Raw genomic sequence first — 230686 nt, forward strand, 5'->3', positions numbered from 1 at the left:
CAATCACATCGAACGTGCTGATCCCCAGCTTGTCGCAGATCAGCGACATTTCATTCATCAGGGCAATATTCACATCGCGCTGGGTGTTTTCCAGAACCTTCGCCCCTTCCGCCACCTTGATGGACGGGCAGACATGCAATCCCGCATCAATGATCTTGTGATAAACGGCCTTGATCCGGGCAAGCGACGCTGGCGTATCGCCGGACACGATCTTGGTGATCTTGTCGACTGTATTGTTGGGATCGCCGGGATTGATGCGTTCCGGGCTATAGCCAAGGAAGAAATCGCGCCCGGCCTTCATATCGGAATATTCCTCAAGAATGGGCCCGCAGAAGTCCTCGGTCAAGCCGGGATACACAGTCGACTCGAACACGACGATATCGCCGGGCGACAGCCATTGACCGATCATGCGGCAGGCGGCTTGCAACGGGGCAAGGTCCGGCTGATGTGTTTTCGTAATCGGTGTGGGTACGGTCACAATATAGAATGTCGCATCCGCCAATGCAGCATCATCGGTTGTCAGGTCCAGACCGCAGGTCATCAGCGTGTCATGCGCGACCTCTTTGGTGTGGTCGCGGCCACGGCAAAGGGCCGATACGCGCTTTTCTGAGACGTCATAGCCAACAACAGACTTGAACTTCTGCGCAAGGCTGGTGGCAAGCGGCAGACCGACATAGCCCAGACCGACGACGGCGATGGACTCCGACTGATCCTTTTCCCGCGTCGGCAGATATCGAAGCACCGTTTCTTTTTGGTCGTGTGCAAGGCCATCAAGAAGAAGTGTCATCAGCGTCTATCCCAAGGTTTGAAGTTCCTTAAGAGAAGGTGCTGTTAATCCTAATATTGCGTTAATATGGAATAGGGATGGCTTATCGGGATAGATTGAAACCCACAGGCGCGATCAGATTCGCCTTGCAAATAAAGGCAATCCATCGGCGTTGCGATTGGCAACGCTTTCTCAATTTCCGTTAATGCGACGCGCGAAATTAACCACCCGTTCTGTCCCTGTTCTGATCCTGCCAGGTCGGCAGCAGGTCATTCGGCGCGTGAGTCGCGCAAAACACACCGCGGGCAATGGCACGGCTTAGACACATGGCCGCTGCAGCTCCGACATCGCGGACAAGATCGGCACTTGCGACGTCCTGGCCCGTGTGCGTTGAAACAGCAAAGACAAGGTCCCCATCCAGCGGGGTGTGCGACGGGACAATGGCGCGGGCCATACCGTCATGGGCAGCGACGGCCATGCGATGACATTGTGGTTTCGACAGCGGGGCGTCGGTTGCGACAATAGCGATGGTGGTGTTGGCCCGCTGTGCGACATGCTCACCCATGGCCGCCAGCTTGCGGCTTGGATCAGGGCGCACAAGCCCGCCGCGTGAATCGACCCCCTGACCGCCGAATTCGGTGTCCAACTCAAATGGGGCGGCCCAGAAATGACGATCCCCCGGGGTGGTGACGCTCCCCAGCGGGTTTGCCGCGACCAGCGCCCCGACCACATGGCCGCTGTCCAGAACAAGGGACGCGGACCCAAGCCCACCCTTTTGCATCGCGGCCAACGCTCCGGTGCCGGCACCATGGCTACCCAGCGCAAAACGCTGTGATGCCGAACCAAGCGCGGCACGGCCCAGCGCCCGATAGGGGTTCTCGGACCAATCCTTTGTTCCACCGTTGATCAGATCAAAGATGATGGCCCCCGGTACGATTGGCACGGTCATATCCCCGATGGCAAATCCCCGACCCATGGCCCGCAACCCGTCTGCTACACCCGAACAGGCATCCAAACCAAAGGCAGACCCACCCGACAAAACAAGGGCATCGACAGCATCGACCGTCTTGTCAGGGGCCAGCAGATCGGTTTCCCGCGTTCCCGGGGCCCCGCCCATGACATGCACGCTGGCCCGAAAGGGGGCATCGCCCACCAGAACGGTCGCGCCCGATTTCAACCGGTCATCCTGCGCATTCCCGACACGCAGGCCCTTGACGTCGGTAATCAGATTTCGTGGTCCCGATTTCATGACGTAGCTTCCTCCAGATCAGGCAGGGTCGGCACGGCTGCGATCAGCGCACGTGTATAAGGATGACGCGGATTGCGAAAGACATCCTCTGTCTGGCCTGTTTCAACAATCGCCCCCGATTTCATCACCAACACCCTGTCCGTAACACTCCGCACGACGGACAAATCATGACTGATGAAGAGATATGACAAGGGATAGCGGCGGCAGAGGTCCGCGATCAGGTCCAGCACCTGCGCACGCACAGACACGTCGAGCGCTGAAACTGCCTCGTCGAAAATAATCAACTCGGGATGCGTTATCAGTGCGCGGGCAATTGCGATCCGCTGGCGCTGGCCGCCGGAAAAGGCATGGATGTACTTGCCAGCATCGGACGCGTGCAGCCCCACAGCCTCAAGTGCTTCAGCAACTGATTTGTCCTTGTCATGAACACCGCCGAGCAAATCAAAGGGTTCGGCCACCAGCCTGCCGACCTTGTGGCGCGGATTGAACGATCCGTATGGATCCTGAAAAACCACCTGCATCTTTTGGCGCAATGCCAGATCAGGGGAAGCGACCGATTGTCCATCCAGCAGGATTTCACCGCCCTGCAACCGTTCAAGCCCCAGAATTGCCCGCGTCAGGGTCGATTTTCCGCAGCCGCTTTCACCGACCAGCCCGACGCGCTCGCCGCGGTTCAGCGTGAAACTGACGTCGTTCAGGGCAACGAACGGTGTCGCGCGATCAAACAGATGCTTGCCCGCACGCTTGTATGTGCGGCGAACTTTGCGCACCTCCAGCAAGGGCGCAGGGGCGGGGCGGGGCGGTAGTTGAACACGATGGGTCGATGCTGCGAACAAGGCCCGGGTATAGGGATGCTGCATATCCGCCAGCAGTTGACGGGTCTCGCCCTGCTCGACGATGCGACCTTTTTGCATAACGACAATCCGGTCGGCCAGATCACTGACGACAGCCAGATCATGGGTAATCAACAACAAACCCATTCCGAATTCGTTCACCAGCTCTTTTAGCAAGGCAAGGATTTGCGCTTGCGTCGTAACATCCAGGGCGGTTGTCGGTTCATCAGCAATCAACAGCTTCGGGCGCAAGGCAATGGCCATCGCGATCACGACGCGCTGGCGCTGACCACCGGACAACTGGTGCGGATAGCGATCCAGTGGAAACTGGTCGTTGGGCAAACCGACACGGGCAAGGGTCTCTGCGGCTCGCGCGCGCGCAGTGCGGCGGTTGCCCTTGCCATGCACAAGGATCGTTTCGGCAACCTGATCGACGATGGTGCGCACGGGGTTCAGTGCTGTCATCGGTTCCTGAAAGACCATGCCAACATCATCGCCGCGCATCGCGCACAGCTTGCGTTCCGGCGCACCGACAACCTCCGCGCCATCCAGCCGGATACTGCCCGTCGGATGCGACCCCTTGGGCAGCAAGCCAATCGTCGCAAAGGCGGTCATCGATTTGCCTGACCCGCTTTCGCCTGTGATAGCGACGATCTCGCCAGGTGCGACACGCAACGACACGTCATGCAGAACAGGCGTGCCGTGGATCGCCAGATCAAGCGCGGTAATCTCCAGCAAACTCATATCCGCTGCACCCGCAGCTTCGGATCCAGCCAGTCGCGCAACCCGTCGCCCATCAGGTTCAGGCCAAGGACGGTCAGCACGATCGTCAGGCCGGGAACAAGCGCGACATGCGGGGCGATCGTGGTCAGCGTTTGGGCATCCGCCAACATCCGGCCCCAACTTGCCGTTGGCGGCTGCGCGCCAAGGCCGATATAGGACAATGCCGCTTCGGCCAGAATGCCCAGACTGAACTGGATCGTCCCCTGTACGATCAACAGATTCGTGATGTTCGGGAAAATATGCTCCCACGAAATACGAAACGCGGATTTGCCACAGACACGGGCGGCAAGTATGAAATCCCGCTCCCAAAGGCTCAGGGCACCCGACCGCGACAGGCGCGCAAAGACGGGGATGTTGAAAATTCCGATAGCAATAATCGCATTCACGGCCGATGCACCGAATACGGCGGTGATCAGAATGGCGATAACAAGGCTTGGAAACGCGAAGACAAGGTCATTGGATCGCATGATGAATTCATCAAGGATCGAACCGCGCCACGCCGCGGCTGTCAGGCCTAATGGCACACCCAGCACCATGCCGATGCCGACAGCGACAACCGCGACGGCAATCGACGTGCGCGCGCCCATCATGATCATCGACAGGATATCCCGCCCGAACTGATCGGTCCCTAGCAGGTGCTGCGCCGATGGGGTCTGCAACCGGTTGGGAATATCCAGCGCCGTGATGTCGTAAGGTGTCCAGACGAATGACAGTCCTGCCATCGCGACAAAGAACAGCGACAAAAAGCCACCGATGATCATGCCGCGCGACATCATTTGGTCCTCAGTCGGGGGTCGACAGCGGCATAGGCCAGATCGACCGCGAAATTGACCACGATGACGACAAAGACCAGCAACATGACGACGCTTTCCACGACAATTAGATCGCGGGCGGATATGGATTTAAAGATCAGCTGCCCCAGCCCGGGCAGATAAAAGACCTGTTCAATAATGATCCCGCCGGCCAGCAGGAACGAAAACTGCAAACCGATGATGGTCAGCACCGGAATAAGGGCGTTGCGCACCGCATGTCGCCACAGAGCCTGCCGGGCGGTCAGCCCTTTTGCGCGGGCGGTGCGCATGAAATCTTCGTCCAGCATATCCAGCAGTGACGACCGCATGACACGCGCAAGGATCGCGGCTTGCGGAAGCGCCAGTGCAATCGCTGGCAGGGTCAACGCCTTGATGCCTGTCCAGAGGCCCTTGTCCCAACCGGGAAAGCCGCCTGCGTTAAAGACCGGCCACTTGATCGCGAATAGCAGCACAAGAAACATCGCGAACCAGAAATTCGGAATCGCAACGCCAAGCTGGGTCGCACCCATGACAGTCACGTCAGCGGCCCCACCGCGGTGGCTCGCGGCAAGTATTCCGGCAGGAAAGGCAATCAGCGTGGACAGAGTCAGCGCATAGACTGCCAACGGCAAGGATACCCAGACGCGGTCAGCCACAAGATCGGCGACAGGTGCCTTGTATGTCCATGATTGCCCGAAATCACCGCGAAGCATCCCGCTGACCCAATCAAAATACCGCACGATCAGGGACCGATCCAAACCCATTTCCGCGCGTAACGCGGCGATGGTGTCTTCGCGCGCATTCACACCCAGCATAAAGGCAGCCGGATCACCCGGGATCACCTCGATCATACTAAAAATCACGACCGAGGCGACGAACAGGCTGATCACCAGCGAGGCAAATCGCCCCAAAGCGTAGGCGATCATGCTTCCAGTGCCTTGGCAAATACGACTTCACCCGCGGGTTTCGCCCCTGACAGGCTGTACCACTGCACCAATTTGTCAGGCAGATCACGATAGGTAATCCGTCCGTCGCTGACAAAACCCATGGGCGCATAGACTGCCGGATTGCCGATCAGAATGCAGCCGTCCACGCCACGCGCGGCCATCTGTTCCAGTCCTGCCTTGATCAGTGTGGTACCGATACCCCGACGCTGGCGATCATTGCGCACTGAAACCGGACCCAGCCCGACCCAAACGCCAGACGCGTCCTGTTTCAGGGGTGAAAAGGCCACATGACCGATCAGTCCGTCGTCCTCCACGACAAGGGACAACATTAAATCACCGGCTTTGCGCAGGGCATCCGTCAAACCAGCATCTGATTCTGTTGCGAAAGGCATCGGGGCAAAGGCGGCCCGCGTCAGATCATGGATCGCCGCATGGTCGTCTTCGTTTTCCGGACGGATGATCACGCTGCGCTCTGTTCCTACTCTGCCCAGCTGACGCCAGTCAGATCGACAGCGGCGGTCGGCTGGTTCAGCCAAAGCCCGTCTATCCCGGCCTTGGCGACGGTGGCGACGGCCAGCTCGAACAGATACCCGTTCACGTAATCCTCTGAAATGATGGTCTGCGCCTCGGCCAGCATCTCTGACCGCATATCAGGGTCGGTGGTGGCATTCAGTTTGTCCATCAAGGCCTGAAAATCCGGATTGTCATACTGGAAATAGTAATCGGGGTTGGCATAGATCCCGATATCCATTGGCTCGGTATGGCTGACGATGGACAGGCCGAAATCCTTGTTCGTGAACACCTCTTCGATCCACTGCGCCCATTCCAGATTGGTGATCTCGGTTTCGATCCCGACCTCGCGCAATTGGCTGGCTATGATCTCCCCGCCGCGACGGGCATAAGACGGGGGCGGCAGCTTCAGGGTTGTGGTAAAACCATCGGCAAACCCGGCTTCGGCCAACAGCTCTTTGGCACGCTCTGGATCGTAAGGCGAATTCGCAAGCAGATCGACATAGTCGGGATTATGCGGTGCAAAATGGGTGCCGATCGGGGTGCCATACCCGAACATGGCCCCGTCGATGATGGCCTGCCGGTCAATCGCATGGGCAACCGCCTGACGGACCAAGACATTGTCAAACGGTGGCATCTTGTTGTTCGTCGACAGGATCGTTTCACCTTCGGTATTGCCAACAAGAACCTGAAAACGCGGATCAGCCTCGAACTGGGGCAGGTTTTCCGGGGCAGGGAAACCGATGAAAGCATCGACATCCTCGGCCATGACAGCACCAAAGGCCGCGGTCGGATCGCTGATAAAACGGAACGTGGCAGAGGTCAGCGCTGGGGTGTCGCCCCAGTAGGCGTCATAGGCCGATATCTCGATCCGGTCACCCTGCACCCAGTCATCAAACTTGAACGGGCCGGTGCCAATAGGGGTCTGGGCGATAGTCTCAATGCTTTCAGGGGCGACAATGACGGCATCACCCCATGCGAGGTTGAACAGCATCATGCCGTTCGGCTCTGACAGGGTCACCTGCACGGTCAGGGGATCTATGACGGTCACATCAGAAATCGCGGCATAAAGCGCCTTCTGGGCGTTCGCACTGTCTTCCGCCCCGATGCGATCAAGCGAGAATTTCACATCCTCAGCATCCATTGTCGTGCCATCGTGAAAGGTAACACCATCGCGCAACGTGAAGGTATAGATCAGACCGTCGTCCGATATCTCCCAGCTTTCAGCCAGGCCTGGAACAACGGACCCGTCCGCCATAAAGCGCGTCAGCCCTTCGAACACATTCGCATAAAGGACAGAATCAATGGCCTGCGCGGCACCGCCTGTCGGATCAAGGTTCGGCGGTTCCAGCTGGATGGCAACGGTGATGCTGTCGTTGGCCAACGCACCGCTGGCACAGATCGCTACGACAGAAGATGCGGCAAGGCGCTTGAAAAAATGCATGATGAACCCCCTCTGGTTGATAATCAGTCTTGTCGGAACCCTCCGTCAAATCAAGCCCTTCGCGCTGGCAGGGGCGGGACCGCTTTGCTATCCATCGACAAACGCCACTGGCCAAAGGACCCCGGTATGAGCGCCACCGCGAAGAAACGCGCACCCGTGCCCGACGATATTCGGGCGGCAAAGGGCGGCACACCGCTTGTCAGCCTGACAGCCTACACCACGCCAATGGCACAGTTGATGGATGCACATTGCGATTTCGTGCTTGTCGGTGACAGCGTCGGCATGGTGCTACATGGCCTGCCCTCTACGCTCGGCGTCACGATGGAAATGATGATCCTGCACGGTCAGGCGGTCGCCCGCGGGCTGACATCGGCCATGATGGTGACCGACCTGCCATTCGGGTCTTACGAGGAAAGCCCGCAGCAGGCATTTCGCAACGCGGCCCGTCTGATGCGTGAAACCGGTGCGGGTGCGGTCAAACTCGAAGGCGGTGTCGGCATGGCGGATACCATCGCGTTCTTGGTGCAGCGCGGCATCCCTGTGATGGCGCATATCGGCCTGACACCGCAATCAGTGAACACGCTCGGCGGCTACCGCGTGCAAGGGCGGGGTGCCGCACGCGATGCATTGATGAAGGACGCCAAATCAGTGTCTAACGCAGGGGCTTTTGCCGTGGTTCTGGAAAAAATCCCGGAAACGCTCGCCAATGATGTGACGGCAAACATTCCGATTCCAACCATCGGGATTGGGGCGTCTGCCGGATGCGACGGACAAATCCTTGTGTTGGACGATATGCTGGGGCTGTTCACGGCGTTCAAGGCCAAGTTCGTCAAGCGTTACGCCCATCTTGGCGATGATGCCGAAGCCGCGATTGCCGCATACGCCGCCGAAGTGCGGGCGCGGGAATTTCCGGGCAAAGAGCACGTGTTCGCGGATAAGGCTCCAGAAAAATGATTGCACCCATCGAACGCACGGTCGCCGGATTGCGCGCGCAAACGTCTGCTTGGCGCAAGGCCGGCGAAACCATCGGCGTGGTTCCAACGATGGGTGCGCTGCATCAGGGCCATCTGTCGCTTGCGCGCGCTGCGCGTGCAGCTTGCGACAGGGTCATCGTCACGATCTTCGTGAACCCCAAGCAGTTCAACAATCCAGACGATCTCAAGAATTATCCGCGCACCGAGCATGATGATGCGAAAAAGCTGGAATCAACTGGCGTCGATCTGATCTATGTGCCCGATCCCGATCAAATCTATCCTGACGGTTTTGCAACAAACGTCTCGGTCAGCGGCTTGACCGACATGCTGTGTGGCGCGCACCGCCCCGGGCACTTTGACGGGGTTGCAACAGTGGTGGCCAAGCTGTTCCTGCAAACAAGCGCCGATCAGGCATTCTTTGGTGAAAAAGACTATCAGCAACTTCAAATCGTGCGGCGCATGGCTGACGATCTGAATATCTCGATCGACGTCATCGGTTGCCCTACCATCCGCGAAGAAGACGGGTTGGCCATGTCATCGCGGAACTTGCTGATTTCCGACCGCGCACGCACCAAGGCCCCGATCCTGCCCGACGTCATGCATGATGTACGCACAGCGCTATTGGACGGGGCGGCAATGTCCGACGTGATTGAAGATGCAAAAACGCGCATTCTGAATGGCGGCTATAACGAAATTGACTATTTCGAACTTCGCAGCGCAGATCTGCAATTGCTCAACAAAACAGAGCCTAACGCAAGGCTTTTCGCCGCTGCATGGCTCGCCGGCGTGCGCCTGATCGACAATATCGCGGTGTAATCAAACCAGAAGCTTGACCAGACTTCGCGCCATCACCTCGGCACTTTCCAGCATATCGTCGACGCCCACATACTCATCCGGCTTATGCGCCAGCTCCAGAATACCGGGGCCATAGGCGACGCAATTTTTCAGTTTTCCGATCCGGTCAATATGCTTCTGGTCATAGGTACCGGGCGAAGCCACGAACTCCGCCTCCTTGCCCATGACAGCCGCAATCTCTGCCGCGACCGTCTGCGCAACAGGCGCATCCCGATCGGTCATGGACGGCAGCACATAGTTTAATTCGCGTAATGCATATTCAAACGACGGGCGTTCAGATTTCAGGCCATCCAAAATCCCCGTCACCTCGCTGCGCACATCGTCCAGGGCTTCTTCCACAAGAAAGCGACGGTCAATCACGATGCGACAACTGTCCGGCACGCAATGGGCGGGCAGGCCGGTAAAATCGGCATCCTGCTCTGCTTGACCGCCATGGATTGAATTGATGTTCATGGTAGACGACCGCGCGCCTTCGGGCACGACGGGCATGTCGGTGCGCCGCTGCGCCATGGCTGGAAACAAATCAGTCTCGAACTTGGACAAAACCGCCCCCATATGGCGCACTGCGCAATCGCCCAGAAACGGCATCGACCCATGTGCAATCTCGCCAAACGTCTCGATTTCGGCCCACCAGCCGCCGCGATGGCCAAGGCACACCCGGTCCTTGTTCAGGGGCTCAGGAATGATGACATGCTGAACACGCGCAGGACTGAAAAACCCCTTTTCGGCCAGATAAGCGACACCACCATAGCCGCCCGACTCTTCGTCCGCCGTACCCGAAATCTCGATCGCACCCTCAAAATCAGGAAAGGTCTCGATGAACGCCTCTGCCGCGATGATCGACGCCGCAAGACCACCCTTCATGTCGCAAGCGCCGCGACCATAGATCTTGCCATCGACCAGCGCGCCGCCAAACGGATCGTGGGTCCACCCGTGTCCCACTTCGACCACGTCAATATGGCTGTTGAAATGAACGCAATCACCCGGGCCGCTTTCATAGCGGGCCACGATATTCCAGCGCGGGTATTTCTCTGAATCACCCGGCGTGCCGTGCGCACGAACCAGTTCTGTCTGAAACCCCGACGCACGCAACCGCCGGTCCAGATAGTCACAGATCTCGCGATACAGCGCCCCCGGCGGGTTCAACGTCGGAATACGGATCAGATTCTGCGTCAGGGAAATCAGGTCATCCCGACGGGCGTGAATGGCGGTATGCAGCGCATTCAGGCGGGCGTTGTGTGTGGCGGTTTTGGTCATACCGCAACTATTGGCCAACAAGGTGAATTGGGCAAGGACCCGCTGCTCGCCACAAAATGATGGACGTTCATCATTTTGGGTGCAATGCTCTCATCTAGTGGAGGAATCATGACAAGACCAACGATTCACGACGTCGCCGACGCCGCGCAGGTCAGTCTTGCGACCGTCGACCGCGTTCTGAACAACCGTGGCGGGGTCGCCGCAAAATCGGTCAAAAAGGTGAAACAGGCGATTGCGCAAACCGGATATGTGCGCGACCGCGCCGCCGCAAACATGTCGCGCAGCAAATTCTACCGGATCACCTTTATCATTCCCGATACGACCAACGCGTTTCTCGACCAGCTTTGCGATGCAATCACACTGCAGGACGCGATGCTGCGCCAAGACCGGGTCTCGCTCACGATCCGATACGTTGCGGCCTTTTCGGCACCGGCCTATTGCGCAGCGCTGCAAAGCCTGTCCGCTGATACCTGCGACGCGGTGGTCCTGATGGGGATCGAAGACGCTGACGTGCACGCGGAAATCCAGTCGCTGACAGACACAGGGGTCCGCGTGGTCACGATGGTGTCCGACCTGCCAGCGGCCCGGCGGGCAGACTACGTCGGACCGGACAACGTGGCAGCCGGACGCACAGCGGCAGCCTTTCTCGGGCGGTTCGTGCGGCAAGGAAACGTCCTCCTCCTCCCCGGCGCGAAAGCCGTGCGCGACCATGTCGACCGCCGACAGGGGTTCCAAGACATAATGGCGCAGGACTTCCCAGCTATCAGCGTCCATGTTGCCGACGAAGGTGCCGATGATGCCGTCCAGACTTTTGACCGGCTCCGGGACAATTTCGCTGAAAAAGCCCTTGTTGGTGTCTATAATGTCGGGGCCGGCAACTCTGGCTTGCTGCTCGCCCTGCGGGAAATTCCGGAACACATGCGGCCCGTGACGATCCTGCATGAACTCACCCCCATGAACCGTGACGCCCTGCAAAGCGGCCTGATCGACCTCGTGATCGACCAGAACCCGGCAGAGGAAGTCGCCCGGGCCATCAGCATGATCCGTAACCTCATCGACGGGCGCAGTGTCGCCAGCGATGCCGGTCTGATCCAGCCGCAAATCTTCGTTAAACAGAACCTGCCCTAAGGAAATCACATGACCTATTTCGCCGATATTGCGCCCGTCACCTACGAAGGGCCAGACAGCACGAACCCGCTGGCCTTCAGGCACTACAACCCTGAAGAGGTCATCATGGGCAAAACCATGGTAGAGCATCTGCGCTTTGCCGTCTGCTATTGGCATAACTTCGTCTGGGAAGGAAACGACCCGTTCGGCGGCCAGACGTTTGAACGGCCCTGGTTCCCCGCGGACACGATGGCGTTGGCCAAGGCCAAGGCGAACGCTGCCTTTGATATGTTCCGTATCCTTGGCGTGCCCTACTACTGCTTTCACGACCATGACATCCGTCCCGAAGGTGCCAGCCTTTCCGAAAGCAATGCGCGGCTTCACGACATGGCGGACTATTTCGAAGACAAGATGAAAAGCGGCCCAAAACTGCTCTGGGGCACCGCGAACATGTTCTCCAACCGGCGCTACATGTCAGGCGCATCGACAAACCCGGACCCGGACGTATTCGCCTACTGCGCCTCCATCGTGAAAAACGCGATGGACGTGACCCACAGACTGAACGGCGAAAACTACGTGCTTTGGGGAGGCCGCGAAGGTTACGAGACGCTGCTCAACACCGACCTATCGCGCGAACTCGAACAGATGGGCCGGTTCCTGTCGATGGTCGTCGATTACAAACACAAGATCGGATTCAAAGGGACGATTCTGATTGAACCGAAACCGCAGGAACCGACAAAGCACCAATACGACTACGACGTCGCCACGGTTTACGGGTTCCTCAAACGGTTCGGCCTCGAAAACGAAGTCAAGGTGAATATCGAACAGGGCCACGCAATCCTCGCGGGCCATTCTTTCGAACATGAACTGGCGATGGCCAACGCGCTGGGCATCTTCGGATCAATCGACATGAACCGGAACGACTATCAATCCGGCTGGGACACCGATCAGTTCCCGAACAACGCACCCGAAGCGGCACTGGCCTACTACGAAGTCTTGCGGGGCGGCGGTTTCACGACAGGCGGCACAAACTTCGATGCAAAGTTGCGGCGTCAATCGCTCGATCCCGAAGATCTCATCGCAGCGCACGTCGGCGGCATGGATATCTGCGCACGCGGCCTGAAAGCAGCGGCGAAAATGCTAGAAGACGATGCATTGGAAGCCGCCCGCCGCAAACGTTATGCCGGTTGGGAAGATGTCGATTATCTTTCGCCCGCCGCAACGCTTGACGGGATTGCAGCCAAGGCCGAAACCCACGCACTTGATCCGCAACCGGTCTCGGGCAAGCAGGAAATGCTCGAGAACACCGTGAACCGGTACGTCTGATGATTCACAACCCGATCCTGCCGGGCTTCAACCCGGACCCGTCGTTCTGCCGGGTTGGCGCGGACTATTACATCGCGACTTCGACATTCCAATGGTATCCGGGGGTGCAGATCCACCATTCCCGCGACCTTGCAAACTGGACGCTGGTCAGCCGCCCGCTGAACCGCAAAAGCCAGCTGGACATGCGGGGCAACCCTGACGACTGCGGGATCTGGGCCCCGTGCCTCAGCCACGCAGACGGCAAATTCTGGCTGGTCTACACAGATGTGAAACGCCACGAGGGCGATTTCAAAGACGCGCATAACTACATCGTCACCTGTGACACAATTGACGGCGATTGGTCCGACCCGATCTATGTCAATTCTAGCGGATTCGATCCGTCGCTCTTCCACGATGACGACGGGCAGAAATACTTTATGAACATGCGCTGGAACCACCGGCAAAAGGGAACAGGCTGTAATCCGACGCATGACGCTTTTGACGGCATCATTCTGCAAAAGTGGGATGAAAAGCAGGGTCTAAACGGACCTATCCGCAATATCTATGCAGGCACCGAACGCGGCCTGACCGAGGCACCCCATATCTTCAAGCGCAACGGATATTACTACCTCACCACCGCTGAAGGCGGCACGACGTATGACCACGCCGTCACGCTCGCGCGGTCCCGCGACATCTGGGGACCCTACGAAACACATCCCGATCTACATGTCATGTCCACGCGTGATGCCCCCGACCATCCGATCCAGCGAACAGGCCACGGCCAGTATGTCCAAGCACCTGACGGCACCGCATGGCACACCTACCTCATGGGGCGGCCGATCACCGTTGACGGCACGCGCAACTGTCCGATGGGGCGCGAAACGGGTCTCGCGCGCTGCGTCTGGAAAGATGACTGGCTTTACCTCGAAAATGGCGGACTGCTGCCTCCCATCACAATCGGCGACGCGCCGTGCACGCCCGGTGCACGGGTTGTGTACGACTTGTGCGGCCCACTTCACGCCGATTTTCAGTGGCTGCGCACACCTGAACCCGATCGCATTTTCAGATGCGAAGATGACTGTCTTGTCCTCATCGGCCGCGAAAGCATCGGCAGCTGGTTCGAACAATCGCTCGTCGCGCGGCGGCAGGAACATTTTACCTATCATGCTGAGACAACGCTGGAATTCGCACCCGACAGCTATCAGCAAGGCGCAGGGCTGACGACCTATTACGACCGCCACCGTTTCCACGCTGCTCTCATCACGCAAGAGGCCGGAAAACGTGCCGTGATCCTGATGTCCTGTAACGCGAACTGGCCCGGCGGATCGCTCGATTTCCCTTTGTCAGACCCTGTTTTTATCCCTGACGGCCCCATCACATTGTCCGTCGAAGTGGACCGCGACTCGCAGCAGTTTTACTGGGCATCAGGGCCGGATCGCCACCCGCTCGGCCCACCGCGCAAGGCCTATCTGATATCCGACGAAGGCGGGCGCGGACCGGAACATTCATCCTTCACCGGCGCATTTGTCGGTATGGTCTGCTATGACATCACCGGACAAGGCCGCGAAGCGCGGTTTTCCTCCTTTGGCTATTATCCGGCTTGAGTGTCTTTTCAGCCTATGTAATCGTTTTCGTTAGCGGTAAAGGCGACAGCCAAACGAAAGGTCCAGCATGAAAACCATCAAAGGCCCCGCGCTCTTTCTGGCGCAATTCGCGGGTGATGAAGCTCCGTTCAACAGTTGGGGCAGCATCACGAAATGGGCCGCCGATTGCGGCTACAAGGGCGTGCAAGTGCCAAGCTGGGACGGTCGCCTGTTCGATCTTGACCAGGCCGCCCAAAGCAAAACCTACTGCGACGACTGGAAAGGGCAGGCGGCGGACAACGGCATCGCCGTCACGGAATTGTCGACCCACCTGCAAGGCCAGTTGGTCGCCGTGCATCCCGCCTATGACGCAGCCTTTGATGGCTTCGCCGCTGAATCCGTGCGCAACGATCCCAAAGCCCGGCAGGTCTGGGCCGTCGATCAGGTCAAGAAAGCGCTGACCGCATCCAAGAACCTTGGTTTAACCGAGATGGCGACGTTCTCAGGCGCGCTTGCATGGCCCTATGTCTACCCGTGGCCGCAACGCCCTGCTGGACTGGTGGAACAGGCGTTTGACGAACTCGCCAAACGCTGGATGCCGATCCTGAACCACGCGGAGGATTGCGGCGTCGATGTCTGCTACGAAATCCACCCCGGTGAAGACCTGCACGACGGGATCACTTACGAGATGTTTCTTGCGCGCGTGAACGATCACGCACGGGCGAACATGCTTTACGACCCGTCCCACTATGTGTTGCAGTGCCTTGATTATCTGGACAATATCGACATCTACAAAGACCGCATCCGCATGTTCCACGTCAAGGATGCAGAATTCAATCCGACGGGGCGGCAAGGCGTCTATGGCGGCTTTCAGTCATGGGTTGATCGGGCCGGGCGGTTCCGGTCACTTGGCGACGGGCAGGTCGACTTTGGCGCGATCTTTGCAAAAATGGCAGCGAATGATTTCGATGGCTGGGCCGTTGTGGAATGGGAATGCGCGTTGAAACACCCCGAAAACGGGGCCCGCGAAGGGGCGCAGTTCGTAAAGGATCACATCATCCGCGTGACGCCCCACGCCTTCGATGATTTCGCGGACGGCGGTGCAGATGCCGCGATGAACGCCAAGATGATGGGACTGGACAGATGAGCAGGATCAGACTGGGCATGGTTGGCGGCGGAAACGACGCCTTTATCGGGGCAGTTCACCGTATAGCCGCACGCATGGATGACCGGTTCGAACTGGTTGCTGGCGCACTGTCATCAACACCCGAAAAGGCCATGGAATCTGGCAAAGCGCTTGGATTAGACCCTGATCGGACCTATGCCGACTTCACCGAAATGGCCAAACGCGAGGTGCGCCTGAAGAATGGAATCGAAGCTGTCGCCATCGTGACACCGAACCATGTGCATGCGGTTGCGGCCAAGGAATTCCTCAAGCGCGGTATCCATGTGATCTGCGATAAACCTCTGACAGCAACGATGGCAGATGCCCGCAAACTGGTCAAAGCGGCCGAAGCGTCCAAGGCACTGTTCATCCTGACCCATAACTACACCGGATACCCGATGATCCGGCACGCGAAACAGATGATCGCGGACGGAGAGCTGGGTGAAATCCGCGTTGTACAGGCCGAATATGCACAGGACTGGCTCACCCAGCCACTTGAAACCGAAGGGCAGAAACAGGCGGCTTGGCGGACAGACCCCGAACGCTCTGGCGCTGGCGGGTCGATTGGCGACATCGGCACCCATGCGCATAATCTGGCCTGCTTTGTCACGGGTCAAAAGGTGGAAAGCCTGTCGGCTGATCTTCATGCCTTTGTCCCCGGGCGCCAGCTTGATGACAACGCACATATGATGCTGCGGTTCGATGGTGGTGCCAGGGGGATGCTGTGGTCATCGCAAGTTGCGCCCGGCAATGAAAACGGACTGCGACTGCGCATTTACGGCGAAAAGGGCGGTCTGGAATGGGCACAGGAAGACCCGAATTATCTGTGGTTCACACCATTTGGGGAACCGAAACAGAAACTGACACGCGGCGGTGCCGGTGGGCCGACGGACGGCACGCGCATTCCGGCAGGCCATCCCGAAGGTTACCTTGAAGGCTTTGCCAACATCTATACCGAAGCCGCGAACGCAATCGCTGGCAAACCCGCTGTCTACCCAACGATCCACGATGGACTAGATGGTATGAAATTCATCGACGCTTGTGTGAAATCATCCGGCCGCAACGGGGCCTGGGTCAAACTGTAAGGAAGACACGAACATGGCAAAACTCGCATTTCTGGGCCTTGGGGTCATGGGCTACCCGATGGCGGGGCACCTGCAAAAGGCAGGCCATGACGTGACCGTCTACAACCGGACGACGGCCAAGGCCGAAGCCTGGGTCAAGGAACATGGCGGCAGCATGGGCAAGACCCCGGCAGAGGCCGCGAAAGGTGCCGCGTTCGTTATGGCCTGCGTCGGAAATGACGACGATCTCCGATCGGTCTGTCTTGGCGATGACGGCGCATTTAGCGCGATGGACAGCGGCACGACATTCGTGGACCACACGACGGTATCGGCCGCGGTGACACGCGAATTGTATGCGGCTGCCAAGGATGCGGGCATCGCCTTTGTCGATGCGCCGATCTCGGGCGGGCAGGCCGGTGCGGAAAACGCCCAGCTGTCTGTGATGTGTGGCGGCGATCAGGATGCCTATGACAAGGCCGAACTTGTGATCGATGTCTATTCAAAGATGTGCAAACGCATCGGCGACAGCGGTGCCGGACAAATGACCAAAATGTGCAACCAGATCGCGATTGCCGGTCTGGTACAGGGTCTGTCAGAGGCGCTGCATTTCGCCCAGAAGGCCGGATTGGACGGCCGCGCGGTGGTGGATGTGATCAGCCAGGGCGCTGCGGGCAGTTGGCAGATGTCGAACCGCTATGAAACCATGCTGGATGACAAATGGGACCACGGCTTTGCCGTTGACTGGATGCGCAAGGATCTGGGTATCTGCCTGTCCACCGCGAATGAAAACGGGGCCAGCCTACCTGTCACTGCTTTGGTGGATCAGTTCTACAAGGACGTGCAAAAGCTGGGCGGTGGGCGTTGGGATACGTCATCACTTCTCAAGCGCTTGCAGGCAATGGGCTGAGCAAAGCGCCTAACCCGAGCTGTCCCTGTTCAGCAGATCGAATTTGCGCAGCTTGACGTAAAGCGACTGGCGCGACAGCCCCAGCATTTCGGCTGCCGCCACACGGTTGTTCATTGTGAGTTCGACGGCGGTTTCGATACACATCTTTTCAACGACGTTGGTGGTTTCCGCGACGATTTCTTTCAGCGTCGCGCTACCAACCAGCTCGATCACCGAATTGATGTTGTCTTCTGACGGCGCTGCCGCAGGCCGCCCCGGTTCAACCCGGTTGGCGTCGCGGATGATGAAGGCATAAAGTTCTTCCTTGCCCGCTTCGATCCGTGTGACAGAGATTTCAACGTTGCGCGGGCTGCCGTAATCGCCGGCAAGCTTGGTTGCATAAAGCCGCATACGACCGGACCGGCCGGTGTTGTCGATCATGACTTTCAGATCGACAGACCCCCGCAACAGGTAATCCGCGAAACTGCGCCCGCGAATGTTCACATCATGCGCGACGCCGATCAGGTTCAGAAAAGCCTCGTTTGTCGACAGCATCTTGCCGTCTGCTGTGGCAAACACCATCGCATCCGGTGCGCGGGCAAAAAGGGCCTGCACGTTCGTTGCAAGTGAATCCAGGGGCCGGTTTTCGGGATCATCCTTGTGCAGCCTGCACAGCATGAAACGTTCGCCAGCCGCGCGGAAAAGCGTGGGATATAGCAGAACTTTCACGCCACCATTGGAAAGAGTCAGCGCAATCGCCCGTTCGGAATCAGCGATCGCATGAGCCGCCAGTTGGTCGATCAATGCATCGCGGCCTTTGCCTTCGAACAGATCGCTTAATTTCTGGCCAACAAGACTGTCGTGGGATTCGCCGATCAGCGCGACAGCACTTTTGTTCATCTCGGTCATCTGGCCCGACTGGGTTGATACAAAGATGACCGCATCCGACGTGCTTTCCATCAAGACGCGGAAGCGGGTGTCGTATTCGCGCTGCTGTTCATAGTCACGCTCAAGCGCAAGCTGCGCACGCACCAGTTGTTGCTGCATTTCCGCGACCGGGCGCAGATCACGCCCCAGTAGCAGGATCGCACCATCCGGCCCGATCCGGTGAAAACTATAGCGCACGGGATAGTCGAACCGCTGCGACGGATCAGAATGGTTCAGCTCCAGCGGGCGCACAGGTCCGGCATCATCAAGAAACTTCGCGAGCCGTTCTTCGAACTTCGGGACAGACTCGACGGAAAGCGAAGTCTGAAACTGCTTGCCCTCCAACTGTTCCATCCGCTGATAACCAAGCGAATTGGGGTTGATAAGGACAGAAAGCACTTCTGCCTTCTCTGTCATGACAACGCCGATGTCAGAAACTTCAGAGATAATGCCGCCCAAGACATCGGGGGCGATCAGGGGGATCGCACCGTTCTCCCAATACTTGGTTCCGCGCGATGTCATGTGCGCGCCCTTTCGGGACTGTGAAAGCCCACCACTTATTGTCCCATCATGTTGGCTGGGATTGGCTTTGTCTTTAGGTTGCAAAGGGTAATGGCCTCTTCAGCAATACTCGTCACATAATCCGCACCAGTCAGCGCGGCGATATCGGGTTGCAGTTCCAGCAATGTTCCACCCACAACAACAGGTATCGTGCTGGCCGACGTTGAACTGCGGACAGACTCTACCATTCGCCGAAGTGTTTCAAGGCTTTCGCCACGTACGGCGGATACGAAAACGGCATCGAACGCCGAATTGTCACACGCGTATTTCACATCATCCGGTGTTGCACCCAACATCAGGCGCACGGACAATCCGTTTCGCCGCAATTGTCCTGACAGAACCATCGCGCCCAGTGTGTGATGCGTATTCTCGGGGACAACCAGCAAAACGGTCGAGGCGTTGGGTTCCGGCGTACGGCTTTCGAATGAAACCCGTTGCAGATCGCGCAACATGGATTGCAGCCGTGCCGTCCCGATCGTCACATCTGCAAAGCTCAACGCGTCCTCGCACCAGCCGGCACCCAGTTCGCGGGCGACAATCGGAATGAAGTGTTCGCAAAGCTGTTCAGGCGACACGCCAGACATCTGTGCGAGCGCCATCGCATCGCGACACTGCTGCGCGCTTGGCGTCAGCGCGGCGGCCTTGAGGAATGCAACAAGGGAGTCATCACAACCCGGTTTCGGAAGCTTATCGAGCGGCGAAAGCGGTCCGTCGTCGCCTGATAGATCAAGCGACGTGAAGCTCTTGTCGGCGTTGCGATAGTCATCCATTCGCAGGTCCTTTCCGTTAGGCTCTGTAACGTGCCTAAGCGGGTCGTGCCACATATTGTCTTATCTGCACCTCATATTGTCAAAGCAAATTGACAATAATCACCTGAGTCTTGCACAGCTTGCGGCTAACCCACTCAAATAGCGAAATAAACACTTGCACCGGCGCGATCGGCGCAAGTGCGAGAAAGTGCCACATAGGTGTAACGCAAGGTTGACACTTATGTAATCTGACACCTAAGCTTTACACAATAAAGTGTCAGGGAAACGATACATGTCAGATATCAGCGCAGGGAGCGTCGGGAAATCCCGCAGTGCTGTTCAGCTTTACACGGCTGAGCAACGCGCGCGTCGGGACAGTACCGTTTGGACCCTCGTTCAAGGCGTACTTGCGCCGGTGCAGTTCCTTGTCTTTCTGGTCTCTCTCGCCCTTGTTGCCCGCTACCTTCTGACAGGTGAAGGCTATGCTGTCGCAACAGTGTCTATCGTGCTGAAAACCGCCGTTCTTTACCTGATCATGGTGACCGGCGCGATCTGGGAAAAGGTCGTCTTCGGACAGTATCTTTTTGCGCCTGCGTTCTTCTGGGAGGACGTGTTCAGCTTTGGTGTTATCGCATTGCATTCATTATATATTTACTTCCTCATTGTCGGTGGTCTGTCGCCTACGGCGCTCATGTTTCTCGCGCTGGCTGCCTATGCGGCCTACGTCGTGAACGCGGGGCAATTCCTCTGGAAACTCCGCATGGCGCGGCTTTCGGCAGAGGGCGCGGCATGAACGATCTGACACCTCCGATAAATGGCGGTTGCCGCACCGCGCCTGTCCTCAAGGAACGTGGCCAGCGCGAGGTCTTCTGCGGTCTGACAGGAATCATCTGGCTGCACCGTAAAATGCAGGATGCGTTCTTTCTCGTTGTCGGTTCGCGGACCTGTGCGCACCTGCTGCAATCCGCTGCTGGCGTCATGATTTTTGCCGAACCGCGATTCGGCACTGCGATTCTCGAAGAAACGGATCTGGCGGGGATGGCGGATGCGCACACGGAACTTGACCGCGAAGTCGCGCGCCTTCTGTCACGTCGACCTGACATCCGTCAGTTGTTTCTTGTCGGATCCTGCCCGTCCGAGGTCATCAAGATCGACCTGCAACGCGCTGCCGAACGGTTAAGCCAGGTCCATGCGCCGCATGTGCGTGTGGTGAACTATTCCGGCTCGGGGATCGAAACGACGTTCACAGAAGGTGAAGATGCCTGCCTTGCATCTATGGTGCCAGTCCTGAAAGACACGACCGCCCGGGAACTGCTACTGGTCGGCGCTCTTCCCGATGTTGTCGAAGATCAGATGCTCGCCCTTCTGGCGGCCATGGGCATTGACAACATCCGCCTATTGCCCGCCCGTCGGATCGACGAAACAACGGCTGTTGGTCCGGGAACGGTCTTTGCGTTGACGCAGCCGTTCCTTGGCGAAACGCACGCTGCGCTCGAACGCCGTGGTGCGCGGCACATCGCGGCCCCGTTTCCGTTCGGCGAAGAAGGCACAACCGCCTGGCTGCAAGCCATTGCCACAGAATTCGGCGTCGATGCCGCGACATTCGACAAGGTCACAGCCGCGCCACGCGCCCGCGCCCGCAAGGCAATCGCGCAAGCCGCCAAAGTCCTTAGCGGCAAATCTGTATTCTTCTTTCCCGACAGCCAGCTTGAAATTCCACTTGCCCGCTTTCTGACCCGTGAATGCGGAATGACAGCGATCGAGGTGGGCTCGCCCTACATCCATGACGCATTGCATGGTCCTGATCTGGATTTGCTGCCTGCTGGCCCGCAGATCAGCGAAGGGCAGGACGTCGATCTGCAACTTGACCGCGCCCGCGCCGCGCGCCCTGATCTGACAGTCTGCGGCCTCGGCCTCGCCAACCCGCTGGAAGCCGAAGGACTGACCACGAAATGGGCCATCGAACTGGTCTTTACGCCGGTCCATTTCTACGAACAAGCCGGTGATCTTGCCGGACTTTTCTCGCGTCCGGTGCGCCGCAAGACACTTTTGAACCTCGAGGCCGCAGAATGAAGCTGACGGTCTGGACATATGAAGGCCCGCCACACGTAGGTGCCATGCGCGTCGCCACTGCGATGAAGGGCCTGCACTATGTTTTGCACGCCCCGCAAGGCGACACATACGCCGATTTGCTTTTTACAATGATCGAACGGCGCGACCATCGCCCGCCCGTCACCTACACCACCTTTCAGGCCCGTGATCTTGGTGCTGATACGGCCTATCTGTTCAAGGATGCCTGCCAGCAGGCGGTGGACCGTTTCAATCCCGAAGCGATCATCGTCGGCGCGTCCTGCACCGCTGAACTGATCCAGGACGATCCTGCCGGGCTGGCCGAAACCATGGGCCTGTCGATCCCGGTGATCCCGTTGGAACTGCCAAGCTATTCGCGCAAGGAAAACTTTGGCGCAGACGAAACGTTCTATCAGATCGTGCGCACATTGTCGGCACCGCAAGAGCGGACCGCGCGGGTGTCATGCAACATCCTCGGGCCGACCGCACTTGGCTTTCGCAACCGCGATGATGTTGAAGAACTGACAGCACTGCTGTTCGATCTCGGGATCGACGTGAATGTCGTGGCACCTTTGAACGCATCGCCCGCCGATATCGCGCGTCTGCCCGCCGCCCATTTCAACGTTCTGCTTTATCCTGAAACCGGTGAAGCTGCGGCGCGCTGGCTGGAAAAGACCCACGCCCAGCCGTTTACAAAGGTTGTCCCCATCGGCGTTGGCGCGACCCGCGATTTCATTGCAGAGATCGCCCAGATCACCGTCAAACCCATGAAGGCCGACGAAAGCCGCCTGCGCCTGCCATGGTGGTCGAAATCCGTGGACAGCACCTATCTGACCGGCAAGCGTGTTTTCATTTTTGGCGACGGCACCCATGTCGCCGCCCACGCCCGCATTGCCCGCGACGAGATGGGCTTCGAGGTTGTCGGGATCGGCTGCTACAACCGCGAAATGGCCCGCCCGATCCGCGCATTGGCACGCGAATTCGGGGTCGAGGCCTATATCACGGATGACTACCTTGAGGTCGAACAGGCGATCGAAACCCTGTCACCCGAGATGATCCTTGGCACGCAGATGGAACGTCATATCGGCAAGCGGCTGGGTATTCCTTGTGCCGTGATTTCCGCGCCGGTCCATGTACAGGACTATCCCGCCCGCTATTCCCCGCAGGTCGGGTTCGAAGGCGCGAACGTCATTTTCGATACGTTGATCCATCCGCTTGTCATGGGACTGGAAGAACATCTGCTGACGATGTTCCGCGATGATTTCGAATTCCATGATGCCGCCGGGCCGAGCCATCATGGTGGCCATAGCCCCTTGCCGACTGCGGATGCCTCCGGCGGGAGTTTTTCCGGCCAGATGAAGGAGGATGCCACGCCAGGGTCCGACGTGCTGGTCTGGCTGGCGGATGCCGAAAAAGAGTTGAAGAAGATTCCGTTTTTCGTGCGCGGCAAAGCCCGCCGCAATACCGAAACATTTGCCGCCGAAAAGGGGCTGGCAGAGATTTCGCTGGATACCTTGTACGAAGCAAAGGCCCATTATGCGCGATGAGGTGATCCATAAGCCCTACCGCGTGGTCATTGTCACGCTGGACCAGCACGCCGCTGGCCCCGCGTCCCGTGTTCTGCCCCGCCTTGCCGCCGACTTTCCGGGGCTTGAGGTGTCGGTTCACGCCGCTGCGGAATGGGGCGAGAGCGAAGCAGCCCTGGAGGCTGCGAGGTCCGCGGTTGCAACCGGCGACATCATCATCGTCAACATTCTGTTTCTTGAGGAACACGTCAGCGCCATTTTGCCTGCCCTTCAGGCCCGTCGCGACCATTGCGATGCGATGGTTGGTCTGATTGCGGACACCGCCATCGTGAAGATGACCCGTATGGGTGATCTGGACATGGCCAAACCTGCAAGCGGTGCGATGGCGCTTTTGAAAAAGCTGCGCGGATCGGCCAAACCATCGGCCAGTTCCGGTGCAAAGCAGATGAAAACGCTGCGCCGTCTGCCAAAGATACTAAAGCTGATCCCAGGCAAGGCGCAGGATCTGCGCGCCTGGTTCCTGTCCATGCAGTATTGGCTGGGCGGCTCTGACGACAACGTCGAAGGCATGATCCGGTTTCTGATCGGGCGGTATGCCGACCGGCGCGACTGGCAAGATCTACAGGCGCCGCTGCCCGTGGAGTACCCTGATGTCGGGCTGTACCATCCCGATCTGCCGGACCATTGCATCACCACGGATGTGGCTGCCTTGCCCAGGATTGCCAACCCTGTCGCCACTGTCGGCGTGTTGATGTTGCGATCTTATATCCTTGCCTCTGACATCGCCCATTACGATGCGGTCATTCGCGGGTTCGCGGCCAAGGGTGTGCAGGTCATTCCGGCGTTTGCGGGCGGGCTTGATGGCACACCCGCGATCGAAACCTATTTTCAAGGCAAGGTCGACGCCATGGTGTCGCTCACCGGTTTTTCGTTGATTGGCGGGCCGGCCTATAATGACAGCGATGCGGCCGTCGCGCTGCTCCGCCGACTTGACGTGCCTTACATCGCGGCCCAACCGCTTGAATTCCAGACGCTTGCGCAATGGGCCGAAAACGCCCAAGGCCTTGGTCCGATCGAAACGACGATGCTGGTCGCCTTGCCGGAAATCGACGGCGCAACGAACCCGACTGTCTTTGCCGGACGACATGGCACAGACGGTTGCAAGGGATGTGCGCACGCCTGCATCGGACAAAGCGATTGCAAAGCCATGGCCCCCTGCCATGAACGCATCGACACGCTGATTGAAAAGACACTGCGCCTTGGCCTTTTGCGCCGCAAACGCAACGCGGAAAAGAAGGTCGGCATCGTGCTGTTCGGCTTTCCGCCCAATGCCGGGGCAGTTGGCACGGCGGCCTATCTGTCGGTCTTTGAAAGCCTGTTCAACACGCTCACCCGCATGCAGGCCGAAGGTTATCAGGTGGATGTGCCCGAAAGCGTCGATCATCTGCGCGCTGCAATCTTGCAAGGCAATGCCGCGCAATACGGTCAGGAAGCGAACGTCGCCGCCCATGTTTCTGCCGAAAGCATCGTGCGGGATGCAGCACATCTCAAAGAAATCGAAGCTGTCTGGGGCCCTGCCCCGGGGCGCATCCAGTCGGACGGCAAAGGCGTGTTTGTTCTGGGCCAGCATTTCGGCAATGTCTTTGTCGGTGTCCAACCTGCATTTGGCTACGAAGGCGACCCGATGCGCCTGCTGTTTGAAAGAGGTTTCGCGCCGACCCATGCTTTCGCGACCTTCTATCAGTGGCTGCGTGACACGTTCGATGCTGATGTTCTTTTGCACTTCGGGATGCACGGTGCGTTGGAATTCATGCCGGGCAAGCAAGCCGGCCTTAGCGGTGCCGACTGGCCAGACCGACTGATTGGCGACATGCCGAACGTCTATCTTTATGCCGCCAACAACCCATCCGAAGCGACGCTGGCCAAGCGCCGGTCAAACGCTGTGACCGTCACCCATCTGACACCCCCGTTGGCTGTTGCAGGTCTTTACAAGGGTTTGAGCGAACTCAAGGACAGCTTGACCCGCTGGCGCGAAATGCGGCCCGAGGATGCAACCCGCCATGATCTGGAAAAGCTGATCCGCGATCAGGCGAATGCGCTGGACCTGAACGCGCGTGATCTGGACACGCTTTGGCTGAAGCTGCTGGAAACCGAAGGATCGCTGATCCCGGAAGGTCTGCATATCGTCGGGCAACCGATGAGCGCTGCGGCACAAGCGGATATGATCAGCCAGATGCCCGATGGCCCGGCGACAGAGGCTGCAAAGGCGCTGATGGCCGAGGATCATGAATTGCCTGCGTTGATGGCGGCCTTGTCAGGCCACTACATCCCGCCGGTGCCCGGTGGTGATCTGATCCGGTCGCCTGAAATCCTACCGACGGGCCGCAACATCCATGCGTTCGATCCGTTTCGGATGCCGACTGCATTCGCACTGCAGGAAGGCGCGAAGCTGGCTGATGTGCTGCTGGAAACGCATCCCGGATTTCCGCGCACGGTCGCGCTGGTCTTGTGGGGATCTGACAATATCAAATCCGACGGCGGGCCAATCGGGCAGGCGCTGGCCCTGATGGGCTGTGTGCCGCGTTTTGACGGATACGGGCGTTTGTCGGGGGCTGATCTTGTTCCGCTGGATAAACTTGGTCGCCCGCGCATCGACGTGGTGATGACCCTCTCGGGCATTTTCCGTGATCTGCTTCCTTTGCAGACCAAGATGCTGGCAGAAGCCGCGTTGAAATGTGCGACGGCTGATGAACCGCTCGACCAGAATTATATCCGCGCCCATGCGTTGACCTATGCCGCGCAGATGGGCTGCGATCTGGAAACTGCGGCCTTGCGCGTTTTTTCGAATGCCGAAGGTGCTTATGGATCCAACGTGAACCAGTTGATCGACAGTTCGGCCTTTGGTGACGAGGACGAGTTGGCCGATGCATATCAGGCGCGCAAGTCCTTTGCTTATGGTGTGAACGGCAAGGCGGTACAGAACGCGGAATTGCTGCAGAAGACGCTGAAGGACGTCGATCTGGCCTATCAGAACCTTGAATCGGTCGAGTTGGGTGTCACAACGGTTGACCACTATTTTGACACGCTGGGCGGGATCGCCCGTGCGGTGAAGCGCGCCAAGGGCGGTGTTTCGGCACCCGTTTATATTGGCGATCAAACGCGCGGCACGGCTAAGGTCCGGACCCTGCAGGATCAGGTCGCGCTGGAAACGCGCAGCCGGTCGTTGAACCCGAAATTCTACGAAGGCCTGTTGCGGCACGGGCACGAAGGCGTGCGCCAGATCGAAGCGCAGATCACCAATACGGTGGGCTGGTCTGCAACAACGGGCGAAGTGGAACCGTGGGTCTATCAGAAATTGTCCGAGACTTTTGTGCTGGATGACTCCATGCGTGAACGTCTGGCCGCTCTGAATCCGCAGGCATCCGTGCGTATGGCAAACCGCCTGCTGGAAGCATCTGACCGGGATTACTGGTCGCCCGATGCGGCGACGCTGGCGGCCTTGCAGGATGCTGCGGACGCTTTGGAAGACAAGATGGAAGGAGTCGCTGCAGAATGACTTTTTCCCCAATGAATACAACAGGAAGGACTCTATCATGAGCCCCAGAGACGAAGTTCCAAGCCTGAAGGGATTGGACGGCGAAGGGTCCGTTCAGGTGCATCAGGATGAAAGCACCAAGATCGAAGGCGCGAAGGTCTTTTCCGTCTACGGCAAGGGTGGCATCGGGAAATCCACGACATCGTCGAACCTGTCAGCCGCCTTTTCCATGTTGGGAAAGCGCGTCCTTCAAATCGGCTGTGACCCCAAGCACGACAGCACCTTTACACTGACCGGCACACTGGTTCCGACGGTCATCGACATCCTGAAAGACGTCGATTTCCATAGCGAGGAACTGCGCCCCGAAGACTTTGTTTTCGAAGGCTTCAACGGCGTGAAATGTGTCGAGGCCGGCGGTCCGCCTGCCGGTACGGGCTGCGGTGGTTATGTTGTCGGCCAGACAGTGAAATTGCTTAAGCAGCATCATATGCTGGAAGACACAGACGTCGTGATATTCGACGTGCTTGGCGATGTGGTTTGTGGTGGTTTTGCGGCCCCCCTGCAGCATGCCGACCGGGCTTTGATCGTGACGGCGAATGACTTTGACAGCATCTATGCGATGAACCGGATTATCGCGGCTGTGCAGGCGAAATCGGCGAACTACAAAGTGCGTCTCGCGGGCTGTGTTGCCAACCGGTCCAAGGACACTGATGAGGTTGATCGCTACTGCAAAACCGTCGGTTTCAACCGCATCGCGCACATGCCTGATCTTGATGCGATCCGCAGGTCGCGCCTGAAGAAAAAGACCCTGTTCGAGATGCCGGACGATCAGGAAGTCGTCGAAGTGCGCAAGGAATATATCCGACTTGCAGAAACGCTTTGGGCCGGAACAGATCCACTTGCGCCAGCGCCACTGCCGGATCGTGAAATCTTTGAATTGCTTGGTTTTGACTGATGCACAGGACGTACACCGCGCGTGCACAAGGCGTGCACCGCTGAAATGAAAAACAGGACGACGACATGACGGGCTATGCCACCACACGCGACCGGGTCGAGCACTACTTCGACCGCTCTGCGACCAAGGTCTGGGAGCAGCTGACGTCTGATGCCCCGGTCTCGGGGATCAGGGCGACGGTGCGTGCGGGTCGTGACCGGATGCGCGACTTGATGCTGGCGCAGTTGCCTGACGATCTGCGCGGGATGCGTATTCTGGACGCCGGGTGCGGCACGGGTGCAATGGCCGTTGAACTGGCCAAGCGTGGCGCGGACGAGGTCGTTGCCGTTGATATCTCGCCAGCCCTGATCGACATCGCGAAAAAGCGGATGCCGCAGGACCTGTCCAACAGGATCACATGGGTGGCCGGTGACATGTTCGAGGCGACCCACGGGGCGTTCGATCACGCGATGGCGATGGATTCGCTGATTTACTACACCGCTGCCGACATCTCGCAGATCATGAGCAAGGCGTCCAAGCGGGTGACGGGCAAATGTGTCTTTACACTGCCACCCCGCACACCGGCGCTGATGCTGATGTGGCGTGCGGGCAAGCTGTTTCCACGTGCTGACCGCAGCCCGCAGATGGTGCCACATACCACAGCGGGCGTCGCCCATGCCCTGCGCATCGCAGGCGTGCATGGCCGCCTGAAGGAAATCGAACGTGTGAAGTCGGGATTCTATATCTCGACCGCGCTGTCATTCGAGGGGCGGCGGTGATGTTATTCAAAGCCTCATCCCTCAAGTCCCTGTCGACGAACCTGTTGCCCTTTGCAGATGCGGCGAGCGACGGTTTGCCGTTGCGCCAGTTGCTGCGCCTGTCCTTGTTCCAGGTATCGGTCGGGATGGCGGCTGTCATGCTGCTGGGCACGCTGAACCGCGTGATGATTGTAGAGTTGGGTATTCCGGCGATGCTGGTCGCGATCATGATCGCCATTCCGGTGCTTGTTGCCCCCTTCCGCGCGCTTGTCGGGTTCAAGTCGGACACCTATCGCAGTGCGATCGGCTGGAAGCGCATCCCGTATTTGTGGTTCGGGACCATGTGGCAGTTCGGTGGTCTGGCAATCATGCCGATGGCCTTGCTTGTCCTGTCGGGTGATCGCGCAATTGATGCCGATTGGGCCGGTTATATCGGGGCCGGGCTGGCGTTTCTGTTGACCGGTGTCGGGATGCATATGACCCAGACCGCGGGTTTGGCGCTGGCGGCGGATCGCGCGACCGATGAAACCCGCCCCAAGGTCGTTGCCTTGCTTTATGTCATGTTCCTTGTCGGCATGGCCGTGTCGGCCGTTATCATCGGCGCGCTACTGCGAGACTATTCCGCCCTGCGTCTGGTGCAGGTGGTGCAAGGCACCGCCGTCGTCACCTTGCTGTTGAACCTGATCGCCCTTTGGAAGCAGGAAAAGGTCGCCCCCATGTCCAAGGAAGAGCGCGAGGCACCGCGCCCGTTCTTCAAGGATGCCTGGGATGATCTGGTCAAAGGCGGTGATGCGGGGCGACTGCTGGCGGTCGTATTCCTTGGCACCATGGCCTTCAACATGCAGGACGTGTTGCTGGAACCTTACGGTGGTGAAATTCTGGGCCTGTCCGTGTCGGCCACGACCCTTTTGACAGCGGCCTGGGCGGGTGGCGCGATTGTCAGTTTCTGGATGGCCGCCCGCTGGCTGGCCAAAGGCATCAGCACCTACCGGATGGCCGCGCGCGGTATCCTTGTCGGGATCGCCGCCTTCAGTGCCGTAATCTTTGCGGCCCCGATGGGGTCATCGATTCTGTTTTACACCGGAGCCACGTTGATCGGTTTCGGCGGTGGTTTGTTCGGGGTCGCCACCCTGACAGCTGCCATGACGATGCCCACGATCGGGACAGCCGGTCGGGGTTTGGCACTTGGTGCCTGGGGGGCCGCACAGGCCACCGGGGCCGGGCTGTCCATTTTCTTCGGGGGCACCATTCGTGACCTCGTGAACCATGCCGCTGGGAACGGCACATTGGGAGAGGCGCTCGCCACGCCAGCAACGGGCTACTCGGTGGTTTACCACACCGAGATCGGCCTGCTTTTCGTCACCCTGATTGTCCTTGGGCCTTTGGTAAAGGTCCGGGCCATGACATCGGAAAAATCTGCCAAGCTCGAGCTGGCAGACTTTCCGACCTGACCACTGAAAGGAAACACAATGGTTGGAGTAGAGTTTTTTGGTAATTTCGACTTGGCGAGCGCAGCGATCTGGTTGTTCTGGATCTTCTTCGCGGGCCTTGTCTATTACCTGCAAACCGAGAACATGCGCGAGGGATACCCCCTGCGCGATGACAAGGACGGCGTTCCGGCGAACGAGAGCCTGTTGCCCTTGCCAAAGGAAAAGACGTTTCATCTGCGTGATGGCAAAGGCACGCTGACCGTGCCAAGCCGCGAATACGAAGACAGCAAGATGCGCAATGATCTTGCCCTTGCGCAGTCATCGCCGTCGAGCGGTTCCCCCTGGGTGCCGACCGGTGATCCGATGCTGGATGGTGTTGGCCCTGCGTCATGGGCCCCGCGCCGTGATGCGCCCGAACTGGATGCCCATGGTCACGTCAAGATCCGGCCCATGGCCACGCTTCCCGATTTCAAGATTTCCGCCGGACGCGATCCACGCGGCAAGCCTGTTGTCGGTGGTGATGGCGAAGTGATCGGTCGCGTCACCGACATGTGGGTCGATGTGCCCGAAGCGCTTGTTCGTTTCCTGCAGCTTGATCTGAACCCCGAGGGCACCGGCAAGATGCGTCTGATTCCGATGAACATGGCAAAGATCGGCACCGACCGCGTCACTGTCCGTTCGCTTTACGCCCATAACTGGGAAGGTGTGCCTGTGACCAAATCTGCGGATCAGGTCACCCTTCTCGAGGAAGACAAGATCATGGCCTACTACGCCGGCGGCACGATGTACGCCACCGCGGCGCGGTCGGCCACTGTTCTTCCCTGAACCAATTACTGGCCCCGTCTCGCCAACGGGGCCGGTATCCACCTTATGCAGAGGGATGCTGCGATGAGCCACGATGATTTCAATTTCGAGCCTGTCCGGGGATTGCCGGAGGCACTGCCGGAGGATGAGTATATCCTGTGGCAAGGGTCCCCTGACCCCGGCCGCCTTGCCCGCGAGGCGCTGGGCATTCGCTGGGTTGCCGGCTATTTCCTGCTGCTGGTGATCTGGCGCGTTGGCGTGTCGGCTGCTGAATACCCCTTCGGGATCGCGCTGGCCCATGGCTTGCCTTTCGTTGTCGCCGGTCTGATCGCCTGTGGCATCATCTATGCGATTGCCTATGTGCAGGCCCGGTCCGCTGTTTACACGCTGACCAACAAGCGCGTCGCCATGCGCATCGGGGCCGCCCTGACGATGACCCTGAACCTGCCCTATACGTGGATCGGGAACGCGACTGCCGATGTCAAACCATCCGGTCATGGCACCATTGCCTTTGAGCTGATCGGGCAGGACCGTTTGTCCTATCTGATGACATGGCCGCATGTGCGCCCGTGGAAGATCGCCCGCACGCAGCCTGCGCTGCGCTGTATCCCCGACGCGGCCAAGGTCGCCAAGCTGTTTGCCGAAGCCGCCGAAACGCGCGTCGCCCAGCCCCAAGTCATACGCACACCTCAATCCGGCCACGATGCCGTCGCCGCGGAGTAATTGTCATGAGCAACCTAGAACAACAGATGCGCCACCGGGACAAGGAAATGGTCCCGACCTTTCTTGTCAAAGGCATGTTCGGCCTGATGATCGCGACCACAGCACTTGTCGCTTATGCCCAGTGGATGGATGTCCCGAACCGCGGCGTTTTGATCGAAGCGCCTGTCGCGCAAAGCGTCGAAGTCACGCTGTCGGGCAACCGTAACGGTCTTTACGAGGTGCGCGATGCATCGGGGGCGCTGCTGGTGACCTCGGCTGATGACCGTATGGGATTCATTGGCGTCATGGGACGTGCCGTTGATCGTGAACGGGAAGTGCGCGGGATTACCGAAACGGCACCGATTTCGGTCATTCGCCGCGAGAACGGTCATATAGCCGTGCTGGACGAAGCGTCCGGACTGTCGGTGGAACTGATCGGATACGGGAAAGACAACGTCGCTGCCTTTGCGCAGCTTTTGGACCAATAGACGCCTCGCCAGCGTCTTTCATGTGAAAGGGAACCACAATGGGACTACTGACCAGAGACCGCGAAACCGCACCGTGCACGGTGACGATATCGCATCGCTTTGAAGAACTGTCCGCGCATGTGCGCCTGAACAACGGGGCGGTGATTCACCCCGGTGACACGGTGCAGGTGCAAGGGCCAGAAATCATGGCCGCATTTGGCGAATTGGTTGAAGAAGACCGCACCGCCATCATCACCCGTGCGTCCAAGCTGGAACGCATGTGGACACGGGCCACCGGTGATTTGGAATTCATGGAACTGTGTGAATTTTCGTTCAGCGAAGAGGTGATGTCATGAATATGCATTCATCAAACGCCGCCACAGCCGAAGAAGCCATTGCCGCCCAAGAAGCCCTGCCGCCGCTGACGAACGAGGAAGCGACTCAGGTCGCGATGCAGAACACGCTGCTGACCCCGCGTTTTTACACCACCGATTTTGACGAGATGGACGCGATCGACGTCACCCCTGTCCGTGCCGAGTGGGACAAGCTGATCGGGCAGATGAAATCAGACCCGAACAAGGGCCATTTCCGCAAGAATGAAGATTGGGACACCGTCGATTGGGACGGGATGGAACCCAAGCTGAAGGCGGAGTTTATCGATTTTCTGATCTCTTCCTGCACGGCGGAATTTTCAGGCTGCGTCCTTTACAAGGAAATGAAGCGCCGCGGGTCCAACAAGGACATCACCGAGCTGTTCCAGCTGATGGCCCGTGACGAGGCCCGCCATGCCGGTTTCATCAACGATGCTTTGCGTGAAGCCGGAATTGCTGTGAACCTTGGGTTTCTGACGCAGGCCAAGAAATACACCTATTTCCGGCCCAAGTTCATCTATTACGCGACCTACCTGTCCGAGAAGATCGGCTATGCCCGCTACATCACGATCTATCGCCATCTTGAAAAGCATCCCGAACATCGGTTCCACCCGATTTTCAAGTGGTTCTGCGAGTGGTGCAATGACGAGTTTTCGCATGGTGAGGCCTTTGCCCTGCTGATGAAGACAGATCCTTCCCTGACCGAAACGCGTGTGAACAAGCTGTGGATCAAGTTTTTCCTGACAGCCGTGTTTTCCACGATGTGGGTCCGCGATGCGCAGCGCCCGGCGTTTCATGAAGCTTTGGGCGTCGATTCTGCCTGGTACGGACAGGAAGTTTTCCGCAAGACGTCTGACATCTCGCGGCAGGTCTTTCCGATGGTGCTGGATATCGACCACCCCCGCTGGATCCCGAACCTAGACCGCATGAAAGACGCGAATGCGCAGATTGCCGAAGGCAAGAAGCAAGGCGGAGCGGCCGGTATGGTCAAAAGGATTGTCGGTTCCGCCAAGGCTGGTTTCGCATTCGTCTCGCTGCTCACCATTCCGGTCGAGAAAAGCGAAGTGCCCGAAAGCCCTAGAATGGAGCCTGCATATTGATCTTTGCATCCGTCATTGCGGCCGTTTTTGTCTGGTGGTTGTCCACTGGAACCCTTCTTCTGGTCGTCCGCAGGGCCGACCGGAAGGGTGGTGACGCGCATGCAATGGCGGTGCTGATTGGTTTGCCGTTCCTTGCACTTGGGATTGCTGCAGTGGTTCTGTCACTGCAGCAACAAGACCTGATGAGTGTCTATCTTGGCTTTTTGGGCGCGCTTGCCGTTTGGGGTTGGGCCGAACTGGCGTTTCTGACGGGCATTATTGCTGGTCCCGTGCGGCAGGACTGCCCCGATGATCTGGACCCGCAGACCCGTTTCGGACGCGCCTTTGGCACGGTCGTCTATCATGAAATGCTGTTGCTGGTTGGCCTTTTGGGCTTAGTCGTCGTTTCCAGCGGTGCTGCCAATCGCATGGCCCTGGCGACCTATATGATCCTGTTCCTTGCCCGGATTTCAGCCAAGCTGAACCTGTTCTTCGGTGTGCCCCGGATCAATACGGAATTCGTGCCTGACCAGCTGCACCACTTGAAAACCTATTTCCGCAAAGGTCCGGTGACGATCGCCTTTCCGATCGCAATCACTGTCCTGACCGCCTTGCTGGCCGTTTGCGTCGAGCGTCTTGTCGCTGCTGAAACCGTTGTCACACAGACCGGTTTTGCATTGCTGACGGCGTTGTCCGCGCTGGCCCTTCTTGAACACTGGCTGATGGTTGTTCCGCTGCCAGATGCGAAACTTTGGCGCTGGATGTTGCCGGCGCCCAAACCGATCACGACGAAGGACGAAAACCATGGATTTTGACGCACTGTTTGAAGAGCAGCTCGATATTCTGAAGAGCGAGGGCAACTATCGCTACTTTGCCGAGCTCGAGCGTAAATGTGGGAAGTTTCCAAGGGCGGCGAACCATGCGGAGGACGGCGTGCGCGATGTCACCGTCTGGTGTTCCAATGACTATCTGGGCATGGGACAGCATCCCAAAGTGATCGATGCCATGTGCGAGGCGGTCAAGCGGACCGGCACCGGCGCTGGCGGCACCCGTAATATCAGTGGCACGAACCATGACCACCTGCTGCTGGAGGCCGAGTTGGCCGATCTGCATGGCAAGGAGGCGGCGCTGCTGTTCACGTCCGGCTATGTGTCGAATTGGGCGGCCTTGTCCACGTTGGGGTCGCGTCTGCCCGGGTGTGTCATCCTGTCGGATGCAGGCAACCATGCATCAATGATCGAGGGCATCCGCCATTCCCGCGCCCAGAAGGTGATCTGGAACCACAACGATGTCGTCGATCTGGAAGCGAAACTTGCGGCCCTGCCAGAAGATGTGCCGAAAATCGTCGCGTTCGAGTCTGTTTATTCCATGGATGGCGATATCGCCCCGATCAAGGACATCGTGGATGTTGCCGAAAAGTACGGCGCGATGACCTATCTGGATGAGGTCCATGCGGTTGGTCTTTATGGTCCGCGCGGTGGCGGTGTCAGTGAACGCGAGGGCGTTGCCGATCGGATCACCCTGATCGAAGGGACGTTGGGCAAAGCTTACGGCGTTGTCGGCGGCTATATCACCGGGTCTGCGCCGCTCTGCGATTTCATCCGGTCATTTGCCTCCGGCTTCATCTTTACTACCGCCTTGCCGCCCGCCGTTGCGGCTGCGGCCCGCACGTCCATCGCCCATCTCAAGGCATCGGATATCGAGCGTGCACGTCATCGCCGCCAGGTCGCCCGTTTGCGCGCGGCGCTGGACCGCGAAGGCATTCCGCATCTCGAAAACGAAAGCCATATCGTGCCCGTGATGATCAAGGATCCGGTCAAGACCCGGATGCTGGCCGACTATCTGATGAACGAATGGGATATCTACGTGCAACCGATCAATTATCCGACGGTTCCCAAAGGCACCGAACGGCTGCGGTTCACACCATCACCACTGCATACCGACGCGGATATCGATTTCCTTGTCCATGCGCTGTCTACGCTGTGGCGGCAGTGCGCTTTGGCCCACGCGGTGGCTTGATATCGCATATCACATCACTTTTTGGGATGAACACTAGACCCCGTCCAATGAAACGCTAAGTTCCAGTTCAGCCAGGGCCCGCAGAGGTCCTGAAATTGTCGAAAAAGGAAGGCAGATATGAAGAAATTTACACTCGCAGCCGCACTTTCGGTGCTTGCCGCACCTGTCTTCGCAGACGGTCATGCATCCACGCAAGGGGACGCAGCCGCCGGTGAAGAGCAGTTCAATCGCCAGTGCGTGGCTTGCCACGTTGTCGCAGACGCATCCGGCGAAGTGCTTGCAGGCCGCAACGCGAAAACCGGCCCGAACCTTTATGGCGTCGCCGGTCGCACGCTTGGGAGCGTCGAAGACTTCCGCTATGGCGATCCGATTGTGGAACTGGGTGAGGCTGGCGAAGTCTGGACCGAGGAATCCTTTGTCGGTTACGTACAGGACCCAACAGGTTGGCTGCGCGAAAAGCTGGATAACCGTCGTGCGCGCGGCAAGATGGCCTATCAGGTGCGCGAAGAATCCGACGCCTACGATCTCTATGCATATCTGTCGACATTCGAGGCCGAATAAGCCACAGCGACATTGTGACACGAAGGGTCACCAGCGATGCTGGTGGCCCTTTTTTATTGTAGAATATCCCTGATCAGCGCGGCGACCTCTTCGGGGTTTTCTTCGTGGGCGAGGTGTCCGACGTCTGACAGCGAATGCAGCGTGGCGTGCGGCAGTTTCTTTGCGGCATCGGCGCTGGTTTCTGGCGGAACTGCCTTGTCTTGTGTGCCCGTGATCAGATGCACGTCCGTGTCGATTTTGGAAAGCCGCCCCAGCAGCCCGTCAAGCGACCATTGCGCCATCATCGACAATGTGGCGTCGACATGTCTGCTGTCTTTCGCAAGCCGGTAGTAGAGCGCCTGTCCCTGTTCATCAAGCGGTGAGCCGGTTCCGGCAAGCAGGTTCTTGACGCTGGAGCGTGTCGTGCTGCCTGCAAAGAGTGAAGCGCTGAACGGTGTGATCGCCAGTAGCTTTGCCATTGCGGGAAAGAGCCAGCCTGCCACCCCTTTGAAGTTGCCCAAGGCCGCATTGATCCCGATCACCGTTTTCGGACGCAGCCCCAGCTCGACCATCCGCAATGCAATCGCCGCCCCGGCGGAATGGCCGATCAGCGCGGTGGGCTGCCAGCCTTCGTGCCGGACGAGCGACAGCAGGTCTTCGGCCATGTGATCAAGCCCGCAACGTTGTTGCGCACCGATTTGCGTGAAACCCTGCCCGGGCAGATCGACGGCGACGACGTGGTAGGTCTGCATCAACAGCGGGAAAAGATGTCGCCAGCTTTGCGTCGCCCCGCCTGCGCCGTGAATCAGCAGGAGTGTGTCGCCAGTGCCTGCTTCCTGCACGTGCCAGCGATGTGGCCGGTGCAGTACCATGCGCGAATACTGCCGCAGCGGCCAGCCATCGGCGTCTTGCGGCCATTTCATCTAGGCGTCTAACGCGGCTGCGACCGCGGCTGACATTCGTTCCGCCTTGGCGCGGGGCATGGGCAGGTAGGTCGCATCAAGGGAGTGCGCGAGGTCGCGCAGTTTCGGCTCGGGCCGGTTTCCAGTGTCTATTACAATGGAATCGATGCTTTGTCCGCGTATCGCCCGTGCGATTGTCTGTGCATCATTTGCGGCCTGTTGACGGTTCGCCGTGCCGTCGCGGGCGATGTTCGCCCGTCCGTCCGTCAGGATACATATCGTCGGTGTCATGCCTTTGCGCCGCGCGTGCAGCGCCTGTTCGAGTGCCGCTTCCATACCGGCGGCAAGGGGCGTGCCGCCGCCACCGGGCAATTCCGCCAGCCGCCGTTTTGTTTGCACGAGCGAGCGGGTGGGGGGTAGCAGGGCTTCGGCCTTGTCGCCCCGAAAGGCGATAAGTGCGACGTGATCGCGGCGCGCGTAGGCTTCGGCAAGAAGAAGTTCGACCGCGCCTTTCGCCTCTGCCAAACGGGCAAGCGCGGCAGAGCCCGAGGCATCGACGGCAAAGATCAGGAGCCGGTCGGACCGGTCTTCGAACCGCTTGATCTGGATATCGCCGCTGCGGATGTGAATCCCGTCGCGCCCTGTTTGCTGCTTGCGGATGGTTTGCCAGGGGGCGGCGTTGCGCAGAGTGCCGATCACGTCGATCCGTGCGCCGTCTGCCTTGCGCCCGTTGCGGGATGGAAGCGGCCGCCCGCGCCGGTTCCCTTTCAGTCGCGCGCCGGACCCGCTGCCCTTGCCTGTGCGCGATTTCGTCTGCAATTGCGCAAGCAGGTTCGGTGGCAAGTTGGCGAGCACCGCGTCGAGCAACAGATCATCCGGCAGGGTCAGCGTATCGTCGGTTGCTTTGTCGCTGTCTTGCGCTTGGGTGTCTTGTTCATCCGGTGCCTCGGATGGTTCTGGTTCCGGGATACGTGTCGCGCGATGCGACAGGACCATCTTGCAGGCGAGGGCAAGAAGATCGTCCGAGACGTGATCCTTGCCAAACAGAACGGCCAAGGCGCGGGCGGCGCGTAGGACGAATTGCAAGGCACGACCGCTTTCCACGCCAAGTTCGCCTGCAATAGACACTGTTTTTTCGATCAGATCATCTGGTGTACGCACCGGTGTTTTGACAACTTGCCCAGCTGGCGGGATGATCGCATCTGTCGCTGGCGTCGCGTTCAGGTCCACATGGAACGCGACCCGTTCGATCAAGCTGGCGGGGGTTGCTTCATCGTTTTCAGCCCCTTCATCAAGCAGGATCAAAGTATGCCCCGCTTGCCGGTCGAGCGTTTGCCCGAGAAGTGCTGCCATTTGTTGCGGCGTGCGTTCTGCCATCGCCAGCAAGAGGGGCCCAGGCGCTGAAAGCAAGCCTGCCTGCATGACCATCCGGCCTTGTGCGAGTGTCGCAGACAGGTCGAGGCCGCCTGTCAGGACATCGGTCGTCATGGTGGGGTGCAGTTTGACAGGATTGGGTGGAAACGCGGCCATCAGGGATTGCCGCACGGAACCGGCGCGGGCACGGATGCAGACACCGCCGAGCATGGGATCAATCGCGATGAGCCGCAGCGCCAGCACGGCCATGTCCCATTGCGACGTGACCTTAGCCGAGCACATCTTCAACCACACGGCCGACGCGTGCGCCGCTTCCAGCTTCGTCCAGCGGATCGCGCCGGAGCCGGTGACGCAGGGCCATGCCTGCGACGGCTTTGATGTGTGCCTTTGTTACCGTCTTGTCATCGCGCCACGCCGCGAATGCGCGGGCGGTCTTGAGGATTGTCAGCTCTCCTCGTAGGCCGTCCGACCCGAGCGCGAGGCAGAGTTCGGCGACGTCATGCAGGGTCTGATCCGGCGTCTTCAGTTTTTTCAGCGCTTTGCGTGCTTTGAGGATGTTGTCGCGAATTGTCGCGTCTTCGGCCTGCCATCGCAGCATGAAAGCCGCGTTGTCGTTTTCGTAGGCGTCGCGCCGTTTTATGACCTCGACCCGCGTGGCGATGTCTTTGGGCGATGCGACCTCGACCGAGAGCCCGAAGCGGTCGAGCAATTGCGGACGCAGTTCGCCTTCTTCGGGGTTACCGGAGCCGACCAGTACGAAGCGGGCAGGATGGCGGATCGAAAGACCTTCGCGTTCGACCACGTTTTCGCCTGACTGTGCGACGTCCAGCAGCAGATCGACGATGTGGTCTTCGAGCAGGTTGACCTCGTCAATATAGAGATAGCCGCGGTTGGCCCGTGCCAGCAGCCCCGGCTCAAACGCCTTTTCGCCTTTGGTCAGCGCCTTTTCGATGTCGAGCGCACCGGTTACGCGATCCTCGGTCGCGCCAAGGGGCAGATCGACGACGGGGGTGGGCAGCGTTTCGGTTTTTTTCGACCCTAATTCAGCCCAATCTGGCACCTCACCGGGTTTTTCGCTGTTGAGCGGGCACCCCTTGACCGCCTTGATTGACGGCAGCAAGGCGGCGAGCGCGCGCACGGCTGTTGATTTGCCGGTGCCGCGGTCGCCGAACACCAGCACGCCGCCGATGGACGGGTCGATCGCGGTCAGGATCATCGCTTGCTTCATCTCGTCCTGACCGACGATTGCGGAGAATGGAAAAGGGGTCATGCGGCCTCTAACGCGGCGAGGGGCGATGTGCCGCCCCATGTGCCGCTGTCTGATTGAATGGTGAAACGGGCATAGAGTTCTTCGCGGAACCACCCTTCGGTGCGCACGGCGCGGATCGCATCGCTATGTGCGCCGGTGCGGGCAAAAGCGGCCATGGCCTGTTCGGATGGCCAGATCGAGAATGTGACCTGCTGGAGCAATGGCACTTCGCCGATGCCGATCTTGAAGATGACGTTCGGATCCTGACCGATGATTTCAGAGATACGCGGCACCCGGCCCCAGAAGCGGGACATGATACCGGGGCGCACGGTGGCGCGGGTCAGGGCCGCAAGCGGGCCGATGGATTTTGCACCGCTGGGTTCAAACGGTGTGACGCCTGACCAGTTGCCCCGCGCTGTTTCGGGCGAAAGGAAGACTGTCCATGTTTCTGATGCCCGTTCTGCGTATTTACGGAAGATGGGTGCAGTGGCTGTGCGGTCCCGCGCGATGGCTTCGGACGGCCATGTCGCCAGTATCGCGATCACTTGGGGGAAAAGCGTTGGGGAGAACCCGACGCCAGTGCCCGATCCGCAGAGTTTCCAGAATCCGATGTCTGCCACCTTTGCCAGTGGCCGCCGCGCCGCCCCCATCATCCACAGCGCCCACGCCCGGTCTGCCACGCTGGGCAGTCGGAAAAACGAAAGGCTGACGGTTTGACCCATGGTGGCTATCCTAAAGGTGTCAACTTAGTCTGACATATTCTGTTTTACTTGTGAAGACTTGCGGTTATCATAGGGGTACGATTGTCAACTTAACCTGACACATAAAGGCTGCCGCACATGGAATCATCCCACACCGACAATCGCGCCGTGGTCATTGGTGCTGGTCTTGGCGGTCTGTCCGCCGCGATGCGCCTTGGTGCGAAGGGGTATGCCGTCACGGTTGTGGACAAGCTGGATAAGGTTGGAGGCCGTGGATCATCGATCACAAAAGGCGGCCATCGTTTTGATCTTGGGCCGACGATTGTCACGGTGCCGCAAGTGTTCGAGTCGCTTTGGCAGGAGTGTGGTCGCGATTTCCACAAGGATGTCGATCTGCGTCCGCTTGATCCGTTCTATGAGATTCGCTGGGATGACGGGTCTGTTTTCACTGCCTCGGGCGATCACGATACGATGGTTGAAGAGGTTCGCCGCCTGTCACCGGGTGATGTGAAAGGCTATGAGAAATTTCTGAAAGACAGTTACCGTCGTTATGTTGTCGGCTTTGAAGGCATGGTTGCCAAGCCGATGCACAAGCTGTGGGAAACGATCAAGGTTCTGCCCGAGTTTGCCGTTTTGCGGGCTGACCGGTCCATTCTGGGTCTTGCCAAGTCCCGCGTCAAAGATCACCGCCTGCGCATGGCGCTGTCTTTCCATCCGCTGTTTATCGGTGGCGATCCGATGAATGTGACGTCGATGTATGCCCTTGTGAGCCATCTGGAGATGAAGTTCGGCGTTCACTATGCGATGGGGGGCGTGCAGGCGATTGCCGATGCGATGGCACATGTCGTGCTGTCGCAAGGCGGGCAGATTCGGCTGGGTGTTCAGGCTGATGAGATCCTGGTTGATGACGGTGCCGCAAAGGGCGTGACGCTGAAGGGTGGTGAAACGCTGTCTGCGCCAATGGTCGTGAGCAATGCGGATGCCGGTCACACCTACAAGACCTTGATGCGCAAGCAGAGCCGCAGCCGCTGGACCGACCGCAAGGTCGATAGCCGCCGCTGGTCGATGGGTTTGTTCGTCTGGTATTTCGGCACGAAGGGCACGCGCGACAAATGGCAAGACGTTGGGCATCATACCATTATGTCCGGCCCCCGCTATGAGGGTCTGTTAAAGGATATTTTCATCAAGGGGCATCTTGCTGATGATATGTCGCTTTATGTGCATCGCCCCTCGGTGACTGATCCGAAGGTTGCGCCTGAGGGGGACGATACCTTTTACGCCTTGTCTCCTGTGCCGCATCTTGGGTTTGGCAATCCTGTCGACTGGGCTGCTGAAAAGGACGCTTATAAAGCCAAGGTCGCGAAGGTGTTGCAGGGCCTGATCCCCGGTTTCGAAGAACACCTGACCAGCGAAGTGGTCTTTACCCCCGAAGATTTCCGCGACCGCTATTTGTCGCCACATGGCGCAGGCTTTTCGATCGAACCGCGCATTCTGCAATCTGCCTGGTTCCGTCCGCATAACATCAGCGAGGAAGCCAAGGGCTTGTATCTTGTTGGCGCTGGCACGCATCCGGGTGCCGGATTGCCCGGTGTCGTGTCGAGTGCGGAGGTGTTGGGCAAATTGGTCCCCGATGCGCCTGTGATGCCTGAATTGAAAGTTGCCGCTGAATGATCCGTGCTGACGATCTGGACCATTGCCGCGAAGCGATCCGCACCGGGTCGCTGTCGTTTCACGCTGCCAGCAAGCTGTTGCCTGCCAAGGTCCGTGATCCTGCGCTGGCCCTTTATGCGTTCTGCCGTCTGGCTGATGACGAGGTGGATGAGGGAGATCAGAAAGCAAGCGCCGTCTTGCGGCTGCGCGACCGTCTTGACCGTGCGTATGCCGGGACACCGATGGATGCCCCGGAAGATCGCGCATTCGCTGCGATCATCGCCGATTTTGATATGCCGCGGGCCTTGCCAGAGGCGCTTTTGGAGGGGCTAGCCTGGGATGCCTCAGAGCGGCGCTATGACACGCTGTCGGATGTACGCGCCTATTCTGCCCGTGTGGCGAGTGCTGTTGGCGCGATGATGTGCGTTTTGATGCGAGTCCGCGATCCTGACGCGTTGGCCCGTGCCTGTGATCTGGGTGTCGCGATGCAGCTGACCAATATCGCCCGCGATGTCGGAGAGGACGCCCGCGCGGGGCGAATCTATTTGCCGCTGGATTGGCTGAAAGATGCCGGTTTAGACACTGAATCCTTCCTATACGACCCTAGGGCGACGCCAGCTGTCCGCATAATGGTACGCCGTCTTTTGGCCGAAGCGCGCCGCCTTTATGTGCGGTCCGAAGCGGGGATCAATGCATTGCCGCGGGACGCCCGTTTGGGCATTTGGGCTGCGCGGTTGATCTATGACGGGATCGGGAAAGAGGTGCGCAGGCAGCAGTTTGATTCCATCACATGCCGCGCCCACACGAAGACCTGGCAGAAACTGGGGTGGATGGCGCAGGCCGCTGGCCGGACCGCGTTGTCTGCTGTGACCCCGCGGTCGCCTGTCATATTCGCCCCTGCGCTGGGCGAAGTGCAGTTTCTTGTCGATGCCGCCGGTCGCAAGACTGGCACACAGGGCCGCACGAAGGCCGTTCTGGATATTCTGTCTGATTTGGCTGCGCGCGAAGCAGCGATTGGAAAAGGTCGCCCGATTGCCTAGATAGGGGTGTGTCCCAGAAAGGTGCATCACATGGATATCTGGCTATTTCTGATTTTCTTTGGCGCGACATGCGCTGCAGGCACCACCGGTGCGATGTTTCCGACGGGCACGTGGTACAAATCCCTGAACAAGCCCACGTGGGTGCCGCCGAACTGGATGTTTCCGGTTGCGTGGACGTCGATCTATCTGTTGATTTCATTCGCCGGTGCGCGGGTCGCGCCGCTTGACGGGAACGCCTATGCGATGGCGTTCTGGGGATTGCAGATTGCGCTGAACACGCTTTGGACACCTGTGTTTTTCGGGTTGCGTCACTTGAAGGGGTCTTTGCCGATCATGGCGGGGCTTTGGATTGCTGTTCTTGGTGCGACAATCACCCATTTCCAGCTGGACACATGGGCCGGGTTGGCGTTCGTGCCATATCTGGCTTGGGTCACTGTCGCGGCTGCGCTGAACCTTGCAATGGTCCGCCTGAACCCCGATCAAAAGCCGTTGCCGATCGCAGAGATGTCGAACCCCTCTTGAAGCGCCTGTGACCCCGTGCAATTTTCGGGGATGGAACATAACGTGAAATCATGGGCTGACGTTGCCCCGCGCCTTGTCGATGTTGCGGCGGGCCGTGCCCCTGGGGATCTGGTTATTCGCGGCGGGCAACTGGTGAATGTTCAATCGCGCGAGGTTTTGCGGTGGGATGTCGCGGTGGCCGAAGGGCGGTTTGCGTATGTCGGGCCGGATGCGAGCCACTGTGTTGGCCCTGAAACCCGTATCATAGACACTGAATCTTTTCTGATCCCCGGCTTGTGCGATGGGCACATGCATATCGAGAGCGGGATGCTGACCCCTGCCGAATTCGCCGCTGCCGTGATCCCCCACGGCACGACGACCATGTTCACCGACCCGCATGAAATTGCCAACGTGCTTGGGTTGGATGGCGTGCGGATGATGCATGATGAAGCCTTGATGCAGCCGATCAACATCTACACGCAGATGCCATCTTGTGCCCCGTCTGCCCCCGGCCTTGAAACCACGGGGTTCGAAATTTCCGCCGAGGATGTCGCTGAAGCAATGGCCTGGCCCGGCATTATTGGTCTGGGCGAGATGATGAACTTTCCCGGTGTAATCAACGCCGATCCGCAGATGCTGGCCGAGATGGCCGCGACCATGCACGCGGGCAAGACCGTGGGTGGGCACTACGCCTCGCCCGACAAGGGTGTCGCGTTCAGTGCCTATGTTGCGGGTGGTGCAGCCGATGACCATGAAGGCACCGCCGAAGCCGATGCGATAGCGCGTGTGCGGAACGGGATGCGGTCGATGATGCGACTGGGCTCCGCTTGGTACGACGTGGAAAGCCAGATTACGGCTGTCACGGAAAAGGGGCTGGACCCGCGAAATTTCATTTTGTGCACGGATGACTGTATGGCGGGCACCCTGGTCAATGACGGGCATATGAACCGCGTTGTCCGGCATGCAATCGCCTGCGGCTGTGATCCGTTGATTGCCCTGCAGATGGCGACGATCAACACCGCCACCCATTTCGGGCTGGAGCGCGAGTTAGGGTCGATCACGCCCGGTCGTCGCGCGGATGTGATCCTGACATCCGATTTGACCACATTGCCTATCGACCACGTGATTGCGCGCGGTCAGACCGTCGCGCAGGATGGCAAGATTTCCGTCGACTGTCCGCACTACGACTGGCCCGCTACGGCCCGTCAGACTGTACGCATGGGCAAGACCGTGACGGCTGAAGATTTCGGTGTGCCGGCCCCCGAAGGCAAGAATACAGTCAAGGCGAAGGTCATCGGTGTTGTCGAAAATCAGGCACCTACGAAGGCTTTGACCGCTGAACTGCCCGTCGTTGACGGGTTGGTTCAGGGCGAGGGCGATGTCTGCCAGATTGCCTTGGTCGAGCGTCATCGCGCGACCGGTGACGTCACGAATGGGTTCGTGTCCGGTTTCGGCTACAGCGGGTCGATGGCCATGGCATCAACCGTTGCCCATGACAGCCACCATATGATTGTTGTCGGAACGGATCGCGCACAGATGGCGCTGGCGTCCAACCGGCTGGGCGAAGTGGGTGGTGGTGTTACCGTGTGGAAAGACGGTAAGGAGATCGCACTGGTGCCCTTGCCGATCGCCGGATTAATGTCTGACCGGCCCGCGGCGGAGGTTGCTGCAGCCGCCGATCGGATGGTCAAGGCGATGGCCGAATGTGGTTGCACGCTGAATAACGCCTATATGCAACACTCGCTGCTTGCCCTTGTCGTCATCCCCGAATTGCGGATCAGCGATCTGGGTCTTGTCGATGTGACGAAATTTGAACTGACCGAACTGTTTGAGGACAACGTATGAACGCCACTAAATCACTGCCTGTCGAATCCCCTGATGCATTGCGGGCAGAGGTTTTCACGGATGCAAAGAAAGCCGTCGCGCGGCTGACGGAGCTTTATCAGCAAAGCGTCCGGTTCCTGTGCGGACACTTCAGCGATGTCATCCTGAACGGTGAACCAAAGGCGCGCTATCGCGCCTTTTACCCCGAGATCAGGTTTACGACGACCAGCTTTACCAAGGCCGACACCCGCCTGTCCTTTGGCCATGTTTCCGAGCCCGGCACATACAAGACGACCGTGACCCGCCCTGACCTTTTCGCCAGCTATCTGGAACAACAGATTGGCCTGTTGATGAAGAACCACGGTGAACCGGTGGTCATTGGTCCGTCGGACACCGTCATGCCAGTGCATTTTGCCGTCGCGAATGATGAGTCCGTCACGGTGCCGCAGGACGGCGCGATGGAGTTTTCCCTGCGTGACGTGTTCGATGTCCCCGACCTTGAAATCACGCACGACAATATCGTCAACGGATCAGGTTTTCTGTATCCCGACGGCGCACACGCACTGGCCCCGTTCACCGCGCAGCGCATTGACTATTCGCTGGCCCGTTTGCAGCATTATACGGCGACCGCGGCTGAGCATTTCCAGAACCATATCCTGTTCACGAACTACCAGTTCTATGTTGAAGAGTTCGAAGCCTACGCCCGGATGGTGCTGGCGGACCCGAAGAGTGGTTACACCAGCTTTGTGAGCACTGGAAACGTCGAGATTTCGGATGCGACGACGCCGATTTATCCACCGACGAAGTTACCACAAATGCCGACCTATCACCTCAAGCGTGAAGGCGGCGGGGGAATTACCCTTGTGAACATCGGTGTCGGTCCGTCGAATGCGAAAACCGCGACCGATCATATCGCGGTTTTGCGCCCCCATGCGTGGCTGATGGTCGGGCATTGCGCAGGTCTGCGTAATTCGCAGCGGTTGGGTGATTTCGTGCTTGCCCACGCCTATTTGCGCGAAGATCACGTACTGGACGATGACTTGCCCGTTTGGGTGCCGATCCCGGCTCTGGCTGAAATCCAGATCGCGTTGGAATCCGCGGTGGCAGAGGTCACGGAACTCGAAGGTTATGAGCTGAAACGGATCATGCGAACAGGAACCGTGGCGACCATCGACAACCGGAACTGGGAACTGCGCGATCATTCCGGGCCTGTCAAACGGCTAAGCCAGTCCCGCGCGATCGGATTGGACATGGAGAGCGCGACCATCGCCGCGAACGGGTTCCGGTTCAGGGTTCCCTACGGGACGCTGCTGTGCGTTTCTGACAAGCCATTGCATGGCGAATTGAAGCTGCCGGGTATGGCCTCTGATTTCTATAAAACGCAGGTTTCGCGGCACCTGATGATCGGAATCCGGGCAATGGAACAGCTGCGCGAAATGCCGCTGGAACGCATTCACAGTCGGAAATTACGGTCATTTGAGGAGACTGCGTTCCTCTAGAACGCCGGATTCACGTAAAAAGTGCAGAAAAATCGCGTTTTTCCCTTGTAAAATGCGACTAATGATTGTGGTGTCCCACAACATAACGTTAAATATGTGACCAGAGGCCCTAATTGTCGGGCAGAAGAGGGAGACCATTTAAATGGCGACAAAACCAATGACAAAAGCGCAGCTGGTTGCTGCACTGGCCGAAGAAACCGGCATGGACAAAAAAGGCGCTGCAGGCGCGTTGGATGGGATCGTTTCCATCATCACCAAAGAAGTGTCCGGCGGCGGTGCCGTCACACTGCCAGGCGTTGGCAAGATTTACTGCCGTGAGCGTCCAGAGCGTATGGTTCGCAACCCAGCCACGGGTGAGCAGATCAAGAAGGACGCTGACAAGGTTGTCAAAATGACAATCGCGAAAGCACTCAAGGACAGCGTGAACGACTAAGTTCCGCCTTCCGAGAATTACGAAAGGGTCGCCCACTTTGGCGGCCCTTTTGCGTTTTCATCGCCCAACTGACGGAGTATCGCTGACATCATGGATATCCGCGCGATCTTGATGGGCCTCGCCTTTGCATTCATGTGGTCCTCGGCCTTTACGTCGGCACGGGTGATTGTCGAATACGCGCCGCCGCTGACGGCCCTTGCATTTCGCTTTCTGATCTCTGGCTTGCTGGGTGTTGCTATCGCATGGATGCTGGGGCAGGCCGCGCGGCTGAGCCGCAGGCAATGGTTGGGGGTTCTGGTTTTCGGTGTCTGCCAGAATGCGCTTTACCTGGGCCTGAATTTCATCGCGATGCAGACGGTCGATGCCTCACTCGCCGCGATTATTGCGTCCACGATGCCGTTGCTTGTCGCGCTGGTCGGCTGGCTGTTTCTGGGGCAGCGGTTGCGTGCGATGGGCGTTGCCGGGCTGGTCGCCGGGTTGGTCGGCGTGACGTTGATCATGGGCGCGCGGCTGCAAGGCGGGGTTGACGTCTACGGACTGGTCCTTTGCGTGATTGGTGTGGTTTCACTGACGATTGCAACTCTGGCGGTTCTGGGTGCGTCTTCGGGTGGCAATGTCTTGATGATCGTCGGCTTGCAGATGCTTGTTGGCAGTCTTGTCCTGTGGGTCCCGGCGTTGGCTTGGGAAAGCTTTGACGTGCAATGGACCTGGCAACTGATTGTTGCGTTTATCTACACGACGCTTGTACCGGGTCTGTTGGCGACGCTTGTCTGGTTTTTGCTGGTGGGTCGGATCGGGGCGGTCAAGGCGTCGACCTTTCACTTCCTGAACCCGTTTCTGGGTGTCGCGGTCGCGTCTGTGCTGCTGGGCGAACAGCTGGGTATCTGGGATATTGTCGGTGTGGTCGTAATTGCGGCCGGTATCCTTGCCGTGCAGGTGTCCAAGCAGCCGCTGCCCCGCTAGCCGATCTGGCCGCGCACGCCGCCGGTCTGCCCGCGATCAAGCAACAGGTGATCGAGGATCACGCAAGCCATCATCGCCTCGCCTACGGGCACGGCACGGATGCCGACGCAGGGGTCGTGGCGGCCTTTGGTGATCACCTCGGTCGCGCTGCCGTCAATGCGGATGGATTTGCGGGGGGACAGGATGGAGGACGTCGGTTTGACTGCGAACCGCACGACGATGTCCTGTCCGGTGCTGATGCCGCCAAGGATGCCGCCTGCGTGGTTGGACGCGTATTCCGGCCCGTTTGGTCCCATAAAGATTTCATCCGCGTTGTCGCGCCCTGTGAGCGCGGCGGCGGCCATGCCTTCGCCAATCTCGACGCCTTTGACGGCGTTGATAGACATCATCGCGGCGGCCAGATCAGTGTCTAACTTGCCATAAACCGGCGCGCCGATTCCGGCGGGGACGCCCCGCGCAACGACTTCGATGATGGCCCCGACAGAGTTGTGATCATCCTTGCGCAGCCATGCGAGGTAGTCGTTCCATTCGGACGCAGCGTCAGCGTCTGGGCAGAAGAAATCGTTCTGGTCGATTTGGTCCCAGTCCATTTTTGACCGATCAATCTGCTTGACCCCCATCTGGGTCATGTAGCCTTTGATCTGCACACCGGGGGCGACTTTTTGGATCGCCTCGCGCGCCACACCACCGGCGGCGACGCGGGACGCGGTTTCGCGGGCAGAGGACCGCCCGCCGCCACGATAATCACGGATACCGTATTTCTGGTGATAGGTGATGTCGGCATGACCGGGGCGGAAGGTGTTGGCGATATCGCCGTAATCCTTGGACCGCTGATCGGTGTTTTCGATCATCAACTGGATCGGGGTGCCGGTGGTCTCGCCTTCGAACACACCAGACAGGATTTGGACCGCGTCAGCCTCTTGCCGCTGCGTGGTGTTCTTGTTCAGACCGGGGCGGCGTTTATCAAGCCACTGCTGGATCATCGCAGGTTCAAGCGGCACACCTGGAGGACACCCGTCAACAGTTGCCCCTAATGCAGGTCCGTGGCTCTCACCCCATGTGGTAAAGCGAAAGAGATGGCCAAAGCTGTTGATTGACATGAAGATGCCTCCTGATCCGGAGATCAGATAAACAGCCGTCGCGCGGATGCCAAGCTATTCTCGCAGGCGATCCCGTCGGTGTTTGGCGAATGTTGAGATAAAATTGATCGTGCAGTCGACGACAATTACCAGAACTGCGGTGAGCCAAAACGGCATGTCGTGTGCTGAAAGCAGTCCGAACGAATAGGTGGCGAGCCAAATGAAGCAAAGCTCAACGCATAGGATTAGTACAAGCGTTCTCCCAAGGACGCCTCTTTTCTCCTGAATTTCTGAACAGCTAATTGTTTCAGCGGATCACGAATAAAAACCATTAAAAAGTGCCGTTTAGAGCAGATCCTGTGCATAAACGCGACTGCTCTTGGACGCAGTGCTCTGCACCCGCGAGAAATCTGATATCGCAAATTCAAAAGCGCTTGCGCTCTCGTATCGTTGCTAGCGGTATTCTGCTGCTGCAATGAACTCTGAGAATGCCTCGCACCAGACGACGACAGTTGTATAGGCTTCCAGATCAACAGCCTCTGGAATGTCCAAAGCAAAGCCTTTGAAGGTTTTGACCGGTCCAATAACGACGCTGTCTGACTTGAGCCTTTCAAAACCGTCTTCGTGATCCACGAATTCTGGGACGAGATAGACCATGTAATCGGGTCCAGGTGCCAGTTCTCCGGTATGGACGATCTGGGTTGGCGTGAGGCTGACTGTGCCCTTACCCCAATGTAGAAAATCGTTTCCGGGCAAGTCTTCTGCGATTTCGGCGGTAAAGGTGGCGTCTTGCGCCATTGCCTCCAAAGTCGCCGTGTCCGGTGAAGGTGGTGCGGTCAGGATCGGCAGCAAGTAAATTCCCAACCCAAACCCAACTCCTAGCGCCATGCCGTGCGTCAACAGCCCGATGATGATCCTTCGCATGATATGATCCCCAGCTTTGTTATCCGCTGAACATTAGGCACCGTAATTTGGCTTGCAAAGGGTAATCCGTTTGCGCGGGGATGGTTGGTCAATATCCGCGGCTCTGTTGAATGCGATTTGGTCCCCGCACATCAGTGACGCGATGCCCCTTGCCCCTCCCACATCAACGCTCTACCTAAGTCCTACCTCGGGGGGCCAATCTGGCTGAGATGCGCAAGCGGACCCGTTGAACCTGAACCGGTTAAGACCGGCGGAGGGAAGGTCTGGCAATGCTGCTATTCCCCCAATCCGCCCGTCGCATTTGGAGGAATAGAAATGAGAACTCTCCCTTATGTCGCGGGATTTGTGCTTTGTGCCAGCGTGGCCACAGCCCAAACCCCTGTTCTGACAGTTTTGACATACGACAGCTTTGTCACCGAATGGGGCCCCGGCCCGGCGGTGGAAGAAGCGTTCGAGGCGGTCTGCGCCTGTGATCTGCAATTCGTCGGTGCTGGCGATGGTGCTGCGCTGCTTGCCAAATTGCAGCTTGAAGGCCCGCGCACGGATGCTGACATCGTGCTGGGTCTGGATACGAACCTGACGGCTGCGGCCGAGAACACTGACCTTTTCGCACCTCATGGCGTTGATGCGGCGCTTGATCTGCCGGTTAACTGGGATGATCCGACGTTCCTGCCATTTGACTGGGGCTACTTTGCTTTTGTCGGCAATGCCGGCGGTGCGGCCCCTGCATCGCTGCAGGAGCTGGCCGAGAGCGATATCAAGGTCGTGATACAGGATCCGCGGTCTTCGACCCCCGGTCTGGGCCTTCTGATGTGGGTGAAAGAAGTTTACGGCGATGACGCGCCGCAATTCTGGGAGGCCATGGCCGACAATATCGTCACCGTCACCCCCGGCTGGTCAGAGGCATATGGCCTGTTTCTGGACGGTGAGGCGGATGCAGTGCTGTCGTATACCACGTCGCCCGCTTATCACCTGATCGCGGAAGAGGATGACAGCAAGGTCGCTTGGGCGTTCTCTGACGGGCATTACATGCAGGTTGAAGTTGCCGCAAAGGTCGCGGGAACGGATGTGCCGGAATTGGCAGATCAGTTCCTTGCTTTCATGGTGTCTGATGCGTTCCAGTCCGTCATCCCGACGACCAACTGGATGTATCCCGCGGTAACACCAAACGCCGGTTTACCGGACGGGTTCGCGACTTTGATTATCCCCGACACCGCCCTCTTGATGACCCCGGAAGATGCGGTCGATCTGCGCGCGCAGGCGCTGGAAGAATGGCGCACCGCGCTATCGCAATAATGCGATCCGTTCCGGGCGTTTTGTCCGTTGCAGTGGTGCTGGCGCTGACGCTTGGCACCCTTGCAGCGGTTATCGTCCGTGCTGATGGTATCGGTGGCCTTGGTCCGGCGGACTGGGCCGCCATCCGCTTTACCGTATCGCAGGCCGTTGTTTCGGCCTTGATCAGCGTGGCGCTGGCCATTCCGGTTGCGCGCGCGCTGGCGCGCCGGTCCTTTCGCGGGCGGGCGGCGCTGATCACCCTGTTGGGTGCGCCTTTCTTGTTGCCCGTGATCGTTGCTGTGCTGGGTCTGCTGGCCGTGTTCGGGCGCAGCGGCGTATTGAACAGCGTTCTGGCTTATTTCGGCCTAGAGGTGTCGATCTACGGTTATCATGGTGTCGTTTTGGCCCATGTGTTTTTCAATTTGCCGCTGGCGACCCGGTTGATCCTGCAGGGCTGGCTGTCAATCCCGGCAGAGCGGTTCCGGCTGGCCGCGACGTTGAACGCGCCCGTGGGCCGGTTTCTTGAGTGGCCGATGCTGCGTCAGGTCGTGCCTGGCGCGTTTCTTGTCATCTTTCTGATTTGTCTGACATCGTTCGCCGTTGCCCTGATCCTTGGCGGTGGACCGCGTGCAACGACGATCGAGGTCGCGATTTATCAAGCCGTCCGGGCGGAGTTCGATCTGGGGCAAGCGGCGTTGCTGGCCTGCGTCCAATTCGCACTGTGCGCTGCGGCGGCGATTGCCGTCTATTTTGTCAGCCTGCCGGACGGGGCCGGTGCGGGGTTGGATCGTGTTGTCCAGCGGTGGGATAGGGGGTCGGTGCCGTTCGACGTTTCCTTGTTGGTGGCTGTGACCGTTTTTCTGGCGGTGCCTCTGCTGATGGTGGTGTTGCGTGGCGTGCCCGGCCTCGCTGACATGCCCGTCAGTGTCTGGGCAGCGGCCTTGCGGTCGGTTGTCGTCGCACTTGGGTCTGCTGTCCTGTGCGTCAGCCTTGCCCTGGCACTGGCCTTGCAACGGCGGTTCGTTGCAACAGTGGTCGGGGCCTTGCCGCTTGCGGCGTCGGGTCTTGTCATGGGCACAGGGCTGTTCCTGATCGTCTTTCCGTTCGTTGCGCCATCGGACGTCGCCTTGCTTGTCACGATGCTGGTCAATGCGGTGCTTGCCTTGCCATTTGCGCTGCGCTCTGTCGCGCCGGCTGTCGCTGCGGCAGAGGCGGACTACGGGCGTCTTGCGACCAGTCTGGGAATGCGCGGCGTTTCGCGCTTGCGTTATCTGGTTCTGCCGCGCGTGCGCCGTCCGCTTGGGTTTGCCGCAGGGCTGGCGGCCGCCTTGTCCATGGGTGATCTTGGCGTCATTACCTTGTTCGCAGGTGATCAGCAGGCGACCTTGCCGCTGGCGATGTTTCGGCTGATGGGGTCTTATCAACAGGATGCCGCGGCGGGGGCCGGTCTGTTGCTTTTGGCGCTGAGTCTTGCGCTGTTCTGGGTGTTTGACAGGGGAGGGCGCGCCAATGCTGAAACTTGATGCGCTTGGACTGCGGCAGGGTGATTTCAGCCTGACCGTCGACTTTGAATGCCCTGCAGGTCTGACTGCAATTATCGGCCCTTCGGGCGGTGGGAAATCGACGCTTTTGGCCGCGATTGCCGGATTTTTGAACCCCGCCTACGGGTCAGTTCTGTGGAACGGCAAAGACCTGGCTGGTGTCGCGCCCGGTGCGCGTCCAGTCAGCATGCTGTTTCAGGACAACAACCTGTTTCCCCATCTGAGCGTTTGGCAGAACGTGGGATTGGGGCTGGACCCGTCCTTGCGCCTGTCGCCGGCCCAGAAGGATGCCGTGATGCAGATACTGCGCGATGTTGATCTGGATGGCATGGATCAGCGCAAGCCTGCTGCTTTGTCGGGCGGGCAGCAAAGCCGTGTTGCCTTGGCCCGTGTTCTGATTGCGGACCGACCAGTCGTTTTGTTGGACGAACCCTTTGCAGCCCTTGGCCCTGCGTTGAAATCGGGGATGCTGAGCCTTGTTCGCGATATGCTGGTCGGTGCTGGCAAGACGGTCTTGATGGTGACCCATGATCCGGATGACGCCCGCAGGTTTGCCGATCAGGTGATCGTCATTGCCGGTGGCGTGGCCCATGCACCTGTGCCGACAGAGTCTGCATTTGCCGATCCGCATCCTGCCTTGCGGACCTACCTGGGTGCGGCGGACGCCGACCACTCCAAATGAAAAGGCCCGCCGGAGGGGCGGGCCTTTGGATTGAAAGACCTTAGTCTTTCTTGTGTTTGTGCGGTGCCCAGATACGCTTGTTCGTCAGATAGAGCAGTACGGAAAGCACTGTCAGGAACAAGACGCCGGTCAGGCCTGCCTGCTTGCGAGCCATCATCTTTGGTTCTGCCGTCCACATCAGGAAGGCGGATACATCCATTGCGACGTCTTCAAGATCTGTCGAGTGACCATCGGCGAATTCAACGTCGTCACCGTAGAGCGGTGGTGCCATCCCGATCCATGAACCGGGCACCTTGTGCTTGCCATGGTCGTCCTTGCAGCTTTCGGGGAAGCCACCGTTGGCGAAAGCCACGTTATAGTAGCCGTCCATCGGTTCGCCTTCGAGCGCGCATTCAGGTTCTTCGTGATACCCCGTCAGCAGTGATGCGATGTATTCGGCACCGCCCATCCCGTTTACGAACTGGCTGATGCCAGTGCCGTAAGGACCGTGGAAACCAGCACGCGCCTTGGCCATCAGGGACAGATCGGGTGCGTTTGCCGATGTCACGGCAGGGAATTTGTCTGCCGGTGTTGCCGGGCGGAAGTCGCCTTCGCCGTCAAAGAGCGTGGGATCGAACACTTCGTAGAATTCGGCATAGGCCCGCATCTGGTCTTCGGGCAGGGCTGGGCCGCCTTCGTCATGCAGGTTGCGGAATGCGACGTGTTCCAGTCCGTGGCACGCAGAACAGATTTCTGTGTATACCTGCAGACCGCGCTGGAGCTGCATCTGGTCGAAGGAACCGAATGGCCCTTCGAACGAGAATGCATAGTCTTCAATTTCGACTTCGACTTCGGCAGCGTTGACGTGCCCTGCAGTAAGGGCAAGCGCCACGGCGGCGGAAGTGGTGAGTTTGCGGAACATCTTCATTTGTCCTTTCCTCACTCGGCCGGGTTGACGATGGTTTTGGTGCCACCGACTTTCGGCGCGTAGTGCGCGTTGAAGTCATCTTCGATTGTTGCCGGCTGTGGCAGCGGTTTCTCGATCACGCCGAGCAGTGGCAGGATCACGAGGAAATACGCAAACCAGTAGGCCGATGCGATCAGCGCAATGTAGGGATAGATCCCTTCTGCCGGACGTGCACCGACCCACATCAGCACGATGAAGTCGACCACAAGCAGCGCGAACCATACCTTGAACATCGGGCGGTACCGGCCGGACCGGACAGAGGATGTATCCAGCCAAGGGGCCAAGGCCATCACCGCAATCGCACCGAACATCGCCAGAACACCGAAGAATTTTGCATCGATGATGCCGAAGGAAATCCATTCGACAAAGATCACCAGCCAGACTTCGTTATCGAAGGCGCGCAGGATCGCGTAGAATGGCAGGAAGTACCATTCGGGCACGATGTGCGATGGTGTCGCCAGCGGGTTCGCCGGGATGTAGTTGTCAGGGTGGCCAAGGTAGTTCGGCATGAACCCGACAACAGCCATGAACAGCACCATGATGATGCCCAGCGCGAACAGGTCCTTGATCACGAAGTAGGGCCAGAACGGCAGCGTGTCTTTGGCTGCGTCTTCCTTGCTTGTGCGGCGCACTTCGACACCGGTCGGGTTGTTGTTGCCCGTGGTGTGGAAAGCCCAGATATGCACGATAACAAGGCCTGCGATTACGAATGGCAGCAGGTAGTGCAGCGAGAAGAACCGGTTCAGCGCAGGCTGACCGACCGCAGATGCGCCAAGCAACCATGTCTGGATGCTGTCACCGATGAACGGGATCGCACCGAAAAGCCCGGTGATAACCGCCGTCCCGTGGAACGACATCTGTCCCCATGGCAGCACGTAACCCATAAAGGCTGTGCCCATCATCAGCAGATAGATCAGCATACCGATGATCCACGTCACTTCGCGCGGGGCCTTGTAAGATCCGTAGTAAAGTCCGCGGAAAATGTGGAGGTAGACTGCAAAGAAGAACAGGGAGGCCCCGTTCATGTGGAAATAGCGCAGCATATGTCCGCCGTTCACGTCACGCATGATGTGTTCAACAGAAGAAAATGCCAGATCAACGTGCGGTGTATAGTGCATTGCCAGCACCACGCCGGTGATGATTTGCAGCGCCAATGTGAATGTCAGAACGATGCCCCAGATCCACATCCAGTTCAGGTTTTTTGGCGTGGGGATCATGATCGTATCATACAGAAGCCCGATCACAGGAAGACGCTTTTGCATCCCCTTTTCAAAGCTGGACTGCGGTTCGTAATGGTCGTGAGGAATTCCACCCATGGGTCTTCTCCTTAACCGAGTTGAATCGTTGTTTCGTCGACGAAAGCGGCGACGGGCACAGGCAGGTTTCGCGGCGCTGGACCTTTACGGATCCGGCCGGATGTATCGTAGTGCGACCCGTGGCATGGGCAGAACCAGCCGCCAAAGTCGCCCGCATCGCCCAGAGGCACGCAGCCGAGGTGTGTGCAGACACCCATCTGCACCAACCATGTGCCGTCTTCCGACAAGGCGCGGTTTTCGTCTGTTGCCGGAACTTCGCCAAGGTTTTCGTTGTTGGCGTCTGCATCGGGCAGTGCGCTGACATCGACAGACCGTGCTTCGGCGATTTCTTCTTCTGTCCGGTTGCGGATAAACACCGGTTTCCCCTGCCACAGCACGGTGATCTGCGTTCCAGGATCAACAGCGCTGACGTCAACGCGGATCGAGGCGAGCGCAAGAACGTCCGCCGAAGGGTTCATCTGGTTTACAAGTGGCCAAACTGCGGCGCCTGTCACCACTGCGCCGGCACCGGCGGTGGCATAATACAGAAAGTCGCGGCGTGTGCCCTGGTGGTCGTCTGCATTTGACACGAGAAGCATCTCCGTTTGATGTGCTGACCTTGCGGCCGGGCACGGTTCGACATAGGCGACAGGGCCCTGTCGTCCAGTTGGGGGCTATTTAGCTACCAAATACAGGGGCGTCCAGCGGACATTCCCGCGCAGCCCCCCTGAAAAGAGGCAGATAACCCCGTTTGATCTTTTATTCGTAAACAAATGCGGATGCTCATGAAGGTGTTCGGCTAACGGTGGAATCCACGCGACAATTGTAACTTTCTGATTCTCAACGCATTTTCTGGCTGGCATAGTGGACAACCCTTGTGAATCCCATTTCCGATGTTGTGCGCGCCGTTTTCGAGGGGTCGCCAGCCGGCAATTCTGGTTCGTCGGCGTTGCGCCATGCTTTGCCCGCAGAACCTGCGGCGCGTGGCCGCATATTGCGGTCATGGTGCCGAATCCTTTCCAACGCGCGTACTGTTGGCGAAATCTTGATCATTCCTGACCTGCTTGGGGTTGAGGCAAACGCATATACACACTACTTCTGAGATTAACTGAATATGGACCCGATGATGCGTTTCACCACGACCACATTTCTGGCCTGCCTGATCTGCGCCCCCGTGGCCGCAGTGGCAGAGGTCGAGCTGAGCTTTTATGGCGGGGCACAAAGCGCGCCGCATTCGGATGTCATCATCAGTGGTGATGACGTGATTCCATCAGATGATTACTTTATCGGGTGGGAAGGTCGGTCGTTTGAACCGCCGCCCTATTACGGGCTTCGCGCGACGGTCTGGAATTCACCGACCTTCGGATATGGCCTCGATTTCACCCACACCAAGATTTACCCGCAAGAGGGTGATCTTCCCGATGGCTTTGACCGGCTTGAGTTTACCGACGGGCTGAACACGCTTACTGTGAACGCTTATCGCCGCTGGCAGAACCAGTGGGGCAACGTGACGCCTTACGTGGGTGGTGGTGTTGGTGTCGCCATTCCGCACGTCGAAGTCGAGTACGAAGGTGCGGAAGAGACCGCCGGATACCAACTGACCGGCCCTGCCGCGACGTGGATCGCGGGTGCAAGCTATCCCATCAACGACGACTGGTCTGTGTTTGGTGAATACAAGGGCACCTATTCGATGAATACCGCCGATCTGGATTCAGGTGGGACGTTGGAAACCAATGTCATCACAAATGCGTTGAACGTCGGTGTCAGCTTCCGGTTCTAGGCGCGCTTTTTGGCGGACATCATCAGCGTATCGATCAGGATCACGGCTGCATAGAAGTGGATGACAGGCAGGAACATCCAAAGCACCAGCCAGTCCTGTGCCGACAGCGTCTTTATCAAGATCTCGTTCATGACCGCGTAGGCACCGAACAGCAGAAACAGGCCGATGCAGAGCTGGGGGCGGAACCCCGAGAAATCTTCCTGTGACCAGCGTTCTGCTGCCAAGGCTTCATCGCTTTGCAGCATCCCCGGGACGCACCGCAGCGCAGCAATGATTGCGACGACGGTGATCGCGTGCTGGCACCAGGTGAAATCGGACATTGATGTCAGCAGACCCAGAACACCCAGTTGCACGAAACCGGCAATGATCCAGTGTTTACGGGTGCCGAACATGCTCGTCCGGTTCAATGACATCAGATAGAGCGACATGTTGCTTTGCAGAATCAGGGCAAGCGCAAAGGCAACGACCATATGCCCGCCTTCCAGTGTGCCGCCGTTGGCAATCGCCAACAGGACGCAAAGCAAGGCTGCCACAATTCCGGGCAGCAGTTTGTACGCCGGAAATCGCGGGAAGTGCGCGATTCGGACGGAAACTGAGTTTAGAAGGCGCGACAGCGGGTCCATTCCCCTGATTTAGCAGAGGTTTGGGGCAAAATATTGGCAGGTTCTAGGCAGGAGCCGTTTCTGCCATCGACGGCCGTTCGCAAAATGCGGCATGCCAGTCTGCCAGCGCAGCATGTCCATCGCGCCAGTTGCGCGCATCATGCCGCAGATCGACATACGAGAGCGCGCAGGCCGTCGCGATCTGCCCCATGTTGAGTGGCCCCTGAAGGTGGCTCATCCAACGTTCGGATATCGTGTCGATCGCCCGCGCGGCCTTGACCCATTGGGCTTCGATCCAGTCGCGCGATTGTTCGGTTTCGGGCCGGAGCCGTACTTCGTATGCCATCGAAACGGTCGCATCCTTGATACCGTCTGCCGTCGCCTCCAGCGTCAGGATTTCCCAGAGCCGCGAAGCGGGATAGAGGTTCGCATTGGCGTAGTCGTCCAGAAAGCGCGTGATGTTCCGGCTGTCATAGATTGCGGGTCCGTCGCTGCGCAGCAGGGTCGGGATCTTGCCGAGCGGGTTGGCGCTGACCGCTTTGGTGTCTGGCGCATAGGCCGTAGTGCTGACTTCGATTTCTTCGATGACATCGGTCAGATCAGCCTCTCGGATCATGACGCGCACCTTGCGCACATAGGGTGACGTCGGGGACATGATCAGCTGCATCGGGGACTCCTTGTTTTCAGGGGAAGTGAACAGGCGTTTGGCCCGGTTGCCAAGGGGGGTATTTCGCCATGATCTTCTTGAGGGCCGTGCTTTCCAAGAAAGTATCAAGCCACCGGATCAGATGCGGCCACGCTTGCGCATCGAACCAGGCCCGATCTGTGTTGGCGAACTGTCGCACGAAGGGCAGGATCGCCATGTCGGCCAAGGCGGGTGACGCCTTGAAAAGGTAGGTATTGTGCGCCAGCCGGTCATTCAGATCGGTCAGGAATGTGCTGGCCTTGGCCCGTTCCTGTTCCGGATCGAGATCAGGGAAGCGTACCGCGTATTTGGTGTGATCCAGCGCTGCCTTGAATGGCCCGTCGTTCGTGTCGATCAGCGCATGACCCGCGTCGGGCATGTCAAGCCAGCGATCCGGGTCGTGCTGGCGTAGCGCCCAGACCATGATGTCGCGCGACTCGTCCAGTGTTTCATCTGCTTCCAGCGCAGGTACCGTGCCTGATTGTGACGCTTTCAGAAACGCCGCCGGTTTTTCCTTGAGCAGAATTTCCCGAATCTCTGTCCGAATACCTGCGCTTTGCACTGCCAGCCGGGCCCGCATGGCGTAGGGACAGCGCCTGAAGGACCAGAGGATCGGTGTGGGTTGCATCTGTGGACGCCTCCGGCGGGAGTATTTCAGGCAAGATGATAATCAGGCGGCGAGCCGCTTTGAGGTCGCGCTTTTGATTGTTGCTTTGATGATCTGGCTTTCGGGTTGGTCGCTGTCGAACGTCACTTCCGCGAATTGCGGTGTGCGTCCCATGCGCGGATTTTCCATGAGGATCGCATGTGTCTGACCGATCTGGTTTTGCAGATGCGCCTGGACCTGCGCATCTCCTGCAGCACGCAACGCGGCAGCGCGCGCCTTGATCGTCGGCCCATCGACCGCAGGCATCCGTGCGGCGGGTGTGCCTTGCCGCGCGGAATAGGGGAAGACGTGCAGCCATGTCAGGTTGCAGTCCTTTACCAGCCGCAGCGCGTTTTCGAACATCGCATCTGTTTCTGTCGGGAAGCCTGCGATGATATCTGCCCCGTAGGTCATATCCGGGCGCAGTTTACTGGCAGTTTCCGTAAAGCGAATCGCATCGTCACGCAGGTGCCGCCGTTTCATCCGCTTGAGGATCAGGTCGTCCCCGTGTTGCAGCGACAGGTGCAGGTGCGGCATCAGACGTGGTTCGGTCGCGATGGCCTGCAGCAGGTTCTCATCCACTTCGATACTGTCGATCGAGCTGATCCGCAGACGCGGCAGGTCGGGGATCAATTTCAGGATCCGCATCACGAGGTCGCCGAGTTTGGGAGCAGACGGCAGGTCTGCCCCCCATGAGGTGAGGTCGACGCCAGTCAGCACGACTTCGTTGAACCCTTTGTCGACAAGCCGTTTGATCTGTTCGACGACGACGCCTGCCGGAACAGAGCGCGAGTTACCCCGTCCGTAAGGAATGATGCAGAACGTGCAGCGGTGGTCACAGCCGTTTTGGACCTGCACATAGGCGCGGCTGCGAGTCCCGAACCCGTCGATCAGATGGCCGGCTGTTTCTGTGACGGACATGATGTCGTCGACCTGGACCGGTTCGGTTTCACCGATCAGGCCGGACCATGTGCCGGGGTTCATCTTTTCGGTGTTGCCGAGCACGACGTCTACTTCACCCATGTCGGCGAAGGTTTGCGGTTCGGTCTGTGCGGCGCAACCGGTGACGATCAGTTTCGCATCCGGATGGGTGCGCCGCAGCTTGCGGATATCCTGTTTGGCCTTGCGCACGGCTTCGGCTGTGACCGCGCACGTATTTACTACCACAGCGTTCTGCAGCCCCGCGCTTGTCGCCAGTTCCTGCATCGCCGCCGTTTCGTAGGCGTTCAGTCGGCACCCGTGATTTGAAAATACGGGCGGTTTCATAGCCGCCACTGCCCGTCGAATACATGCGCCGTCGGGCCTGTCATCCAGACACCGTCGTCGGCCCAGTCAATGAACAACGTGCCGCCGTCGAGGTCGATCTGCACTTTTTTGCCCGTCAGTCCCCGGCGTGCTGCGGCGACAGCGGTCGCGCAGGATGACGAGCCGGACGCAAGCGTTACGCCGACACCGCGTTCCCAGACGCGCATCCGGATCCGGTCCTTGCCGGTCACCGTAGCGAACTGCACGTTGGTGCGTTCAGGATAAAGCGGGTCACATTCGAAACGCGGGCCTTGTGTGTTGATGTCCACGGCATCGGCATCATCCACAAAGAATGTGCAGTGAGGATTGCCCATGCCAGTGGCGGTCGGATGTCCTTCCAGGGGCAGGTGGAGCGTGTCCGTGGCGCGCGCTAGGGGGATATCCTGCCAGTCCAGCTGCGGCTGCCCCATGTTGACAGATACCAGCCCATCGGCGTCTTTCGCCTGTAGCGTTCCGCGTCCGGTCTTGATCGTCAGCGCTGCTTGGCCGGTCTCATCCATGACATGCCGCGCAATGCAGCGCGTTGCGTTCCCGCAGGCTGCCGATTGGGACCCATCGCTGTTCCAGAATGTCAGGTGCAGGTCCGCGCCATCTGTGTCGGACAGCACAGCCAGCTGGTCATATCCGATCCCGCGATGCCGGTCCGCCATGGCGACCGCGATGTCACGATTGACGCGCGGGGTGATTCCCCGTTCGTCCACGACGACGAAGTCGTTTCCCAGCCCGTGCATCTTCATGAACGGCAGATATGTCGTGTCGGTTTGGCCCATGCGCGCGGATATAGGGGAGTTGGGCTAACTATTCCAGACAGAACGCAATTACGGGGTTGACCGGGCCGTGCGGTGTTTCTAAGTAGCCCCCCTAGTGGGCCGTTAGCTCAGTTGGTAGAGCAACTGACTTTTAATCAGTGGGTCGCAGGTTCGAATCCTGCACGGCTCACCACTTTTCACTGATTTTTTCGCAGGATGCGCGTAATCGTGAGCGCAAACGCTTGAAGCCGAATGCTTTGTGACAACAGGGCTACGTAGGTTTCATGCGTGATACGTGTCCGGGATTATTCGGGCTGATGCCATCCCAGCGCTGATGTTGTTTCGGGCAACGTGACGCGCAATCGGCAATTCAATCTGCCTTTTTCGTCCAAGAACCGAAAATCTGCCGATTTTTCTGTGATGATTCTTGCTTATTTCATCCAAACCGCGACTGTGGTAAGAAATATCAACCGATTTTTGGAGCGCTGTTATGATTCTGAAATATTTTATTGCCGCAGCCGCCTTGGTTGCACTTTCAACGCCGAGCTTTGCACAAGACGCACTTCCGCCGATTGATTGTAACGATCCCGCTAACGCGCAGGAAGATGAGTGCGCTGTGCTGCTTCCGCCTGCAGGTACAGGAGCTGAGTTTGCGACTCTGGCACCGGCTGCTGCTGCAGTCGCTGTACTTGGTGTTCTTGCCATCTCCGGTGGTGGCGGTGGTGGAAACAACAACAATACCACAACGACAACCAGTACCACTGGTACAACAGACTGATCCGTCTTTGATGGCGTGATAGGGGTGCTCCGGACGGATGTTCGGGGCATCTTTCGTTTTGGCTGACAACATTCTATCCTGTGCCAAAACAAGCCATGACCGCAACGTGTCGGGCGCGTCCGGGCAAGACGGGGGACAACAGGTGATCTATAGATTGTCACTGTTCAAACAGGTTGGGCCGTGCAGCGCATGAGATCTGTCGTTTGCTCTCTGTTTCTTGGACTTGGCGTGGCGCTGCCCGCCATGGGCCAGCAATTGACCACTTACGGCACACCGGGCCTTGTGGACCTGCCGACGGCACAAACGCTGGATGACGGCGAGATTGCACTGACTTACAGCCAGTTCGGGGCGAACACCCGTCAAACGCTGACATTTCAGGTTTTGCCCCGTGTTTACGGTTCTTTTCGGTACATCATCATCGAAGGCTATGGCGGATTGCGCCAACCTGACCGGTTCGACCGGAACTTCGACATTCATTTTCAGGCCTTTGATGAAACCGATTATCTGCCTGCGATCGGGATCGGTTTGCGCGATTTCGGCGGCACCGGCATCTATCAAAGCGAATACGTCGTTGCGACCAAGACCCTGACGCCGCAATTGCAGGTGACGGGCGGGCTTGGTTGGGGGCGTCTTGCAGGGCGTAATGCGATGGGTTCACCTTTCGGCTTTATCGACAAGCGGTTTGAAACCCGACCGCGCGCCGATGAAGGCGGGATCGAAACGACTGGTCAGCTTGATGCTAGCAACTGGTTTCGTGGCGATGTCTCGCCGTTTTTCGGGGTCTCTTATCAGGCGACTGACTCGTTCCGGGTGGTCGCTGAATATTCGCCCGATCTTTACACCTCAGAAACGCAGCGCAACACGATTTCGGTTGAATCCCCTTGGAACGTTGGTCTGAATTACCAGTTCGACAGTGGATTGAACCTGACTGCGTTTGCAATCGGTGGAACAGAGGTGGGCGCGCAGCTGAGTTACGTGATCAATCCAGCTGAACGGCCTGTGCCGGGCAGCCGCGATCCCGCACCGCTGCCGATTCTGCCGCGCAGCAGTGTCGCCGCGGCGAGCTGGAACGTCAGCGGACAGCCGGATGCCGTGGAAGCCCAGCTTGCGCAGAACCTGCGATCTGAAGGATTCGTGCTACAGGGTGTCAGTCTGCGTGGAGATCAGGCCACGATCCGGGTCCAGAACCAGCGTTGGGACGCCAGTGCGCAAGCTGCTGGCCGTGCGACGCGCGTGATGGCGAATACACTGGCCCCAAGTTATGAGAATTTCGCTGTCGTGTTTCAGCAGAACGGTGTGCCAGTGACCCGTGTCAGAACGGCGCGTAGCGATATTGAAGATCTGCAGTATCACTACGACGGGGCGTGGCGCACCTTTGCCCGCGCCGCGATCGACGATCCCATCGGGATCGGTCGCAGTGGCGAGTTGGACGCTGCATTTCCGGTCTTTTCTTACAGCATATCGCCCTTTTTCTCTTTTTCCTTCTTTGATCCTGATGCGCCGCTGCGTGCCGAAACAGGCCCACAGCTTGACCTGACCTATCGGCCAAGCCCGGGTCTGTCGTTCTATGGCTCTTTTCGCTATCCGGTTGCCGGCAACATTGATGATGCAACACGCAGGTCGAATTCCAAGATCCAGCGGGTCCGGTCCGACGCGGTGCTTTATGCGATTGAGTCCGACTTTGAGGTCAATGTGCTGACGACGGAGTACATGTACCGCCCTGCGCAAGACATGTTTGCCCGGGTCACTGCCGGATATCTGGAAAACATGTATGGCGGCGTATCGGGCGAACTCTTGTGGTATCCCAACGGCAGCCGGCTCGCGCTGGGCGCAGAACTGAATTATGCCCGCCAGCGCGATTTCGACATGTTGTTCGGCTTTCAGGACTATGACGTCGTGACGGGTCACGCGTCCGCCTATTACGATTTGGGCAACGGGTTCGTGACCCAGCTTGATGTGGGTCGCTATCTGGCGGGCGACTGGGGCGCGACTGTTTCGGTAGATCGCGAATTCAACAACGGGTTCAAGGTAGGGGCCTATTTCACCCTGACGGACGTGCCGTTCGACGAATTTGGCGAAGGGTCATTTGACAAGGGTATTCGCGTTGAGATGCCGGTGTCCTGGCTGCTGGGCCAAGCGTCGCAAAGCAGCATCAGCCAGACGATCCAGCCTGTCCTGCGTGACGGTGGCGCGCGCCTTTCCGTAAATAACCGCCTGTATGGCGTCGTGCAGGACTATCGCGGTACGTCGATTGCCGACAGCTGGGGGCGTTATCTGCGATGATCAGACATGTCGCGGCATTGGCGTTCATTCTTTTTGCTGGTTGCGGCAACGCACCAACGGACGAGACACTCCTGTCTTCGGCGGTTCTGAGCCAGTTCACCGGTGGATCGTTTCAATCCCCCCGTTTTGCAGCCCTGCGGCAGCGCCAGACTGAGACTTTGCAGATCGGTATCGCGAGCCGGGAGCAGACGGGTGCGGTGCTGTTGGAAATGCGCGATGGGGCGTTCGAAACATGGTTGAGCGCGGATGACACGACGATCACGTTGGAAAACGGATTGCTGCACAGCACCCGTGGTCTTGGTGCCGGGCTTCTTGCGTCTGAACTGTCGCAAAGTCATGCCTTGATCAGTGCCCGCCAGAACGGTTTCGCTGACCGGTTTCACACATTCCTGACGGGTAATGACCGCACGGTCGTTCGCACCTATCGCTGTGCCATCTTCAATGAGGGGCCACGTGAAACGACCCTGAATACGGGACCGGTCCAGACTCAGCTGATGTCAGAGGATTGCAGCAGCCTGACCGAAAACTTTCGCAACCTCTATTGGGTGGACGGTCGGGGCCGGATTGTGCAATCGCGCCAGTGGGCCGGAGACTATCTTGGGCCGATATCGACGCGGGTCGTGCGTTAATCAGCGCCGAACAGGTCGCGGGTAAAGACCTTCTCGGCCACATCTGCCAGATCGTCGGTATGGCGGTTGGCGATGATCACTTCGGCCTCGGCCTTGAACGCATCAAGATCGCGGATTACCCGAGAGCCGAAGAACGTATTATCCGCAAGCGCCGGTTCATAGACGATCACTTCGATCCCTTTGGCTTTGATCCGCTTCATGATCCCTTGCACCGATGATTGCCGGAAATTGTCTGATCCGGCCTTCATAACCAGCCTGTGAACGCCGACGATCCTAGGTTTCATCGCGATGATCTGGTCCGCCAGATAGCCCTTGCGCGTCCGGTTCGCGTCGACAATCGCGGCAATCAGGTTTTGCGGCACTTCGGAATAGTTCGCCAGAAGCTGCTTTGTGTCCTTGGGCAGGCAATAGCCGCCGTAACCGAAGGATGGATTGTTGTAATGCGATCCGATCCGCGGGTCGAGGCAGACCCCCTGAATGATCTGCCGGCTATCCATCCCCCGCGACATCGCATAGCTGTCCAGTTCGTTGAAGAACGCCACCCGCATCGCCAGATAGGTGTTGGCGAAGAGCTTGATGGCCTCTGCCTCGGACGGTCCCGTAAAAAGAACCTCGACGTCTTTGCTGATGGCCCCGTCAAGAAGCAGATTTGCAAAGCTGCGCGCGTCGTCGGTCGTGTCGCCGACGATGATGCGGGAGGGATGCAAATTGTCATGCAATGCACGCCCTTCACGCAGGAATTCCGGCGAAAACATGATCCGGTTTGTGTTGTATTCGTCGCGTACCCGTTCGACGAATCCGACGGGGATCGTCGATTTGATGATGATCGTCGCGTCCGGGTTCGTGTTGTGCGCTGTTGCGATCACCTCTTCAACCGAGGAGGTATCGAAGTTGTTCGTGACGGCATCGTAGTTTGTCGGGGTGGCGATGATGATAAAGCGGGCGTCGCGATAGGCGTCTTGCGCATCCGTAGTCGCTGTCAGATCCAGATCATGCTCTCCCAGAAATCTTTCCATCTCGGGGTCAGAAATCGGGCAGGTCCGCGCGTTGACGGCCGCCACACGGTCAATGGCCACGTCAACCGAGACCACAGTGTTGTGCTGCGCAAGCAAAACAGCGTTGGACAAACCCACATAACCGAGCCCGGCAATCGCGATTTTCATGATGTTTCGTCCTTACTAGTTGGTCCAATCTGCTAACGGACCCACGGGATAAGGGCTAGGGATTATTTTCGAGATGGTCCGCCCGCGCCGGTTCCCCGGCGCAGGCGTTGGTCTTAGCCGATCACCAGCGGATCGTCGTTGAAGTCCAGACCGATGATCAATGGATCGTGGTCCGACGCTCCGAAGACATCGTCGCTGAAGAATCCGGCATCCGTAAACGCTGAGTCATAGCTGAGCAGGTCAGGTTCCTGCGCGTTGATGTGCCATTCCGTGGCACCGGTGATGTTGTCCGCAAGGCTGTTGCTTGCAAACCCCTGATCCAGCGTGCCTTGCTGCCCGTCGAAGACAAAGCTGAACGCATCGGCCTGACCGCCGGGCACGAAGGTTTCGATCACATCGACATAGTCTGCGGTTGTGTCACCATCGTCGCCGTCGAATTCGCGGAAAACTTGGGTCGGATCCTCTTGCGCATAGGCGTTGAAATCACCGAGCACCAGCGTTTCGCTGCCCACGCGTGGGTCCGCGGCAGTCGCATCCGGAAGGTAGCTGTCTTCGAGCCATTCCGCCAGTTCCAGTGACGCATCCGCGCGCACCTGGTTCCAGAAGCCTTGCCCATCCCCTTGGTCGTAGTTCGGATCGGCCCGCAGCCCGTCGATGGCGGCCTGCACCGCGGCGATCTGATCTGCCGGAACTGTCCCGTTTGACAGTGCGCTTTCCGCGTTGCTGACAAGACTATCGAGCCCGCTTGGCCCTTTCGATTTGTTATGCACCGAAACGACTGTGAAGGTTTCGCCGGTATCGTTCTCGGCGAAGGTGGCTGTGACCGCCGGTCTGTTGCGTTGGAAGTCACCAACCTGCGCACTTGTCGGCACGAAAGGGTTCAACACTTCGGCCAGTGCGAAGGTGTCCGCGGCAGAGGCTTCGTTGAAGACCAGCGCATCGGCGTGGACCAATGTGACTTCGTTCGCGTTATAGATGATCCCCGTGGTGATCGCGTCTGTTCCGATTGGCGCACCTGTGCCTGTCGGATCGACATAGGCCCAGTTTGCTGCAGGGTCTGCCGTGTTCAGGGCATCGACCAGCACGCCAATGGCGGCCGTATCCGTGAACCCGTTGTTTTCCAGTTCCTGCAAGGCCAGTACATCGCTGCCCGACGTCTGGATCGCGTTGACCATGTTGTCGGTCTGGCGTTCAAAGTCAGACGCACTGGTTGCCCCACGTTCACCCAGCGTGGTGAAATAGTTTTCCACATTGAAACCGGCGACGATGATCTGGCCATCCGCTTTTGGCGCACCGAGGTTGCCAAGCACATCTTCGGGTGCGGCGGGTCTAGCACCATCGTTTGTTGCATCGTCAATCACGAGCGTTTCGCTTGCGTAGACACGATAGTTCCCGAAGGCCTGCGCCATGATGCCGACAATTGGGGCCGTGATCTCTGTACCAAGTCGCAAGGTGCCGCCCTGATCGAAATCGTCTGCTGCATCAATGATGCCGTTCCCGTTGTCGCCGGTCGAGTTGTTCGGCAAGAAGGCAAATTCGTCCGGGTTTGATCCGAAGTCGCCATCGTCGATGATCAGCGTGTTGTTGGTGTTTGCTGCGATGACTGCCGCAACTTCCGCTGCTTCGGTCTGCGCGTCGAACAGCTGGGTTGCTTGCGTTTTGATGCCGGCACTGACCGCGATTTCACCGAACCGGTCGAGGTTGAAGTTCGTGCTGACTGTCAGTGTATCAGCCGTGCCGCTGATGACGGCAACGCGCATACCTTCGGTGGATTCATAGGATGCGGCATTATCATCGGGTGAGACCATGACCGTCACAGCATCTGGCAGCGCCGATATCGCGGCATTTGTTACGGTTGTCGTGCTGGTGGTGATCTGTGTCTGGTCACCAAATTCGGACACTGTTCCTTCGGCCTGCACCGTTTGGCCGACCGTGACAAGCCCGTCACCGGGGCTCGAATTGGAGCCTGTGAAGACAAAGATTGCTTCGGAGGTGGCCGCATCGCCGTCTTCGTCCGCTGACTCTTCCTGCAGGTAGTATCCGCTGCGGGTCGTGTAGGTGACGATACCTTCGACGATCACTTGCTGACCGACGAGCGTGCTTGCGGTGCCGTTGCCCTGCACGGCGGAAATGAGGACGGGGGTTGGCGTGCTGCCACCACCGCCATTCTCGGAACCTGGCGTATAACCGTCGCTACTGCTGAACGACGTGATTTCGAAACTGCCGCTGGTATCCGGCAGGCGTTCGACACCCGCAGGAAAGAACGACGGGTCAGTCACGACGTTTGTGGAATACGCGAATGGCGATCCAAAATCGCCTTCGATCAAGGCGACGCTGTCGACTATTGAAAGTGGCAGATCAAGCACGCCGTCATCGTCCGCATCCAGATCAAAGCCGCCAATGTCAGGATCGGGAAGGTCTTCAACCAAGAGAAACGTCGAGCTTGAGTTGGTAAAGGTGTTGTCTTCCATCAGCAGATCAATGTCGTCGCTGCTGAGGCTGAACACAGTCTCGGCCTGCGGACTTGCCACGAGGAAGTACCCATCATCACCGATCGATTCACCTTCGAATGTGATCACGGCCGTCACAACACCGCCGCCATCTACTTGGAGCAAGGTCTTGCCATCCAGAGACGCACCTGCGGTTCCAGCCAGTTCGATGAATTCCCAGTCTGTGCCAGTCGTGCTTGCGGCAAGTTCGTTGATGACGATGTCGCCACCACCGACAATCGGCGTATTTGCCGTGCCCCGTGTTTCGGTTTCTGGTCCGCGCCACGTGCCGTCGTCATTACGCTGAAGCGACTGGCCGGCCGGCGTCGATCCGGCTTCGGCGACGTTGATGTCTGTCGATGTCAGACCCGCTGCCGCACCGTCCGCAGCGGTGAATGTCCCTTCGTAGCTGAGGAATTCAATCACCTCGCCACCGTTAATAAGGGCCAGACCATCAGGCGCGCCGTTCTGGATTCCGCTGACTTCGACCACGTAGTAGTCGTAGATACCATCGCTGGATGCAGGCACATCGGGCAGAGATGTCGGGTTGTAGAGGCTGCCGTTGGAGCCGTTGTAAAACTCTACTACGGCAGCAGAAACGTTCGTTCCTGCATCGACCCGGATCTCGACGAATTCGCCGACGTCCGCACCGGCATTGTCATAGTGCAGTTCGTTGATGCGCCCTGCGAAGGGTGGAACGAAGTCGTTGGGCTGACCGGGTGAGCCGAGATCGCCGTCACCGTAGGGCGTGTCTGCTTCTTCCCAGTTTGCACCGACGTTGTTGTCGAGGCTTGGGTCGATCAGTTCCATCGCCGCACCTGTCGGGTCTGGGAAGGCAGGCCCGCCGTCGTATTCGACACGATCGATTTCGCGCCCGAAGGTATCGGTCAGGATGATTTCGTCGTCGCCATTGGCAAGGAAAACACCGGAATAGACGTAATCGACGGGAACGCCGCCGTTCGTGGCGCTGTCCCCGTTGCGGCCCAGCACGATGTATCCGCCCGCTGGTACAATCAACGGGCCGCCATTGTCGATGACATGGCTGTCAGCGCCGTTGTCGGAAATCGTGTATCCGTTCAGGTCAACAGGTTCGCTGCCCGCATTGAAGATTTCGAAATACTCGCCATTGGTATCAGAAACGGCTGACGGGTTCTGCATGATTTCCGTGATGACGAGCTGGTCGGGGTCAGGGGTTTCATCGACGTCGGTGACAGACACGCTGAGATCGGCGCTTGTCACGCCGCCATTGCCGTCATTGGCTGTCACCGTCACGTCATAGGTATTGTCTGCGTCCGCGTCCGCTGGTGTTTCAAAGTCGGGGGCGGCTTTGAAGCGGATGTCGCCTGTCGCCGGATCAATCTCGAAGAATACAGCGTCCGCACCAGACAAGGAAAGTGTTACGGCATCGCTTTCCGCATCGCTTGTCTGCGCTGTCGTCACGATATCGGTGCTGTTTTCCGCCACGGTTGCTGTGGCTGTCAAAGTCAGCATCGGGGCGTCGTTGCTTCCCGTGACTGTCACGGTCACTGTCGCGGTTGCAGTTCCGCCGCGCCCGTCGGACACGGTGTAGGTCAATGTATCGGTCGTTGTCTCACCGTCGCCCAGCGCATTGAAAAGATCACCGGCGTCATAGGATACCACACCACCAGATAGCGAAACCGCTGCACCGGCGGCACTTGTCGGGCTGACGCCTGTGATGGTCAGTGTGTCACCGTCGAAGTCGGAATCATTGGCGAGAAGGTCAGCGCCAATCAGTGTCAGAATTTCGTCCTCACCAATCGTTGCACTGTCATCGCCCGCGATGGGCCCGTTGTTCCGCCCGTCGACAAATACGGTGAAATCATCGAACTGCAGCGTTTCGAAGCCGCGCAGCGTGTCGCGCCCGTCCAGACCTTCGACAAGGATGCGTCCACCAATCTGCGTGATCGTGTAGTCGGCAAGATTTCCGGCAAAGACCGCCGTATCCGTCCCGCGCCCACCAAACAGCATGTCATTCCCGGCACCGCCACGGACAATATCGTCGCCGCGCCCTGCCCGGACCCAGTCGGCCCCGGCCCCAGAGTCAATGATATCGTCACCTGCGAAGGCAAAGACATAGTCGCGGGCATTGCTTCCCGTCAACATATCATCGCGAAATCCGCCAAAAATGAAGTTCACTGGCGATCTGAAGAAAGAATAAGTCATGGCAAAATGCCCCCCGGCTGTGTGCGTTATCGCTTATGTGCGAGAAATCTTGGATTTGTGAAAAAAGTATGTTGGGCCGGATCACATCCGGCAAGGCTAACGTTGGGTGGTTTTGCGGCAGGTGGCTTCTTTGCGCCTATCGGTCAACGCGATACGCCCCTGTGAATTGCTGCTGGACACGCGCGATGCGTCGGTGTGCTATGACAGTGTCCAGATGCGGTTAGCCAGTAATGAAAATCTCCTCCGACCTGCCGATTGCCCACACCGCCTTTGCTCATTGGCATACGGACGACAGGGAAGTGGGCATTGTCGTGGCAAAGGCTGTCTTTGAACTGACGGCCGACGGGAAGACCCGCCCGCGCGAAACGCCGCCCGCGCTTGAAATGGCAGATGTCTTTGCCGGAGAGCCTGCGCATTCCGCTCTTGTGACAGAACAGGAAATCGCACCGTTCAAGCCCAAGACTGATCTTGTCGTGCGCGGAATGGCCCGCAGTTTTGAAGAAAGACCGCGCACCGATTGGCCTGTTGTCATCGAAGTGCCGGATGTTCTGCATTACAGCTTTCATGTCCGAGGCCCTGCCACCTGGCTGAAACCCGCGTTTCGCTGGCAGTTGTCCCAACCAGAGCCGGTGACTGAAGTGCCCCTGATCTACGACCTTGCCTACGGTGGGCGCTGCGGCGAAGGCGAAGATGAGGTTTTCTTTGACGAAAATCCGGCCGGCACCGGCTTTGTGACGGAGGACGTGTTCAAATCGGTCGAAAGTATTGCCGCTCCGCAGATCGGCCTTCTGGCGGAGTTCGCAGCAGCCGAGCCGACAAAACCGATGAGTGTGGTTGGCACGATGCCACTGGCAAAGACATGGCTGCCCCGTCGCAGTCTGGCAGGTACGTTTGATGCGGCTTGGGAGCGCGACCGCCATCCGCGCATGCCATCCGATTATGATCTGGCGTTCTGGAATGCAGCGCACCCGCGCTTGCAGATCAAACCGCATCTGAAGGGTGACGAATACATCAACCTGACGGGTATTTCGCACAAACGCGAAACGGTGACATTGCGGTTGCCTGGTGCCCAACTGGCACTGAAATCGACAAATTCACCGGATGCAGATATGATCGCCATGAAACTCGACACCGTTGATCTGGACATTGACAAGGTAGACGAGGGCCGTGTCAGCATGACCATGCTGTGGCGCGCAATCGTGCCCGAGCGCGATACCTTCTTCAACGCGGAGATCGTGAGAGGATAGACCATGCAATCTGCCGCCCGCGACAGTGGCAAGAACGGCGTTATTACTTGCCTTGCGCCAGACGTCTGCAAGACGCAGGTCGGGAACGCCGTTGTGCCTATTCCCTACATGATAATTTCCAAGCTCGAATGGTCAAAACAGACTGTTAGCAAGATCGAGATGACGGGCCTGAAAGCTTTCAACATGAATAGTCGCACTGACAAGGTGACAGGCGATGAACCGGGAAAATTGGGCGGCGTCAAATCCGGCGTCAATCAGGGATGGTGCCGCCCGCAATCAAACAAGAGCAGCGTTTTCGTGGACGGGGCGCAGCTTTTGCAGAACAACAACCTGTATGAAATGAACTGCGCCGGACCGAACGGGCCGGGCAATACCGTCGGGCGATTGACGTACTTCGACTAGCTATCGTCGAAACAGAACGTGTGCGCCGCAAGATCGATACTGTGATAGGTCGCGACTGCCCCAAGCACTTTGACCATGTCCGGCGTTTCCTTGATCGTGCCGACCGAGTACTTCGTCCATTCCCACATATACTGGAACAGTTGTTCATAAACGTAGTTCAGCCCATCCCCTGTCAGATCACCGGCAGCGTTGATCAGGTCGCCCCCTTCATCGAGAATTTCGCGCCCCAGATCGCCAGCTTCGTCTATGACGTCTGACCCAAGGTCACCGATTTCATCTGCGACCTCTCCTGCCAAGTCACCCACGTTGTTCAATCCGTCCCGCGATTCATCATAGATGTCGTAAAGCACGCCGAAGAACCCTGTTGGCTCGTTTGCTTCGGCTTCGGCTTCTGCCGCTTCTGCCGCCGCTTCGGCTGCGGCTTCGGCGCGTTCCTCGGCTTGTTCGCGTGCTTCTTCTGCCCGTTCAGCCGCATCTTCGCGGGCGGCGTCGGCGGCTTCGCTGTCGCGTTCGGCCTGATCTTCTGCTGCTTCCCGCCTGTCACGATCGCTGCGTGCGTCTTGCACGCGCCGTTCGATTTCGTTGTGCAGGTTTTCAACGAATTCATCGAGGTTGCGCGCGCGGGCAAAGAGCGATGCAAGGTTTCCGTAATAAGCCAAGGGGTCGGCCCCGTTTTCGCGCGGGACCAGATCCTGTTCGCCGATGGGCAAGAGGTTGGGCATCCGCTCGCCCTTTGGTTTGAAGGTCTGGCCGTCGAATTCACCCGGGCTGATACCCCGCTTGGGTGCAAATGTGCCGATGGGCGGTGGCATCTTGTCACCGGTATAGCGGATCACACTGGAAATGATTGGTACCAGATCGGTGTCGTGTTCCATCGATGTCAGGATTTCGTCTTCGACTGCGCGCGCCAGGACTTTGGCATCAGATGCAAGATCGAGCGATGTGCCAAGCCGTCGCGCCGTCGCTGGATGCACGCCGGACGAGTCATAGGTCAGCCCGTAGATTTCCATATCGGGTTCGTGTTGTTTGGCATAGATTGCACCGGCGCTTGCCAGCCCGCCGCCTAGCGAGTGACCGGTGATCCGCAACTTGCCGTCAAAATCGGCTTTTGCGATTTCGATCGCTTCGTCCACAGCCTGCGGCAGTTCGTCGTCGTATTGGATTGTCCGCTCTCCGATGCCTTGCAGCACATTTGTTGCCCAGTCGCCTTCATCGGCGCTGAGCCAGAGTTCGACCTTGGTTGACACGACAATCGTGCGGTAATCCTCGGGGATCACGGCGCTGGAAAACAGCGGGACGCGCCGCTGCCGTTCTGTGTTCAGACCACGCCGTGAAAACAGTTCGATCCAGCTGCCTTCCGGTGTCAGGTTGTCGAGCCAGCCGAATTTCTCAAGGATCTCTGCGGCTTCCAGTGCCTGTCCTGCCATCCGCTGCTGATAGGTCAATGGAATGCTCTGTTGGTAGGGCCATTGCAAGATGTCGATCAGCGAGTGGCGATCTTCGCGTCCCGGTGCGAAACCGACAGCCGTTTCCAGCTTCCATTCAGGTTTGAACGCGGGCCAGGCCGCGCGGCGCACGGCAATCGCAATGCCGCGTGCGTCTTCGAACACCGTGCCGCGAATGGCGAGTGTGGGCGGGCACTGGTTTCCGTTCTTGGGCGTATAGAAAGATGCATAGAAACCGGAAGGTTGTTCCGTCCCGAGGATGCCTTGATTGACCTTGTCCCAGTGTTGGGAAATGCGTCTGACTTCTGCCTGGCTTTCCGGGGTCCAGCGCGACAAGCCTGCTGCGTGTCCGTCGGAATAATTGTCCAGCAGCATGAATGTGGCCGCGTCGAGGCAAACCTTGTCTTCGGCGCTTCCGTTGACGACCGTACTGTCGGCACCGACTACCAAAGTTCTGTTCCCAGAACGCTGCCCTGTCGCGGGTCGTCATAGTTTTGATGTAGCTGCCCTTTGGGTGTAACCCAGCCACCTTCGCTGTCCGGCACAGCGTGCGTTGTCAGCAATTCGGTCATGCGCGCGCTGGGCGTAATGTGCCCCTTGTCAATCATCGCGCCGACGACGCGTTGCAGTGTCCAGAGGTGGTGGCGCGCTTCGGGGCCTGACGAGTCGGACTCGCGTTCCAGCAGGTCCAGATAGACGTCGTGCACCATCGTGCGATAGCTGTCGGATTGCGGCATCCGGAAAAGGTCGCGGATCACGAAGGTGTACATTGTTTCGTTGTAATCGGCAGACAGCCCGCCGGTGATGTATTTTCCGAACATGGTGCGCCGGAACGCGCGGCTTGACTCCGGCAGGCTGGTCAACCAGCCGTTCGCACTGCGTTCCAGAAGAAAGACTTGCGCGGCGAGATTCTTGAACGGTGCATTGATGAGAGGATTGTTGTTGTATCCGCCGCCGCCGGTTGTGTCTAAAGCGCCGCCATAGTCGAGGTATAGCTCAAGAAACGGCACGGCCGGGCTGCCATCCTGAAACAGATGCAGCGGAGACGTCTTTGGGTGCCAGATGTTGTCGCTGGCCGTATAGGCCATCAGGCTGCCCGATGCGTTCGGGTCAGCACCGGCGTCAAGCAATGCTTTCGTCCAGCGGTAATTGGCCTGGCGCACCGCCTCGTTCAAAAGCGTGGTGTGGTTGAACTTGTCATCCGCCGTGCGCAACACCTGATCCAGTCGGTCCTTGCCAAGGCCGCGCAGCGCTTCGACATCCGGTTCGGCGTTCAGGTAAAGGTTCGTCAGCACAGCACGGGTTTCTTCATCAGCCGATGCACCGATGTTGGCGGCGCGTGCTTGAGCGTCGGCTGCGGAGTCAAAGCATTTTGTGATGTTCTGGGCGGTTTCTGCCATTGTCTGCTCCGACGTGGGTTGTTGGAAATACGCACGGTTTTCGGGTTGTTCGCCGCAAGCGACGTCCGAGGATGCATTGCCTTTTTCACAGGCAGCCAGTCCGGCGAGCAACGCGATGGCCGACATTGGGATCAACCCGCGCATATCAGTTTAGCTTGATCGTGTCTGATTGCAGTGAAATCAGCTGGTCACCCAGTTCGAGGATTTTCTGTCCGTTGATTTCAATCGTTCCGTTCTGAGACAGCTTGATGCGGGATTTGCCGCAGATCAGCAGGATTTCATCACCGGCGTTGATCTCGACCTTGTTCGCTACCTTGGCTTTGTAGGATTTGTTGACGTGGGTATCCTTGTCGCCTTCGACCGTTTCGAAATGATGCCGCCCGATGACCTGGGTCTTGCTTTCCTCGACCGAGATTTTCAGATCGCCGATCCCTTTCTTGGCGGTCTTCTTGGTGCCGAGCAAACCGGAGACGTTCTTGATCCCTTCGGTGTCTTTCGTGGCACCGGTGGGTGTGAACGACCCCTTGTTCGCGGGCCCGACACGCAGGTGCATGTCACCATCAACGATCTGGAACGAGTTATTGCCGATCTCGCTGGCCTTGTTGTGGCCCACGCTTTCGACCTTGTTCACGTTCACATGTTCGGTCTGGTTGTTTTCCACCTTCGTGTTGCGATCTTTCTGGGCGTGGAGGAAGATTTCTTCCTTGTTCTTCTCGTCCTCGAACCGCAGTTCGTTGAAGCCGCTTCCCTGATGCGTGTCGGTCTTGAAAGTGGATCGTGTCTTGTGTTTGGGCAGGTCATAGGGGGGCATGTTCTTGCCGTTGTAAACGCAGCCCGTGATGATCGGTTTGTCGGGGTCGCCTTCAAGAAATTCAACGATCACCTCCATCCCGATGCGCGGAATGACCATGCCGCCCCAGCCCTGTGATGCCCAGTTCTGGCTGACCCGGCAGCGCATGGAGTAGGCGTTTTCGAGGTCCCAGTGAAAATGCACCAGAATGCGCCCATATTCGTCGCAGTCGATTTCACCTTCGCCCACAACGACCGCTGTTTGAGGTCCGTGCACCAGCGGCACCGGCGTTTTGCGTTCTGGTGCAAGCGGCGCGGTATCGGGCATGAAGACATAAGCACCGGAGTAGGCGTAGCCATCACCTTTGTCAGCGCCGGTGCCATAGGAATCCGAAACGTAAGAATGCGTTGCGCTGAGGCACAGGTAGCGCGTGCCTTTGACGCCCGGCACTTGATCGCCTTCGAGATCGACGAGCATGCCCGAGCCGAGCGAGGTGCAGTCACCGATCGCGCGATGCCGTGCGTCCTGTCCGCGTTCTTGCAGCGTCCGCAATTTGGCGACTTTTTCCCCATCCTTCTGTTCAAGGTAGTCGCCGGGGTAATCGTAACTTTCGATCCTGCCTTGCTGGTGTTTGGCGTTGCCTTTGTGGTCGACCTCCATCGCGGCGTTGGGCTTTTTGAAATTGTAATCCGTGTGCCGGATGGCTCCTGTGGTCAGGCGCCGGTAGGGGTGCCATTCCCAGAAATGTTCATGTTCAGAGTTATGATCCCCGTCATATGCCTTGTAGACACGGCTGCCGCCGACAATTTTCGGGTGTGAGTCGATCCCGTCCGTCAGCACCATCGTGTGAGAGCCGACATCGTGGTCAAACCGGTAGGTGATGCCAAAGCGTTCCAGCATCCGGCAGGCGAAGTCCATATCGCTTTCACGGTACTGGACCGTGTATTCAAGTTCCGGATAGCTGCTTGTCAGATCGACCGTCAGCGCCGGTTTTCCCAAGCCGCTGTAGTCCTGAAACAGTTCTTCGATGATCTGCACGACCGTTTTCTTGTGAAAGATGCGCTGGTTCCGACGATGAGACGCCAGCCATAGCCACGGCCGCAGCGTCAACTCGTAAGTATTGCCGTTCTCGCCGACACCGGCCCATTTCGCTTCTGTGACGATCCCGTCAAACGGACGGGGTCCGTGCGTCTGACTTTCAATTTCGACAGTGGCGTGGGTGCCTATCAGGGCGTCAAAATCGATGTTGGGTTCGGTCGACAGCGCGTCGACAGTGTACGTAAAAACATCGTTGATGAAATCTGTGCCGCGAAAGCGCATGAGGACAAGTTTGTCCTTGCCTAACACCGTCGACAGCCGTCCGAGCCGCTTGTCCTGTGCGAATGCTACATTCATGCCGCTGACCTCGAACCAATCCCAAATACTCGGCAACTATACGCCGATCCGGGTTTTGGGCAAACAACCGTTACAAAAAACATCAATGGCCGACGCACGCTGGTCTGGAAATCGGACCGGTGCCGCGAAAACGGCGACCAATCAGTTCAGTCTTGCCTTGTCAGATGAACGATTCGTCGCAGCCGCGCCTAACTAGGCAACTTATGACCAATGATTGATCCTGAATTCTGTAGTAAAACCAGCTATTTCGCGTGATTGCATCGCCATGACTGCTAAATTCAACCCAAGATTGCCGTAACGGCATTTGACGCTTACAATCGATCCAAGAATTTCAAAAGACGGCGGCATTTGATGAACGCTCCATTTAAGCAGGACCTGCGACTTGGCAGGTTAACGACCGACCTTGGCAAGGATGTTCTGGTTTTGCTGCGTTTTGGCGGGACCGACCATTTGAATGGTTTGTTTGAATATGCTGTGGAAGCGCTTTCGACCAAGCAGAATATTGATTTTGATGCACTGATTGGCACCCATGCCAGTATCGAGATCGACAGCCAGAATGATGGCCCACGCCACTTTGACGGGATCGTGACGCAAGCCAAATGGGCTGGCGTCGGTGAAAACGGCAATCGCTATGAATTGACGCTGCGCCCTTGGTTTTGGCTTGCCGGAAGACGCCGCAATCAGCGTATTTTTCACGAAATGACAGTGCTGGAAATCGTTGAGAAACTGCTTTCAGCATACTCCGGTCTTGGCAAGCCGCATCTGACCAACCGGTGCAAGGGTAGCTATCCCAAGCTGGAGTACACGGTTCAGTACCGCGAAAGCGATCTGGATTTTGCGACCCGGCTTCTGGAACGGTTCGGGATCAGCTACCATTTTTGCCACGCGCCGGGTAACCACACGCTTGTTCTGACAGACACCATTGAGGAGCACGATCCGCTTGCCGGCACGACGCGTGAATACAAGCCCGTCGATGGGAACCGCCAAGCGGGCAAGGAGCATTTTTGGGAATGGTATCCGGAACGTAACTTGACCACCGGTGCGATGCGTCTGACTGACTATAACTTCAAGACACCGACGGCAGCGATGGAAGTCGATCGGGTCGGTGATGCGGCCTACGAACAGGGCCAGATTGAAAGCTATGACTACCCCGGCGACTATCTGGAGCAGGGAGAGGGCAAAGGCGTCGTTGGCCTGCGCACCTTGCAGGAGCGCGGACACGATCGCCGCCACCGTGCGGTTGGCGATTGCACGTCCCTCGGTGCCGGGATGACGGTCACATTAACGGGCGATCAGGTGCCCGGCGTGAAGGATCAGGATTATCTTTGTCTGACGGCCACCCATTCCTATGTCTCTGACGCGTATGGATCGGGCGGCCATGACAGCGACGGCTATGCCTATTCCGGTCAATACGTGCTGATGCCGACAACGGCCCCGCTTGCCCCGGAACGCAAGACACAGTTGCCCATCATTCAAGGCCCGCAAACGGCTGTCGTTGTGGGCGACGGTGAGATTGACTGTGACGAATACGGTCGCATCCTTGTCCATTTCCACTGGGATCTGGAAAAAGCCTATTCCATGCGCTGCCGGGTCAGTCAGAACTGGGCCTCGAAAGGTTGGGGTGGCATGGTCATCCCGCGGATCGGGATGGAAGTCATTGTCGAGCATCTTGAAGGTGATCCCGACAAGCCCATCGTGACCGGATGTGTCTACAACGGTAAGAACGATGTTCCTTATCCGCTGCCTGAACATAAGACGAAGTCGGTGTTCCGGTCTGATAGCCACAAATCTGAAGGATTCAACGAATTCACCTTCGAAGACGCGACTGGCAACGAGAACATCAGCCTGCACGCCCAGAAGGATCAGACGCTGAAGATCCTTCATGATCGCTCGAAACGTGTTGATCACGACCAGATTGAAAGCGTCGGCAACAACAAATCCATCGACGTGGGCAAGAACCATGCCGAAAAGATCGGCGGATCGATGAACCTGTCGATTGGATCAGGCGCAGGCATGGCGTTGTTTGCGGGCCTTGCTGGTCTGATGTCGACGTCCAGTGCCGCGATGAAGAATGCTTCGAATGAGAGTGGCGACAGCTTCGTCAGCCAGATCACCCAGGGTATGTCAAAGATGAGTACTGCTGCCGAAGCGCTGAGTTTGCCCGTGAACAAGGGGTTTAAGCGCGCCGGAGAGCATCGCAAGATCGCCGGACTTGCACAGGTCAATGCCGGTGCCGCCGTCGGCGCACTTGTCGGGCAGATTATGCCTGTCGGCGGGATCAAGAATACGATCGTCGAAAAGGCGGTGATTGATACCGTCGGTCTTGCCCGCACAGAGCAGATCGGCCTGATGAAGAACACCTTTGTTGGCAAGGTGCAGAATACGGTGGTCGGTGAGAAGAAGAACATCGAAGTCGGTGAGACATCAACCACGACGGTCGGCAAGCATATGGAGATTAATGTCGGCGATGACTTCATCATCACGGTGGGCAAGTCCCGTCTGATTATGACGAAGGAAGGTACGATCGTTCTGCAAGGCGTCAAGATCGAGATCGAAGGTGAGAAACAGATCCGTGCGCAATCCAAGCTGATCGATCTGAACTAGGCCAGATGCAGGTTCGAAACCTTACCCCCTATGCCCATCTGACCTATGCGAATGAGGACGCAGATCGGCGCTTGTTCGATATCCTGATCGTCAAAGCGACCTATCAATATGTGGACGGTAAACTGGTCACAGCGATCGAGCAGGAGCCGTTGAATTTCAGCGATACCTGTTTTGGCGCGGTGAATGAAACACCGCTGCGCTATCCGTCCGATCTGGTTCCTTACAAGCCCCGCGCAGATGTAATTGTCATCGCGGACGCCCATGCGCCTGACAGCAAGCCGGCCGCGCAATGGGATTGTACCGTGCAGGTCGGTGCCATGCGCCACAGTGTGACCGTAACCGGTCCGCGCATGTGGCGTTACAAGCGCCTTGGTGGCTGGACATTGGACGAAATCGAACCGGCCACGCACGTACCGCTGCGCTATGACTATGCGTTTGGTGGCGAACATCCCGGCCCCGACGACACGATTATCACGGACGAGCGCAACCCGCTGGGATGTGGGTTTATGCACGCGCAGATGACCCCGCGCGATGCGCCGATCCCAGCGCCGCAGGTTCTTGAACAGGGACAGAAGTTGCGCGATCCGTTCCGTCATCTGGTTCCAGCTGGTTTTGGTCCCATTCCGCCTGCTTGGCAGCCCCGCAGACCGCTGGGTGGAACTTATGATCAGAACTGGATCGATAACATCTGGCCGCACTGGGCACCCGACTATGACTTTGCTTTTCACAACTCAGCAGCACGCGGCATGAAGGCAGAGGGCTTTCTGCGTGGTGATGAATCCGTGATGCTAAGCAACATGCACCCTGACATGCCGGAATTGCGTTTCGATCTGCCGGGTGACCCCGTCATCGCGCATCTGGTTGATCACGACGATCAACGGCGCATGATCGGGATGGTTTGCGACACGCTGTATATCGACGTGCTGGCCGAAGATCCCGAAGACTGGCTGATCGCGCTCACATGGCGGATGCCATTTCTGGATGCGGGGGTGAAAGTGCTGGAGATTGATTCAGTGTCGGTCGCGAACCCGATACGGATGATGTCGGAAGATCAGACCATCTATCCCTGCCCACATCCATCGGAGGTGTTTTCGCCGCTTCAGGTGAAGGAGGTTGCAAATGTCCAATAACGTATCTGCCCGCAAAGACGGGTCGAATTACATCGCATCAACCGGGCCGGACGTTTGCAAGACGCCAGTCGGCAGCAGCATCGTGCCCGTGCCCTATAGCTCGATTGCGTTTCTTGGAAGCGCTGCGCGTGTGAACAAGACTGTTCGACATAACGGCAAACCCGATTTCATGCTTAACAGCCGCACGCCAAATTCGATGGGGACGGAACCGGGGGTCAAGAAAGGCGTGGCCAAGTCAGGGTACTTAGGGCCAGCAGCCGTGAAGGTCACCACTGGTTCGGTGTTTTCGAAGAAGTGGGCGACAGCGTCGCACAAGGACAAAGCGACAATCAACATGGCCTCAAAAGGTCCGACCGAGAAGAAGAGATAGGATATGGTTGGGACGACTGCAGATGCACAGGGAAATGCCAGTGCGCAACTGTACATCCTGGCGAGCGCTCCGCCTGACCAAACGCCTTTCAAGGATTATCTTGCAGACCACGAGATCGACCGCCATTTTTATTTCAACGACGAAATACTCTTGCTTGCCGAACGGATTGATCAGCTTGTCGGACAGGATGATGCCGTTGAAGACCGAAGGCGTCCGAACCTCGAAAGGCAGCTTGAGATTGCACGGGCAGACAATAATACAGCCCTTGCGTCACATATTGAGCAAATTCTTGCGGACCTTCCCGCCGAAAGCAATCGGTTCGCCCGTGAAATTGCGAGTTATGAGCAGCAAATATTGGCGGAACTTGATGAAGTCAGGGCGGAATATCGTCAACTTGCCGAGACATTGAATGACGGACGGCGCGCCTACGTCCATCACGTTGGCTTGCTGCAGTATGGGTCGACACGTCCTGCATACTCTACGGGCACAGACGCACTCGGGGCCCCAATCGGCAATTCACAAATGATCGCAGCCCAGAGCATGGCGTCCAACTATGAACGTGTCTGGACCGACTACAAGCTTCTTGAGCAGGGCATCTGCTATACGACCACACGCGAGGCGCTGACGAATTTCGTCTGGGGTGCTATCGCGGCGATTGCGACCGAAATCGCAACTGCGGGAATTGCAAAGTTTGTTCGCATTGGCCGCGTTCTTCAGTGGGCAGCACGCGGTCGCGCTGGGCAGATGTTGATTGGAAGATACAATGCACTGAAAGACAGAACCAAAGACATTCTTGACAGGCTACGTCGCACGCGCCGTTCGGAAAGACCGCGCGACCTACCGAACGACGGAACGACAAATACGGGAACGGGTCCAAGGGCCGTCACGCGCACCTGCGCTACCGGAGCTTGTCGATGAACACCGCGCGGCTAAATCCTGTCGGCCTACCCGACGGTAAACAAAAGCAATTTTACTCCGAGTTTCAAATTTCGGGCACGCTGCCACTCGATCTGACGCGGGTCTTCAACCAGAATATTGATGTTCCATCGCCTTTGGGCCCCTTCAGTCTGACAGACATCGACATCACCATCACAGATGGTGAAGACACCGGTACCTACGAAGTCATGACGCTTGACGGCATCCCTGTCGTCTTTGACCGCCCGCCGCCCCAACTGTTTTCACGTACGTACAACGGTGGGTATCGCCACTTGTCCCTCGAACCTCTCTCGCGCGGGGGACTGAAGCTCAACGACAAGAAGCTGTCCTATACCTTCAAACGCTACAAGGGCCGCATCTGGCGTATCATCCAGATCGAGGATTTAAACGACAACACCATCACCCTCGAACGCAACGCCAAAGGTCATCTGGAACGGCTCATTCATCCCGATGGCCTTCGGTTGCAATTCCACAACCGCGACGACGGGCTGCGCACAGGCTTTGATATCATCGGACTGGATGACAGCGTCATTGAAGGCATTCGCTATGGTTATGACGGACAGGGCCGTCTGATCGCGGTTCAAAACCCGTTTGGCGAGGATTGGACTTACGCCTACGACGCTGAGGGTAATCGCACCCATGCGGACAACGGAGCGAATACAAAGACCAAACATCGCTACGATGACCAGAACCGCGTAATCGAAGTTGATACGGGTGGCTCTTACAAGCATGGACGCATCAGCTATCACCCGAACGGAAAGCAGGTCACTGTTCAACACGGACTCGACGGGAAGAATTTTGAAAAGCTTTGGTTCGATGATCTGGGCCGCCATGTCATGACATCCGACGCCGCAGGCCGGTTCAGCTATCGGCAGTTCAACGCAGAGCACGACCTGATCGCGGAAATTGATCCAAACGGGCACAAGAAGACGTTTGAATACGACGCCCATGGCAACCTACAATCCATGAAGGACGAGGAAGGCCGTGAGACCTTTATGGTCTGGGACGATGTCGGGAATTTAATCTCCGTCGTGGATCATTCCGGGGCGGCGTGGGACTATGAATACGATGAGAATGGTAACCTTGAACAGTCCAGGGATCCGCTTGGCCATGTGACGAATTTCCGCGCGACCCAAGCGGGGCTACAAACCCAAATGATGCGCCACGACGGGTTGATCGAGTTTCGTACCTACGACGACCATAACCGCCTGACATCGCTGATCGACTTCAACTCGGCCGAAACAACCTTTGGCTATGACGCTTTCAACCGTCTGATAACAATCACCGATTCCGCAGGCAACGTCACACGACTGGACTACACACTGGCAAAGGGCTGCGGTTTTTATACGCCAACCCAGGTCATCCGCCCCGACGGGGTCGAAACGACACGCAGCTTCACTGCCGCCGGCCAGGTCGAGGCGGTAACAGACGGTGAGGGGCGCAAGACCCGCTATCACTACGGCCCCTACAACGTGCTTGAGGCGATCACTGATCCGCGCGGCAATGATCTACGTTTTCAATATGACAGTCAGGAACGGCTGACCTGCGTAACCAATCAGATGGGTCTGCATTGGACGTTTGAGAGAGACGTGGCAGGTCGCTTGATCCGTGAGACTGATTTTGACGGACGTACACTGGCATACGCCTACGACGAAGGGGGACGTGTTATTCGGCGGGATAACCCCGATGGGTCTTTCCTTGAATTTGACTACGACAAATCCGGACTGCTTTTGGAGCAGCGCGCCCATGCGCCCGGGCAGAAGACGCTCGTTACCACCTACGTCCATAACGAAAACGGCGCGCTGATCGCAGCAACCAACGCAGATGCCAAGATTGCGCTGACTCGCGATGCGATGGGGCGGATCACGGCAGAGACCGTGAACGGGGTCACTGTAGAAAGCGACATTGATTGTTGCGGGAAACGGTCCGCGCGGCGGTTTGACGGGCAGGATCTGACGTTTGAATACGACGGCATGGGCGGGCTTGTGGAATGGTCTTTGGCCGGGCATGCGCCGCTGCGGTTTGAACGCGACAAGTTGGGGCGGGAACTGCACCGGTCCAATGGGCAGGGGTTCGCGCTGACCCAAAGCTGGGATGCAGTTGGCCAGCTTGTCCACCAAAAGGCAGGTGAGGTCGCCGAACGCGCTTATCAATGGTCGCAGGCCTATGAGCCCACGGTTATCACCGACCTGAACTGGGGTCAGAGACGCTATGATTATGACGCCAACGGCCAGATAGCGCGGACAGTTCATGGTGACGGCAAGATCGAAGCCTTCGCCTATACCCCCGATCTGAACATCACCGCCACAGGCGATACGGAGAAATTCCAGAACTGGCAGACCACCGCCGCTGGCGTCGTCAAGCTCGCCCGCGGTCCGGAGGGAGAGGTTGTCACCCTTGAACACGACGCCTGCGGGCGGGTGGTGCAGCGCACGGTGGCGCGTAACGGGTTCCGGCCACAGACATGGCGGTTTGACTGGAACGCGCAGGATCAGATGGTGAGGGCGCATTGCCCTGATGGTGACGTTTGGTCCTATGCCTATGATCCGTTCGGACGGCGTATATCGAAGGCCTGCAAACACACCAAGGTGACGTTCATCTGGGACGGCGACGTCATCGCGCGCGAGATCATCGAAACGCATGGCGGGGTCCAAAGCGTTGATTGGTTTTTTGAGCCGGGCAGTTTCCGTCCGTTGGCACGCTTGGAAAACGGGGACCTCGCTTTCGTCATAAACGACCACCTCGGGACACCAAAGGAAGTTGTGGGCGGGGAAGGGGGACTACGCTGGAGCGCCGACCACGACACATGGGGGGCGCTTCGAACAAAGCAAGTGGCAGCGTCAGCGCAAGTTGAGACGGGCGACTACTGGGTCGAACCGACTTCTATCGAAGGCAACATAGCAAAAGCCTATGTGCGTGATCCAGGCGCACTCTACTGCCCGATCCGGTATCAGGGACAGTGGGTAGATGGCGAGACAGGCCTGTATTACAATCGGTTTCGGTATTACGATCCAGCTACGACTATTTATGTAAGCCCCGATCCCATTGGAATTTTTGGCGGGTTCAGAAGTGCGGATTACTCGATAAATCCAGCTGTTTACTTCGATGTGTATGGCCTTGCGAACTGTTGGACGGCGCGACATCCCGATATTTATCGTTCTCCAAACGGGGGTCCGATATTCGGCGAAAGCCATCTATTCCAGCAGGACGGAATCGTGAACACAGTTACGATTGCGCTGACCGGTTCGCGTGGCACCGACTTTTCGAATGCGAATGCTGCAGCTGGCATACCGCGAACTGGAACACCGCGAGGCTATACTTGGCACCATGTAGACGATTTCAGTGCCGAGTCCGGGACTGGAACCATGCAACTTGTGAAAACACACATCCATGAGGATACGCTTCCACACAATGGATCGGTGAGCCAATTTGAACAAGCAACGGGAACACGATACGAAACAGATGCTGCACGGGCAGCCTCAGCGTGTTGCCGAACGCAAGCTAGAATTGGGAGTCGCGTATGTCGGAGCTAATCGAATATGACGTCATTGAATCTGCGTTCAAAAGCTATTTCGACGAACATGCAGAGAAATTTCGCGCGCTGTTCGATAGCCTTGAGAACCTGAGCGGGATCAATGAGTGTCGTTTGATCATCTTTCCCGAAAAGATATATGATCAGTTTCCGGCAATCATGATTTTCCTGGGAAGTGATAATCAGCGCGTGTTTGAAGACGATCTTCCGGACGCTGTGAAAAAGGCGCTGAAGAGCATTTCTTATCTGCCAAATGTTGTTGAATACGAGGATGTCGACCCCGAGGCGACTGGCGTTGCGCGGGCTGACGGACAAGTCGAGAGTGTTTTTCTTGTTGTGCGAGAATTAATGGAGATGTTTCTCGCTCCGCTTGTTCCTGTAAATGGCACAGCGGTGGTCACGATCGGGCTGCAAGATGAGGAGCCATCGCCGATTGGTTCAATCGCATAGGGCTCTTGTCCAATTCAAGAGTTCGCCACGTGGATCGTCTGGACCGTTAGAATACTTGCTTTCCCCATGACACCGCCCTTTGTGCAGCGCGAATGTCGCTACATGCTGTCACATCAGAACGTGGTGAATCGATCCTCTGAAACCAAAATCGCGGTGCCCTGATTGGCACGCCGAAAATCATGATCGCCGCCGCCTACACCCGCGCCGCGCCATCAGCGACCTGAATGGTGAAACTGAAATTCTTTTCAGGTCTTCCGTTCGCGGGGACGGGGGTCGATGACAGTGGCAATCATCCAGCCGCCCAAGAAGCCACCAAAGTGTGTTTGCCAGGCCAGATGTCCATCCATTGCCCACCACAACACAAGGTTCAGTCCGATAAGCAACACAATCGCTTGCGCGACCGGCCACAGGCCTTGCTGAGCGGTATAGCGGTCTACGTAACTCCACGCCAAAAGACCGCCGGCCAGTCCGAACAGTGCGCCGGACGCACCGACCATTGGAACTGGAGTGGTATTGAGAAACGCGTAGCCAATGGCACCTGCGACGATCGAGAAACCATAGAGAAGTACGAAGCCGCGCCCGCCGACGCGCCGGATCACGGCACCGGACAGCGACCAGAGCGTGACCATGTTGATGAGCAGATGCGCAATACCGCTATGCAGAAACCCATATGTCACAAACATCAGATAGGGTTGGGCGTCGTAGTTAGGTTGCCACGTCCGAAGCAAACCCGGCCAGAACCCTGCATACTCGTATACCGTCTGGCGGAGACGGCCCGACCCGACCAGTCCAAAATCCGCAAGCAGAAGTGACACTTCGATTGCGGTACAAATCACAATCAAGGCGATGACGATCTGTCTAGAGTACTTTACGGACGCCATTCCAGTGTCGTTTCAATCCCAAGGAACAATTCATTTTCACGTGTCGTGGATGACCCGCTCTCATTGATAACGGTATGCGTATAGCGGGCAGTCAATGCCCAGTCTTCGGCGATGTCCTGACTATAGCGCATCCCCAGTCTAAGTCGGTCTGTATCGTCATCCTGCCCAAGAACGTTGGTCATTTGATAGGAAATATCGGAGCCAAAACGCGAAGTGCGGGTCAGATCCTGCTGCCACGTGAATGCAAAGCGCGAATTGAGTGCTTCGTTGCCATCGTTCGTGGTTGCGAACCCCTGGTCAAGCGAGACGGAATACCGCGCGCGCGCCAATTCGTTTGAATAGCTCAGCTTGTACAACGGGCGAAGTGTGTCGTCCGAACCTTGGGTCAGCCCGATGTCAGCCATTAAGGTTCCGCCGGGCGTTTCGTAGTCACGCCCGAGCGTTGCAGTTGTCCGGCGCCCGTTTTCTGACAGGTCCGAGGACAGCGCAAATCGGATCGCACCATTAGGGCGTGCCTGAGTCAGCCCCAAACCGTAATTTCCACCCTCGACCACAGAGGTTGCGCTGTTCTCGTCCGTTGTGATTTGGCTGAGACCAGCGCTGACATTAACATCCAGGCTGGGTGAGACGGCGATGACAGCCCCCAAGGTGAGGCGTTCACGCCGAGTGTCATTGCCTGAGTCGGTGTCTTCTTCAGAAATCGAATAGCCCAAAGTTGCCGTGACTGTCTGGTCGATGTCAAAGCGCAAATTGACTGCGGCTGTTGTCGTTGTTTCGTCGATCAGATCAGGATCGACCGTGTCAGCGTAACGCAAGTCACGATAGGACAGGTTTACTTCCCCACCAAATGGAGCTTCGCGCCCAAAGGTCAGCCCAAGTGCTGCGCCGACCGTTTCGCGCGTGCCCTCATCGATGACCAGGATATCGGCGACATCAGTGGCGATAAGGCTGTCTACGTCCGTGCGGGCATAGGTCAGGGTGGTGTTGACCGCGACCTGCCGGCTTTCGATGCCGTAGCTCAGGCGCAAATTCGGATTATCCAGACCAAGCGTTTCGTCGTCCTCGAAGCTGGCGACAATACCGGTCAGGGCCGTAGCGGCGAACGTCTGTGTCCGCGTTTCACTTGTGATCCCGAAACCCAGATCTGTTCGTAAACCAGAGTCATCCGTGTCTGATGCTGTTAGACCTGTCGAGAAGGTCAGGTTTGCGCGCAGACCACCTTCATCCTGGGCATTTGCTGGTGTCATACACGCACAAAAAAGGGCCGCATTGAGCGACACTTTCAATTTGGCAGTGCTTGGTCCCCCCAAACCCATAACTTATTCGAACAATCGCCGCTCAGGCACTATGATGACGTCCCCGTCGTGGAGGCGGACGTTGTTGCTGACTTCGGCACCATCAAGGATCGCGCGGTAGTTGATTTCGAACAGCTGGGTCTGACCGCTGCTGCTGATGGTCCGGCGCAGCTGAATCCGCTTGTCGGCAGCAAAACGGGTGAGGCCGCCAGAACGCGCCATGGCTTGCAGAAACCGCGTTCCAGGTTCAACTTCGACCATGCCAGGCGTATTTACTTCGCCCAGAAAGAAGATCTCCATCGTCGGTGGCGCGGCAGGGGTACGGGTTTGACGTTCGCCGGGCTGCACGGAAACGAAAACATTAGGTTCTGCTGTGAAGTTGGGGGCGATGGCTTGTTTGATCGACGCTTCGATCTGCCCGACCGTGCGGCCCGAGACCGCAACGTTGCCGGCAAAGGGGAAGTTGACGCGCCCGTCTGGGAGAACCTCTAGTGAGCGGTTCAGCCCTGAATCTTCGAGCACTTCGATGACCAGTGTGTCGCCCGCACGCACACGATATTCATTTTGTGCGAAGGCGACGCTTGCTGTCAAAGCAACGAGCGTTGCGATGATCCATGTCTTGAAATGTTTCATATTTGTCTCATTGCGAATTTTCTCTGATTATCAGGCAAATGTTGGGTCAAGAGAAGCGCTACCTCGCAAAAGGAGGGGAAATAGATGGCCTGTCGCAATCCTGTAACGCAGGCGGCTTGTGATTTCTACTCTGGCGCAGACAGTGTCGCCTCGATTTCTGCAACACGACCTTGTGCGGCTTCGATCTGCGGGCGGCTATCACCCAAACCGGCCAAATCAACCACACTGCGGTATTGTTCGATGGCTGCTTCGAGATCGCCAAGCGCATAAAGGGCTTCTGCATAGTGGAATTGCACGATCGGATCCTCGGGTAATCCTGCAGCGGCACTTTCGAGGTAGGGCAGCGCTTCTTCGGTTTGGCCGCGAAGGTGTGTCAGCCAGCCATAGGTGTCCTGAAGCGCTGGAACCTCGGCGTCTCGGAAGCGTCGCGCGATACGCCATGCGCGCTCCAGGCTTTCCTCATCACTACGGTAAGTGCTGAGCAGGGAGGCGAGGTTGTTTGCGACAATGGTTGTGTCCGAACGCTCTTCATACATCTTTTCGTAGATTGCGATTGCTCCTTCGATGTCGCCCTCAGTTTCGAGCGTGGAGGCTTTGAACCAGAGGAGGCGGACATCATCGGGGAATTGCTCCAGTGCTGCATTGAGCGTCGCATCGGCTGCATCAGGATCACCGTTGCGGGCCTGCAAGCGCGCAATGTCGATCCTGAGGTTCGGATTGTCCGGGAATTCAGTAGAGACGGTTTCGTAGATTTCGATGGCGCCTTCCAGATCACCTGTTGCCGCCATGGTGCTTGCCAGCAAGAGTTGCAGGCCCGGCGCTTCGGGGTCTTCGCTGACGATCTCTTCGGCCAATGCCAGGGCTGCTTCAGTTTCTCCCCCGGAAAGTTGGGCTTGTAACAGAAGGATACGCGCTGACAGGTCGCCATCCGAACCGCTGGCCAGATCTTGAAGGAAGGCCACGGCCTCTTCTATGCCGGACTGGCGGTTCAAGCGTTCTGCTTCAAGTTGATTTGCGAGGTTGGTCGCTGGATCGGTGTCCAGCCTGCGCAGTGTATCGATGACTTGCGCGATGCGACCGTAATCTTCCATCGCGAGGTACAGTTCGCCTGCTGTGCGGAGCAGATCGATATTGTTTGGTGCGATGCGAAGGGCTGGAAGAAGAATGTCTTCGGCGGGCAGATACCGCTCTTCCGAGATCAACACGCGCGCATACCGGTTCGTTGGTTCCGGTGCGTTGCCTGAAGCTTCAACAGCGAGGGCGAGGAAGTCACGTTCAAGGTTGCTACTGCCGTTTCGCCCGTGGGCTTCGGCCATCAGCGTCAGGGCCACGACGTCTTCGGGGTCCGTATCAAGAGCGGTGCGCAGTGCGGCGATCGCCTGATCCGTTTCATCGGAATCGATCAGCCAGCGGGCGGACATCCGCAGCGCGATGGCATTTGACGGATCATCCACCAATACCGTTTCAACAAGCGCGCGGGACCCGACATCGTTGCCGGTGGCGAGCAACATTTCTGCCAGTGTCAACCGGATGGGGTTGGCGAATACAGAGTCTTCGTTTTCCGCCAATGCCTTTTCGATGTCCTGAATGGCCTTGTCGGTCTGTCCTGATGCGAAATCGAGACCTGCTGCCATGACAATGAAAGGCGCTGGGTCCGGTGCTTCCTGAATGGCGACCGCAATTTCGGCACGTGCGGCAGCAGTACTGCGGAATTCTGAAAGGAAGCGGATCAGATCGCTGCGCCCCGCAATGGCCGCTTCATCGTCCTGCGCGTTGGCGATCAATTGGCGCAGGAACGCTTCGGCTTCGTCCAGTTCACCCCGTGAAAGATAAAAACGCAGGAGCGTGGCCTTCTGTTCTGGATCATCAGGGAAAACCGTGATGGTCTGCTGCAGCTGCTCTTCGATGGCCTCGTCGTCACCAAGGGCGATGAGAACTTGCAAGCGCTGGCGGTAATACCGTTGTTTGTCAGGAAAATCGGCGATCAGATCGTCAAGATACACCAGAGCGTCGCGGAATTCCTGCGAACGGATTTTGCCTTCGAGCATCATCTCGCGCAGGATGAGGTTCGGTTTCTGTGGATCGTAAAGGTCTTCCGCACGGTCTAGTATCGTTTGCATTGCGACTGTATCTTCGGCCACGACCGCGGCGCGGTAGTCGAGTGCCGCGCTGATTGCCTTGACGCGCTGATCATCGGGGGCAAGCGTACGTGCCTCTTCGCCGTGCCGTTGCAATTCATCCCAGCTTCCGAGTTGAAAAGCCATTTCAGACAGAGCAATGCGCGCTTCGCTGCTTTCGGGGAGTTGTTCCGCAACCCGTAGATATTCACCATAGGCGAGGTCCACGCGCCCAAGATCTTCGCGATAAATCCGCGCAAGTTCATATCGGGCTTCGGTAAATGCCGGTACATTCTGAAGCGCGTTGCGCAGTTCAACGACTGCGCGGCTGGGATCGCCTTGCTCCAGAAGTTCGAGTGCGTTTTCGTAGTGACCTTGGGCGCGTTCCTCTGCGGATTCGCAGGCTGTCAGGAATACTGCCAGTAAAATCGCAGCGCTCAGCTTCAGTAGTCTTCGCACAGGTTACTCCGTGAATCCGCGTTGGCTATTCAGCATACTCCTACAGGGAAAATGCACCATGGGTCTACAGCTTTGGGTAGGGACCAAAGACAGCATGAGAAAAGGGTCGTCTTTCAGACGCCAGTCCCTTTGATCACGACGACGACAGTCTGGGCGAGTACGCGAATATCGGTCGTCAGCGACACCATGCGCCCATAGATTTCGTCAAAACGAACTCTGCCGGTAAATTCACAATCGTTGCGGTCAGACACCTGCCACAGCCCCGTCATCCCGGGGCGCAGACGGTAGTATGCGGCACCTTTGTACTGGGCCTTCTGCTCGGGCATCATTGGACGAGGTCCGACAAGCGACATTGAGCCGTTAAGGACATTGATCAGCTGCGGGAGCTCATCCAGCGATGTCTTGCGCAGCCAGTTCCCAATAGGCGTCACACGGGGGTCTTCAAGCAGCTTTTGCTTGCTGTCCCATTCCGCACGGGCATCGGGATTATCTTTCAGATACAGTTCAAGGCGCTTTTCGGCGTTAGGCAGCATCGTGCGCAGTTTAAACATAAGGAAGATCTTGCCATTCAGGCCGATCCGCTGCTGCACATAGAATGGAGATTGGCCGGTTATCAGCACAGCAATGGCGAGCAATGCGATCACGGGCACTGTCACCGGTGCAGTCCCTATCACGAGGATCAAGTCGAGAAGGCGTTTGCCGTAGGCGCGATACATCATTTTCTGCAGGGACCGCTTCGGCTCTACAATTATTTGTTCAGCCTGCTTCGGCTGGCGAAGATCAACGGAATAAAATGTCATTTACGGCAGCATGCGGAAAACACCGCACTTCCTCATTAATTTCACGCCAACCCCGGAAGTTCCTAAACGATCTCCGACACATACGCAGCGCTCCAGCGTTACGTCTACACGATTGTAGCTATCTCACCAAGGCTGGATTCAGATTTGTTCTAACAAATAGTGAAATTTGATCGAAATCTTAGCAAAACTTTAGTGAGAGCAACTTGAGGTTGCATCTTGCGGTTCAGTTAACCTTGTCTGGCATTGTGAAGTGTCTATGATTATTCTGGTTTTTGAAACAATTGCGCAAAAACTGCACAGGTTACGCTGAAAAATGGCGAATCGGTTTGAAAAGGTGTTTAGCAGTATTGTCACCTTTGCCTCGCCATAATCCCGCCACCGGAGAAGGGTACAAATGCCATGTAGCAGGCGATACGCGAAGTGAACTTTGAACTGGCATTTTCGGCCAACCGGGACCATGAATGAGCGCTGATTTATACTGTGAGTTTTTTGGCTTTTCAGAGAGGCCATTCACGCTGTCACCCGACCCGGACATGCTGTTCTGGACGCGGGACCACAAACGCGCCTATTCGATACTGGAATATGGTCTGATGACGCGCGCGCCGTTGACAGTTGTGACGGGCGAGGTTGGCACCGGTAAGACCACCCTTGTCCAAGCGTTGCTACGCAGCATTGAAGACGACGTTGTCATTGGCCTTATCTCTAACGCGCAGGGCGGGCGGGACGATTTATTGCGCTGGGTGTTGAATGCGCTTGATCTCGCGCCGACAGCACAGCAGACTTACGTCGAGCTTTTTCAGCAATTTCAAGACTTTGTTATAAATTCATACGCGGAAGGAAAGCGGGTCATCCTGATCTTTGACGAAGCCCAGAACCTTGGGGCAGAGACGCTTGAAGAGCTTCGGATGCTGACCAATATCAATTCTGGGAAGGATGAGCTGTTGCAGCTGATCCTGGTCGGGCAGCCCGAATTGCGCACCATCATTATGCAGCCCGAGCTTAGTCAGTTTGCCCAGCGTGTTACGTCAACGTATCACCTTAATCCGCTCGATCGAAAGACGACGCACGCCTATATTCAACACCGGCTTAAGGCTGTCGGTGGGACAGGCGATGAGATTTCGCGCGATGCGATCGACATGATCTGCGACAAGTCATCTGGGATTCCGCGGGTCATCAACAAGATCTGTGATCTGGCGCTGGTTTATGCATCAGGAGAAGAGCACAAAGTTGTCTCGGTGGAGACCATTTCCGAGCTTGTTCGGGATGGTGTCATTATGCAGACGTTCACCGGCCCGCTAATCTTGTTCAAGCATGCTCAGGACACAGGAAAGGCTGCGGAATGAATCTCGATTTTCGGTTTTACTGGAAACTTTTCCTGCGCAGGTTCCCAGTGATGGCGGCGCTGTTCATTTTGTGTGCCGGTTTGGGTGTTTTTACAGCGATCAGGCTGCCTGAAACCTACCAAAGCACGGCCCGTCTTGTTGTCGATGAACCGCAGATTCCAGAGTGGATGGTCTCGACCACCGTGGAGACGGGGACAATCGAGGAACTGGACATCATTCAACAACGCCTGATGACCAGAGCGAATCTGATCGATATCGCCAACCGTTTTAAGGTTTATCCGGAAATGCGAACGATCAACCCGGACCAGATCGTTGCTCGCATGAACGAGGACACGCGGATCAACCGGACCGCCGGACGCGACAGGGCTACCCTTTTGACAATTTCGTTTTCCGCCGGTGATCCACAGACCTCGGCGAACGTGGTGAATGAGTATGTCACGCTGGTTCTGGAGGCGAACACTGATTTCCGGATGAGCCGCGCCGATGACACCCTCGAATTCTTCGAGGAAGAGGTCGACCGGCTGGCGCGTGAACTCGATCTTCAGAGTATTCGCATTGCAGAATTCAAGAGTGAGAACTCTGGCGCTTTGCCCGAAAACCAAACCTATCGGCTGGGCCGTCAGTCCTTGTTGCAGGAACGCCTGTCGCAGTTGGAGCGCGACCTGCGATCCACCCAATCACAGCGCGAGGATATCGAGCGGATTTTTCAGGCAACAGGAAGTATCGGAAACCGCATGGGTGGTCAGCGAACGACACCCGAAGAGCAGCAGTTGATTGTAGCACGCGCGGATCTGGAGCTAGCGCTGTCTACCTATACCGCGCAAAACCCGCGCGTTATCCGGCTGCAATCTGCTGTGGATCGCTTGGAGTCTATCGTTGCCGCCCAGAAGGCAAGTGTTCAGACGAACGAAGACGGTGGCACGCAGTTGCTGACAGCAGAAGAAGCGATATTTACTGCGACGATTTCGGAGATGGACAACCGGATCGAAACGACCACGGCAGAGATTGAACGCACACGCCAAGAGCTCGAAGACCTCCAGGACTCGATTATCGCCAGTTCGGCCAATGGCATTCAACTGAATGCACTGGAGCGCGACTACGAGATCCTTCAGACCCGCTATAATGCGGCAGTCGCAAACCTGAACGAGGCGCAGGTCAGTGAACGGATCGAGACAACAGGGCAGGGCCGCCGGATCACCGTGATCGAAAGCGCGGTTCCGCCAAGTTCGCCCTCTGGGCCAAGCCGTCCGCGTATTGCGATGATGGGTGCCATGGTGGGAATGGCGCTGGCCGGCGGCTTTTTCGTCTTGCTTGAGTTGTTGAACAGAACTGTGCGCCGTCCAGCAGAGCTTGTGAGCAAGTTCGGGGTCACGCCGATTGCAACCATTCCGTATATGGAAAGTCGTAGCCGACGCATAGCGCGAAGGACGACACTTGTCGGAGTGAGCCTTGCTGTGCTTATCGGAGGTCCGTTGGCGCTTTGGTATATCGACACGAATTACATGCCACTGGATTTGATCGTACGGGCTGTTCTCGCGCGACTGAATATCGGGTAACGCAGGAGCGTATCATGGAGAAACTGCAGTCGGCCCTTGAGAAGGCGCGCAAGACCCGGCAAGATCAGGAAGCCCCGTTTGCGCGGGGGGAGCCGATAACAAAGCGGCCCAAACGGTCTGCGGATGTCGAAGATCTTTGGATGGCGCTGGAGCCATTGGAACTTCATAAGAAGCAGTTGGAAAAACGTCGTCTGGTGACGCGCGAGGCAAACGCCAAAGCCACGCCGTTTGATATCCTGCGCACCAAGGTTTTGCTTCAGATGCGTCAGAATGGTTGGAAACGGCTGGCCATTACTTCCCCGATGCCGAGTTCTGGAAAATCGACGACGGCCTGCAACCTTGCGCTGGGTCTGGGCAGGCAAACCGATCTGCGCACGATGCTTCTGGATCTTGATTTGCGTCATCCATCTGTCGGTGATTTTCTAGGCAAAGTGCCGGACCACGGGATTGGTGAAGTCCTGAGTGGTGATGTGGCATTCGCCGAACAGGCCATGCGATACGGGCCCAATGTCGGGTTTTCTATGGCGAAGAAGCCGGATATCGATCCGGCGCGATTGCTTTTGGCTGAAGAGACGGCGCTCGCAATCGACCGTATTGAGGCGGACTATCGGCCGGACGTCATGATTTTCGATCTGCCATCGATGCTGGTCAACGACGATACCCGTGCGTTCCTGAAGAATGTCGATTGCTGTTTGATTGTCGTGCGTGCTGACAAGACACGCTATGGCCAGTTTGACGTCAGCGAACGTGAAATTGCGGAACAGACCAATGTGCTAGGTGTGGTTTTGAATGCGTTTTCATACGGAGATGCGGTCGGTTCGAACACGTAGGCTATCGACTCGCAGTAAGCTTCGTGCCGATCTGTTTCGCCGGGTGTACGGTGGAAGTCATGCGGATGAGCGCAAAGAAAAAGGGCGGCCCATTTGCTGGACCGCCCTTTCCAATCTAGATCGGAAAGCTGATTAAGACTTCCGGCGACGACGCATCGCTGCAAGACCACCCATACCAGCCAGCAGAAGCAGGCCGCTTGCAGGAATTGGAACTGCAGAAATGTCTACACGCACGATGATATCGTCGTGGTTGTCGTCTTTGTTGTTACCATCATCATCCAGCGCAAGGAAAAACACGCTCAGATTGCTAAGAGAGGCAGCGTCAGCAAACACGCCGAACTCGTGGTCAACAGCACTAAAGACACTCGAGGCTGCGTCTCCCACGCGGAAGGTCAAAAGCGAAGCAATATCAACGCCAGACCCAAGGACCGTGGTGAACGAATTCAGGCCAAGACCACCATCCAGCAAGTCTGTTGTCATATTGGCGACGGCTTGTCCGGCACCTCCGGAACCGATGCTTTCGGCGATAATGTCAGATCCATTAAACACCAACGTATTGTCGAAGCTGCTTTCGGCCCCCACCAACGTGAATGTTACACGACGTTCCTGATTGAGAATAATGCTGAGATTGCCGGAGAATAGATCCGTGGCACCTGCGCCTTGAAGTTCAGTCACAAAGTCCTGACCTGCGGGTGAACCTGGTGCAAGTCCCAGAGTAGTGTCGGCCGTTAGTGTCGCAGCAGACGCTGCAGTTCCCAACGTGGCCAGAGCGACCGCGGCAGCAGTCAAATACGTTTTCATTTTATGTACCCCTGAAGTGTGAGACTAATTATTAATAGCTTATTAACACATACCAGTCGCAAAATGCTTTGTAAACGATTCGGAAATTAAATCGTTTTCCTTTAAATACAGTAACTTAAAGAACTTAAACGGTCTTCTTCGGTGGTCTTGATCACCTGATTGCGGGTCGAGAATGACAAGAATCGGCGAAGTTTCGCCTTATTTCTGGCGAAATTCGGCTTAGCGGGCCACGCTCGGCGATTTCTTGCACGCCACACGGCCAAGGCATTTTAATTATTTGATAATAAAGCTGTTTTCGATGTCGCCGTCACATTCAAGTGCGGTCGTGACCAGCGTCGCTGCTAAACAGTTTGAATCCCCCCCAAGACGGCGGAAAATGGCCGAACCGCCCCTTGCGCAACCCACAATCGGGCCGGTCAGTGTCCGCTTGAATGTACGGCAAGTTGGTCAATCCGCTCCTCAATCAGCCGCAACATGGCCTGGTATGCCGCACTCTCGATCGTGCCATAGGTCTGGAGGAATTCGTCTTCGGGCATAAGGCCGGGAATGCCGTCAAAGTCGATGATATAGCCGCTCTCGCTTGCCAATGACGCGATAGCCGTACCCCACTGCTCCCGGGACAGGCTCATAAAGTGATCCGTAAGCCGGATGCCAGACAGATTGGCGGCAATGTCTGTGAAATCGAACCCACCTGCACCGGATACCGTATCATGCAGTTCTTTGAATTCCCCGATCGAGAACGAAACCCCGCGGTTTGCTGCCGCCCGGAGTGCCGCCGACGCAATGAAGTGTCGCCGACTATCGATCCGGTCATTGAGGGTGACTTCGGTGCAATCTGCCGACCATTCTTGATCAGGACCTGTCGTTGTGATGGCAAGGCGTCCGACAAGTGCGCCGAAATCGCGGGGGCCGCAGGCGCGAGTCAGTGCGAAGACAGCCGCCGTGTAGGCATTGGCAAGGCCGTCATCGTTTTTGTTTTCAAAGGCGTCCTGCATGGCAAATTGCAGGTAGGGGCTGAAGCTGCCGGCAAGTGGCAGAAGCCCGTCATCCATCGCCGTGCGAAGCCTTGCGTAGGCGGCGTCGATCTGTTCCGGCGGCGGAAATTCTTCCCCGCGGATCGACCCGAAGATGTTGCGGACAAGTCCGTTATCACCCATTTCGGACAGCGTGACAGAGAATGCGATTTCGGTCCCGTCGATCTGCATTGCTGAGGCCACGCTGGTAAGTGTATCGCCCACGCCATCCCCAAAGTAGAGATTGGCCGCCGTTTCCGCGACCCCCAATGCTAGCCTCGGAGGGATGCTCCACCCACCCAACGTGACGTCTTCTAATGCAAGCGCGCCGTCGAATTCTGGGATTGTCCCGGACGCGTTGATCCACTTCTGCCCACCCGGCCACGAAACGGGCACTGAGGCGCGCCCGACCAACATATCCCCCTCAAGATTCACATCTCCACGAAAACCGGGCAAGAGGCGCGCACCCAACCGGACAGCTGAATTGAGCTGTGGGATTGTCGTAATGACTGGGACGCTATCATCCGTTTCCACACTTGTCGCCAGACGCAGGTCCTGAACCAGCTTGCGGGCGGCGACAACGTCATCGGGGGCAGGAGGTGGCCCTGCTGCGACAAGAGGTGCATCCTCGATGACAAGGAATATGGCCAATGCGGCGAGAGCGACAAGTGCGATGGTCAGCCTCCACAATATGCCAAAAATCCGGCGCATTCATCTCTCCGACCTGGTCCGAAGCGATGCGATGGTCAGCATCGGGCCTATTCTCAACCGTACTACACTGTCATGACCGATCCGCTGCATCATGACAACGGTCTGCTGGTAAGGGGGCGATCTGTCTTTGTCATTGGTTTACCGTTTGACCGTCGCCGCAAGCTTCAAACTGGTGACGGCTGCACTGGAGATCTTCAAACGGTGGGCTGACGATCGGAAGGTTGACTGGGTTGATCTTGGACATACGCCGATGACCCACGAGCTTTACCGCGACGAAATCCATCCCAATGCCCAAGGCGCGGACAGGATAGCGGGCGTCTTAGCGGATGTGCTCGGCCCGCGTTTGCAGAGTTGCCAGTAGCGGCTTAGGTGTCCGGGAAGATGCGGCGCAGGATATGGAGCGCTCCGCTGGGCGTTAGATGTCCCGCGTCCCATGCAATGGGTTCGAAAACACCGGCGTCTGTTGTTATAACGGCATCGCAATAGCCATCGTTATCGCAGATGTGCGGCAGGATCGGGACGAATGTCACGCCGTGCCGTGCGGCGATGGTGCGCAAGACGTCATCAGCCGCAAGCACATCTCCGATATCCGCCTTGATCCTGTGATCCTGTGTCAGGGCCAGATCCAGCGAGATCAGCCTTTTGGGCAAGGTTGGCGAGAATTGTGGCGTTCCACCAATGATAGTGATGTTGGTGATACCGGCCTCTTGCAGCCGTTGCACTGTTGCGTTGAGGTTGTCGAGGTATTTGTCAAAGCCCCACCAAATACCATTCAGCACGACATGCGGGTTTTCGAGTTCGGCAATCACGGCAAAGGTCGCATCGTTGATTGCTTTGCAATTGGGCCGTTCTGGCATGTCGACTCCAAGAAGTGGCGGACAGGCCGAAGCTGTGCGCTGACCAACCTCTGGGTCGTTGAGGCGCCAGCCGCTCGTGAGGGCGGCGGCATAGCTGTCACCCCAGATCACCGTTTCACCCGTACCCAGGCAGCCATCATCGAACTGGGTATAGTCAAGTTCAGGCATCATGAAGCAACGGCCCTTGCGATAGGCCGCATCGCGGTCAAAGCTCTCCCATTTCAGGATATCTTGCTGTGCCGCAGTCAGCCGTTCGGGGAACCCGTCTTGGGATCGAACGAACCAGCCCGTTCCACTGAAAGCGAGTATGCCGACAAGGCTGGCCGCGAAGATCTGGTTTCGCCGGGGCAGCACCGACGCGGATCCTTTGCGGAACGGCTGTTCAATGTAGCGCCAGCTGAGCCAAGCAAGTAGTAGCGAGACGACACCAAGGCCGAGCAGTGTCGGCGTGCCGGATTGGTCATAAGACCTGATCCGGGCGAATGCGAACAGCGGCTGGTGCCACAAATATGCGCTGTAGCTGACCAGACCAATGCCAACGAACCCTTTTGTACTAAGCAGTTTGGAAACCCAAGTTGTTCGGTCGGAATACAGGATGATCAGGACTGTTCCGCCCACCGGAGCCAACGCATAAAGGCTGGGGAATGGTGTGAATTTGTCGAACGCGAAAATCGCATAAATGATACCCGCAAGCCCCATCGCAGCCAGCAGGTTGTTACTTTTGACGCCGTGTCTGGAAATGATGAAGGCCGCGATTGATCCCGCCAGCAATTCCCATGCCCGCGTCGGCGCAAGGTAGAAATTGGCCGATGGGTAATTGCGCCACCCCCATTCGGACAAGGCTAGGCTGATCGTTGCTATGACACAAATGCTCCAGAAGACTGGGTTGCGTCCGAACCGCCATAGCAGCAAAAGATAGATCGGAAAGAGGACGTAATACTGTTCTTCGACGGCGAGGCTCCACGTGTGCAGAAGCGGCTTTTCCTCGGCTGCGGCAGCGAAATAGCCTTCCTGCCGCCAGAAGATGATGTTCGAGATGAAGACACTGACTGCCATCAAACTGACGCCGAAACTGTAGATTTCGTTTGGGAGCATCCACGCCCAGGCGAATGGCAAACAGCACAGCATGACGAAAAACAGAGCCGGCAGAATTCGGCGGGCGCGGCGTTCATAAAAGCGCAGAATACTGAATTCGCCGCGTTCCAGTTCATCTATCAGGATGGTCGTGATGAGGTAGCCGGAGATCACGAAAAAGACGTCGACCCCGACAAACCCACCGCCGAAAAGCTCTAGTCCGGCATGAAACAGGATCACCGGCACGACTGCGACTGCCCTCAAGCCGTCGATTTCCGAGCGGTACTTCATGACAGCGCGATCCTTTTCATGTCAAAGATCCAACATGTCGATCAGGTGTTGCGCAAACATGCGGTCCACTTGTGGGGTGTAGTGTCCGTCGCCCAGATACCCCGACAGGTCTGTCGGATCGAATAATTCTGCTGTCGCGAGATAGGGGATACCTTCTGCATCCATGGTAGATTTCGTAATGGCCAGAATGTCCGGATCGAAGCGGCGGTTTGTCTGCACCAGCATTACCACGGGGAATTGGCCATCATCGCGCGCGGTTTTGGCGAATTCGCTGATCATGCGGGGCAATACTGTTTCATAGGGGTAGATATCACCGCCCACAAATTCACTCGCGACATCATCTAGGTGCGATTGCGCGAGGGCACGGCGCGTCAGCCGCGCAAGCGGGGATGCGTCGAGCCATGGGGCCCCATATGTTATCTTGGAGTAATAGGCGTCGTTCTGGTCCAATTGCGCATACCATTCTGCCCGCGCCACCGGATCAGATGCCAGCGCGCGGTGTTCTTCTGGCGTCGTGATGAGCGGGTCAATTCGCACAAGTCCGCCTGCCGTGTCTGGCTGATAGATCGGATACGTCAAAGGTGCCGGCTGTTCGAAAACACGGGTTTGGTTGCTGTGGGTTGCCATCGCGGGCACGACCGAGGACAAAATCCCGAGAACGACGATATCGCCTTCCCGTCGGTTGGCGCGGTCGTCCTGAAACAAGGCATAGGTGAAGTTGGGCGATCCAGCAGGACCAGCATGGGATTCCCAGTTCAGATCGGGGCGTAGGGCCAGCGCCTGATCCCGGATGTTCAGTGTGAAGGACATACCGTAGCTGCGAATGAACGGCCCGGTATCCGATGACTCTTTGGCAAAACTTGCGGCTGAACTTGCGACTGTCTCAGACCGCCATCCGATGTCGTAAAGGTTTCCGACCAGATTTGGTTCAGCTTCCCAACGCGCAAGCTTTCCCGGGACCGACCGGCCGTAGTCGAAGAAATAGACAAGCGATCCGAACCGACCTGTCCGCTCTGCCCAGGACAAGGTCATCGCGACGAGAACATCCAGCAACGCAAGAAGAACGAGAGTCAGGCATGCTGTCTTGAGCGTTTTTCGCATGTCCTCTCCTAAAATTGGAAGTAGATGAAACTGGACGTCGTTGTCGTCGCACCAAAGGCGAAAAGATAAATCATACAAGCCCATAGAGCGGCCCGGCTTACCAATGGCCAGCCTGAATAGAAACGTACGTTCCCTGTTCGCTCGGTGAACATGTCCCAGACAAACAGAAAAACCATGCCGAGAAGTGCGGGGAATGGGGGCATTGGCATGGTCAGACCCATTGGCGCAGCTGAGAGACCCAACAACTTACCGGTGAAGTCGCTGATTTGCGAGAAAGAAGTCGCCCGGAACAGCAGCCAGCCGTAGCAGACGATCTGAAAGAATGCCGCGATTGCAAACGCCCGTTTGAGCCAGCTCCAGAAGGTGCGGTTGGTGCCTTCACCGCTATGTCCGTTGCGCCCGGTCAAAGCCCGGTGGATGGACAGCAGCGCGCCCTGGTAGATGCCCCAAAGAACGAAATTCCAGGCCGCACCGTGCCAAAGACCGCCAAGGGTCATGGTGGCCATCAAGTTGCGGTAGGTTTTGGTCGGCCCGCCCCGGTTGCCACCCAACGAGATATAGAGGTAATCGCGCAACCAGGTTGACAGCGAGATGTGCCAGCGCCGCCAGAATTCCTGTGGATCGGCCGCAAAATAGGGCTGGGCGAAATTCCGCATCAACGAGAAACCCAGCATCTTGGCAACACCGCGTGCAATGTCGGTGTAGCCCGAAAAATCGCAATAAATCTGTATCGCGAAAAGCCACGTCGCAAAAACGATATCCAGCCGCGTCGGATCGGGGCTGCTGTAGACCGCGTCCACTGATGGGCCGATTGCGTCGGCGATCACCACCTTCTTGATCAAGCCGATCAGGACCAGCACGACACCCCGCGATAATGCCTCCCACGACAGGATGCGAGGTTTTGCAATATTCGGCAGGAGGTTCCTCGCCCGCTCGATCGGGCCCGCGACGAGTTGAGGGAAAAACGCGACGAACAGGGCGAAATCGAGGAAATCATCAGTCGGTTTCAATTCCTTGCGGTAAATGTCGATCGTGTAGCTGAGCGTTTGGAACGTATAGAACGAGATTCCGACAGGCAGGACGATCGACAGGGTAAAGATGTCAGCTTCGTATCCGAACCCAGCCAGAAGGCCGGCAAAGCTGTCGACGAAAAAGCCCAGATACTTGAAGACAGCCAACATACCGAGGTTGCAGGCGAGCGAGACATATAGAAGCCGTTTGCGCCGGGTTTCGCGCGTTTCCCGTTCCATCGCGAGACCGACGAAGTAATCAACCAGCGTGCTGAGCAGGATCAGGCTGAGAAATCGCCAGTCCCACGCCCCATAAAAGATGTAGGATGCCACGAGCAGCATGCGGTTTTGGGCCTTGTGCGACAGAAGGACGTAGGCGAGCCCGACAATCGCGAAAAAGCCCCAGAAACTGAGCGTCGTAAAAAGCATATACCTATCAAATCATGCACGTGACGGCGCAAACGCGCGTGCCCGGCCATGGAGCAAAAAGTGGAACGTTCAACATGGCTTAGGTGCAGATCAGTGACTGATGCAAGCCGCGCGGTGCCTGCACCGCTAGTTTTCGACGTATGGTGCGTGTTTCTGGAAACAATCGCCACTGGATAGGACTATGGTTCGCGATCATACCCCATTTCGATCATTTTATCGTCAGGGCTTGACGGTTAAGGTGGCCAGAGGGCGAAGAATCTGGCAGTTAACATTCTATTCTGCTTCAAAAAAAGTCGTTTCTCGTTGAAGGTCGCGTTGGTGCCCATGTCCAAATCCATTCAGCCAGCACCCAGTTTGGTATCCGCATTCACGCATTGGGGTGTATTCTGGCTGCTTGTGGCTGTCATTGGGGCCGGTGTTTTCTTCAGTGATGGTATCAATACAATGCTGGTTGCTTGGCAGTTGCCAGAATACAGCCACGGTCCCCTCATCCCCGTTCTTTCAGCTTTTCTATTTCTCAAGCAGTTGAAAGATTATCCAATCAACCCCGATGTGCATCGCAACCGCTGGCCGGGTGTTTTCCTGATCGCGTTTTCGCTGATGTTTGCCACATTGGGTATTTTGGCCGGGATCGGTGATCTTGTCGCCTATGCGCTGATACTATGGGTGGGCGGGATTCTTCTTGTGAGCTGGGGTTGGGACACCGGCAAGCATTTCTGGCCAGGTGTCTTGCATCTTGTTTATATGCTTCCCTTACCCGGTGTCATCTACTTCAAAGTGACGACATCGCTGCAGTTGGTGTCTTCGGAATTGGGCGTGTTTATCCTGCGTCTGCTGGATATTCCTGTCTTTCTGGATGGGAACATCATTGATCTGGGAACCCTGAAACTGCATGTCGCGGAAGCCTGTTCGGGCTTACGTTACATGTTCCCGATCATGAGTTTTTCCTACATCTTTGCGACGCTCTATCGCGGGCCAGTTTGGCACAAAGTGACCTTACTGCTTGCCGCGGTTCCAATTGCGATTTTCATGAACTCCGTGCGGATCGCTGTGGCCGGTATCATTGTGCAGTACTACGGCAACGACTGGCTCGAAGGTTTCACGCACTTCTTTGAGGGTTGGGTGATATTTTTAGCCTGTATTGTGATCCTTTTCGGGTTGGCTTGGTTGATGCTGTTCCTGCACCCCGACCGCCCCCGCCTGACGGAAGCGCTTGATCTGGATACTGACGGATTGGCAACCCAAGTGGGTCGTTTACAATACGTCGAGGCGTCGAAAGCTTTGATCGTGTCCAGCCTTATGGTGCTGGCAAGCGTACTTGCCCTGCAGTTGCTGCCGGATCGGGGCGGCGTAGCGCCGGAACGCGACAACTTTGCACTTTTCCCACGGTCTATTGGTGCATGGGACCAGCGTGGTCCAAGCCGACCGTTGACGTCGGATGTTGCTGCGACGCTTGGGGCAGACGATTACCATCAGGTCACGTTCACCCGACCCGATCAGCAATATTCAGTCGATCTGTTCATGGCGTGGTATGACGATCAAAGCCAAGGCGGCGTCCACAGTCCGGAAATCTGTCTGCCGGGTGCAGGATGGGAAATCGCCTGGCTTGAGCGGAGCGACATCACGCAAGTGGTCGGGTCTGAAGTGCCGTTCAACATCAACCGTGCCGTGATTCAAAGAGGTGAAACGCGCATGATGGTCTATTACTGGTTCCAGCAAAAAGATCGCCGGATCGCGTGGGATTTTGCAGCCAAGTTCTGGCTGATGGTCGATGGCGTTCGCACGGGGCGGACAGATGGTTCTTTGATCCGTATTACGACATTGATCGGTCCCGATGAAAGTGATGTCGAGGCCGAAAGTCGTGTGAGAGAGTTCCTGATCGAATTGCAGGAGCCGATTGCAAGATTCATACCAGAGCAATGATACGATCTAACGGGCATCTGCTGTGCTTTGGACGCGCTACTGTTTTGCTTTGCGTTCTCATCTGGGCAACTAGCCTTCCGGCCCAGACCATGCAGGAAAAGCATCTTCCGCTTGATGGCTGGATCAGTGATGATGGACGCAATGTCCATCTGACATGGCGCGACGCACCGCGCGCCCATCGCGGTGGAGTTGAGGTATCGCGCAGGCCATATGGTGCTACGGGTGGCGACACCTGGCAAACAATCGAAGTTGAGCCGCAGCAGGGCTTGCATGTGCTCGACCCAGACACACAACCCGGATTCGCTTATGAATATCGCGTTCTACGGCGCAATCCCGATGGTCAGGTGAACGATGTCGGGTATTGGCTGACGGGGCGCGACATTCCATTGCGCAACACTGACCGGATCGTGCATCTTGTCGTTGACCAGTCTGTCTTGGACTCGATTGAGCCCTATTTGGTCCGCTTTCAACGCGATTTGATCGGTGAAGGGTGGCAAGTGCGCCGCTACGCGATGCCACGTCACGCTTCGTCTGCCGATCGCGACAATTTGGTCGCTGTTGGGGGCCTCAAACAGGAGCTGTTGAAGAGCTACGATGCTGCGCCGGACGTGACGCATGCGGTCATTTTGGTGGGCCACGTACCGTTTGCGCGGAGCGGGATGGGTTCACCGGACGGACATGACCCAGCCCCGCATGCCACAGATCTGATCTATGGCGATGTTGATGGACAATGGAGCCTTACGCTGGACGGCACCCTGCGAAACGATACGTTGCCGAGCGACGCGATCGAGATGCAGGTTGGCCGGATCGACTTTGCCCCCATCGCAGACGGCGATTTGCCCCGTGAAGTCGGGCTCCTGCGCGATTATTTTGATAAGAACCATAATTGGCGTCACGGACGATTGGGTGATCTTCGCGAGGCCTATGGCAAGGGGCCGAGTCTGATCGGGGAGCTTAGCGCGTTGCGCAACGTCGTTGGTCCGAACGCGATTGCGGAGGGCGGCCATCATGATGTCGGTGAACGCCAGCCCTGGCTTTGGGGGGTGAATTTCGGAGACGCCGCAGGACACATTTATGCGGAGCGCTATGCCAACAAAGCTGTTTTCGCGATCAACTTCGGCAGTCACAAACAGCGCATCGACAAGTCGCGCAATGCGATGACAGCCTTACTCGCGCAGCAGTGGTATCCGCTGGCTGTCGGTTGGGGCGCACGTCCCACGTGGTGGCTGCATCACATGGCTTTGGGGGGCAGTATCGGCGACGTGCATATGCGCACGGTCAACAATGGAATCGCGGCAGAACCATACGATGTCAGCATGGACTATTATCCGACGGGCCAATACCTGTGGCGCAATCCGGTCTGGGTCAATTTGCTGGGAGATCCAACACTGCGCGCATTCCCTTTGAAATCGGCAAGCGATTTTCACGCGCAAACGTCCAACGGGGGCGTTCAACTCTCGTGGACTGCTTCCGCTGACCCGGATGTAAATGGATATGTTGTTTACGGGATCGAGGAGGATGGCCGCGCGATAGTGGTCAGTGGTGAAACACCTGTCGTAGAAACGGAAATGTTCAATCCTGTCGTTCGGCAGCTTTATATGGTCCGTTCGATTGGGCAAAAGCAGGTCTATGCCGGATCGTTTCAGACACTGTCGCAGGCGATCCTTGCACGTTTGGATCAGTCACCAATCGAAGCTCCTGAGTGGACCGTAACTGTCCAAAAGTCTGAAAAACTTGACCTTGCAACCCCAGACGGTGCGGAAATCCTAGGCTTTGTGACAGGTCCGGATCAGGGCAGTTTGGCCCGAAATGGTGAAATATGGGTCTATACGCCACTGCCAGATTTTATAGGGACGGTTCAATTGCAATATGTGGTATCAGACGCGCTGACCAGCGCAGTGGGCACGCTGACAATCACAGTGGATGACGGCTAAGGGCGAAACGGCCTATACAGGGCGCGGTGCAATTCAGGTGGACCGAAGGGACCACCGCAGGAGGCAGGCAGTTCGATATCTAATATGAGCGCATCGACAGGATCGTTCCGGTCCCAACTCTCTACCGCATCAAAGCACCTTAGCATCCGGTTTGCCTCGAGCATCGGACTTCGTTTGGTATCAACTATCGTGTTGACGCGATTGTTGGCCCCCGAGATCTATGGAGTCTTCGCGGTCGTCCTCGTTTATCTGTATTTTCTGGAAATGATTTCGGACCTCGGGCTTCGGTCTCTTGTCCTGACCCGTGAAGGCGAGGTCACGGACGTGTTTCTGAAGACGTGTTGGACAATTTCGATCCTGCGAGGCGGCGTGATTCTACTGTTCTCAATGGTGCTGTCATTGGTATTTTTGATTGCGCAGAATGCTAATTTGTTCGCCCAAGACAGTCCATATTCAGCATCTGTATTGCCACCCGCGATTGTGTGCATTGGGTTCGCCGCATTGATCCAAGGGTTCGAAACGCCGATGCGTTTCATGAGCGAACGCGAAATGGCATTTGGGCGACTGACCGCCGTCGATCTGGCGCGCAATGTCGTCACACTAGCGGTCACTATTGCTTTGGCTTTTTATCTACGGTCTGTCTGGGCGCTCGTGATTGGTCAAATATTTCGCTCTGTCATTCACGTCATTCTGAATAATGTCGTGTTTCCGGGCCCCAAGCTGGCGTTTTGCCTTGATCGTGAAAGCATCCGTGTTCTGATCAGCCGCGGTAAATGGGTGCTTGGTCAATCGACACTGACCGTTTTATCGCAGTCATTTGACCGGATATTTCTTGGTTTCGTCATGACGTCCACGACTTTCGGTTTTTACTACACAGCCCGCCAGTTGGTTGATCTGGTTCCGCAGTTCCTGCAGGCGTTGAACAATGCTGTGATCCTTCAAGTCTTCCGCAAGCTACATGAGTCCACGCCGGAAGACTTTCGCCGAAATTATTACAGGTATCGCCTTGTATTGGACGGGGCTGCAGGACTGGTTGCTGGCGGGTTGATTATTGCCGCTCCGTTATTCGTGGATATCATCTTTGACGACCGATATGCCGGGGTCGCGCCGATCATGCAGATACTTAGCCTCTCGATCCTGATATTTGGTCTGAATATTCTGCAGAACGCGTTCAATGCTCAACACCGCTTTGACGTTGTCACGAAGTTATCGATCATTTCGGTTCTGAGTCTGGTTGGCGGGCTCGCTTTCGCAACGTTCGTCTTGGATTCTGTGACTGCTGCCTTGTTCGTCGTTGCTTTGCACCGACTGCCCGAGGCAATTGTCGTAACTTATATGGGTCATCGCCGCGGCTGGGTCGTCTTGTGGCGCGAAGGAATTATCATTGCTGTCTTTGCTTTGGGTGCGCTGTTAGGCTGGGGTGTGGTTCAACTGGCTGAATTGGTATTCTGGCAACCTGTCGGCTAGGTACGGACCAAGCTTTCGATCTGCGAGAAAGCGTCCAGAACTCCGGCTTCGAAGTTCGCCCTGTTATATCTTTTCGCGATGATCTCGGACGCTTTGCGACGCAAACCATCAAGGCCCTCCGGATTGCTCCGGTAGCCTGCGATGACGCGGACCGCTTCTTCGTAAAATAGGGTCACGTTGTTCTCCGGGACCAGGATACCGGTTGACGCGTCAAAGAACTCATCCCCACCGACTCCGGCATAACCGATTACCACGCTACCAGTCGCCATTGCTTCAGCGGGGGGAAGGCCAAATCCTTCGCGATCGGAAAATGACAAGAAGAACAATGACTCCCGGATCAGGCGCGCAGCTTCTTTCGTTGTGACCCCGCCGATCGGTACGAAGGAGATGCCTTCAAGTTCTGGCGCTGCTTGCAACGTTTTGACCAGCGCTGTCGCCTCACCACCGCGTTTTCTTGGCATATACGCAATCTGAAATTTCTTCTGCGGCTGGAAGCTGTAAAGCTCATCCGAGATGTAAAGTGGGAAGGTTACCGGTTCCTTGCCCAAGACCATACGACTGCCGGCTGAACATGCATCTGATACGGACAGTGACGTCAGATACCTGTCTTTTTCGAAACCTGGCTTGGCAAACGCATACAGTAACGAAAACGGGTTTTGGTTGAAAAGGACAAGCGGCAGGTCCGAAGGTAGATTGTGCGGCATCCATTCCGAGACCCATTCCGGAACAACCAGAACATCGTCTTTCTGTCTTTCCCACGCTGCGCAAGGCTCGGCATTCTTGCGTGGCCGTTTATTTCGCCCGAGGGCGATGTCACGTATCAAGCGGGCCTTGTTTTTCAATCCCGACAGGTCGCGGGGCTGCCGCATCGATTGTGACCAGACACGAGGGGCTCGCTTTGTGTGAATGTTATATTCGAAATCCGGACGGTCATAGATGGCAAGTGCGGGGATTCCGTTCGTGTTGAGAACCTCGATCACGTCGAGTGTTACCGATATCCCACCCCGTGCAATCGGTGTGTCGGGAATGAAGAATAAGAACCGCATCAATCATATCTACTTTCTCGCTAGGCATTTTCTGACTGAAATACGGGGATAGCACAACCGACCGGAGGCTGGCCGCCCTGTATCAGACAAAGGATCGCAGCCTATGCGCCGCCCAGGAACTCATCCTTGAATCTTTTGTCTACACGTCTCAACTTTGCGATCTTTGCAGGAAGCGTCCACGGGCGCAGTAGGCTGTCCTTGTTGATCACATATTGCCGCAACATCGAGTTTGAATTGCTGTGCGAGTTCGGGTTGTTGACCATGTAGACCGCGCCATGAAAAGGGAGCGGTTCAAGCGGTTTACCAAGGTCTTCAAAAAGCTCGGTAATGCCGCCGTGTGCACCGAGCCAGGTCATGACGTATTTACGGAAGTTTTCGTCATCTTTTTCAGGCAGGGGATACAGATCTGCCCGCACGATATGACTGGACCCGCTGGTCTTGTGAAATCTGTCGATGGACATTGCAAAGGCACCATCAGGATCGATCCCATAACCCTTGTTCAAATACCAACCGTTCGGGCCACCGTTGTCGCGCACAAATTCTGTCAGATCGCGTGACACGAGGTCATCGTCATCCATCACCATGAAGTAACGGGAATCAGGAAACGCCTTTATCCCGGCCCAGACACGACGCCCCTTGTCGAACAGGAAGAAGTGTAGCGCTTCCTTGAAATCATGCTGCTTGAGTTCGTGCTGCGGGTTTGGCCCGAAATCGACCCATGCCACCTCGAACCCTTGAGGCAGTTCGGGCAAAGGCGTCCCTGGATTGGCCACGATAACTGCGCGCCAGTTGTCACAGGTCTGTGCTGTATAGGATTTAAAGGTTTTGCGCAGAATCTGCACCTGCATATCGCGGTTACGCAGGTTGTCCGGATGGCGGATCGGAATAACGAACGTCAGATCTTTCATGGTCGCCTTCATTCGATCAATTCAGCACTGCATTCGAAAGCATCAACAGGCGCTGTCATTTAACGGCGCGTTGCGCCAATATCCACTGTTCACGTGACACGGACTAGCTATTGATCTTGCGATAGACAAGGATCTGCGTCGATGCGAGGCCCGGCAGGATATTGAAACGGCTGATCACATCGTTGATACGCAGCAAGATGTTGCGCGTCCAACCAGTCAAGCGTCGCTGGTGTTCGGTCGCCTCCGCAGCGCGGCGCGCAATCCGCTTGAATCCCAGCGTCGCCATGCGTTTGTCTAAATCGCGCAAGTTGAACCGTAACACCCAAAGACGTTCGCCATTCATGGTGTACCAGTTACCAGTCCCAAAATCTGTCTTTTCGCGATCCTTGAGGGGCTTTCCCATCACTGCACGCAAGGCGCGTTCAACCATGAAGTCTGCCGATCCTTCCATGACAAGCTGCAACGCAAGGCTTCCCCCTGATTCGACCGCATCGGCAAGACTCTTCAAGGCCTCATCCACCTGTGGCACGTGAATGATTACGCCCCAGCTGAATACAAACCGGTATGGTTTTTCTGGGTGAAATTCGACCAGATTGGCCTGTCGGAAGGTTATTTTGTCATCGACGCCGGCTGCTTTGGCGCGGTCGCGTGCATGAGACAGCATCGTTTCCGAGAGGTCGATAGCGTGAACGCGACAGCCGTAGTTGGCGGCGCGGATGGAATGGACACCGGGGCCGCAGCCAGCATCAAGCACCAGATCATCGGGCTTTGCACCCATCGCGTTCAGCATCCAGGGGATGGAACGGTCATAAAGTGCGATAGCCAAAGGCGGATAATAATCTTCGTCCCAATCGTTTACTGTTGCTTCTTGCTCAAAGACAGCGCCTTTTGGTTCAATCGCATTCATCAAAAAAATGTCTCCAAAAGCTTCTGGGGCCGGGGCCTTTCGGCCGCGGCACCCAAACTATCTTCGTCAGTGAACCACAAAGCAAGCTGCGTTTCAAAAGTAGGCAATCAGAACGGTCCTTCCTGCGTGAAAGCGGGATCGTCGAACAGCCTAGTGTAGTTCCATATGATCCATTTCGGCATCGTCCATTTCGGCATGCTGAGAGAAATCGTCGGAAATAACAGGCTGGCCTTCCACGAGGGTTGCCCAAAGCTGAGCAGCATCAAAAGTCGGATCATCCGGTCCGCCAAGGTCTGCCTCTCCGTTGTGTTCTACATTGCGGAACCACCAGTTCCCGTCTTCTCCAAGTCCAGAGCCTTCCTGAACGAATACAGGGTGCTTTTCGACATAGATGTCACCTGACAAACGATCGGAAAAGTAAATGTCCACAACAAAATACTGCTCGCCGTCGCTGGTTGTGAAATATCCCTGTTCTTCAAGGATATTGAGAACATCGCGGGGTGACAATTTAAACTCGTTCGGGCCATCCACAAAATCTGCTTCGCCCAGGCTATCGGACTTTACCCCTGTCAAATAAACAGGATTGCCACCTGCTGCGGTGTGGCTGTAGGTGAGCCTGTCGTCGAGTTCGATGTCCGGTGTCAACATTGGTAGATCATCGGAACTGATGATCGTATCAAGTTCGGGGTCGTAGTTCCGATAGTCTGTCTCGTTATCAATTAACGTCGCATCAATAACAGTGAAATTTGTCATTTCTTTTGGGAGTGGCTCGAGCAGCGTTTTTTCCAGATCGATTCCAAATTTGAAACCTTCGATCGTTGGATTGATAATCGTCAGATCGATCGTGTTGTTGCCGACGTCGATTCCGGCCCCTGGACCGCCCAGCATCTCGGAGAAATCGCGCGAGACCAGATCGAAGTCTTTCAGAATATAATGGCCGGTATAGGCAAGATCTGCACCCGTTTTCACATTCCATGCGGTGAAGTCGTCCATCACTGTGCTGATCGCGTGATCCTGTGTGAACCATCCCTTTAAAACATAGACCCCGGCTTTGGATGCAAATGCTTCGTTGCCGTGAAATCCGAGTATGGGATGCGTGTCTGGTCTAACTGCATCATCATAGTGAAATGCAGCCTCAAGATCAGTGACGGATGCGTCATATGTCAGCATTGAGTCGTCAGCGAGAAAGCCCCGGTGGAAATAGACAAATCCATTGTGAACGCTTGCAGCAACGTTGTCAGTTGATTCTATCATCCGGCCCTGGAACCAGAAACCATCACCGCTGCGCCCCATATCGAAGTCTTCGAGATTGGATGGACTTGCATTGATGCCTTTGGGATCTTGCCAGCTCATCCCTTTGGAAAAGATTGCGATGTTGTCAGACCATACGCCAGTTTCGTTCCCGCTTTCGGCGACATAACCTGCGCCAAACGTGTTGAAGCTGGCATTGTTATCGAGGATCGCGTGACTATCGTGGTGTACGTAACCCCATCCGGGCGAGCCGAACACGGCATTCCCTTCCAGAATCGCTGGCTGATCTTCGCTTTCAACACCTGCGCGGTGAATATGCAGAGAATAGCGACCTTTGACATTGCTGTCAGAGAGCACTTCGTCAAGGTCGCCAACATCGGACGCATCCGTTGATTTATCTGTCCGGCCAAGTTCGTGGAACTCGGCATAGCGCACTTCGACATCATCGTTATGCATGAACATGACATGTCCGCGCTCTGAAACCTCGGCAAAGTCTGCGTCTTCTGTCTCGAATGAGACGTTGCGAGTGTAGTTGGCTACAGAAGTCTTCAGATCAGCGCGCGGGGTGTCGTGATCGAACTCCAACGGTTCATCAAAATGGATGGTATTGCCATCAATGGAGCTGATGACGCGAACTTCATCCTGTGAAGGAATGTAGCCCACGGCGGGTTGCCAATCGTAATAGCCTTCGTAGGTGGTGCCAGCGATGACGATTGTATCGCCAACGGCCCAACCTGTCGGCGCTTCTGCAAAGGTCACGGACTTATCGCCAGCCATCGGATCTTCGATGACCTTTTCATGTGAGTCCTTTTCCGTCCCGTGGATGCTGACTTCGCCATGTGCGATTAAGCCGCGGCTGAGCAGCATTGGATCCCAGTCGACATTGATCGCGCCGTTGTTGGCGAAGATGATGTCGATATTCACGTCGGCGTCGACAGGGTTATCTTCTGTTCCCATCACTAGCTTACTGGTCGGCGAGGCGACAAATGTATCTACGACCAGCTTGCTGTCGGTGTCGGTTGCGAATTCAAGCTCACCGTCGACACGCAGCGTGAATATGCGCGCGTCGCTCTCAAAATCATAGTGGACGTGGACGCCTTCGGGGATTAGAACGCGGGAACCGTCACCAGGGATATTGCCCTGATACCACGTGTCGGGATCGTCCCAGTCACCATCCCGGACGGCGATGTGAGTCGCTTCGTCGCGCGGGACCAAGTCCAATGCAGCCAAATGCTCTTTGGCCATGCCGGAGTGGTCGCCATGCGCGTGCGCTTCGGGCGCAGACCGAACTGCTTGTACGAAGGCTTCGATCTCCTCGGGGGTGTCCCCAGACAAGGTGACTGACGGATGATCATGATCTTCTTCAACAGGGTCATCGTGGTCGGGCTTTGGATTGTTTTTGCCATGCCCTTGACCCTTGTCATCAGGTTTGCCCGGTTTGTGGGGTTCGTCGTCTTCACTTTCTGGTTCGTTACCTTGATCAGGTTGAAGTGATTTCTTTCCGTGAACTGCTTTGGAACTCTTTATACCATTGTCTTGTGCAGCAGCGGTGGAGGCTGATTTGAAGTTTGTTTCGGTTCCGAAGATCCAGGAAACCGCGCCAAACATCATGCCGAGCAGAACTGACAGGCCCATTATTCGATCCAATCCATCAATATGTGCCCGTGCAAAACCCGAAAAGCGAGTGCCCCCGTCGCTTTTAAGGCTGATTTGCACAGACCGATTCATGTGGCGCGCCCACGGTTGCAGACGCTGTTCGCGCTCATACTTCATTAACTAACAAGCAAAAAAATGCGGAAATCGTGATGAAAGTAAGGCACGCAGACTTAAGCAAACAACTCGTGAATTCGCGCTGAGGCTGGTCATGGATTCGTTTCTCAAACGCAACCCGACAGGCGCGAATTATCCAGAATCACACAAATCTTAGTGGATTCTTGCCGATCCATCCGCGAGATGTTGCGCACATCGCAGCAGCCACAATCCAATGGCGGTTCACCGTTTTGCAAATTGCGCGGAATCCCGCACATGCGTATGATGACTGCCACTTCACAAAAACTGCACATTTCGTGCGAACAAAAAGTCGATCTTCACGATACACCACCACTCTAGTCAATTTGTCACTGACACCCATAACCGGTTTAAGTTAATGAAGCCTTGGCAACAGGGCGTGTACTGTCGAAAGGTAAGACATCATGATGGTCTGGAGCCAGAGTGAGCATGGAGACATTAAGGTCACGACCTCTAATCAGGCCAGTCTGCTAGCTGATCTGGTGGCCCGCTTTGATGCGGGTGTAGGTTTCTCCGTTGCCACGCTGAACCTTGATCACGTGGTAAAGCTGCGGCGTGACGCCGCTTTTCGGCAAGCGTATTCACAACACACCCATGTGACGGCGGATGGCAATCCGATTGTCTGGCTATCGCGACTGGCGGGACAGGACGTGTCCTTGATCCCGGGTTCAGAATTAATCACCCCTCTTGCCGCTTTGGCCGCAACCCATGGTGTGCCGGTAGCTCTGTACGGGTCTGATGAATGCTCGCTTTCGCAGGCCGCTGCGGCATTGAGACAGGAACACCCAACTCTTGAGGTCGCATTCTGCAAATCGCCTGATATGGGTTTCGATCCGGATGGTCCGATTGCGACGGCCGATATGAAAGATCTGAACGCGTCAGGTGCAGGGCTTTGTTTTATCGCACTTGGTGCACCCAAGCAGGAACGGTTGGCCGCCCGCGCACAAAAGCTGCATCCCCATATCGGGTTTGTTTCAATCGGCGCAGGCCTGAATTTCATCAGCGGATCTGAAAAGAGGGCACCAAGATGGGTGCAAGCGATTGCGGCTGAATGGCTGTGGCGCATGATGTCCAACCCAGAACGCCTTGCCGGGCGTTATGCCGCCTGCATTCTGGCTTTGCCGCGTCTGACGGTCCGTGCAATTTCTGCAAGGTTCAGCACAAAGAGCATCTTGCCATGATAGGTTGGATCGCTCTTTCGGTTTGGCCTGTTATCGGGATCATTCTGTTCAACAAGTTAAAATTGCCGGCGGCCATTTGTAGCACAATTTTTGGGGGGTTTCTTCTGTTGCCTGAGAGGATTGGCTTGGACCTTCCTGTTCTGCCAACGCTCGATAAGCATTCAATCCCAGTTGTGACAGCATTGATAATGACGTCCATTGTCCTGCTAAGGCCAAGACAATGGACGCACACGAACCCTGGCTGGGTTCCTCGAAGTATAGTGGTCCTTGCATTCATTGTGCTGCTTTTCATCGGCACCTTCGGCACAGTACTAACCAACCAAGACCCGCTAGTATACGGTTCGCGATACCTCTCGGGGATGAAGCTTTACGACGGCTTTTCATTTTCTCTAAGTATAGTTATTACCCTCATTCCGCTAATCATCGCACGAAAAGCACTTGCGAGTCCGCAAGCGCAAAGAACCTTGCTTATAGCACTTGCAGTTTCAGCCCTCGCGTATAGTGCGCCGGCTCTCTGGGAGATACGCATGTCCCCCCAGTTGCACAGGCAGATTTATGGATTTTTTCAGCATTCGTTTAACCAACAGATCCGTGCTGGTGGCTTTCGGTCGATGGTGTTCCTCAGTCACGGCCTGACGTTATCGATGTTCTTTTGCCTCGCCATTCTAGCTTCAGCGGCGTTAGCACGGACGAGCGGTCCGGCCAAACGGATCAGGTGGTGGGCGTTGGTTGGGTTCTTAACTGTTGTCTTGATCCTAAACAAAACCCTAGGTGCTTTGGCCATTACGCTTCTGGTTCTACCGCTCATGATCTTACTGCGCGCCCGCGCTCAATTGCTTGTCGCGGCCTGCATCGCGGGCATTGTCATGACATACCCGTTACTCCGCGCTGCAAACGTTATACCTGTGGACCGCGTGGTCGCGCTCGCCGAGAGTATTGATCCCGCCCGCGCCAGTTCGCTCAGTTTCAGATTGAGAAACGAAGATATCCTGCTGGAAAAGGCGCGTGAACGACCGTTCTTTGGTTGGGGGGGATGGAGCAGGAACCGAGTATACAATGATGCAGGTCGTGATCTTTCTGTTACCGATGGAGTATGGGTCATTCACTTCGGAGTCGGGGGCTGGTTCCGATACATTGGCTTCTTTGGCTTGCTCTGCTGGCCGATCATCGCCCTGTTCATTTCGAAAAGGGACCGACTTGATCCGTATTCTGCTGCTCTTGCCCTAATACTGGCAGCTAAGCTTCTCGATATGATTCCAAATGCGGGGAGTGATCCTTATGTTTGGTTGATTGTTGGATCGCTGATTGGTCGGTTAGAACTTGCGTCCTTAAAAACCGGAACATCAAAGCAGGATCCGGACGTAGCGCCAAATTCAAAACCGCAATACCGGCGCAAATTGACCGAACCGCCAGAGGGCGAGCCAGACAGTTCTGCTGAAACGCCAGTGACGCGCGACATTAGCTATACGCGGGCCAAGACAATACGACATCGGCGCACATCCTCATGAAACTGACTTCACCTTCCGGCGAGTGGATTGCCGTTGTTGTGGTCAATTATGGGACTGCTGAACTTACGATCACAGCCACCAATTCAGTGTTGGAACGTGCGCGTGATGGCAGGGAGGTCAGGGTTATCGTCGTCGATAATGCCTCCCCGCACGATGATGCTGCCACGTTGACGGCGGCTCATCAAAACTGGAACTGGCAGGACCGCGTCAGCCTCTGTCTGGAGACCGAAAACCACGGGTTCGGGCGCGGCAACAACGTAGCCTTACGCGCGCTTCAAAACTTGGAAACGCCGCCGTCGAAGGTTCTTCTGCTCAATCCGGATGCGTCGCTCCACAATAACGCGATTGATATGCTTGCAAATACATTGGATGCACATCCGTCGGCTGCTGCCGCGGGTGCGGCGGTTTTACGAGAGGATCTAACTCCGACCACGTCCGCGTTCCGTTTTCCATGCTGGCGCAGCGAATTGGCACGTATCCTGTCCTTTGGTCCCATAGACCGCATGCTGTCAAACCACTTGGTTGCGATGCCAAAAGATACCCCCGGCGGGCTTGTCGATTGGGTAAGCGGTGCGGCGGTCATGTTTGACTTCTCGGCGATGTCAGATGTCAATTTTTTCGATCCAATTTTCTTCTTATATTATGAAGAAGTCGACCTCATGCGACGTCTGGGGACGGCCGGCCGATCCATCATCTTTGTGCCAGAGGCGCAGGTTCTGCATGCTGAAGGTACTGCGACAGGCCAGTTTGCATCAGCGCAGGACCGTCAGCGTGATCCCTGGTATCTCTATGAATCATGGGCGCATTATTTTGAGCGTGCTTACGGGCGGCCGAAGGCTGCGATGATAGCGCTTTCATTGTGGCCGATGGCGGTGCTTCACATTGTGCATCGGCGGTGTCGAGGCAAGCAGCCAACACTGCCCAAAAGTTTCTTCAGAGATCACTTTACGCACGTTCTGCGACCACTTTTTCTTGGACCGCACGCGTACCGCCAAACATAGCCGAAACCCAGAAATTTTGAGCTTGAACGGCACACGCAACGCCTGCGCGCGATAGCTTTGCGACTTCGCAAGAGGTTTATCCAAGAATGCCCTCGATTGTTCCTGCGCCACTCAGCGCATAACTGACGAGGCTCCCATATGGATGAATTTTCGACCCACAGTCCCGGTTTGACTACGCCTGCAACACGGCATTACCTAATTGTTCCCGATGACAACGCAGACCTCGCGATCAGACCCCGGGTTATCTATTGCCAGGTCGCCGGTGACATCGTGGTGCAAGATATACACGGGACCGTCCTGACCTATAGCCTTCTAGCGGGTGACCAACTTAGCTTGCGCGGCGTGCGTGTTTTGAGCACCGGCACAAGTGGCACATTCTATGGTTGGTCCTGATGAGCAGGGCAGGCTTTAACGGTATCGGTTTTAAAAGAAGATACCGAAGAGCAACTTTGTCTTCGCAGTTTACAGTTAGCCTGCAGGGCTTGACAAACGGTGTTGCAGAAGAGGGCACCACCTTAATGCTAAGCACCAACGCCGGTGCTGTTGACAGTATCCGCTGGCAGATGACGTCGCCCTCGGGTGGATGGTCTGACGTCGCCGGTGCAACCGGCCTCAGTGAACTCGTCGATCTGGCGAATGGGCGTCATGACGACGGTGCGATGATTCGTGTCGGACTGACATCAACTGGCGTCGAAGTTTTTTCTGACGCCGCACCGCTTGCCTATGCGCCGCCTATCGTGCTTGTGCCAAATGATGATCTTAGCTTTGTCCTGGCGTCTGGACGGCATCAGGTCGATGCCACCGTGTACTTTGACGGTGTTAATTTGACCTTTGAAACTGATGAAATGCAGGGCGTAAGTGTCGACCCATCGACTGGTCTGATCAGCTTCGATACTGATCAGTTCGCGCTGCAGGCCGACACAAGCTTGCTGGTCACCGCCCGCAATTCTGGCGGGTTTGCCAACATGACCCTTAATCTGACGATCGTGGCGGCGACCGCATTTACATTGACTGCGATCGACAGCGAACCGGTGATTGCGGACGCAGACGGGGCGCTGAGCATTCAGATCGAAAGCGGAGTTTTTGCTGGAACGTACAACTCGCGTGTCACGGACGGGGTTTCCCTGACAACGGATATGGTAGAGACAGCCGCGACGCCACTTGTCTTGCCTGCAATCAATGGTGTGACAGACATTGGCAGTACACTGACATGCGTTGCCGGACTATGGCTCTATGCTGGCACGAAACCCGACGCTCCAAGTTATCAGTGGTTTCGCGACGATCTCCCGATTGCGGGTGCGACGGGATCAATGCACGTCATCGGTGCCGCGGATCAGGACACAGTTCTGACTGTCCGGGAAAGTTTCGGCGAAGTGACGATCGAAAGCGGGCCAGTTTCCGTTCCACCTGGCGCGGCATTCACTCCATCTGATCTGGCTTCCTATAGGGATGACTTTGATGCAGGGGCCCTTGGTGCCTTCAACTTGGTCGGCCAGAAGATCGGCGCGTGGGAGAACCAAGGCCCCGGGTCGAACAGGTTTTCAATGGCCAACGACGCAGCGCGCCCCAAAGTCCTGACTTCCGCGCAAAACGCCATGGATGTTGTTAGATTTGACCAGGGCGATTATTTTCAGGACGTTGACAGTCCTGACTTTGGCGACACCGGGACATTGATGATCGTGTTCCGGGCAATCACGGTGAGCAGCCCGTTTTCAAGTCTTTTTGCGCACACGGGCGGCGCGCGTTCTTTCCAGATCGACAGCGGAGACACGACGGGCGGTGAGTTCTTTGGCCGGGTCAACAGCACCGCGCACCGTGTCCTGATAAATCCGGTTTCGACGCAGAACGACTGGACGATTTTTGCATACCGCTTTGACAGCATGTCAGGTGTCGCGAGCCTGTGGGTGGATGGCGCAAAGGTCGATGAAACACTTGATTATTCGACCTACGGCACGCCAACACGTCTGAGCGTCGCTGCAAGTCGCAACCTTTCCGCCACGCTCAATCACGACGCTGCGCAGCTATGGCGCTTTGACGACGCGCTTACTGACACCGAACTTTTGCAGCTCTTTACCTACGCTCAGACCCGTTGGGGGATTTCTTAATGACACAGATCAGGCTCCAAGGCCCTACGACCGGGTCAAACCTTGGCACCGTTTCCGTCACGGTCGATACCAGAACGGCCAGTGTCGATATCCCGGCTTTCAGTGCCGCAGCACCGATGCACTTACCTCTGATTGCAGGTCCGCAGGCCGATGGAGATACAGCGGTACTGGACACATCGCGGCTGAACAACCTGACCTCGATCCAATGGCGCGTGCGAGGTGGTGAAAACCTTGGCACGGCGACAACCCAAGATCTGTCTGGCCTTGGTGGGTCCTGGGTCGAGGCGGAGACTGTCAGCGACGAGGGGACTTTGGTTTCGCCACCGCTTCTGGTTCATGCGCTGATGATGACGGCGAACCATAATCGCGACGATGCAGCTGCCGTAGCTTTGGCGTCACACAATAAAATGACCCGTGTGGCCGCACAGGATGGCAATTGGTCTGATACCCAAACGTGGGTTGCCGGATCGGTTCCGCAACACGGCGACAGCGTGCTTATCCCACATGGCGTTGAAGTGAACTATGACGTGGACGCACCGAACCTCTTGATCCGCCGCTTGCGCGTTGATGGGACGTTCCGGCTTGCCACGGACGCGAATACGCACATGTATGTGCGCGATATTATCGTCGACAGGATGGGTTTGCTTGCACTCGGAAACAGCGCAACCGACCGTATCAACTCAAGCAATAAGGCTATTCTCACTTTTGACGGCAAGTCACTACTCGATATTGTCGAAGACCCAACACTGTTAAGCCGGGGTATTGTTTCGCTTGGTGCTGTCGATGTCTTCGGTGCGGAAATGTTGAACCACAGCCTTGCGACAGAGGGTGTTCCGCAAGGAGCGACGAGCCTCACGCTTGAGAAAGCTCCGGTGGGCTGGGACGTCGGAACGAAGATCATTGTCGGCGGAACTGCAATTCAGGACAACTTCACGATCGGCGAGGGACTGCCGCAGGTCGTCAAGGACGAAATTGTTACGATCACCGGCATATCTGGAAATGCGATTTCCTTTACGCCTGCGCTTGCCAACCCGCACAACGACCAGAACGACCGCAAGCCCTACAACAAAGACGTGCGCCCAATGGTCCAGCTTCGTGCAGAAAGTCGAAACTTGATCCTCCAAGCGGAAAGTCTGTCACCTGTTACGCAGCGCCCCCATGTCATGATTATGCACATGCACAGTCGTCAGAATGTCCACGACGTTGGCTTGATTGGTCTTGGTCGTACCATCAAAGGTGCCTCACGGTTGGGCGTCCTCAATGACGATGGCGCGTTCAAAACCTACCAATTCAATTCGTCCACAAACAAGACCGAGATGGTTGAAGTTCCTTTGACGAATGACGCCAACATGCGCGGACGCTATCCTTGGCACTCGCACGTTGTGGGGTGGAACCACTCGCGGGCGGGAAGGCCTATTCCGCAGGTCGTCAACATGACGGTCGATGACAGCCCCGGCTGGGGTATTGTTCACCACGACTGTGAAATGACAATCAGAGGTTCGTCTACGTTTCGTGTCTATGGTTGCGGTATCGTATCAGAACAAGGCGGCGAAACCGGCGTCTGGGACGACCTGTCTGCGATGCAAGCGACGGCTGTGAACCTTGAGAGAGCGAATTGGCTCCAAAGCACACCCAAGGGCCACCACGCGCAGTGGCACGGCATCGGGGGTGATCATTTCAATGACGGATACGGGTTCGGCTATCGCAGCCGCGCAATCAAGGTGACGCGCTGCGTTGCAACGTCCTGTTCGTGGGGCCATGTGTTCTGGCATCGCAGCCTGAATGCAGGTAACTCGCAGGGTCTATTTGATCTGACACATCTGCCGCGCAACACTCTCGACCTTCAAGAAGTCGGTCTAATGAACACGTCTTCCAATAATGGCGTTGGGAATTTCAGTGCAATTGACTACCCTATCGTTCACTTTGCCGACTGCATGTCGATCGGCTGTATGACTGGCATGTACGTCGCCAAGGATGATCCAAGGCAAAACCACGATTTTAGCGTGATCTGGAAGAACCCAACCGCCTTCGGAAGCCGGTTTACCGGAATTTATCTGGAGTACGTCAGCACTTACATATTAGTCGATCCTTACGTGATTGATGGTGTTAATATTGGCAGCGGTATCCGCGTCGAGAATAACACCGCGCAGATTGCCGTCATACGACCGCGCACCGAAGGATGTTTCTTCCATGGTTTGTCCTTTAAAGGCAGCGCCGTCGGTTATAACGCTGACGATTTCAATGTGCCAGACAACCCTCGCTTCTGGGTTATTGGCCGGGACGCGAATGACCGGCTGACAGATGTTGGCTATTCGGGCGGTCAATCCAAGACCCTGAATCAGGTAGCGGTGATCGAGGACGATTGGGACGCAACCTATCTCGATTACAAACTCGACCCGTCAGAGACCTTTCCCGACATCGTCGGCACTTGGGCGCGGCAGTCTGCCAATACGACAATCACAAAGCGGCCAGACAATACAGATGGCTTAAAGTTCGGCAACCACCCAGTTGGCCTACCCATCTCTGACAAAGCCTATGGTGATTCGCCGTTTCCTAGATCTAACTTTGGCAGCAAGCTGAAAGCATATGCTGAAAACTATGGCTACAATCAGTATCAAGGCAGTGATGTTGTTGTGCAGCGCGAAATCATTTCCGATGTTCCGACAGGCCGCCCTGCGAAGTTTACCGCGCTTTGGCAGGCTGACAGTCCCATAACTTCCGGGATAGATAATGGACCGATAACACTTTCCTCGGCAATTGTCGCAGGGGACATCGAGGTGACGGTCGAACCTGGCGGGTCAGTTACGTTTGACGCAATTGCGGGTGCGACCGGCGGCACAGGCACTTTCGAGATTGACCCCGGCGACTTCACGGCACCTGATTATGGTGCATTAGACATCAACTATAGCACAGGTGAGGTGACGTACACGCCACGTGAGGGTGTCTCAAATCAGTCAGACTTTGGGTACCTATTCATACGCTCGCAGCGCGAGACCGGCGTGACAGGCACCGAGACGCGGACCTATGCGACACGTCGGATTTCCGTTGTCATAACGAGCAATGCAACGCTTGCTGCTCCTGCTCGCGGGACGGACTTCACCCTGCAGTCAAACACGGGGAACACGACCTTCGCAGTTAATATGATGAAACTTCCGCAATCTGGCGGGCGACGCATTCTTACAACGCAATACTCGACGGATGGCGGCACGAACTGGCGGCGTCTGTGTAATGGGTGGCCGCGGACCGCTGTGTCTGTCGCGCTTGAAAGCGATGGATCTGTCCTGACGGCTGGAAGCCTAAATGTGCGACTCCGCTACCTGACGGATCACGAATACGGCTTTTCCCCTCAGACACCGGACTTACCTGTGGTTGTCGGCTAGCCAGTCACAATGGTCGCCGGACAAAGCGACGTTGGGGTTATGGCCCACTGCACTGCCACGTAGGCAACTATAAAGGTACCCTACCTACCAAGACTCACGACAAAATCTAAAGTCTTCTGAGCCACGACTGCCGGATCAAACCGTGATCGGAGCAGATGTTGTGCCGCAGTCGCCATCGTTTGCGTCATGGATGGACTTGCGCACAGCTTGGCCAATGCGATTGCCATTGCAGCGGGATCATCAGGCGGAACAAGAAATGCCGTTTCACCATCCCGTAGCACTTCTGCGGGTCCACCGACTTTCGTGCTGACGATGGCCTGACCAGCGCCCATCGCTTCAAGCAGTGTGTAATTTAGGTTCTCATATCGAGAGGCGATGACAGCAATCCCATGGGTCCGTCGCAACTGTGCAATTGTATCACGATCACAGGCACCCTTGTAGTCAATCCGCTGCCGCACCGCGTCTGGCAAGTCGCCAAGCGCGGTTTCAATGGAGACGATAGTTCCCTCAGGCGTGCGCAGACCGCTATTGGGGCCGACGAAAGTCAAACGCGCATTGCGGTTCGCCTCTGCCAACTCGGCGAAAGCATTCAGAACGACGCCACCGCCTTTGTGGTTGTCAAATCGTCCGACAAAAAGGATGCGCTCAGCGGTCTCCCGATTGATCGACACCAGTTCATTTGAAGAACGCAGCGTGTTTGGCAAAACTATACGCGGGACGTTGTGCACAGCAGCAGTCTGTTCGACTGCATCCAGAACATTTTGCGATGGCGACACCAACCCTGCTGCTAATTCAAATGCCCGTTTCTCTCGCAACTCACGCAGCTTGTCCTCTTTGTTGGTGGGTCTGGCTTCGATATGCTTTTGGACAACGAACGGGCCATGTAGCGCGACAATCACCGGAATTGAAAGATGTGTCTGGGTGTATTGGGACCAACCATGGGTCTCCTCCATCATCAAGGCGTCGATGCCATAGTTCGCCACAGCATTGGATGCCGAAGCGCCGATCGCATCACCCAAAATGCGATAAGGCACATCACGGTCACCAAGCTTTGCGCGCAGACGGTCCAACACTCCCCAAGCCAGGGAGGGTATCTTGATGACAGGAATATCATCCGGACAAGGCCCATCAACATTGTCTGTCAAAATGACCGGTGCGGCACCGATCTCTTTCAGGCCCATAGCAAGGTAATAGACCGAGGTCGCAATCCCGTTTGGCGTGTTCTGTCCAGGCCAACCCGGCGTCAACAACCCCAGCCGAGGGCGCTTGGTCGTTTCCGCTTTCTCCAACACCCCAGAGTCCCTTACCGTGTAGCTTTCTCCGAGCAAGTCAGATGAAGCACCTCAATTTCAAAAGCTGATAGCCCATCCTTGCGCGGACGTTTGCGGTTCTAGTCGAATGCAACAATCAGCGACATCAAACCAGCTTCAGCTTGCGCAAGACTTTCTCACCCGTGCCATGTAATACTGGCGGAGTGTATTTTCGCATGATCCGCAAGCGGTCCTGACCTTTTGTTTCCTTATCCCCGGTTCCAGGACGTACACGGAACAAGGTCGAATGCGCCACTTTGCTGTCGCTCCAGGTTGCCGTGTAATAATAAAGCGCGATAGAGATGCGCGGCTGGCCGTCAGGATGGTTGATCGGGTCCGGGTTGCCATGCATGCTCGTCGATGAAGTACTGAAACAGCACATCCGGTTCATGATAGGGGGAAAGCTTGCGATCTTCTTACCCATGTCATCGGTCCATATCTCGAACGAACCACCATACTCTTCTTTCCAGTCCGGATTGAGATAGATAAGTACGTTCAAGCGCCGTTCCAGATTCATCTGTTTGTGATGATTGAAATCTGCATGAATCCCGAGATAGCCACCATTGCTGGTGCGATGAATGCCACCCCCTTTGAAGTAGGGATCGGGGATCAACCCGTCGATACCCGTCATCTCTTCAAGGAACCGGATGAATGAGTGTGAGTTCAGAGCGTTGAAAACAAGACGCGAATACGCCGGAAGGATGTCGGGGTTGTAAGATGCTTTGAGATGTTCTTGCGCGCTGGAATGCTCAGGCGGCTTCGCATCAATCTGCATCGCCTCTTCGCGGACTTTCTCGGCGATTGCCAGTGGCAAAAAATCGTCGATCCCGATATAATGATAGGGCTTACCCGATTGGTATTGTTGAGAATAACGCTTGCCGATAGTGGCGGCCTGATCTGGCGAGATGTAAAGCGATTCAAGATCAAGTGCATAGACCGCCTCGGTTTTGTCGGTCGCCGCAAGGGCTGTTGATGCTTGATTCATCTGGTTGCCATTCATCCAATAAATTAAATCATGATGTCGCGAGAACCCTAGCGAAACGACCCGATCATAAAAAGACTAAACTTCAGCGGATGTCATTGCGCTATCAAACAACGGTGACAATCTACTTGCATCCGCTGGATTGTTGCCACCGCAAGTGTGCCACTTCGGCTACGGCGTGCAAAGCTTCAACTTGCAAGCCGATGGCTTTCAGCGACACGACAGTTTTTCAGGTCCCCGATACCCCATCGAAGCCATAGCCGAAGTAGGCGATATCACGGGCATAGGCTTTCGCTACCACCTCGATCATTTGCGGCGTGTAAGCGTCACGATAGTCAGTTTTCCGCAGCGTGCTTGCATTTCGATGCTCCAATTTAACATCCCTGCCAAGACGCTTTGCGATCAGATCGAAATCTTCGTTCAGCCGTTCAAAGCGACCCACGAAATCGACGCCAATACCGCGTCCGGGAAGCCGCAGAAACAGGTGTTGCTCCTTCAGGTGAATGACCGCATTGAGATCGCTTTCAGCGGCATAAACGAGACAGGTGTTTTGACTGACGGAGGGATCGTCATCTAGCTTGCGAACTCAGCAGAACGCTCTGGCCTAACAATCTTATAGAACTGCTCTGCTGGTCCACCAGGCACAATACTACCCAGCGTCTGAAATGCCGAAAACTCGTGGTGTTCGTCTTCTCCCTACTGGGACTCTCGGTGAGCATTTAAGCGATAATTGCGAATGCTTCTAATGGGAGAGTTGAGACTTCGCATTGGCCGACGGTGTGAAGGTCGTCGAGCACTTGGCTCTCAACTATGTCAAGTGTCTTCAACGTTTGATTCGATATAACTTGGATGACAACTGGGGCAAGCGTAACTAGAAGCACCAAGATCTGCAACTTCCGCTCGGCCAAATTTCGACACTATGGGGAACTATGAGCGTTCTTTGGAAGGTCCAGCCATTATTGCGTCTGACCAATCCTTCTTTCACGCAGCCAAAGGATCTTGATGACTGTCGTATCGCAAGGGTCACATTGCGCAGTTTGGTCCCGTGCTGGGCTTGCTTTGCATCTTTGGCTTGGTAAGCCTAGCGCGATTGTTCGGAAAGCAGATTTGAAATGCAGATAGACTCCGACCCGGATGACGGCCTGTGCATATCGCCCGCAAAGGACGGTAAGGCGCGCGGATATTGGGTGCTGGGCCCTTGTGTAAAGTCAGCTTACTGCTCTGTTCAGGAGCTTTACTGGCAAGATTGGGCTCAGAACCGGTTTGGTCCGGTCGGATGACGAACGCCATAGAACATGCGATTGGTGTTGTGATTATCGGGCGCAACGAAGGTGCGCGTCTGGTGCGATGTCTTGCGTCGGTCACCGGGTTTGCAGGCCGCGTGATTTATGTGGATAGCGGATCAACGGATGGGTCTGTTGCTGAGGCGGCAGCGGCAGGTGCCGAGGTTGTTGTTCTTGATATGTCCCGCCCCTTTACAGCTGCCCGGGCACGCAATGCGGGATTGGCCGCACTAGGTGTGCACGAAGGGCTAGGCACAGCATCTGACGACGCGCCGGAGTACATCCAGTTCATCGATGGTGATTGCGAGATGGATGCAAATTGGCTGGAACAGGGTCTGAATTTCCTAGATTCGCGGCACGACGTGGCTGTTGTCAGCGGACGGTTACGCGAACGGCATCCGGACGCGTCAATCTACAACGCGCTGTGCGATGAAGAATGGGACGCGCCGGTCGGAGAAACCCACTATTGCGGGGGCATCGCCTTGATGCGAAAACGTGCGTTGACGCAGACCGGGCTGTTCGACTCGCGCATGATCGCGGGGGAAGAGCCTGAACTGTGTCTGCGATTGCAGGATGACGGCTGGAAGATTTGGCGCTTACCTGACGAGATGGCGCTTCACGATGCGGCGATGATGCGTTTTGACCAGTTCTGGGCGCGGATGCGGCGCGGTGGATTTGCCTATGCGCTTTGGACGGATATGCATGGTCGCGGGCGCAACGGATTGGGGGCGCGTATGATGCTTCGGTCTTTGTTCTGGGGCGCTGTGCTTCCGATTTCTGTCCTTCTCGCCGCTGTCATTGTCAGCCCGTGGGCCTTTGCGCTTTTGCTGATCTATCCGCTGCATATGTTACAACTGGTACGGCGGGGTCATCGCCCGGGTACGGCGATGTTGCTGGTAGTCGGAAAGTTCGCTGAAGCCAAAGGCGTAGTGGATTTCTACCTCAGCAAGTGGCGTGGTAAACCTGTTGGTCTGATCGAACACAAATAGCCTTTAATCAAGGTTGGGCCGCAAGGTGTCAGGCAGCGTGCCTTCCAGACTTGTCTGGATAAGCATCGATAACCACGCTGCTTCTGTTCGAGAGTCGAAATCCGCGACCACCTTTGCCCGCCCGGCCTTCCCCATACGGGCGCAAAGTGCGGAATCGCGCAGCAGGTCATCAATTCTCCGCGTCAGTGTGTTCAGATCGCCAGGCGGGCAGATGAAACCTGACACGCCGTTTTCGACCAGTTCGCTGATGCCGCCGACTTGCGTCGTTACAACAGGGAGACTGGCTGCCATGGCTTCCATCAGCACGACGGGCACGCCTTCTGCAAAACTGGGCAACACGAGCATGTCGGTTTCGGACAGGATATCGGCGACCGCATCCTGAGACTGATATCCCATGAAACGGACCGATTGCCCCAATGTCAGAGCCTGTTTCTCGAGATCATTTCGGGCCGGACCATCCCCAACAACCACAAGTTCAAGCTCCGGATGAATTTTGTGGAGACGTGTAACCGCGTCGAGAAGTAGTGGCACGCCCTTGACCCCATCAAGCCTGCCGACAAACAAGAGGCGCTTGCCGTAGCTGCGCTCAACAGGCACGTCGTATTTTGATGGGTCGATTCCACAATGCACGATCTTGAGCTTGTCCCAATGCGCTACATCGGAAAACAGCATGCCCTGAGACCGGCAAAAGTGACTGATACATGCGACGAAGCTCGCACGGGCGATCTTTTCGTCGATCCGCCAGTGCAAGGGTTCAAAGAAAATACCCGGCCCGTGCATGGTGACGCTGTATGGGATTCCACTGATCTGTGCGGACAACATGGCGACGGTGCAGCTGCTGTCGGCGAAATGGTTGTGCAAATGCTGCACGCCGGATGCGCGCAGGTGCTGCGCAAGCACACCGGCTTCGAGAAAGTAAAAGAATTGCCAAAGCCCTGCTTTGATCCCCGCCGGTTTGGTGCGCCATGCCAATGCCAACGCCCCTACCCACCGTTTTGGGTTTCTGACTAGCGCCGCGGCATGGGCGCGGATGAGAGTTAGGGGATTCTTGCAGGCATTCATCACCTGAAATGTCGCTGCAAATTCGGCCTGCTGTTCGGGGCCGACATGATGGGCCGCTTCGGTCGCGCGAATCGTATTTGTCATCACGTCATGCCCATGGGCACGCAGCGCTGCGACTTCGCGCTGGATAAAAGTATCTGTTGCGCGGGGATACTGGCCGGTCAGATAGGCGATGGGTCCGGTCATTGGCTATCCTGTTCGGCCTGTTTTGCACGGGCGATCTGGTCTTTGAAGGGTACTTGTGTCGTTTGTTCTAGCAGCCGCGCAGCATGTGTCGTGTCATAAACAAGCGGTCGGAACCGTGCCTGCCAGGCCGGTCCGCGCCCTGTGATGGAACCCAAGAGATGCACAAGCTTGGCTGGCACTGGCACGATCTTGAGCCCAAGGGCTGCAATCCAGTCCGCGCATGTTGGCGGGTTTGATTCGATCAGGTTGACGGTCGCTGCGCCATTGGCACTTATTGCGGCGCGTAGAATTGCTTGCGCCGCGCGATCCACCGAAATAGCGGGCATCTTGGTACGTGGGCCGGGGCAGAACACGCGTCCGGACCTTGCAAAGCCAAGTTGCGCCGACCAGAGCCTATGTGGGCCGAATATTGCGCCAGGACGGATGATTTGGTACGGTCCATCGTACTGCGCGATCAGACGCTCTTGCGCTGCTTTCGCTGCTGCATAGACGTCGCGCTGGCTCGCATCCGTCACCATAGGCGAGTCCTCGGTCAGAACCTCGTGATCGGTCATTCTGGCCACGTCATAGACCGACAGCGAACTGATCAGAACGAGACGAGGCTTGGAGGTCATATTCGTCATCGCTGCCAGCAAGTTTTCCGTCGCTTTGAGCGTATCGCGCGCATGTGCTTCTGCGGTTCCTGAAAAACTGGCGGCTGCGTGGATAACGACATCGATCCCTTCAAGCGCACTTTGGAGGTGTTCCACGGCATCAGGCGCGCCTAGATCGAATTTGGCAGTTTGGACGTGGCTATCCTGTTGGGCCACACTTGAACCAGTGGACCGCGTCAGGGCAACAATCCCGTGCCCCTCTGCTTTTGCCGCCTGCAAAAGAGCTTGTCCAAGAAAACCCGATGCGCCGGTGATCATGATCCGCGTCATTTTAGCGCCTTTGCCCATGGCATAGGTGGGACAGAAGCGAAATCCGTGGTCATAATTTGCGCACCCTTTGTTTTGCCGGAATTTTGAATCGCCAGTGTGACTTCGGTCAGGTGGAGTGCAAAATCGGCCCCCATCCGGCTAGGGCGACCACTGGCAATTGCTTCGAGCACTTCTGCGGGGCCGAGGGCGAAATTCATTGACGCGGCACCGGTGCGTTTCACCTTGGGATGGGTCGGCTGGCGCAGCTTCAGCCGCTTCGTAAGCGGCCATTCAATCAGGCGCCTGCGGATTTTCTTGCGTACGCGTTTGCGCACCGTTGCGCTGTTGTCCCAGCATTCGTGCACTTCCAGCGTGCCATCAGTGCCAAATACGCGCATTCCATGATCATGTTTAGCAAGAATCGAACACGTAAGCCGTGCAACGACATTGTTATCAAAATAAAGCACTGCGACAGAGAAATCAGGAGCGCCGTTTGCCCCGTTCAGTTTCGTCGTGTCCAGTTCGGCAGAGCCAGCGACGACGTGTCTAACCGGCCCAAAACACATCATCAGCCAGGTCAGATAGTACCCAGCATGTTCAAGCGTGCAGCCAACCTCGAATTCGTCCATGGCAGGCCAAGGGGCCCCCGACGCACTGATCCAGCCTTCGTAGGGAGCTTGACTGATATAGCCGTCATCCAGTTCGGCATAAACTAGTTGCGGTGTCCCGATCTGGCCATCCCTCAGGGCCGCCCAAAGCGTCTGTGCTGTCTCGCTCAGATAGCTGCAGGGCGCGGAAGCCAAGCGGACGCCCTTGGTCTTTGACAGGTCATGCAGATTACGGGCATCGTTCAGCGTCATCGCCAATGGCTTTTCACTGTAAACGTTCCGGCCAGCTTCAATGCAGGCCCGCGACACATCATAGTGCGCCGACGGATTGGTCAGGTTCAAGATCAGATCTTGATCGGTGCAACGATCTAGCAGATCGTCAAGGCCTGTGGCTGCGGACACGTTCCAGTGCTTAGTGAAAGCCCGGAGCCGGTCAGCATCGATGTCCCAGACAGTCTTAATCTTGATATCGGGGTAAACCGCCAAAGAAGTCATGTAGAGGTCGGCAACAAAGCCGGTACCGATGATCGCTACGTATTTTACTGATCTATCGGCCACGTACCCAGTCCTTGGTTGGACGTTTCGTTTTTACTGCCAGAGCGACAGCGGCGTAAACTGAAAAAGCCAGCGGTGTGCCGAGGGCAAGCTTTGCGATCTGTGGTTTGGTCAGTTGTTGTGCACCTTCGTTGTCGACGAGATCAGGATACAATGCTCGAACCTCTGCAACGCCTGCGTCCTGCCGCCGACGGACTTTCACAAGCCCCGCGAACCCCTCAATCATGGGCCAGTGAAAACGCGCGGGCACTTCGACACGCTCGGACGGGGCAAAGCAGAGCCGCACGAACGTGTCATCCGATATGATGTCGGGAAAGGCACCCCAGCGTGCGCGTCCGGCTGCATTCGTGGCGAAAAGTCCGGCACCGACGGCACCGCTTTGATAAAAGGGAAGGCGCTGCCAAAGGCGTCCGTAAGCCCGTGTGACCCAGCTTTGCGCAGGCGCAATGGTCAAACGCCCAGTCGCGTAGCAGGGTTCATCGGTTTGAAGAGCGGCGATCAGTTGCCCAATCAGATCGGGTTCACATATCACGTCCGCGTCAAGATAGATCCGGATCCCCGGTTCAAGCTTTGCTTCAGCGCTGTTCAGTGCCCCAATCTTGCCCGGTGCCTTCAGATCCAGAACCAGCAGTTCCGCCTGACGGGCCATGAATGCTTCTGTTCTGGCGCGCGCGATCTGGATAGTGTCGTCTGTGCAGGCATTGGCCGCCACAATGACCCGCATTTTCCCGGCAGACCCATCTTGTTGCAAAAGAGCGCACAAGCATGCGTCAATGTAGTCAGCCTCGTCGTGGGCGGGGATGATGATCGTACTGCTAGGCTGCATCTTACTAAGTGGGTGATCCCCGTATTTGCCGCTGTCTAGCACAACCGCCGCAGCCCGTCCAAAGCGATTCCGGAATTATTGACTTCCGAACTCCGCGAAAGCGATGACGGCCATCGCTTGTTGACCTATCCGGCAAGAAACGATCTTATCAGGCGGCAATTTGCGAAGTAATTCTTCATTTCTTGATCGTGTTACCGGTGTCTTGCGCCATTCGCGCGTGAGATGTCTAGTTTGAGGCTTAGTATGGTTTTTGGTGCGCCACCACCCGTTGGGTCTGACCTCCCACTGGGGACCGGCATCAGTATTATCGTCCCCACCTATCAGGAAGTGGACAATATCCCTCATTTGCTGAAACGGCTGGAGGTATTTCGAGCTCAGTATGACGCTCCGGTGGAAGTGCTATTCATGGATGATGACAGCCAAGATGGTAGCGTAGAAGCCGTCGCGGCGGCCGGGCATGATTGGGCCCGTATCATCACGCGCACTGAGAACCGCGGGCTTAGTCAGGCTGTTATTGAAGGGTTCACGCAAGCTAAGTACCCGGTTCTCGCCTGCATGGATTGCGATCTATCTCATCCGCCGGAGGCATTGCCTCAGATGGTTCTGGGTTTGCGGGCCGGTCAGCAAATGGTGATCGGATCGCGCTATGTTCCGGGCGGATCAACGGACGACGATTGGGGTATCGGCCGTTGGCTGAACTCCCTGGTCGCCACGCTGCTGGCCCGGCCCCTGACAAAAGTACGCGACCCTATGTCCGGTTTTTTTGTCCTGCGCAAATCAGATTTTGAGGCCGCTGATTGGCTCAGCCCTGTCGGGTACAAGATCGCGCTTGAGCTTATTGTGAAGTGCGGTCTTGAGAATGTCGGCGAGGTCCCCATCCACTTTACTGACCGGGTCCATGGAGAATCCAAGCTCACGTTCAAAGAGCAGCTGAAATACATTCAGCATTTGCGGCGGCTTTACCTCTATAAATTCTCCAACATGATGTATCTTGCACAGTTCCTCGTCGTCGGGATGTCGGGAGTTGTGGTAAATCTCAGTGTGCTCAGCGTGTTGAGCGTGATGGGTCTTCCTGATTGGATTTGTCTTGCGGGCGGGATTGCAGTCAGCATCGTGACGAATTTCTTGCTGAACAGAAGATTCACGTTTTCCTATGCGCGCGATGGCGCGATCCTGCGCCAGTTCGTCAGCTTTGTCGGAGCATGCGCATTCGGCATGGTGGTCAACTACGTCGTTGCCTTAACCGTGCGGAACAACTTGGGTGACGATGGCACATTTACTTTGCAACTGGCTGCCCTAGCAGGAATTGCGGCCGGAATGGCGTTCAATTTCCTTGGCAGCCGCTATCTGGTCTTCCGAAAGCGGTTTGTGAAAAAGCCATGACGTTTATTCGCACCCATGTCGTTTGGCTATGGCCGGTCGGATTGGCCGTTCTGGTGTTGCTGACCCAAAGCGGTGCTTTGGTGCGTGAGGTTATCGATTGGGACGAGTCTACATTTATGTTGCTGGCGTCTGATCTGCGGGACGGGACACTTCCTTATGTCGAGCGTTTCGACAACAAGCCACCAATGCTCTTTTTTATCTTCGCTGGCTGGATGTCGTTATTTGGTGAATCTGTCCAGTCGGCGCGGTTCTTGGGTGACTTTTCCATGTGGATTGTTGCTGTGACGATTTTTTTCATTTCGCGAAGGTATGTCGATGACCTTGCCGCCGTGTCTGCGTCAGCTCTGTACGTCGCCATCCATGCGGTCGAGCCGGGCCTTCATACTTCTGCGGCGCTCCCGGCCATGGCGGCGGTGATGGTAGCCCTCTTGCTTTTGTTGGTCTATCCGAGGAAGTCCCCTGCAGTTTTTTGTGCGGGTATCCTTGTTGGGATCGCCGTCTTGACCCGGAGCAATCTGGCCTACATGGCGGTAGCCAGTGGTTTGTTGATTGCAGTGCTGGGCCTGATCTGGCCGGGTCGATTTGGTTTTGTCAGGATGTCACCCTTTGCTTACGGGGCAGGGGGTATGGTTCCTTTAGCGATAATTCTTGGCATCTTCGCCAACGGGAACGCGTTACACGAACTGTGGCTTGCAAGCGTTGAGGTCGCGATCAGTTATTCAAAAGAATGGAAATGGGGCCCGATCATTGCCGGCGTTAGTCATGTGCGAGTATGGATCCGCACAATGTCTGAAGCACCGTATTTGTATGTTCCGTTTACCATACTCACTGTGCTTGGAATTGTGGCTTCACTTTGGCCTCAGTCGGCAGATAAGATAAAAAAGCCTCTTCGCCTCCGACAGGTCCGCATGGAGTGGGCATTGATATGGGTTTTTTTGATCTCGATCCAGTGGTCGATTCTAAATAGCGGCTCGCTGTACGGACACTATTGGCTTCAGTTCTTTCCGCTGACTTGCCTTTTCGTAGCCGTGTTAATCGGTCGATTGCAAAGATGGATGATCTGGCGCGGTTTGGCCCTAGTTATTGTTTTAATTCCGGTTATGGCTGCGATGGTGCGAGTGGTGCCGACCAGTTTGCAGGTATTGACGAAGCATGGCTATGCTACGGAGCAATATGATATCTTGGCAGCGTCGATTGTGCTGGACGATATGATGGCACCAGATGACAGAGTCTGGGCGTTGTCCAATCACTTGATCTTGCACTATCTTAATCTTCCTACAGTATCGCGTGTGGTAGCTCATCCGAGCAACATCGTCAGAGAATCGATTACGACGCCGTTGGAAGAAGCTGGATATATCGAGCCCGACGAACTCAGACGCGTGATGGAAAGTTTGCCAGAGTTTATCGTATCTGATGCTTCCGAGGATTTGTTTTACTTCAAGGATCGCAGTCTGATCCCGAACTACCTAGAAGAAAATTACGACCTCGTTCATGCAACCCCGATCATCACAATATACCGTCTGAAAGAAGGCAGCGCTGCCAATTGATCGCTTCACTCCTCGATAAGGCGCATTTAACGTGACCGAGATCTCTCAAGACCCAATCATCATTTACGGCTCTGTGCGGTCTGGAACGACGATGTTCCGGCTGATGCTTGGGGCACATCCAGAACTTGTCGAGATAGGTGAAAACCAGTTCATAGTTGACGGTCTGATCGATCCGCATGCAGAAGACTTTCGATATAACACTCACTGGCTGCGCCACGAGCGGGTCTTTCGTATGCGAAATCTGACCTGTCCTGATGGATTGGACGGTCTTGCTTTGCGCGACCACATGATTGCCGCGATGAAGGATGGCCGGGATGGGCCGCCGGTCATTACGTTTCATGCCGATATCGACGTCCTCGATCGTCTGTTTCCGACGGCGCGTTACATACACATTTATCGCGATCCCCGCGACGTTGCCAATTCGGCAACTCGTTTCGGGTGGTCTGGAAATGTCTACTACGGTGCTGACTTCTGGTTGGCCGCAGAGGAAAGCTGGGCGCGCAAGAAAAAGACACTGAACCCGCGCCGCTATGCTGAAGTGCGTTATGAAGACCTGGTCATGAACCCGTCATCCGAATTGTCCCGACTGTGCGATTTTCTTGGTATCGCGTTCACCGATGCTATGTTCGGCTACGCTGAAAAGAGCACCTATGATAAACCCGATCCGAAACTGACCCAGCAATGGAAACGGAAACTGACGTCCCGCCAGACGGCCCTTGTCGAGCATCGATGCGGGCCGCTGATGGACGAACTTGGCTACGAACGTGCACACCGTGATCTCCAACCAATGGGCAGGCTTTCCAAACTGCACCTCGCCGTTGACAACAAGCTACGCAAAGTGAAGGCAGCCATCCGGTTTTTCGGTTTTCGCGACTACGGAATGGAAAAAATATTCCGTCTGCCCGGCTTGCAGGCCCGTCGTCAAGCAGTGTTGCTCCGCATGCAAGAGACGATGAACCGGTCTCTCAAGTAAGTCATCGATGTGCAGCTTTAACCCTATATATCTTTAAACAAGATTTCATTGCTGAAAGCGGCGCTTTTAGTTGCCAGATTATCCGATCCTTGTTCGTTCGCGGCGTGATCGGGGCCTTTGCCTACATCCCACAATCTGAACATCTCGGCCTCTGCCGATACGGAGAGATTTTGGGAACGGGCAGACCAGTAATACCGCCTTTGACAAGCTCGCGTGTTACCTGAACAGCAGTGACATCGCGTGTGAGATCACGGAGACGCAGGCCTGGGCGGACGTGGTGGGCCTTTTCAAGAGTTTAGGCCTTGGCGTTTGAAATCGTTTATCCGGCAGCCTCACTTGGAATTCGCAATCGAGCGCATTCTGGGATGTGCGTAGCCTTCCACATGGGTTTCTCAAAAGTCGATAGCGTAAGAGTGAGTCGTGTTACATCTCATTCTCAGGTTCCAGAGGACAAGATCGATTTCGGCCACTGACCATGTTCACGCAGGCCTTCGGGTCCTATTTTGAAGGCCTTTGCGCAACTACTAAATTTTTAGTTTGACAAGATGTGCAAACAGCCACCATGGTAAAGTGTCGGCGAAAACCGGCTCAATAAATCTCAAGGGAGGAGAAAAGATGCGCAAGTATCTGCTCTCCGCAGTTGCAGTGTCTGCTGTGATTGCGGGGTCCAATAGCGCTATGGCTGATGAAGCCGCAGCACAGCGTTGGATTGATCAAGAATTTCAACCGTCAACACTTTCAAAAGACGAACAGCTGATAGAAATGCAGTGGTTCATAGAAGCTGCACAGCCCTTTGCTGGCATGGAAATCAACGTCTTGTCCGAAGGCATCCCGACGCATTCGTACGAGAGCGAAGTGCTGACAAAGGCTTTCGAGGAAATCACCGGAATCAAAGTAAATCACCAGATCTTGGGTGAAGGTGAGGTCGTACAGGCTGTGCAGACCCAGATGCAGACCAACCGGAACCTGTATGACGGCTACGTTAATGACTCTGATCTAATCGGCACCCATTCGCGTCTACAACAGGCGTACAATCTAACCGAACAGATGGCCGGTGATTGGGCGGCAACGACATCCCCGACCTTGGATCTTGAAGACTTTATGGGCATCCAGTTTACGACCGGTCCTGATGGTAATTTGTACCAGTTGCCAGATCAGCAATTTGCGAACCTGTATTGGTTCCGCAAAGACTGGTTTGATCGTGAAGACCTGCAGGAACAGTTCAAAGCAAAGTATGGCTATGATCTGGGCGTGCCTGTTAACTGGTCCGCCTACGAAGACATTGCCGAGTTCTTCAGCAACGATGTGCAGGAAATCGAAGGCGTGCGTATCTACGGCCACATGGATTACGGCAAGCGTGCCCCCGATCTTGGCTGGCGCATGACCGACGCTTGGCTGTCTATGGCCGGTGCCGGGTCAAAAGGTGAGCCGAATGGTGTGCCGATTGATGAATGGGGCATCCGCATGGAAGCGGGTACGTGTAACCCGGTTGGTGCGTCCGTCACCCGTGGTGGTGCTGCCAACGGTCCGGCTGCAGTCTATGCGATCCGCAAGTGGGATGAGTGGTTGCGGAACTACGCGCCTCCGGGTGCGGCAAGCTATGACTTTTACCAGTCATTGCCGGCATTGGCCCAAGGCAACGTCGCCCAGCAGATTTTCTGGTACACAGCTTTCACCGCCGACATGGTTGCCCCGCAGTCTGCTGGCAACAACACGGTAGACGAAGAGGGCACGCCGCTTTGGCGTATGGCCCCAAGCCCGCACGGCCCATATTGGGAAGACGGCCAGAAAGTTGGTTATCAAGATGTGGGGTCTTGGACTTTCCTGAAATCCACACCGTCTGATCGTGCACAAGCCGCCTGGCTTTACGCCCAGTTCGTGACGTCCAAAACTGTTGACGTGAAAAAGTCCCACGTGGGTCTGACATTCATTCGCGACAGTTCGGTCAACCACGAGTCCTTTACGGAGCGTGCGCCACAACTCGGCGGATTGGTTGAATTCTATCGCTCACCTGATCGGGTGCGCTGGTCGCCAACCGGGATCAATGTGCCTGACTATCCCAAGCTTGCCCAAATCTGGTGGCAGCAGATCGGTGACGTAAACTCCGGTGCGTTTACGCCTCAGGAAGCGATGGACCGACTGGCTGAGGAAATGGATATCACCATGGCCCGGATGCAGGCAGCTGACGAAGCCGCCGACGTCTATGGCGGATGTGGTCCACGTCTGAATGAGGAACAGACTGCGGAGTATTGGTTCGAAAACGGTGGCGCGAAGCCTCCCTTGGAGAACGAGAAACCGCAAGGCGAGACAGTCAACTACGACGAGTTGGTTGCACGCTGGGCTTCTGAATAAACCTCCCTGTCCGGCGCTTTGTGCGCCGACACGACCGGGGCCTGTAACGGGCTCCGGTCAATTTAGCTGATGCCTCAAAGGTCGACATGACACTGCAAGTAAACAATATCACCAAGGTCGTGAATGGTCAGGTCCACATCAAGCCAACAACGCTGACGCTGGAGACCGGTCATTTCAATGTGCTTCTTGGCAAAACCGGATCGGGAAAAACGTCCCTGATCAAGATGATGGCTGGTCTTGATCCGATTGCCGATGGGCAGATCATCATGGACGGCAATGATGTGACAAAGCTGAGTACACAAAAGCGCAACATCAGCCTTGTTCACCAGTTCTTCGTTAACTACCCGCACATGACCGTTTTCGACAATATCGCCTCCCCCTTGAAGGTTGCAGGCATGCCGAAATCCGAAATTCAGGGCCGCGTGGAAGAAGCAGCTGACATCTTGCAGCTGCGCCCCATGTTGAACCGCCGTCCTCATGAATTGTCGGGCGGTCAGCAACAGCGCACCGCATTGGCCCGCGCCATCGCGAAGGAGAGCCGCGCCGTGTTTCTTGATGAGCCTTTGGCGAACCTCGATTACAAGCTGCGCGAGGAACTGCGTGAACAATTGCCGGAGCTTTTCAAAGGGCGTGGTGCCGTGGTCGTTTATGCCACATCAGAGCCCGAAGAAGCCTTGTTGCTTGGTGGGTACACAGGTTTGATGGATGATGGCCATGTCGTCCAATTTGGCGAAACTGCCAATATATATCGCAAACCGGGGTCACTGATGGCGGCCGCCGTCTTTTCCGACCCTCCGATCAACACCGCGTCTGTGTCCAAACGCGGCAATGAAATACAAATGGGAGCCGCAAAATGGACTGTGGCGGTGAGTGATCTTGCCGACGGGGAATACACGTTAGCCGTTCGGCCGCATCATGTAACACCTACGCCCACCGCGAAGAATATTGTGGCGTTGGTGGGTGACGTTCTGGTGACTGAACTGTCCGGTTCAGAAAGCTCTGCACATTTTCGTATGCCTGGCGCTGACTGGGTTTCCCTTGCTCACGGGGTGCATCCTTATGAAATCGGCAAGTCCCATCCCTTTTATCTTGATCCGGCAGCATGTTTCTATTTCGCGTCAGACGGATCGCCTGCGAAGGAAGGATCAGTCTGATGGCAAAAATCTCGCTTTCCAAGTTGCGGCACAGCTATCTTGCCAACCCGAGTTCACCGGATGACTTTGCCTTGAACGAGATCGACCTCAATTGGTCAGATGGTGGGGCCTATGCCCTTCTGGGGCCATCAGGGTGCGGTAAGTCAACCTTGCTGAACATCATTTCCGGGCTTCTTCATCCGTCAGAAGGGCACATCCTGTTCGATGACAAGGATGTAACTGACCTGCCGCCAGATCAGCGCAACATCGCGCAAGTTTTCCAGTTTCCCGTTATTTATGACACGATGTCGGTTTACGACAACCTCGCCTTTCCACTGCGCAACCGCGGCGTTCCGGCCGATAAAGTAGACCAGCGCGTGAAAGAGATCGCTGAGATGCTGGAAGTGACCGAGATGCTGCGGAAGCGGGCAGCGGGTCTGTCACCTGACAACAAGCAAAAAATTTCGATGGGGCGCGGTCTCGTCCGCGATGACGTCAACGTCGTGATGTTCGATGAACCGCTGACGGTGATCGACCCGCATTTGAAATGGAAGTTGCGCAGTAAGCTGAAAGAACTGCATCAGAAGGTTCGCGTGACGATGATCTATGTCACACATGACCAGACCGAGGCGCTGACCTTCGCGGATCAGGTAGTTGTCATGCAGGAAGGTGAAGTGGTCCAGATCGGTACACCCGTCGAATTGTTCGAGCGTCCGACGCATACGTTCGTCGGCCATTTCATCGGTTCACCCGGCATGAATATCCTGCCTGCTGACGTGCGGGACGGCGGCGCGTTCTTGCAGGGCCATCATGTTCCACTCGAAGGGAAGGTCACAGGCGAAGCAGGCCTAACGCAGATCGGTGTACGTCCTGAATTCATTCGCGTCAGCGATCAAGGACTGCCAGCGGTTGTCCGCAAGGTGTCAGATGTCGGTCGCCATAGTGTGATCGAAGCAATGATCGGTGACACTTCGATCAAGGCCGTTACCGAAGATTCACCACCCGAACAGGGCGAGAATATTCGTTTGGCGTTCCAGCAGAACCAAACCCGGCTTTACCGTGACGGCTGGCTGACCTCGGAGGCAGCAACATGAAAACTCAAAACCAAAAGGCCTGGTTCTTTGTTCTGCCGGTCCTGTTCCTCGTCGCCTTTAACGCGCTGATTCCTATGATGACCGTCGTGAATTATTCGGTACAGGAAACCTTCGGGAACAATGTGTTCTTCTTCGAGGGATTGCGCTGGTTTGAGGAATTACTTGCATCCGAGCGGTTTCATGCGGCGTTGGGCCGGCAGTTCTTGTTCACCGCGATCATTCTTGCGATCGAGATCCCTTTGGGAATTGTCATCGCGCTGGCCATGCCACGCAAGGGCGTCTGGGTCTCTGTATGCCTCGTGCTGATGGCACTGCCGATGCTAATCCCGTGGAATGTGGTGGGCAGCATGTGGAATATCTTCACGCTGCCCAAGATCGGGATGCTGGGCTATTTCATGAACGATGTGCTGGGTGTGCCCTATGATATGACGCAGCAACCGGTATCGGCTTGGGTCACGATCATCGTCATGGATGTATGGCACTGGACCTCGCTTGTTGTGCTGCTTTGCTATGCTGGTTTGGTTTCAATCCCAGATGCGTATTATCAGGCCGCCAAAATTGACGGTGCGACGCCCTTCAAGGTGTTTCGGTACATTCAGCTTCCCAAGATGAAGCAGGTACTGACCATCGCGATATTGCTGCGGTTCATGGACAGCTTCAACATCTATACTGAACCTTTTGTTCTTACAGGGGGTGGTCCGGGAAATTCGACAACGCTCTTGTCCATTGATCTTGTGAAAATCGCTCTCGGGCAATTCGATCTTGGCCCAGCCGCTGCGATGTCGCTGATCTACTTCGCGATCACGTTGTTGGTGAGCTGGCTGTTCTATACGCTGATGACAAAGGACGACGCGCAATGAGAAAGCGTTCACTCATCCCGATCCTTTACATCCTGTTCTTGCTACTGCCGATCTATTGGCTGGTATCGATGTCGTTTAAGACCACGAACGAGATTCTGTCAGGTTTCAGCCTCTTTCCCCGCACCGTTACACTGGAAAATTATCGCACGATCTTTACCGACCCAAGCTGGTATTGGGGTTACATCAACTCGATCATCTACGTTTCACTCAATACGGTGATCTCGCTCGCGGTGGCTTTGCCAGCAGCGTATGCCTTCAGTCGTTACCGGTTTCTGGGGGACAAAACGCTGTTCTTCTGGTTGCTGACGAACAGAATGGCACCGGCGGCAGTATTCGCACTGCCATTCTTCCAGCTTTATTCAGCTGTAGGTCTATTTGACACCCATATCGCTGTAGCGCTGGCGCATTGCCTGTTCAATATCCCGCTGGCGGTCTGGATACTTGAAGGTTTCATGGGCGGCGTACCGAAGGAACTGGACGAAACCGCCTATGTGGACGGCTATTCCTTTCCACGCTTTTTCCTGACGATTTTTCTGCCGACGATTAAGGCAGGGGTCGGCGTCGCTGCGTTCTTCTGCTTCATGTTTTCGTGGGTCGAACTATTGCTCGCCAAGACACTGACAGCCGTTGAGGCCAAACCGATTGCAGCGACCATGACCAAGACGGCATCGTCCGCGGGTTACGAGCTTGGCCTGTTGGCGGCAGCTGGAACGTTGACAATCATTCCAGGGGCGATCGTGATTTATTTCGTACGCAACTACATCGCGAAGGGCTTTGCCCTGGGGAGGGTCTGAGATGTTTGGTTGGATGGCGTGGACATGGCCAACAGGGCTGTTCTTCATCGGCCTTTTCACGGCGATGGGGATCATCACCTTTATCGAGATCAAGTATCCTGGAACGTCTGAGCGCAAGGGTGCCTTGGGATTGACGACCACGCGGGGGGACCGGTTGTTCCTGTCGCTGCTTGGAGCGACATACATCTTTCTTGCATGGCTCTTCTTCTTTGGATCACCCCTTTGGGGGCCATTGGCAATCAGCGTCGGATGGGGGCTCTTTTGCTTTTGGAAAGTCTGACAAAGTTCTTGGACTTACGAAAACCTTCGTATTTACTCCTGCGCGGGGCGAGTAGGTCTAATGAAAACGGTAGGTGGTATGCGGCAAAAGAAGAAAAGTGAGTTTCTGACCGAGGTCGAACTGGAGTTCATGACTGAGCTTTGGGCGCTGGGCGAAGGGTCGGTACGTGATGTGCTGGCACGGCTCGCACCCGAACGCGACCTTGCCTATACCTCTGCTGCCACAATCCTGCGGATCATGGAACAAAAAGAATTTGTGACAAGCGAAAAGCAAGGCAAGACATTCGTCTATAAGCCGATCCTGGAGAAAGACGCCTATCAGGCCAAAACGCTGCGCGACCTGTCAGACAAGCTGTTTGACGGAACGCCTGCTTCGATGGTGGCACGATTGGTTGATGATCAGGGCATTTCAGATCAAGCATTGGAAGAAATACGGGCACTTCTGGAGAGGAGGTTGACCGAACAATGACCGCTGAACACCTGTTAAGCGCCTATTTCGATACCAACGTAATTCTTCTTATCGTCGCACTTGTGTGGTGCGGAGCGAAGACCCTAATCACGCGCACCCGATTGCGAAACGCCTACGTCATGCAGCTTCACCTGCTTTATGGGGTAATCAGCATGGTTGCCCTAACTCCGCTGCTCCTGTTTCTGTTCGACGCAAGTCATCGCATTGGCATTGTCTCGTCACGAAATGGGCTGACATTCTCTGATTTTCTTGTGGCGCAATACTTGCATGGCAACATTGCCATGGCCCCTTCCAAGTTCGAAAGCTTCCTTATGCTGCGCACTGAGTTGACGCGCGACATTGTGACTATGGGAAGCTGGATTGGCAGTCTAGTGGTTGTCGGATTGCTGTCTGGTTTTCTTTACATCGTTGTGAAAAACGCGCTGACCACGATCAAGCTCGTTAGAATAATCAAAGAGAGTTACGTCCTGCGCCGGATCGGGCGGGTGGATGTCCGATTTACACATGAAACGACGGTGCCGTTCTCGACCCGCGGCTTATTCAGGCATTACGTCGTGTTGCCGACCGGGCTTTTGGCGCACAACAATGATGTGCGCATTGCCGTCAGTCACGAAATGCAGCACATCCGTCAACGTGATTTGACTTGGGAAATCGGTTTGGAATTGCTACGCCCGTTCTTCTTCTGGAATCCGGCATTTGCATACTGCAAACGTGACGTGGAGCGCATTCGGGAATTGGCCTGCGATCAGCAGGTGCTTTGCCGCAGGACCCACTTGATCCGAGCCTATTGCGAGTGCCTGTTGCGCGTCTGTAAGAATAGCCTGACCCGTGACCACAGCAACCAGATCATGACGCCGAGCGTGCCTTTCGTGCAGCTGGATCAGCGTGCCAGTGCAAGCCACTCCGAAAGCTTCCTGATGCAGCGGATCGTTTCGGTTCTTGATGGTCCATCGACAGTGGGTCACAGCCTTGCAAGCAAGACGGTGATGCTGGCGCTTGTCATGATCGTGATGGGGGCTACTGTTGCGTTGAGGCCTGTCAATGACTGGAGCCATGATCGTTTGATGCTCTCGACGATCGTGAACCTTGAGCGGTTAAACACACGTACGATCCAGCCATAAGGCCGTCAGTTGGCTGCTGCCTTGTTGACATCAGAATTTCTGAATTCCGGGCCTCTCAGACTATGAGCGGCTTCGAATTGCGACAGAAAAACCTTACCGGTCATTTCTTTGAGGAAATGTCCCTTTTTCAAACGATCCATCACCGGGCCTTTGACTTCGGAAAGATGAAGTTTGACATCCATTTCGCGCAGTCGCTGGTTGATGGCCTCAAGCGACTCCAGCGCGCTCAAGTCGATTTCATTGATGGCAGAGCACTGCAGGATGACGTGCCTGATCTGCTTGTCGCCGGCGACCCGGTTTTGAATCTTATCTTCGAGGAACCGTGCGTTTGCGAAGTAAAGGCTTTCGTCCACGCGGAGCGAAACGACCGTGGGGTCTGTCATCACGTCATGGCGTAGGATGTTACGGTAGTGTTCGGTGCCGGGAACCTGCCCGACCTCTGCAATGTGTGGTCTAGAGGATCTGTAGAGATGCAAAAGGATCGACAGACCCACCCCGGCGGACACCCCGGCTTCAACTCCGAAAGCGAGGGTCACGATGATTGTCGTTAGTACCGCGGCGAAATCCGCCTTTGAGTAATGCCAGCTCCGGCGCAGGATCGAGAAATCAACAAGGCTCAGAACTGCGACGATGATCGTTGCTGCTAGCGTTGCATTGGGAAGGAAGTAGATCAGCGGAGTAAGCGAAACGGCAGCGATGGCAAGTCCCAGCGCCGTAAATGCACCGGCGGCTGGCGTTTCCGCGCCTGCATCAAAGTTGACGACCGACCGCGAAAAACCTCCTGTCACTGGAAATCCACCGGTGAGGGATGCCCCGATATTTGCCGCCCCAAGCCCGAGCAATTCCTGATCGGGATCAATCCGCTGGCGCTTTTTCGCGGCGAGGGTTTGGGCGACGGAGATCGATTCAACAAAGCCGATGATTGAAATCAGAAAAGCGGGCAATAGAAGCTGACCTAGTAGCGACGGCGAAAAAGATGGAAGCGTGAAGGGTGGAAGGCTTTGCGGCACATCCCCGACGATCTTGACCCCATTTTCGTCCAGTCCGAACGACCAGACCGCAATCGTCGTTACGACCACGACAGCAACCGGACCCGCTTTGACGAGTATTCCTGTCAGTCTCGGCTTCAGCCCAAGGCTTTCTAGGAGGGGTTTCAGCCCTTTGCGGACCCAGAACAGAAATGCGGTCGCTGCAATGCCAATAACTGCGGTGATCCAGTTCGACTCCGTCAGATGGGTCACAAGCGAAATGACAAGCTCCAGTAGGTTATGCCCTTCTGCGTCAATACCAAGGATGTGTTTTATCTGGCTGGCGGCGATGATGATCCCTGATGCCGTAATGAACCCTGCAATGACGGGGTGTGACAGGAAATTCGCAACGAACCCAAGACGGAACAATCCCATCACGATCAGCATCAGGCCTGACAATGCTGCAAGCGAAAGTGCCGCAACTCCGTAACCCATTGTGCCCTGTTCGACGATATTGCTAAGAGCGGCGGCTGTCATCAATGAGACAACCGCAACGGGTCCGACTGCCAGCGCGCGGCTCGTCCCAAATACTGCGTAAAGCAGGATCGGCACGATGGATGCGTAAAGTCCGGCTTCGGCCGGAAGCCCCGCCAACAGCGCATAAGCCAGTGATTGCGGGATCAGCATGATCGTTACGATCAACGCTGCCATCAGATCGTTCGACAATGCGGCGCGCGAATAATCGCGACCCCAGACAAGAATTGGCAGGTAGCGGGAAAGCATCATGTTCTTCTCTATTCAGGGCAACCGCCCCTTCTGTTCGCGCAAGGGACGGTTGCTGGTACTACTCGGCGGCGATCTTTTCAGGCTTGGCCATCCATTCCCGACCTTTGAGCATACCTTTCCAGTAAACAGGGGGCAGCATCCTTTCCTTCAGGAACCATGCTGCGCGTGTGGGCTTGGTCCCGTCGATCAAAAACTTTGGGAAGCTGGGCAGCAGAGTGCCGCCATAGCCGAATTCGGCCAGAACGATCTTGCCACGCTCGACTGTCAATGGGCAGGAACCATAGCCGTTGTATTGTGCAACTGGCGATCCGCCACGCATATCTGCCACGATGTTTTCGGCCACGATCGGGGCTTGAATGCGTGCTGCCGCAGCCGTCTTGGCGTTGGGCGCGTTCATGACATCCCCAAGCGACCAGATGTTGCCATAGGTCTTGTGGCGCAGCGTCGCTTGATCCACATCGACCCAGCCTGCGGCGTCTGCCAGCGGAGAAACACGAATGAAGTCGGGGGCCGTTTGTGGTGGGCAGACATGCATCATATTAAATTCAATCTCGACCCGTTCGACAGGCGCATCTGGTACTGCCACATCGAACCACGCCTTCTTTGAAGGGCCGTCCACAGCGACAAGGTTATGAAAGAAGTTCAGCGTGGCGTCATATTTGTTGATGTAATCCATCAGTGCGGGGACATAATCTTTGACCCCGAACAGGACGCCGCCTGCGTTGTTGAACTGGATGTCCATGTTCTTGAGGACCCCGCGACGGTGCCAAGCATCCGCTGAGAGGTACAGCGCCTTTTGTGGGGCACCGGCGCATTTAATCGGCATCGGCGGCTGGGTAAAGATCGCGCGACCTTTTTTCAGACCCTTCACCAACTGCCAAGTGTAGGGGGCCAAATCGTAACGATAATTCGAAGTCACGCCGTTCTGGCCCAATGTCTGAACTAGGCCTTCGACCTTGTTCCAGTCGAGTTTCAGTCCCGGGCAGACAATCAAGCGGCCATATTTGACGACCCGACATCCGTCGAGGATGATGGCATCATTCTGTGGTTCGAACGCAGCGACTGCGGCCTTGATCCAGTGCACACCTTGCGGGATGAGGGACCCCATCGTGCGTGCTGTCTGTTCGGGGTCGAAAATCCCGCCACCCACCATCGTCCAGCCCGGTTGATAGTAATGGATATCGGCAGGATCGATGATCGCGATTTCAAGGCCTGGTTTGCGGGCTTTCAGGCTTGCTGCTGCGGCTATCCCGCCAGCACCAGCACCAACGATCACGACTTCATAGCGTGCATCGCCCGTATCAGTTGGCGTCTTGCCGCCATTCACGATCCGGCGCACCACGCCACCCATGTCATAGCCCGCCGCTTTTGTCGCCGCGAGGATGTCTGCGACGCTGCGGTTGCCGGCCTGCGAAAGCGACCAGAGCGTGGCAGATCGCGTGCCTGTGCGACAATAGGCAAGCACGGGGCCAGGCAATTTTGCAAGCGCCATGTCAAATGCGGCTGCATCCTCGTCCGATACCTTGCCTGCGACAATCGGCTGATAGACAGCTTCAAGACCTGCGGCCTTTGCGGCTTTTGACAGCTCTGCGAATGTGGGCTGGTCTGCGCCTTCGCCGTCAGGGCGGTTGCACACGATCGCGCGAAAGCCCGCGTCCTTGATCGCCTGGATATCGTCCGCAGTGACCTGCGGACTGACTGACAGGCGTGCGGTCAGTGATTTGATTTCCATGAGGCTATCCCTTTCAATCAAAGGCCGTTGACAGGCACACGCAACATCGGGTTGCCGTCCTTGTCTTTGGGAAGTTCACCTGCCCGCATGTTCACTTGCAGTGATGGAATGATCAGGTTGGGCATCGCAAGCTGCGCATCACGTTCGGTGCGGAATCGGATGAAGTCTTCACGTGTCTTGTCACCGCCGACATGTATGTTGTGCGCCTTCTCTTCGGCAACCGTGGTTTCCCACTGGATCGCGCGGCCGTTTGGCCCATAGTCATGACACATGAACAGACGCATGTTGTCGGGCAGTTCCAGCACCTTCTGAATGCTATCATAAAGCTGTCCTGCATCGCCGCCCGGGAAATCGGCACGCGCAGATCCGCCATCGGGCATAAACAGTGTATCACCAACAAAAGCGGCGTTCCCCATAACGTGAACCATGCATGCGGGCGTGTGTCCGGGCGTATACATGGCAAAGCCTTGCATGTTACCGACCATATACGTGTCGCCATCCTTGAAGAGCGCATCGAACTGCGACCCGTCACGCTGGAATTCGGTGCCCTCGTTGAAAACCTTCCCAAAGGTTTCCTGCACGACCATGATCTTTTCACCGACACCGATCTTGCCGCCAAGTTTTTGCTGGATGTAGGGCGCAGCGCTCAGGTGGTCGGCGTGAACATGGGTCTCGATAATCCAATCCAACTTGAGACCGCGCGACGTGATTTCTGCAATCAGCGCGTCCGCGTGATCGTAAGTAATCCGTCCGGCAGCATAATCGATGTCCATCACACTATCTATGATCGCGCAATGATCGCTTTCGGGATCCTTGACGATATAGGAAATTGTATTCGTCGCCTCGTCGAAGTGTGCAGAAACGTCGGGCTTGATTGTTAGGTCGACAGGGTAGGTCATGGTTTTGCCTCCGGATGAGAAACGGAAATTATCGAAAAGGTCCCTTCGCATAGGCCTATTCGGGACCGGCGTCGGTGACATTGTCACTAAATCGGAGATGATGATTCAGGTGTTGTGGTGCGCCAGTTGTGTCAGCTGCGCCCGGTTGCGCAAAGTTACACTGCCCCGGCTTTGCGCGATCCAGCCGCGTCGCTGGAATTCCTGAAGTTGTCGCGAGATCACTTCGCGCGCTGTTCCAAGTTCGACCGATAGTTTCTGGTGCGTCGTCGCGATAGTGTCTGCACCGTCAGACAATTCGATCAGCCTGTCTGCCAGTCGCACGTCCAGCCGTTGAAACGCGACTTCGTCAATCATGTGGAACAGGTCGGTAATTCGCTTTGAAAACGCGGCAAAGACGAAGTCCCGAAAGGATTTTGATTGCGCGACCAGATCGTCAAATACATCGCGAGGAATGGCTGCAGCCTGCACCTGCGTTTCCGAAATGCCTTCTGCAGCATAGTGTTCGTAAGCAAGAAGGCAGGCCGTCGTCAGGACGCAGCTTTCACCCGCATGGATGCGGTAAAGCACGATCTCATGGCCGGTATCCGACACTTGTTGTACGCGCACCGTGCCATCCAGTAGGAACAGCATGTTTTCCGGCGAATTGCCTGGGCCAAAGATCGTTGTGTTGGCGGGGACCGAAATGATCGCGCTGCGTTTCAGCAAAAGGTCTTTGACCGGGGACTCCAAATAAGAGAGACCCGGAAAACGTTCGACCCATTCTTCGTCAATCGCCATTTGCATCCCATCAGTGACAGCTAGAATGCAGTAGCGCACGCATGAATGCAATTGCAGCGAACCGTTCGGTCTGATGAACGCCTAGCAGTCAGTGCAGGTTTTGAAACCAAACACGCGGTAGAGCGGGCAGAAGTTCAAGGCCGCCGTTCCGACCAGAATAAGGCCAAGCCATCCCCAAACGCCGATTGTGCCGATCGCGGCAAGAACAACAAGAATAGCGCCAATCACAAGGCGCAAGAGACGGTCTGTCGTGCCAAGATTACGCGAGATTTGCATGATGTTTCTCCTCTTTCCTGTTTCGGACCTTAGCATAGTCTGCCGCACACGACGGTGACTTTGTCACCAATGACACACAAGTCTTCGGCGGCTGTCAGCGCGACAAATTCCCTACAAAAGTCGGATCACCGTAAGATTATCGCCACTTTTGCACCCCATTGTCCAAGAACTGGAAGGACGCAGTGGGTGCGTGAAAGGGGCCGAACATGCTTGATAAACAAGACCTGGAGGAGTCTGACTCGGCACAGAATGTCGGAGCGGTGACTTACACCGGTGACCTGAAAGGCCGCATTATCGCGCACCGCAACGACCGAATGGGTGCGCGGCTGATCGCGATGATCAACGCAATGCGGATCGCAGATACGCTTGATCTTCCGTTTCTGGTGGGCTGGACGACACATGGCCGCACCAGCGAAGAAATCCGTCGCCCGTCCGACATTTTTTCAAGGGACTTTATCGCCCAACATTTCTTTGGCGGCGACGACCTGAACCGGATCTGGCCCAGTTTGACAAATCTGGACAAGATTGAAGAGACATCGCCGCAATCCATCCGCAGTGCCGCCAGCAAGGGCGCATCGTTTCTGTCCGAGGTCGTTCTTGGCAGCCTTGTTCTGCCTTGGGAAAATGCGGATGAAGTCGAAGCGATATTGCCGACCTATTTCAAGAAAATCCCATTCTCGCCGGTCGTGGCGCAGGTGATGCAAGAAATCGACGACCGCTTTGCCGGTCTGTCCTTGCGCGCTTATCACATCCGACGCGGCGATATCATTTCCGATCCAATCACGTCAGAAAAGCTGTGGCCGAACAAGTACATCCCGCGTGAATTTTACGAGGTCCATATCCGGCAGTTCCTCGATGGCGGCGGTGACCGATGCATCATTTTTTCGGACACGCCAGAAGAGATTGCACGTCTCAAAGAAATCGATAGCCGCATTTTGGCATTCGACGACGTCGTCCCAAATGATGGACTGACTGCTGGACAGCGCGATTTTCTGGAACTGTTTTCAATGTCGAAGTGCCCGCAGATTTTTGGCCCTCCGGAAAGCGCATTTTCACAGACGGCGGCCACGATTGGTGGTGGCAAGGTCTTTGCAGTTCAAACATCGCTATCCAACGCGGAACACGCGAAGGCGATGAACCTGATGTCGAGCCGCCTTGCGCAGCCGGAACGCTATTTCCTAGGCGATGGTGATGTCGGGCAGAACTTTCCATTTCTCATCGAACACTATGAAAATAACGGTCAACCGAAAGAAGCGCGTGATATTATTCAGCAGCTGGTCGAAGATGGCTTTTCGCGATCCTACGCCTATCCGCAGCTTTGCCGGTTGTCTTGGGCGTGTGATGATCTTGCCGCGGTGCATGACATACTTGAAACGGCCCGCAAGCGTCCGATCATGACCGATGCAGCGATGGCGACGCTTTATGCGTTTTCCGCGCTGTCATACATGCAGCGTGGCGACAAGACCAAAGCTTTGCGTAGTATCCAATCGGCATACTGGTTCGGTCCGCTGGACAAGATTGTCGGCGGTATCCTGAACATGATGCTGTCGGTCGGATGGTTGGGCGATCAAACGATCTATCCCTTCGATGCAGGGCTTGTGCGCAACAAGGGCCGGCTTTTCCCACAGAACAATCCGGAACTGGACATCTTCAACACCATTGCGCTGCCCGGTGGTTATAAGGGTAAACCGCAGTATTACCCGTGGGATCTGGCCGTCCGGGATTGGCGGTTTATTCATGGCAAGAAGCTGAACCGCGCGTTCTGGCAAAAGGGCAAGCTGCAAAACGAGCTAAGTCGACTTGTCCGATCTTCCTCAAAGATCGCCGGATCGCCGCAATTATCCAGCGCCATGTCAATCTATCTGCGCTATTTGGAGGAGTTCGAAGCCGCCTATAAAGAAAGCACCCGGGCCGAGGCGCAGGACAGGTTCAACCCGCTTTATGCAAAGCGCAGCGCCGACATTCTGCTGGAGTCAGGTGATTTGGGTGAAGGTATCAGTGCGCTGTCGCGCGCAGCGGATATGTCAGATGACAACCCGTATTACCTTGCACATCTAGGGTTCTGGTACGGAAAGGCCCGAATGCCTGACATGGCTTATGATACTTTTATGCGGCTTGCTGACGTCAACCACACTAGCATCGAGGTCACGTTGATGACCTCTGAATTCCTGCGTCGACGGCTTGACACCCGCGACCAGGCGCTGGTCCTTTTGAATGAGGTCGAGGCCAAAGCGCATGGGTCGCAGCGCGTGCTGATTTCAAAAGCCCGCCTGCTCTTGCTGATGGGACGCACTGAAAAAGCCGCTGCAATCTACCGCACAATCGCTGCGCAACATACGGCGCATGAAAATGTCTTTGTACAGATGTATCGCCTATTGGCGAAGGACGGGCATGAAAGCCTTGCCCGCAGTATTCTGCAGGATAGCCAGTTCACGCCGGACGACATCCAAGAACGTTTCAAAGAAACGCTTTCCGATCCTGACAAACTCGCTGCCTGATCGCAGCGATTTGTTGTCAGATGTCGTTTAGGACATCGACAATTTCGGGAATAGGGTAGTGGTGGTTTCCGATAAAGAGCCCATGGGTGTCGATGTATTCGGCATTTGTCATGTTGCCATGAATGATATGCGGGATGTGTGACATGACGGGGTTCTTGGTAAAGTTGCCCGCCACAATTGGGCGGCACTCAATGCCAAGCGCAGTGAGCTTGGCGACAAACTCCTTGCGGGTGATACCGGCGTCGGGACGCAGTAAAAGTGAAAAGCCAAACCAGCTGCTTTCGCCAATTTCAGATTGTAATGTGAACAGCGGATGATTGGGCAAACCGTCTTGAACGCGCTTCGCATTGTCACGGCGTCCTTCAATCAGGTCTGGAAGTTTTTTCAACTGCTCTTGACCCAATGCGCCCGACATTTCCAAGGGGCGCAGATTGTATCCCGGCAGGACGAAATTGAAGCTTTCCTCGAACGGGTCATCGCTCTTGGTTCCGGTTACGAGGTTTTCCTTGGGAAGATGGCGGGTCCAGCCATGCGAACGCATCGACAACATGATGTGGTACAGTTCTTCGTCATCTGTCGTGATGATCCCGCCTTCCATCGTTGAAATGTGATGCGAGAAGAAGCTGGAAAAGCTGCCAACGTGCGCAAACGTGCCTGTATGCTTGCCCTTGAACGTCGCACCCATACTTTCGCAGTTGTCTTCCAGCAGCACGATCTTGCGATTGCCAATGATTTCTTTGATGCGATCAAAGTCGTTGGGGTTTCCAAGCAGATTTACGATCATGATCGCGCGGGTCTTGTTCGTCACGGCAGCTGCCAGCGCGTCGAGGTCGTAGTTTAGCGTGGCGCGGTCGATATCGACAAACTTCTGCACCAACCCATACTGGGCGAGCGGGTAGTAAGTTGTGGACCAGCTTACGGCGGGCACGATGACTTCGTCGCCGGCTTTTAGCCGCAGATCATCGTTCTTGCTGTAAAAGAATGCGCCTGTCATCAATAGGTTTGCAGACGACCCCGAATTGACCATGACCGCAAATTTGGACCCGAAATACGCCGCGAACTGCTCTTCAAAGGTCCGCACTTCGGTACCCATGGAATACATATCCGATGCGATGACACGTTGCAGGGCGTCCTGTTCGGCCTGATCCCAGGACGACGTGGCAAGTGGAAATCTGACTGTCATGATGCGGAAATCTCCAGAAAATGCGCATAGGTTTTCGCGACGCCGTCTTCGAGGCTCGTCTGAGGGTGCCAGCCCCATGCGGATTGTTTTGTGGTGTCGCTGAGCTTGCGTTTCATGCCGACGGGCTTGGTCAGATCATGCGTAAAGCTGCCTTCCCAACCGATCACGCGGGCGACTGTTTCGTAGTAGTCGTTGATCGTATGATCATCCCCGACACCGATATTCATGCAGTCGGGAAGATCGGGCAGGGCGTCGGCTGCGCGAAACACTGCATCTGCCAGATCGGGCGCATACATGAATTCGCGCCGTGCTTCGCCGTCGCCCCAAATCTCCACGGTGCTTGACCCATCCCGCTGGGCCTCGTGTACTTTGCGAATAATGGCAGGCACAAGATGCGAGTTCTTCGGGTCGAATTTGTCATAGGGCCCATAGAGGTTGCAGGGGATCAGAGTCTTATAGAGGAACGTCTGATCTTCTCGCCGGATGTATTCGCAAAGCCGGAGCGCAAAAATCTTCGCAATGGCATAGCCTTCATTCGTCGGCTCAAGCTCGCCCTGAAGTATCTGGTCTTCTGACAAAGGGTTCGGGGCAGCACGCGGATAGATGCATGTTGATCCAAGATTGATCAGTTTTTTGATGCCTGCATCGCGCGCGCACACAATGACATTGCGACCGATCATCGTGTTTTGATCAAGGAACGCGACGGGTTCGGCCATATTCGCGCTGATTCCGCCAACCTTGCCAGCCGCGTGGACGATGAGGTCCGGTTTATTGCGCCACAGATAGTCGGCCACTGCGGTACCATCCGTCAGGTCAAGTTCCTTGCTGGCAGGCGCAAGAATGTCCCATCCTGCAGCGGCCGGGTGTTCTTGAATAATCCTTCCGACCATCCCGCCACCGCCGGTCAGGAACAGTTTCTGCGCCATTGGTCTAGCCCTCGCGGACCATCGGGGTATCGTAACCGTGTTTGCGTAGCAGGCGTGCGCGCTTTGCGGACTCAAGATCGTTGGCGACCATTTCCGCACACATTTCCTGCGCCGTGATTTCCGGTTCCCAGCCAAGTTTTGCCTTTGCGTAGGACGGATCGCCCAGTAGCGTTTCGACTTCGGCGGGACGGAAATAGCGCGGGTCGATTTTCATGATGACATCGCCTTGGCTCAGCGCAGGGGCCATGTCACCGGTGACGGACTCGACGATTGCGCGTTCTTCGACGCCTTCGCCGTCAAAGCGCACCTTGATGCCCAGTTCAGCGGCTGACCATGTGATGAATTCGCGGACCGAATACTGTTTGCCGGTGGCAATGACGAAATCTTCGGGCTTGTCTTGCTGCAACATCATCCACTGCATGCGCACATAGTCCTTAGCATGCCCCCAGTCGCGCAAGCTGTCGATGTTACCCATATAAAGACATGGTTCCAGCCCTTGTGCGATATTCGCGAGACCACGGGTGATCTTGCGGGTTACGAATGTCTCACCGCGACGAGGGCTTTCGTGATTGAACAGGATGCCATTACAGGCGAACATATCGTAGGCCTCGCGGTAGTTCACGCACATCCAGAAGGCGTAAAGCTTTGCGACGCCGTACGGCGACCTGGGGTGAAACGGTGTCTTCTCTGTCTGGGGTGTTTCTTGTACTAGACCATAGAGTTCCGATGTGGATGCCTGATAGAACTTTGTCTTGTCAGTCAGGCCGAGGAACCGGATTGCTTCAAGCAAGCGTAAAGTACCCATAGCGTCAACGTCCGCCGTGTATTCCGGTGCTTCAAAGCTGACGGCGACATGCGATTGGGCACCAAGGTTATAGACTTCGTCCGGACGCACGTCGTGCAGGATACGCGTCAGGTTGGACGTATCCGTCAGATCACCATAGTGCAGATGCAGTTTGGGATTGGGCGCGTGCGGGTCTTCAAAGATGTGGTCGATACGATCAGTGTTGAATAGCGATGCTCGGCGCTTGATCCCATGGACTTCGTATCCTTTCTCCAGCAGGAATTCAGCCAGATATGATCCGTCTTGACCGGTGATACCGGTAATGAATGCGCGCTTGCTCATTTCTTGTCCTGCTCTGCCCATTTTTCGTGTCTTGTTTTTTGTTGGAAGGCTCACGCCGGTCCCTGACACTTTGTTACACAGGACATATTCGCCAATTGACGTCTGCGCCAAGGGTCACGGCAGTAAAGGCGCGATAGTTTCGCAACTACTGTTGCATTAACGCCAGAAACACGCGCTCTGCGGATTATTCGCTGCTACTGACGACGCGGCGGCCCTTCTGCTCTAGCAAAAGCGCCGTGAAATCTTCAGCGGGCAGCGGTTGGCCAAGCGCGTGGCCTTGCAACGCATCACAATCCACATTGCTGATCGCGGCCAGATGAACATGCGTCTCTAAACCCTCCATCACGATCCGGCATCCTGACAAACGGGCAATCGCTGCGATGGACTGCAGCAACAACAGCTGATTTGGATGTGCGTTGATCGGCTGCACAAGCCGCCGATCAATCTTGACATGATCGGGACGGACATTCTGCAAAGCAACGATAGATGCGTGTCCGGACCCAAAATCGTCCAACGCAATCTTGATCCCGAGGTCGCGCAAGCTCTCGATCTGTGCCAGTTTTGATCCTTCTGTTTCATCGAGGAATGCTGTTTCCAGCAACTCAAACGAAAGCAAGTGAAACGGGCGCAGACAGGATCGAACTTCAGATAAGAGGTTCGGATCCGACAGGCGGTCTTCGGAAATATTCAAGGCAATAGGTGGGAACGCGACGCCCGCGTCATGCCATGCCGATTGCTGCGCGATCACTTGATGGAATACGGCCGCATCAATACTGGCAATCATCCCGGTTTCCACAGCAAGCGGAACAAATTCTTCGGGCACGATCATGCCTTGCTCAGGACATTCCCAGCGCACCAAAGCCTCTGCCCCGATGACGGAATGCGTTTTTGGATCGAACTGCGGTTGGTAGTGGCAGATAATTTCGTTTCGGGCCAGGGCGTCCAGCAAGCGCTGACGCGTATCTGCAATCACACGCGCATTGCGCCTGATTGACGGTGAATAGACTTCGACACAGGACCGGCCGCCATCCTTGGCAGCATAAAGCGCGACATCTGCATTGCGGAAAACCTCTTGCGGCGTATTTTGAGACCCGCGTCCGGTGGCGATGCCAATACTGACGCCGACCGCACAACTGTGACCTTCATACCTGATCGGTTTTTTGAAGGATGTGATGATTTCTGTGGAAAGCTTCTGTAGTGTTTCGGTGTCAGGCGCATCGCAGAACAATACAACGAATTCGTCTCCGCCAACGCGGCAGGCCAGCCCGCGATCTCCGATGATCTGTGACAACCGTTTTGTCAGCGTTTTGAGCACAAGATCCCCAGCAGCATGGCCCAACGTGTCATTCACTTTTTTGAAATGGTCGAGATCAAGATGCATGACGGCGTAAACGGTGGTGTCGGACGTTTCACGCAGTGCGGCGATCGTTTCGTCCAGCATTCGGCGGTTGGCAAGCCCGGTCAGCGCATCATGGCGGGAATCGAACTCAAGTTGGCGGCGCGCCTGCTCTAGTTCCGCGGTGCGGAGGTAGTCGTCGGTGACGTCGATGTTCACACCGATCAGCTTTGCGTCGGCTGTCGCGTTCTTCACATAGCGGGCAAGGCTACGTACGTGCTGGATTGCTCCGTCCGGCCGAACGATCCGATAATCCTTTGCGAAGTCCAGATTGTTCCTGTGACAGTTTTCGGCATAGGCGATTGTTTCATCCAAATCATCAGGATGTAAATAAGTCTCCCATGAATCGCCGGACCGGTCATTCTTTCCGTCTGTGACGCCATAGATTTGCAGCATCCGATCATCCCAATGGACCTTTCTGGTCACGGGATTGAATTCCCAAATCCCCATACCCGAAGCTTCGATGGCAAGTTGCAGCTTGCTGTTTAGCTGCATCAGATCTGTTTCGGTTTGCTTCACGACGGTGATATCAGTGTCAGAGCCCATGATGCGCAGCGGCATGTTGCTTGAATCAACCTGCATGACGCGGGCCTGACACAGAATCCAGACCCAATGCCCGGAGGTATGCCTGCGCCGATATTGAATTCGGATGTCTTCTTGTTCGCCACGGGTCTGGGCATTGAATAGGTTGCGCAGGCTGTCCCTATCGTCAGGGTGAACTTCGTCTAGCCAGCTTTCATCGTTCTTGTTGAAGGTATCGGTCAGCTTTAGGCCGCGCATGCGCCGCCATGCGTCGGACACCGAAAACGCGCCGGTTGTCGTGTCATATTCCCAAATGGCCAGATCAGTGTGTTCTAGAAATAGACGCAACTGGTCCGGTGAGATTTCGGCGAGTGCGGTGGTGGCCGGGTGCGACACGAGTTTGCTATTCCTGTTGCCAGCAACTTGGCAACATGTGCTGCTGACGTGATGTGGTGGTCATGAAGCGTGCCGTTCGCCCACTCTCTGAGCTAAGTAATGGTTCTTAACAAAACGTTAATTTCGCCAGTTTTTCGTCGTGGCCGCCTGAAATTTCAGTGAAAATCCCGCGACTTCGGTATGACGCGGGCATTGCGTGGGTGTCCCTTGATACCGACCTGATCGGGGCGGGGTCTGACGACTTCGTCCCCGCGCGCGATTTGATGATCAAGTCGATCGTCTGACAATCCGTCCAACCGGTCGCTGCGGTTCTCTAGCCGGTCGGCGACCACGTGGATCACGCGCCCATCGGTTTGCACACGGCCATGCACCACAAGCAATCTTGCAGCCATGATCACCTGCCGGAAGTGATCGAAAAGCTTTGGCCAGACGACAAGATTGGCAACCCCGGCCTCATCTTCGATGGTGATGAAGCAGACGCCTTTGGCGCTGCCCGGTTTCTGGCGGACCAGCACGAGCCCTGCCAGTTTCACCCGCTGACCGTGGTGCATCTTTTCAAGATCGGCTGTGGCCTTGAAGCCCTGCGCGCGCAGGCTGGCGCGATAAAAGGACATGGGATGCGCCTTTAGCGACAGGCGCAAGGTCTGGTAGTCGGCAACAACATGTTCGGCCTTTGGCATCTGGGGCAATGATACAGCCGGTTCCGGTCCATGTGCCTTTTCTTCAGCATGTGCAAAGATGGGCAAGTCAGGTGCGTCCCGCAACGCCTGCGTCTGCCAAAGGGCTTGCCGTCTGTCGATCCCCATTGAACGCATTGCGTCTGCCGCCGCCAGTCGTCGCAGACTGCCAACATCAAGGCGCGCGCGGACTTTCAGATCTTCAGCATCGGCAAATGCGGTATCGCGCGCGGCCATGATCCGCAACCCTGCGTCCTGTCGCATCCCGTCCACTTGCCGCATCCCAAGGCGCAGGGCAAAGCCTGTGGCGCAGGGTTCCAGTGTGCAGTCCCAATCGGAATAATTCACATCGACTGCGCGAATTTCGACCCCGTGATCGCGGGCACAGCGCACAATCTGGGCTGGCGCATAAAACCCCATTGGCTGGGAATTCAGCAGCGCACAGGCAAAGGCCGCCGGGTAATGACATTTCATCCAGCTTGAAACATAGACCAGTTTGGCAAAACTCGCGGCATGGCTTTCGGGGAACCCGTATTCACCGAACCCCTTGATCTGGTCAAAACAGCGTTGGGCGAAATCCGGATCATAGCCCCGGTTGGTCATTCGCCCGACCATTTTTTGTTGTAGCTTTTCGATTGTCCCACGGGACCGAAAGGTGGCCATCGCCTTGCGCAGTTCGTTGCTTTCCGCCGGTGAAAACTGCGCAGCATCCATCGCGATCTTCATGGCCTGTTCCTGAAAGATCGGCACGCCCATGGTGCGGCCAAGGATTTTGCGCAACTCATCCTGCGGGTGCTCTGGCCCCGGGCGTGGATATTCAACCTTTTCGATACCTTGCCTGCGCCGCAGGTACGGGTGCACCATATCGCCCTGAATGGGGCCGGGCCGCACAATCGCGACTTCGATCACCAGATCGTAGAACTTGCGCGGGCGCAGTTTCGGCAGCATCGCCATTTGTGCGCGGCTTTCGACCTGAAACACGCCGAGACTGTCGCCTTCGCAGAGCATGTCATAGGTCTTTTCGTCTTCATGCGGGACCGTCGCCAGTTCAAGCGGGCGATCATAATGCGCCTCCAGCAGACCAAAGCACTTGGCGATGCAGGACAGCATCCCCAGCGCCAGAATATCGACCTTGAAAATATCGAGTGCGTCGATGTCGTCCTTGTCCCATTCGATGAAACTGCGGTCGGGCATGGCTCCGTTTCCGATCGGGACGATCTCGGTCAAAGGGCGTTCGGTGAGGATGAAACCTCCGACATGCTGTGACAGGTGACGTGGCATGCCGATCATTTCGCGTGCCAGTTTCAATACAAGGCGCAGGTAAGGGTCGGACATATCAAGACCCGCCTGTTTCACACGCTCATCCGCGACCTGCGCTTCGAAACTACCCCACATGACACCCGCCAGCTTGGAGGTCACGTCTTCGGACAGACCCATTGCCTTGCCGACCTCGCGGATGGCAGAGCGGGGGCGGTAATGGATGACGGTCGCACACAATCCGGCCCGTTCGCGGCCGTATTTGTCATACATGTACTGGATGACCTCTTCGCGCCGTTCGTGTTCGAAATCGACGTCGATGTCGGGGGGCTCGTCACGCTCTTCTGACAAAAAACGCTCGAAAAGCACGTCGTGTTCGTTCGGATCGACTGCAGTGATCCCGAGGCAAAAGCAAACGGCCGAATTGGCAGCCGACCCGCGCCCCTGACACAGGATCGGTGGCACGGCATCCTCGCGGGCGAAACGCACGATGTCGTGGATCGTCAGAAAGTAGCGGGCGATCTTCTTGCTGGCGATCAGATCGAATTCCTTGAGGATGGTGTTCTGCACATGTGCTGGCACACCCTGCGGATAACGTTGCGCCGCGCCAGCCCATGTCAGCCGCTCAAGCTCTTCCATCGCGGTTGTGCCGTCAGGTACGATCTCATGCGGATACTCATAGCGTAGATCGTGTAGCGAAAAGTCGATCCGGTCCGCCAGCGCCCGCGTGGCGCGAATAGCATGGGGCCAGTCGGCAAAAAGACGGCACATTTCGGCAGGCGGTTTCAGGTGGCGTTCTGCATTCGCTTCGAGCAGGAAGCCAGCCTTGGGCACTGTGGTCCCGTTGCGGATGCAGACCATGACATCCTGAAGGGGACGGCGGTCCGGAACATGATAAAGTACGTCATTCGTGGCAAGTAGCGTCAGGCCATACTGCCGCGCCAATCCATCCAGCCGATTTATCCGCGCCCGGTCATCGCCTTTGTAAAGATAACTCGCGCCGATATGGGTCAGCGTTGGCAAGATTTCGACCAGCCGGGGCAGACCGGCGGCAAAAACATCGATATTGTCAGGCGGCATGACGACCAGATGTAGGCCAGTGGCATGAGCGGCCAGCATTTCAAGCGTCAGATGGGTTTCACCTTTTTCCTGCCAGCCACCGTCCATGTCCTGCATCTTACCCTTGGACAGCAGAGTCGAGAGACGGGCATATGCGTCGCGATCCTGCGGATAGGCGAGGATATCGGTCCCGCAAAGCAACACAAGGCGACAGCCGATCAGAGGTTTGACGCAGGCTTTGGCCGCTTCGGTGTGCATCCGCACCACCCCGGCCAGCGTGTTGCGATCCGCGATGCCGATGCAGTCATAACCCAGCAGATTCGCGGTGATGGATAGATCAATCGCATCCGATGCCGCGTGCAGAAAGGAAAAGCAGCTGGCAAGCCCGAGTTCGACATAGTCACTGGGTGGGTTGGGGGTGAACCCAACGTCTTCCAGCGTGCGTCGCTTATGTCCCTCTTGCTGTGGCATCAGGCAAAAAATCCGTGCAGGAACCATTCGGGTGTTCCGCCGCGCCGGTCATAGGCGACACCTTGGCGGTAAAGCCAGAACCGCCGGCCGTCCTGAACTTCGACCTTGTAGTAGTCACGCAGGCGTGTGCCGGGACGGTCCATCCACCATTCCGGGGCAATCCGTTCCGGTCCTTCGTAGCGGGTCATCCGAAAGGCTACACTGCGCCAGCGGAACTGTGCGGGCGGGCCTTCGGGGACGGCATAAAGCACCTTGATTTCCTCGGGGGTCTGTAACAGCCGCAATGGTCGTTCCCGCAACAGGGTAGGTGGGTCTTCGAGACGGGCGCGCAAAGCGGGCACGCGGGCTTCGAAGCGTTCGGGCTTGTGGCTTTCAACCCATGAAGACCACGTGACCTTTTCCGGACCCAGCCGTGCAGTCAATCGATCCAGCAGGGCGGCAACATCCGCGCTGGCATCGCGCTTGCCATCAAGGTTTTCCTGCAGCAGTGACACAGGTTCGACACGGGTGGCTTCAAGGGTCAGCAGATCGAACCCGAAGCCGGGATCAATACTGTCCAGCTTTCCATCAAACAGTCGAGCCATATGCAAGGGGTCGCGTGTGGCGCGGGCGGTGGCCAACTGAACCGTTCGGCATTCGCTATCGACACGGTATATCGTCAGTCGCAAATAACGCGCACCCTGTTCAGCCTTGGCCAGATCAGCGCAGAGTTGCGCGGCCAGGGTTTTCAGATGAGGCACGGGATCTATGACAGGTTCAGCCAACCGCACCCGCGATAGATACCAGACCGGATCAGCCGGCGCGTTCAGCGGATCGGCTAGCTTGCCCGTCATCCGGTCCAGCAGGATCAGCGGGTTCGCATCCGGTTTCATACTGGCAAACCGTCGCATCAGGGAAGTGCGCGGAATACCGGCAAGCGCCCCGATGGTTTTCAGACCCAGCCGGTCCAGCAGGCGTATGGTATCGGGCGCGATGCGCAGGGCGGCGACGGGCAGGGGAGAGATCGCTTCTGTCAGGGTCTCGCCATCGCAGATCGCCGCCTGGCCATAGCGGGCAAGCGCCTGCGCCGCACCACGCGTCGGGGCCATCGCCACCCGGGCTGTCACCCCCTGCATAGCAAAACGCTGGACGATGTCGCGTAGCATCGCGGCTTCACCGCCGAACAGATGCGCTGATCCGGTTGCATCCAGAACGATCCCATCACGGTCTTTGACCGTCCAGGGACACCAGCGGCGTGACCAGTGGACAAGACGGTCCAGAAAGGCGTCGTCACCGCGCGGATCGGCGCGTTCGACGTGAAGGTCAGGATGGATCGCTTGCGCATCGACCACGCGGACACCGTGGGTGATACCCCGTGCAGCGGCTGCAGCGCTTGCAGCATGAATCACTGGCCCGTGAGTCCCCTCTCGGGAGAGTACCACGGGAATATCATCTGCTGGCAACGTCCTGATTTGCCGGTTCACCTGACTCCAACGTTCCATCGCCAGTGCGGGAAACCAGACAGAGACGATCCTTGCGGTCATAGTGGGCCACCCAGTGCGCCGGTGGTCGTGCGCGTGCGCGGAACAAATCGGCATCCCAGCGCGGCGCGCCGGGGGCCTGCGCATCGTGCGGGTGCATTTGCGAAGGCAGTGATCCAATCCGCCAGCGTTCGCGCGCCGCCGACAACCCGCCGGTGGTATCGCCGCTGCGGATCAGCCAGACCGGCACGCCGGATGTTTCCGAGCGCAGGGCCAGCCGTTTCGTTGCGGTGAAATCCAGCACCGCAGGTTGCCCATGGATTTCGCCGACGACCGCAGACAGCCCGGCACAAGCGGCCCCTTCTTCCATGGCCCAAAGCACATCCCGCGGATGACTGACAGTGACATGCAGAATCGGCTGGGTCAGACCAAACGCCTGTGTTCCTGGCGTATAAAGTCGCCCGTTTTCGCGGGCAGACATCCGATCCTGCACCCAAAGTACTGGAGATCGAGAGTTGGGGAGGAGCGAGAGCAGGAACCCTGTCCCCGCCGGATCGAAGGGCTTTGCGGACAGAACATCCGTCAAAACACGCGTATCGGCTGGCAAAACCGCTGGGCGTTTTGCGTGTCGGCCTGGTGGTTTTGGCAGCGAGATGACCCGCGAGGATGCAGAATCGGTTGTCATACACCTATCCATATGTTCACATTTTGTTCTCATTTGGAAGATGCTTTTGCGCCTGTCCATTGTGAATTTATAACCGCAAACCCAGAATCTCGCGCGCTTGTGCCACTGTCGCGACAGGGCGGTCATACTTTGCGCAAAACGCGGCTGCACGGGTGATAAGTGCCGCGTTCGAAGGTGCCAGTGTGTCACGATCCAGCCGAACGTTGTCTTCAAGGCCGGCACGTGTATGACCACCCGCAGCGATCGCCCATTCGTTCACCATCACTTGCGCCGCACCGACACCGGCAGCACACCAAGGGGCGTCCGGAGCACGGGATTGCATGGTCTGCACGTAGAAATCGAAAACAGCCTTGTCCGCCGGCATCGCGTTCTTCACCCCCAAGACGAACTGCACATAGAGGCGACCATAAAGCGCGCCGGCCTTGTGCATCCTGATCGCAGCGAGGATATGACTGAGGTCAAAAGCCTCGATTTCAGGCGTGACCTCGTAGGTCTGCATCTCATTTGCAAGCCATGCGATCAGCTCTGGCGGGTTCTCATAAACGCGGGTCGGGAAATTGTTCGATCCCACCGCCAACGACGCCATATCGGGGCGCAAAGGTAGCATACTGCCACGTTCCGCCCCGGCACCGGATCGCCCGCCGGTCGAAAACTGGATAATCACGTCGGGACAATGGGTCCTCAACCCTTCTTGCAAAGCGGCGAACCGATCAGGATCACTGCTTGGGGTCTCATCATCGTTGCGCACATGGGCGTGAATGATGCTCGCCCCTGCCTCGAAAGCGGCATGGCTGCTTTCGATCTGCTCGCTCAGACTGATCGGTACTGCGGGGTTATCGGACTTACGAGGAACTGACCCCGTGATCGCACAACATAGAATGCAGGGCTTTCCGGCATATGCAGACATCAATATCCCTTTTTAGCAGCGTTCTGGAAACAAGTACGGCCTCATGATCTTCCGCGCATTTCGAAATGACTGCAAGGATGGGGGCATTACCAATGCAAACACGCTAAAACGGCGCGGCGAAAAGAGGAAATTCCGAACCATCTGGCCCAGGCGAAATGACGTGCAGGTAACCCATTCACGCTTAAGTCAAACTTTACCTTCTTAAGGCAAACAGACGCGCAATGTATGCGTGAGAGTAATGCAATCAAATCCTGATCAAATCGCTGACCTGACCGCAATGCAGGAACTCGTGGAACGCGGGTTGCTACTCCTCGCTTTCGAAGAGGCGGAGTGCCAAATCCTCGTGTTCGATGCCGCTTCGCGGCGCGTGATTGCGGCGAACAAACAGGCTCAGGCGCTTCTGGGTGCGACCATGCGCACGCTGCAAAAACAGCACATCACCGATGTCATTCCAAAGGTTGATCCCGTCCGGTTCCAGCGAATCCTGTCGAGGGTCCAACGGCGCAGGACGCAATCGGCGTCTCTGCGGTGCCGCCTCGGGGGCGATGCACCGCAAATGGCAGATGTTGGGATACGATATGTGCCCGGCAAGAAAGACAGTCTCATCGTCTTCATCCGCGACCTGACACTGGCAAGCGCTGCAAAGCGGCAAGCCGATCTGGCAGAAGACAGGCTGCAAACCGCGATTGAGGCGCTGACCGACGGCTTCATCCTCTTTGACGCTGATGATCGGCTGGTGATGTGCAATGACCGCTACAGGGAACTCTACAAGGAAAGCTCTCCGGCCCTCGTCTCGGGTGCAAAGCTTGAAGATATCCTGCGATATGGGCTGCGCAACAACCAATACGCGTTGGGCTTTGGCACTGAAGATGAATGGGTTGCCCGGCAGGTGGAGGCATTCAAAAACCTCAGTATGTCCAGCGAGCAGCGCCTGAACGATGGGCGTTGGCTGCGCGTGGTGGAACGGCCGACGGCCGATGGAGGCCGCGTTGGCTTGCGGATCGACATCACGCATCTCAAGGAACAGCAGGACGAATTGCGCCGCTTGTCACGTACGGACGACCTAACCGGCCTATTGAACCGGCGGGGTCTGTCGCGTCGGATCGAGGTGTTGGCCGCAGGTGCCGCCGGCCCTGCAAGGCTGGCAATCCTACATGTCGATTTGGACCGCTTCAAGACAGTGAACGATACACTTGGCCATGATGCCGGCGATTTCGTGCTCCAACACTGCGCGCAGATTCTCTCTTCCGGACGCCCGCCTGCGGATGCCATCGCACGCGTGGGCGGCGACGAATTCATCCTCGTTATCCGAACAGAAAGGCCGGACAAGACGATCATTCGCTATGCGCGCAAGCTGATCAGTCTGTTGTCCGAACCAGTTATGTTTCGCGAACAGGGTTGTAGTGTCGGGGCTTCGATCGGAATTTCCTTCATTAGCGAAGAAAATGCCATCGATTTTGGTGACGTGCTAACGGCGGCGGATATCGCACTCAATCAAGCCAAGGCGCTTGGCGGGAGCGAAGCACTCGTCTTTCATCCAGATATGCGCGCGCAGATGATCCACCAGACGAATATGGCACGCGAAATTGAACGCGGTATCAAAAACAACGAATTTGTTCCGTTTTTCCAGCCGCAGATCGATACGTTCACCGACCAAATTCTTGGGTTCGAGGCGTTGATCCGCTGGCATCATCCAGTTCTTGGCACAGTGCCCGCATTTCAGTTCCTTCCAATCGCGCAACGTGCCGGGCTGACAGACGCGCTTGACGATGTCGTGATGGATCGTGCCTGTGCGGCACTGCGAGATCTCAAGGAATGGGGGCTGCACGACCCCTGTATCAGTATCAACCTGTCGATGGGCCAGATCAGCGACCCGCGCATCGTCACACGATTGGGAACCCACCTAAAACGTTATGGTGTCTGTACCGAAAACCTGCGCATCGAACTGCTGGAATCGACGTTGCTTGACGACAGATCGTCTACAATCATTCAGAACGTGCATGCCCTGATCAAAGCTGGCTTCATGGTCGAGCTGGATGATTTCGGAACAGGACATGCTGCCATTGCGACACTGCGAAAATTCGCCGTGTCTCGTATCAAGGTGGATCGCAGCCTCGTGCAAAACATTGATACTGATGCAGAACTTCAGGTTATCACCGCTGCGGTGATCAATCTCGCGAAACGTCTCGGAATCGACGCTTTGGCTGAAGGAGTCGAAACCGTCCTCGAACAATCAACGCTGCAAAAGATGGGGTGCTTTCTAGCGCAAGGCTACCTGCATGCGAAACCCATGTCGTTAAGTGATATCAAGCCATGGCTGCAGGCACGCGGGGACATCCCGATTGACGATTTCAGGGCCGGAACCGTCTAGGGCCGCCGCAATGTATCGCCATATGCAAGGGTTGGGCTCAGGCTATGAACGGATTCACCGGTGTCGCGTCCCCCATGCCGGTCTGCAATCACCTGCGCGGCGCGTTGCCCGATTTCCCGCCGACAAGCATCCATGGTCGCCAATTGCCGGGGCAAACCGTCAAGAAGTTCCACACCGTTGAATGCGGCAAGTCCAACCTGACCGGGAATGTCGATACCTTGCTCTAGCAGATACAAAAGACCACCCGCTCCGATCATATCATTGGAATAATAGAGAAAATCAAGATCTGGCGAACGCTCCAGCATCGCTGCTGTCATTTCGCGACCCTTCGCTAGGGCAGACCCGCCGGAATAGAATTCCTGATCCGCGATCTCGATCCCCGCCTTCGCCAATGTGCGGGTGAACCCTTCGAACCTTTTGCGGGCCCGATGATCAAGCGGCATCTTCGTTCCCATGAAGCCGATCTTGCGATATCCCGCATTAATGATCGCCTCGGCCATCATGCGACCGGCCCGACGGTGCGAAATCCCGACGCAGGTATCCACGGGTTCACCGTCCACATCCATGATTTCGACAACAGGAATACCGGACTGGGCCAACATCGCGCGGGATGCTTCCGTGTGTTCCAGCCCCGCGATAATCACGCCGGACGGACGCCAGGACAGCATCTCGAACAACACCTTTTCTTCCTTCTCTGGAAGATAATCGGTTACACCTACTACAGGTTGTAAGCCCGTGTCCTCAAGGACTTCGGAAATGCCGGACAGCACCTCTGGAAAAACCATATTCTTGAGTGAAGGGATGATGACAGCCACAAGGTTCACGCGTTGCGATGCCAGCGCCCCTGCAATCTTGTTGGGGACGTATCCCAATCGCTTTGCGGCTTCGCGAACCTTCGTCCGTGTTGCCTCGCTGACATCGCCTTTGTTGCGCAGAACACGGCTGACGGTCATTTCGCTGACACCCGATGCTTCGGAGACATCGCGCAGAGTGAGCGGGCGTTTTGGGGGATGTGTCACGTTGGCTTGTCCTGTCGTCAGTTATCCTTGTCTAGCGCCCATTGCATACTTGTCCAAGCCCACCGTTGACGGATCGTGATTTCATTGGCACTCAGGGCAGAAGATCCCGTGGCTCAACTGGACAGAGCAGCCCCCTCCTAAGGGGCAGGTTGCAGGTTCGAATCCTGCCGGGGTCGCCAAAACTGCCTGAAAAATATGGCTTATTTTCAGCCTGTTGTGCAGAAGCGTGCAGAAACGCCCGTTTCGTTTTCCGCCGAATTCTCCGAAAACGGGCGAAATCTCGTACAAAACCTGTACAAAATTCGCACGTCCGTGCGGCTTTTGGGGCGTTCTCATGAGTTGGCGCGTGGCGAATGCGTGTGCGGAGCGGAAGTTCGGGAGTGCGACGCGCAAGCAGATCATCATGTTCCTTGCGGATAAGGCGAGTGATGACGGCTCAGGCATCTGGTGTTCCAAGGGGACGATCCAGCGGCATACGGAGCTTGGAGAGACCACCGTCAAGCGGACGATCCGGGATTTCCTGAAGGAAGGCATTCTGGTCGATACTGGCGCGCGTGGGTGCAAGAACGGCTTCACGGTCGTTTACCGGATCGATCTGGCTGTGGTCGAGGCGCTGGCACTGACCGCCGAGCCCGAAATCGAGACGGGGGCCACTGTGGACCCCGTCCGGACTGGACCCGGTACGGGGGCCACAGTGGCCGGGGTACCGGGGCCACCACGGCCCCCAAACCATCCTAAAACCATCCATAAACCACCTACGTGCGAGCGCGAGGCGGCGGAGGATGAAGAAGCTGAGAAGGTGTTGGCCTGCTATCCGCCCGACCGTATGCGCGGGAAGGCTGAGTGTCTTGGGCGGATCAGGGACATCCTTGATGCTGGGACAGAGGTTGAGGACCTGTTGCAGGCTGTGACGGCCTACGCGACTGAGAGCGCGGGCTTCACCCGGTCTAAAGTCAGTTTCTCAGACAACTGGTTCAAGTCAGGGCGTTGGCAGGCCTATGCTGAAAACATCGCCAAGAACCGGGAAGAGACGAAGGCGAAGGAAGCGGAGGTGCTGGCAGGCTTGGCGAACTGGGTGACGGACAAGCACCCTCTTTGCCGCCATATCACACCCGGCCAGATTGACGCGCTCTTGGCCGCTGAGTTGGTGACACAGGCGCAAATTCAGGCGGCGGGCCTTAGATCATGAGCACAACCGATTCCACCGAAGCGCAAACAGCAAGGCGACCCATGTCATACGCTGGCGCTGCTGACACGGGACCTTGCGAGGGGCGGCACGCCTCCCCTTCGAACCCCACCGGCGCGGGCAAAGCCCCCGCCAAAGAGCCGCTGACCGAGACCTTCGTCTTCCGCTGCACCGCGTCCGAGAAGGCCCAACTGCGCGCCAAGGCCGAGGCCGCTGGCCTGCCTGCCTCGACCCTCCTGCGCGAGGCGCTTGGTCTCACTGAAGCCCGTCGCCGCAAGCCGATCCCGCGCGTCGATCCGGCGCTGGTGCTGGCCGTCGGGCGTATCGGCGGCAACCTCAACCAGATTGCGCGCTGGCTGAACCACGCCATGAAGGTCGGGCGCACCGACCTCGACACGCTCACCGTTGCGCGCCGCCTCGTAGTGATTGAACGCCAGCTTGCCGCGCTTCTCGATGAGGCGCGGCAGTGCTGATCAAGTTCTTCCCCAACGGCAAAGGCGCGGGCGCAGGGCCGGTCGGTTACCTCGTGGCCAAGCGCGTTCTGGCCTATGACGGCAACCGCGACCTGATCCGCGATGCGGACGGCCAGCCCAAGACCGTCATGCGCGATCCACTGCCCGAGGTCCTGCGCGGTAATCCTGAGCGCACCGAAGCCCTGATCGACGCCAGCCGCCACCAATGGACCTACCGCGCGGGCGTGATCAGCTTTGCCGACAGCGACACCCCGACAGAGGACCAGCAGGCAGACGTCATGGACGCGTTCGAGCGGCTGGCCTTCGCGGGGCTGGACCCCGAGCAATATGAAGTGCTCTGGGTCCGCCATCGCCACGAAGGCCGGGTCGAGCTTCACTTCTGCACGCCGCGCCTGGAACTGACGACGGGCAAGAGCCTCAACATCGCACCCCCGGGCTATCAGGACGCCTATGACAGTCTGCGCGATGTGATGAACCAGCGCCACGGCTGGGCCGACCCAATGGAGCTGGAGCGCACCCAAGAGGTGCGTGAAACCGTCGAGGCCACAACCCGCGCGCAAGGCCGCGACGAACTGCACACCTGGATACAAGACCAGATCGATATGGGCCTGATCGCGGATCGCGCGTCCATGATCGACGCACTCACCGACGCGGGCTTCGATCTGCCCCGCACCGGCAAGGCCTACATCACCGTCCGGGACCCCGACACCGGCGAGCGCTGGCGGTTGAAAGGAGAGATTTTCCATGAAGACTGGCAAGCCGACCCGGCTGAGCGAGAAACTGAACGCGGAGCTCGACACGATCCGGGCCGAACACGTCGCCTCGATCTCGTCCCAGCTCAAAGGCTTCAGGATCGATTTGAAGAACATTGTGGGCGCCGCGCAGCATACCATCGCGAGCGATACGCGCCGCTTTCAGACCGAGACGGTGAGTATTTTCGAGATGCGGCTGAGATCGATCCGTCTCTGGCTGACGATCTCGCCCTGGCTGATCGCGGCGATGGTGCTGACGGGGATCGCCTTGATGATGGCCGCGAGCTTTTTCTGGACGGTGCACCTGACGCGCTCGGAGCTGACGGAACTGGGCCTGACAAGGATCGAACGGCCCGAGGGGACCTGGCTGATCCTGGACCCATCGAAGACGCGCCTACGCACCTGCACGATGGGCGAGAGACACGTCACCTGCATTCGGATCGAGGAGGATTAGATGACCCAACTCACAGCCTTGGAACGCGACTTGCTCGCTTGCGTCGAGCGGTTGGTGACGGCCTCAGAGGCCTCCGCGAGGGATTTGACCGCCTTGGAGACACGCTCGACTGGCAGGATCGAGAGGGAGCTGGCTGGCTTGAAAGACTGCGTGACCTTGCTCATTCGTTCACAAGCCGCATCCATGAAGGCCTTGAGCGGATTGCTGAACGAGGAAGCGAGCTACAAGACGCTGGACGAGAGCTTGCAGCAGAGCTTGACCTTAGCGAAGGCCGCCGCCGAGAGATTGAGGGACAGCTAGACAGCCAGGAGGCGCATGCGGAGAGGGGACTTACGCACTAGGACCTAAGGTCGGAAGTTCGGGCAACACCTGATGACGTCAATATGGGCGTCAAAACAAAGCAGACGAATTCATCACCAACCCATCGTGAAGTGCTGCATCTAGAACTTTCTTTCTAAGTTTGGCTCTAAGTTTTTTTCTGCCAGGCGTCTCAGCGGGTGGTACCTCTGTACAGGCGATTTCAGCGTGTGATGGATTGTCCGATAGACCAGTATCATAGACTGCGATCGCACGCTCATTATCGTGATTAATGCGGCGGATGTTCTCGACTGACAGCTCAATTGAACCATGGTTCGCCTTTTTTGGGCTATCTTCGACTAGTCTTTCCGCCCGTAGGTCATAGTCCTCAAGTGTAGTGTGAGCTTTTCGGTCTGTAGATATGCCATTGCTCATCCGGCTTTCGAAAAGCGTTGGTTCGACCCGACCATCATGAGCCACAAAGCCTTTGCTGGTCACGACTGTGACCAAGGTTTCACTATCCAACACTGGTCCCGGTGAATCCGAGCTTACTGAAACAACCTCGCATTCGCAGCGGGGATGTGCTTTTCCAAGTTCGCTCCAAAACTCCTTTCCGATCTCGCCCCTACGCCCAAAGAACGTCCTGCAATCAGTTTCCTTGCTGTTGGCGGTGGTGCTGCCCCAGAAATTCGGAAAGAACCTTCCAAATACCGCTCGTACTAGGTTCAGCAACGTTCTCAATTCCCTCTTCAATCAGTTCGATTTCATCTGAGTCATCGCCCCAGCACATTGTTGTTCGGCCGGAGCCGTCGAAGTTTAGCTCCGCGTAGCCAGAAGGGCCGTGCCAGTACATTGCGATCTCCCCATCAGGGCTGGGTGCAGCACTTCGAGGTTCACTACCAGAAAACCGCCGTCGAAATTCATCCAGGAAGTTCAGCGTGGCGTAGATCGCAGGGAGTGGGATCTCTTTTGCCCCGTCTCCGTCCCAATCGTCGCTGTAGGAGAGAAATTCTCTGACGCGGGATTCCAGCCTTGATGCTTGGTCTTCAGTGTACTGATTTGACCACAACCGAGTTGCTGGAGCGGCTGTTGCGTTCGGTTCCACTCGACCCAACTCTCGAAGCCGGGCCCGATTGGCTGCATGCTCGTATTCGGCGATTGCAATACGCCCAGCATGCCGCGGTGCGTACCATGCATCGGCAGACTGTTCGACCTTGCTTACCCAGTCTCTTGCTTTGTATTCATCAGTATGGAGGTCGGACAGTTTTTCCAGTACGTCGGTCGCGGATATTGACCGCCAAGTTTGAAGTTCGCTTGTGCTATCTGACATCATTGCAGTCCAATGCTATTCGACATCTGGTCGTTCAAAATCTCGCTAAGTACGTCTTTATCTATCTGGTGTAGGCTCTGAAAATTATCCAGACCACGGTCCAAGATTTGTTTGCCAAGACCTTTCTCCCCAATCCACGGTTCGCGGTGTGAGGATATCTGATGGAAAAGCACCATAGAAAGGTCTCGGGTCTTTTCTTCGTCATTGTCACGAAGATCAGCATTGATCCGCGTAAGTACTCTGTGCCGAGAAGGTTCATCCCGTGTCTCGAAAAAACCTGTATGAAAGTGGAAATTCTCAACTCTGTCAAAAACATGGGAAGGAATGTATCGACTGCCTGGTCTAAGGATTCCACTAGCGTCAAACTCATCGTATTTTCCGGTCGCTCTGAACAGGTCCGTGTACTCGGAAGCGAACGAGATAACTGGATTGTCTTCCGGTACAAGGCCCATGGCCGCCCCAAGAAATTTTTGGGCATGAGGCCAGACTTCAGCCCATCGTGTATACCGACCAGCAAGAAAAAGGACTCGGCTTTCGTCGAATCTCAAGCCAAACTCAATCGATCCATCTTTCAGCAGTGCTTCATATGAAAGCCCTACGATACGCTCATCGTCAAACGCTACACGGTTAGAACCAGGTTGTAGAAGCACAGCATTCGAGACCGAGCGCCTTGGAAGTTCCTCGCGCCAGTTCCTCGAGTTATTGTCAAACCGTTGGAAGTCTTGCTCCGAAAAATCCTGTCGAAATTGAACAATGAAAACGACCCGCTGGAGTGCATTGTCGCTACGTCCTGACGCACTGTATTCCATCAAAACGAAGCTTTCATATTTGGGTACCTGATTGCGAGCGGCTTTGCGCCTGGTTTTGTTGAGAATGTATGGTGCCATTCCACTCTATGCAACTCCATCCCGCTCGAACCCAACCAAAATCACGACCGTGCCTCCGAATTTTTCGTCTGAAATTTCGTTGGTGCCGTTGGAACTACGACTGGCACTAGAGGAAAAATCATCTTATTTCAGAGGATTAGTCCCCTAGCAACCGTTCTGATACAGCGGATCTATGGCAAGATGACTGCTCTTCGGCGGCTTGACGGTATGCTGGATGTTCAGATTTGACAGGTCGCGAAACTATGCATTTTCGCCTTCCTGTGCACCACGGCCACTCATTTCGACTGCAGCGCTCTGAACGCTTAGTCCGATGCAGAAGCCATTGCGGCACAAGTGCTTGAAATCACACTTTGGGCCTATGTGGCAACTCGGCCGCAACGAGCGGTTCAATGTTGGATAAATCGACATCTTTGACAGCCTGCGCCATGTCGTAATTCGTCTGCAAGTTCATCCAGTAGGCCGGGGTGGTGTTGAACGCGCGGGCGAGGCGCAGAGCCATGTCAGGCGTAATCCTTGTGGTACCTTTTATCAGCCGTTCGATCCTCGTTCGAGGCACACGCAGATGCCGCGCAAAGGCAATAGCCCCCATGTCCAAGTACTCAAGATGGAGTTCTTTCAGGACTTCACCCGGGTGCATTGGTCTTTCAATCAGGCTCATTTACGAATCCTATCAAGGGCAATCGGCAATCTCGTCATTGGCCGTACTAACTGCACATAAAAGATGATCCGCCCAACAAATACGGTACCTTTGGAGCAAATGAAACATTCTTTGTCAGCACCTCGAAGATGTGAAACAGCGAGCGATCCCGATGCAAAAGGCGGGCGCAAGAGATAAGGCATTCTCGGCTGACGTGATGTAGGACGGTGCCACCAACAACTCTAAATTGCACATTGCAATGCGAGATCATCTCGTAAATGATCCACCTGTTTACACAAGATATTGATTTGGGGATTGAGATGGGCAGCACGGGATCGGGACGTTTTTCAGACTACTCAGGAACAGGCGGGGACACAGGCGCTGGCGGCGGTGGGGCAAGTGGAGAGGATCGTTGCAACCGTGCATTTGCATGCGTCTTGGAGGAAGTCGAGCAATGTGATTACTTCACGGCAAATCAAGACGTCCCACCAACAAACACAGCATTGACGCTGGAGCTGCGCGGAAGGCTTATGGCTATCGATCCAAACGATTTAAGCGTAGGTGCGCTTCCTACTCGCCTCAATTATCTTGCCGATTGTCTAGGCGCGGGCTTCTCTTACGACGGGCGTGTGATAGCTTCTACGTCGGGTTCAGTAGCCTCAGTGAACGTGGACTTCGGCCCTCGTCAGCCATGAACCGCAGTACTGACCTGTTGCTAATGGGGGAAGTCTTTGTAGATTTTACCCTCCCGAATGCAAGTGCTCAAAGTAAATTGCGGCTGGGAGGCATTGTCCACGCTGCACGAGGTTTGTGGGCCGTTGATCAGAGTTTTGCTGCAGCTGTAGTGTGCCCTGCGTACCTCGTTGATAATGCGAGAAAGTATCTTGAGCATCTCGGATGCACGGAGTTCATTTGGGTGGCCGATGTAGAAGGTTCACCCAATGTAATGGCCATTGGTGATCCAACAGAAATTGCCGATCAAGGATACCAAGACATTCTAAGGGACGAGAAATCGGTTAATTTCCTTGAACACAGTGCAGACATCGGAAAGTTCAAAAGGTGCCTTCTATTCCCTGGTAAGTTTGATCTGCCAACGGTTGCTGACTTAATCTCTGATGACGCGGAAGTAAGTTTCGATATCGCGTACGATCTTCCGGAGACAAAGCCACTAGTGGCATTTAAGGGTCGCATACACGCACTGATTACCTCTACGTCGTCCAGCTTGTTTTTGGAGAACGCGGCTACTGATGTCACGTGTTTGATTAATGATCTTCGTCAGTTTTCCCCAACATGCATTCTGTTGAAAGAGAACCGTGGTGGAAGCCGTCTTTTCGATCTTGATAGCGATACGGTCGAAGAAATTCCTGCTTTGCTTGGAGAAACAGTCAATTCGGTTGGTGTCGGCGATGTATATTCGGCGGTTTTTGTTTCGCTTATCGACGCGGGCATGCGGGATGCAGGTTGGAAAGCTGCTCGCGCCGCAACGTGCTATGCCCAAACCACGTTTCCTGATGATTTTAAACGAGACGTGGGGCGGAGCCTCACTCTCTCAGTTGATCAGATGCATGACCTTGGTGGAACTTTCGTGCCTTGGCATGGTCGCCCAAAACTCCAAATCTACTTCGCTGCCCCTGACTTCACCTACATTGACCGGAATTTTATTGATCAAGCACTTGAGGCCCTCGCTTACCATAACTTCAAAGTCAGACGTCCTGTTTTTGAAAATGGCGAACTAGAGAGAGACAGCACAGTTGATCAAATGCACACGATGTTCACGGCTGACATCGCACTGCTTAAAGACTGTGAAATTGTCTTTGCTGTGCCTTTGACACGTGATCCCGGAACCTTAGTCGAAATGGGATGGGCTATGGCCACTGATGTTCCTGTTATCACTTTCGATCCACTACGGGAGAACACTAACACAATGGTGGTCGCTGGGAGCAAGGCATACTCAGATAAACTCGATATCTGTCTCAACGGCCTTTTCGAGGCCATGTCTAGCATCAGAGCATCCCGCCAATGAAACGCGCACTTGTCATGGTATCAGGCGGTCTCGACTCGACCACGGTATGCCATTTGCTCGTCAAAGCAGGTACTGAGGTTCACCCAATATTCTTCGATTACGGTCAGCATTGTGCGGAAACTGAGTGGGCCAAGGTCAACGAGGTGCTGCCCACGGAGGTATTGCCACCAGAGCGCATAAATCTGTCGGATATCTTTAAGGGTTCGACGTCGCGAATGATCGTTGAGGCAGACCTTTGGACCGAAGCTGTTGTAGATGACGATCTGTATATCCCATACCGAACGATGTTGTTCTTCGCTTCTGCAGCCGCTCGAGCACAAACCGTTGGTATCCTTGACGTCTACTCGGGGTTCATAAACAGCAATCACGCCAAGGAAATCGACTGTAGTACCGAGTTTATGAATGGTCTCGATGAACTATCCGTCGGTGTTGGAGCGGTTAGATTTCACGCGCCTTTCGGAACTTGGTTAAAGAGCGATGTCGTGCGCGAAGCCGTTAAGTTGGGGGTGCCTGTAGGGCGCACGTTCTCGTGTCAGGCTTCAAGCTCATTTCCTTGTGGGGCTTGCCCGAACTGCGTAGAGAGGCTTAACGCTCTTACAGAGGCTGGCATTGCGTGATTTTGGGGGACTCGTATGCAAGAACAGACTGACTATTCCAACGCTCTGTACGCTGCTAGGTGTATTGCAGACCATGCGGTCGGAGAAGGCATCTTAAGAGCGAATGTTCCTGTCCGCCCAGTCTATCACCACATGGGTGCAGTTCTTGCTGATTCGGTTCTCCAAGCGGGTTTAAACTACTCAACGATTGTTCGGCCTCGCGTGCAGGCGATATTGGAAATCTTCCCACACGCCACGACGTTAAATGCCGTCACGCAGATCATTGAGACGCAAGGCAGCGGAAAATTCCTTCAATGGAGGCACGAGGAGAAGGTTTCCCGCTTTGATGACCTTGTGGAATTCCTTGTCGGGTCTCGTATTGAAGATACCTCGGATTTGAGCGAAGCGCTGCTTGATGATGCCTTTCGCATTGATATTCGAGAAGTTAGAGGCATTGGCCCGAAGACAGTGGACTATATGGCCTGCCTAGTTGGTGTCGATTGCATTGCTGTTGACCGTCACATCAGAGGGTTCGCTGAATTGGCCGGGTTAGAAGAGGATGGCTATGATTTTCTGCGTGACACATTCAGTTTTGCAGCGGATCTTTTGAGCATTTCGCGCCGGGAATTTGATGCTTCAATCTGGCATTTTCAGGCAACGAAAAACTCTCGTCAGTTGTTCCTTGATTTCGATTGTACACCTAGTAGCGAAATCTAAGTCCCAGATAACAAATAGACACCAATGCAGTATGGTAAACGCTCGCTGTAAGACAGCAGTATCGCGGCACTCTCAAAGTTTGGCTTGGGTTGTTAGTGTTTGAAGCAATTCTCTCGGTGCCAAGTCACAAATTCCCCTCTAGGGCGGTTTGCCAGGCGACCAGGTGCCAAGAGCTTACCGGAAGAATTAACCATCGCTGTCACCGCTTTCAGGTCGTTACTCTGCCTCGACACTAAAATGGAGAGATCATCGGCCAGCCCCACCAGCCCACGATCAAACATCCAGTGTGCGGTTCCAGAAAGCGCTAGCCCATTGCTCACGATATCGGGCCCATCATGCTCGACGGGCCTGATGTGGGCGGCTTCAACCTCGGCCCGCCCGCCACCGTTGATCAAACGTAGACCTGTGATAGCGCAGCGCTCGCCATATGCGCGCAGCACGTTTTTTCTAAAGTTCCGGTCCCGAACCGCTCTGTTGGTAAGTTGATTTATGCGCTCGCGCGCAGGCAGGTGTTGGAAGGGGGCTTGGTCATCTTGAAAGCCAATAGTAGCCTCAAGGTCTCCCACACGCGGCAAAACATCGTCTTCAGCGCCTAACCCGCGCTCGATGATCCTAGCGAAGTCTTCATTCGATAGCGTTCTGACAGCTGCTTGTGCACGGCCGGACATGCGGCCTTCATCGTTCAGCAGGCCTCTCTCAACGATGTTTTTGACGTCGCGGAACGGCACAGGATCGCCGAAATCGAGATACGTTCTGGGCTCGATCACGGCCAAGTACATATCAGATTTTCGTGGGTCAGAAATGATCTCTTGCACCTTTGCGACAGCGAAGTACCCCTTCGTGTCTTTCACCTTGCTTGGCTCAAGATAGACTATCCAGTCGCCTTCGCACTGCTGAGCGCGGGACAGATATTGGCGAGGGAACTGATAGCGTTCGGAGGGAACGTCATCGTAGATCGAGTCACTGCGGTGAATGAACACTCCGAAGGCCATTCAGGTTAAGCCCTTTCGCAACGTGCGCGAGCATCGTGTGCCAGGTTTGATTCATCCCAGCCGCTCATCATTGCAGTGTCGTCATTCACGAAGGAGCTTTCCCAGGCGTCGGTCGGTGAAGTGCAGGGTAAATGCTGATCCTGTCAGAACAGGCACTAGTAGACCGGCAGCGGCTACAAGCAGAACGAAGGCTCCAGAAGCTAGCGAGAATTCGCCGGTTTTACCGAATAGGTTCAGGCGCAGAAATCCGGCCAAGTAGAGCGCGCTGGCTCCGAGAAGTGCGAGGTGAACGACCTCCAAAGGTTCGATCATATTGCGGCGCGCGCGTTCCAGTGATGCGCGACGAAGTTTCTTCCATTGGTCGCTTGGTTTTTGCATTTGCTTACTCCCTTACGAGTTCGATCCAAGTGTGAACGTCATCATCCGTTACTTCCCGCCCCTCGACATGCGACTGGTACCAACGCGCAACGATTGCGCCGCGCTTTTCACTTTTGACTTTAATTTTTTCCGCCTTGAGGTGCTGATCGAGTGAGGTCTCGATCTCCTTCAAAGCATTGAAATCGTGGCCTGCGCGTATCGCCTTGGTGCCCAATAGCAACCAGGGCACATCGACATCGAATTGCTCACCAAAGGCCACCAAGGCTTCAACCGGAATGCCGCGCTGGCCCTTCTCGTAGCTGTGATATGCCCTCGGTGAGACACCAAGCGCTTCAGCCATCGCGGCCTGAGATAGACCCGCTTCATTGCGCGCAATGGTTAGACGCGCACCCATCGAAGCAAACAATTCAGCATCTTTCCGCGCCATGTGCAGTTTCCGTTTGACGAGATCGTAATTTTTCGCGAACATTGCAAAAAATGACGAACTATTCCGGTTAATCCCATCTCACCACGTCAAATGGTGCTTAACAAGCGATTCCATGCGGCGTGCAGTTTTTCACTTAAGCGGACAAGGACGACTGAAATGACAGAGACCGACAAATCAGACAGCTCGCAAATCCTCGGCCTTGGGAAAAAGCCTTCCGAATGGGTCGAGCTGATGGCGGATATGGGCATCGACATTTCTGAGCGGACCTTGCGCGAGCGGGCAAACGACACAGGGGCATTCTACCGTCTTGGGCGGACTATGCTGATCACGCCAGCGCAGATCGACACGATTTTTGAAGGAGGTCAGTCATGCCGCTCCAAATCTACAAGAGGGGTCGCTTCTACTGGGCCAAGGGTTGGGTCGAGTACAACGGCAGGCCCATCGCAGGTCCATACAGGCGAAGCACTAAGGCATCTTCAGAAGCAGGCGCACGGGACTGGATAAACCGCGAGACCGAGCTTCAGATACGTCGCCATGTGGTTGGTGACGAGCCCAGCAAGACGTTCTCGGATGCAATCATGCTCTACAACGCTGCACCAAAGACCGCGAAGCAGTTGATCCCCATTGTCGAAGAGATTGGCGACATGCCCCTAGGTGCGATCTCTGGTGCCCTTCTGAAAGGCCTTGGCCCGAAACTCAAACCGAAAGCTTCGACTGACACTTGGTGGCGCGAGATCGTGACGCCAGCGAGTGCGGTCATCAACAATGCGCATGAGCTGGAAGGCACGCCGCTGATCCGGGTGAAGCCGTATGACAAATTCGAGCGCATTGCCCAGGACAAGCGACGCGGGAAGATCAGCCGCGTGGAACGCAAGCCTGCCGACAAGGAGTGGATCGAGGCCTTCTGCCGCGCCGCTGATCCTTACAACGCCGCATTGGTCCGCTTCATGTTTGAGACGGCGGCGCGAATCGATCAGGCTGTCTCGATTGAGCCTGACGATCTGCGACCCGCCGAGAACAAGGTCAGGGTGAAGGCGCAGAAGGGCCACCCGGAAAGCTGGATCACCGTTTCGCCACAGATGATGGACGAGCTTCTGGCGCTACCGCCGAAGCGTCCCAAGAACCGCAAGACCGGTAGGTTCATGAAACCGCGTGTCTTCGGCTATGGAAGTTCGACAGGCTACAACACGCGTTGGAAGACGATCTGCAAGAGCGCGGGCATCCCGTACCTGTCAGCACACCCGGCGGGGCGGCATGGGTTCTTCACTGAATTGGTCGTTCGCCAGGGCGTCGATCCTGTCACTGCAGCCAAAGCTGGCCGCTGGTCTGACCCCAATTTGCCAATGCGCATCTACGCCCACGCAGAGACGGATGAGGCCGATGTCAGGGCCCGTTTTCGTACAAACCACGTACAGGCGGACACTGTACAAATACCCAAGAGCAAGAAATCACAGAAGGAATAGCGCTATGAACGGTTCCCTCCTAAGGGGCAGGTTGCAGGTTCGAATCCTGCCGGGGTCGCCATTTCTTGTTTTTGCTAGGGGGAAGATTGAATACTGGCTTGCCCTCGGATGTGTGAAGTCGTCCTATCACAAGTGCGAGCAAAACCTCTTTAATCATCTGGTTTGACACAACTGACATACTAGAATATCATTGCGAGGCAAAGGCGCTTTCAGGTGTAATTCCTGACGGTAGACCTCTGAAAGCGGCGGGAGGGCGGCAGATGAAAAACCTTGATCCTGCACGCCTGTTACCCACAGACCCTGAAAGCCAGAAAATTGCTCAGGAACTGTATGATGACATAAGCGCGTTGCCGATTATTAGTCCTCATGGGCACACCGATCCTGCATGGTTCAGCCAGGATTTGCCTTTTCCCGACCCGGCGCAACTGTTCGTAACACCAGATCACTATGTCTTCCGAATGCTCTTCTCTCAGGGGATTTCTCTGGATGCGCTTGGCATTCCGCGTGCGGATGGACGCGCGGTAGAAAGCGACGGGCGCGCCATTTGGCGTTTATTTGCGAGACATTATTATCTGTTTCGCGCAACGCCATCGCGCTTGTGGATCGATCATGCACTGTCGGATGTGTTCGGTGTCACCGACACTTTATCCACTGATACCGCCGACGCGATCTATGATCATGTTGCGGATTGCCTAGCGCAGCCCGAATATTTGCCGCGCGCGCTCTTTGATCGTTTCGGAATAGAGGCATTAGCGACCACAGATTCCGCTCTGTCGTCGCTTTCCGATCATGCCGCTATAAAGAACGACGCTTGGGATGGTCGGGTCATCCCGACCTATCGGCCTGACTCAGTTATTGATCCGGATGCACAGGATTTTGCGGCCAATCTTGCGACCTTTGCGGATTTGACGGGCGAGGACACAGAGGACTGGCGGGGTTATCTGAACGCCCATCGAAAGCGTAGGCTTTTCTTCAAACAGTTGGGTGCCACTGCGACAGACCATGGCCACCCGACACCCGAGACTGCTGACCTTACCCCGAAGGATGCGGCAGATCTTTTCCATAAGGTGCGCTCTGGCGATGGTAGCGCGCAGGATCACGCGTTGTTCCGCGCGCAAATGCTAACCGAAATGGCTGGGATGAGCGTCGACGACGGATTGGTCATGCAGGTCCATCCTGGATCAAATCGCAACCATGCAGACGCAATCTTCAGACAATACGGCCCCGACAAAGGTTTCGATATTCCGCGCGCGGTCGATTTCACGCGAGCGCTGCATCCGCTTCTGAATAGGTACGGGCTGGATCCGAACCTGACACTGATCATCTTCACGCTCGATGAAACAACCTATGCCCGCGAACTCGCTCCAATGGCAGGTGTTTATCCGGCGTTGCGCATCGGTCCTGCTTGGTGGTTCTTTGACAGCCCCGAAGGAATGCGCCGTTACCGAGAAGCCACCACCGAAACTGCTGGTTTTTATAATACTGTCGGATTCAACGACGATACCCGTGCATTCTGTTCGATTCCGGCTCGCCATGATGTCGCCCGCCGCGTCGATTGTGCTTATCTCGCCTGGCTTGTAGCTTCTGGGCGGCTGAACATGTCGGATGCAGCCGAGGTCGCATACGACCTCACGTACCGGCTGCCAAAGCAGGCCTATAAGCTTTGATCAAAGAGCAATTTCTTGGGAAGAAGGATGGTATGACGACGATCAGAACGATGCTCGGTGCCTTGCTCGCTTCTTTTTCCTTGGCCACAGCCGCCGCCGCAGAATTCGGGGTCACCCTCCGCTCTTCCAGTACAGATCCCAACCGTTATCCGACTGTTGCTGCAGTCAAGCACTTGGGTGACTTTTTGAAACTCCGGTCCGACGGGTGGATTTGTGTTGGAGTCTTTTACTCCGGTCGATTTCGGTTTTCGATAGACGGCACGGAATTCAAAGTCGGGCCCGCTGACAGCTGCGTCACCTCCTCTAATGCCGTACACGATCGCACATTTTTTGAGGACGGTGCGCTGATTGACTGTTTTACTCCACGCCGCGACGATTTTCTCTGAAAGGACGCCTACCCATGACGCTAAAGACCGAAACCCGCTATGCCATTGACCCGGAATACGCAAAGGGCATGGATACGACCGAACTGCGTAAGCATTTTCACAAGGACGGGCTGTTCGCGGACGGCGAAATCAACCTTGTCTATACACATTATGATCGCCTGATCCTCGGGTCGGCAGTTCCTGCTGGCGGCACACTCACGCTCGACCATGTGGCCGAAACCGGCACCAAGAGTTTCCTGGAGCGACGCGAGATGGGCATCTTGAACATTGGTGAAACTGGTCAGATCAATGTCGGCGGCGAAACGCATACGCTCGACAATGGAGAGCTTCTTTACGTCGGAATGGGCGCTGGTGACGTGACCTTCTCTGGTGGCGGACGCTTTTACATCACCTCTTCCCCCGCGCACCGGACCTGCCCGACGAAGCTGATCAAACTCGCTGACGCACGCCGTGTCGAGATGGGCAGCCGCGAAACTGCGAACGAGCGTGTCATCATCCAATTCCTGCATCCAGAGGTCTGTGAGACCTGCCAGCTGTTGATGGGCTATACCCAGTTTCAGGCGGGCAGCCTTTGGAATACGATGCCAGCACATCTGCATGACCGCCGAATGGAAGCCTATCTCTATTTCGATGTCCCCAACGACGCGCGTGTCTTCCATTTCATGGGTAAACCAGAAGAAACCCGCCACATCGTCATGGCAAACGAAGAGGCTGTGATCTCTCCTCCGTGGTCTATCCACTGCGGCGCTGGGACAGCGGCGTATACGTTCTGCTGGACAATGGCGGGAGACAACGTCGACTTCGGTGACATGGACATGGTGGCGATGGGGGATTTGCGATGAACCCTTTCTCGCTCGAGGGCCAGACAGCATTAGTGACAGGAGCGAACACTGGAATCGGTCAGGCGATTGCGGCCGCCATGGGGCGTGCGGGGGCACATGTGATCTGCGCGGGACGGTCCTCTTGTGCTGAAACAGTTGGGATGATCGATAGCGCAGAAGAAATGACGCTCGACTTTGAAGACCCGATGGCCGCAAGGGAAGTTTTTTCAGATCGCCACGTCGATATTCTCGTGAACAATGCGGGGATTATCCGTCGCGAGGACAGCGTTGATTTCTCCGAAGCGGATTGGGATGCGGTGATGGACGTCAACCTAAAGGCCCTGTTCTTTACGACGCAGGCATTCGCCAAGGCCGCCTTGCCACGCGGTGCGGGGAAGGTGGTGAACATCGCATCACTCCTTTCGTTCCAGGGCGGCATCCGTGTGCCAAGTTACACTGCGTCCAAGCACGGTGTGGCGGGCCTGACCAAGATCCTCGCCAACGAATGGGCGGCGCAGGGTGTAAATGTGAACGCAATCGCGCCGGGCTACATCGAAACCAACAACACCGAAGCCCTCCGCGCCGACAAGAAACGTAACAAATCGATCCTGGATCGCATTCCGGCCGGCCGCTGGGGCAAGGCCGATGACATCGCCGAAACGTCGGTGTTTCTGGCATCGCCTGCCGCCAACTACATCCATGGCGCTGTGCTGAACGTGGACGGTGGCTGGCTTGCCAGATAGACGGCGGCTCGTGCCTTCTGGTGCGGCCCGTCCAACCACGCGTATCGTGCATTTGGGGCTTGGCGCATTCTTCCGCGCGCATGTTGCGTCCTACCTTCAGGATTTGGGGGGCTGGGGCGTGATCGCAGTCAGCCTGCGGAGCCCTGATGTGCGCGAAAAGCTGAAACCGCAGGATTGCGTTTATACCGCCGCAGAACTGGCCGAAGGCACGATCAAAACGCGCCTGATCGAGGTCGTGCGCGACGTCTTGGTTGCTCCGAAAGATCAGCAAGCAGTCATTGATGCAATGTGTGATCCGACCATTTCCTTGGTGAGCCTGACAGTCACTGAAAAGGGCTATTGCCACGATCCTGCAACCGGTGAACTGAACTGGGACAATCCCGATATCGTCCACGACCTGACGCATGATTTGCCGCGTTCAGCGCCCGGGTTCATTGTGCACGCCCTACAGTCCCGGCGAGCAGCGGGCGTGCCACCATTTACCGTCCTCAGCTGCGATAACCTGTCCGACAATGGAGCATTGATCCGGCGTGTGACACTTGCATTCGCGGAGCAGGTCGATCCTGCTTTGGCCAACTGGATATCAGAGACCTGCGCGTTCCCCGCTACCATGGTCGACCGCATCGTGCCTGCAACGACCGATGTCGATGTTGCCACAGTTACAGGGCTCATCGGATCACACGACGCTGCACCTGTCATGCACGAACCGTTTCGGCAGTGGGTGATCGCTGACTGCTTTCACAATGAAACATTTCCGCCGTTGGACCAAGTCGGGGTTCAATTCGTTTCAGACGTTGCACCTTTCGAAGACATGAAATTACGCATGCTGAACGGAACGCATTCCGCACTGGCCTATCTTGGATACCTCGTTGGACATCGCACCGTGGCAGAAGCAGTGACTGATCCTTTGTTCGCCGACTTCGTGCGACACCTTTGGACGCATGAAATCGGACCGACCGTTGCCGCTCCTGAAGGAACTGACCTTTCGGCTTATGCCGAGACCCTGATGTCTCGCTTTGCCAATCGGGGTGTTGCGCATTCGCTTGGGCAAATCGCGATGGATGGCAGTCAAAAGCTACCGCAACGATTTCTGGCTCCCATCAAAGAAAGGCTTCGTGAAAATCAACGCTGTGACGGGCTGATACTGTGTGTTGCGGCTTGGATGGTTTATGTCTCTGGCCAAGCTGGAAAAATCGACGTGCGCGATCCACTTGCAGAACGACTGAGTTTGGCATCAGCCGACCCTGAAAAATCCGTGGACAACATTCTGGCACTGCGCGAGATTTTCGAACCGGCACTTGCAGAGAAGCTGAAGGTGCCGCTGAACCAGTATTATGCAGACCTGCAGCAGCATGGCGTGCGGGATTGCATCAGAAAGGTGCTCTCATGAAGGAAACATGGCGCTGGTACGGTCAGTTCGACAATGTTTCGCTTGCCGAAGTCCGGCAGACGGGCGCGGCTGGGATCGTGACATCACTGCACGAAATTCCATACGGTGAAGTCTGGCCGCGTGAACGCATTGCGGCGGTTAAGGCCAAGATCATGGCCGCCGGATTGACATGGGATGTCGTCGAAAGCCTGCCGCTGCATGAGGCTTTCAAGAAAGGTGACGCGACTCCAGAGCTTTTTGCAAACTACCGTCAGAGTATGACGAATCTGGCCGCCGAAGGGATCACCACGATTTGCTACAACTTTATGCCATTGCTGGACTGGACACGCACCGACTTGCACGCGCCCGTTCAGGGGGGCGGCACCTGTTTGCGGTTCGAGGCGTCTCGTATGGCAGCATTCGAAATCCATATGCTGGGACGGGATGCGGCGCGGGATGAATACCACCCCGACGCGGTCGCGGAAGGCGATTCATGGTTTCAAGCCTCGGCTGATGACGATCGGGCAGCCCTGTTGGCCGCTATCATGTCGGGACTGCCTGGCGCATTTGACCGTTACGATGTCGTGGAACTGCGCGCCGCGCTCAAAGATTACGCAGGGATCAACAAAGCGGCGCTACGTGCACATTTCAAATTGTTCCTCGAAGGTGTCGTGCCTGCTGCCGAGGACCTTGGCATCAAGTTATGCGTCCATCCTGATGATCCACCGCGCGATATCCTTGGCCTGCCGCGGATCGTATCTGACGCGGACGATATTGCGTGGATCATGGACGTGGTTGATAGCCCTTCAAACGGGTTGACGCTATGTTCCGGATCGCTGGGGGCGAACCCCGAAAACGACGTGCCTGCCATCGCTCGGCAGTTTGGTGAACGCATCCATTTTGCTCATCTACGCAATGTCCGCAAATATCCAGATGGATCGTTCGAGGAAGCACCGCACCTGGATGGCGATACGGACATGGTCGCACTTGTCCGGGTTTTGCTGGACGCTGAAGCAATACGCAGCGTAACGATCCCGTGGCGGCCAGATCATGGGCACGAATTGCTGATGGACAGTGAACGGGCGAACCCGCCGGGATATCCATTGATCGGGCGTCTGCGTGGCCTTGCCGAACTGCGCGGCGTTGCGCGAGCGCTGGAGCACGGCTGATCCGGTGAACGCATGGCGCAGATGCAAGACGTCTTGCATCGCGGACCTTTCTTCTGTGGTCAGATGTTATGGCAGATGGTAAACAATATGCATGTCAGGATTATCCAACCTCATCGATCGCCGCACGAGCGCGGATGTCGTTTTTGACGCGCTCTATGATGAAATTGTTTCACTCCGAATGTTACCTGGTGCCAAAATTTCCGAAGCGGAGATCGCAGCAACTTATGGGGTTTCGCGTCAACCGGTACGCGATGCGTTCCGTCGGCTTGGCAACATGGGCTTTCTTCTGATCAGACCACAAAAGGCGACGGAAATTCAGAAGTTCTCTGTTGCGGCAATCACAAGTGCGCGCTTTCTGCGCACAGCGGTCGAAATCGAAGTTGTGAAGCGTGCCGTGGAGCGTTGGACGGACGGGCAGGCGGCGGCATACCTCGAAAACCTCGCAGAGCAGGATAACGCCGTTCATAACCATGATGCTGACGCGTTTCACGAACTTGATTTCGATTTTCACAGGCAGTTATGCGGTACAGCCGGTGCCGCGTTTGCTTTTGACGATATCATGGAAAGCAAGGCACAGGTCGACCGGCTCTGTTTGCTGTCGATGATGGATAACGACGCGATGGCGACACTTGTCAGTGATCACCGTGCCATCTTCAACTGTCTGAAAGCGCGTGACAGTGTGGCTATCGAAGCTGCGGTACGTCTGCACATGACAAGGCTGGACGGGACGATTAAGCGGGTTCGTGAATCACATCCCGATTACTTTATCTAAATCGACCTGACCCGAAAGGGTCAGACCATCTTGATGACATCCTTGTCGATCGCCAGCATGTAACCCTTGCGGGCGATGTTCTTGATCAGCAGTTCGCTCATCATCTGGTTGCCAAGTGTATCGCGCAGACGTTTGATGCGCGTGGCACCTGCGGCCTCGTCACAATCGGCAGCATCGCGGCCTGAAATAACGCCTTCGATCTCGGCACCGGTCATGACGTCGTCATCCATTCGCGCTTCGGCCAGCACTGACAGGGTTTCTATTGCGGCCTCTGTCAGTTTGAATTCAAAATTGTTAAGGTAAACTGCCTTTTGGTCGCGACTGATTAGCAGCGAATTGACTTCGATCCCCTTGCGTTCAATCTGGCCCATGCGACGGGTCAAGGCAATCAACATGACTAAAAACGCGATCGCGGCAACAAGCATTGCTGTGGCGAAGACAAGCAACACGAATATGACGAAACGATAAGACGACAGTGTATCGGAAAACGCCGTGCCTGATCCGGCAAGGATTTCCAACAACTTGATTTCAGCATTGCTCGTCAGATTGTCGTTCTCAACGAACAGCTGCTCGACGCGCATATTGAATGCGTTTGCGTCTGGCAGATTGATAAACAGCAAGACGGCAGCAATCAGCAGGATCAGCACGATGGCGGCAATGCCCGCAACGACGATCCGGTTACCAATTTCGCGCGCTTCAGTAGCGGAGGTAGTATTCACCCGCACTTTCCTTTCGTTCCTCTAACCCGGCATCATCAAAGACGCCCAGCACATTCAACAATTGCCAGCCATCCGAAGCCAGACGACCTTCAAGCTGCTGTTCGGCAGACTGGACAGAACAGTCACCGTCCACTTCGGCAACGCCGTAATGTAGCCGTAGCGGATCATCCTGCTTTGCCTTGTAGTCCGCGTAACAGGCCGCTTGGGCGGCGCTGCAGGTGATCATCAGGATCATGGTAAGGAATGAAAGTTTCTTCATATCTGCATGTGTCCGGCTTTCGGCCTGATATTCAATATCGAAACACGTTAGCGCGCCTGCAATCGCATAACCATCCCCCGTTATTGTCTGGCGCAGTCCATCGCATCCAATCTTTGTTCATCACCACGAACCTGGAAAGGGAAATACGATGTTCAAGACACTGACCGCGGGTCTGATGGCCCTGACACTCACCTTTACAAGCGCAACATCCGTGCAGGCCCAAGGCCTGACAGAGGAAGATGTGGGCAAGCTGATCTTTGGCCTTCTGGCGACAGCGGCTATCGCGACGGCGATCAAGAACAATCAGGATGACCGTGCAGACCGACCGAACACGCACCAACCGCGCGTCGAACGGCGTCAACCGAAACCACGCGGCGTGATACCCGAACGGCGCAACCCCCGTCACGAACGCCAGCCAAATCGTCGCAATGAAGCACGCACCGTGTTGCCACGTGCTTGCCTCGACAACTTCGAAGGCCGCTTCGGTACGCAGCGGATGTTGAACCGCCGGTGCCTGACCCGCAATTTCGCTTATGCCAATGATCTGCCGCGCCGCTGCGAGGTGCGTGTCTTCACCAACCGCGGACCGCGCAATGGTTTTGATCCGCAATGCCTGCGCCAGCAAGGTTACAGCATTTCGCGCCGCTGATATCGTTTTGACAGGATGGCTGGTCCCCTTTGGCATCTTGTCGACCTGCGGGGCAAAGGGTTCGGATATCACCCTTTGCCCTGCCTTTTTGCTTGAAGCGAATGGTTGCATCTGGTTTCGACCTGGTATGAAACAGCCCGAACCAGATTTCGAATTCGAGACAAACGCCTACAAGCATGGTTTTCTTGCAGTCTGTGGTGTGGATGAGGTCGGACGCGGGCCGCTGGCCGGACCCGTGACCGCTGCTGCGGTAATCCTCGATCCCGCAAATATCCCGGAAGGATTGAACGACAGCAAAAAGCTGTCCGTGAAGAAACGCGAAGCGCTGTTTGACTTGTTGATGATCCAGGCGCATGTCGCGATCGGAGAGGCGTCCGTCGCCGAAATCGACGAGCACAACATCCTGCGCGCATCGCATATGGCGATGGTCAGGGCGATCGCAGGATTGAAGACCAGAGCTGACTACGCCCTGATTGACGGCAACCAGACGCCGCGCGGGCTGACGATCAGATCAGAGACTCTGGTGAAAGGAGACAGCCGCTCTCTGAGCATTGCGGCGGCCTCAATTGTGGCAAAAGTTTGGCGTGACAGATTGATGGTGACTCTCTCGCAACAATATCCGCACTACGGTTGGGAGACGAACGCAGGCTACGGCACAAAAGTTCATCAAGAGGGACTCAAAAGCCACGGTGTAACTCCACATCATCGACGTTCCTTCGCCCCCATACACAACATGTTGTGGCAAGAGAAAAACTTAAGCCGTTGATTCATTAAAGTTATTGTCAGGGACTCGTGCTTGAATCATCTTTGTCTCAACCACAGAGCGGGCCCACCCGCCGGGACAGAGGCAGACGATGAAAACGAAATCAAAGGGGGCAGAAGTGAAGTCACTTCCGCTCAACCAAATCCTTGACGGTGACTGTATCGAAGTCATGAACAGCCTGCCAGAAAGCAGTGTTGATCTGATCTTTGCCGATCCGCCTTACAACCTTCAGTTGCGTGGTGATTTGCATCGTCCCGACAATTCCAAAGTCGATGCGGTCGATGATCATTGGGACCAGTTCGACAGCTTTAAAGTTTACGATAAATTCACCCGCGCGTGGCTTACCGCCGCACGGCGTTTGCTTAAGCCTGATGGCGCGATCTGGGTCATCGGATCTTACCACAACGTGTTCCGCATGGGAGCAGAACTTCAGAACCAGGGATTCTGGATCCTGAATGATGTGGTTTGGCGCAAATCGAACCCGATGCCGAACTTCCGCGGCAAGCGTTTCACGAATGCACATGAAACAATGATCTGGGCGTCCAAGGCCGAAGGCAGCAAATACACTTTCAATTACGAAGCGCTGAAAGCGTTGAACGAAGGTGTGCAGATGCGGTCTGACTGGGTTCTGCCCATCTGCACGGGTCACGAGCGTCTGAAAGACGAAAACGGCGATAAGGCGCATCCGACACAAAAGCCCGAAAGTCTGTTGCACCGCGTGCTGATCGGCTCGACCAATCCGGGCGACGTGATCCTTGATCCATTCTTTGGGACAGGCACCACCGGCGCAGTCGCTAAAATGCTTGGACGGGACTTCATCGGGATCGAACGTGAAGAAACCTACCGTGAAGTCGCGAAAAAGCGTCTGTCGAAGATTCGCAAGTTCGACAAGGAAGCGCTTGAAGTCACGCAATCCAAGCGCGCCGAACCACGTGTCGCATTCGGCGTTCTGGTCGAGCGCGGGATGCTGCGTCCGGGCGAAGAACTCTGGTCGCTGAATGGTCGCCACAAGGCCAAGGTCCGTGCTGACGGCACGCTGATCGGGGACGATATCAAAGGATCAATACATCAGGTCGGAGCGCACCTTGAGGGTGCCCCAAGCTGCAACGGCTGGACCTATTGGCAATTCAAGCGCGACGGACAGAAGGTGCCGATCGATCTGCTTCGCCAGCAAATCCGAGCCGAGATGGCCAAACACTAACACGGGAATACCGCCGGTGCCTGTGGCCCGCTTGTCCCAACGAGGACAAGACCACTCGCACATAACTTCACCCCGCCCTTGTGGCGGGGTTTTTTCTGTTGGCGCGGCGACGCGAGTGGCCACTCATTGATATTCCTCAAACGGCCCAGCGGCCGGCCAATTATACTACTCACATTAAGCCAGCAAAGGAGAAAGGGATGAAAGACATTCGTCTAGGTAACGGGATTGCGGCTGTTCTCTTGGTCGTATCAGGATCGGTCGCCTTCGCGGACAGCGAATTGGGCGCAAATACCTATAATCAGTACTGTGCCACCTGCCACGGCGCGTCCGGCATGGGGGATGGTCCGTTGACTGAACACATGCTGATCAATGTGCCGGACTTGACACAGCTCGCGGCTGATAACCAAGGGGACTTCCCGCTACTTCGGGTCATGCACATCATTGATGGGCGAACCGGTTTACGTGGCCATGGCGGGCCAATGCCTGTTTATGGCGCGCTGTTTGACGAGGATGCGGATGAAAGAGCCTATGGCTCGGTATTCTATACGCACGCCAAGATTCTGTCGTTGACGCGCTATCTCGAAAGCATTCAAGCCGAATGATATTAGTAGGGTTCGTCGAACCCGGCTATCGCGGCATCGGGTTTGTGCCGTTCTTGTAAGGCGTCCAGTCTTCGATCTCCGGATAATAGCGCGCGCGCCACGCTTGCACACGCGGGTTCATCATCCGCCGCCATAGCGTGGGCGACACCGCGACCATTGTCATGACCGGATAGCCATAGGGCAGTTGCGGCGCGTCATTTTCTTCGTAGGTCTGCAAAAGCGGGAATCGCCGATCGGGTTTGTAATGATGGTCAGAATGCCGCTGCAGATTGATCAGCAACCAGTTCGATGCCCGGAACGAGGTATTCCACGAATGGCGCGGAAGGACATGTTCGTACTTGCCGTCACCAAGATGCTTTCGTGTCAGGCCGTAGTGTTCGATGTAATTCACCAGTTCCAGCTGGAAGAACGCCCAAAAAGCCTGCGTGGCAAAAAGGATCACGCCCCACCAGCCACCAATGGCGGCTGCTACGGTAATGAACCCAAGCTGAAGCGCCCAATATCGCCAGAAGGGATTGGATAAATCCGTCCAAGGCTTGTTTTTTCGCGCCAGCATCGCTTTCTCGGCCTCGAAAGATGACACAAGGGATTCCTTCAGAACGCGCGGAAAAAATCGCCAGAAATGTTCATTGTAGCGGGCTGTCACCGGATCCTTTGGTGTGGCGACATAGCGATGATGCACCAGCAAATGCTCAGACCGGAAATGAGAATAAAGCACCGACGCGAGCAGTATATCGGCAAGCCAGCGTTCCAGCTTTGGTTTTTGATGCATCAATTCATGGCTGTAATTGATACCGATGGTTCCAGAAATGACGCCGATGCCTGCAAACAAGGCCCATTCTTCCCAGCCTGCCAGATGATCGGTGTTCACAACGTAAATCATGATGCTCAACATCGTCAGGATCTGCACCGGTGCCCAAATGATGGTGATCGCCTTGTACCAGAACAGTTCCGCTTCGGCGGTCTGTGGATCGGCGTTGTCTTTGTTCAGGCCAATCAGCAGATCGAGGAACGAGAAAAGATACCAGGTCAGCACAGGCATAAACAGAAGCGTCCAGCCGCCGTAAGCTGCTGCAATCCAGGCAAATGGAATAAGCCCCAGTGAAAGCCAGAATGGCAAGGCTGGCCCAAGCTTCGCAAATCCGGATGCAGATGGAATCGATGTCATGGTTGCTCCTGTCCCGGTGATTGCAGGATAGTCATCCGGTGTCTCCCGCTCAATCGTGGCGTAGCGTCGCGGCGGCCAAATCGAAGACCTTTCGCATCACGGTTGGCAAAGCAGACGGGCTAAAGTCGTCATGCGCAATGAATTGTCCACGATCAGGCAACACTATCCGATCAACTTGGGCCGTAAGCACCTCCAGATGCAGATGGAAATGCGTGAAGGTGTGCCGTGCCTGTGCGTCCAGCGCTGTCCAGTCCGCGGCAAGCGGCGGATCGGGATCCGGGGACTCGCCCCACTCCGATCCCGGCCAGCCCAGCATACCGCCTAAAAGTCCATTCTCGGGGCGTGTTTCCAGCAACCATGCGCCGTCTTCGCGCCGTGCGACGTAGGCGATCCCCTTGCGTGTCGGAATTTTTTTCTTTGGCGTTTTCTTCGGCAACGCCTGTGCCGTCCCTGCGATCCGCGCCTTGCAGGGTGTGCGCCAGGGACAGATACCGCAAGCGGGATTGCGGGGCGTGCAAATCGTTGCGCCAAGGTCCATCACGGCTTGGGCATAATCACCAGCGCGATGCTGAGGAGTGAGGCTTCTGGCGTAGTCCATCAGGATGGGTTTGGCTGCAGGCAGGGGCGTGTGTTCATCGTTGAGGCGCGCCATGACGCGTTCGACATTCCCATCGAGCACCGTTTCGGGCAGGTCAAATGCAATCGCCGATACAGCAGCGGCCGTATAAGGGCCGATACCGGGAAGGGTCAGAAGAATATCATGGTCTGCTGGAAATTGGCCGCCATGATCGGCAACGACAGTGCGTGCGCATTTCAGCAGATTGCGAGCCCGCGCGTAATAACCAAGCCCGGCCCATGCCGCCATGACGTCAGCATCATCCGCAGCGGCAAGATCGGACACGGTCGGCCAGATCCGTGTGAATTTCACAAAGTAGTCTTTGACCGCGGCAACGGTCGTCTGTTGTAACATGATTTCCGACATCCAGACAAAGTAGGGATCAGGCCTGTTGCCTGCTTTGCGATCAGCAGGCGAAATGCGCCAAGGCATGGTGCGCGCGTGAACATCGTACCAGTCCAGCAGATCATCGCTCAATTCACGCAATATTTATGGCTCCAATTCGATCTGCCGCTGACTTGGCCTTCAACAGTCCTTAGACTAGAACGCAGACATGAAACAACCACGCCGCCACAGTACAACCAAAGGGTTTTCCCGCGCCGTCTCTTTGATGCAGACGCGCATCCGCAAGGCAAGCGAAGGGCGTGGCTTTTCGCAAACACGACTTTTGACCCACTGGGAAGAAATTGTCGGGCAGGACACTGCGCGGATCGCGACACCCGTGAATATCTCATATTCGAAAGGCGGAATGGGCGCGACACTCGTCATTCTGACCACTGGCTCTCAGGCCCCAATGCTGGAAATGCAAAAAGAACAGATTCGCGAGAAAGTGAATGCCTGCTACGGGTACCGCGCGATCGCTCGCGTTAAGATCACGCAGACAGCGCCCGTGGGCTTTGCAGATGGCCGTGTCGCGTTCACACCTGCACCGCAAAAGACAAAGATTATCGACGCTGCCGTCAAGGAATCCGCAAAATCAATGGCAGCACCCTGCCAAAGCGATGCTCTGCGCGAGGCCCTAGAGACATTGGCGAGAAACGTCTTATCTAAGAATAAACCATAATCAGAGGTTACTATGAAACGCAGAACACTCCTTACCGCCACTGGCGCGATCCTGGCGGCTGGCGCAGGCTGGCTCGTGCTTCAGCCGGGTCCAAATGGCGAGGCTTCGAACTTGCTGGCGGGAATTGCCAACGCACAGGACGGCACGGGCGATCCGGACTCTATTCCTGACATGGTGCTGGGCGCAGAAGATGCGCCGATCGAAGTCATTGAATACGCGTCTTACACCTGCCCGCATTGCGCTAGTTTCCATTCTGACCAGTTCAAGCAACTCAAGGCGAACTATATCGATACTGGCAAGGTTCGATTCATCTATCGCGAGGTATATTTTGACCGGTTCGGGCTTTGGGCATCAATGATTGCCCGCTGTGGCGGGGAATCCCGCTTCTTTGGAATCACCGATCTGATCTATCAAAAACAGCGTGACTGGACGGCAAGCGGCGATCCAGCCGTGATCGTGGATGAGTTGCGCAAGATCGCCAAAACGGCTGGTCTCAACGAAGCAGCTCTGGATGCCTGCATGTCCGATGGTGAAATGGCTGAAAGCCTTGTCGGCTGGTTCCAAACGAACGCTGAACGCGACGGAATCACTTCCACACCGTCCTTCCTGATCAATGGTGAGAAGTATTCGAACATGGCCTATCCGGATTTCGCCGCGATCCTGGACGAAAAACTGGCCGGTTAATCCGGTGATCTAAGGCCAAGCCGTTGCAGTTGCGCATCCAGTGCGGTCCAGTCATCCAGCACCAACCGCACCGGAAACGGCAGGACTTTTGCGCGAAAGGCGCCGGGCAAACGCGCGGCGTCTTTTTCCGTTGTCACAAGCTGCGCGCCAGCGGCTCTCGCTTCGGCTTCAAGCCGCGCCATCAACGCGGGCGTGAGTGGCTCATGGTCCTCGAGCGCGTGAGTCTTGACGACCAGCGCACCGGCCATGTCCAGTGTGCGAAAGAATTTTTCGGGATGCCCAATACCAGCAAAAGCCAGCACCCGAAGCCCCTTCCAGGGCATGCCTGTCAACAGCGGGTGCACCTGTCCGCTGAGGTGCGGCAGTGTCACAGGCCAGAGCGCATGGAATTTTTCCTGCGCGTCCGGCGGACCGATCGAAAGTAAAAGATCGGCACGGTCAAGCCCAGTGTTAATCGGTTCGCGCAGTGGTCCTGCAGGGATGACCCGTCCGTTCCCAAAGCCACGAAAGGCATCGACGACAACAATGGAAACATCTTTTTCTACTGCCGGATTCTGAAACCCATCGTCCAGCACGATCACATCCGCGCCGGCATCTTGGGCTGATTTCACACCTGCGGCCCGGTCTTTTGCGACCCAAACCGGCGCGAACGCCGCTAGCAATAGTGGTTCGTCACCGGTTTCATCAGCTTGATGTGATTCAGGCAGGACTCTGACCGGCCCTTTCAAGGATCCCCCATAACCGCGCGAAATGACATGCGGCCGGTGACCTGCCGCTGTCAGCCGTTCGATCAGGGCGATCACCGTCGGTGTCTTCCCGGTGCCGCCAATATTGATGTTGCCCACGCAAATCACCGGAACCGCTGCCTTGAAGGGCGAACCGCGTGAAAGCCTGATTTTGCTGGCAAAAGCATAGAGGGCGCTGAATGGTGCGAGTGCTCGTGCCACAAGGGCGGGCTTGTCGGGTGGATCATACCAGAACAGCGGCGCGGGCATTTAAGGAGCCTCGCCATCGATTAGATGTTGCAGAATTGCAGACACAAGGGCCGCTGTGGCAGCCCCCCGTGATGTAATGTCCCAGCCGGCGTTTGCTTTCGCGGCTGCCTTGTCGACAGACAGCAATTGCGCCACAGCTTCACCCAAGGCGGCGGGTGTCATTATTTGCAAGGTGGCATCGACACTCATCAGCTTCCGGAAGCGCTCCTGATATTTGCCCTGTGCAGGCCCGTGAATCGTCACCGAGCCCAGCGCTGCGGGATGAAACGGGTCATCGCGTGCCCCGCTATTGAAGGTCCCACCCAGAAAAGTGATGGGCGCGATACGATACCAAAGCCCCATGCTGTCGTCGTCATCCGCCAGATAGACTTGTGTTGATTCCTCGGGTTCTGCACCTGCTGACCGCAATGATGTATTAAGCCCTGCCGCGCGGCAGGTATCCGCGATCGCGCGACCTGATCCGGGCTGCGTTGGTGCGATTATCAGCAACAGACGATGCGCACGACGCGCGGCTTCGCGGTGGGCCTGACAAAGCATTTCGACATCTTCGGGTTGGGTTTCGGCGGCCAGCCAGACAGGGCGCGTGCCAAGAACTTCTGCCAGTTCCCGGCGGTCACTTTCGCGATAGGGCAGAACAGTGCTGGAATCACCCAAGGATCCGGCGATCTGGATCACATGATCAGGAACACCGGCCTGCACGAATGCCGACCTGTCACGCATGTCCTTCAGAAAGACTGCATGCAGCTTGGCAAGATGCGATCGTCCCCGGCCCGGCAACCATCCGCGAGCAGGGCCATCCAGCATACTGGCGCTCCCTTCAAGAACGACAATCGGAAGATCGACGGCGTGGCAAGGAGCAAGGATATTCTGATCCAACAAACCACCCACCCACAAGACGGCGATCGGGCGATGGGCAAAGATGAATTGCCGGGTATTCCGCTGGGTCGTGGGTGTTTTCAGTACACCTTCATCCCGCGGATCGGGCAAGGAGCAAAGGAACTGCACCCGATCCCCGTCTTGGCGCAATGTCTGTTCCAGTTCCGCGACCTGCTCGATCTGATTTGGGGACGAACACCGCGCCCAGATCACATGCTGATTTTGCCGAACATGCGACTGGGGCATGGCGCGTGACCCTAACCCAGTTCTTCGGTCGGGGAGGCCTCGGTTTCTTCGTCCCGAAGGCGATGAATGTGTGCAATGAAATACCGCATGTGCGCGTTGTCTACGGTGCGATGCGCGGCGCTTTTCCACGCGTTATAAGCGCTAGCATAATCAGGATACATGCCCACGATATCGATCGCGTCGACATCCTTGAACGCGTTCTTCGTCGGGTCGACGAGTTCTCCGCCAAAGACAAGATGCAGGCGCTGGGTCATAGGAGTTTCCTTTAGTGAATGTCAGTATTTCTGCCAATCTATGGGCTGCTTGTTCAAGACACAATCAATCTGCGCGACAGGTCAGATAAGCGCAGAGGCAATCGCCCGATGGACCGGACCCGCAGCGATCACGCCATTGACCTGCGGCATCTGGTTATTCAGTCGTAACGGTCGGGCCTGCCTGTCCGTCACGGTGCCTCCCGCCTCGGCAACAATCAATGCGCCTGCGGCGATGTCCCATTCCCAGGTTGGTCGCAACGTCATCATCGCGTCAAAACGGGCTTCGGCGACAAGGCAAAGGCGGTAGGCTAATGATGACCGAAACGTCCGCTTTATTGGTGGTGTAACCCCACCTTTCCAGAAATCGGGTTGCATTGTAATCTTGTTAGTCAGCACCGTTGCGGCGGCAAGATCTGCCTGTCCTGTCACGGAAAGCCGTGACCCATTCAGCGTTGCACCCTGTCCGCGCAACGCGGCGTAGGTCTTTCCACGTTCCGGCATGATAACAACGCCCACGAGCGGCACGCCATCTTCAACAATGGCAAGCGAGATGGCCCAATCCCTGGAACGTTCGATGAAGGCGCGCGTGCCGTCAATCGGATCAATCACAAACTGGCGGCGGGTTGTCAGACGCGCTTTGGCGTCTTCGGATTCCTCTGATAGCCAGCCATAATCTGGGCGCGCTGCCTGAAGAACCGCTGCCAGATGAGCGTTCACTGCCAGATCAGCTTCTGTCACCGGTCCGGCATTGTCGTCCTTGTTCCAGATGCGCGGATCGCGTCCAAAGTACGAAGACGCAATCTCACCTGCTTTCTGTCCCGCCTCCAACAAAAGCGCGAGATCAGTCTCCGGCAAGGGTGAGTCCTTCTACCAAAAGCGAAGGCACGACGTTCGAAAGGTGCGTGCGCGCATCGTTGGCAGGTGTGATCCGCATAAGCATGTCGCGCAAGTTGCCTGCCACGGTACATTCATTAACAGGGAAAGTGATTTCTCCGTTTTCCACCCAGAATCCACTGGCCCCACGTGAATAATCACCGGTGTTCGGGTTGATCGTCGACCCGATCATGCTTGTTATCAAAAGGCCTGTGCCCATGTCCGCTATCAATTCAGCCTGCGTTTTGTCGCCCTGGGTCAGCGCGACATTTGTCATATGCGGGGAAGGCCCACTTGCAGTGCTGCGTGCAGCATTGGCCGTCGATTGCATCCCAAGCTTGCGCGCGTTTGCCAAATCAAGCGTCCATCCCTGCAGTACGCCATCGGCTACGATGGCACGCTTGGACGTTGGCAAGCCTTCGGCATCAAACATCCGCGAGCCAGAGGTGCGACGGCGATGCGGGTTTTCGTCCACCGACAAATGCGCTGGCAGCACCTGCTCGCCAAGTGCGCTCCGCAGCCAGCCTGACCCGCGTGCAATTACGGCACCATTCACAGCCTGCAACAGATGGCCAATCAGACTGGATGCAATCCGTTCATCGAACATTACCGGATAGGCACCGGTCTTCGGTTTGCGTGCACCGGCCCGTGCGGTCGCCCGTTCAGCGGCAATGCGGCCAATTTCCTCGGCGTCGCGCAAATCGGAGTGGAAGATCCGATTGTCATAGTCATAGTCGCGTTCCATCCCGGTGCCTTCACCGCTGATCGCGACGCAGGATATACCGTGGTCGGAACGGGCATATCCGGCAGAGAACCCGTTGGATGCGGCAAGATGTACAAATCGGCGGCTGTACCCGGCAGATGCAGATTGCACCTGCGACACATTCGGATTGGCCAAGGCCGCGGCTTCTGCACGGACAGCTTCGGCCTGCAAAGTATCTGCTGCCGGTTCGTCGCCCGGGTCGCACATTTCCAGCGGGGTACTATCAAGATCGGTTGCAAGCTGATCCGGATCGGCCAGCCCTGAATGCGGGTCTTCGGGTGCCTCCCGCGCCATTGCTACGGCACGCTCTGCCATTTCGGACAGAGTGGCCGGCTTCGTATCGGAAGAGGATACAATTGCCGACCGTTTTCCGACGAAAACACGCAGCCCGATATCGATCCCTTCAGAACGTTCCGCATGCTCAAGCGCACCCGCACGGACATCGATCGAAATCGACGTGCCATCGACAGCGATCGCATCAGATGCATCCGCACCTGCAGCTCGTGCTGCGTCAAGCATGGCGTGGGACAGGTTTTCAAGGGTCTGGGACATGAAGGCTTCCTTTGTTCCCACATCACCTAGTCCGCGTGGTGTCACGCTGCAAGTCCGGGCGATACACCAGTCGCATTGTTCGATGTCTTCAGCGTCGGAACTGCGCAAAGAAAAACCCGCCCAGTCCTATGACCGGGCGGGATAAGTTGTTTCAAAGATCGTGAATTACTGCATCCGCTGACCGTTGACGATCAGGTGGCCTTCCTCGTTCACTTCAACTGTCGTTTCGAGTTGGTCATCGCCAGTCGAACGGGCAAACATTCCCATGAACATGCGGCCCATGGATGCCTGATCCTGTGGAAGAAGACCCATCGAGACCAGCTTGTCGATCAATGCATTTGCGCCTGTGATCTGAATGCTGGCTTCGCCCAGTGGGCGGGGCATGCCGTCGAATGTTTCAAGATCGGTATTGTCGAATGTGAAATCACCGGTACCGGTGATCATCGCTCCTCCGGCAGACACCAGCAGATCGTTTAGTGTAAGCGCGTTCAGTTCGCCTGGAACTTCGGCCTGTTCCATGGCTTCGGCCTGCTCTGGGTCCATCAGGTCAAAGAACAGTTTCGCTTGCCCCGTAAGATCAATCCGGACCGTTGCAGGATCGCGCGGCAGGACTTCACCCGGATCAGCGAGCGCCCAAATCTGATCGTTGATCGTCAGTTCCGAGAAATTGATGTTCAGACCAAAGTCGGCAGGCTCTTCTGTTGAAGACAGCGGCATTGCAAGACCAATGCCGTATTCAGCGAGTCCAATCTCGATCGGGAAAGGGAACTCGCTCGATTGGATATTCAGCGCGACGTTCTGCACACCAACGTCGTATGCTAGACTGTCGGCGTCCATCGCAGCGTTCACAGCACCTTCACCAATTGCAACGGACCCGACTGCAGAATCCCCATCGACATTGAAATCGAAGATATAGTTCGCGGCACTAAATCCGTAGCCACCGGTGAAGGAGAATCCGTCAGCAAACATCTGCTCTGGATTTTCCGGATCGATTTCCAGCGGGATCGCCATTTCCGATTCCAAGGTAACGGCGTCCAACTTGCCGCTGACCACAACCACGCCGTCACCACCAGGCTCTGTGAAATCCATCAGCAGATCAAGCGATCCCATGGACAGGTCATAGTCAAGATTGCGCAGTTCGCCGGTCTTCACGTTGTACGTGCCGTTAAGATCGTTGGCGGCAAACATGATTTCGCCGTCTATCAGCGCCTCGCCATCCTCGACCATCTCGACGACTTCAAAGGCATAGCGGTCTGCGCTGACATCATATGTCATGTCCGCTTCGTCGCCGCTGACGATCATCTCCATGCCTGACTGACTTACGTTCAGTCGGATCAATCCGCCATCTTCGGGTACGATTGTGATCGGATAGGAGTCCGACATCGTGACCGCCACCGATCCGTCGCCTTGTTCGGTAAAGGTAATTGTTCCAAGGTTCGCTTCGACGCTGCTGAATTCATCTTCCATCTTCAGCATCAGATCAGACACTGTGACAGTGCCGTCACCGATGTCCTCAGACCCAATCGACACACCGTCCTCACCATAAATTGCGAGGTTCTCCTTCCAGTTCTCCCAAACCTGTTCCGCTGTTACGTCAGCAGTTGCAGAAGAGGCCGAAACCAGCGCAGCAAGGCAGACTGTCGTCCTCAAAGTTTTGAAATGCGTCATAATCGGTATCCTTTACATATATGCCGTCACCAGTGTTTCGCGTCTTGCTGTCATCAGCAAGGTAGGGAAAACTTGACCACAACCTAGACTCTGTCCTCACAGACCTAAAGGGAAGCAAATGAAAAAGTATGACATGACCGGCAAGACCGCGCTGATCACAGGCGCAAGCAAGGGCATCGGTGCAGCGGCAGCCCGCGCTTTTGCCGATGCCGGTGCGAATGTCGCCTTAATTGCCCGATCAGAAGAAAGCATCGCAGAAATTGCAGGCGAAATTGGCGAAAAGGCGATTGCCATCCCTTGTGATGTGTCCCGCCTCTGGGAGCTGCAAGCGGCGGTTGACGCCACCGTCGACACGTTCGGTGAGCTTGATATCTTCATCGGGAATGCCGGTGTGATCGAACCCATCGGCTTGCTGCATGAAACCGACCCAGAAAGTTGGTCCAAGACGATCGATATTAATCTCAAGGGCATCTATCACGGAATGCGTGTAGCGATGCCCTATATGATCGACCGCGGCACCGGAACGATTATTACGATTTCATCGGGTGCAGCCCATGGTCCGATCGACGGTTGGTCTGCCTATTCGACATCGAAAGCGGGGGCTTATATGCTCACACGCGTCGCAGACTTTGAAAGCCGCGACAAGGGTTTGCGCGTAATGGGGCTGTCTCCCGGCACGGTCGCAACTGACATGCAGCGCACCATCAAACAATCCGGGATCAATCGCGTCGCCCAACTTGACTGGTCTGACCACATACCGCCCGAATGGCCTGCGCAAGCGCTGCTGTGGATGTGCACATCAGAGGCCGACGTCTATCTTGGCCAAGATGTGTCCCTGCGCGAGGAAGATATCCGGGCCAAGGTTGGGCTGGCATGATCCTCACCCACCGCGATGGCGACTTGCTGACCATCACCCTGAACCGGCCGGATAAAGCCAACGCGCTGACCGCCGACATGATGAAATCCCTCATCACTGCCGTTTCCGGTGCGACGGACGTCAAAGCCATAATCCTGACAGGTGCGGGCAAGGTCTTTTGCGCAGGTGCCGATCTCGATGCTGCCAAAGCGGGTTTGGCCACGTCGCCACTTTGGGAAGAATTGTCTGGCGCAATCGCAAAATTGCCATGTCTGACCATTGCCGCGTTGAATGGAACACTGGCGGGCGGTGGTTTTGGTATGGTTCTGGCTTGCGATCTCCGGATCGCGGTGCCGGGGGCGAATTTCTTCTATCCGGTCATGAAACTTGGCTATCTGCCGCAACCATCTGATCCATGGCGAATGCGGGCGCTGATCGGGCCATCGCGGTCCAAACAGATCCTTATGGCAGGACTGAAAATCAATGCGCAGATGGCCCACGACTTTGGTCTGATCGACGCTGTCGATCCAGATCCGGTGGCGTTGGCAAAGAATTGGGCAGCGGACGCTCTATCTGCTAGGCCAGACCATGTCGCCGCAATCAAGTCTTTGATAGAAAACAAATAATTTATCTTTTGCGTCTCTTTCCCGGCACCTTTGACATGAAATCCGGTGGCCGTTTTGCCACCCATCCTGCAAACTTAGCCAGGCGCGGATGCGAACGGAGCGCCGCGACCGTCTGATAGGAGCGGGCAAGTTCTGCCTCCGTCAGTGTGGCGTGAATCTCTTTATGACAGATATGGTGCAACAGCACTGTCGGTCCGCCTTTCCCGCCTTTGAGTTTCGGAATGAGATGATGCAAGGATTGTGGCACATCCGGCGGGATAGGCCGCGTGCATAGTGCGCAAATGGGGTATTCTTCTTGCATCGCTCTTGTTTCACCTCTCACATCGCGACAAAAGATGACGTGCGTCTAGCGAAGGACAAGTGCGATGGACTCTGATCTGGTCGAAACGATCCGCGGTTACGGGATGCAGGGAGTGGATCTCGCGAAAGACTGGTTGTTGTCCCCCGCCGCGTGGTCACAATTCGCTATTTTGATCGCGGCTTATATTCTCGCGATTATCGCAAACCGGATCCTATCACCACGGATCACAGGGTTTCTGGCTCCGCCAGCTGATAACCACTCACTTCTGTCCAAGGCGCGCCGGTTCATCCTGATCTTCCTTCCGTTGCTCTTGCCCCTTTTGGCCTATGGATTCACCGCCCTCGGGGAACAAGTCACAAGATCACTGTTCGGGTCGGGCGCTGTCATCGCCTTCGGCAAGCGAGTTTTCCTGTTTCTTGCGGCACGTGCACTTGCTCGTCACATCATTACCGATCCGTTCCTACGCATTTTGGCAAAGTACGTTCTTGTTCCGCTTGCCGCTCTTTATGCGCTGGGCGTGCTGGATCAAGTGGTTGAGGCACTTGGTGCCGCGCAGGTCGGTGTTGGCAACATCCAGTTTTCGCTGCTTGCCATCGCACGTGGCCTGATATTTGGCAGTTTGCTGTTCTGGTTTGGCCAGTGGTCGAACACGCAGTCCTCCACTTATATTGAACAGCAACCGATGCGACCTGCGATCCGCCAGTTGATCATCAAGGCCGCGGAATTCACGATCTTCGGTATCGCATTCATCCTGCTTATGAACATCATGGGCGTGCCGCTTGGCTCGCTTGCTGTTCTGGGTGGCGCAATCGGTGTGGGTCTGGGTTTCGGCCTCCAGAAGATCGCATCAAACTTCATTTCCGGTGTGATCTTGCTGATCGAAGGGCAAGCGACTGTCGGCGATTATGTCGAGCTGGACGGCGGTGAGGCGGGCACCATCATCAAAATGACAGCGCGTGCCACGATCCTGGAAACCTACGATGGTCGCTGGATCGTCGTTCCGAACGAAGATTTCATCACCACGCGCGTCGTCAATTATTCCGACAGCGGGTCTGCGAACCGTTACGAGGTTGAATTCAGCGTCAGCTATGACACCGATATTAACAAGATACCTGAAATCATTATCGCCGCCGTATCCACCCACCCCGAAGTGCTGCAAGACCCGGAAGGCCCTGACTGCGAACTGAAAGGCTTTGGTGACAGCGGTATCAACTTTGGTGTTGAATTCTGGGTTAACGGCATCGATGACGGCAAGAATAAATACGCTTCCGACGTTCTGTTTCTTGTCTGGAACGCATTGAAAGACAACGACATCGAAATCCCTTATCCACAGCGAGTCGTCGAAATCAAAGGCGGCTTGCCGGCCTCGTGACCCGTGCGCTTGTCATCGGTGGCGGACCGGCCGGGCTAATGGCCGCGGAAACGCTGGCAGATGCCGGTGTAACTGTGACGCTCGCCGACAAGATGCCGTCTCTCGGTCGCAAGTTCCTGATGGCCGGAAAATCTGGCTTGAATATCACCAAGACCGAGGACGAGAGCACATTTCTGGCGGCCTATCTTCCGCGAACCGAACAGTTGGCACATGCTATTTCTGACTTTGGACCGGATGCAGTCCAGGATTGGGCGCTTGGACTAGGGCAGAGCATTTTTACCGGGTCCACGGGCCGCGTTTTCCCCGAAGTCATGAAAGCCTCGCCGTTGCTGCGTGCCTGGTTGCAGCGGTTGGTCGCGAAAGGCGTGACATTTCACACCCGATGGAACTGGCAAGGCTGGGATAAAGAGTCTGCTGCCCTTTTCGCAACACCGGCGGGTCCGATCCGACATCAGACAGACATAACAATCCTCGCGCTTGGAGGTGCAAGCTGGGCGCGACTTGGATCGGATGGAGCGTGGTCATCGCTCATTTCCGGCACAACACCGTTCCAGCCTGCCAATGTCGGGTTCCGACGCAGATGGTCAGAACATATGACGCGGTTTATCGGGCACCCTGTAAAAGGTATTGCACTGACAGCGGGCGATCTGAAATCACGTGGCGAAATCGTCCTAAGCGCGGAAGGGCTTGAAGGTGGCGGCATCTATGAGGTGTCACGCGTGCTGCGAGAGGGTGCGCCATTGCAGATCGACCTTTTGCCCGATTTGGAAACTGAGAAGCTGCTGCGCCGATGGGCCGGGAAACGTGCAAAAGAAACGACAGGCCACTTTCTTAAGTCCACATTGCGGTTACCGGCAATCAAAGTTGCGTTGTTTCAAGAGGTATTTCAAACACTGGTGTCGCAAGATGTTCCTGCTTTCCTGAAAGCCCTGCCGCTTAGTCATGATGGCCCGCGGGAAATGGATCAGGCGATATCAACGGCAGGCGGCGTGCGCTTTGATGCGCTGGACGACAACCTGATGCTCAACGAGCGTCCGGGTGTTTTCTGCGCCGGTGAAATGCTGGATTGGGAGGCACCGACAGGTGGGTATCTGATCACCGGGAGCCTTGCCACCGGCAAAGCAGCAGCACTCGGTGCACTGAATTGGAATCGCCAGACGAATCCATGAAAAAAGAATCAAAGTGGTCTGTTACGGTGTAAAGCCCCCTCAAATCGGGTTCCAAACGTCGGTTCTCGCAAAACTTCCGCGAAACTGTTGCATTGCAGCATCGCTTTGAAAAACGGGAATTTTTGCGGTTCCGGTGTATCCGACAAACCATCGAAAATGCGTTTTTCTGTTATTTTTAAGGTTTTGCCATAGTTTCGACACCTTGAAGAAACGCGCCGGATTGATGTGCTGTGACAACAGGCGGGCAGTTTTATGCTTTGAGAAGAACGGACAGCGAGAAATGCACTGTCCGCAAGTACGCTTTTGCATTACTCCCTTGTTTTGCTAAGAAAACGTGGATAGACAATTTGTGATCGTCCACAAACGTGCATTTATTTGGAGTACCGACATGCGCCTTACAACTACTCTCGCCGCCGCAGCTGCAATCGCTGTTTCTGGTGCCGCAGCTAACGCTGGCGGTATCGCACCTGTCATCACAGAAGCACCTGTTGTTGTCGTAGACACACCAGCTGGCTCCTCCATTCCTGCAGGTTACATCGTGCTCGGCCTTCTGGCTGCACTCGTAGCTGCATCCGGCTCTTTCTAAGTTAACGCTTAGATTTAGTGGTTAAGGGCTGGCCTTTGGGCCAGCCCTTTTCGAATCCAAGAAAGGAAAAAACCATGCGTTTCACAAAAACACTCGTCGTTGCGGCTGCTATCGCCGTGTCCGGTTCATCTGCTTTTGCTGGTGGCCTTGCCCCGGTTCAGACAGAAGCTGCACCAATCGCACCAATCGTTGTTGAACCCGTTGCAGCCGGTTCCTCGATTCCAGCTGGTTACATTGTTCTCGGTTTGCTCGCAGCACTTGTCGCGGCGTCAGGTTCTTTCTAAGCTAACGCTTAGCGAAGTCTAAAGGGGCTGGCTTTCGCTGGCCCCTTTTTCATTACAGGGGAAGACATATGCGTTTTACGAAATCACTTGCTGCTGCCGCGGTTTTTGCCATGGCTGGTTCCACAGTATCCGCTGGCGGACTTGGAGACACGATAATCGTGACACCTCCGCCACCACCTGCAGAGGTGTCATCGATCAATTCCGGCTATATTGTGCTTGGTCTTCTCGCCGCACTTGTAGCGGCGTCAGGTTCTTTCTAATATTGACCTGAGCGAAGTCTGAAAAGGGCGAGCAAGCGCTGGCCCTTTTTTTCATGAAGGAGAAAGAAATGCGTTTCACGAAGACACTTGTTGCAGCCGCTGCGATTGCAGTTGCTGGTTCTGCGGCCTCCGCTGGTGGTCTGGCTCCTCTGCCACCACAGCCACCTGTTCAGGTCATTCCACCTGCACCTGATGCACCTGTTTCCTCCATTCCGGCTGGCTACATCGTGCTTGGCCTATTGGCTGCACTGGTCGCCGCATCCGGCTCCTTCTAAAGAGTTCTGACAGATTTAAGGATCAAGGCGTGCTTCGGTGCGCCTTTTTCGTTTCTAACGCCGCGCCATCATTGCAAGACGGATCAAAGTGCGTTCCATCAGGGCTTGTGTCGGGGCTGGATTCGCAGACCGCATCTGCAAATCAGTGTCCGTCAATGTGGTCAGCGCCTTTTCCAGCCTGTCGCGTCCCCAATGGCTTGCCTGACGTGCGATTTTGTCCCGACGTGGGCCAAAAACGGGCGGGCGTAACCGTCCGATACCCGCACCCGGACCGCCGGGATCAGATGCAACAACATGCAGCCGCCGGAAATGACGCATCGCCATGATGCACAACGTAATCGGAAGCACACCTTGTGCGTAAAGATTCCGAAGGGTCGGCCCGAGCTGATCTGTCTGACCACTCGTAACGACATCAAGCACATCGTCCATATCGACATCGGCGGACTGTGGCGCGCATGCGTTCACTTCGGCAATCGTTAGGGGGTCCGGATCATTGCGTTTGTATAGACCGATCTTTTCAACAGTCTGGCGAAAATCACCGGGTTCGAGCGACTGAGCGAGCGAGAATACCGCATCCATCACATCGCGGGGCGGTGCGCTCAGCCCAGCATTGTTCAGCGTTGCTTCGATGTCGTCGCGGCTGGGCGGGTCGTCATAGATGCCGATCGCGACTGCTGCAGGATGCCCCTCGAATACCTTGCGCAAGGCGGATTTCGCAGTCAGCTGTCCTGCAGTCACGACCAGTTGCGCATCGCCGTCCTGCCAATCAGCAAGCGCCGTCGCGAGTGTTTTTGACAAACCGTCCGTCGCATCTTCAACGAATGCGACCCGATGACCGGGAAAAAACCCTTGCGCTTTGATCGCGTCATTGACGAGAGCGGGGTCCTTGCGCAGGTCAGCGCCGTTTATACGGGTCAGGCGCATTTCTTCTTCGCCTTGTGGCCCGACAAGTGCGAGGATCGCCTCTTGTCGCTTGCCTGCAACTCGCATCGGATCGGCACCAAAGATCAACAGCCCTGCATGTTTTGGGTCGGGTGACTTCAGATACCCGTTCGCCTGGGCACCTGACATCTTCATTCGTTGATCGCCAGTATCATGTCCGCGACGACAAGATCGGCCAATGAACGGGCAAGCCGGTTGCGTGCATCAGCTTCTGCGGCCTGCGTGGCAACCGTCGATCCAGTCGCGGAATAGCTGGTGAAGGTGCGGACTGTGCCTGCGCCAACCTGTCCCCCGCTTTCAGAGCCAAGTACCCAATCGACCGCACCGCGAATGTCAAAGCGCGTCGTATCGCCAACGGCAGAGACCGCGGCAACATTGCGAGCCTCGCGCTGGGTCAGTGTCAGCGTATAGACAGGAGAGGTCGCGCGCCCGATCTGGTCCTCGATAGCTGTGCGCAAGGCGAACCCGGTGACGGTATCAGGCGCAATGACATGCACCTGATTGCGCAGCCCTTCGGCACTGCGGCGCGGTCCGAAAGCGGGTGTGAAACCGCATGCGGGCATGGCGCAGAGCGCCAGCAGGACAGCGCGTCTAGACGACAATGTTCACAATCCGACCTGGCACCACGATAACCTTTTTGGGTGTCGCGCCATCCAGCGCTTTGACCACATTCTCCTGTGCCAGTGCGAGCGCTTCAACATCAGTCTTGTCCAACGCCTTGTCCACGCTGATTTCCGCGCGCCGTTTGCCGTTAATCTGGATCGGCATTGTCACCGTATCTTCGACAAGAAGGCTTTCATCCGCGATGGGCCAGCTGGCGTTTGCAATTAGGCCCTTACCGTCAAACATCGTCCAGATTTCCTCGGACAAATGCGGTGTCATGGGCGACATAAGCTGTGCAAGGGTCATCGCAGCCTCGCGTTTTGCCATTGCACCCGCTTTCGATTTGGCCAGAACATTCACAAAACCATAGATCTTGGCAATGGCTGCGTTAAACCCAAAACTTTCAATCCCAAGTGTCACGTCCTTGATCGTAGCGTGCATGGCCTTGATCAAATCATTATCAGCGTCGTTCGCAGCAGTCTGGTCCGCTTTGACGTCATTTGCGATACGATAGACCCGCCCAAGGAATTTGTTCGCCGCCTCGGCACCGCTGGCCGTCCATTCGACATCACGTTCCGGCGGGCTATCGGACAGCACGAACCAACGGGCGGTGTCCGCCCCATATTCGCGCACGATATTGGCGGGATCGACGACATTATTCTTTGATTTTGACATCTTTGCAGATGGGATAACCGCAACTTCGGCCCCGGTTGATTTCAGAAACGCCTTCTCGCCCTTGATGTCGACCTCTTCAGGATAGTGGTAGACCGCCTTGCCGTTCTTCTCGGATTTGTAAATCGCATGCGTCACCATGCCTTGCGTAAACAAGGCATCAAAGGGCTCTTCAGTCCCCTGCGGCAAATGTCCCGTCATGCGCATCGCACGCGCAAAAAACCGGGAATAAAGCAGGTGAAGGATCGCATGCTCGATTCCGCCGATATACTGGTCAACATTCATCCAGTAAGCAGCATCTTCAAGGTTCGTTGGCGTGTCGGCACGTGGGGATGTGAAACGTGCAAAATACCATGATGAATCCACAAAGGTATCCATCGTGTCGGTTTCACGCCGGGCCGCTTTCCCGCAGGACGGGCAAGCGCAGTCGCGCCATGTTGGGTGACGGTCCAACGGGTTGCCGGGAATGTCGAACGTCACATCGTCAGGCAGTTTGACCGGTAGGTTTTCTTTCTTTTCCGGGACGACACCGCAATCGTCACAGTGAACGACCGGGATAGGGCAGCCCCAATAACGCTGACGCGACAGGCCCCAATCACGCAAGCGGTACTTTGTCTGACCTTTTCCAAGACCTTTCGCCTCAAAATAATCGATTGTCGCGTCGATACCTTCATGGCTGGTCGCTTCGGTCAATCCGGCGAAGTGATCGATGTAGACGACCTTTTCCGTTTTTGCGGGAACCAGCGCTTCGGATGCAACCGCAACATCCTCTCCAGGCATGTGGAAGGCATTCCGCACCTCCAGATCGTATTTGCGCGCGAAATCGAGATCGCGCTGATCATGCGCCGGGCAGCCAAATACCGCACCAGTTCCGTAATCCATCAGGACGAAGTTGCCGACCCAGACGGGCAGTTTCTGATCCGGATAAATCGGATGCTGCACGGTCAAACCGGTATCAAGGCCCTTCTTTTCGGCTTTCTCCATCGCCGCTTCGGTCGTATCCATCTTTCGCGTTTCAGCGATGAATGATGCAATCTCTGCGTTGTCGGCGGCCAAATCCCTCGAAAGTGGATGTTCAGGCGAAATCGCGATAAAACTCGCGCCTCGCATGGTGTCCGGGCGGGTGGAATAGCAGATGATTGGATCTCCGCCGTCTGCCCGCTGAAAGGGGATCTCGATTCCGCGGGATTTTCCGATCCAGTTCGCCTGCATCAGTTTCACCTTGGCAGGCCAATTGTCCAAGTGATCAATCGCGTCCAGCAGTTCCTCGGAATAATCTGAAATCTTGAAAAACCACTGCGTCAGCTCTCGCTTTTCGACCTCTGCGCCAGACCGCCATCCCTTGCCGTCAATCACCTGCTCGTTGGCAAGCACGGTCATATCGACCGGGTCCCAGTTCACCACCGCATTCTTGCGATAAACCAGCCCCCTCTCCATGAAGTCGATGAACATGGACTGCTGTTGGCCATAATATTCCGGATCACAGGTCGCCAGCTCGCGTGACCAGTCCAGCGACCAACCCAGCGGCTTCATCTGCGCCTTCATTTCGGCGATGTTACCATAAGTGTACTCAGCGGGATGACCACCTGTCGCCATGGCCGCGTTTTCCGCGGGCATCCCGAAGGCATCCCAGCCCATCGGGTGCAGGACATTGTGCCCGGTAGCCAGTTTGTAACGCGCGATCACATCGCCCATCGTGTAATTGCGCACGTGTCCGATATGGATTCGACCCGACGGGTAGGGGAACATTTCCAGCACGTAGTACTTAGGCTTGTCATCGCTGCGGACGGCCTTGAAGGTTTCCGCTTTGTCCCAGGCGGATTGCCATTTTGGTTCGATTTCGGCAGGCGTATAAGTGGACATTACATCTCTCAAATCTCAAACGCCGGACACGTGGCCCGGCGTGCTATCAGGCCCGAAACGGGAAGGTGTCTAAAGATTGCCGTCCGCGACGCGTAGCTGGCGGGCGCGTGTCAGGATGGCGTCTTCAATGGCGCGTTGCGTTTCGACGCTGGCTGGACCGCTGCGCGTCAGGATCGCGACGTTCAAGGCGCGGGCGTCAAGGGCGGGGTCCGTGATATAGACAGTCGCGCGATAGGCGCGGCTTCCGCCCGGAGGTGTTCCATACCCGGTGACGATCACACCTGTGAACGGATCAACACTTTGTACAGGAAGAAAATTCAGCACATCCAGTGACGCCGCCCAAAGATAACGGTTCACGGCAACAGCCTCGGCACCATTGGTGCGCACGGCTTGCCGGACGGCACCGTCTGCCGGGGCATTTCCGCGAAACAACCCACAGGCCGAGAGGCCAAGGACAACAGTCAAAAGAAGAATGGCGCGGCCAGTACGGGCAGGTGCAGTCAACGTCTTATTCCCAACAAGTAACTTGGCGGAATGTGTAACGAAGGGACGGGCGCGTCACAAGCGTTAGCACAAAAAGAAAGAGCGGCCCCGAGGGACCGCTCTGACTTAGATCATTTCACGTTCGATTAGAATGTGAAGGAAACCTGAACAGTCGTACCGTGCAGGTACTCTGGATCACCGATTTCGTCGTTGCCAACATTGCCTTCGTCTTCCGCATAGGAAACGAGAAGCTCTGCGCCACCGCCGAGGTCATACTCACCAGCAACGTAGTAAGCGTCGGAGTCAGCGGACTCGTCGTTGACCAGGTAACCAGCAAGAACAGTCAGACCGTTGCCTACGTCGTAGGAACCTTCAACACCGTAAGAGTCGGATGTGTCAGCGTTGTCTGCATCTGCAACGTCGTAGAATGCTTCAACCGCGATTGGGCCGTCTGCGTATTCTGCGGACAGACCGTAGTCGTCAGATCCACCATCGTTCATGGTGTAGTAGCCGCCAACAGTGACAGGACCAACAGGATAAGAAATCTGGATACCTGTGGATGTCACGGCTGTGTTGTCAGCGTATGCAACAGTGATGTCTGCGCCAGCAACAGAAGTCGAAACACCTACAGCGTAGATTTCTGGTGTTGGGCCGAATTCTTCCTGATAGGCGAATTCAACGTCAACGGAACCGAATGAACCAGAAACGTAAACCTGCATGGCGTCGAGATCTTCGCCTGTCAGGTCGTTGCCGCCTTCACCGTCAACACCGAAAGATACGGCTGCGGAGAAACCAGCGATTTCTGTTTCACCAACCAGGATGCCTTCGAAGTCGGCAGTGATCAGGTGTGTGTCTTGGTCATTGAAAGTCTCGGCTTCCATGCCGTCAACCAGACCAGCGCGGTCTTCTGCAACTGGATCAACGTCACCGAAAGACAGCTTGGAAGAACCAGCTTCAACTGTCAGGACGTAGTCGCTTGATGTCACAGGGTTGCCAAGGCCTTCTTCGCCCTCGTCAACGATGTTCAGACCAAAAGTTGCTGTTGCAACAACGCCGTTGTCGAGTGCAGCAGTCGCTGTCACGTCAACGTCGGCAGACCAGTAGAAGCCATCTTCGATGTCATCATTGTAGCCAAGTTCAGCTTCACCAGCGAAACCAATACCCGGTGTCGCGTGGCCGTCGGCTGCTGCGGCGCCAGCAAAGGCAACCAGGGCAGTCGAGGTAAGAAGGATGCTTTTCATGGATTATTCCCTCGTGTTTGCATTCCCAGAGATGCCAGTATTCCGGCATTGATGATGTATTTGCGCCTCTAAGCCTGCACACTCAAGATAATTACCAAGTGTTTAGCCGTGTCGGAGATAAATGATGCACGAAGGCCACACACGGTTTTGTTGCCCTTCTTGCATGACATTCCCCGTCAGACGCACTATTTCCTACCTCCATTGGAAACTTCCAACGATTACAGGAGACTGCTGTGTCCCTAGCAGAGATAAACGCACGTATCGCAAAGGCTGTGGATAAGTCGGGACGGGCATCGGACGCCGTCACTCTGATCGCGGTTTCAAAGGTGCAACCGCACGAGCGAGTCGTTGCGGTGTTGGAAGAAGGTCACAGAATCTTCGGGGAGAACAAGGTGCAGGAGGCCGCAAGCAAATGGCCGGATTTCCGCAAAACCTACCAGGGAATCGATTTGCATCTGATCGGACCCCTACAGACCAACAAGGCGCGGCAGGCGATGGAACTTGCCGACAGCATCCACACGCTCGATCGCCCGAAGCTCGCAAATACGATCGCGCGGCTCGCGCAGGAGTTAGGCAAATGTCCTGATCTGTTCATTCAGGTGAACACTGGAGAAGAACCACAAAAGGCCGGGGTGCTTCCGGAAGAAGCCGATCAATTCATTGCAGAGGCGCAAGGCATGGATCTGCCGATCAAAGGGCTGATGTGTATACCGCCTGTTGAAGAGGAACCGTCACTGCATTTTGCGTTGCTTGGCAAGATTGCTGAACGCAACGGGCTGAACGGCCTCTCGATGGGCATGAGCAGCGATTTCGAGACCGCTATCGCGCTCGGGGCGACTCATATTCGCGTCGGGTCCGCTATTTTTGGCGAACGCGACTACGGATGAACGACGACTACAACCCTCCGCAGGACCCGCTTGATATCCTGCACGACGATCATGAAGTCTTGCTGGTTAACAAGCCAAGCGGTCTGCTTTCGGTGCCGGGCAAGGGCGATCACCTGTCTGATTGCCTGATAGCGCGTGTTCAGGCAGTGTTTCCGACAGCGCTCTTGGTGCACAGGCTGGATCGCGACACATCGGGGGTGATGGTCTTTGCCCTGACACCTCATGCACAACGGCACCTCGGGCTTCAGTTTGAAAAGCGATACACGAAAAAGACCTATGTCGCGCGGGTTTGGGGGGATATCGCGGAAAAGACAGGGACCGTTGATTTGCCACTCATCGTCGATTGGCCCAACCGTCCCAAGCAGATGGTCGATCACGAAAACGGAAGGCAGGCCGTGACGGATTGGCGCGTCATGCGCAAAGGCAATGGGGAAACGCGTGTGCGGCTGATGCCAAAAACGGGACGGTCGCATCAACTTCGGGTGCACATGCTGGCCATGGGACACCCCATCCTGGGCGATCCTTTCTATGCAGAAGGAAAGGCGCGAGATTTCCCGCGCCTTATGCTGCATTCGGAAACGCTGCAATTCCGTCATCCTGACGGTGGTCAGGGGATGCGGATCACAGCCAAAGCTCCGTTCTAAGCGGACGGATCCCAGCCCGAGACGGCTTTGACTTCAAGGAATTCCTCGATTCCCCAATGCCCGCCTTCTCGCGCGCGACCCGACATCTTCATGCCCCCGAACGGAGATCCGTTCGACCGCGACTGGCCGTTCATTTCGACCATGCCTGATTTCAGCGCACGCGCCATGCGGTTACGGCGGGCACCGTCCTGTGATTGGACATAGTTCGTCAGCCCGTACGCTGTGTCATTGGCAATCGCGATAGCGTCGGCTTCATCTTTGAACGGAATGATTGACAGAACGGGACCAAAAATTTCTTCCTGCGAGATGCGCATGTCATTCTTCACATCTGCAAAAACGGTAGGGCGCACATAATACCCACGGTTCACGCCTTCGGGCAAACCGGGGCCGCCGGCAACGAGGCGTGCGCCTTCTTTCACGCCAACCTCGATCATATCCTGAATCTTGTCCCACTGGGTTTTGTTCACGACAGGACCGATATGTCGCCCGCTTTCGGTGGTCGGGCCAACCTTGATGCTGTCGGCAACCTCTGCAGCCTGTGCGACAGTTTGCTCATAAATACTTTCCTCGACCAGCATACGGGTCGGGGCATTACAGGACTGCCCTGTATTCTGCATGCAATGGATGACGCCACGCTTGACGGCCTTTTCGTCGGCATCAGCGAAGATGACGTTCGCCCCTTTGCCGCCCAACTCGAGCGTGACGCGTTTCAACGATTCGGCGGCTGCTTTCGAAATGGCCTTTCCTGCGCGGGTCGATCCGGTAAAGCTGATCATCGCGACATCGGGATGTGAAGAAAGCTGATTGCCGACACCCGCACCATCCCCATTGACAAGGTTGAAGACACCAGGCGGCACGCCTGCGTCATGGACGAATTCAGCAAAAAGCAGCGATGAGAGGGGTGCTTCCTCGGACGGTTTCAACACGATAGTACAACCGGCAAGCAAAGCAGGAATGACCTTCAGCGTGACCTGGTTCATCGGCCAGTTCCAAGGCGTGATGAGTCCGACGACGCCGATGGGCTCGAGAATGATACGGTCATTTGGCGTGTCGTCGCGCAGCGGGCGGTCCCAAACCATGTCTTCGAAAGCATCAAGAAAGCCTTGAAGGTGCCAGGGCAGACACGGTGCTTGCGAGTCGCGGGCAAGATCAATCGGTGCGCCCATCTCTTGCCGGATGGCTTCTGCCATTTCGTCAACGCGGGATTCATACTGTTCCAGAATGGCCCGAACGTAGCCTGCACGTGTTTTCGGATCAGATGCGGACCAAGTTGAAAATGCTGCTTTCGCCGCATGAACGGCCGCGTCGGTGTCAGCCTGATCCCCCAGTGAAATAACGGCGCACACTTCTTCGGTCGCGGGGTCGATCACGTCGCAATCCCGCGGTGTTTTCGGTGCGACCCACGCCCCGTTGATATAGAAATGCTTGTCGTTGCGCATGGCAATTCCCTTTTGTGTGACGGCCCACATTTGCACCAACAGTGAAAGGGCACAAGCACCTGTAGCATCCGCCATCGGATGATCTTATGTATGGTGCAAAGGCATCAATCAAAGGAGCTGCCCCATGTCCCTGCGTATTAATGACACGATCCCGAACCTGACAGTCGAGACCGATCACGGCACATTCGCCTTGCACGATTGGATCGGTGACAGCTGGGCGATCCTGTTCTCTCACCCAAAAGACTTCACACCGGTCTGCACTACAGAATTCGGAGCCGTGGCACAGCTTGCCGACGAATGGGAAAAGCGCGGCACAAAGGTGATCGGTGTTTCCGTTGATGGCGTCGAAGATCACAAAAAGTGGAAAGGCGACATTGAAAAAGTCGCCGGTACAAAGGCAGGTTTTCCGATCATCGCGGATGCCGGTCTGGAAGTCTCCAAGGCTTTCGACATGTTGCCTGCCGAAGCCTATCTGCCAGATGGACGCACGCCTGCCGATAGTGCAACAGTGCGCTCTGTCTTTATCATCGGCCCTGACAAGCAGTTGAAACTGTCCATGACCTACCCGATGACTGTTGGTCGAAATTTTGCAGAAGTTCTGCGTGCACTGGATGGCTTGCAAACATCAATTGGCAAGGGCGTCGCAACGCCTGCGAACTGGAATGTCGGCGACGACGTGATCATTCCAGCGACCGTTTCAAATGAAGACGCGCAAGCAAAGTTCGGCGATTTCACGACTGTCCTGCCATATCTGCGGACGACAAAGTTGAAAGACTGAGGCGATTCATGGGGCAGGCCCGACGTGGACCTGCCCCATTCTGATCCGGGCGCAGTCAGGTGACAAAGACCTGCGTGCCCGTTCGGACCCGTTGGTAAAGGTCGGTAACGTTTTCATTGGTCAGCCTCACACAGCCTGATGAAAACCCCTGTCCGATAGACCAAGGCTGATGCGTCCCATGAATGCGATAAAATGTTTCGTGTCCGCCCTGCGCGAGATAAAGCGCGGCTGCCCCCATCGGGTTTTGCGGATGGCGCCCGGGCAATCCCGCGCGGAACGGTCCATAGACCGCAGGTTCTTGACGGATCATGTTCTGCGTTGGTCGCCAGCTTGGCCACATCGCCTTGCGGCTGATGGTTGCCTGCCCACGAAATTCGCGCCCCGCCGCACCGACTGCAACACCATAGCGCAGCGCCCGGTTCCCACCGGTTGTCAGGTAAAGAAAGCGTTGCGTCGTGTTTACATGGATTTGGCCGGCCGGATATGACCGGTTCATCGTCACGATATGCCGATCATAGATATTACCGGCGTCCGCGGTGCTGGAAAGCGCTGTACAAGCGGCGAAACCTGTCAGGAAATCACGTCGTTTCATCAAAAAAGCACCCCATGCTGCGTTGGGGTACTTTTTCAGGCGAAAGTTAAAATCAGGTTCAAATCGTCAGAAGATGTAGACGTGCGTACCAACGGGAACCATGGCGTAGAGCTCTGACACATGTTCGTTGATCAAACGTACGCATCCTGACGAGTAATTCTGCCCGATCGTCCAGGGCTGCGGAGTGCCATGGATGCGATAGTACGTATCGACCCGGCCATTATAAAGATACAGCGCCCTTGCGCCCATCGGGTTCATTTCGTGTCCGCCGGGAAGACCGTTGCGAAAGGGACCATAAAGATCGGGTTCGAGGTCAATCATGTTTTGCGTCGGGCGCCAGCTTGGCCATTCGGCCTTGCGGCGGATCGTCAAAACACCGGTATAGTTGCGACCCTCATTCCCAAGTGCGATTCCATAGCGACGCGCCCGGCCATCTCCGAGCGTCCAGTAAAGGTGAAAATCGTTCTTGATGACATGGATTTCACCTGCGGGAAGCGCTGGATTGACAGCAACTTCTTGCGGCATGAATTTGCGCGGAAGGCGAACCGTTGTGGCCAATGCCGGAGTCGCCAAAAGGGACGCGGCCGCAGAAGCGACGAATGTTCGACGTGTCAGCATGTATCTTTTTTCCTGCTCGAGTTTTCGCAACCTTGCGTGCGAATTACCCTGCATCCTGTAAATGAAAAGCGGCAGGAATGTGGCCGCCGGTGAAAATGCACCCAGTGCGGAGATCGCGCAACACCCGCTGTGCTTGAGGCATCCGCAAAAATGAAGCATAGGTCAAAAAAGGCAAAATAAGGTGCACAACATGCGGTCAGAACTGATCATGACCACGTACAACAGCACGCGCGCGCTTGCGCTTTGCCTTGAATCCGTTCTGCAACAGACCGTCATGCCAGACAGTATCTGCATCGCGGACGACGGTTCTGGCCCCGAAACGGCGAAGCTCATCGAGGATTTCAAAACGCGATTTGCGCCCGTTGCAATCCGTCACGTCTGGCACGCTGACAACGGCTTTGAGAAATGCGCGATTCTGAACAGGGCTATCGCGACATCGGAAGCAGAATTTCTGTTTTTCATCGACGGGGACGTTTTGATTCACCCATCATTTCTTGCCCGACATCGCGCGTTGGCGCAGCGTGGCAGGTTCTGCACCGGCAGCCTGATCCGGCTTGACGATCCTACAACCAAGGCACTGACAGAGGATGATATCATCTCTGGTCGCGTCTATGATCGCAACTGGCTCAAGACACGTGGGGCGATTGACCGTCTGGGAACGTGGCTGAAAACAATGCCGTTTCCGATGCCTCTCCAGAACCTTCTGGATGTTCTGACTCCCGTCCAAAAGGCACTGTGCGGTGCGAACTGGTCGGCGTTTCGCGAAGATATTCTCGCCGTGAACGGTTTCGACGAAAGCATCAAGTACGGGGGACTTGATAAGGAATTGGGAATCCGACTGCAGAATAACGGTACAAAGGGGCGGCATTTGCGCTACACCGCTCCACTTGTGCATCAGGATCATCCTCGTGGCTACAAGGACCCCGAAAAGATCAAGCGCCACAAAGCTTTGATCCAGGGGGTCAGAACTTCAGGCCGCACCTGGACCGAGAATGGAATCGTTAAGGGGCCAGCACGTGCCTGACAGAACGCACTCCAAATGATGATCCGCGCGACGGTTATTATTCCCACGTTTCGCGATTGGGACGGCATCCAACGTTGCCTTGATGCGCTTGCGCTGCAGACCGTTTCGCCATCCGAGTTCGAAATCATCGTCGCCAATAACAACCGTGATGATGTTGTGCCAGACAGTCTGTCGCTACCACCTAACGCACGCGTCGTTTGGGAAAGCAAACCGGGGTCCTACGCAGCACGGAATGCCGCCTTGCAAGTGGCTCAGGGCGACGCTGTCTTTTTCACGGACTCAGATTGCATCCCGGAACCAGATTGGATTGCGAACGGGCTGGACCCGCTTGAAAATCACCCCGACATAACGCGGTTTGGTGGGGCCGTGAAACTGTTCCCGGCCAAAAAGGATTGGACGACGCCAGAGCTTTATGATCGGGTCTTCAACCTCAGACAGGAACGCTATGTAGTCCACGGTTACGCTGCGACGGCCAACCTTTTGGTGCGACGGTCTGTTTTCGAAGCAGTCGGACCGTTCAACGCTGAACTGATGTCCAGCGGCGACAAGGAATGGAACCAAAGGGCAGAAAAGGCCGGGTATCCGATCCTTTACCTGCCCAACATGTGCGTCCGCCATCCTGCACGCGACAGTTTTGCAGCACATGCCAAGAAGCGAGGACGGGTCGCAGAAGGCAAATTCATCATGAAGAACCGCGACAAACTAAAATCATACGTTTCGCCTTTGAAGTATATCTTTCCGTCAGTCCGGAATGCATATCGGATCTGCTCAGAACCAAATCTAGTGCTATTTCAACGCCTTGCGCTGCTGGAATTTGACTACCGATTGCGTCTGCACGAGGCTGGCGTTTTGTTCAAACTGCGTTATCTCGGCGGGCCGCAAGGGCGCCGCCAGTAAAATGCCCCGGCGCATGGCCGGGGCGAACTGTTGAAAATGGATTTTCGCAGACAGGCTGCGGTACTCACCCGGCCAGCATAGCCAGCGTTGCCGCCGGCGCCGCCGCGTCGTTTCAGAAACGAAAAGCCCCGATGTTTCCATCGGGGCTTTCCAAATTCAGATTGGGAAACGCTTATTCAGCGGTTTCCTCTTTCTTGACTTCTTCGCCGGACTCCTGATCGACGACCTTCATCGACAGGCGTACCTTACCACGATCATCAAAGCCAAGCAGCTTGACCCAGACTTCCTGACCTTCTTTCAGAACGTCGGATGGGTGATTCAGGCGGCGGTTCTCGATCTGGGACACGTGGACCAGACCATCGCGCTTGCCAAAGAAGTTCACGAAAGCACCAAAGTCGACAAGTTTGACGACAGTTCCTTTGTAGACTTTACCTTCTTCCGGCTCTGCCACGATGGAATAGATCATGTCATAGGCTTTCTTGATCGCGTCAGCGTCGTTGGACGCCAGCTTGATCACGCCGTCATCGTTAATGTCGACCTTTGCACCGGAGACTTCGACGATCTCACGAATAACTTTACCGCCGGACCCGATCACTTCACGGATCTTGTCTGTCGGAATGTTCATCGTTTCGATCTTGGGTGCGTGAACGCCCAGATCTTTAGCGCCTGTCAGTGCCTTGCCCATCTCACCAAGAATGTGAAGACGACCGGCTTTCGCCTGCTCAAGCGCCTTCTTCATGATTTCAGGTGTGATACCTGCAATCTTGATGTCCATCTGCAAGGATGTGATGCCGTTCTCAGTACCAGCCACCTTGAAGTCCATATCACCAAGGTGGTCTTCGTCACCCAGAATGTCGGACAGGATCGCATAGGAACCGTCATCTTCCATGACAAGACCCATCGCCACACCTGCTACGGCGGACTTCAGCGGAACACCCGCATCCATCATCGACAGGGACCCACCACAAACGGATGCCATTGAGGACGAACCGTTGGATTCAGTGATCTCTGACACCAGACGAATAGTGTATGGGAAATCTGTCGGGGCAGGCAGAACAGCCTGCAACGCACGCCAAGCCAATTTACCGTGACCGATCTCACGACGACCCGGAGGGCCCACGCGACCGGCTTCACCAACCGAATATGGTGGGAAGTTGTAGTGCAGCATGAAGTTCGACTTGTACATGCCGGACAGCGCGTCGATCATTTGCTCATCATCGCCGGTTCCTAGCGTTGTAACGACCAGACCTTGGGTTTCGCCGCGTGTAAACAGAGCAGAGCCGTGGGTCCGGGGCAGAATGCCCGTTTCGGACACGATTTCACGGATCTCGTCCAGCTTACGTCCGTCGATACGCTTGCTGTCCTTGACAACCGCGCCACGCAGAACGCCGGATTCCAGCTTCTTCAATGCGGAACCAAGGTTTTCGTCGGCCTGCTGGTCTTCAGTCAGGCTGGCAACAATCGCTTCTTTTGCCGCTGATACGGCTGCTGTGCGCTCTTGCTTGTCGAGGATGGCATAGGCCTTCGCCATCTCTTTCTTGCCAGCTTTTTCTACAGCCTTGTAAAGGTCGGTGTAATCTGGCGGCTGGAAGTCGAACGGCTCTTTCGCACAGTCTTCGGCCAGATCAATGATCAGGTCGATGACCGGCTGGATTTGCTCATGTGCAAAAGTCACAGCACCCAGCATTTCGTCCTCGGTCAGCTCATAGGCTTCGGACTCAACCATCATGACGGCGTCTTTTGTACCGGCAACGACAAGATCCAAACGCTGCTCCGGGTTCATGCGCAGATTGTGCATGTCATCCATCTCAGGGTTCAGGATATATTCGCCATCCTCAAAACCCACGCGACAAGCCGCAATTGGGCCCATGAAAGGCGCACCGGAAATGGTCAGCGCGGCAGAGGCAGCGATCATCGCCACCATGTCCGGATCATTGACCAGATCGTGTGACAGCACCGTGCACATCACCAGAACTTCGTTCTTGAAGCCGGGGACAAACAACGGACGGATCGGACGGTCGATCAAGCGGGCGGTCAGCGTCTCTTTCTCTGTGGGACGGGCTTCGCGCTTGAAAAAACCACCAGGGACTTTACCGGCGGCGTAATACTTCTCTTGATAATGCACGGTCAGAGGAAAGAAATCCTGACCGGGCTTTGGTTTCTTGGCGAACGTGACGTTGGCCATAACGCTGGTTTCGCCCAGCGTGGCAATGACTGATCCGTCTGCCTGACGGGCAACCTTGCCGGTTTCGAGGGTGAGCGTTTCTTCGCCCCACTCCATCGATTTTTTTACTTCGTTAAACATGTATGTTTTCCTAGTTGGGCCGCAGCCCTTTTGCGTAGTGGGCGTATTCCCACTGACCCCGGTATCTTCTTTGTGCGGCGCTGGGGTCCGGGCGCCGGGCTTCCAAGATGGGCGGGCCATATCGGATATTGGTTCCCTTGGAAAGGGGCCGTAAACTAATGGCGAAACTGTGCCGCATGGCAAAGGGGGTGAATAATGCGTGGATTTCTGGCCTGCCTGATTGGTCTGATCGCAAACCCGGTCTTCGCCTGCGCTGAATTGGTGCAAAGCTGCACCTTTAACGGCGGCAAGAAGGAAATGGTGGTCTGCCTTGAAGGCAGCGATGTGACCTATCGTTTTGGACCCTCGGGTGGCACGCCAGAACTTGCGCTGCGCGTCCCGATCACCGACGCGGATTACACGCCTTGGCCCGGTGTGGGTCGCGCCATCTGGGAGGGAATGGTTTTCTACAACGGCGACTATAGCTATGAAGTCTCCGCAGCCTTTGAGCGGATGTTCAATGACAGCGACGAACCAGAGCCAACCCGAGGCGGTATCCTGATCATGCAGGGCGAAACGGTCGTCGCGGAACTGACCTGTGATGTCGGGTCTGTTGATTGGGCCTATGGCGACGGCGGTCTGTGGGCCGCGAAAACAAGAGCGGGACAATGCTGGAAAGATTTCAGCTGGGTCGCGTGTAACTAGACGGGACAAATGATGATAAAACTGATGAAGGCAAGTCTGGCGACCCTTCTGGCATTGCTGACGATTACCGGATGCCAGCACATCCGCAATTCAGGCAGTGAACCCGTGCCGGTTGCCTCGGCACAAATGCTGCGGCTTGCAACCTACAACGTTCATTACATCATCATGCAAGAGGAGACCGGCCCTTGGTCACTTGGTGATTGGGAGCGGCGCAAAGTGCCGATGGATCAGGCATTCAAGGCCGTTGACGCAGACATCATCGCCTTCCAGGAAATGGAAAGCTTTGCGGGTCGGTCCGAAAGCGACGTCAATCTCGCGCTTGATTGGTTGCTGGCAAACAATCCTGATTATGCTGCGGCTGCTGTTGGGCCGGTTGATACGTTTCCGTCAACGCAGCCCATTCTGTATCGGCGCGATCGTTTCAAGGTGCTGGATCAGGGCTGGTTTTTCTTTTCGGATACACCGGATGTCATCTATGCGCGGACATTCAATGGGTCGTACCCGGCTTTTGCTTCATGGGCGCTGTTCGAAGATGCGCAGAACGGGCAGGACTTTTGCGTCATCAATATCCATACCGATTACCGCAGCCGTTCAAACCGCTTGCAATCAATTGCGCTGGTGGCCGAAAGGATTCGGCCTTGGATTTCAGCGAGAGAGACGGTGTTTGCTGTGGGCGATCTTAACGCGCGCCTTGGGTCTGCGGCGCTTGGCATTCTTGAGGATGAAGGCGTCGTCTTTGTGCCTGTCGATGGCGCAACCTATCATTTTGATCGTGGGATCAATCTGTTCGGTGCGATTGACCACATTGGCTATGTCGGTGCAGCGTCGCTGACGGGTGGGCCATTCGTGCTGCGCGAGAAATTCAACGACGTCTGGCCGACGGATCACTATCCACTTGTTGCAGATTTCGTTTTGGGATCGACAGACAGCTAGCAAAAGAAAAACGCTCGCCAGATGGCGAGCGTTCAATTTCGTCAACGTGTTCCTTACGGAATTAGCGGCGCAGGCCCAGACGCTCAATCAACGACTGATAACGGGCTTCGTCTTTGGCTTTGGTGTAGTCCAGAAGCTTGCGGCGCAGGGCCACCATCTTCAAAAGACCACGGCGGCCGTGGTTGTCTTTCTTATGTGTCTTGAAGTGCTCTGTCAGCGTCGCGATGCGGCTGGACAGGATTGCAACCTGAACTTCGGGGGAACCTGTGTCGCCCTCTTTGGTCGCGAATTCCTTCATGATACGTGTTTTGTCTTCGGCAGTAATCGACATCGGGATCTCCTTATCTAGAGTGTGGACGGCGCGAGCCGGGATGTCGTCCAGCAAGGCCCTAAAAAGCAAACCACAGGGCGCAAACCCAGCGGATGCGTGCGTTTAGGAGGATTCCTCTAAAAAGAAAAGCGTTTTCTTAGGCTGCGATCAGTCTGACATGGACCAGATCAAGTTGTGTGATGCCGCCGAGTGTCGCCACCACTTCGCCGTCTGCCATCACCTCAAGCCCATCATCCGTCAGATGGGTCGACAAAGCGGGCGGGATCGCCCCTTCGTACACGATTTCAAGCATGTCGTCGGTTTCGCTGAAGTCACCAACAAATGCATCTGCATCACTGGTGAGGTTAAAGACGTCAGCCCCGCCGCCGCCGTTCAGCACGTCTGCAGCCCCGCCATACAGCAAATCATCCCCGGCACCGCCATTCAGATAGTCGCGCGAATCGTCCCCTCGCCCGTCGAGAACATCATCGTCGGCTCCGCCAAACAGCGTATCGCTCCCATTGCCGCCGATCAGAGTATCTTTGCCAAGATATCCCTGCAGAGAGTCATCGCCTTCGCCACCATCAAGAAGGTCGTTTCCATCGCCACCCATAATCTGATCGTCGCCGTCATCGCCAAATAGCTGATCGTCCCCGACATGGCCCGCGATCACATCGTTACCATCTCCGCCCCTGATCAAATCGTTCCCGCGCCCGCCTTCGAGCGCATCATCGCCACCGTTGCCAAACAAAGCGTCATCACCGTCTTGTCCGTCGATATGGTCGGCACTGTCGCTACCGGTCACCGTATCGTCGCCACCTTTCGCAAACACCGGATCGCCGCCACCATCAGGAATTGTGACCGTTTCGGCCGCGTCGCTGAATGCGCTTTCCTCTTCGGATTCAAGATCATCGGAAAAAACGATGTCAGACACCGCGACGATGGGGGCGGGCCGACCACTTGCACCCAAGGTATCGCTATCGCTTTCCAGCGTCAGATCATCATCGGTATTGTCCGTGTCCATGATGACCAATGCAGAAATTGCAACGCCGATCAATCCAAGAATAGCAAGCATAGGTGCACCTAATGTCTGAGTCGCCCCGACCCAAATGGTCATCGGACAATAGCGCAAGTCGTTGTAGGAATGGTGATATTTTCGACTCGCTGGTTAACCAGCGGTGAAGAACGGAATGAATGCATCAAGTACGGCCTGCGGATTCTCCTCCATCGCAAAGTGGCCCGAAATGCAGCTTGTGTCGCTCACATAAGTCGCCCACTTGCGCCAGATCGCAGAAGGATCACCGGTATGCGCAGGAAAACCGCTCTCTGCCCACAGAAAGTGAAGCGGCGCTGAAATGCGTCCAGTTTCCGCCTCATCCAGCCGTCGGTCGTACGTGGCACCCGCCCTGTAGTCGGCACACATTGCATGCAAGTGCGCAGGATCGGCGGCCTGCGCGCAATAGCTTTGCAAGGCTTCGGGCGAAAAAACATCAAGCGACTTACTCAGTGTCCAAGCTGCCAGCGTCCATTCGATATAGGCGGCAGGGTCAGCGCCAATCATCCGTTCAGGCAGCGGATATGGCTGCGCCAGAAACGTCCAGTGATACCCTTTCAAGGCCAAATCGGCATTCCAATGGGCCCAGAAATCACCTGTCGGTACAATTTCGATGATACCCAATTTCTTGACCCGCTCGGGATGATCAAGCGCAAAGCGATAAGCAACACGCCCGCCGCGGTCATGTCCCAGAATATGTGCCTGCGCGATCCCCAGCTTATCCATCAGGTGCGCGATGTCATTCGCCATCGTGCGCTTGGCATAGACTGTATGGAGCTCATCGTCAGGCGGCGCATCGCTGTCCCCATATCCCCTTAGATCCGGTACAATGACGTCGAAGTTTTGGGCGAACTGTGGTGCAACCTTTCCCCAGCAATGATGGTTTTGCGGATAGCCATGCAGCAGGAGAAGCGGTTCACCCTGACCTGCCCGATGGACAGACAGACTGATATCGCCGCAATCGACGCGAATGCATTCGAAGCCATCAATCATATGTCCCAAACCTCCGGCTGTGTTTTGTAACTGACATACAAAGGATGGCGTGGATGACCGTCTTTTGTCAGCCCCAAATGCGTCAGCGGCTTGCCCGCCGCAGCGAGCGTTCTGGCAACACATGGCCCGCGCCCACGATGCGCGCCGTGTACGCCCCATGCTGCAAGGATCATATCGGCCCAATTCGCGCCTTCACTCAGAACAGCATCGTTTTCGGGACCGACGGGCCACCGGCGATTGCGCATCTGGAACGGATCGGTGTCCCGCCAAGCAAAGATGTTAAGAACGCGAAACGATCCAAAGCCGAGCGTACGGGCCCGCCGCTCGCAGCGTTCCACGGTCGGATCATTGGCAATTTCGTCCGCCTTTGACGGATTCAGCATGACGATCAGCAGCCGCTGCCCCGCACTGTCCCACGTCCGCGTCAGGGCATAGCGATACTTTTGGCAGTCAGAGTAGCTGACGACCGAATGCGTCCCGTCTGCTCGATGTTCCCTGACTATCATCGGACGCTAAAGGACTTCACTCTGATCCAAAGTTGTGAAAACACGGCTGGGGTGCATCATGCCGCCGCGATAGATCCCGACCGCGACAGCCTTGCCATCATATGACGCCCAGCACTCGTCCCCAAATTCAAGTTCACTGGCGATAACGGGGGCCGCGTTGCCGTTGCGCAGTTTCGCGACGCTGTCCTGCAAACAGCGGACCTCGGGGAGATCTTCCAGCCCTGCTTCTAGCGGTACAAGATAAGCATCAAGTGCACCGGTTTTAGCTTGCGCATCAATCGTTTCGACCGAAACGCCATCTTCGGCCTTGAAAGGACCGGACCACGTACGGCGCAATTCGCGCACATGTCCGAAACAGCCTAGCGCCTTGCCCAGATCACGGGCGATAGAGCGTACATACCCGCCTTTGCCGCAAGTCATTTCAAGCGTCACGTGGTCAGGATCAGGACGGTCGACATGCAACAATTCCTCGACCCAAAGCTGGCGCGCGGCAAGATCCATCTCTTCCCCGTCGCGCGCTTTCTTGTAGGCGCGCTCCCCGTCAATCTTGACGGCAGAGAACTGCGGTGGAACCTGCATGATGTCGCCGACAAATTGACCAAGGGCTTGCTTGATCTCGTCATCCGACGGGCGCGCATCGCTTTCGGCGATGACCTCGCCCTCAGCGTCGTCGGTATTGGTCGCCTGCCCAAGCCGCACGGTAAATGTATAGGCCTTCAGCGCATCAGTGATGTAAGGCACGGTCTTTGTCGCCTCGCCAAGCGCGATGGCCAGAACTCCGGTGGCTTCTGGGTCGAGTGTTCCTGCATGGCCTGCCTTCTTGGCATCCATCGCCCAGCGCACCTTGTTGACGATGGCGGTGGAGGTCATTCCGGCGGGTTTATCTACCACAAGCCAGCCTGAAATATCACGGCCTTTACGTTTGCGTGCCATTGCTGTCCTCATGCGATTGGAACGCGCCTGCTAGCGTCCCACCAAGGACTAGTCAATCACGCCGATGATCGGCCCCAACTGGAATCCAAAGTCTGATCGGCCAAGTTGCGGGGCGTGAAGACGAGAGACTTTCCCATCAAAGTAAAGCGCTTGATCAACCTGCAGGTAATCGCGGAACAGCAAACCAAAACTATGAAAATTTACAGCATCGTTGGAAATGGCGAAATAGGCGGTTTTGCCGTCCGGGCTGGTGCCCGCTCCATTACGAATGAATTTGGAAGACCCATTGGGGATGAAACGTGGGTGCAGTGCGCCGTCAATGACCAGCATCGGGCCGGATTGCGTCGCGTCGCGGCACTGGCGCGCAGATTCGATAAACTGCAGCGTTTCGATGACCCGCGCGCTGTCATCGTTGATACAAAGAACACCATTGGGCAGCAGTCCGAAATTGCCCGGCCCATCCGAGGAGACGATCTGCGAAACGATTGCGCCGTCTTCCTGATAAAGACCGACTGGGCTGCGATCACTATGATACATGCCGGCGTTCATCGCGAATGACAGGGTTTCTACATCCAGCGTCGCCTGAATGGCATCGAACTGGCCGTAGACTTCTCCGTTCTGGCCGGTGTGGAACAGGCGCAGGTTTTCGGTCGCGGCGTTCACGGTGCAGATCGTATAACTGTTGCCTTGAAAGGTTAGGTCTTCGCACAGGACAGCTGCAGCGGGCGTCGCCAAAAGCATGAACAGCGCAACAAGCAGGCGCATCAGTCGTCGAGATCCTGCCGCACGTGTTCGTCAGCCAAAAGGCGACGGGTTGCATCCATGCGGTCATATGTGTCGTCGATGGCGAAACGGATTTCCGGCGCAAACTTGATCGTTAGCGCCTTGCTCACCTGTTTGCGGATCTCATGACGGTTCTTGCGCAGCGCGGCCAGCGCTTCTTCCTGACCTTGGCCACCAAGCGGCAGCACATAGGCTGTCGCAATAGACAGATCAGGTGAACAGCGAACTTCGCCGACTGTGATCGACATGCGTTCAAGGTCGGGGTCGTGAATATCGCCACGTTGCAGCAGCTCTGACAGCCGCCGCCGGATGACTTCGCCCACGCGCAGCTGGCGTTGTGACGGCGCACCGCCGGTGGAATTCTTGTTCTTTGCCATAGCCACCATCTAAGCGGTCATGCGTCAGTTGCCAAGCAGGGCTTTGCACTTCAGCGACAGGCCGCTAAGACAGGATCGGAAATTAAAGGAACGCGATATGTCAGAACTTCCGGGCATCGTTGTCACAGGCGCATCCGGCCGCATGGGCCAGATGCTTGTCAGAACAATCGCCGAAAGCGGGGCAGCGCGGCTTGTCGGAGCGCTCGAACGGGCAGGGCATGACTGGATCGGTCGCGATATTGGCGAAGCGATGGGTGGTGCTGCGATCGATGTCCTCGTGACAGACGATCCGGTCGAGGTGTTCGCCAAGGCGCAAGCGGTGATCGACTTCACCGCACCCGCCGCAACAGTCGCATTTGCCGGACTTGCGGCGCAGGCCCGCGCAGTTCACGTCATCGGAACAACTGGTTTGACCGAAGCCGACCTGAAGGCGATCAACGCGGCCGCGCGCCACGCGGTCATTGTCCGTGCGGGAAACATGTCGCTGGGGGTAAATCTGCTTGTGCAACTGACAAAGAAAGTTGCCGCAGCACTGGATGAGGATTTCGATATCGAAATCATCGAAGCGCACCATAACCAGAAGGTCGACGCGCCTTCCGGCACCGCTTTGATGTTGGGAGAGGCGGCCGCCGAAGGGCGAGGCGTCAAGCTGGCTGATGTACGCGACAGCGGTCGTGACGGCATGACAGGTGCAAGAATGCGCGGCAATATCGGGTTCGCCGCAATTCGCGGGGGCGATATCGTTGGTGATCACGACGTTCTCTTTGCAGCAAAAAGCGAGCAGATCACACTCCGGCATCGTGCAATGGACCGCACCGTTTTCGCAAAGGGTGCCCTAAAGGCCGCACTTTGGGGCCAGGACAAGTCACCCGGCGAATATGATATGGTCGATGTTCTGGGGCTATAGGCACCTCACATCCGTTTGATATCGCATAACTGAACCAGTTTGGGTCTCGTGCCGTAAGAACACCAAACAGCGACGGAGTCGGTTATGAAAAACGCATTTGTTGGCGGCCTGCTGGCCATCATGTCTGCCGCGCCTGCGGCCGCGCAAGATTATCGTCCGGTCACCGACAAGGCAGAGTTCCTGTCTCTGCTTGCTGGCAAGAACCTGTCGAATCGCTTGTATGCGGTAAACCTTGCTGTCAGCCCCGACGGCACGATCGCAGGCACAGGTGCCGGCTGGGACATCACCGGCACGTGGAGCTGGCAGGACGGTTTTTTCTGCCGCGAGATGAGTTGGGGTGGCGATCCAATCCCGTATAACTGCCAGTTGGTCGAAGTCGCAGGGAACGATATGCGCTTCACAATAGATCAGGGTGCCGGTGACAGCGCGTCATTCCG

208 protein-coding genes, 2 tRNA genes and 1 riboswitch (2 of these 211 only partly in view) are annotated in these 230686 nt (G+C 56.3%); of the genes, 111 read left to right on the plus strand and 99 right to left on the minus strand.

Annotated elements, in window-relative coordinates:
• From BMY44_RS15225 to BMY44_RS15255, 7 genes are all read right to left on the minus strand, one after another.
• Positions 1-787 carry the 5' portion of a nucleotide sugar dehydrogenase gene (locus tag BMY44_RS15225; protein ID WP_089996677.1) on the minus strand. It extends 563 nt beyond the left edge of the window, so 787 of the gene's 1350 nt are visible here — the first part of the coding sequence; it begins with the start codon at positions 785-787; its stop codon lies beyond the left edge, outside the window.
• 199 nt (positions 788-986) lie between these two features.
• Positions 987-2015, minus strand: a complete 1029-nt coding sequence (locus BMY44_RS15230; protein WP_089996680.1) for a P1 family peptidase — start codon at positions 2013-2015, stop codon at positions 987-989.
• On the minus strand, positions 2012-3592 hold the full coding sequence (locus BMY44_RS15235) for an ABC transporter ATP-binding protein (protein WP_089996683.1): 1581 nt from the start codon (positions 3590-3592) through the stop codon (positions 2012-2014). The genes BMY44_RS15230 and BMY44_RS15235 overlap by 4 nt, the downstream gene beginning before the upstream one ends.
• Entirely contained in the window at positions 3589-4404 is an 816-nt protein-coding gene (locus BMY44_RS15240; protein ID WP_089997198.1) for an ABC transporter permease, read from the minus strand. Before BMY44_RS15240 ends, BMY44_RS15235 begins: the two co-directional genes overlap by 4 nt.
• Positions 4404-5348 (minus strand): ABC transporter permease, encoded by a 945-nt coding sequence (locus BMY44_RS15245; protein ID WP_089996685.1) that lies wholly within the window; start codon positions 5346-5348, stop codon positions 4404-4406. The genes BMY44_RS15240 and BMY44_RS15245 overlap by 1 nt, the downstream gene beginning before the upstream one ends.
• The gene (locus tag BMY44_RS15250; protein ID WP_089996688.1) at positions 5345-5833 is read right to left on the minus strand and encodes a GNAT family N-acetyltransferase; all 489 of its coding nucleotides are present in this window, start codon (positions 5831-5833) and stop codon (positions 5345-5347) included. The genes BMY44_RS15245 and BMY44_RS15250 overlap by 4 nt, the downstream gene beginning before the upstream one ends.
• Positions 5834-5847: 14 nt before the next feature.
• Positions 5848-7323 carry an ABC transporter substrate-binding protein gene (locus tag BMY44_RS15255; protein WP_089996690.1) on the minus strand — a complete coding sequence of 492 codons (1476 nt, stop codon included), beginning with the start codon at positions 7321-7323 and terminating at the stop codon, positions 5848-5850.
• Between the two features lie 126 nt (positions 7324-7449).
• Between BMY44_RS15255 and panB the strand changes: the two genes are divergently transcribed.
• Positions 7450-8277: a 3-methyl-2-oxobutanoate hydroxymethyltransferase gene (gene panB, locus BMY44_RS15260; RefSeq protein ID WP_089996693.1), complete on the plus strand. Its 828-nt coding sequence runs from the start codon at positions 7450-7452 to the stop codon at positions 8275-8277.
• Positions 8274-9113 carry a pantoate--beta-alanine ligase gene (gene panC / locus BMY44_RS15265; protein WP_089996696.1) on the plus strand — a complete coding sequence of 280 codons (840 nt, stop codon included), beginning with the start codon at positions 8274-8276 and terminating at the stop codon, positions 9111-9113. Before panB ends, panC begins: the two co-directional genes overlap by 4 nt.
• Here the strand turns inward: panC and BMY44_RS15270 are convergent, their stop codons facing one another.
• Positions 9114-10409, minus strand: coding sequence for an acetylornithine deacetylase/succinyl-diaminopimelate desuccinylase family protein (locus BMY44_RS15270; RefSeq protein ID WP_089996698.1), 1296 nt, complete (start codon positions 10407-10409; stop codon positions 9114-9116). It abuts the gene before it with no gap.
• Positions 10410-10517: 108 nt separating this feature from the next.
• Between BMY44_RS15270 and BMY44_RS15275 the strand changes: the two genes are divergently transcribed.
• The 6 genes from BMY44_RS15275 to BMY44_RS15300 all read left to right on the plus strand — a co-directional run bounded on the left by BMY44_RS15275 (position 10518) and on the right by BMY44_RS15300 (position 17540).
• A complete protein-coding gene (locus BMY44_RS15275) occupies positions 10518-11537 on the plus strand; it encodes a LacI family DNA-binding transcriptional regulator (protein ID WP_165611862.1) in 1020 nt (339 codons plus the stop codon).
• 9 nt (positions 11538-11546) lie between these two features.
• Positions 11547-12842 carry a xylose isomerase gene (gene xylA, locus BMY44_RS15280; protein ID WP_089996705.1) on the plus strand — a complete coding sequence of 432 codons (1296 nt, stop codon included), beginning with the start codon at positions 11547-11549 and terminating at the stop codon, positions 12840-12842.
• Positions 12842-14425, plus strand: a complete 1584-nt coding sequence (locus BMY44_RS15285; protein WP_089996708.1) for a glycoside hydrolase family 43 protein — start codon at positions 12842-12844, stop codon at positions 14423-14425. Before xylA ends, BMY44_RS15285 begins: the two co-directional genes overlap by 1 nt.
• Positions 14426-14492: 67 nt before the next feature.
• Positions 14493-15551: a sugar phosphate isomerase/epimerase family protein gene (locus BMY44_RS15290; protein WP_089996709.1), complete on the plus strand. Its 1059-nt coding sequence runs from the start codon at positions 14493-14495 to the stop codon at positions 15549-15551.
• Positions 15548-16654, plus strand: coding sequence for a Gfo/Idh/MocA family protein (locus BMY44_RS15295; RefSeq protein WP_089996712.1), 1107 nt, complete (start codon positions 15548-15550; stop codon positions 16652-16654). Before BMY44_RS15290 ends, BMY44_RS15295 begins: the two co-directional genes overlap by 4 nt.
• 13 nt (positions 16655-16667) lie before the next feature.
• Entirely contained in the window at positions 16668-17540 is an 873-nt protein-coding gene (locus tag BMY44_RS15300; RefSeq protein WP_089996716.1) for an NAD(P)-dependent oxidoreductase, read from the plus strand.
• A gap of 9 nt (positions 17541-17549) precedes the next feature.
• On the opposite strand, the gene ppsR is transcribed toward BMY44_RS15300, so the two are convergent.
• Both ppsR and BMY44_RS15310 read right to left on the minus strand, forming a co-directional pair.
• Positions 17550-18968, minus strand: a complete 1419-nt coding sequence (gene ppsR, locus BMY44_RS15305) for a transcriptional regulator PpsR (protein ID WP_089996719.1) — start codon at positions 18966-18968, stop codon at positions 17550-17552.
• Between the two features lie 35 nt (positions 18969-19003).
• The gene (locus tag BMY44_RS15310) at positions 19004-19777 is read right to left on the minus strand and encodes a cobalamin B12-binding domain-containing protein (protein ID WP_242650578.1); all 774 of its coding nucleotides are present in this window, start codon (positions 19775-19777) and stop codon (positions 19004-19006) included.
• A 271-nt stretch (positions 19778-20048) separates the two neighbouring features.
• Here BMY44_RS15310 and bchF point away from each other — a divergent pair, with 271 nt between their 5' ends.
• The 15 genes from bchF to BMY44_RS15385 all read left to right on the plus strand — a co-directional run bounded on the left by bchF (position 20049) and on the right by BMY44_RS15385 (position 36012).
• The gene (bchF, locus tag BMY44_RS15315; protein WP_089996721.1) at positions 20049-20549 is read left to right on the plus strand and encodes a 2-vinyl bacteriochlorophyllide hydratase; all 501 of its coding nucleotides are present in this window, start codon (positions 20049-20051) and stop codon (positions 20547-20549) included.
• On the plus strand, positions 20546-21829 hold the full coding sequence (locus BMY44_RS15320) for a ferredoxin:protochlorophyllide reductase (ATP-dependent) subunit N (RefSeq protein ID WP_089996723.1): 1284 nt from the start codon (positions 20546-20548) through the stop codon (positions 21827-21829). Before bchF ends, BMY44_RS15320 begins: the two co-directional genes overlap by 4 nt.
• Positions 21826-23373, plus strand: coding sequence for a ferredoxin:protochlorophyllide reductase (ATP-dependent) subunit B (bchB, locus tag BMY44_RS15325; RefSeq protein WP_089996725.1), 1548 nt, complete (start codon positions 21826-21828; stop codon positions 23371-23373). Before BMY44_RS15320 ends, bchB begins: the two co-directional genes overlap by 4 nt.
• Positions 23363-26908 (plus strand): magnesium chelatase subunit H, encoded by a 3546-nt coding sequence (locus BMY44_RS15330; RefSeq protein WP_089996727.1) that lies wholly within the window; start codon positions 23363-23365, stop codon positions 26906-26908. Before bchB ends, BMY44_RS15330 begins: the two co-directional genes overlap by 11 nt.
• 37 nt (positions 26909-26945) lie before the next feature.
• The gene (gene bchL, locus BMY44_RS15335; RefSeq protein WP_089996729.1) at positions 26946-27842 is read left to right on the plus strand and encodes a ferredoxin:protochlorophyllide reductase (ATP-dependent) iron-sulfur ATP-binding protein; all 897 of its coding nucleotides are present in this window, start codon (positions 26946-26948) and stop codon (positions 27840-27842) included.
• A gap of 65 nt (positions 27843-27907) precedes the next feature.
• On the plus strand, positions 27908-28600 hold the full coding sequence (gene bchM, locus BMY44_RS15340) for a magnesium protoporphyrin IX methyltransferase (protein ID WP_089996730.1): 693 nt from the start codon (positions 27908-27910) through the stop codon (positions 28598-28600).
• Positions 28600-30030, plus strand: coding sequence for a PucC family protein (locus BMY44_RS15345; RefSeq protein WP_089996732.1), 1431 nt, complete (start codon positions 28600-28602; stop codon positions 30028-30030). The genes bchM and BMY44_RS15345 overlap by 1 nt, the downstream gene beginning before the upstream one ends.
• Positions 30031-30048: 18 nt before the next feature.
• Complete coding sequence (puhA, locus tag BMY44_RS15350; protein ID WP_089996733.1) at positions 30049-30834, plus strand: photosynthetic reaction center subunit H; 786 nt, start codon at positions 30049-30051, stop codon at positions 30832-30834.
• 63 nt (positions 30835-30897) lie between these two features.
• Complete coding sequence (gene puhB / locus BMY44_RS15355; RefSeq protein ID WP_089996735.1) at positions 30898-31536, plus strand: photosynthetic complex putative assembly protein PuhB; 639 nt, start codon at positions 30898-30900, stop codon at positions 31534-31536.
• Between the two features lie 5 nt (positions 31537-31541).
• Positions 31542-32003 carry a photosynthetic complex assembly protein PuhC gene (puhC, locus tag BMY44_RS15360; RefSeq protein ID WP_089996737.1) on the plus strand — a complete coding sequence of 154 codons (462 nt, stop codon included), beginning with the start codon at positions 31542-31544 and terminating at the stop codon, positions 32001-32003.
• Positions 32004-32041: 38 nt separating this feature from the next.
• Positions 32042-32338, plus strand: coding sequence for a hypothetical protein (locus BMY44_RS15365; RefSeq protein ID WP_207510561.1), 297 nt, complete (start codon positions 32042-32044; stop codon positions 32336-32338).
• The gene (acsF, locus tag BMY44_RS15370; RefSeq protein WP_089996739.1) at positions 32335-33453 is read left to right on the plus strand and encodes a magnesium-protoporphyrin IX monomethyl ester (oxidative) cyclase; all 1119 of its coding nucleotides are present in this window, start codon (positions 32335-32337) and stop codon (positions 33451-33453) included. Before BMY44_RS15365 ends, acsF begins: the two co-directional genes overlap by 4 nt.
• Positions 33447-34247, plus strand: coding sequence for a putative photosynthetic complex assembly protein PuhE (gene puhE, locus BMY44_RS15375; RefSeq protein ID WP_089996741.1), 801 nt, complete (start codon positions 33447-33449; stop codon positions 34245-34247). The genes acsF and puhE overlap by 7 nt, the downstream gene beginning before the upstream one ends.
• Positions 34237-35451 (plus strand): 5-aminolevulinate synthase, encoded by a 1215-nt coding sequence (gene hemA, locus BMY44_RS15380; protein ID WP_089996743.1) that lies wholly within the window; start codon positions 34237-34239, stop codon positions 35449-35451. Before puhE ends, hemA begins: the two co-directional genes overlap by 11 nt.
• A gap of 117 nt (positions 35452-35568) precedes the next feature.
• On the plus strand, positions 35569-36012 hold the full coding sequence (locus BMY44_RS15385; RefSeq protein WP_089996745.1) for a c-type cytochrome: 444 nt from the start codon (positions 35569-35571) through the stop codon (positions 36010-36012).
• 53 nt (positions 36013-36065) lie between these two features.
• Here BMY44_RS15385 and bchO read toward each other — a convergent pair whose 3' ends face one another.
• Genes bchO through crtA form a run of 4 tightly spaced genes read right to left on the minus strand, consistent with a single transcriptional unit; the run spans position 36066 to position 40238 of the window.
• The gene (gene bchO / locus BMY44_RS15390) at positions 36066-36914 is read right to left on the minus strand and encodes an alpha/beta fold hydrolase BchO (protein ID WP_089996747.1); all 849 of its coding nucleotides are present in this window, start codon (positions 36912-36914) and stop codon (positions 36066-36068) included.
• Positions 36915-38549 (minus strand): magnesium chelatase subunit D, encoded by a 1635-nt coding sequence (locus tag BMY44_RS15395; RefSeq protein ID WP_242650579.1) that lies wholly within the window; start codon positions 38547-38549, stop codon positions 36915-36917.
• Positions 38536-39537 (minus strand): magnesium chelatase ATPase subunit I, encoded by a 1002-nt coding sequence (bchI, locus tag BMY44_RS15400; protein WP_089996751.1) that lies wholly within the window; start codon positions 39535-39537, stop codon positions 38536-38538. The genes BMY44_RS15395 and bchI overlap by 14 nt, the downstream gene beginning before the upstream one ends.
• A complete protein-coding gene (crtA, locus tag BMY44_RS15405) occupies positions 39534-40238 on the minus strand; it encodes a spheroidene monooxygenase (RefSeq protein WP_089996753.1) in 705 nt (234 codons plus the stop codon). The genes bchI and crtA overlap by 4 nt, the downstream gene beginning before the upstream one ends.
• A gap of 117 nt (positions 40239-40355) precedes the next feature.
• On the opposite strand from crtA, the gene BMY44_RS15410 reads away from it, so the two are divergent.
• The 7 genes from BMY44_RS15410 to BMY44_RS15440 all read left to right on the plus strand — a co-directional run bounded on the left by BMY44_RS15410 (position 40356) and on the right by BMY44_RS15440 (position 48127).
• Positions 40356-41888, plus strand: a complete 1533-nt coding sequence (locus BMY44_RS15410) for a phytoene desaturase (RefSeq protein ID WP_089996755.1) — start codon at positions 40356-40358, stop codon at positions 41886-41888.
• Entirely contained in the window at positions 41885-42907 is a 1023-nt protein-coding gene (gene crtB / locus BMY44_RS15415; RefSeq protein WP_089996757.1) for a 15-cis-phytoene synthase, read from the plus strand. Before BMY44_RS15410 ends, crtB begins: the two co-directional genes overlap by 4 nt.
• Positions 42908-42937: 30 nt before the next feature.
• Positions 42938-43429 (plus strand): tryptophan-rich sensory protein TspO, encoded by a 492-nt coding sequence (gene tspO, locus BMY44_RS15420; RefSeq protein WP_089996759.1) that lies wholly within the window; start codon positions 42938-42940, stop codon positions 43427-43429.
• A 30-nt stretch (positions 43430-43459) separates the two neighbouring features.
• On the plus strand, positions 43460-45253 hold the full coding sequence (ade, locus tag BMY44_RS15425) for an adenine deaminase (RefSeq protein ID WP_089996761.1): 1794 nt from the start codon (positions 43460-43462) through the stop codon (positions 45251-45253).
• Positions 45250-46731: an AMP nucleosidase gene (locus BMY44_RS15430; RefSeq protein WP_089996764.1), complete on the plus strand. Its 1482-nt coding sequence runs from the start codon at positions 45250-45252 to the stop codon at positions 46729-46731. The genes ade and BMY44_RS15430 overlap by 4 nt, the downstream gene beginning before the upstream one ends.
• A gap of 142 nt (positions 46732-46873) precedes the next feature.
• Positions 46874-47164 carry an HU family DNA-binding protein gene (locus BMY44_RS15435; RefSeq protein ID WP_089996766.1) on the plus strand — a complete coding sequence of 97 codons (291 nt, stop codon included), beginning with the start codon at positions 46874-46876 and terminating at the stop codon, positions 47162-47164.
• Between the two features lie 90 nt (positions 47165-47254).
• Entirely contained in the window at positions 47255-48127 is an 873-nt protein-coding gene (locus BMY44_RS15440) for a DMT family transporter (protein ID WP_089996768.1), read from the plus strand.
• Here the strand turns inward: BMY44_RS15440 and aroC are convergent.
• Positions 48124-49227, minus strand: coding sequence for a chorismate synthase (aroC, locus tag BMY44_RS15445; protein ID WP_089996771.1), 1104 nt, complete (start codon positions 49225-49227; stop codon positions 48124-48126). The genes BMY44_RS15440 and aroC overlap by 4 nt on opposite strands.
• Before the next feature lie 432 nt (positions 49228-49659).
• Entirely contained in the window at positions 49660-50130 is a 471-nt protein-coding gene (locus BMY44_RS15450; protein ID WP_089996773.1) for a DM13 domain-containing protein, read from the minus strand.
• Positions 50131-50308: 178 nt separating this feature from the next.
• Positions 50309-50406: riboswitch (TPP riboswitch) on the plus strand.
• Positions 50407-50445: 39 nt separating this feature from the next.
• On the opposite strand from BMY44_RS15450, the gene thiB reads away from it, so the two are divergent.
• Genes thiB through BMY44_RS15465 form a run of 3 tightly spaced genes read left to right on the plus strand, consistent with a single transcriptional unit; the run spans position 50446 to position 53628 of the window.
• The gene (gene thiB / locus BMY44_RS15455) at positions 50446-51426 is read left to right on the plus strand and encodes a thiamine ABC transporter substrate binding subunit (RefSeq protein ID WP_089996775.1); all 981 of its coding nucleotides are present in this window, start codon (positions 50446-50448) and stop codon (positions 51424-51426) included.
• Complete coding sequence (locus BMY44_RS15460; RefSeq protein ID WP_165611873.1) at positions 51426-52928, plus strand: ABC transporter permease family protein; 1503 nt, start codon at positions 51426-51428, stop codon at positions 52926-52928. Before thiB ends, BMY44_RS15460 begins: the two co-directional genes overlap by 1 nt.
• The gene (locus BMY44_RS15465) at positions 52915-53628 is read left to right on the plus strand and encodes a thiamine ABC transporter ATP-binding protein (protein ID WP_089996778.1); all 714 of its coding nucleotides are present in this window, start codon (positions 52915-52917) and stop codon (positions 53626-53628) included. The genes BMY44_RS15460 and BMY44_RS15465 overlap by 14 nt, the downstream gene beginning before the upstream one ends.
• 40 nt (positions 53629-53668) lie before the next feature.
• Here the strand turns inward: BMY44_RS15465 and BMY44_RS15470 are convergent, their stop codons facing one another.
• Genes BMY44_RS15470 through petA form a run of 3 tightly spaced genes read right to left on the minus strand, consistent with a single transcriptional unit; the run spans position 53669 to position 56459 of the window.
• A complete protein-coding gene (locus BMY44_RS15470) occupies positions 53669-54535 on the minus strand; it encodes a cytochrome c1 (protein ID WP_089996780.1) in 867 nt (288 codons plus the stop codon).
• Between the two features lie 11 nt (positions 54536-54546).
• A complete protein-coding gene (locus BMY44_RS15475; protein WP_089996782.1) occupies positions 54547-55890 on the minus strand; it encodes a cytochrome b in 1344 nt (447 codons plus the stop codon).
• 11 nt (positions 55891-55901) lie between these two features.
• Positions 55902-56459: a ubiquinol-cytochrome c reductase iron-sulfur subunit gene (gene petA, locus BMY44_RS15480; RefSeq protein ID WP_089997201.1), complete on the minus strand. Its 558-nt coding sequence runs from the start codon at positions 56457-56459 to the stop codon at positions 55902-55904.
• Between the two features lie 533 nt (positions 56460-56992).
• On the opposite strand from petA, the gene BMY44_RS15490 reads away from it, so the two are divergent.
• On the plus strand, positions 56993-57649 hold the full coding sequence (locus tag BMY44_RS15490; RefSeq protein ID WP_089997202.1) for an outer membrane protein: 657 nt from the start codon (positions 56993-56995) through the stop codon (positions 57647-57649).
• Here the strand turns inward: BMY44_RS15490 and BMY44_RS15495 are convergent.
• The 5 genes from BMY44_RS15495 to dapF all read right to left on the minus strand — a co-directional run bounded on the left by BMY44_RS15495 (position 57646) and on the right by dapF (position 61657).
• On the minus strand, positions 57646-58182 hold the full coding sequence (locus BMY44_RS15495; protein ID WP_131801621.1) for a hypothetical protein: 537 nt from the start codon (positions 58180-58182) through the stop codon (positions 57646-57648). The genes BMY44_RS15490 and BMY44_RS15495 overlap by 4 nt on opposite strands.
• Positions 58183-58315: 133 nt before the next feature.
• A complete protein-coding gene (locus tag BMY44_RS15500) occupies positions 58316-58918 on the minus strand; it encodes a glutathione S-transferase family protein (RefSeq protein WP_089996788.1) in 603 nt (200 codons plus the stop codon).
• A 16-nt stretch (positions 58919-58934) separates the two neighbouring features.
• Complete coding sequence (locus tag BMY44_RS15505) at positions 58935-59564, minus strand: glutathione S-transferase (RefSeq protein WP_089996790.1); 630 nt, start codon at positions 59562-59564, stop codon at positions 58935-58937.
• A 42-nt stretch (positions 59565-59606) separates the two neighbouring features.
• Entirely contained in the window at positions 59607-60848 is a 1242-nt protein-coding gene (mtaB, locus tag BMY44_RS15510) for a tRNA (N(6)-L-threonylcarbamoyladenosine(37)-C(2))-methylthiotransferase MtaB (protein ID WP_089996792.1), read from the minus strand.
• Positions 60845-61657 (minus strand): diaminopimelate epimerase, encoded by an 813-nt coding sequence (gene dapF, locus BMY44_RS15515; protein WP_089996794.1) that lies wholly within the window; start codon positions 61655-61657, stop codon positions 60845-60847. The genes mtaB and dapF overlap by 4 nt, the downstream gene beginning before the upstream one ends.
• Before the next feature lie 96 nt (positions 61658-61753).
• On the opposite strand from dapF, the gene BMY44_RS15520 reads away from it, so the two are divergent.
• From BMY44_RS15520 to BMY44_RS15535, 4 genes are all read left to right on the plus strand, one after another.
• Positions 61754-61829: transfer RNA gene (locus BMY44_RS15520), tRNA-Lys, on the plus strand.
• Between the two features lie 297 nt (positions 61830-62126).
• Entirely contained in the window at positions 62127-62414 is a 288-nt protein-coding gene (locus BMY44_RS15525; protein ID WP_089996796.1) for a hypothetical protein, read from the plus strand.
• 189 nt (positions 62415-62603) lie between these two features.
• Entirely contained in the window at positions 62604-64697 is a 2094-nt protein-coding gene (locus tag BMY44_RS15530) for a YjbH domain-containing protein (protein ID WP_207510563.1), read from the plus strand.
• On the plus strand, positions 64694-65326 hold the full coding sequence (locus BMY44_RS15535) for a YjbF family lipoprotein (RefSeq protein ID WP_089996798.1): 633 nt from the start codon (positions 64694-64696) through the stop codon (positions 65324-65326). The genes BMY44_RS15530 and BMY44_RS15535 overlap by 4 nt, the downstream gene beginning before the upstream one ends.
• Here the strand turns inward: BMY44_RS15535 and BMY44_RS15540 are convergent.
• The gene (locus BMY44_RS15540; protein WP_089996800.1) at positions 65323-66489 is read right to left on the minus strand and encodes a nucleotide sugar dehydrogenase; all 1167 of its coding nucleotides are present in this window, start codon (positions 66487-66489) and stop codon (positions 65323-65325) included. The genes BMY44_RS15535 and BMY44_RS15540 overlap by 4 nt on opposite strands.
• A gap of 113 nt (positions 66490-66602) precedes the next feature.
• Complete coding sequence (locus BMY44_RS15545; protein ID WP_089996802.1) at positions 66603-71162, minus strand: ExeM/NucH family extracellular endonuclease; 4560 nt, start codon at positions 71160-71162, stop codon at positions 66603-66605.
• A 230-nt stretch (positions 71163-71392) separates the two neighbouring features.
• Between BMY44_RS15545 and BMY44_RS15550 the strand changes: the two genes are divergently transcribed.
• Both BMY44_RS15550 and BMY44_RS15555 read left to right on the plus strand, forming a co-directional pair.
• Complete coding sequence (locus tag BMY44_RS15550; protein ID WP_089996804.1) at positions 71393-72409, plus strand: DUF2169 family type VI secretion system accessory protein; 1017 nt, start codon at positions 71393-71395, stop codon at positions 72407-72409.
• Between the two features lie 3 nt (positions 72410-72412).
• On the plus strand, positions 72413-72811 hold the full coding sequence (locus BMY44_RS15555) for a DUF4150 domain-containing protein (RefSeq protein WP_089996806.1): 399 nt from the start codon (positions 72413-72415) through the stop codon (positions 72809-72811).
• Here the strand turns inward: BMY44_RS15555 and BMY44_RS15560 are convergent.
• The 3 genes from BMY44_RS15560 to BMY44_RS15570 are packed head-to-tail and all read right to left on the minus strand — an operon-like array spanning position 72808 to position 77841.
• Positions 72808-74706 (minus strand): Tle-like phospholipase domain-containing protein, encoded by a 1899-nt coding sequence (locus BMY44_RS15560; RefSeq protein WP_089996808.1) that lies wholly within the window; start codon positions 74704-74706, stop codon positions 72808-72810. The two genes, BMY44_RS15555 and BMY44_RS15560, sit on opposite strands and share 4 nt — an antisense overlap.
• Positions 74700-75800, minus strand: coding sequence for an ankyrin repeat domain-containing protein (locus BMY44_RS15565; RefSeq protein ID WP_089996810.1), 1101 nt, complete (start codon positions 75798-75800; stop codon positions 74700-74702). The genes BMY44_RS15560 and BMY44_RS15565 overlap by 7 nt, the downstream gene beginning before the upstream one ends.
• 1 nt (position 75801) lies before the next feature.
• Positions 75802-77841 carry a type VI secretion system Vgr family protein gene (locus BMY44_RS15570; protein WP_089996812.1) on the minus strand — a complete coding sequence of 680 codons (2040 nt, stop codon included), beginning with the start codon at positions 77839-77841 and terminating at the stop codon, positions 75802-75804.
• A gap of 351 nt (positions 77842-78192) precedes the next feature.
• On the opposite strand from BMY44_RS15570, the gene BMY44_RS15580 reads away from it, so the two are divergent.
• The 6 genes from BMY44_RS15580 to BMY44_RS15605 are packed head-to-tail and all read left to right on the plus strand — an operon-like array spanning position 78193 to position 86863.
• On the plus strand, positions 78193-80445 hold the full coding sequence (locus BMY44_RS15580; protein WP_089996814.1) for a type VI secretion system Vgr family protein: 2253 nt from the start codon (positions 78193-78195) through the stop codon (positions 80443-80445).
• A gap of 5 nt (positions 80446-80450) precedes the next feature.
• A complete protein-coding gene (locus tag BMY44_RS15585) occupies positions 80451-81575 on the plus strand; it encodes a DUF2169 family type VI secretion system accessory protein (RefSeq protein ID WP_089996816.1) in 1125 nt (374 codons plus the stop codon).
• A complete protein-coding gene (locus BMY44_RS15590) occupies positions 81565-81945 on the plus strand; it encodes a PAAR-like domain-containing protein (protein ID WP_089996818.1) in 381 nt (126 codons plus the stop codon). The genes BMY44_RS15585 and BMY44_RS15590 overlap by 11 nt, the downstream gene beginning before the upstream one ends.
• Positions 81946-81948: 3 nt before the next feature.
• Positions 81949-82863 (plus strand): hypothetical protein, encoded by a 915-nt coding sequence (locus tag BMY44_RS15595; RefSeq protein WP_089996820.1) that lies wholly within the window; start codon positions 81949-81951, stop codon positions 82861-82863.
• Complete coding sequence (locus BMY44_RS15600) at positions 82860-86414, plus strand: HNH endonuclease (RefSeq protein WP_089996822.1); 3555 nt, start codon at positions 82860-82862, stop codon at positions 86412-86414. Before BMY44_RS15595 ends, BMY44_RS15600 begins: the two co-directional genes overlap by 4 nt.
• Positions 86402-86863, plus strand: a complete 462-nt coding sequence (locus BMY44_RS15605; RefSeq protein WP_089996824.1) for a hypothetical protein — start codon at positions 86402-86404, stop codon at positions 86861-86863. Before BMY44_RS15600 ends, BMY44_RS15605 begins: the two co-directional genes overlap by 13 nt.
• A gap of 245 nt (positions 86864-87108) precedes the next feature.
• Here BMY44_RS15605 and BMY44_RS15610 read toward each other — a convergent pair whose 3' ends face one another.
• From BMY44_RS15610 to BMY44_RS15630, 5 genes are all read right to left on the minus strand, one after another.
• On the minus strand, positions 87109-87744 hold the full coding sequence (locus BMY44_RS15610) for a rhomboid family intramembrane serine protease (RefSeq protein ID WP_089996826.1): 636 nt from the start codon (positions 87742-87744) through the stop codon (positions 87109-87111).
• Positions 87732-88991 (minus strand): hypothetical protein, encoded by a 1260-nt coding sequence (locus BMY44_RS15615; protein ID WP_089996828.1) that lies wholly within the window; start codon positions 88989-88991, stop codon positions 87732-87734. Before BMY44_RS15615 ends, BMY44_RS15610 begins: the two co-directional genes overlap by 13 nt.
• Positions 88992-89063: 72 nt before the next feature.
• Positions 89064-89672, minus strand: coding sequence for a polysaccharide biosynthesis/export family protein (locus BMY44_RS15620; protein ID WP_089996830.1), 609 nt, complete (start codon positions 89670-89672; stop codon positions 89064-89066).
• A 125-nt stretch (positions 89673-89797) separates the two neighbouring features.
• Positions 89798-92248, minus strand: a complete 2451-nt coding sequence (locus BMY44_RS15625) for a tetratricopeptide repeat protein (RefSeq protein WP_089996832.1) — start codon at positions 92246-92248, stop codon at positions 89798-89800.
• A gap of 113 nt (positions 92249-92361) precedes the next feature.
• The gene (locus BMY44_RS15630) at positions 92362-93048 is read right to left on the minus strand and encodes a sugar transferase (RefSeq protein ID WP_089996834.1); all 687 of its coding nucleotides are present in this window, start codon (positions 93046-93048) and stop codon (positions 92362-92364) included.
• Positions 93049-93509: 461 nt separating this feature from the next.
• Here BMY44_RS15630 and BMY44_RS15635 point away from each other — a divergent pair, with 461 nt between their 5' ends.
• Genes BMY44_RS15635 through BMY44_RS15645 form a run of 3 tightly spaced genes read left to right on the plus strand, consistent with a single transcriptional unit; the run spans position 93510 to position 96777 of the window.
• Complete coding sequence (locus BMY44_RS15635; RefSeq protein WP_089996836.1) at positions 93510-94391, plus strand: ExeA family protein; 882 nt, start codon at positions 93510-93512, stop codon at positions 94389-94391.
• On the plus strand, positions 94388-95947 hold the full coding sequence (locus tag BMY44_RS15640; RefSeq protein WP_089996838.1) for a GumC family protein: 1560 nt from the start codon (positions 94388-94390) through the stop codon (positions 95945-95947). Before BMY44_RS15635 ends, BMY44_RS15640 begins: the two co-directional genes overlap by 4 nt.
• Positions 95948-95961: 14 nt before the next feature.
• Positions 95962-96777, plus strand: coding sequence for a CpsD/CapB family tyrosine-protein kinase (locus BMY44_RS15645; RefSeq protein ID WP_089996839.1), 816 nt, complete (start codon positions 95962-95964; stop codon positions 96775-96777).
• 132 nt (positions 96778-96909) lie between these two features.
• On the opposite strand, the gene BMY44_RS18415 is transcribed toward BMY44_RS15645, so the two are convergent.
• Together BMY44_RS18415 and BMY44_RS15655 are read right to left on the minus strand one after the other, a co-directional pair.
• Positions 96910-97578 carry a VPLPA-CTERM sorting domain-containing protein gene (locus tag BMY44_RS18415; protein ID WP_089996840.1) on the minus strand — a complete coding sequence of 223 codons (669 nt, stop codon included), beginning with the start codon at positions 97576-97578 and terminating at the stop codon, positions 96910-96912.
• Positions 97579-97994: 416 nt separating this feature from the next.
• The gene (locus BMY44_RS15655; protein ID WP_089996841.1) at positions 97995-99302 is read right to left on the minus strand and encodes a hypothetical protein; all 1308 of its coding nucleotides are present in this window, start codon (positions 99300-99302) and stop codon (positions 97995-97997) included.
• A 127-nt stretch (positions 99303-99429) separates the two neighbouring features.
• Between BMY44_RS15655 and BMY44_RS15660 the strand changes: the two genes are divergently transcribed.
• Positions 99430-99663 (plus strand): SGNH/GDSL hydrolase family protein, encoded by a 234-nt coding sequence (locus BMY44_RS15660; RefSeq protein WP_089996842.1) that lies wholly within the window; start codon positions 99430-99432, stop codon positions 99661-99663.
• Between the two features lie 4 nt (positions 99664-99667).
• Here BMY44_RS15660 and BMY44_RS15665 read toward each other — a convergent pair whose 3' ends face one another.
• From BMY44_RS15665 to BMY44_RS15675, 3 genes are read right to left on the minus strand one after another with little or no spacing between them, the layout of a single operon-like run.
• Complete coding sequence (locus tag BMY44_RS15665; RefSeq protein ID WP_089996843.1) at positions 99668-101524, minus strand: acyltransferase family protein; 1857 nt, start codon at positions 101522-101524, stop codon at positions 99668-99670.
• 21 nt (positions 101525-101545) lie between these two features.
• The gene (locus tag BMY44_RS15670) at positions 101546-102625 is read right to left on the minus strand and encodes a hypothetical protein (RefSeq protein WP_089996844.1); all 1080 of its coding nucleotides are present in this window, start codon (positions 102623-102625) and stop codon (positions 101546-101548) included.
• 8 nt (positions 102626-102633) lie between these two features.
• Complete coding sequence (locus BMY44_RS15675; protein WP_089996845.1) at positions 102634-104064, minus strand: MBOAT family O-acyltransferase; 1431 nt, start codon at positions 104062-104064, stop codon at positions 102634-102636.
• A gap of 324 nt (positions 104065-104388) precedes the next feature.
• Here BMY44_RS15675 and xrtD point away from each other — a divergent pair, with 324 nt between their 5' ends.
• The 3 genes from xrtD to BMY44_RS15690 all read left to right on the plus strand — a co-directional run bounded on the left by xrtD (position 104389) and on the right by BMY44_RS15690 (position 109388).
• Positions 104389-105987 carry a VPLPA-CTERM-specific exosortase XrtD gene (xrtD, locus tag BMY44_RS15680; protein WP_089996846.1) on the plus strand — a complete coding sequence of 533 codons (1599 nt, stop codon included), beginning with the start codon at positions 104389-104391 and terminating at the stop codon, positions 105985-105987.
• Between the two features lie 89 nt (positions 105988-106076).
• Complete coding sequence (locus tag BMY44_RS15685) at positions 106077-107921, plus strand: Ig-like domain-containing protein (RefSeq protein ID WP_242650581.1); 1845 nt, start codon at positions 106077-106079, stop codon at positions 107919-107921.
• 174 nt (positions 107922-108095) lie between these two features.
• Complete coding sequence (locus BMY44_RS15690; RefSeq protein ID WP_165611864.1) at positions 108096-109388, plus strand: oligosaccharide flippase family protein; 1293 nt, start codon at positions 108096-108098, stop codon at positions 109386-109388.
• Here BMY44_RS15690 and BMY44_RS15695 read toward each other — a convergent pair.
• The 4 genes from BMY44_RS15695 to BMY44_RS15710 form a co-directional block, all read right to left on the minus strand.
• The gene (locus BMY44_RS15695; protein WP_089996848.1) at positions 109385-110434 is read right to left on the minus strand and encodes a glycosyltransferase; all 1050 of its coding nucleotides are present in this window, start codon (positions 110432-110434) and stop codon (positions 109385-109387) included. The genes BMY44_RS15690 and BMY44_RS15695 overlap by 4 nt on opposite strands.
• Positions 110435-110535: 101 nt before the next feature.
• Positions 110536-111342 (minus strand): galactosyl transferase, encoded by an 807-nt coding sequence (locus BMY44_RS15700; RefSeq protein ID WP_131801623.1) that lies wholly within the window; start codon positions 111340-111342, stop codon positions 110536-110538.
• 103 nt (positions 111343-111445) lie between these two features.
• Complete coding sequence (locus BMY44_RS15705) at positions 111446-112249, minus strand: SAM-dependent methyltransferase (protein ID WP_089996850.1); 804 nt, start codon at positions 112247-112249, stop codon at positions 111446-111448.
• A 150-nt stretch (positions 112250-112399) separates the two neighbouring features.
• Entirely contained in the window at positions 112400-115135 is a 2736-nt protein-coding gene (locus tag BMY44_RS15710; RefSeq protein WP_165611865.1) for a G8 domain-containing protein, read from the minus strand.
• Between the two features lie 557 nt (positions 115136-115692).
• On the opposite strand from BMY44_RS15710, the gene BMY44_RS15715 reads away from it, so the two are divergent.
• The 6 genes from BMY44_RS15715 (at position 115693) to BMY44_RS15740 (ending at position 124463) form a co-directional block, all read left to right on the plus strand.
• Positions 115693-116469: a WecB/TagA/CpsF family glycosyltransferase gene (locus BMY44_RS15715; RefSeq protein ID WP_089996852.1), complete on the plus strand. Its 777-nt coding sequence runs from the start codon at positions 115693-115695 to the stop codon at positions 116467-116469.
• Positions 116466-117977 (plus strand): hypothetical protein, encoded by a 1512-nt coding sequence (locus tag BMY44_RS15720; protein ID WP_089996853.1) that lies wholly within the window; start codon positions 116466-116468, stop codon positions 117975-117977. The genes BMY44_RS15715 and BMY44_RS15720 overlap by 4 nt, the downstream gene beginning before the upstream one ends.
• Entirely contained in the window at positions 117974-118978 is a 1005-nt protein-coding gene (locus BMY44_RS15725; protein ID WP_089996854.1) for a glycosyltransferase, read from the plus strand. The genes BMY44_RS15720 and BMY44_RS15725 overlap by 4 nt, the downstream gene beginning before the upstream one ends.
• Before the next feature lie 138 nt (positions 118979-119116).
• Positions 119117-119371, plus strand: coding sequence for a spike base protein, RCAP_Rcc01079 family (locus BMY44_RS18525; protein WP_089996855.1), 255 nt, complete (start codon positions 119117-119119; stop codon positions 119369-119371).
• A 125-nt stretch (positions 119372-119496) separates the two neighbouring features.
• On the plus strand, positions 119497-121083 hold the full coding sequence (locus BMY44_RS15735; RefSeq protein ID WP_089996856.1) for a hypothetical protein: 1587 nt from the start codon (positions 119497-119499) through the stop codon (positions 121081-121083).
• Positions 121083-124463 (plus strand): G8 domain-containing protein, encoded by a 3381-nt coding sequence (locus tag BMY44_RS15740; protein ID WP_089996857.1) that lies wholly within the window; start codon positions 121083-121085, stop codon positions 124461-124463. The genes BMY44_RS15735 and BMY44_RS15740 overlap by 1 nt, the downstream gene beginning before the upstream one ends.
• Positions 124464-124543: 80 nt before the next feature.
• Here the strand turns inward: BMY44_RS15740 and BMY44_RS15745 are convergent, their stop codons facing one another.
• The 3 genes from BMY44_RS15745 to BMY44_RS18530 form a co-directional block, all read right to left on the minus strand.
• On the minus strand, positions 124544-125755 hold the full coding sequence (locus BMY44_RS15745; protein ID WP_131801624.1) for a glycosyltransferase family 4 protein: 1212 nt from the start codon (positions 125753-125755) through the stop codon (positions 124544-124546).
• A 124-nt stretch (positions 125756-125879) separates the two neighbouring features.
• Positions 125880-126758 carry a 2OG-Fe(II) oxygenase gene (locus BMY44_RS15750; protein ID WP_089997204.1) on the minus strand — a complete coding sequence of 293 codons (879 nt, stop codon included), beginning with the start codon at positions 126756-126758 and terminating at the stop codon, positions 125880-125882.
• A 226-nt stretch (positions 126759-126984) separates the two neighbouring features.
• Positions 126985-127260 (minus strand): sulfotransferase family protein, encoded by a 276-nt coding sequence (locus BMY44_RS18530; RefSeq protein ID WP_423219761.1) that lies wholly within the window; start codon positions 127258-127260, stop codon positions 126985-126987.
• Positions 127261-128031: 771 nt separating this feature from the next.
• On the opposite strand from BMY44_RS18530, the gene BMY44_RS15765 reads away from it, so the two are divergent.
• On the plus strand, positions 128032-129027 hold the full coding sequence (locus BMY44_RS15765) for a glycosyltransferase family 2 protein (protein ID WP_089996861.1): 996 nt from the start codon (positions 128032-128034) through the stop codon (positions 129025-129027).
• Between the two features lie 3 nt (positions 129028-129030).
• Here BMY44_RS15765 and BMY44_RS15770 read toward each other — a convergent pair whose 3' ends face one another.
• Genes BMY44_RS15770 through BMY44_RS15785 form a run of 4 tightly spaced genes read right to left on the minus strand, consistent with a single transcriptional unit; the run spans position 129031 to position 133166 of the window.
• Entirely contained in the window at positions 129031-130275 is a 1245-nt protein-coding gene (locus tag BMY44_RS15770) for a glycosyltransferase family 4 protein (RefSeq protein ID WP_089996862.1), read from the minus strand.
• On the minus strand, positions 130272-131198 hold the full coding sequence (locus tag BMY44_RS15775; protein WP_165611866.1) for an NAD-dependent epimerase/dehydratase family protein: 927 nt from the start codon (positions 131196-131198) through the stop codon (positions 130272-130274). The genes BMY44_RS15770 and BMY44_RS15775 overlap by 4 nt, the downstream gene beginning before the upstream one ends.
• Positions 131195-132343 (minus strand): Gfo/Idh/MocA family protein, encoded by a 1149-nt coding sequence (locus BMY44_RS15780; RefSeq protein WP_242650582.1) that lies wholly within the window; start codon positions 132341-132343, stop codon positions 131195-131197. The genes BMY44_RS15775 and BMY44_RS15780 overlap by 4 nt, the downstream gene beginning before the upstream one ends.
• Positions 132333-133166 (minus strand): glycosyltransferase, encoded by an 834-nt coding sequence (locus BMY44_RS15785; RefSeq protein WP_089996864.1) that lies wholly within the window; start codon positions 133164-133166, stop codon positions 132333-132335. The genes BMY44_RS15780 and BMY44_RS15785 overlap by 11 nt, the downstream gene beginning before the upstream one ends.
• A 243-nt stretch (positions 133167-133409) precedes the next feature.
• Between BMY44_RS15785 and BMY44_RS15790 the strand changes: the two genes are divergently transcribed.
• The 11 genes from BMY44_RS15790 to BMY44_RS15840 all read left to right on the plus strand — a co-directional run bounded on the left by BMY44_RS15790 (position 133410) and on the right by BMY44_RS15840 (position 145171).
• A complete protein-coding gene (locus tag BMY44_RS15790; RefSeq protein ID WP_165611867.1) occupies positions 133410-134549 on the plus strand; it encodes a glycosyltransferase in 1140 nt (379 codons plus the stop codon).
• Positions 134546-136096, plus strand: coding sequence for an ArnT family glycosyltransferase (locus BMY44_RS15795; RefSeq protein ID WP_089996866.1), 1551 nt, complete (start codon positions 134546-134548; stop codon positions 136094-136096). Before BMY44_RS15790 ends, BMY44_RS15795 begins: the two co-directional genes overlap by 4 nt.
• A gap of 31 nt (positions 136097-136127) precedes the next feature.
• Positions 136128-137069: a sulfotransferase family protein gene (locus BMY44_RS15800; RefSeq protein WP_131801626.1), complete on the plus strand. Its 942-nt coding sequence runs from the start codon at positions 136128-136130 to the stop codon at positions 137067-137069.
• Between the two features lie 615 nt (positions 137070-137684).
• Positions 137685-139421 carry an ABC transporter substrate-binding protein gene (locus BMY44_RS15805; protein WP_089996868.1) on the plus strand — a complete coding sequence of 579 codons (1737 nt, stop codon included), beginning with the start codon at positions 137685-137687 and terminating at the stop codon, positions 139419-139421.
• 86 nt (positions 139422-139507) lie between these two features.
• The gene (locus BMY44_RS15810; RefSeq protein ID WP_089996869.1) at positions 139508-140575 is read left to right on the plus strand and encodes an ABC transporter ATP-binding protein; all 1068 of its coding nucleotides are present in this window, start codon (positions 139508-139510) and stop codon (positions 140573-140575) included.
• The gene (locus BMY44_RS15815) at positions 140575-141648 is read left to right on the plus strand and encodes an ABC transporter ATP-binding protein (protein WP_089996870.1); all 1074 of its coding nucleotides are present in this window, start codon (positions 140575-140577) and stop codon (positions 141646-141648) included. The genes BMY44_RS15810 and BMY44_RS15815 overlap by 1 nt, the downstream gene beginning before the upstream one ends.
• Positions 141645-142508 carry a carbohydrate ABC transporter permease gene (locus BMY44_RS15820; protein WP_089996871.1) on the plus strand — a complete coding sequence of 288 codons (864 nt, stop codon included), beginning with the start codon at positions 141645-141647 and terminating at the stop codon, positions 142506-142508. The genes BMY44_RS15815 and BMY44_RS15820 overlap by 4 nt, the downstream gene beginning before the upstream one ends.
• Complete coding sequence (locus BMY44_RS15825) at positions 142505-143302, plus strand: carbohydrate ABC transporter permease (RefSeq protein WP_089996872.1); 798 nt, start codon at positions 142505-142507, stop codon at positions 143300-143302. Before BMY44_RS15820 ends, BMY44_RS15825 begins: the two co-directional genes overlap by 4 nt.
• Before the next feature lies 1 nt (position 143303).
• Positions 143304-143582, plus strand: a complete 279-nt coding sequence (locus BMY44_RS15830) for a DUF2160 domain-containing protein (RefSeq protein WP_089996873.1) — start codon at positions 143304-143306, stop codon at positions 143580-143582.
• A gap of 78 nt (positions 143583-143660) precedes the next feature.
• A complete protein-coding gene (locus BMY44_RS15835; RefSeq protein ID WP_089996874.1) occupies positions 143661-144050 on the plus strand; it encodes a BlaI/MecI/CopY family transcriptional regulator in 390 nt (129 codons plus the stop codon).
• On the plus strand, positions 144047-145171 hold the full coding sequence (locus BMY44_RS15840) for a M56 family metallopeptidase (protein WP_089996875.1): 1125 nt from the start codon (positions 144047-144049) through the stop codon (positions 145169-145171). The genes BMY44_RS15835 and BMY44_RS15840 overlap by 4 nt, the downstream gene beginning before the upstream one ends.
• 5 nt (positions 145172-145176) lie before the next feature.
• Here BMY44_RS15840 and BMY44_RS15845 read toward each other — a convergent pair whose 3' ends face one another.
• The 5 genes from BMY44_RS15845 to BMY44_RS15865 form a co-directional block, all read right to left on the minus strand.
• Entirely contained in the window at positions 145177-146925 is a 1749-nt protein-coding gene (locus tag BMY44_RS15845) for a SulP family inorganic anion transporter (RefSeq protein ID WP_089996876.1), read from the minus strand.
• A 58-nt stretch (positions 146926-146983) separates the two neighbouring features.
• Positions 146984-148657, minus strand: a complete 1674-nt coding sequence (locus BMY44_RS15850; RefSeq protein ID WP_089996877.1) for a bifunctional protein tyrosine phosphatase family protein/NAD(P)/FAD-dependent oxidoreductase — start codon at positions 148655-148657, stop codon at positions 146984-146986.
• Between the two features lie 17 nt (positions 148658-148674).
• A complete protein-coding gene (locus BMY44_RS15855; RefSeq protein ID WP_089996878.1) occupies positions 148675-149556 on the minus strand; it encodes an MBL fold metallo-hydrolase in 882 nt (293 codons plus the stop codon).
• 105 nt (positions 149557-149661) lie between these two features.
• A complete protein-coding gene (locus BMY44_RS15860) occupies positions 149662-150333 on the minus strand; it encodes a Crp/Fnr family transcriptional regulator (protein WP_089997206.1) in 672 nt (223 codons plus the stop codon).
• A gap of 81 nt (positions 150334-150414) precedes the next feature.
• Positions 150415-150609 carry a YgaP family membrane protein gene (locus BMY44_RS15865; protein ID WP_242650583.1) on the minus strand — a complete coding sequence of 65 codons (195 nt, stop codon included), beginning with the start codon at positions 150607-150609 and terminating at the stop codon, positions 150415-150417.
• A 206-nt stretch (positions 150610-150815) separates the two neighbouring features.
• On the opposite strand from BMY44_RS15865, the gene BMY44_RS15870 reads away from it, so the two are divergent.
• Positions 150816-153107 (plus strand): hypothetical protein, encoded by a 2292-nt coding sequence (locus tag BMY44_RS15870; RefSeq protein ID WP_089996879.1) that lies wholly within the window; start codon positions 150816-150818, stop codon positions 153105-153107.
• Between the two features lie 16 nt (positions 153108-153123).
• On the opposite strand, the gene BMY44_RS15875 is transcribed toward BMY44_RS15870, so the two are convergent.
• The 8 genes from BMY44_RS15875 to BMY44_RS15910 all read right to left on the minus strand — a co-directional run bounded on the left by BMY44_RS15875 (position 153124) and on the right by BMY44_RS15910 (position 165172).
• Positions 153124-154290 (minus strand): DegT/DnrJ/EryC1/StrS family aminotransferase, encoded by a 1167-nt coding sequence (locus BMY44_RS15875; RefSeq protein WP_089996880.1) that lies wholly within the window; start codon positions 154288-154290, stop codon positions 153124-153126.
• Positions 154287-155216, minus strand: coding sequence for a GDP-L-fucose synthase family protein (locus BMY44_RS15880; RefSeq protein WP_089996881.1), 930 nt, complete (start codon positions 155214-155216; stop codon positions 154287-154289). The genes BMY44_RS15875 and BMY44_RS15880 overlap by 4 nt, the downstream gene beginning before the upstream one ends.
• A 4-nt stretch (positions 155217-155220) precedes the next feature.
• On the minus strand, positions 155221-156342 hold the full coding sequence (gmd, locus tag BMY44_RS15885) for a GDP-mannose 4,6-dehydratase (protein ID WP_089996882.1): 1122 nt from the start codon (positions 156340-156342) through the stop codon (positions 155221-155223).
• 184 nt (positions 156343-156526) lie between these two features.
• The gene (locus tag BMY44_RS15890) at positions 156527-158656 is read right to left on the minus strand and encodes a putative bifunctional diguanylate cyclase/phosphodiesterase (RefSeq protein WP_089996883.1); all 2130 of its coding nucleotides are present in this window, start codon (positions 158654-158656) and stop codon (positions 156527-156529) included.
• A gap of 155 nt (positions 158657-158811) precedes the next feature.
• Entirely contained in the window at positions 158812-162120 is a 3309-nt protein-coding gene (locus BMY44_RS15895; RefSeq protein WP_089997208.1) for an error-prone DNA polymerase, read from the minus strand.
• Complete coding sequence (locus BMY44_RS15900; RefSeq protein ID WP_089996884.1) at positions 162120-163643, minus strand: Y-family DNA polymerase; 1524 nt, start codon at positions 163641-163643, stop codon at positions 162120-162122. Before BMY44_RS15900 ends, BMY44_RS15895 begins: the two co-directional genes overlap by 1 nt.
• Positions 163549-164265 (minus strand): ImuA family protein, encoded by a 717-nt coding sequence (locus tag BMY44_RS15905; RefSeq protein WP_089996885.1) that lies wholly within the window; start codon positions 164263-164265, stop codon positions 163549-163551. Before BMY44_RS15905 ends, BMY44_RS15900 begins: the two co-directional genes overlap by 95 nt.
• Before the next feature lie 67 nt (positions 164266-164332).
• Positions 164333-165172, minus strand: coding sequence for a 3-oxoadipate:acetyl-CoA acetyltransferase (locus tag BMY44_RS15910; protein ID WP_089996886.1), 840 nt, complete (start codon positions 165170-165172; stop codon positions 164333-164335).
• A 238-nt stretch (positions 165173-165410) separates the two neighbouring features.
• Between BMY44_RS15910 and BMY44_RS15915 the strand changes: the two genes are divergently transcribed.
• Positions 165411-167543, plus strand: coding sequence for a putative bifunctional diguanylate cyclase/phosphodiesterase (locus BMY44_RS15915; RefSeq protein ID WP_089996887.1), 2133 nt, complete (start codon positions 165411-165413; stop codon positions 167541-167543).
• Here BMY44_RS15915 and BMY44_RS15920 read toward each other — a convergent pair.
• Positions 167540-168562, minus strand: a complete 1023-nt coding sequence (locus tag BMY44_RS15920; protein WP_089996888.1) for a LacI family DNA-binding transcriptional regulator — start codon at positions 168560-168562, stop codon at positions 167540-167542. The genes BMY44_RS15915 and BMY44_RS15920 overlap by 4 nt on opposite strands.
• A gap of 102 nt (positions 168563-168664) precedes the next feature.
• Between BMY44_RS15920 and BMY44_RS15925 the strand changes: the two genes are divergently transcribed.
• From BMY44_RS15925 to BMY44_RS15940, 4 genes are all read left to right on the plus strand, one after another.
• A tRNA-Arg gene (locus BMY44_RS15925) sits at positions 168665-168741 on the plus strand.
• 155 nt (positions 168742-168896) lie between these two features.
• The gene (locus tag BMY44_RS15930) at positions 168897-169751 is read left to right on the plus strand and encodes a hypothetical protein (RefSeq protein ID WP_089996889.1); all 855 of its coding nucleotides are present in this window, start codon (positions 168897-168899) and stop codon (positions 169749-169751) included.
• 41 nt (positions 169752-169792) lie between these two features.
• Entirely contained in the window at positions 169793-170221 is a 429-nt protein-coding gene (locus tag BMY44_RS15935) for a plasmid mobilization protein (RefSeq protein ID WP_165611868.1), read from the plus strand.
• Positions 170215-171768, plus strand: coding sequence for a relaxase family protein (locus tag BMY44_RS15940; RefSeq protein WP_089996890.1), 1554 nt, complete (start codon positions 170215-170217; stop codon positions 171766-171768). The genes BMY44_RS15935 and BMY44_RS15940 overlap by 7 nt, the downstream gene beginning before the upstream one ends.
• A gap of 49 nt (positions 171769-171817) precedes the next feature.
• Here BMY44_RS15940 and BMY44_RS15945 read toward each other — a convergent pair whose 3' ends face one another.
• From BMY44_RS15945 to BMY44_RS15960, 4 genes are all read right to left on the minus strand, one after another.
• Positions 171818-172249, minus strand: coding sequence for a hypothetical protein (locus BMY44_RS15945; protein ID WP_131801627.1), 432 nt, complete (start codon positions 172247-172249; stop codon positions 171818-171820).
• Positions 172250-172373: 124 nt separating this feature from the next.
• Positions 172374-173057: a hypothetical protein gene (locus tag BMY44_RS15950; RefSeq protein WP_089996892.1), complete on the minus strand. Its 684-nt coding sequence runs from the start codon at positions 173055-173057 to the stop codon at positions 172374-172376.
• The gene (locus BMY44_RS15955) at positions 173054-173941 is read right to left on the minus strand and encodes a hypothetical protein (protein WP_131801628.1); all 888 of its coding nucleotides are present in this window, start codon (positions 173939-173941) and stop codon (positions 173054-173056) included. Before BMY44_RS15955 ends, BMY44_RS15950 begins: the two co-directional genes overlap by 4 nt.
• A 343-nt stretch (positions 173942-174284) precedes the next feature.
• Positions 174285-174599: a HigA family addiction module antitoxin gene (locus tag BMY44_RS15960; protein WP_089996894.1), complete on the minus strand. Its 315-nt coding sequence runs from the start codon at positions 174597-174599 to the stop codon at positions 174285-174287.
• 670 nt (positions 174600-175269) lie between these two features.
• Here BMY44_RS15960 and BMY44_RS15970 point away from each other — a divergent pair.
• From BMY44_RS15970 to BMY44_RS15980, 3 genes are read left to right on the plus strand one after another with little or no spacing between them, the layout of a single operon-like run.
• Entirely contained in the window at positions 175270-176601 is a 1332-nt protein-coding gene (locus BMY44_RS15970) for a nucleoside 2-deoxyribosyltransferase (RefSeq protein ID WP_089996895.1), read from the plus strand.
• On the plus strand, positions 176598-177218 hold the full coding sequence (locus BMY44_RS15975) for a 7-cyano-7-deazaguanine synthase (RefSeq protein ID WP_089996896.1): 621 nt from the start codon (positions 176598-176600) through the stop codon (positions 177216-177218). Before BMY44_RS15970 ends, BMY44_RS15975 begins: the two co-directional genes overlap by 4 nt.
• Before the next feature lie 15 nt (positions 177219-177233).
• Positions 177234-177914 carry an HhH-GDP family DNA glycosylase gene (locus tag BMY44_RS15980; RefSeq protein ID WP_089996897.1) on the plus strand — a complete coding sequence of 227 codons (681 nt, stop codon included), beginning with the start codon at positions 177234-177236 and terminating at the stop codon, positions 177912-177914.
• A 92-nt stretch (positions 177915-178006) separates the two neighbouring features.
• On the opposite strand, the gene BMY44_RS15985 is transcribed toward BMY44_RS15980, so the two are convergent.
• The 3 genes from BMY44_RS15985 to BMY44_RS15995 all read right to left on the minus strand — a co-directional run bounded on the left by BMY44_RS15985 (position 178007) and on the right by BMY44_RS15995 (position 179711).
• Positions 178007-178906, minus strand: coding sequence for an HNH endonuclease (locus BMY44_RS15985; RefSeq protein WP_089996898.1), 900 nt, complete (start codon positions 178904-178906; stop codon positions 178007-178009).
• 81 nt (positions 178907-178987) lie between these two features.
• Positions 178988-179284, minus strand: coding sequence for a hypothetical protein (locus BMY44_RS15990; protein ID WP_089996899.1), 297 nt, complete (start codon positions 179282-179284; stop codon positions 178988-178990).
• 4 nt (positions 179285-179288) lie between these two features.
• Positions 179289-179711: a helix-turn-helix domain-containing protein gene (locus BMY44_RS15995; protein ID WP_165611869.1), complete on the minus strand. Its 423-nt coding sequence runs from the start codon at positions 179709-179711 to the stop codon at positions 179289-179291.
• A 368-nt stretch (positions 179712-180079) separates the two neighbouring features.
• Here BMY44_RS15995 and BMY44_RS16000 point away from each other — a divergent pair, with 368 nt between their 5' ends.
• From BMY44_RS16000 to BMY44_RS16035, 8 genes are all read left to right on the plus strand, one after another.
• Positions 180080-181174, plus strand: coding sequence for a tyrosine-type recombinase/integrase (locus tag BMY44_RS16000; protein ID WP_089996900.1), 1095 nt, complete (start codon positions 180080-180082; stop codon positions 181172-181174).
• Positions 181175-181434: 260 nt separating this feature from the next.
• Complete coding sequence (gene uxaC / locus BMY44_RS16005; RefSeq protein ID WP_089996901.1) at positions 181435-182841, plus strand: glucuronate isomerase; 1407 nt, start codon at positions 181435-181437, stop codon at positions 182839-182841.
• 32 nt (positions 182842-182873) lie between these two features.
• Complete coding sequence (locus BMY44_RS16010; RefSeq protein ID WP_131801629.1) at positions 182874-183227, plus strand: cupin; 354 nt, start codon at positions 182874-182876, stop codon at positions 183225-183227.
• A gap of 14 nt (positions 183228-183241) precedes the next feature.
• On the plus strand, positions 183242-184069 hold the full coding sequence (kduI, locus tag BMY44_RS16015) for a 5-dehydro-4-deoxy-D-glucuronate isomerase (RefSeq protein ID WP_089996903.1): 828 nt from the start codon (positions 183242-183244) through the stop codon (positions 184067-184069).
• Positions 184066-184791, plus strand: coding sequence for a 2-dehydro-3-deoxy-D-gluconate 5-dehydrogenase KduD (gene kduD, locus BMY44_RS16020; protein WP_089996904.1), 726 nt, complete (start codon positions 184066-184068; stop codon positions 184789-184791). The genes kduI and kduD overlap by 4 nt, the downstream gene beginning before the upstream one ends.
• Positions 184772-186181, plus strand: coding sequence for a mannitol dehydrogenase family protein (locus tag BMY44_RS16025; RefSeq protein ID WP_423219756.1), 1410 nt, complete (start codon positions 184772-184774; stop codon positions 186179-186181). The genes kduD and BMY44_RS16025 overlap by 20 nt, the downstream gene beginning before the upstream one ends.
• Positions 186178-187329, plus strand: coding sequence for a mannonate dehydratase (gene uxuA, locus BMY44_RS16030; protein ID WP_089996905.1), 1152 nt, complete (start codon positions 186178-186180; stop codon positions 187327-187329). The genes BMY44_RS16025 and uxuA overlap by 4 nt, the downstream gene beginning before the upstream one ends.
• Positions 187330-187420: 91 nt before the next feature.
• A complete protein-coding gene (locus tag BMY44_RS16035; protein ID WP_089996906.1) occupies positions 187421-188101 on the plus strand; it encodes a GntR family transcriptional regulator in 681 nt (226 codons plus the stop codon).
• 20 nt (positions 188102-188121) lie between these two features.
• On the opposite strand, the gene BMY44_RS16040 is transcribed toward BMY44_RS16035, so the two are convergent.
• The gene (locus BMY44_RS16040) at positions 188122-188826 is read right to left on the minus strand and encodes a winged helix-turn-helix domain-containing protein (protein WP_207510566.1); all 705 of its coding nucleotides are present in this window, start codon (positions 188824-188826) and stop codon (positions 188122-188124) included.
• On the minus strand, positions 188798-189079 hold the full coding sequence (locus BMY44_RS16045) for a hypothetical protein (RefSeq protein WP_089996907.1): 282 nt from the start codon (positions 189077-189079) through the stop codon (positions 188798-188800). Before BMY44_RS16045 ends, BMY44_RS16040 begins: the two co-directional genes overlap by 29 nt.
• Before the next feature lie 148 nt (positions 189080-189227).
• Between BMY44_RS16045 and BMY44_RS16050 the strand changes: the two genes are divergently transcribed.
• The 4 genes from BMY44_RS16050 to BMY44_RS16065 all read left to right on the plus strand — a co-directional run bounded on the left by BMY44_RS16050 (position 189228) and on the right by BMY44_RS16065 (position 192294).
• The gene (locus BMY44_RS16050) at positions 189228-189728 is read left to right on the plus strand and encodes a hypothetical protein (RefSeq protein ID WP_089996908.1); all 501 of its coding nucleotides are present in this window, start codon (positions 189228-189230) and stop codon (positions 189726-189728) included.
• A 127-nt stretch (positions 189729-189855) separates the two neighbouring features.
• Positions 189856-190494 carry a ribonuclease HII gene (locus tag BMY44_RS16055; protein WP_089997214.1) on the plus strand — a complete coding sequence of 213 codons (639 nt, stop codon included), beginning with the start codon at positions 189856-189858 and terminating at the stop codon, positions 190492-190494.
• A gap of 88 nt (positions 190495-190582) precedes the next feature.
• Positions 190583-191692, plus strand: a complete 1110-nt coding sequence (locus BMY44_RS16060) for a site-specific DNA-methyltransferase (RefSeq protein ID WP_089996909.1) — start codon at positions 190583-190585, stop codon at positions 191690-191692.
• Positions 191693-191889: 197 nt separating this feature from the next.
• Entirely contained in the window at positions 191890-192294 is a 405-nt protein-coding gene (locus BMY44_RS16065; protein ID WP_089996910.1) for a c-type cytochrome, read from the plus strand.
• Positions 192295-192319: 25 nt separating this feature from the next.
• Here the strand turns inward: BMY44_RS16065 and BMY44_RS16070 are convergent, their stop codons facing one another.
• Both BMY44_RS16070 and BMY44_RS16075 read right to left on the minus strand, forming a co-directional pair.
• Positions 192320-193462 (minus strand): alkane 1-monooxygenase, encoded by a 1143-nt coding sequence (locus tag BMY44_RS16070; protein WP_089996911.1) that lies wholly within the window; start codon positions 193460-193462, stop codon positions 192320-192322.
• A gap of 49 nt (positions 193463-193511) precedes the next feature.
• Complete coding sequence (locus BMY44_RS16075; RefSeq protein WP_089997215.1) at positions 193512-194510, minus strand: A/G-specific adenine glycosylase; 999 nt, start codon at positions 194508-194510, stop codon at positions 193512-193514.
• Between the two features lie 121 nt (positions 194511-194631).
• Between BMY44_RS16075 and BMY44_RS16080 the strand changes: the two genes are divergently transcribed.
• Entirely contained in the window at positions 194632-195141 is a 510-nt protein-coding gene (locus tag BMY44_RS16080) for a DUF721 domain-containing protein (protein ID WP_089996912.1), read from the plus strand.
• Positions 195142-195153: 12 nt separating this feature from the next.
• Entirely contained in the window at positions 195154-195825 is a 672-nt protein-coding gene (locus tag BMY44_RS16085; RefSeq protein ID WP_089996913.1) for a DsbA family protein, read from the plus strand.
• On the opposite strand, the gene lpxK is transcribed toward BMY44_RS16085, so the two are convergent.
• The 6 genes from lpxK to BMY44_RS16115 all read right to left on the minus strand — a co-directional run bounded on the left by lpxK (position 195822) and on the right by BMY44_RS16115 (position 202052).
• Positions 195822-196820, minus strand: a complete 999-nt coding sequence (gene lpxK / locus BMY44_RS16090; protein WP_089996914.1) for a tetraacyldisaccharide 4'-kinase — start codon at positions 196818-196820, stop codon at positions 195822-195824. The genes BMY44_RS16085 and lpxK overlap by 4 nt on opposite strands.
• A complete protein-coding gene (locus tag BMY44_RS16095) occupies positions 196821-197942 on the minus strand; it encodes a 3-deoxy-D-manno-octulosonic acid transferase (RefSeq protein ID WP_089996915.1) in 1122 nt (373 codons plus the stop codon).
• An 11-nt stretch (positions 197943-197953) separates the two neighbouring features.
• The gene (locus tag BMY44_RS16100; RefSeq protein ID WP_089996916.1) at positions 197954-198196 is read right to left on the minus strand and encodes a DUF4170 domain-containing protein; all 243 of its coding nucleotides are present in this window, start codon (positions 198194-198196) and stop codon (positions 197954-197956) included.
• Positions 198197-198277: 81 nt separating this feature from the next.
• Complete coding sequence (locus BMY44_RS16105; RefSeq protein ID WP_089996917.1) at positions 198278-199051, minus strand: 3'(2'),5'-bisphosphate nucleotidase CysQ; 774 nt, start codon at positions 199049-199051, stop codon at positions 198278-198280.
• Positions 199038-200384: a TldD/PmbA family protein gene (locus tag BMY44_RS16110; protein WP_089997216.1), complete on the minus strand. Its 1347-nt coding sequence runs from the start codon at positions 200382-200384 to the stop codon at positions 199038-199040. Before BMY44_RS16110 ends, BMY44_RS16105 begins: the two co-directional genes overlap by 14 nt.
• Positions 200385-200549: 165 nt before the next feature.
• On the minus strand, positions 200550-202052 hold the full coding sequence (locus tag BMY44_RS16115) for a DUF2125 domain-containing protein (protein WP_089996918.1): 1503 nt from the start codon (positions 202050-202052) through the stop codon (positions 200550-200552).
• A 118-nt stretch (positions 202053-202170) separates the two neighbouring features.
• Here BMY44_RS16115 and BMY44_RS16120 point away from each other — a divergent pair, with 118 nt between their 5' ends.
• Positions 202171-202929: an SDR family oxidoreductase gene (locus BMY44_RS16120; RefSeq protein WP_089996919.1), complete on the plus strand. Its 759-nt coding sequence runs from the start codon at positions 202171-202173 to the stop codon at positions 202927-202929.
• Positions 202926-203534, plus strand: a complete 609-nt coding sequence (locus tag BMY44_RS16125) for an enoyl-CoA hydratase/isomerase family protein (protein WP_089996920.1) — start codon at positions 202926-202928, stop codon at positions 203532-203534. The genes BMY44_RS16120 and BMY44_RS16125 overlap by 4 nt, the downstream gene beginning before the upstream one ends.
• Position 203535: 1 nt before the next feature.
• Here BMY44_RS16125 and BMY44_RS18420 read toward each other — a convergent pair whose 3' ends face one another.
• Complete coding sequence (locus BMY44_RS18420; RefSeq protein ID WP_089996921.1) at positions 203536-203835, minus strand: HNH endonuclease family protein; 300 nt, start codon at positions 203833-203835, stop codon at positions 203536-203538.
• Between the two features lie 64 nt (positions 203836-203899).
• On the opposite strand from BMY44_RS18420, the gene BMY44_RS16135 reads away from it, so the two are divergent.
• Positions 203900-205207 carry a mechanosensitive ion channel family protein gene (locus BMY44_RS16135; RefSeq protein WP_089996922.1) on the plus strand — a complete coding sequence of 436 codons (1308 nt, stop codon included), beginning with the start codon at positions 203900-203902 and terminating at the stop codon, positions 205205-205207.
• The gene (locus BMY44_RS16140; protein ID WP_089996923.1) at positions 205204-206376 is read left to right on the plus strand and encodes a TIGR03862 family flavoprotein; all 1173 of its coding nucleotides are present in this window, start codon (positions 205204-205206) and stop codon (positions 206374-206376) included. The genes BMY44_RS16135 and BMY44_RS16140 overlap by 4 nt, the downstream gene beginning before the upstream one ends.
• 39 nt (positions 206377-206415) lie before the next feature.
• Here the strand turns inward: BMY44_RS16140 and BMY44_RS18120 are convergent, their stop codons facing one another.
• Positions 206416-206685, minus strand: a complete 270-nt coding sequence (locus BMY44_RS18120) for a hypothetical protein (RefSeq protein ID WP_131801632.1) — start codon at positions 206683-206685, stop codon at positions 206416-206418.
• Between the two features lie 79 nt (positions 206686-206764).
• Here BMY44_RS18120 and BMY44_RS16145 point away from each other — a divergent pair, with 79 nt between their 5' ends.
• The 4 genes from BMY44_RS16145 (at position 206765) to BMY44_RS16160 (ending at position 207781) form a co-directional block, all read left to right on the plus strand.
• Positions 206765-206962 (plus strand): hypothetical protein, encoded by a 198-nt coding sequence (locus BMY44_RS16145; protein WP_089996924.1) that lies wholly within the window; start codon positions 206765-206767, stop codon positions 206960-206962.
• A 74-nt stretch (positions 206963-207036) separates the two neighbouring features.
• Positions 207037-207246, plus strand: coding sequence for a hypothetical protein (locus BMY44_RS16150; protein ID WP_089996925.1), 210 nt, complete (start codon positions 207037-207039; stop codon positions 207244-207246).
• A 68-nt stretch (positions 207247-207314) separates the two neighbouring features.
• Positions 207315-207506 (plus strand): hypothetical protein, encoded by a 192-nt coding sequence (locus BMY44_RS16155; protein ID WP_089996926.1) that lies wholly within the window; start codon positions 207315-207317, stop codon positions 207504-207506.
• A 68-nt stretch (positions 207507-207574) separates the two neighbouring features.
• Positions 207575-207781, plus strand: coding sequence for a hypothetical protein (locus tag BMY44_RS16160; protein WP_089997217.1), 207 nt, complete (start codon positions 207575-207577; stop codon positions 207779-207781).
• A gap of 54 nt (positions 207782-207835) precedes the next feature.
• On the opposite strand, the gene holA is transcribed toward BMY44_RS16160, so the two are convergent.
• The 5 genes from holA to BMY44_RS16185 all read right to left on the minus strand — a co-directional run bounded on the left by holA (position 207836) and on the right by BMY44_RS16185 (position 213585).
• On the minus strand, positions 207836-208858 hold the full coding sequence (gene holA, locus BMY44_RS16165; protein ID WP_089996927.1) for a DNA polymerase III subunit delta: 1023 nt from the start codon (positions 208856-208858) through the stop codon (positions 207836-207838).
• Positions 208855-209325, minus strand: a complete 471-nt coding sequence (gene lptE / locus BMY44_RS16170; protein WP_131801633.1) for an LPS assembly lipoprotein LptE — start codon at positions 209323-209325, stop codon at positions 208855-208857. Before lptE ends, holA begins: the two co-directional genes overlap by 4 nt.
• Positions 209315-211861 carry a leucine--tRNA ligase gene (gene leuS, locus BMY44_RS16175; RefSeq protein WP_089996929.1) on the minus strand — a complete coding sequence of 849 codons (2547 nt, stop codon included), beginning with the start codon at positions 211859-211861 and terminating at the stop codon, positions 209315-209317. Before leuS ends, lptE begins: the two co-directional genes overlap by 11 nt.
• Before the next feature lie 69 nt (positions 211862-211930).
• A complete protein-coding gene (locus BMY44_RS16180; protein WP_089996930.1) occupies positions 211931-212365 on the minus strand; it encodes a DUF3576 domain-containing protein in 435 nt (144 codons plus the stop codon).
• Between the two features lie 125 nt (positions 212366-212490).
• A complete protein-coding gene (locus tag BMY44_RS16185) occupies positions 212491-213585 on the minus strand; it encodes a porin (RefSeq protein ID WP_089996931.1) in 1095 nt (364 codons plus the stop codon).
• A gap of 233 nt (positions 213586-213818) precedes the next feature.
• On the opposite strand from BMY44_RS16185, the gene BMY44_RS16190 reads away from it, so the two are divergent.
• Positions 213819-214472 (plus strand): YggS family pyridoxal phosphate-dependent enzyme, encoded by a 654-nt coding sequence (locus tag BMY44_RS16190; protein ID WP_089996932.1) that lies wholly within the window; start codon positions 213819-213821, stop codon positions 214470-214472.
• Positions 214469-215116, plus strand: a complete 648-nt coding sequence (locus BMY44_RS16195; RefSeq protein ID WP_089996933.1) for an RluA family pseudouridine synthase — start codon at positions 214469-214471, stop codon at positions 215114-215116. The genes BMY44_RS16190 and BMY44_RS16195 overlap by 4 nt, the downstream gene beginning before the upstream one ends.
• Here the strand turns inward: BMY44_RS16195 and BMY44_RS16200 are convergent.
• A complete protein-coding gene (locus tag BMY44_RS16200; protein ID WP_089997218.1) occupies positions 215113-216555 on the minus strand; it encodes an aldehyde dehydrogenase family protein in 1443 nt (480 codons plus the stop codon). The genes BMY44_RS16195 and BMY44_RS16200 overlap by 4 nt on opposite strands.
• Before the next feature lie 124 nt (positions 216556-216679).
• On the opposite strand from BMY44_RS16200, the gene BMY44_RS16205 reads away from it, so the two are divergent.
• A complete protein-coding gene (locus tag BMY44_RS16205; protein ID WP_089996934.1) occupies positions 216680-217333 on the plus strand; it encodes a peroxiredoxin in 654 nt (217 codons plus the stop codon).
• A 55-nt stretch (positions 217334-217388) separates the two neighbouring features.
• Here the strand turns inward: BMY44_RS16205 and BMY44_RS16210 are convergent, their stop codons facing one another.
• Together BMY44_RS16210 and BMY44_RS16215 are read right to left on the minus strand one after the other, a co-directional pair.
• A complete protein-coding gene (locus BMY44_RS16210) occupies positions 217389-217925 on the minus strand; it encodes a L,D-transpeptidase (RefSeq protein ID WP_089996935.1) in 537 nt (178 codons plus the stop codon).
• A gap of 66 nt (positions 217926-217991) precedes the next feature.
• Positions 217992-218543, minus strand: coding sequence for a L,D-transpeptidase (locus BMY44_RS16215; RefSeq protein ID WP_089996936.1), 552 nt, complete (start codon positions 218541-218543; stop codon positions 217992-217994).
• 190 nt (positions 218544-218733) lie between these two features.
• Here BMY44_RS16215 and BMY44_RS16220 point away from each other — a divergent pair, with 190 nt between their 5' ends.
• Positions 218734-219567, plus strand: a complete 834-nt coding sequence (locus tag BMY44_RS16220) for a glycosyltransferase (RefSeq protein ID WP_089996937.1) — start codon at positions 218734-218736, stop codon at positions 219565-219567.
• Positions 219568-219582: 15 nt separating this feature from the next.
• Positions 219583-220464, plus strand: a complete 882-nt coding sequence (locus BMY44_RS16225) for a glycosyltransferase family 2 protein (RefSeq protein ID WP_089996938.1) — start codon at positions 219583-219585, stop codon at positions 220462-220464.
• Positions 220465-220636: 172 nt separating this feature from the next.
• Here BMY44_RS16225 and pnp read toward each other — a convergent pair whose 3' ends face one another.
• Positions 220637-222769 (minus strand): polyribonucleotide nucleotidyltransferase, encoded by a 2133-nt coding sequence (pnp, locus tag BMY44_RS16230; RefSeq protein ID WP_089996939.1) that lies wholly within the window; start codon positions 222767-222769, stop codon positions 220637-220639.
• 195 nt (positions 222770-222964) lie between these two features.
• Here pnp and BMY44_RS16235 point away from each other — a divergent pair, with 195 nt between their 5' ends.
• Positions 222965-223453 carry a hypothetical protein gene (locus BMY44_RS16235; protein ID WP_089996940.1) on the plus strand — a complete coding sequence of 163 codons (489 nt, stop codon included), beginning with the start codon at positions 222965-222967 and terminating at the stop codon, positions 223451-223453.
• Positions 223454-223462: 9 nt separating this feature from the next.
• The gene (locus tag BMY44_RS16240) at positions 223463-224386 is read left to right on the plus strand and encodes an endonuclease/exonuclease/phosphatase family protein (RefSeq protein ID WP_089996941.1); all 924 of its coding nucleotides are present in this window, start codon (positions 223463-223465) and stop codon (positions 224384-224386) included.
• A 61-nt stretch (positions 224387-224447) separates the two neighbouring features.
• On the opposite strand, the gene rpsO is transcribed toward BMY44_RS16240, so the two are convergent.
• From rpsO to rbfA, 7 genes are all read right to left on the minus strand, one after another.
• Complete coding sequence (rpsO, locus tag BMY44_RS16245) at positions 224448-224717, minus strand: 30S ribosomal protein S15 (protein ID WP_089996942.1); 270 nt, start codon at positions 224715-224717, stop codon at positions 224448-224450.
• Positions 224718-224853: 136 nt separating this feature from the next.
• Positions 224854-225771: a calcium-binding protein gene (locus BMY44_RS16250; protein ID WP_165611870.1), complete on the minus strand. Its 918-nt coding sequence runs from the start codon at positions 225769-225771 to the stop codon at positions 224854-224856.
• Positions 225772-225864: 93 nt separating this feature from the next.
• A complete protein-coding gene (locus tag BMY44_RS16255; RefSeq protein ID WP_089996944.1) occupies positions 225865-226743 on the minus strand; it encodes an alpha/beta fold hydrolase in 879 nt (292 codons plus the stop codon).
• A complete protein-coding gene (locus tag BMY44_RS16260; protein WP_089996945.1) occupies positions 226740-227249 on the minus strand; it encodes a DUF1643 domain-containing protein in 510 nt (169 codons plus the stop codon). Before BMY44_RS16260 ends, BMY44_RS16255 begins: the two co-directional genes overlap by 4 nt.
• A gap of 6 nt (positions 227250-227255) precedes the next feature.
• Positions 227256-228182, minus strand: coding sequence for a tRNA pseudouridine(55) synthase TruB (gene truB, locus BMY44_RS16265; protein WP_089996946.1), 927 nt, complete (start codon positions 228180-228182; stop codon positions 227256-227258).
• A 48-nt stretch (positions 228183-228230) separates the two neighbouring features.
• On the minus strand, positions 228231-228947 hold the full coding sequence (locus BMY44_RS16270; protein ID WP_089996947.1) for a phosphodiester glycosidase family protein: 717 nt from the start codon (positions 228945-228947) through the stop codon (positions 228231-228233).
• Positions 228947-229342, minus strand: coding sequence for a 30S ribosome-binding factor RbfA (rbfA, locus tag BMY44_RS16275; RefSeq protein WP_089997219.1), 396 nt, complete (start codon positions 229340-229342; stop codon positions 228947-228949). The genes BMY44_RS16270 and rbfA overlap by 1 nt, the downstream gene beginning before the upstream one ends.
• Positions 229343-229439: 97 nt before the next feature.
• Here rbfA and dapB point away from each other — a divergent pair, with 97 nt between their 5' ends.
• Positions 229440-230249 (plus strand): 4-hydroxy-tetrahydrodipicolinate reductase, encoded by an 810-nt coding sequence (dapB, locus tag BMY44_RS16280; protein WP_089996948.1) that lies wholly within the window; start codon positions 229440-229442, stop codon positions 230247-230249.
• A gap of 84 nt (positions 230250-230333) precedes the next feature.
• A protein-coding gene (locus BMY44_RS16285; RefSeq protein WP_089996949.1) for a dihydrodipicolinate reductase crosses the window boundary here: on the plus strand, positions 230334-230686 show its 5' portion. The gene runs 10 nt beyond the window's last position; 353 of the gene's 363 nt are visible here — the first part of the coding sequence; its start codon is at positions 230334-230336; its stop codon lies beyond the right edge, outside the window.

It is taken from the genome of Cognatiyoonia koreensis, assembly GCF_900109295.1.
GTDB lineage: Bacteria > Pseudomonadota > Alphaproteobacteria > Rhodobacterales > Rhodobacteraceae > Cognatiyoonia > Cognatiyoonia koreensis.

Excerpts from the sequence above, each read along its gene's own strand:
- gmd (WP_089996882.1), bottom strand. The coding sequence starts at position 156,342 with ATGAGCAAGCGCGCATTCATTACCGGTATCACCGGTCAAGACGGATCA.
- pnp (WP_089996939.1), bottom strand. The coding sequence starts at position 222,769 with ATGTTTAACGAAGTAAAAAAATCGATGGAGTGGGGCGAAGAAACGCTC.
- BMY44_RS15790 (WP_165611867.1), top strand. The coding sequence starts at position 133,410 with ATGGTTTTTGGTGCGCCACCACCCGTTGGGTCTGACCTCCCACTGGGG.
- BMY44_RS15595 (WP_089996820.1), top strand. The coding sequence starts at position 81,949 with ATGGTTGGGACGACTGCAGATGCACAGGGAAATGCCAGTGCGCAACTG.
- BMY44_RS15640 (WP_089996838.1), top strand. The coding sequence starts at position 94,388 with ATGAATCTCGATTTTCGGTTTTACTGGAAACTTTTCCTGCGCAGGTTC.
- bchO (WP_089996747.1), bottom strand. The coding sequence starts at position 36,914 with ATGAAATGGCCGCAAGACGCCGATGGCTGGCCGCTGCGGCAGTATTCG.
- crtB (WP_089996757.1), top strand. The coding sequence starts at position 41,885 with ATGATCCGTGCTGACGATCTGGACCATTGCCGCGAAGCGATCCGCACC.
- BMY44_RS15825 (WP_089996872.1), top strand. The coding sequence starts at position 142,505 with ATGAGAAAGCGTTCACTCATCCCGATCCTTTACATCCTGTTCTTGCTA.
- BMY44_RS15505 (WP_089996790.1), bottom strand. The coding sequence starts at position 59,564 with ATGCAACCCACACCGATCCTCTGGTCCTTCAGGCGCTGTCCCTACGCC.
- BMY44_RS15565 (WP_089996810.1), bottom strand. The coding sequence starts at position 75,800 with ATGCGCGGGTTGATCCCAATGTCGGCCATCGCGTTGCTCGCCGGACTG.
- BMY44_RS15615 (WP_089996828.1), bottom strand. The coding sequence starts at position 88,991 with ATGACACCAGCAAATGCCCAGGATGAAGGTGGTCTGCGCGCAAACCTG.
- BMY44_RS15960 (WP_089996894.1), bottom strand. The coding sequence starts at position 174,599 with ATGAGCCTGATTGAAAGACCAATGCACCCGGGTGAAGTCCTGAAAGAA.
- BMY44_RS15310 (WP_242650578.1), bottom strand. The coding sequence starts at position 19,777 with ATGGATGACTATCGCAACGCCGACAAGAGCTTCACGTCGCTTGATCTA.
- BMY44_RS16125 (WP_089996920.1), top strand. The coding sequence starts at position 202,926 with ATGATCCTCACCCACCGCGATGGCGACTTGCTGACCATCACCCTGAAC.
- kduI (WP_089996903.1), top strand. The coding sequence starts at position 183,242 with ATGACGCTAAAGACCGAAACCCGCTATGCCATTGACCCGGAATACGCA.
- bchB (WP_089996725.1), top strand. The coding sequence starts at position 21,826 with ATGAAGCTGACGGTCTGGACATATGAAGGCCCGCCACACGTAGGTGCC.
- BMY44_RS15980 (WP_089996897.1), top strand. The coding sequence starts at position 177,234 with ATGCAAGAACAGACTGACTATTCCAACGCTCTGTACGCTGCTAGGTGT.
- BMY44_RS15860 (WP_089997206.1), bottom strand. The coding sequence starts at position 150,333 with ATGGCGATTGACGAAGAATGGGTCGAACGTTTTCCGGGTCTCTCTTAT.
- BMY44_RS15935 (WP_165611868.1), top strand. The coding sequence starts at position 169,793 with ATGTCATACGCTGGCGCTGCTGACACGGGACCTTGCGAGGGGCGGCAC.
- BMY44_RS15715 (WP_089996852.1), top strand. The coding sequence starts at position 115,693 with ATGATGGTCTGGAGCCAGAGTGAGCATGGAGACATTAAGGTCACGACC.
- BMY44_RS15385 (WP_089996745.1), top strand. The coding sequence starts at position 35,569 with ATGAAGAAATTTACACTCGCAGCCGCACTTTCGGTGCTTGCCGCACCT.
- aroC (WP_089996771.1), bottom strand. The coding sequence starts at position 49,227 with ATGTCAATCAACAGCTTTGGCCATCTCTTTCGCTTTACCACATGGGGT.
- BMY44_RS15610 (WP_089996826.1), bottom strand. The coding sequence starts at position 87,744 with ATGGCGTCCGTAAAGTACTCTAGACAGATCGTCATCGCCTTGATTGTG.
- bchM (WP_089996730.1), top strand. The coding sequence starts at position 27,908 with ATGACGGGCTATGCCACCACACGCGACCGGGTCGAGCACTACTTCGAC.
- BMY44_RS16120 (WP_089996919.1), top strand. The coding sequence starts at position 202,171 with ATGAAAAAGTATGACATGACCGGCAAGACCGCGCTGATCACAGGCGCA.
- BMY44_RS16055 (WP_089997214.1), top strand. The coding sequence starts at position 189,856 with ATGAAACAGCCCGAACCAGATTTCGAATTCGAGACAAACGCCTACAAG.
- rbfA (WP_089997219.1), bottom strand. The coding sequence starts at position 229,342 with ATGGCAAAGAACAAGAATTCCACCGGCGGTGCGCCGTCACAACGCCAG.
- BMY44_RS15620 (WP_089996830.1), bottom strand. The coding sequence starts at position 89,672 with ATGAAACATTTCAAGACATGGATCATCGCAACGCTCGTTGCTTTGACA.
- crtA (WP_089996753.1), bottom strand. The coding sequence starts at position 40,238 with ATGGGTCAAACCGTCAGCCTTTCGTTTTTCCGACTGCCCAGCGTGGCA.
- BMY44_RS16100 (WP_089996916.1), bottom strand. The coding sequence starts at position 198,196 with ATGACCCAGCGCCTGCATCTTGTCTTTGGCGGAGAACTCGTCGACCCG.
- BMY44_RS15725 (WP_089996854.1), top strand. The coding sequence starts at position 117,974 with ATGAAACTGACTTCACCTTCCGGCGAGTGGATTGCCGTTGTTGTGGTC.
- BMY44_RS15600 (WP_089996822.1), top strand. The coding sequence starts at position 82,860 with ATGAACACCGCGCGGCTAAATCCTGTCGGCCTACCCGACGGTAAACAA.
- BMY44_RS16095 (WP_089996915.1), bottom strand. The coding sequence starts at position 197,942 with ATGCCCCAGTCGCATGTTCGGCAAAATCAGCATGTGATCTGGGCGCGG.
- BMY44_RS16205 (WP_089996934.1), top strand. The coding sequence starts at position 216,680 with ATGTCCCTGCGTATTAATGACACGATCCCGAACCTGACAGTCGAGACC.
- BMY44_RS15845 (WP_089996876.1), bottom strand. The coding sequence starts at position 146,925 with ATGATGCTTTCCCGCTACCTGCCAATTCTTGTCTGGGGTCGCGATTAT.
- BMY44_RS16235 (WP_089996940.1), top strand. The coding sequence starts at position 222,965 with ATGCGTGGATTTCTGGCCTGCCTGATTGGTCTGATCGCAAACCCGGTC.
- ade (WP_089996761.1), top strand. The coding sequence starts at position 43,460 with ATGGAACATAACGTGAAATCATGGGCTGACGTTGCCCCGCGCCTTGTC.
- BMY44_RS16050 (WP_089996908.1), top strand. The coding sequence starts at position 189,228 with ATGTTCAAGACACTGACCGCGGGTCTGATGGCCCTGACACTCACCTTT.
- lpxK (WP_089996914.1), bottom strand. The coding sequence starts at position 196,820 with ATGCCCGCGCCGCTGTTCTGGTATGATCCACCCGACAAGCCCGCCCTT.
- BMY44_RS15915 (WP_089996887.1), top strand. The coding sequence starts at position 165,411 with ATGCAATCAAATCCTGATCAAATCGCTGACCTGACCGCAATGCAGGAA.
- BMY44_RS15605 (WP_089996824.1), top strand. The coding sequence starts at position 86,402 with ATGTCGGAGCTAATCGAATATGACGTCATTGAATCTGCGTTCAAAAGC.
- BMY44_RS15985 (WP_089996898.1), bottom strand. The coding sequence starts at position 178,906 with ATGGCCTTCGGAGTGTTCATTCACCGCAGTGACTCGATCTACGATGAC.
- BMY44_RS15530 (WP_207510563.1), top strand. The coding sequence starts at position 62,604 with ATGAGATCTGTCGTTTGCTCTCTGTTTCTTGGACTTGGCGTGGCGCTG.
- xylA (WP_089996705.1), top strand. The coding sequence starts at position 11,547 with ATGACCTATTTCGCCGATATTGCGCCCGTCACCTACGAAGGGCCAGAC.
- BMY44_RS15840 (WP_089996875.1), top strand. The coding sequence starts at position 144,047 with ATGACCGCTGAACACCTGTTAAGCGCCTATTTCGATACCAACGTAATT.
- BMY44_RS16210 (WP_089996935.1), bottom strand. The coding sequence starts at position 217,925 with ATGAAACGACGTGATTTCCTGACAGGTTTCGCCGCTTGTACAGCGCTT.
- BMY44_RS15290 (WP_089996709.1), top strand. The coding sequence starts at position 14,493 with ATGAAAACCATCAAAGGCCCCGCGCTCTTTCTGGCGCAATTCGCGGGT.
- BMY44_RS15830 (WP_089996873.1), top strand. The coding sequence starts at position 143,304 with ATGTTTGGTTGGATGGCGTGGACATGGCCAACAGGGCTGTTCTTCATC.
- BMY44_RS15735 (WP_089996856.1), top strand. The coding sequence starts at position 119,497 with ATGCTAAGCACCAACGCCGGTGCTGTTGACAGTATCCGCTGGCAGATG.
- BMY44_RS15585 (WP_089996816.1), top strand. The coding sequence starts at position 80,451 with ATGCAGGTTCGAAACCTTACCCCCTATGCCCATCTGACCTATGCGAAT.
- BMY44_RS15810 (WP_089996869.1), top strand. The coding sequence starts at position 139,508 with ATGACACTGCAAGTAAACAATATCACCAAGGTCGTGAATGGTCAGGTC.
- BMY44_RS15990 (WP_089996899.1), bottom strand. The coding sequence starts at position 179,284 with ATGCAAAAACCAAGCGACCAATGGAAGAAACTTCGTCGCGCATCACTG.
- BMY44_RS15320 (WP_089996723.1), top strand. The coding sequence starts at position 20,546 with ATGAACGATCTGACACCTCCGATAAATGGCGGTTGCCGCACCGCGCCT.
- BMY44_RS16155 (WP_089996926.1), top strand. The coding sequence starts at position 207,315 with ATGCGTTTTACGAAATCACTTGCTGCTGCCGCGGTTTTTGCCATGGCT.
- BMY44_RS15410 (WP_089996755.1), top strand. The coding sequence starts at position 40,356 with ATGGAATCATCCCACACCGACAATCGCGCCGTGGTCATTGGTGCTGGT.
- BMY44_RS15460 (WP_165611873.1), top strand. The coding sequence starts at position 51,426 with ATGCGATCCGTTCCGGGCGTTTTGTCCGTTGCAGTGGTGCTGGCGCTG.
- BMY44_RS15970 (WP_089996895.1), top strand. The coding sequence starts at position 175,270 with ATGAACCGCAGTACTGACCTGTTGCTAATGGGGGAAGTCTTTGTAGAT.
- holA (WP_089996927.1), bottom strand. The coding sequence starts at position 208,858 with ATGAAGATGTCAGGTGCCCAGGCGAACGGGTATCTGAAGTCACCCGAC.
- BMY44_RS15630 (WP_089996834.1), bottom strand. The coding sequence starts at position 93,048 with ATGACATTTTATTCCGTTGATCTTCGCCAGCCGAAGCAGGCTGAACAA.
- BMY44_RS15540 (WP_089996800.1), bottom strand. The coding sequence starts at position 66,489 with ATGAAAATCGCGATTGCCGGGCTCGGTTATGTGGGTTTGTCCAACGCT.
- BMY44_RS15835 (WP_089996874.1), top strand. The coding sequence starts at position 143,661 with ATGCGGCAAAAGAAGAAAAGTGAGTTTCTGACCGAGGTCGAACTGGAG.
- BMY44_RS15820 (WP_089996871.1), top strand. The coding sequence starts at position 141,645 with ATGAAAACTCAAAACCAAAAGGCCTGGTTCTTTGTTCTGCCGGTCCTG.
- tspO (WP_089996759.1), top strand. The coding sequence starts at position 42,938 with ATGGATATCTGGCTATTTCTGATTTTCTTTGGCGCGACATGCGCTGCA.
- bchL (WP_089996729.1), top strand. The coding sequence starts at position 26,946 with ATGAGCCCCAGAGACGAAGTTCCAAGCCTGAAGGGATTGGACGGCGAA.
- BMY44_RS15295 (WP_089996712.1), top strand. The coding sequence starts at position 15,548 with ATGAGCAGGATCAGACTGGGCATGGTTGGCGGCGGAAACGACGCCTTT.
- BMY44_RS15880 (WP_089996881.1), bottom strand. The coding sequence starts at position 155,216 with ATGGCGCAGAAACTGTTCCTGACCGGCGGTGGCGGGATGGTCGGAAGG.
- BMY44_RS15255 (WP_089996690.1), bottom strand. The coding sequence starts at position 7,323 with ATGCATTTTTTCAAGCGCCTTGCCGCATCTTCTGTCGTAGCGATCTGT.
- BMY44_RS15395 (WP_242650579.1), bottom strand. The coding sequence starts at position 38,549 with ATGTGCTCGGCTAAGGTCACGTCGCAATGGGACATGGCCGTGCTGGCG.
- BMY44_RS15525 (WP_089996796.1), top strand. The coding sequence starts at position 62,127 with ATGATTCTGAAATATTTTATTGCCGCAGCCGCCTTGGTTGCACTTTCA.
- BMY44_RS16220 (WP_089996937.1), top strand. The coding sequence starts at position 218,734 with ATGCGGTCAGAACTGATCATGACCACGTACAACAGCACGCGCGCGCTT.
- BMY44_RS15435 (WP_089996766.1), top strand. The coding sequence starts at position 46,874 with ATGGCGACAAAACCAATGACAAAAGCGCAGCTGGTTGCTGCACTGGCC.
- xrtD (WP_089996846.1), top strand. The coding sequence starts at position 104,389 with ATGTCCAAATCCATTCAGCCAGCACCCAGTTTGGTATCCGCATTCACG.
- BMY44_RS15795 (WP_089996866.1), top strand. The coding sequence starts at position 134,546 with ATGACGTTTATTCGCACCCATGTCGTTTGGCTATGGCCGGTCGGATTG.
- BMY44_RS15930 (WP_089996889.1), top strand. The coding sequence starts at position 168,897 with ATGAGTTGGCGCGTGGCGAATGCGTGTGCGGAGCGGAAGTTCGGGAGT.
- puhB (WP_089996735.1), top strand. The coding sequence starts at position 30,898 with ATGAGCCACGATGATTTCAATTTCGAGCCTGTCCGGGGATTGCCGGAG.
- BMY44_RS15235 (WP_089996683.1), bottom strand. The coding sequence starts at position 3,592 with ATGAGTTTGCTGGAGATTACCGCGCTTGATCTGGCGATCCACGGCACG.
- BMY44_RS16240 (WP_089996941.1), top strand. The coding sequence starts at position 223,463 with ATGATGATAAAACTGATGAAGGCAAGTCTGGCGACCCTTCTGGCATTG.
- BMY44_RS15450 (WP_089996773.1), bottom strand. The coding sequence starts at position 50,130 with ATGCGAAGGATCATCATCGGGCTGTTGACGCACGGCATGGCGCTAGGA.
- BMY44_RS15345 (WP_089996732.1), top strand. The coding sequence starts at position 28,600 with ATGTTATTCAAAGCCTCATCCCTCAAGTCCCTGTCGACGAACCTGTTG.
- rpsO (WP_089996942.1), bottom strand. The coding sequence starts at position 224,717 with ATGTCGATTACTGCCGAAGACAAAACACGTATCATGAAGGAATTCGCG.
- BMY44_RS15300 (WP_089996716.1), top strand. The coding sequence starts at position 16,668 with ATGGCAAAACTCGCATTTCTGGGCCTTGGGGTCATGGGCTACCCGATG.
- puhC (WP_089996737.1), top strand. The coding sequence starts at position 31,542 with ATGAGCAACCTAGAACAACAGATGCGCCACCGGGACAAGGAAATGGTC.
- BMY44_RS18120 (WP_131801632.1), bottom strand. The coding sequence starts at position 206,685 with ATGCAAAAGCGTACTTGCGGACAGTGCATTTCTCGCTGTCCGTTCTTC.
- BMY44_RS15695 (WP_089996848.1), bottom strand. The coding sequence starts at position 110,434 with ATGCGGTTCTTATTCTTCATTCCCGACACACCGATTGCACGGGGTGGG.
- bchI (WP_089996751.1), bottom strand. The coding sequence starts at position 39,537 with ATGACCCCTTTTCCATTCTCCGCAATCGTCGGTCAGGACGAGATGAAG.
- BMY44_RS16260 (WP_089996945.1), bottom strand. The coding sequence starts at position 227,249 with ATGATAGTCAGGGAACATCGAGCAGACGGGACGCATTCGGTCGTCAGC.
- panC (WP_089996696.1), top strand. The coding sequence starts at position 8,274 with ATGATTGCACCCATCGAACGCACGGTCGCCGGATTGCGCGCGCAAACG.
- BMY44_RS15805 (WP_089996868.1), top strand. The coding sequence starts at position 137,685 with ATGCGCAAGTATCTGCTCTCCGCAGTTGCAGTGTCTGCTGTGATTGCG.
- uxaC (WP_089996901.1), top strand. The coding sequence starts at position 181,435 with ATGAAAAACCTTGATCCTGCACGCCTGTTACCCACAGACCCTGAAAGC.
- BMY44_RS15975 (WP_089996896.1), top strand. The coding sequence starts at position 176,598 with ATGAAACGCGCACTTGTCATGGTATCAGGCGGTCTCGACTCGACCACG.
- mtaB (WP_089996792.1), bottom strand. The coding sequence starts at position 60,848 with ATGAAACCGCCCGTATTTTCAAATCACGGGTGCCGACTGAACGCCTAC.
- bchF (WP_089996721.1), top strand. The coding sequence starts at position 20,049 with ATGTCAGATATCAGCGCAGGGAGCGTCGGGAAATCCCGCAGTGCTGTT.
- BMY44_RS15705 (WP_089996850.1), bottom strand. The coding sequence starts at position 112,249 with ATGAATGCGATTGAACCAAAAGGCGCTGTCTTTGAGCAAGAAGCAACA.
- BMY44_RS15240 (WP_089997198.1), bottom strand. The coding sequence starts at position 4,404 with ATGTCGCGCGGCATGATCATCGGTGGCTTTTTGTCGCTGTTCTTTGTC.
- BMY44_RS15490 (WP_089997202.1), top strand. The coding sequence starts at position 56,993 with ATGATGCGTTTCACCACGACCACATTTCTGGCCTGCCTGATCTGCGCC.
- BMY44_RS16255 (WP_089996944.1), bottom strand. The coding sequence starts at position 226,743 with ATGATTGATGGCTTCGAATGCATTCGCGTCGATTGCGGCGATATCAGT.
- BMY44_RS16135 (WP_089996922.1), top strand. The coding sequence starts at position 203,900 with ATGGACTCTGATCTGGTCGAAACGATCCGCGGTTACGGGATGCAGGGA.
- BMY44_RS16045 (WP_089996907.1), bottom strand. The coding sequence starts at position 189,079 with ATGAAGAAACTTTCATTCCTTACCATGATCCTGATGATCACCTGCAGC.
- BMY44_RS16225 (WP_089996938.1), top strand. The coding sequence starts at position 219,583 with ATGATGATCCGCGCGACGGTTATTATTCCCACGTTTCGCGATTGGGAC.
- BMY44_RS15895 (WP_089997208.1), bottom strand. The coding sequence starts at position 162,120 with ATGCCACAGCAAGAGGGACATAAGCGACGCACGCTGGAAGACGTTGGG.
- BMY44_RS15275 (WP_165611862.1), top strand. The coding sequence starts at position 10,518 with ATGACAAGACCAACGATTCACGACGTCGCCGACGCCGCGCAGGTCAGT.
- BMY44_RS15950 (WP_089996892.1), bottom strand. The coding sequence starts at position 173,057 with ATGATGTCAGATAGCACAAGCGAACTTCAAACTTGGCGGTCAATATCC.
- BMY44_RS15670 (WP_089996844.1), bottom strand. The coding sequence starts at position 102,625 with ATGCGAAAAACGCTCAAGACAGCATGCCTGACTCTCGTTCTTCTTGCG.
- BMY44_RS15865 (WP_242650583.1), bottom strand. The coding sequence starts at position 150,609 with ATGCAAATCTCGCGTAATCTTGGCACGACAGACCGTCTCTTGCGCCTT.
- BMY44_RS15470 (WP_089996780.1), bottom strand. The coding sequence starts at position 54,535 with ATGAAGATGTTCCGCAAACTCACCACTTCCGCCGCCGTGGCGCTTGCC.
- BMY44_RS15635 (WP_089996836.1), top strand. The coding sequence starts at position 93,510 with ATGAGCGCTGATTTATACTGTGAGTTTTTTGGCTTTTCAGAGAGGCCA.
- BMY44_RS15850 (WP_089996877.1), bottom strand. The coding sequence starts at position 148,657 with ATGGAAATCAAATCACTGACCGCACGCCTGTCAGTCAGTCCGCAGGTC.
- puhA (WP_089996733.1), top strand. The coding sequence starts at position 30,049 with ATGGTTGGAGTAGAGTTTTTTGGTAATTTCGACTTGGCGAGCGCAGCG.
- BMY44_RS16185 (WP_089996931.1), bottom strand. The coding sequence starts at position 213,585 with ATGAAAAGCATCCTTCTTACCTCGACTGCCCTGGTTGCCTTTGCTGGC.
- BMY44_RS15330 (WP_089996727.1), top strand. The coding sequence starts at position 23,363 with ATGCGCGATGAGGTGATCCATAAGCCCTACCGCGTGGTCATTGTCACG.
- panB (WP_089996693.1), top strand. The coding sequence starts at position 7,450 with ATGAGCGCCACCGCGAAGAAACGCGCACCCGTGCCCGACGATATTCGG.
- BMY44_RS15750 (WP_089997204.1), bottom strand. The coding sequence starts at position 126,758 with ATGAATCAAGCATCAACAGCCCTTGCGGCGACCGACAAAACCGAGGCG.
- BMY44_RS15775 (WP_165611866.1), bottom strand. The coding sequence starts at position 131,198 with ATGACGCGGATCATGATCACCGGCGCATCGGGTTTTCTTGGACAAGCT.
- BMY44_RS15365 (WP_207510561.1), top strand. The coding sequence starts at position 32,042 with ATGGGACTACTGACCAGAGACCGCGAAACCGCACCGTGCACGGTGACG.
- BMY44_RS15465 (WP_089996778.1), top strand. The coding sequence starts at position 52,915 with ATGCTGAAACTTGATGCGCTTGGACTGCGGCAGGGTGATTTCAGCCTG.
- BMY44_RS16160 (WP_089997217.1), top strand. The coding sequence starts at position 207,575 with ATGCGTTTCACGAAGACACTTGTTGCAGCCGCTGCGATTGCAGTTGCT.
- BMY44_RS15570 (WP_089996812.1), bottom strand. The coding sequence starts at position 77,841 with ATGAATGTAGCATTCGCACAGGACAAGCGGCTCGGACGGCTGTCGACG.
- BMY44_RS16250 (WP_165611870.1), bottom strand. The coding sequence starts at position 225,771 with ATGCTTGCTATTCTTGGATTGATCGGCGTTGCAATTTCTGCATTGGTC.
- BMY44_RS15535 (WP_089996798.1), top strand. The coding sequence starts at position 64,694 with ATGATCAGACATGTCGCGGCATTGGCGTTCATTCTTTTTGCTGGTTGC.
- BMY44_RS16195 (WP_089996933.1), top strand. The coding sequence starts at position 214,469 with ATGAACGACGACTACAACCCTCCGCAGGACCCGCTTGATATCCTGCAC.
- BMY44_RS15580 (WP_089996814.1), top strand. The coding sequence starts at position 78,193 with ATGAACGCTCCATTTAAGCAGGACCTGCGACTTGGCAGGTTAACGACC.
- BMY44_RS15900 (WP_089996884.1), bottom strand. The coding sequence starts at position 163,643 with ATGACCGCAAGGATCGTCTCTGTCTGGTTTCCCGCACTGGCGATGGAA.
- BMY44_RS15430 (WP_089996764.1), top strand. The coding sequence starts at position 45,250 with ATGAACGCCACTAAATCACTGCCTGTCGAATCCCCTGATGCATTGCGG.
- BMY44_RS15905 (WP_089996885.1), bottom strand. The coding sequence starts at position 164,265 with ATGACAACCGATTCTGCATCCTCGCGGGTCATCTCGCTGCCAAAACCA.
- BMY44_RS15700 (WP_131801623.1), bottom strand. The coding sequence starts at position 111,342 with ATGAAAGATCTGACGTTCGTTATTCCGATCCGCCATCCGGACAACCTG.
- BMY44_RS15870 (WP_089996879.1), top strand. The coding sequence starts at position 150,816 with ATGCTTGATAAACAAGACCTGGAGGAGTCTGACTCGGCACAGAATGTC.
- BMY44_RS15995 (WP_165611869.1), bottom strand. The coding sequence starts at position 179,711 with ATGGCGCGGAAAGATGCTGAATTGTTTGCTTCGATGGGTGCGCGTCTA.
- BMY44_RS18420 (WP_089996921.1), bottom strand. The coding sequence starts at position 203,835 with ATGCAAGAAGAATACCCCATTTGCGCACTATGCACGCGGCCTATCCCG.
- BMY44_RS15785 (WP_089996864.1), bottom strand. The coding sequence starts at position 133,166 with ATGCAGCCTAGCAGTACGATCATCATCCCCGCCCACGACGAGGCTGAC.
- uxuA (WP_089996905.1), top strand. The coding sequence starts at position 186,178 with ATGAAGGAAACATGGCGCTGGTACGGTCAGTTCGACAATGTTTCGCTT.
- leuS (WP_089996929.1), bottom strand. The coding sequence starts at position 211,861 with ATGTCCACTTATACGCCTGCCGAAATCGAACCAAAATGGCAATCCGCC.
- BMY44_RS16110 (WP_089997216.1), bottom strand. The coding sequence starts at position 200,384 with ATGTCCCAGACCCTTGAAAACCTGTCCCACGCCATGCTTGACGCAGCA.
- BMY44_RS18525 (WP_089996855.1), top strand. The coding sequence starts at position 119,117 with ATGGATGAATTTTCGACCCACAGTCCCGGTTTGACTACGCCTGCAACA.
- BMY44_RS15270 (WP_089996698.1), bottom strand. The coding sequence starts at position 10,409 with ATGACCAAAACCGCCACACACAACGCCCGCCTGAATGCGCTGCATACC.
- BMY44_RS16075 (WP_089997215.1), bottom strand. The coding sequence starts at position 194,510 with ATGCCTTGGCGCATTTCGCCTGCTGATCGCAAAGCAGGCAACAGGCCT.
- BMY44_RS15855 (WP_089996878.1), bottom strand. The coding sequence starts at position 149,556 with ATGACCTACCCTGTCGACCTAACAATCAAGCCCGACGTTTCTGCACAC.
- BMY44_RS15645 (WP_089996839.1), top strand. The coding sequence starts at position 95,962 with ATGGAGAAACTGCAGTCGGCCCTTGAGAAGGCGCGCAAGACCCGGCAA.
- BMY44_RS15955 (WP_131801628.1), bottom strand. The coding sequence starts at position 173,941 with ATGGCACCATACATTCTCAACAAAACCAGGCGCAAAGCCGCTCGCAAT.
- BMY44_RS15710 (WP_165611865.1), bottom strand. The coding sequence starts at position 115,135 with ATGGGCCTGTCAGTTCTGCTCGGCATGATGTTTGGCGCGGTTTCCTGG.
- BMY44_RS16200 (WP_089997218.1), bottom strand. The coding sequence starts at position 216,555 with ATGCGCAACGACAAGCATTTCTATATCAACGGGGCGTGGGTCGCACCG.
- BMY44_RS15910 (WP_089996886.1), bottom strand. The coding sequence starts at position 165,172 with ATGTCTGCATATGCCGGAAAGCCCTGCATTCTATGTTGTGCGATCACG.
- BMY44_RS15545 (WP_089996802.1), bottom strand. The coding sequence starts at position 71,162 with ATGACTTATTCTTTCTTCAGATCGCCAGTGAACTTCATTTTTGGCGGA.
- BMY44_RS16065 (WP_089996910.1), top strand. The coding sequence starts at position 191,890 with ATGAAAGACATTCGTCTAGGTAACGGGATTGCGGCTGTTCTCTTGGTC.
- BMY44_RS15245 (WP_089996685.1), bottom strand. The coding sequence starts at position 5,348 with ATGATCGCCTACGCTTTGGGGCGATTTGCCTCGCTGGTGATCAGCCTG.
- kduD (WP_089996904.1), top strand. The coding sequence starts at position 184,066 with ATGAACCCTTTCTCGCTCGAGGGCCAGACAGCATTAGTGACAGGAGCG.
- BMY44_RS15720 (WP_089996853.1), top strand. The coding sequence starts at position 116,466 with ATGATAGGTTGGATCGCTCTTTCGGTTTGGCCTGTTATCGGGATCATT.
- acsF (WP_089996739.1), top strand. The coding sequence starts at position 32,335 with ATGAATATGCATTCATCAAACGCCGCCACAGCCGAAGAAGCCATTGCC.
- BMY44_RS15875 (WP_089996880.1), bottom strand. The coding sequence starts at position 154,290 with ATGACAGTCAGATTTCCACTTGCCACGTCGTCCTGGGATCAGGCCGAA.
- BMY44_RS15770 (WP_089996862.1), bottom strand. The coding sequence starts at position 130,275 with ATGACCGGACCCATCGCCTATCTGACCGGCCAGTATCCCCGCGCAACA.
- BMY44_RS15440 (WP_089996768.1), top strand. The coding sequence starts at position 47,255 with ATGGATATCCGCGCGATCTTGATGGGCCTCGCCTTTGCATTCATGTGG.
- BMY44_RS15285 (WP_089996708.1), top strand. The coding sequence starts at position 12,842 with ATGATTCACAACCCGATCCTGCCGGGCTTCAACCCGGACCCGTCGTTC.
- BMY44_RS15590 (WP_089996818.1), top strand. The coding sequence starts at position 81,565 with ATGTCCAATAACGTATCTGCCCGCAAAGACGGGTCGAATTACATCGCA.
- dapB (WP_089996948.1), top strand. The coding sequence starts at position 229,440 with ATGTCAGAACTTCCGGGCATCGTTGTCACAGGCGCATCCGGCCGCATG.
- BMY44_RS16010 (WP_131801629.1), top strand. The coding sequence starts at position 182,874 with ATGACGACGATCAGAACGATGCTCGGTGCCTTGCTCGCTTCTTTTTCC.
- BMY44_RS15475 (WP_089996782.1), bottom strand. The coding sequence starts at position 55,890 with ATGGGTGGAATTCCTCACGACCATTACGAACCGCAGTCCAGCTTTGAA.
- BMY44_RS15740 (WP_089996857.1), top strand. The coding sequence starts at position 121,083 with ATGACACAGATCAGGCTCCAAGGCCCTACGACCGGGTCAAACCTTGGC.
- BMY44_RS16080 (WP_089996912.1), top strand. The coding sequence starts at position 194,632 with ATGAAACAACCACGCCGCCACAGTACAACCAAAGGGTTTTCCCGCGCC.
- BMY44_RS15685 (WP_242650581.1), top strand. The coding sequence starts at position 106,077 with ATGCAGGAAAAGCATCTTCCGCTTGATGGCTGGATCAGTGATGATGGA.
- BMY44_RS15765 (WP_089996861.1), top strand. The coding sequence starts at position 128,032 with ATGACGAACGCCATAGAACATGCGATTGGTGTTGTGATTATCGGGCGC.
- BMY44_RS15665 (WP_089996843.1), bottom strand. The coding sequence starts at position 101,524 with ATGAAGTACCGCTCGGAAATCGACGGCTTGAGGGCAGTCGCAGTCGTG.
- BMY44_RS16215 (WP_089996936.1), bottom strand. The coding sequence starts at position 218,543 with ATGCTGACACGTCGAACATTCGTCGCTTCTGCGGCCGCGTCCCTTTTG.
- BMY44_RS15555 (WP_089996806.1), top strand. The coding sequence starts at position 72,413 with ATGCAATCTGCCGCCCGCGACAGTGGCAAGAACGGCGTTATTACTTGC.
- BMY44_RS16060 (WP_089996909.1), top strand. The coding sequence starts at position 190,583 with ATGAAAACGAAATCAAAGGGGGCAGAAGTGAAGTCACTTCCGCTCAAC.
- BMY44_RS15550 (WP_089996804.1), top strand. The coding sequence starts at position 71,393 with ATGAAAATCTCCTCCGACCTGCCGATTGCCCACACCGCCTTTGCTCAT.
- thiB (WP_089996775.1), top strand. The coding sequence starts at position 50,446 with ATGAGAACTCTCCCTTATGTCGCGGGATTTGTGCTTTGTGCCAGCGTG.
- BMY44_RS16035 (WP_089996906.1), top strand. The coding sequence starts at position 187,421 with ATGTCAGGATTATCCAACCTCATCGATCGCCGCACGAGCGCGGATGTC.
- BMY44_RS16070 (WP_089996911.1), bottom strand. The coding sequence starts at position 193,462 with ATGACATCGATTCCATCTGCATCCGGATTTGCGAAGCTTGGGCCAGCC.
- BMY44_RS16270 (WP_089996947.1), bottom strand. The coding sequence starts at position 228,947 with ATGCGCCTGCTTGTTGCGCTGTTCATGCTTTTGGCGACGCCCGCTGCA.
- BMY44_RS18415 (WP_089996840.1), bottom strand. The coding sequence starts at position 97,578 with ATGAAAACGTATTTGACTGCTGCCGCGGTCGCTCTGGCCACGTTGGGA.
- BMY44_RS15230 (WP_089996680.1), bottom strand. The coding sequence starts at position 2,015 with ATGAAATCGGGACCACGAAATCTGATTACCGACGTCAAGGGCCTGCGT.
- BMY44_RS16000 (WP_089996900.1), top strand. The coding sequence starts at position 180,080 with ATGCCGCTCCAAATCTACAAGAGGGGTCGCTTCTACTGGGCCAAGGGT.
- BMY44_RS15815 (WP_089996870.1), top strand. The coding sequence starts at position 140,575 with ATGGCAAAAATCTCGCTTTCCAAGTTGCGGCACAGCTATCTTGCCAAC.
- dapF (WP_089996794.1), bottom strand. The coding sequence starts at position 61,657 with ATGGGCCAAACCGACACGACATATCTGCCGTTCATGAAGATGCACGGG.
- BMY44_RS15655 (WP_089996841.1), bottom strand. The coding sequence starts at position 99,302 with ATGCGCCGGATTTTTGGCATATTGTGGAGGCTGACCATCGCACTTGTC.
- BMY44_RS16145 (WP_089996924.1), top strand. The coding sequence starts at position 206,765 with ATGCGCCTTACAACTACTCTCGCCGCCGCAGCTGCAATCGCTGTTTCT.
- BMY44_RS16085 (WP_089996913.1), top strand. The coding sequence starts at position 195,154 with ATGAAACGCAGAACACTCCTTACCGCCACTGGCGCGATCCTGGCGGCT.
- BMY44_RS15675 (WP_089996845.1), bottom strand. The coding sequence starts at position 104,064 with ATGCTTTTTACGACGCTCAGTTTCTGGGGCTTTTTCGCGATTGTCGGG.
- BMY44_RS16115 (WP_089996918.1), bottom strand. The coding sequence starts at position 202,052 with ATGACGCATTTCAAAACTTTGAGGACGACAGTCTGCCTTGCTGCGCTG.
- BMY44_RS16150 (WP_089996925.1), top strand. The coding sequence starts at position 207,037 with ATGCGTTTCACAAAAACACTCGTCGTTGCGGCTGCTATCGCCGTGTCC.
- hemA (WP_089996743.1), top strand. The coding sequence starts at position 34,237 with ATGGATTTTGACGCACTGTTTGAAGAGCAGCTCGATATTCTGAAGAGC.
- ppsR (WP_089996719.1), bottom strand. The coding sequence starts at position 18,968 with ATGACATCGCGCGGAACCAAGTATTGGGAGAACGGTGCGATCCCCCTG.
- BMY44_RS15500 (WP_089996788.1), bottom strand. The coding sequence starts at position 58,918 with ATGCAGCTGATCATGTCCCCGACGTCACCCTATGTGCGCAAGGTGCGC.
- truB (WP_089996946.1), bottom strand. The coding sequence starts at position 228,182 with ATGGCACGCAAACGTAAAGGCCGTGATATTTCAGGCTGGCTTGTGGTA.